194 protein-coding genes, 4 tRNA genes and 13 pseudogenes (1 of these 211 running past the window's edge) are annotated in these 227,748 nt (G+C 65.7%); 97 read left to right on the top strand and 114 right to left on the bottom strand.

What is annotated here, in order from left to right; all coding sequences use genetic code 11:
• Positions 1 to 147: 147 nt before the first annotated feature.
• Genes mexE through oprN form a run of 3 tightly spaced genes read left to right on the top strand, consistent with a single transcriptional unit; the run spans position 148 to position 6,017 of the window.
• Entirely contained in the window at positions 148 to 1,392 is a 1,245-nt protein-coding gene (mexE, locus tag LE197_RS07910; protein ID WP_022580473.1) for a multidrug efflux RND transporter periplasmic adaptor subunit MexE, read from the top strand.
• Between the two features lie 21 nt (positions 1,393 to 1,413).
• A complete protein-coding gene (gene mexF / locus LE197_RS07905) occupies positions 1,414 to 4,602 on the top strand; it encodes a multidrug efflux RND transporter permease subunit MexF (RefSeq protein WP_022580472.1) in 3,189 nt (1,062 codons plus the stop codon).
• A complete protein-coding gene (gene oprN / locus LE197_RS07900) occupies positions 4,599 to 6,017 on the top strand; it encodes a multidrug efflux RND transporter outer membrane subunit OprN (RefSeq protein WP_023097551.1) in 1,419 nt (472 codons plus the stop codon). Before mexF ends, oprN begins: the two co-directional genes overlap by 4 nt.
• A gap of 158 nt (positions 6,018 to 6,175) precedes the next feature.
• Here oprN and LE197_RS07895 read toward each other — a convergent pair whose 3' ends face one another.
• Positions 6,176 to 6,691 (bottom strand): DinB family protein, encoded by a 516-nt coding sequence (locus LE197_RS07895; protein ID WP_031692884.1) that lies wholly within the window; start codon positions 6,689 to 6,691, stop codon positions 6,176 to 6,178.
• Positions 6,692 to 6,749: 58 nt separating this feature from the next.
• Complete coding sequence (locus LE197_RS07890; RefSeq protein WP_003089840.1) at positions 6,750 to 7,628, bottom strand: LysR substrate-binding domain-containing protein; 879 nt, start codon at positions 7,626 to 7,628, stop codon at positions 6,750 to 6,752.
• Positions 7,629 to 7,755: 127 nt separating this feature from the next.
• Between LE197_RS07890 and LE197_RS07885 the strand changes: the two genes are divergently transcribed.
• Genes LE197_RS07885 through LE197_RS07875 form a run of 3 tightly spaced genes read left to right on the top strand, consistent with a single transcriptional unit; the run spans position 7,756 to position 10,084 of the window.
• Complete coding sequence (locus tag LE197_RS07885; RefSeq protein ID WP_003109549.1) at positions 7,756 to 8,388, top strand: ankyrin repeat domain-containing protein; 633 nt, start codon at positions 7,756 to 7,758, stop codon at positions 8,386 to 8,388.
• Between the two features lie 17 nt (positions 8,389 to 8,405).
• Positions 8,406 to 8,861 (top strand): nucleoside deaminase, encoded by a 456-nt coding sequence (locus LE197_RS07880; protein ID WP_003109548.1) that lies wholly within the window; start codon positions 8,406 to 8,408, stop codon positions 8,859 to 8,861.
• Positions 8,858 to 10,084 carry a CynX/NimT family MFS transporter gene (locus LE197_RS07875; protein WP_031692883.1) on the top strand — a complete coding sequence of 409 codons (1,227 nt, stop codon included), beginning with the start codon at positions 8,858 to 8,860 and terminating at the stop codon, positions 10,082 to 10,084. Before LE197_RS07880 ends, LE197_RS07875 begins: the two co-directional genes overlap by 4 nt.
• Before the next feature lie 43 nt (positions 10,085 to 10,127).
• Here LE197_RS07875 and LE197_RS07870 read toward each other — a convergent pair whose 3' ends face one another.
• A complete protein-coding gene (locus LE197_RS07870) occupies positions 10,128 to 10,295 on the bottom strand; it encodes a hypothetical protein (RefSeq protein WP_003089849.1) in 168 nt (55 codons plus the stop codon).
• Between the two features lie 103 nt (positions 10,296 to 10,398).
• Positions 10,399 to 11,739, bottom strand: a complete 1,341-nt coding sequence (locus LE197_RS07865; protein WP_031692882.1) for a leucine-rich repeat-containing protein kinase family protein — start codon at positions 11,737 to 11,739, stop codon at positions 10,399 to 10,401.
• A 117-nt stretch (positions 11,740 to 11,856) separates the two neighbouring features.
• Between LE197_RS07865 and LE197_RS07860 the strand changes: the two genes are divergently transcribed.
• Entirely contained in the window at positions 11,857 to 13,110 is a 1,254-nt protein-coding gene (locus LE197_RS07860) for an SMI1/KNR4 family protein (RefSeq protein ID WP_023082401.1), read from the top strand.
• A gap of 3 nt (positions 13,111 to 13,113) precedes the next feature.
• Here the strand turns inward: LE197_RS07860 and LE197_RS07855 are convergent, their stop codons facing one another.
• On the bottom strand, positions 13,114 to 13,731 hold the full coding sequence (locus LE197_RS07855) for a DUF2185 domain-containing protein (protein WP_003089860.1): 618 nt from the start codon (positions 13,729 to 13,731) through the stop codon (positions 13,114 to 13,116).
• A gap of 251 nt (positions 13,732 to 13,982) precedes the next feature.
• Positions 13,983 to 15,329, bottom strand: coding sequence for an OprD family porin (locus tag LE197_RS07850; protein WP_003109544.1), 1,347 nt, complete (start codon positions 15,327 to 15,329; stop codon positions 13,983 to 13,985).
• A 362-nt stretch (positions 15,330 to 15,691) separates the two neighbouring features.
• Here LE197_RS07850 and LE197_RS07845 point away from each other — a divergent pair, with 362 nt between their 5' ends.
• Positions 15,692 to 15,910 (top strand): hypothetical protein, encoded by a 219-nt coding sequence (locus LE197_RS07845; protein ID WP_003089862.1) that lies wholly within the window; start codon positions 15,692 to 15,694, stop codon positions 15,908 to 15,910.
• A 157-nt stretch (positions 15,911 to 16,067) separates the two neighbouring features.
• Here LE197_RS07845 and catA read toward each other — a convergent pair whose 3' ends face one another.
• The 3 genes from catA to LE197_RS07830 are packed head-to-tail and all read right to left on the bottom strand — an operon-like array spanning position 16,068 to position 18,488.
• A complete protein-coding gene (catA, locus tag LE197_RS07840; protein ID WP_009314156.1) occupies positions 16,068 to 17,000 on the bottom strand; it encodes a catechol 1,2-dioxygenase in 933 nt (310 codons plus the stop codon).
• A gap of 44 nt (positions 17,001 to 17,044) precedes the next feature.
• Positions 17,045 to 17,335 carry a muconolactone Delta-isomerase gene (gene catC / locus LE197_RS07835; protein ID WP_003089864.1) on the bottom strand — a complete coding sequence of 97 codons (291 nt, stop codon included), beginning with the start codon at positions 17,333 to 17,335 and terminating at the stop codon, positions 17,045 to 17,047.
• Between the two features lie 31 nt (positions 17,336 to 17,366).
• The gene (locus LE197_RS07830; protein WP_003120080.1) at positions 17,367 to 18,488 is read right to left on the bottom strand and encodes a muconate cycloisomerase family protein; all 1,122 of its coding nucleotides are present in this window, start codon (positions 18,486 to 18,488) and stop codon (positions 17,367 to 17,369) included.
• A 161-nt stretch (positions 18,489 to 18,649) separates the two neighbouring features.
• On the opposite strand from LE197_RS07830, the gene LE197_RS07825 reads away from it, so the two are divergent.
• Entirely contained in the window at positions 18,650 to 19,522 is an 873-nt protein-coding gene (locus LE197_RS07825; protein WP_031692881.1) for a LysR family transcriptional regulator, read from the top strand.
• Between the two features lie 8 nt (positions 19,523 to 19,530).
• On the opposite strand, the gene LE197_RS07820 is transcribed toward LE197_RS07825, so the two are convergent.
• A complete protein-coding gene (locus tag LE197_RS07820; protein ID WP_003089872.1) occupies positions 19,531 to 20,532 on the bottom strand; it encodes an AraC family transcriptional regulator in 1,002 nt (333 codons plus the stop codon).
• Positions 20,533 to 20,848: 316 nt separating this feature from the next.
• Between LE197_RS07820 and antA the strand changes: the two genes are divergently transcribed.
• Genes antA through antC form a run of 3 tightly spaced genes read left to right on the top strand, consistent with a single transcriptional unit; the run spans position 20,849 to position 23,772 of the window.
• Positions 20,849 to 22,243, top strand: coding sequence for an anthranilate 1,2-dioxygenase large subunit (antA, locus tag LE197_RS07815; RefSeq protein ID WP_031692880.1), 1,395 nt, complete (start codon positions 20,849 to 20,851; stop codon positions 22,241 to 22,243).
• Positions 22,240 to 22,731 carry an anthranilate 1,2-dioxygenase small subunit gene (antB, locus tag LE197_RS07810; protein ID WP_003131295.1) on the top strand — a complete coding sequence of 164 codons (492 nt, stop codon included), beginning with the start codon at positions 22,240 to 22,242 and terminating at the stop codon, positions 22,729 to 22,731. Before antA ends, antB begins: the two co-directional genes overlap by 4 nt.
• A gap of 18 nt (positions 22,732 to 22,749) precedes the next feature.
• A complete protein-coding gene (gene antC, locus LE197_RS07805) occupies positions 22,750 to 23,772 on the top strand; it encodes an anthranilate 1,2-dioxygenase electron transfer component AntC (protein WP_023125870.1) in 1,023 nt (340 codons plus the stop codon).
• Positions 23,773 to 23,777: 5 nt separating this feature from the next.
• Here antC and LE197_RS07800 read toward each other — a convergent pair whose 3' ends face one another.
• The 8 genes from LE197_RS07800 to LE197_RS07765 form a co-directional block, all read right to left on the bottom strand.
• Positions 23,778 to 24,539 (bottom strand): 1,6-dihydroxycyclohexa-2,4-diene-1-carboxylate dehydrogenase, encoded by a 762-nt coding sequence (locus LE197_RS07800; RefSeq protein WP_031692879.1) that lies wholly within the window; start codon positions 24,537 to 24,539, stop codon positions 23,778 to 23,780.
• Positions 24,540 to 24,564: 25 nt separating this feature from the next.
• Positions 24,565 to 25,578, bottom strand: a complete 1,014-nt coding sequence (benC, locus tag LE197_RS07795; RefSeq protein ID WP_023106578.1) for a benzoate 1,2-dioxygenase electron transfer component BenC — start codon at positions 25,576 to 25,578, stop codon at positions 24,565 to 24,567.
• A gap of 33 nt (positions 25,579 to 25,611) precedes the next feature.
• Complete coding sequence (gene benB, locus LE197_RS07790) at positions 25,612 to 26,100, bottom strand: benzoate 1,2-dioxygenase small subunit (RefSeq protein ID WP_003120077.1); 489 nt, start codon at positions 26,098 to 26,100, stop codon at positions 25,612 to 25,614.
• On the bottom strand, positions 26,097 to 27,464 hold the full coding sequence (gene benA / locus LE197_RS07785) for a benzoate 1,2-dioxygenase large subunit (protein WP_003139108.1): 1,368 nt from the start codon (positions 27,462 to 27,464) through the stop codon (positions 26,097 to 26,099). Before benA ends, benB begins: the two co-directional genes overlap by 4 nt.
• Before the next feature lie 116 nt (positions 27,465 to 27,580).
• On the bottom strand, positions 27,581 to 28,537 hold the full coding sequence (locus tag LE197_RS07780) for an AraC family transcriptional regulator (RefSeq protein ID WP_031692878.1): 957 nt from the start codon (positions 28,535 to 28,537) through the stop codon (positions 27,581 to 27,583).
• Positions 28,538 to 28,743: 206 nt separating this feature from the next.
• The gene (locus LE197_RS07775) at positions 28,744 to 31,899 is read right to left on the bottom strand and encodes an efflux RND transporter permease subunit (protein ID WP_003139106.1); all 3,156 of its coding nucleotides are present in this window, start codon (positions 31,897 to 31,899) and stop codon (positions 28,744 to 28,746) included.
• Positions 31,900 to 31,921: 22 nt separating this feature from the next.
• On the bottom strand, positions 31,922 to 33,376 hold the full coding sequence (locus LE197_RS07770; RefSeq protein ID WP_003109532.1) for an efflux RND transporter periplasmic adaptor subunit: 1,455 nt from the start codon (positions 33,374 to 33,376) through the stop codon (positions 31,922 to 31,924).
• 52 nt (positions 33,377 to 33,428) lie between these two features.
• On the bottom strand, positions 33,429 to 34,715 hold the full coding sequence (locus LE197_RS07765) for a TolC family protein (protein WP_003139105.1): 1,287 nt from the start codon (positions 34,713 to 34,715) through the stop codon (positions 33,429 to 33,431).
• A gap of 512 nt (positions 34,716 to 35,227) precedes the next feature.
• Here LE197_RS07765 and LE197_RS07760 point away from each other — a divergent pair.
• Both LE197_RS07760 and LE197_RS07755 read left to right on the top strand, forming a co-directional pair.
• A complete protein-coding gene (locus tag LE197_RS07760) occupies positions 35,228 to 35,902 on the top strand; it encodes a heavy metal response regulator transcription factor (protein ID WP_003089900.1) in 675 nt (224 codons plus the stop codon).
• The gene (locus LE197_RS07755; protein WP_023435887.1) at positions 35,899 to 37,317 is read left to right on the top strand and encodes a sensor histidine kinase; all 1,419 of its coding nucleotides are present in this window, start codon (positions 35,899 to 35,901) and stop codon (positions 37,315 to 37,317) included. Before LE197_RS07760 ends, LE197_RS07755 begins: the two co-directional genes overlap by 4 nt.
• 8 nt (positions 37,318 to 37,325) lie before the next feature.
• Here the strand turns inward: LE197_RS07755 and LE197_RS07750 are convergent, their stop codons facing one another.
• The 5 genes from LE197_RS07750 to muxA all read right to left on the bottom strand — a co-directional run bounded on the left by LE197_RS07750 (position 37,326) and on the right by muxA (position 46,704).
• A complete protein-coding gene (locus tag LE197_RS07750) occupies positions 37,326 to 37,580 on the bottom strand; it encodes a hypothetical protein (protein ID WP_003111752.1) in 255 nt (84 codons plus the stop codon).
• Positions 37,581 to 37,692: 112 nt separating this feature from the next.
• Positions 37,693 to 39,192 (bottom strand): multidrug efflux RND transporter outer membrane subunit OpmB, encoded by a 1,500-nt coding sequence (gene opmB / locus LE197_RS07745; protein ID WP_031692877.1) that lies wholly within the window; start codon positions 39,190 to 39,192, stop codon positions 37,693 to 37,695.
• Positions 39,189 to 42,299 (bottom strand): multidrug efflux RND transporter permease subunit MuxC, encoded by a 3,111-nt coding sequence (muxC, locus tag LE197_RS07740; RefSeq protein WP_031692876.1) that lies wholly within the window; start codon positions 42,297 to 42,299, stop codon positions 39,189 to 39,191. The genes opmB and muxC overlap by 4 nt, the downstream gene beginning before the upstream one ends.
• Positions 42,296 to 45,427, bottom strand: a complete 3,132-nt coding sequence (gene muxB / locus LE197_RS07735) for a multidrug efflux RND transporter permease subunit MuxB (protein WP_003089920.1) — start codon at positions 45,425 to 45,427, stop codon at positions 42,296 to 42,298. The genes muxC and muxB overlap by 4 nt, the downstream gene beginning before the upstream one ends.
• Positions 45,424 to 46,704, bottom strand: a complete 1,281-nt coding sequence (gene muxA, locus LE197_RS07730; RefSeq protein ID WP_031692875.1) for a multidrug efflux RND transporter periplasmic adaptor subunit MuxA — start codon at positions 46,702 to 46,704, stop codon at positions 45,424 to 45,426. Before muxA ends, muxB begins: the two co-directional genes overlap by 4 nt.
• A 256-nt stretch (positions 46,705 to 46,960) precedes the next feature.
• Here muxA and LE197_RS07725 point away from each other — a divergent pair, with 256 nt between their 5' ends.
• From LE197_RS07725 to LE197_RS07715, 3 genes are all read left to right on the top strand, one after another.
• On the top strand, positions 46,961 to 48,394 hold the full coding sequence (locus tag LE197_RS07725; RefSeq protein ID WP_003113321.1) for a TldD/PmbA family protein: 1,434 nt from the start codon (positions 46,961 to 46,963) through the stop codon (positions 48,392 to 48,394).
• Entirely contained in the window at positions 48,394 to 49,719 is a 1,326-nt protein-coding gene (locus LE197_RS07720) for a TldD/PmbA family protein (RefSeq protein WP_031692874.1), read from the top strand. Before LE197_RS07725 ends, LE197_RS07720 begins: the two co-directional genes overlap by 1 nt.
• 196 nt (positions 49,720 to 49,915) lie before the next feature.
• Complete coding sequence (locus LE197_RS07715; RefSeq protein ID WP_031692873.1) at positions 49,916 to 51,040, top strand: pyridoxal phosphate-dependent aminotransferase; 1,125 nt, start codon at positions 49,916 to 49,918, stop codon at positions 51,038 to 51,040.
• Positions 51,041 to 51,189: 149 nt separating this feature from the next.
• Here LE197_RS07715 and tpx read toward each other — a convergent pair whose 3' ends face one another.
• The 3 genes from tpx to LE197_RS07700 form a co-directional block, all read right to left on the bottom strand.
• A complete protein-coding gene (gene tpx, locus LE197_RS07710; RefSeq protein ID WP_021264872.1) occupies positions 51,190 to 51,687 on the bottom strand; it encodes a thiol peroxidase in 498 nt (165 codons plus the stop codon).
• Positions 51,688 to 51,821: 134 nt separating this feature from the next.
• Positions 51,822 to 53,171 carry an alanine/glycine:cation symporter family protein gene (locus LE197_RS07705; RefSeq protein ID WP_003089954.1) on the bottom strand — a complete coding sequence of 450 codons (1,350 nt, stop codon included), beginning with the start codon at positions 53,169 to 53,171 and terminating at the stop codon, positions 51,822 to 51,824.
• Positions 53,172 to 53,325: 154 nt separating this feature from the next.
• Positions 53,326 to 54,237: a LysR family transcriptional regulator gene (locus LE197_RS07700; RefSeq protein ID WP_003120066.1), complete on the bottom strand. Its 912-nt coding sequence runs from the start codon at positions 54,235 to 54,237 to the stop codon at positions 53,326 to 53,328.
• Positions 54,238 to 54,355: 118 nt separating this feature from the next.
• On the opposite strand from LE197_RS07700, the gene LE197_RS07695 reads away from it, so the two are divergent.
• Positions 54,356 to 55,351: an aldo/keto reductase gene (locus LE197_RS07695; protein ID WP_031639285.1), complete on the top strand. Its 996-nt coding sequence runs from the start codon at positions 54,356 to 54,358 to the stop codon at positions 55,349 to 55,351.
• A gap of 188 nt (positions 55,352 to 55,539) precedes the next feature.
• On the opposite strand, the gene LE197_RS07690 is transcribed toward LE197_RS07695, so the two are convergent.
• The 9 genes and pseudogenes from LE197_RS07690 to LE197_RS07650 form a co-directional block, all read right to left on the bottom strand.
• On the bottom strand, positions 55,540 to 56,475 hold the full coding sequence (locus LE197_RS07690) for a phosphatidate cytidylyltransferase (protein WP_003089962.1): 936 nt from the start codon (positions 56,473 to 56,475) through the stop codon (positions 55,540 to 55,542).
• Between the two features lies 1 nt (position 56,476).
• Positions 56,477 to 57,106, bottom strand: a complete 630-nt coding sequence (locus LE197_RS07685) for a lysophospholipid acyltransferase family protein (RefSeq protein ID WP_031692872.1) — start codon at positions 57,104 to 57,106, stop codon at positions 56,477 to 56,479.
• Between the two features lie 11 nt (positions 57,107 to 57,117).
• Positions 57,118 to 57,570 (bottom strand): hypothetical protein, encoded by a 453-nt coding sequence (locus tag LE197_RS07680; RefSeq protein WP_023106570.1) that lies wholly within the window; start codon positions 57,568 to 57,570, stop codon positions 57,118 to 57,120.
• A complete protein-coding gene (locus LE197_RS07675) occupies positions 57,563 to 58,912 on the bottom strand; it encodes a phosphatase PAP2/dual specificity phosphatase family protein (RefSeq protein ID WP_058134936.1) in 1,350 nt (449 codons plus the stop codon). The genes LE197_RS07680 and LE197_RS07675 overlap by 8 nt, the downstream gene beginning before the upstream one ends.
• Positions 58,912 to 60,671, bottom strand: a pseudogene (locus LE197_RS07670) (bifunctional alpha/beta hydrolase/class I SAM-dependent methyltransferase). Before LE197_RS07670 ends, LE197_RS07675 begins: the two are co-directional and overlap by 1 nt.
• Before the next feature lie 89 nt (positions 60,672 to 60,760).
• Positions 60,761 to 61,396, bottom strand: a complete 636-nt coding sequence (locus tag LE197_RS07665) for a CDP-alcohol phosphatidyltransferase family protein (protein ID WP_003139074.1) — start codon at positions 61,394 to 61,396, stop codon at positions 60,761 to 60,763.
• Between the two features lie 134 nt (positions 61,397 to 61,530).
• Positions 61,531 to 65,196: a translocation/assembly module TamB domain-containing protein gene (locus LE197_RS07660; protein ID WP_031692869.1), complete on the bottom strand. Its 3,666-nt coding sequence runs from the start codon at positions 65,194 to 65,196 to the stop codon at positions 61,531 to 61,533.
• Positions 65,193 to 66,932, bottom strand: a complete 1,740-nt coding sequence (locus LE197_RS07655) for an autotransporter assembly complex protein TamA (protein WP_003122638.1) — start codon at positions 66,930 to 66,932, stop codon at positions 65,193 to 65,195. The genes LE197_RS07660 and LE197_RS07655 overlap by 4 nt, the downstream gene beginning before the upstream one ends.
• A gap of 133 nt (positions 66,933 to 67,065) precedes the next feature.
• The gene (locus tag LE197_RS07650; RefSeq protein ID WP_003139068.1) at positions 67,066 to 67,779 is read right to left on the bottom strand and encodes a GNAT family N-acetyltransferase; all 714 of its coding nucleotides are present in this window, start codon (positions 67,777 to 67,779) and stop codon (positions 67,066 to 67,068) included.
• A 144-nt stretch (positions 67,780 to 67,923) separates the two neighbouring features.
• On the opposite strand from LE197_RS07650, the gene xthA reads away from it, so the two are divergent.
• Positions 67,924 to 68,736 (top strand): exodeoxyribonuclease III, encoded by an 813-nt coding sequence (gene xthA, locus LE197_RS07645; RefSeq protein WP_003089983.1) that lies wholly within the window; start codon positions 67,924 to 67,926, stop codon positions 68,734 to 68,736.
• Positions 68,737 to 68,843: 107 nt separating this feature from the next.
• Here xthA and LE197_RS07640 read toward each other — a convergent pair whose 3' ends face one another.
• Entirely contained in the window at positions 68,844 to 69,275 is a 432-nt protein-coding gene (locus LE197_RS07640) for a VOC family protein (protein WP_078451564.1), read from the bottom strand.
• 94 nt (positions 69,276 to 69,369) lie between these two features.
• Here LE197_RS07640 and LE197_RS07635 point away from each other — a divergent pair, with 94 nt between their 5' ends.
• The 4 genes from LE197_RS07635 (at position 69,370) to LE197_RS07620 (ending at position 73,079) form a co-directional block, all read left to right on the top strand.
• Positions 69,370 to 70,284: a LysR family transcriptional regulator gene (locus tag LE197_RS07635; RefSeq protein ID WP_078451349.1), complete on the top strand. Its 915-nt coding sequence runs from the start codon at positions 69,370 to 69,372 to the stop codon at positions 70,282 to 70,284.
• A 59-nt stretch (positions 70,285 to 70,343) separates the two neighbouring features.
• A complete protein-coding gene (locus LE197_RS07630; protein ID WP_073657102.1) occupies positions 70,344 to 71,738 on the top strand; it encodes a substrate-binding domain-containing protein in 1,395 nt (464 codons plus the stop codon).
• 149 nt (positions 71,739 to 71,887) lie between these two features.
• Positions 71,888 to 72,931 (top strand): TerC family protein, encoded by a 1,044-nt coding sequence (locus LE197_RS07625; RefSeq protein ID WP_003104462.1) that lies wholly within the window; start codon positions 71,888 to 71,890, stop codon positions 72,929 to 72,931.
• Positions 72,888 to 73,079, top strand: a complete 192-nt coding sequence (locus LE197_RS07620; protein WP_003089995.1) for a hypothetical protein — start codon at positions 72,888 to 72,890, stop codon at positions 73,077 to 73,079. Before LE197_RS07625 ends, LE197_RS07620 begins: the two co-directional genes overlap by 44 nt.
• 42 nt (positions 73,080 to 73,121) lie before the next feature.
• Here the strand turns inward: LE197_RS07620 and LE197_RS07615 are convergent, their stop codons facing one another.
• Positions 73,122 to 74,351, bottom strand: coding sequence for an acyl-CoA dehydrogenase (locus LE197_RS07615; protein ID WP_003089998.1), 1,230 nt, complete (start codon positions 74,349 to 74,351; stop codon positions 73,122 to 73,124).
• 173 nt (positions 74,352 to 74,524) lie between these two features.
• On the opposite strand from LE197_RS07615, the gene LE197_RS07610 reads away from it, so the two are divergent.
• Complete coding sequence (locus LE197_RS07610) at positions 74,525 to 75,457, top strand: LysR family transcriptional regulator (protein WP_003090000.1); 933 nt, start codon at positions 74,525 to 74,527, stop codon at positions 75,455 to 75,457.
• A 117-nt stretch (positions 75,458 to 75,574) separates the two neighbouring features.
• On the opposite strand, the gene LE197_RS07605 is transcribed toward LE197_RS07610, so the two are convergent.
• The 6 genes from LE197_RS07605 to LE197_RS07580 all read right to left on the bottom strand — a co-directional run bounded on the left by LE197_RS07605 (position 75,575) and on the right by LE197_RS07580 (position 83,415).
• A complete protein-coding gene (locus tag LE197_RS07605; protein ID WP_003131257.1) occupies positions 75,575 to 76,702 on the bottom strand; it encodes an acyl-CoA dehydrogenase family protein in 1,128 nt (375 codons plus the stop codon).
• Positions 76,703 to 76,730: 28 nt separating this feature from the next.
• Entirely contained in the window at positions 76,731 to 77,921 is a 1,191-nt protein-coding gene (locus LE197_RS07600; RefSeq protein WP_003158541.1) for an acetyl-CoA C-acyltransferase, read from the bottom strand.
• A gap of 17 nt (positions 77,922 to 77,938) precedes the next feature.
• Positions 77,939 to 78,706: a 3-hydroxyacyl-CoA dehydrogenase gene (locus tag LE197_RS07595; protein ID WP_003090005.1), complete on the bottom strand. Its 768-nt coding sequence runs from the start codon at positions 78,704 to 78,706 to the stop codon at positions 77,939 to 77,941.
• Positions 78,707 to 78,725: 19 nt separating this feature from the next.
• On the bottom strand, positions 78,726 to 80,393 hold the full coding sequence (locus tag LE197_RS07590) for an acyl-CoA synthetase (protein ID WP_031692866.1): 1,668 nt from the start codon (positions 80,391 to 80,393) through the stop codon (positions 78,726 to 78,728).
• Between the two features lie 176 nt (positions 80,394 to 80,569).
• Complete coding sequence (locus LE197_RS07585; RefSeq protein ID WP_031692865.1) at positions 80,570 to 81,652, bottom strand: AraC family transcriptional regulator; 1,083 nt, start codon at positions 81,650 to 81,652, stop codon at positions 80,570 to 80,572.
• A gap of 68 nt (positions 81,653 to 81,720) precedes the next feature.
• Positions 81,721 to 83,415, bottom strand: coding sequence for an AMP-binding protein (locus tag LE197_RS07580; RefSeq protein WP_019485294.1), 1,695 nt, complete (start codon positions 83,413 to 83,415; stop codon positions 81,721 to 81,723).
• A 220-nt stretch (positions 83,416 to 83,635) separates the two neighbouring features.
• Between LE197_RS07580 and LE197_RS07575 the strand changes: the two genes are divergently transcribed.
• The gene (locus tag LE197_RS07575; RefSeq protein WP_003102512.1) at positions 83,636 to 84,328 is read left to right on the top strand and encodes an MgtC/SapB family protein; all 693 of its coding nucleotides are present in this window, start codon (positions 83,636 to 83,638) and stop codon (positions 84,326 to 84,328) included.
• Between the two features lie 136 nt (positions 84,329 to 84,464).
• Positions 84,465 to 84,611: a PSPA7_2676 family Cys-rich small protein gene (locus LE197_RS07570; RefSeq protein WP_023091698.1), complete on the top strand. Its 147-nt coding sequence runs from the start codon at positions 84,465 to 84,467 to the stop codon at positions 84,609 to 84,611.
• Between the two features lie 39 nt (positions 84,612 to 84,650).
• Here LE197_RS07570 and LE197_RS07565 read toward each other — a convergent pair whose 3' ends face one another.
• Entirely contained in the window at positions 84,651 to 85,193 is a 543-nt protein-coding gene (locus LE197_RS07565; protein ID WP_023106557.1) for a DUF4946 domain-containing protein, read from the bottom strand.
• A 318-nt stretch (positions 85,194 to 85,511) separates the two neighbouring features.
• Here LE197_RS07565 and srfA point away from each other — a divergent pair, with 318 nt between their 5' ends.
• Positions 85,512 to 85,742, top strand: coding sequence for a stress response facilitator SrfA (gene srfA / locus LE197_RS07560; protein WP_003090022.1), 231 nt, complete (start codon positions 85,512 to 85,514; stop codon positions 85,740 to 85,742).
• Positions 85,743 to 85,816: 74 nt separating this feature from the next.
• On the opposite strand, the gene LE197_RS07555 is transcribed toward srfA, so the two are convergent.
• On the bottom strand, positions 85,817 to 86,104 hold the full coding sequence (locus LE197_RS07555) for a hypothetical protein (protein ID WP_003102510.1): 288 nt from the start codon (positions 86,102 to 86,104) through the stop codon (positions 85,817 to 85,819).
• 168 nt (positions 86,105 to 86,272) lie between these two features.
• Between LE197_RS07555 and ctpH the strand changes: the two genes are divergently transcribed.
• Positions 86,273 to 87,979: a methyl-accepting chemotaxis protein CtpH gene (gene ctpH / locus LE197_RS07550; protein WP_073665946.1), complete on the top strand. Its 1,707-nt coding sequence runs from the start codon at positions 86,273 to 86,275 to the stop codon at positions 87,977 to 87,979.
• 124 nt (positions 87,980 to 88,103) lie between these two features.
• Here ctpH and LE197_RS07545 read toward each other — a convergent pair whose 3' ends face one another.
• The gene (locus LE197_RS07545; RefSeq protein ID WP_031631194.1) at positions 88,104 to 88,598 is read right to left on the bottom strand and encodes an anti-virulence regulator CigR family protein; all 495 of its coding nucleotides are present in this window, start codon (positions 88,596 to 88,598) and stop codon (positions 88,104 to 88,106) included.
• Positions 88,599 to 88,947: 349 nt separating this feature from the next.
• On the opposite strand from LE197_RS07545, the gene LE197_RS07540 reads away from it, so the two are divergent.
• Positions 88,948 to 90,435, top strand: coding sequence for a SulP family inorganic anion transporter (locus LE197_RS07540; RefSeq protein WP_031692864.1), 1,488 nt, complete (start codon positions 88,948 to 88,950; stop codon positions 90,433 to 90,435).
• A gap of 163 nt (positions 90,436 to 90,598) precedes the next feature.
• On the opposite strand, the gene LE197_RS07535 is transcribed toward LE197_RS07540, so the two are convergent.
• A complete protein-coding gene (locus tag LE197_RS07535; RefSeq protein ID WP_023106554.1) occupies positions 90,599 to 90,808 on the bottom strand; it encodes a hypothetical protein in 210 nt (69 codons plus the stop codon).
• A gap of 256 nt (positions 90,809 to 91,064) precedes the next feature.
• On the opposite strand from LE197_RS07535, the gene LE197_RS07530 reads away from it, so the two are divergent.
• The gene (locus LE197_RS07530; RefSeq protein WP_031692863.1) at positions 91,065 to 92,828 is read left to right on the top strand and encodes a putative bifunctional diguanylate cyclase/phosphodiesterase; all 1,764 of its coding nucleotides are present in this window, start codon (positions 91,065 to 91,067) and stop codon (positions 92,826 to 92,828) included.
• A gap of 58 nt (positions 92,829 to 92,886) precedes the next feature.
• Here LE197_RS07530 and LE197_RS07525 read toward each other — a convergent pair whose 3' ends face one another.
• Complete coding sequence (locus LE197_RS07525) at positions 92,887 to 93,294, bottom strand: hypothetical protein (RefSeq protein WP_226033973.1); 408 nt, start codon at positions 93,292 to 93,294, stop codon at positions 92,887 to 92,889.
• 194 nt (positions 93,295 to 93,488) lie between these two features.
• Between LE197_RS07525 and LE197_RS07520 the strand changes: the two genes are divergently transcribed.
• Positions 93,489 to 94,469 carry an IS5-like element ISPpu21 family transposase gene (locus tag LE197_RS07520; RefSeq protein WP_019437692.1) on the top strand — a complete coding sequence of 327 codons (981 nt, stop codon included), beginning with the start codon at positions 93,489 to 93,491 and terminating at the stop codon, positions 94,467 to 94,469.
• A gap of 146 nt (positions 94,470 to 94,615) precedes the next feature.
• Here the strand turns inward: LE197_RS07520 and LE197_RS07515 are convergent, their stop codons facing one another.
• The 4 genes from LE197_RS07515 to LE197_RS07500 all read right to left on the bottom strand — a co-directional run bounded on the left by LE197_RS07515 (position 94,616) and on the right by LE197_RS07500 (position 97,120).
• Entirely contained in the window at positions 94,616 to 94,957 is a 342-nt protein-coding gene (locus LE197_RS07515; RefSeq protein WP_003120049.1) for a hypothetical protein, read from the bottom strand.
• A gap of 273 nt (positions 94,958 to 95,230) precedes the next feature.
• Complete coding sequence (gene lecA / locus LE197_RS07510; RefSeq protein WP_003102492.1) at positions 95,231 to 95,599, bottom strand: PA-I galactophilic lectin; 369 nt, start codon at positions 95,597 to 95,599, stop codon at positions 95,231 to 95,233.
• Positions 95,600 to 96,389: 790 nt separating this feature from the next.
• Positions 96,390 to 96,635, bottom strand: a complete 246-nt coding sequence (locus tag LE197_RS07505) for a hypothetical protein (RefSeq protein WP_031639264.1) — start codon at positions 96,633 to 96,635, stop codon at positions 96,390 to 96,392.
• The gene (locus LE197_RS07500; RefSeq protein WP_031692861.1) at positions 96,632 to 97,120 is read right to left on the bottom strand and encodes a hypothetical protein; all 489 of its coding nucleotides are present in this window, start codon (positions 97,118 to 97,120) and stop codon (positions 96,632 to 96,634) included. Before LE197_RS07500 ends, LE197_RS07505 begins: the two co-directional genes overlap by 4 nt.
• 197 nt (positions 97,121 to 97,317) lie before the next feature.
• Between LE197_RS07500 and LE197_RS07495 the strand changes: the two are divergent.
• The 4 genes and pseudogenes from LE197_RS07495 to LE197_RS07480 all read left to right on the top strand — a co-directional run.
• Positions 97,318 to 97,440: pseudogene (locus tag LE197_RS07495) on the top strand (single-stranded DNA-binding protein); the annotation flags it as partial.
• 2 nt (positions 97,441 to 97,442) lie between these two features.
• Positions 97,443 to 97,883 (top strand): annotated as a pseudogene (locus LE197_RS07490) (recombination-associated protein RdgC); the annotation flags it as partial.
• Between the two features lie 189 nt (positions 97,884 to 98,072).
• Positions 98,073 to 98,264, top strand: a pseudogene (locus tag LE197_RS07485) (DNA translocase FtsK); the annotation flags it as partial.
• Positions 98,261 to 98,470, top strand: coding sequence for a LexA family protein (locus LE197_RS07480; protein WP_023106548.1), 210 nt, complete (start codon positions 98,261 to 98,263; stop codon positions 98,468 to 98,470). The pseudogene LE197_RS07485 and the gene LE197_RS07480, both read left to right, overlap by 4 nt.
• Before the next feature lie 116 nt (positions 98,471 to 98,586).
• Here the strand turns inward: LE197_RS07480 and LE197_RS07475 are convergent, their stop codons facing one another.
• The gene (locus LE197_RS07475) at positions 98,587 to 99,714 is read right to left on the bottom strand and encodes a substrate-binding domain-containing protein (RefSeq protein ID WP_071533863.1); all 1,128 of its coding nucleotides are present in this window, start codon (positions 99,712 to 99,714) and stop codon (positions 98,587 to 98,589) included.
• A gap of 239 nt (positions 99,715 to 99,953) precedes the next feature.
• On the opposite strand from LE197_RS07475, the pseudogene LE197_RS07470 reads away from it, so the two are divergent.
• Positions 99,954 to 100,813 (top strand): annotated as a pseudogene (locus LE197_RS07470) (DNA adenine methylase).
• An 880-nt stretch (positions 100,814 to 101,693) separates the two neighbouring features.
• Here LE197_RS07470 and LE197_RS07465 read toward each other — a convergent pair.
• From LE197_RS07465 to LE197_RS07435, 6 genes and pseudogenes are all read right to left on the bottom strand, one after another.
• A pseudogene (locus LE197_RS07465) lies at positions 101,694 to 102,164 on the bottom strand (IS5-like element ISPpu21 family transposase); the annotation flags it as partial.
• A gap of 58 nt (positions 102,165 to 102,222) precedes the next feature.
• Positions 102,223 to 103,492 (bottom strand): annotated as a pseudogene (gene ltrA, locus LE197_RS37065) (group II intron reverse transcriptase/maturase).
• A gap of 519 nt (positions 103,493 to 104,011) precedes the next feature.
• Positions 104,012 to 104,524, bottom strand: a pseudogene (locus tag LE197_RS07450) (IS5-like element ISPpu21 family transposase); the annotation flags it as partial.
• A gap of 64 nt (positions 104,525 to 104,588) precedes the next feature.
• Complete coding sequence (locus tag LE197_RS07445; protein WP_058195149.1) at positions 104,589 to 105,251, bottom strand: DUF3218 family protein; 663 nt, start codon at positions 105,249 to 105,251, stop codon at positions 104,589 to 104,591.
• 15 nt (positions 105,252 to 105,266) lie between these two features.
• Positions 105,267 to 106,271 (bottom strand): pesticin C-terminus-like muramidase, encoded by a 1,005-nt coding sequence (locus LE197_RS07440; RefSeq protein WP_023106544.1) that lies wholly within the window; start codon positions 106,269 to 106,271, stop codon positions 105,267 to 105,269.
• A 24-nt stretch (positions 106,272 to 106,295) separates the two neighbouring features.
• Positions 106,296 to 106,994, bottom strand: a complete 699-nt coding sequence (locus tag LE197_RS07435) for a hypothetical protein (RefSeq protein WP_023106543.1) — start codon at positions 106,992 to 106,994, stop codon at positions 106,296 to 106,298.
• Between the two features lie 209 nt (positions 106,995 to 107,203).
• On the opposite strand from LE197_RS07435, the gene LE197_RS07430 reads away from it, so the two are divergent.
• From LE197_RS07430 to LE197_RS07420, 3 genes and pseudogenes are all read left to right on the top strand, one after another.
• Entirely contained in the window at positions 107,204 to 107,746 is a 543-nt protein-coding gene (locus tag LE197_RS07430) for a hypothetical protein (protein WP_047712877.1), read from the top strand.
• Positions 107,747 to 108,415: 669 nt separating this feature from the next.
• A complete protein-coding gene (locus LE197_RS07425) occupies positions 108,416 to 108,628 on the top strand; it encodes a DUF4224 domain-containing protein (protein WP_031631187.1) in 213 nt (70 codons plus the stop codon).
• Positions 108,629 to 109,272: pseudogene (locus LE197_RS07420) on the top strand (integrase); the annotation flags it as partial.
• Between the two features lie 112 nt (positions 109,273 to 109,384).
• Here the strand turns inward: LE197_RS07420 and LE197_RS07415 are convergent.
• Together LE197_RS07415 and LE197_RS07410 are read right to left on the bottom strand one after the other, a co-directional pair.
• Positions 109,385 to 109,471: transfer RNA gene (locus LE197_RS07415), tRNA-Leu, on the bottom strand.
• A gap of 113 nt (positions 109,472 to 109,584) precedes the next feature.
• The gene (locus LE197_RS07410; RefSeq protein ID WP_031631184.1) at positions 109,585 to 110,997 is read right to left on the bottom strand and encodes an ATP-binding protein; all 1,413 of its coding nucleotides are present in this window, start codon (positions 110,995 to 110,997) and stop codon (positions 109,585 to 109,587) included.
• Between the two features lie 76 nt (positions 110,998 to 111,073).
• On the opposite strand from LE197_RS07410, the gene LE197_RS07405 reads away from it, so the two are divergent.
• Positions 111,074 to 112,417 carry an HD domain-containing phosphohydrolase gene (locus tag LE197_RS07405; protein WP_009314114.1) on the top strand — a complete coding sequence of 448 codons (1,344 nt, stop codon included), beginning with the start codon at positions 111,074 to 111,076 and terminating at the stop codon, positions 112,415 to 112,417.
• Positions 112,418 to 112,427: 10 nt separating this feature from the next.
• On the opposite strand, the gene LE197_RS07400 is transcribed toward LE197_RS07405, so the two are convergent.
• Together LE197_RS07400 and alkB1 are read right to left on the bottom strand one after the other, a co-directional pair.
• Positions 112,428 to 114,035, bottom strand: a complete 1,608-nt coding sequence (locus LE197_RS07400) for a methyl-accepting chemotaxis protein (protein ID WP_009314113.1) — start codon at positions 114,033 to 114,035, stop codon at positions 112,428 to 112,430.
• Positions 114,036 to 114,146: 111 nt separating this feature from the next.
• On the bottom strand, positions 114,147 to 115,295 hold the full coding sequence (gene alkB1, locus LE197_RS07395; RefSeq protein ID WP_003090058.1) for an alkane 1-monooxygenase AlkB1: 1,149 nt from the start codon (positions 115,293 to 115,295) through the stop codon (positions 114,147 to 114,149).
• A 346-nt stretch (positions 115,296 to 115,641) separates the two neighbouring features.
• On the opposite strand from alkB1, the gene LE197_RS07390 reads away from it, so the two are divergent.
• A complete protein-coding gene (locus LE197_RS07390; protein ID WP_003090061.1) occupies positions 115,642 to 116,244 on the top strand; it encodes a nitroreductase family protein in 603 nt (200 codons plus the stop codon).
• A gap of 63 nt (positions 116,245 to 116,307) precedes the next feature.
• On the opposite strand, the gene LE197_RS07385 is transcribed toward LE197_RS07390, so the two are convergent.
• Positions 116,308 to 117,207, bottom strand: a complete 900-nt coding sequence (locus tag LE197_RS07385) for a DMT family transporter (RefSeq protein ID WP_196752252.1) — start codon at positions 117,205 to 117,207, stop codon at positions 116,308 to 116,310.
• 132 nt (positions 117,208 to 117,339) lie between these two features.
• On the opposite strand from LE197_RS07385, the gene LE197_RS07380 reads away from it, so the two are divergent.
• Positions 117,340 to 117,777, top strand: coding sequence for an Lrp/AsnC family transcriptional regulator (locus LE197_RS07380; RefSeq protein WP_003102469.1), 438 nt, complete (start codon positions 117,340 to 117,342; stop codon positions 117,775 to 117,777).
• A gap of 14 nt (positions 117,778 to 117,791) precedes the next feature.
• A complete protein-coding gene (locus LE197_RS07375) occupies positions 117,792 to 118,352 on the top strand; it encodes a GNAT family N-acetyltransferase (protein WP_003115331.1) in 561 nt (186 codons plus the stop codon).
• Between the two features lie 31 nt (positions 118,353 to 118,383).
• Here the strand turns inward: LE197_RS07375 and kynA are convergent, their stop codons facing one another.
• Entirely contained in the window at positions 118,384 to 119,250 is an 867-nt protein-coding gene (kynA, locus tag LE197_RS07370) for a tryptophan 2,3-dioxygenase (RefSeq protein WP_003090069.1), read from the bottom strand.
• Between the two features lie 324 nt (positions 119,251 to 119,574).
• Positions 119,575 to 120,165: an NAD(P)H-dependent oxidoreductase gene (locus LE197_RS07365; RefSeq protein WP_031755866.1), complete on the bottom strand. Its 591-nt coding sequence runs from the start codon at positions 120,163 to 120,165 to the stop codon at positions 119,575 to 119,577.
• A gap of 422 nt (positions 120,166 to 120,587) precedes the next feature.
• Between LE197_RS07365 and LE197_RS07360 the strand changes: the two genes are divergently transcribed.
• Entirely contained in the window at positions 120,588 to 121,628 is a 1,041-nt protein-coding gene (locus LE197_RS07360) for a hypothetical protein (RefSeq protein ID WP_003143851.1), read from the top strand.
• Between the two features lie 392 nt (positions 121,629 to 122,020).
• Here LE197_RS07360 and LE197_RS07355 read toward each other — a convergent pair.
• The 8 genes from LE197_RS07355 to pqsH all read right to left on the bottom strand — a co-directional run bounded on the left by LE197_RS07355 (position 122,021) and on the right by pqsH (position 131,341).
• Positions 122,021 to 122,094 (bottom strand) — tRNA-Cys (locus LE197_RS07355).
• 289 nt (positions 122,095 to 122,383) lie between these two features.
• On the bottom strand, positions 122,384 to 122,917 hold the full coding sequence (locus LE197_RS07350; RefSeq protein WP_003099002.1) for a ProQ/FINO family protein: 534 nt from the start codon (positions 122,915 to 122,917) through the stop codon (positions 122,384 to 122,386).
• A 90-nt stretch (positions 122,918 to 123,007) separates the two neighbouring features.
• Positions 123,008 to 125,986 carry an ATP-binding protein gene (locus LE197_RS07345; protein WP_033974785.1) on the bottom strand — a complete coding sequence of 993 codons (2,979 nt, stop codon included), beginning with the start codon at positions 125,984 to 125,986 and terminating at the stop codon, positions 123,008 to 123,010.
• Between the two features lie 655 nt (positions 125,987 to 126,641).
• Positions 126,642 to 126,717, bottom strand: a tRNA-Gly gene (locus LE197_RS07340).
• Positions 126,718 to 126,785: 68 nt separating this feature from the next.
• Complete coding sequence (gene pgsA / locus LE197_RS07335) at positions 126,786 to 127,346, bottom strand: CDP-diacylglycerol--glycerol-3-phosphate 3-phosphatidyltransferase (protein WP_003090349.1); 561 nt, start codon at positions 127,344 to 127,346, stop codon at positions 126,786 to 126,788.
• A gap of 33 nt (positions 127,347 to 127,379) precedes the next feature.
• Positions 127,380 to 129,206, bottom strand: coding sequence for an excinuclease ABC subunit UvrC (gene uvrC, locus LE197_RS07330; RefSeq protein ID WP_003097551.1), 1,827 nt, complete (start codon positions 129,204 to 129,206; stop codon positions 127,380 to 127,382).
• On the bottom strand, positions 129,207 to 129,851 hold the full coding sequence (uvrY, locus tag LE197_RS07325) for a UvrY/SirA/GacA family response regulator transcription factor (protein ID WP_003090351.1): 645 nt from the start codon (positions 129,849 to 129,851) through the stop codon (positions 129,207 to 129,209). It abuts the gene before it with no gap.
• A 341-nt stretch (positions 129,852 to 130,192) separates the two neighbouring features.
• Positions 130,193 to 131,341 (bottom strand): 2-heptyl-3-hydroxy-4(1H)-quinolone synthase, encoded by a 1,149-nt coding sequence (gene pqsH / locus LE197_RS07320; RefSeq protein ID WP_033974783.1) that lies wholly within the window; start codon positions 131,339 to 131,341, stop codon positions 130,193 to 130,195.
• Between the two features lie 618 nt (positions 131,342 to 131,959).
• On the opposite strand from pqsH, the gene LE197_RS07315 reads away from it, so the two are divergent.
• Positions 131,960 to 132,988, top strand: a complete 1,029-nt coding sequence (locus LE197_RS07315) for an AraC family transcriptional regulator (protein WP_003097554.1) — start codon at positions 131,960 to 131,962, stop codon at positions 132,986 to 132,988.
• Between the two features lie 15 nt (positions 132,989 to 133,003).
• Here LE197_RS07315 and LE197_RS07310 read toward each other — a convergent pair whose 3' ends face one another.
• The 3 genes from LE197_RS07310 to vqsR form a co-directional block, all read right to left on the bottom strand.
• The gene (locus LE197_RS07310; RefSeq protein ID WP_003113355.1) at positions 133,004 to 134,218 is read right to left on the bottom strand and encodes an MFS transporter; all 1,215 of its coding nucleotides are present in this window, start codon (positions 134,216 to 134,218) and stop codon (positions 133,004 to 133,006) included.
• A gap of 10 nt (positions 134,219 to 134,228) precedes the next feature.
• The gene (locus LE197_RS07305) at positions 134,229 to 136,883 is read right to left on the bottom strand and encodes a TonB-dependent receptor (RefSeq protein WP_003162157.1); all 2,655 of its coding nucleotides are present in this window, start codon (positions 136,881 to 136,883) and stop codon (positions 134,229 to 134,231) included.
• A gap of 119 nt (positions 136,884 to 137,002) precedes the next feature.
• Positions 137,003 to 137,809, bottom strand: a complete 807-nt coding sequence (vqsR, locus tag LE197_RS07300; RefSeq protein WP_003097562.1) for a transcriptional regulator VqsR — start codon at positions 137,807 to 137,809, stop codon at positions 137,003 to 137,005.
• 152 nt (positions 137,810 to 137,961) lie between these two features.
• Here vqsR and LE197_RS07295 point away from each other — a divergent pair, with 152 nt between their 5' ends.
• Together LE197_RS07295 and qteE are read left to right on the top strand one after the other, a co-directional pair.
• Positions 137,962 to 139,065, top strand: a complete 1,104-nt coding sequence (locus tag LE197_RS07295) for a polyamine ABC transporter substrate-binding protein (protein WP_003090368.1) — start codon at positions 137,962 to 137,964, stop codon at positions 139,063 to 139,065.
• Between the two features lie 206 nt (positions 139,066 to 139,271).
• Entirely contained in the window at positions 139,272 to 139,844 is a 573-nt protein-coding gene (qteE, locus tag LE197_RS07290) for a quorum threshold expression protein QteE (RefSeq protein ID WP_003090369.1), read from the top strand.
• A gap of 66 nt (positions 139,845 to 139,910) precedes the next feature.
• Here the strand turns inward: qteE and LE197_RS07285 are convergent, their stop codons facing one another.
• From LE197_RS07285 to LE197_RS07250, 8 genes are all read right to left on the bottom strand, one after another.
• Complete coding sequence (locus LE197_RS07285) at positions 139,911 to 140,870, bottom strand: aliphatic sulfonate ABC transporter substrate-binding protein (RefSeq protein WP_003097598.1); 960 nt, start codon at positions 140,868 to 140,870, stop codon at positions 139,911 to 139,913.
• A 155-nt stretch (positions 140,871 to 141,025) separates the two neighbouring features.
• Entirely contained in the window at positions 141,026 to 141,982 is a 957-nt protein-coding gene (locus LE197_RS07280; protein ID WP_003097601.1) for an ABC transporter substrate-binding protein, read from the bottom strand.
• An 11-nt stretch (positions 141,983 to 141,993) separates the two neighbouring features.
• The gene (locus tag LE197_RS07275) at positions 141,994 to 142,980 is read right to left on the bottom strand and encodes an aliphatic sulfonate ABC transporter substrate-binding protein (RefSeq protein ID WP_015648972.1); all 987 of its coding nucleotides are present in this window, start codon (positions 142,978 to 142,980) and stop codon (positions 141,994 to 141,996) included.
• Positions 142,981 to 143,087: 107 nt separating this feature from the next.
• On the bottom strand, positions 143,088 to 144,239 hold the full coding sequence (locus tag LE197_RS07270) for an acyl-CoA dehydrogenase (RefSeq protein ID WP_003162150.1): 1,152 nt from the start codon (positions 144,237 to 144,239) through the stop codon (positions 143,088 to 143,090).
• Positions 144,240 to 144,243: 4 nt separating this feature from the next.
• Positions 144,244 to 145,326, bottom strand: a complete 1,083-nt coding sequence (locus tag LE197_RS07265; protein WP_003097607.1) for an LLM class flavin-dependent oxidoreductase — start codon at positions 145,324 to 145,326, stop codon at positions 144,244 to 144,246.
• Positions 145,327 to 145,335: 9 nt separating this feature from the next.
• A complete protein-coding gene (locus tag LE197_RS07260) occupies positions 145,336 to 146,280 on the bottom strand; it encodes an ABC transporter substrate-binding protein (RefSeq protein WP_003097609.1) in 945 nt (314 codons plus the stop codon).
• Positions 146,281 to 146,289: 9 nt separating this feature from the next.
• On the bottom strand, positions 146,290 to 147,357 hold the full coding sequence (locus LE197_RS07255) for an LLM class flavin-dependent oxidoreductase (protein ID WP_003130938.1): 1,068 nt from the start codon (positions 147,355 to 147,357) through the stop codon (positions 146,290 to 146,292).
• 339 nt (positions 147,358 to 147,696) lie between these two features.
• Positions 147,697 to 148,593, bottom strand: a complete 897-nt coding sequence (locus tag LE197_RS07250) for a LysR family transcriptional regulator (protein ID WP_003119981.1) — start codon at positions 148,591 to 148,593, stop codon at positions 147,697 to 147,699.
• 112 nt (positions 148,594 to 148,705) lie between these two features.
• On the opposite strand from LE197_RS07250, the gene LE197_RS07245 reads away from it, so the two are divergent.
• Positions 148,706 to 149,311 carry a 3-mercaptopropionate dioxygenase gene (locus LE197_RS07245; protein WP_003097613.1) on the top strand — a complete coding sequence of 202 codons (606 nt, stop codon included), beginning with the start codon at positions 148,706 to 148,708 and terminating at the stop codon, positions 149,309 to 149,311.
• Positions 149,308 to 150,891: a rhodanese-related sulfurtransferase gene (locus LE197_RS07240; protein WP_003162146.1), complete on the top strand. Its 1,584-nt coding sequence runs from the start codon at positions 149,308 to 149,310 to the stop codon at positions 150,889 to 150,891. The genes LE197_RS07245 and LE197_RS07240 overlap by 4 nt, the downstream gene beginning before the upstream one ends.
• 134 nt (positions 150,892 to 151,025) lie before the next feature.
• Here LE197_RS07240 and LE197_RS07235 read toward each other — a convergent pair.
• Positions 151,026 to 151,115, bottom strand: a tRNA-Ser gene (locus tag LE197_RS07235).
• Positions 151,116 to 151,244: 129 nt separating this feature from the next.
• On the opposite strand from LE197_RS07235, the gene LE197_RS07230 reads away from it, so the two are divergent.
• The 7 genes from LE197_RS07230 (at position 151,245) to LE197_RS07200 (ending at position 155,454) form a co-directional block, all read left to right on the top strand.
• Complete coding sequence (locus LE197_RS07230; RefSeq protein WP_033974782.1) at positions 151,245 to 151,913, top strand: Bax inhibitor-1/YccA family protein; 669 nt, start codon at positions 151,245 to 151,247, stop codon at positions 151,911 to 151,913.
• 110 nt (positions 151,914 to 152,023) lie between these two features.
• On the top strand, positions 152,024 to 152,419 hold the full coding sequence (tusD, locus tag LE197_RS07225) for a sulfurtransferase complex subunit TusD (protein WP_003090387.1): 396 nt from the start codon (positions 152,024 to 152,026) through the stop codon (positions 152,417 to 152,419).
• On the top strand, positions 152,416 to 152,775 hold the full coding sequence (gene tusC, locus LE197_RS07220) for a sulfurtransferase complex subunit TusC (RefSeq protein WP_012613994.1): 360 nt from the start codon (positions 152,416 to 152,418) through the stop codon (positions 152,773 to 152,775). Before tusD ends, tusC begins: the two co-directional genes overlap by 4 nt.
• On the top strand, positions 152,775 to 153,080 hold the full coding sequence (gene tusB, locus LE197_RS07215; RefSeq protein WP_003090391.1) for a sulfurtransferase complex subunit TusB: 306 nt from the start codon (positions 152,775 to 152,777) through the stop codon (positions 153,078 to 153,080). The genes tusC and tusB overlap by 1 nt, the downstream gene beginning before the upstream one ends.
• Positions 153,077 to 153,412, top strand: coding sequence for a TusE/DsrC/DsvC family sulfur relay protein (locus LE197_RS07210; RefSeq protein WP_003119979.1), 336 nt, complete (start codon positions 153,077 to 153,079; stop codon positions 153,410 to 153,412). Before tusB ends, LE197_RS07210 begins: the two co-directional genes overlap by 4 nt.
• Positions 153,409 to 154,392 carry a glycosyl transferase family protein gene (locus tag LE197_RS07205; RefSeq protein ID WP_033892445.1) on the top strand — a complete coding sequence of 328 codons (984 nt, stop codon included), beginning with the start codon at positions 153,409 to 153,411 and terminating at the stop codon, positions 154,390 to 154,392. The genes LE197_RS07210 and LE197_RS07205 overlap by 4 nt, the downstream gene beginning before the upstream one ends.
• 87 nt (positions 154,393 to 154,479) lie before the next feature.
• Positions 154,480 to 155,454, top strand: a complete 975-nt coding sequence (locus LE197_RS07200) for a glutathione S-transferase family protein (RefSeq protein ID WP_003108775.1) — start codon at positions 154,480 to 154,482, stop codon at positions 155,452 to 155,454.
• 4 nt (positions 155,455 to 155,458) lie between these two features.
• Here the strand turns inward: LE197_RS07200 and cysG are convergent, their stop codons facing one another.
• The 5 genes from cysG to ftsK all read right to left on the bottom strand — a co-directional run bounded on the left by cysG (position 155,459) and on the right by ftsK (position 162,682).
• Positions 155,459 to 156,856, bottom strand: coding sequence for a siroheme synthase CysG (gene cysG / locus LE197_RS07195; protein WP_033936754.1), 1,398 nt, complete (start codon positions 156,854 to 156,856; stop codon positions 155,459 to 155,461).
• A 1-nt stretch (position 156,857) separates the two neighbouring features.
• Positions 156,858 to 158,138, bottom strand: a complete 1,281-nt coding sequence (gene serS, locus LE197_RS07190) for a serine--tRNA ligase (protein WP_003160440.1) — start codon at positions 158,136 to 158,138, stop codon at positions 156,858 to 156,860.
• 121 nt (positions 158,139 to 158,259) lie between these two features.
• A complete protein-coding gene (locus LE197_RS07185) occupies positions 158,260 to 159,585 on the bottom strand; it encodes a replication-associated recombination protein A (RefSeq protein ID WP_003097632.1) in 1,326 nt (441 codons plus the stop codon).
• 9 nt (positions 159,586 to 159,594) lie between these two features.
• Complete coding sequence (gene lolA / locus LE197_RS07180) at positions 159,595 to 160,221, bottom strand: outer membrane lipoprotein chaperone LolA (RefSeq protein WP_003090414.1); 627 nt, start codon at positions 160,219 to 160,221, stop codon at positions 159,595 to 159,597.
• Positions 160,222 to 160,246: 25 nt separating this feature from the next.
• The gene (gene ftsK / locus LE197_RS07175; protein ID WP_003119977.1) at positions 160,247 to 162,682 is read right to left on the bottom strand and encodes a DNA translocase FtsK; all 2,436 of its coding nucleotides are present in this window, start codon (positions 162,680 to 162,682) and stop codon (positions 160,247 to 160,249) included.
• A 227-nt stretch (positions 162,683 to 162,909) separates the two neighbouring features.
• On the opposite strand from ftsK, the gene trxB reads away from it, so the two are divergent.
• From trxB to infA, 4 genes and pseudogenes are all read left to right on the top strand, one after another.
• A complete protein-coding gene (trxB, locus tag LE197_RS07170) occupies positions 162,910 to 163,860 on the top strand; it encodes a thioredoxin-disulfide reductase (protein WP_003090421.1) in 951 nt (316 codons plus the stop codon).
• Positions 163,861 to 163,897: 37 nt separating this feature from the next.
• Positions 163,898 to 164,577 (top strand): annotated as a pseudogene (aat, locus tag LE197_RS07165) (leucyl/phenylalanyl-tRNA--protein transferase).
• A 54-nt stretch (positions 164,578 to 164,631) separates the two neighbouring features.
• The gene (locus LE197_RS07160; RefSeq protein WP_003097644.1) at positions 164,632 to 165,339 is read left to right on the top strand and encodes an arginyltransferase; all 708 of its coding nucleotides are present in this window, start codon (positions 164,632 to 164,634) and stop codon (positions 165,337 to 165,339) included.
• 104 nt (positions 165,340 to 165,443) lie between these two features.
• Positions 165,444 to 165,662: a translation initiation factor IF-1 gene (gene infA, locus LE197_RS07155; RefSeq protein ID WP_002553999.1), complete on the top strand. Its 219-nt coding sequence runs from the start codon at positions 165,444 to 165,446 to the stop codon at positions 165,660 to 165,662.
• An 81-nt stretch (positions 165,663 to 165,743) separates the two neighbouring features.
• On the opposite strand, the gene clpA is transcribed toward infA, so the two are convergent.
• Both clpA and clpS read right to left on the bottom strand, forming a co-directional pair.
• Entirely contained in the window at positions 165,744 to 168,020 is a 2,277-nt protein-coding gene (gene clpA, locus LE197_RS07150; RefSeq protein WP_003090432.1) for an ATP-dependent Clp protease ATP-binding subunit ClpA, read from the bottom strand.
• Positions 168,021 to 168,047: 27 nt separating this feature from the next.
• A complete protein-coding gene (gene clpS, locus LE197_RS07145) occupies positions 168,048 to 168,416 on the bottom strand; it encodes an ATP-dependent Clp protease adapter ClpS (protein WP_003097649.1) in 369 nt (122 codons plus the stop codon).
• Between the two features lie 225 nt (positions 168,417 to 168,641).
• On the opposite strand from clpS, the gene cspD reads away from it, so the two are divergent.
• A complete protein-coding gene (gene cspD, locus LE197_RS07140; protein ID WP_003090435.1) occupies positions 168,642 to 168,914 on the top strand; it encodes a cold shock domain-containing protein CspD in 273 nt (90 codons plus the stop codon).
• Between the two features lie 72 nt (positions 168,915 to 168,986).
• Here the strand turns inward: cspD and icd are convergent, their stop codons facing one another.
• Positions 168,987 to 170,243 carry an NADP-dependent isocitrate dehydrogenase gene (gene icd / locus LE197_RS07135; RefSeq protein ID WP_003090436.1) on the bottom strand — a complete coding sequence of 419 codons (1,257 nt, stop codon included), beginning with the start codon at positions 170,241 to 170,243 and terminating at the stop codon, positions 168,987 to 168,989.
• Positions 170,244 to 170,601: 358 nt separating this feature from the next.
• On the opposite strand from icd, the gene LE197_RS07130 reads away from it, so the two are divergent.
• The 28 genes and pseudogenes from LE197_RS07130 (at position 170,602) to LE197_RS06995 (ending at position 203,613) form a co-directional block, all read left to right on the top strand.
• Entirely contained in the window at positions 170,602 to 172,827 is a 2,226-nt protein-coding gene (locus tag LE197_RS07130) for an NADP-dependent isocitrate dehydrogenase (protein ID WP_023086114.1), read from the top strand.
• An 86-nt stretch (positions 172,828 to 172,913) separates the two neighbouring features.
• Positions 172,914 to 173,384 (top strand): NUDIX hydrolase, encoded by a 471-nt coding sequence (locus tag LE197_RS07125; RefSeq protein ID WP_003097654.1) that lies wholly within the window; start codon positions 172,914 to 172,916, stop codon positions 173,382 to 173,384.
• Positions 173,385 to 173,427: 43 nt separating this feature from the next.
• The gene (gene mnmA / locus LE197_RS07120) at positions 173,428 to 174,555 is read left to right on the top strand and encodes a tRNA 2-thiouridine(34) synthase MnmA (protein ID WP_023103061.1); all 1,128 of its coding nucleotides are present in this window, start codon (positions 173,428 to 173,430) and stop codon (positions 174,553 to 174,555) included.
• Positions 174,552 to 175,172 (top strand): high frequency lysogenization protein HflD, encoded by a 621-nt coding sequence (gene hflD / locus LE197_RS07115; RefSeq protein WP_003090440.1) that lies wholly within the window; start codon positions 174,552 to 174,554, stop codon positions 175,170 to 175,172. The genes mnmA and hflD overlap by 4 nt, the downstream gene beginning before the upstream one ends.
• Positions 175,173 to 175,174: 2 nt before the next feature.
• The gene (locus tag LE197_RS07110; protein WP_003097658.1) at positions 175,175 to 176,065 is read left to right on the top strand and encodes a DMT family transporter; all 891 of its coding nucleotides are present in this window, start codon (positions 175,175 to 175,177) and stop codon (positions 176,063 to 176,065) included.
• Positions 176,066 to 176,140: 75 nt separating this feature from the next.
• Positions 176,141 to 177,511 (top strand): adenylosuccinate lyase, encoded by a 1,371-nt coding sequence (gene purB / locus LE197_RS07105; RefSeq protein WP_003097660.1) that lies wholly within the window; start codon positions 176,141 to 176,143, stop codon positions 177,509 to 177,511.
• Between the two features lie 59 nt (positions 177,512 to 177,570).
• Positions 177,571 to 178,740 (top strand): cupin domain-containing protein, encoded by a 1,170-nt coding sequence (locus LE197_RS07100; protein WP_003097663.1) that lies wholly within the window; start codon positions 177,571 to 177,573, stop codon positions 178,738 to 178,740.
• On the top strand, positions 178,733 to 179,158 hold the full coding sequence (locus tag LE197_RS07095) for a GNAT family N-acetyltransferase (protein WP_003090444.1): 426 nt from the start codon (positions 178,733 to 178,735) through the stop codon (positions 179,156 to 179,158). Before LE197_RS07100 ends, LE197_RS07095 begins: the two co-directional genes overlap by 8 nt.
• 6 nt (positions 179,159 to 179,164) lie before the next feature.
• A complete protein-coding gene (locus LE197_RS07090) occupies positions 179,165 to 179,785 on the top strand; it encodes a hypothetical protein (RefSeq protein WP_003113372.1) in 621 nt (206 codons plus the stop codon).
• Positions 179,782 to 180,603 (top strand): secretin N-terminal domain-containing protein, encoded by an 822-nt coding sequence (locus LE197_RS07085; RefSeq protein WP_003090446.1) that lies wholly within the window; start codon positions 179,782 to 179,784, stop codon positions 180,601 to 180,603. Before LE197_RS07090 ends, LE197_RS07085 begins: the two co-directional genes overlap by 4 nt.
• Before the next feature lie 594 nt (positions 180,604 to 181,197).
• Positions 181,198 to 182,793 carry an isocitrate lyase gene (locus tag LE197_RS07080; protein ID WP_003090447.1) on the top strand — a complete coding sequence of 532 codons (1,596 nt, stop codon included), beginning with the start codon at positions 181,198 to 181,200 and terminating at the stop codon, positions 182,791 to 182,793.
• 178 nt (positions 182,794 to 182,971) lie between these two features.
• Positions 182,972 to 184,990: a PhoX family protein gene (locus tag LE197_RS07075; RefSeq protein ID WP_003097668.1), complete on the top strand. Its 2,019-nt coding sequence runs from the start codon at positions 182,972 to 182,974 to the stop codon at positions 184,988 to 184,990.
• A 78-nt stretch (positions 184,991 to 185,068) separates the two neighbouring features.
• Positions 185,069 to 185,623 (top strand): DUF4442 domain-containing protein, encoded by a 555-nt coding sequence (locus LE197_RS07070; RefSeq protein ID WP_073646789.1) that lies wholly within the window; start codon positions 185,069 to 185,071, stop codon positions 185,621 to 185,623.
• A 599-nt stretch (positions 185,624 to 186,222) separates the two neighbouring features.
• A complete protein-coding gene (locus tag LE197_RS07065) occupies positions 186,223 to 186,636 on the top strand; it encodes an NADH-quinone oxidoreductase subunit A (RefSeq protein WP_003090452.1) in 414 nt (137 codons plus the stop codon).
• 10 nt (positions 186,637 to 186,646) lie between these two features.
• Positions 186,647 to 187,323, top strand: a pseudogene (locus tag LE197_RS07060) (NuoB/complex I 20 kDa subunit family protein).
• A gap of 80 nt (positions 187,324 to 187,403) precedes the next feature.
• The gene (nuoC, locus tag LE197_RS07055) at positions 187,404 to 189,185 is read left to right on the top strand and encodes an NADH-quinone oxidoreductase subunit C/D (protein WP_003090458.1); all 1,782 of its coding nucleotides are present in this window, start codon (positions 187,404 to 187,406) and stop codon (positions 189,183 to 189,185) included.
• Position 189,186: 1 nt separating this feature from the next.
• Positions 189,187 to 189,687 (top strand): NADH-quinone oxidoreductase subunit NuoE, encoded by a 501-nt coding sequence (gene nuoE / locus LE197_RS07050; protein WP_003090460.1) that lies wholly within the window; start codon positions 189,187 to 189,189, stop codon positions 189,685 to 189,687.
• On the top strand, positions 189,684 to 191,030 hold the full coding sequence (gene nuoF, locus LE197_RS07045) for an NADH-quinone oxidoreductase subunit NuoF (RefSeq protein ID WP_003097674.1): 1,347 nt from the start codon (positions 189,684 to 189,686) through the stop codon (positions 191,028 to 191,030). The genes nuoE and nuoF overlap by 4 nt, the downstream gene beginning before the upstream one ends.
• A gap of 131 nt (positions 191,031 to 191,161) precedes the next feature.
• Positions 191,162 to 193,879 carry an NADH-quinone oxidoreductase subunit NuoG gene (nuoG, locus tag LE197_RS07040; protein WP_003122603.1) on the top strand — a complete coding sequence of 906 codons (2,718 nt, stop codon included), beginning with the start codon at positions 191,162 to 191,164 and terminating at the stop codon, positions 193,877 to 193,879.
• Positions 193,876 to 194,871: an NADH-quinone oxidoreductase subunit NuoH gene (nuoH, locus tag LE197_RS07035; RefSeq protein WP_003090465.1), complete on the top strand. Its 996-nt coding sequence runs from the start codon at positions 193,876 to 193,878 to the stop codon at positions 194,869 to 194,871. The genes nuoG and nuoH overlap by 4 nt, the downstream gene beginning before the upstream one ends.
• 11 nt (positions 194,872 to 194,882) lie before the next feature.
• The gene (nuoI, locus tag LE197_RS07030) at positions 194,883 to 195,431 is read left to right on the top strand and encodes an NADH-quinone oxidoreductase subunit NuoI (protein ID WP_003090467.1); all 549 of its coding nucleotides are present in this window, start codon (positions 194,883 to 194,885) and stop codon (positions 195,429 to 195,431) included.
• A gap of 11 nt (positions 195,432 to 195,442) precedes the next feature.
• The gene (gene nuoJ / locus LE197_RS07025) at positions 195,443 to 195,943 is read left to right on the top strand and encodes an NADH-quinone oxidoreductase subunit J (protein ID WP_003090473.1); all 501 of its coding nucleotides are present in this window, start codon (positions 195,443 to 195,445) and stop codon (positions 195,941 to 195,943) included.
• Between the two features lie 45 nt (positions 195,944 to 195,988).
• Positions 195,989 to 196,297: an NADH-quinone oxidoreductase subunit NuoK gene (nuoK, locus tag LE197_RS07020; protein WP_003090475.1), complete on the top strand. Its 309-nt coding sequence runs from the start codon at positions 195,989 to 195,991 to the stop codon at positions 196,295 to 196,297.
• Complete coding sequence (nuoL, locus tag LE197_RS07015) at positions 196,294 to 198,141, top strand: NADH-quinone oxidoreductase subunit L (protein WP_003097681.1); 1,848 nt, start codon at positions 196,294 to 196,296, stop codon at positions 198,139 to 198,141. Before nuoK ends, nuoL begins: the two co-directional genes overlap by 4 nt.
• Positions 198,142 to 198,168: 27 nt before the next feature.
• Positions 198,169 to 199,698 (top strand): NADH-quinone oxidoreductase subunit M, encoded by a 1,530-nt coding sequence (gene nuoM / locus LE197_RS07010; RefSeq protein WP_003097684.1) that lies wholly within the window; start codon positions 198,169 to 198,171, stop codon positions 199,696 to 199,698.
• A gap of 7 nt (positions 199,699 to 199,705) precedes the next feature.
• On the top strand, positions 199,706 to 201,166 hold the full coding sequence (gene nuoN, locus LE197_RS07005) for an NADH-quinone oxidoreductase subunit NuoN (RefSeq protein ID WP_003090482.1): 1,461 nt from the start codon (positions 199,706 to 199,708) through the stop codon (positions 201,164 to 201,166).
• Between the two features lie 114 nt (positions 201,167 to 201,280).
• Entirely contained in the window at positions 201,281 to 202,090 is an 810-nt protein-coding gene (locus LE197_RS07000; protein ID WP_003138925.1) for a class I SAM-dependent methyltransferase, read from the top strand.
• Positions 202,091 to 202,209: 119 nt separating this feature from the next.
• The gene (locus LE197_RS06995; protein ID WP_003116715.1) at positions 202,210 to 203,613 is read left to right on the top strand and encodes an RtcB family protein; all 1,404 of its coding nucleotides are present in this window, start codon (positions 202,210 to 202,212) and stop codon (positions 203,611 to 203,613) included.
• A 47-nt stretch (positions 203,614 to 203,660) separates the two neighbouring features.
• On the opposite strand, the gene LE197_RS06990 is transcribed toward LE197_RS06995, so the two are convergent.
• The 3 genes from LE197_RS06990 to LE197_RS06980 form a co-directional block, all read right to left on the bottom strand.
• Positions 203,661 to 204,719: an AI-2E family transporter gene (locus LE197_RS06990; RefSeq protein ID WP_003113380.1), complete on the bottom strand. Its 1,059-nt coding sequence runs from the start codon at positions 204,717 to 204,719 to the stop codon at positions 203,661 to 203,663.
• A 159-nt stretch (positions 204,720 to 204,878) separates the two neighbouring features.
• A complete protein-coding gene (locus tag LE197_RS06985; protein WP_003143814.1) occupies positions 204,879 to 206,564 on the bottom strand; it encodes a methyl-accepting chemotaxis protein in 1,686 nt (561 codons plus the stop codon).
• Between the two features lie 113 nt (positions 206,565 to 206,677).
• Positions 206,678 to 208,003: a Na+/H+ antiporter family protein gene (locus tag LE197_RS06980; RefSeq protein WP_003113382.1), complete on the bottom strand. Its 1,326-nt coding sequence runs from the start codon at positions 208,001 to 208,003 to the stop codon at positions 206,678 to 206,680.
• A gap of 258 nt (positions 208,004 to 208,261) precedes the next feature.
• Between LE197_RS06980 and LE197_RS37265 the strand changes: the two are divergent.
• Together LE197_RS37265 and LE197_RS37260 are read left to right on the top strand one after the other, a co-directional pair.
• Positions 208,262 to 209,500: pseudogene (locus LE197_RS37265) on the top strand (chemotaxis protein); the annotation flags it as partial.
• A gap of 369 nt (positions 209,501 to 209,869) precedes the next feature.
• Positions 209,870 to 210,406: pseudogene (locus LE197_RS37260) on the top strand (methyl-accepting chemotaxis protein); the annotation flags it as partial.
• 4 nt (positions 210,407 to 210,410) lie between these two features.
• Here the strand turns inward: LE197_RS37260 and LE197_RS06970 are convergent.
• The 5 genes from LE197_RS06970 to LE197_RS06950 form a co-directional block, all read right to left on the bottom strand.
• Complete coding sequence (locus LE197_RS06970) at positions 210,411 to 210,719, bottom strand: hypothetical protein (protein ID WP_073666702.1); 309 nt, start codon at positions 210,717 to 210,719, stop codon at positions 210,411 to 210,413.
• A 90-nt stretch (positions 210,720 to 210,809) separates the two neighbouring features.
• On the bottom strand, positions 210,810 to 212,147 hold the full coding sequence (gene carS / locus LE197_RS06965) for a two-component system sensor histidine kinase CarS (protein ID WP_003090493.1): 1,338 nt from the start codon (positions 212,145 to 212,147) through the stop codon (positions 210,810 to 210,812).
• On the bottom strand, positions 212,144 to 212,815 hold the full coding sequence (gene carR, locus LE197_RS06960) for a two-component system response regulator CarR (protein ID WP_003090494.1): 672 nt from the start codon (positions 212,813 to 212,815) through the stop codon (positions 212,144 to 212,146). Before carR ends, carS begins: the two co-directional genes overlap by 4 nt.
• Positions 212,815 to 213,129 (bottom strand): PepSY domain-containing protein, encoded by a 315-nt coding sequence (locus LE197_RS06955; protein ID WP_003097704.1) that lies wholly within the window; start codon positions 213,127 to 213,129, stop codon positions 212,815 to 212,817. The genes carR and LE197_RS06955 overlap by 1 nt, the downstream gene beginning before the upstream one ends.
• Positions 213,129 to 213,437, bottom strand: coding sequence for a PepSY domain-containing protein (locus tag LE197_RS06950; RefSeq protein ID WP_003090497.1), 309 nt, complete (start codon positions 213,435 to 213,437; stop codon positions 213,129 to 213,131). The genes LE197_RS06955 and LE197_RS06950 overlap by 1 nt, the downstream gene beginning before the upstream one ends.
• A gap of 214 nt (positions 213,438 to 213,651) precedes the next feature.
• On the opposite strand from LE197_RS06950, the gene LE197_RS06945 reads away from it, so the two are divergent.
• From LE197_RS06945 to LE197_RS06935, 3 genes are read left to right on the top strand one after another with little or no spacing between them, the layout of a single operon-like run.
• Positions 213,652 to 214,734, top strand: a complete 1,083-nt coding sequence (locus tag LE197_RS06945; protein ID WP_003113385.1) for a hypothetical protein — start codon at positions 213,652 to 213,654, stop codon at positions 214,732 to 214,734.
• 26 nt (positions 214,735 to 214,760) lie between these two features.
• The gene (locus LE197_RS06940; protein WP_003115327.1) at positions 214,761 to 215,654 is read left to right on the top strand and encodes a hypothetical protein; all 894 of its coding nucleotides are present in this window, start codon (positions 214,761 to 214,763) and stop codon (positions 215,652 to 215,654) included.
• Positions 215,638 to 215,904 (top strand): DUF5329 domain-containing protein, encoded by a 267-nt coding sequence (locus LE197_RS06935; RefSeq protein WP_003115326.1) that lies wholly within the window; start codon positions 215,638 to 215,640, stop codon positions 215,902 to 215,904. Before LE197_RS06940 ends, LE197_RS06935 begins: the two co-directional genes overlap by 17 nt.
• On the opposite strand, the gene LE197_RS06930 is transcribed toward LE197_RS06935, so the two are convergent.
• From LE197_RS06930 to hmpA, 3 genes are read right to left on the bottom strand one after another with little or no spacing between them, the layout of a single operon-like run.
• Complete coding sequence (locus LE197_RS06930; RefSeq protein WP_003122598.1) at positions 215,905 to 217,098, bottom strand: NnrS family protein; 1,194 nt, start codon at positions 217,096 to 217,098, stop codon at positions 215,905 to 215,907. It lies immediately after the preceding gene.
• Complete coding sequence (gene ppyR / locus LE197_RS06925; protein WP_003090502.1) at positions 217,085 to 217,342, bottom strand: psl/pyoverdine operon transcriptional regulator PpyR; 258 nt, start codon at positions 217,340 to 217,342, stop codon at positions 217,085 to 217,087. The genes LE197_RS06930 and ppyR overlap by 14 nt, the downstream gene beginning before the upstream one ends.
• A gap of 54 nt (positions 217,343 to 217,396) precedes the next feature.
• Positions 217,397 to 218,578, bottom strand: a complete 1,182-nt coding sequence (gene hmpA / locus LE197_RS06920; protein WP_003097711.1) for an NO-inducible flavohemoprotein — start codon at positions 218,576 to 218,578, stop codon at positions 217,397 to 217,399.
• 154 nt (positions 218,579 to 218,732) lie between these two features.
• Between hmpA and norR the strand changes: the two genes are divergently transcribed.
• The 3 genes from norR (at position 218,733) to mvaU (ending at position 221,404) form a co-directional block, all read left to right on the top strand.
• Entirely contained in the window at positions 218,733 to 220,286 is a 1,554-nt protein-coding gene (gene norR, locus LE197_RS06915) for a nitric oxide reductase transcriptional regulator NorR (RefSeq protein WP_226033970.1), read from the top strand.
• 100 nt (positions 220,287 to 220,386) lie between these two features.
• The gene (gene queD / locus LE197_RS06910; RefSeq protein ID WP_003090505.1) at positions 220,387 to 220,743 is read left to right on the top strand and encodes a 6-carboxytetrahydropterin synthase QueD; all 357 of its coding nucleotides are present in this window, start codon (positions 220,387 to 220,389) and stop codon (positions 220,741 to 220,743) included.
• Between the two features lie 307 nt (positions 220,744 to 221,050).
• A complete protein-coding gene (gene mvaU / locus LE197_RS06905; protein WP_196752254.1) occupies positions 221,051 to 221,404 on the top strand; it encodes a histone-like nucleoid-structuring protein MvaU in 354 nt (117 codons plus the stop codon).
• Positions 221,405 to 221,479: 75 nt separating this feature from the next.
• Here the strand turns inward: mvaU and LE197_RS06900 are convergent, their stop codons facing one another.
• The 9 genes from LE197_RS06900 to LE197_RS06860 form a co-directional block, all read right to left on the bottom strand.
• Positions 221,480 to 221,776, bottom strand: a complete 297-nt coding sequence (locus LE197_RS06900; RefSeq protein ID WP_003097713.1) for a VF_A0006 family four-cysteine protein — start codon at positions 221,774 to 221,776, stop codon at positions 221,480 to 221,482.
• Positions 221,777 to 222,039: 263 nt separating this feature from the next.
• Entirely contained in the window at positions 222,040 to 222,624 is a 585-nt protein-coding gene (locus LE197_RS06895; RefSeq protein WP_003160451.1) for a GspMb/PilO family protein, read from the bottom strand.
• The gene (locus tag LE197_RS06890) at positions 222,624 to 223,007 is read right to left on the bottom strand and encodes a hypothetical protein (RefSeq protein WP_003162130.1); all 384 of its coding nucleotides are present in this window, start codon (positions 223,005 to 223,007) and stop codon (positions 222,624 to 222,626) included. The genes LE197_RS06895 and LE197_RS06890 overlap by 1 nt, the downstream gene beginning before the upstream one ends.
• Positions 223,008 to 223,650: 643 nt before the next feature.
• Positions 223,651 to 224,730 (bottom strand): general secretion pathway protein GspK, encoded by a 1,080-nt coding sequence (locus tag LE197_RS06885; RefSeq protein ID WP_003160453.1) that lies wholly within the window; start codon positions 224,728 to 224,730, stop codon positions 223,651 to 223,653.
• Positions 224,720 to 225,310, bottom strand: a complete 591-nt coding sequence (locus LE197_RS06880) for a type II secretion system protein J (RefSeq protein WP_003097720.1) — start codon at positions 225,308 to 225,310, stop codon at positions 224,720 to 224,722. The genes LE197_RS06885 and LE197_RS06880 overlap by 11 nt, the downstream gene beginning before the upstream one ends.
• Positions 225,307 to 225,732 (bottom strand): type II secretion system protein J, encoded by a 426-nt coding sequence (locus LE197_RS06875; RefSeq protein ID WP_003097721.1) that lies wholly within the window; start codon positions 225,730 to 225,732, stop codon positions 225,307 to 225,309. Before LE197_RS06875 ends, LE197_RS06880 begins: the two co-directional genes overlap by 4 nt.
• Positions 225,732 to 226,142, bottom strand: a complete 411-nt coding sequence (locus tag LE197_RS06870; protein ID WP_003097723.1) for a prepilin-type N-terminal cleavage/methylation domain-containing protein — start codon at positions 226,140 to 226,142, stop codon at positions 225,732 to 225,734. The genes LE197_RS06875 and LE197_RS06870 overlap by 1 nt, the downstream gene beginning before the upstream one ends.
• Positions 226,111 to 226,545: a type II secretion system major pseudopilin GspG gene (gene gspG, locus LE197_RS06865; RefSeq protein WP_003110089.1), complete on the bottom strand. Its 435-nt coding sequence runs from the start codon at positions 226,543 to 226,545 to the stop codon at positions 226,111 to 226,113. Before gspG ends, LE197_RS06870 begins: the two co-directional genes overlap by 32 nt.
• A gap of 53 nt (positions 226,546 to 226,598) precedes the next feature.
• Positions 226,599 to 227,748 carry the 3' portion of a type II secretion system F family protein gene (locus LE197_RS06860; RefSeq protein WP_023132666.1) on the bottom strand. Its footprint extends 38 nt past the window's final position, so 1,150 of the gene's 1,188 nt are visible here — the last part of the coding sequence; its start codon lies beyond the right edge, outside the window — the gene reads right to left on this strand; the stop codon is at positions 226,599 to 226,601.

Here is a 227,748-nt window from a genome sequence, read left to right as displayed (position 1 = left end):
AGCACTGTCCATAACCATCGACTGTTACAGAAAACGAAAAACCATGTATCACTGTTCGTGATAATCAAAATCTCATCGTTATTAGTTCCCTGCCGGAGCAGCCCGCAGACTTCGCCAATCCCGAAAAACCGACTGGCGGAGTCAAGCATGGAACAGTCATCCCACTTCTTCTGGCGCTACCCCCTCGCACTCGCGGCCGTACTGGTCCTGAGCGCCTGCGGCAAGGCCCCGGAAACCACCCAAGGCATGGCGGCGCCCAAGGTCAGCGTCGCCGAAGTCATCGAACAACCGCTGAACGAGTGGGACGAATTCACCGGCCGCCTGGAAGCCCCGGAATCGGTGGAGCTGCGCCCGCGGGTATCGGGCTACATCGACCGCGTGGCCTTCCATGAGGGCGCCCTGGTGAAGAAAGGCGACCTGCTGTTCCAGATCGACCCGCGCCCGTTCGAGGCCGAGGTCAAGCGCCTCGAAGCCCAGCTGCAACAGGCCCGCGCGGCCCAGGCGCGGAGCGTCAACGAAGCCCAGCGCGGCGAACGCCTGCGCGCCAGCAACGCGATCTCCGCGGAACTCGCCGACGCCCGCACCACCGCCGCCCAGGAAGCCAAGGCGGCGGTCGCCGCGACCCAGGCGCAACTGGACGCGGCGCGCCTGAACCTGAGCTTCACCCGGATCACCGCGCCGATCGACGGTCGCGTCAGCCGCGCCGAGGTCACCGCCGGCAACCTGGTCAACTCCGGGGAGACCCTGCTCACCACCCTGGTCAGCACCGACAAGGTCTACGCCTACTTCGACGCCGACGAACGCGTGTTCCTCAAGTACGTCGAGCTGGCCCGCCAGGCCGGTCGCGACACGCGCAGCGAGAGCCCGGTGTACCTCGGCCTGAGCAGCGAGGACGGCAACCCGCACCTGGGCCGGCTGGACTTCCTCGACAACCAGGTCAACCCGCGTACCGGCACCATCCGCGGCCGCGCCGTGTTCGACAACGCCAAGGGCGAGTTCACCCCGGGCCTCTACGTGCGCCTGAAGCTGGTCGGCAGCAAGACCTACGCCGCCACCCTGATCAAGGACGAAGCGGTCGGCACCGACCTGGGCAAGAAGTTCGTACTGGTCCTGGATGGCGACAACAAGACCGTCTACCGCACCGTCGAGATGGGACCGAAGCTGGAGGGCCTGCGCATCGTCCGCAGCGGCCTGAGCAAGGGCGAGCGGATCGTCGTGAATGGCCTGCAGCGGGTCCGCCCGGGCATGCAGGTGGAACCGCAGAAGGTCGAGATGGCCAGCGCCGACACCCTGGCCACCCTCGCGCGCCTGCGGCAGTCGGTCGGCGACAGCGAACCACCGAAAGTGGCGGCGTCCAAGGACAACGCCACTCGCAACGAGCCGCGCGGCTGAGCGCGGCGATAGGAAGAACCGATGAATTTCTCCCAATTCTTCATCCAGCGGCCGATCTTCGCCGCGGTGCTGTCGCTGCTGATCCTGATCGGCGGCGCGATCTCCCTGTTCCAGCTACCCATCAGCGAATACCCGGAAGTGGTGCCGCCGACCGTCGTGGTCCGCGCCAACTTCCCCGGCGCCAACCCGAAAGTCATCGGCGAGACCGTCGCCTCTCCCCTGGAACAGGCGATCACCGGGGTGGAGAACATGCTCTACATGTCCTCCCAGTCGACCTCCGACGGCAAGCTGACCCTGACCATCACCTTCGCCCTCGGCACCGACCTGGACAACGCCCAGGTGCAGGTGCAGAACCGCGTCACCCGGACCGAGCCGAAGCTCCCGGAAGAAGTGACCCGGCTCGGCATCACCGTCGACAAGGCCTCGCCCGACCTGACCATGGTCGTGCACCTGACCTCGCCGGATAACCGCTACGACATGCTCTACCTGTCGAACTACGCGGTGCTCAACGTGAAGGACGAACTGGCCCGCCTCGACGGCGTCGGCGACGTCCAGCTGTTCGGCCTCGGCGACTATTCGCTGCGGGTCTGGCTGGACCCGAACAAGGTCGCCTCGCGCAACCTCACCGCCACCGACGTGGTCAACGCCATCCGCGAGCAGAACCGCCAGGTCGCCGCCGGAACCCTGGGCGCGCCGCCGGCGCCGAGCGCCACCAGCTTCCAGTTGTCGATCAACACCCAGGGTCGCCTGGTCACCGAGGAAGAGTTCGAGAACATCATCATCCGCGCCGGCGCCAACGGCGAGATCACCCGCCTGCGCGACATCGCCCGGGTCGAGCTGGGCTCCAACCAGTACGCCCTGCGCTCGCTGCTGAACAACAAGCCGGCGGTGGCGATCCCGATCTTCCAGCGTCCCGGCTCGAACGCCATCGAGATCTCCAACCTGGTGCGGGAGAAGATGGCCGAGCTGAAGCACAGCTTCCCGCAGGGCATGGACTACTCCATCGTCTACGACCCGACCATCTTCGTCCGCGGCTCCATCGAGGCGGTGGTGCACACCCTGTTCGAAGCCCTGGTGCTGGTGGTGCTGGTGGTGATCCTGTTCCTGCAGACCTGGCGCGCCTCGATCATCCCGCTGGCCGCGGTGCCGGTGTCGCTGATCGGCACCTTCGCGGTGATGCACATGCTCGGCTTCTCGCTCAACGCGCTGTCGCTGTTCGGCCTGGTGCTGGCCATCGGCATCGTGGTGGACGACGCCATCGTGGTGGTGGAGAACGTCGAGCGCAACATCGGCCTCGGCCTCAAGCCGGTGGAAGCCACCAAGCGTGCCATGCGCGAGGTGACCGGGCCGATCATCGCCACGGCGCTGGTGCTCTGCGCGGTGTTCATCCCGACCGCGTTCATCTCCGGCCTCACCGGGCAGTTCTACCGCCAGTTCGCCCTGACCATCGCGATCTCCACGGTGATCTCGGCGTTCAACTCGCTGACCCTGTCGCCGGCGCTGGCGGCGGTCCTGCTCAAGGGCCACCACGAGCCGAAGGACCGCTTCTCGGTGTTCCTCGACAAGCTCCTCGGCAGTTGGCTGTTCCGTCCGTTCAACCGTTTCTTCGACCGCGCCAGCCATGGCTACGTCGGCACGGTGAACCGGGTCCTGCGCGGCAGCTCGATCGCCCTGCTGGTCTACGGCGGGCTGATGGTGCTGACCTACTTCGGCTTCTCCAGCACGCCGACCGGTTTCGTCCCGCAGCAGGACAAGCAGTACCTGGTGGCCTTCGCCCAGTTGCCCGACGCGGCCAGCCTGGACCGTACCGAGGCGGTGATCAAGCAGATGTCCGAGATCGCCCTGGCGCAGCCCGGCGTGGCGGACTCGGTGGCCTTCCCCGGCCTGTCGATCAACGGTTTCACCAACAGCCCGAACAGCGGCATCGTGTTCACCCCGCTGAAGCCGTTCGACGAGCGCAAGGACCCGAGCCAGTCGGCCGGGGCCATCGCCGCCGCGCTGAACGCCAAGTACGCCGAGATCCAGGACGCCTACATCGCGATCTTCCCGCCGCCGCCGGTACAGGGGCTGGGGACCATCGGCGGCTTCCGCCTGCAGATCGAGGACCGTGGCAACCAGGGCTACGAGGAGCTGTTCAAGCAGACCCAGAACATCATCACCAAGGCCCGTGCGCTGCCTGAGCTGGAACCCAGCTCGGTGTTCTCCAGCTACCAGGTCAACGTGCCGCAGATCGACGCCGACATCGACCGCGAGAAGGCCAAGACCCACGGCGTGGCCATCAGCGACATCTTCGACACCCTGCAGGTCTACCTCGGCTCGCTGTACGCGAACGACTTCAACCGCTTCGGCCGTACCTACCAGGTCAACGTCCAGGCCGAGCAGCAGTTCCGCCTCGAACCCGAGCAGATCGGCCAGTTGAAGGTGCGCAACAACCTTGGCGAGATGGTCCCGCTGGCGTCCTTCATCAAGGTCAGCGACACCTCCGGTCCGGACCGTGTGATGCACTACAACGGCTTCATCACCGCCGAACTCAACGGCGCCCCGGCCGCGGGCTACAGCTCCGGCCAGGCGCAGGCGGCGATCGAGAAGCTGCTGAAGGAGGAACTGCCCAACGGCATGACCTACGAGTGGACCGAGCTGACCTACCAGCAGATTCTCGCCGGCAATACCGCGCTGTTCGTCTTCCCGCTCTGCGTGCTGCTGGCCTTCCTCGTGCTGGCCGCCCAGTACGAGAGCTGGAGCCTGCCGCTGGCGGTGATCCTGATCGTGCCGATGACCCTGCTGTCGGCGATCACCGGGGTGATCCTGGCCGGCAGCGACAACAACATCTTTACCCAGATCGGCCTGATCGTTCTGGTGGGGCTGGCGTGCAAGAACGCGATCCTGATCGTCGAGTTCGCCAAGGACAAGCAGGAGGAAGGCATGGACCGCGTCGCCGCGGTGCTGGAAGCCTGCCGCCTGCGCCTGCGGCCGATCCTGATGACGTCCATCGCCTTCATCATGGGCGTGGTGCCGCTGGTGATCTCCACCGGCGCCGGCGCCGAGATGCGCCATGCGATGGGCGTGGCGGTGTTCTCCGGGATGATCGGGGTGACCTTCTTCGGCCTGCTGCTGACGCCGGTGTTCTACGTCCTCATCCGCCGCTTCGTGGAGAACCGCGAAGCGCGCCGCGCCGCCAACGACAAAGGCCTGCCAGAGGTGCATGCATGATTCACGCGCAGTCGATCCGGAGCGGGCTCGCGCCCGCCCTGGGTCTGTTCAGTCTGCTGGCGCTCAGCGCCTGCACGGTGGGTCCGGACTACCGGACCCCCGACACCGCGGCGGCGAAGATCGACGCCACGGCGAGCAAGCCCTACGACCGCAGCCGCTTCGAAAGCCTGTGGTGGAAACAGTTCGACGATCCGACCCTGAACCAACTGGTCGAGCAGTCGCTGAGCGGCAACCGCGACCTGCGCGTGGCCTTCGCCCGCCTGCGCGCCGCCCGCGCCCTGCGCGACGACGTGGCCAACGATCGCTTCCCGGTGGTCACCAGCCGCGCCAGCGCCGACATCGGCAAGGGCCAGCAACCGGGAGTGACCGAGGACCGGGTCAACAGCGAGCGCTACGACCTTGGCCTGGATAGCGCCTGGGAACTCGACCTGTTCGGGCGCATCCGTCGCCAGCTGGAATCCAGCGACGCCCTCAGCGAAGCGGCCGAGGCCGACCTGCAACAACTGCAGGTCAGCCTGATCGCCGAGCTGGTGGACGCCTACGGCCAGCTGCGCGGCGCGCAACTGCGCGAGAAGATTGCCCTGAGCAACCTGGAGAACCAGAAGGAGTCGCGCCAGCTCACCGAGCAACTGCGCGACGCCGGGGTCGGTGCCGAACTCGACGTACTGCGCGCCGATGCGCGCCTGGCGGCCACCGCCGCCAGCGTGCCGCAACTGCAGGCGGAAGCCGAGCGCGCCAGGCACCGTATCGCCACCCTCCTCGGCCAACGGCCGGAAGAGTTGACGGTGGACCTTTCGCCGCGCGACCTGCCGGCGATCACCAAGGCCCTGCCGATCGGCGATCCCGGCGAACTGCTGCGCCGCCGGCCGGACATCCGCGCCGCCGAACGGCGCCTGGCCGCCAGCACCGCTGACGTCGGCGTGGCCACCGCCGACCTGTTCCCGCGGGTCAGCCTCAGCGGCTTCCTCGGCTTCACCGCCGGGCGGGGCTCGCAGATCGGCTCGAGCGCTGCACGCGCCTGGAGCGTCGGCCCGAGCATCAGCTGGGCCGCCTTCGACCTCGGCAGCGTGCGTGCCCGCCTGCGCGGCGCCAAGGCCGACGCCGACGCCGCGCTGGCCAGCTACGAACAGCAGGTGCTGCTGGCCCTGGAAGAATCGGCGAATGCCTTCAGCGACTACGGCAAGCGCCAGGAGCGCCTGGTCTCGCTGGTCCGCCAGTCGGAATCCAGCCGCGCCGCCGCGCAACAGGCGGCGATCCGCTACCGCGAAGGCACCACCGACTTCCTGGTGCTGCTGGACGCCGAACGTGAGCAACTCTCCGCCGAAGATGCCCAGGCCCAGGCCGAGGTCGAGCTGTACCGCGGCATCGTGGCGATCTACCGCTCCCTCGGCGGTGGCTGGCAACCCAGCGCCTGAACCGGCTATCCCCGGCCGATGGAAATCGGCCACTCCAGCCCCGCGATTGCAGCTCCTGGTCGCGGGGCTTTTTTATGCGCCGCGCGGGGCGGACGCTCGTTCGAGCCCCACGTCGTTTCTCGGCGATGGCGTAGAGGCTCGGCGGCCATTGCCGCGGGCTATTCCCGCCGCTCCGGCTGCGCGGAGTGGATATACAGGGTGTAGGTATCCGCCGGCCGGGGCGCGCCCGCCAGGTCGAGGGCATGACCGATGGCGCCGCGATGGTAGGTGCCATGGTTGACGATATGGAAGAGGATCTCCTGGCGCGTCATGCCGCCGTCGCGGCCATCGGCGAAGCGGAAGCGCAGCCATTCGCCGCGACGCTCCAGCGGCAGCTCGGCGACATAGCCGGCGAACCAGGCGGCCGAATCCTCCAGCCGGTGACGCAGGACGTCGTAGCCAGGCACCACCTCGCTGTTGGTCTGTTGGTGGGGCGCCGGCTCGCCCAGCAGGCGCGCCCTGAACAGTTCCTCGACGATCGCCATGTGATTGAGCTGTTGCAAGGCGAAGGCCAGCGAGGCCGGGAACGCCTCGGCGTCGATCCGGGCGATGGCATCGAGGGTGCGGCGGTCGGACCAGGCCTTGTAGTTGAAGGACTCGACCAGCAGGTCGACTTGCAGGGTGGGTCGGGACATCTGGCGGGCTTCCGTGTCCATTCGCTGAGGGAGCCGGATCATAGCCCGGAGGCAGCGCTCAGCGCTCGCCCTGCAACCCTTCCAGGCGTGCATCGCAGAGGTCGCGCAGGCGGTCGCGGAGGGTGCGCCCGGCGCTGTCCAGCTCGGGCCGCGCGTAGAGCGCCAGCTCCAGGCCAGCGATGGGCGGGAAGCCGGCCTGCGCGCCAAGCAGGCGATGCTCGGGCCCGACGCAGCCCAGCGGCAGCAGGCTGACCCCCAGTCCGGCGCCGACCGCGGCCACCAGGCTGGCCAGGCTGGCGCTGGAATAGCCGATGCGCCAGCGACGCCCGATGCTCTCCAGGGCATGGATCATCTCCTGGCGATACAGCGCGCCGACCGGGAACACCACCAACGGCACCGGCTCCTCCGGCGAACCCTCGCCGAACGGCCGCGCGGCGCTGCCGAACCAGCCCAGCGGCTCGGCCCAGCGCGCATGGCAGTCGCTGTCGGCCCCCCACTGCTTGACCAGCAGCAGGTCCAGCTCGCCGCTGCGGTAGAGGCGCAGCAGGTGATGGCTGAGACCGCTCTCGACCTCCAGGCGCAGTCGCGGACGCTCTTCGGTGAAGCGCGTCAGCACCGGCATCAGCACTTCGCCGGCGAGGTCTTCCGGCACGCCGAGGCGCAGCACGCCGTCGCCATGGGCCGGGCTGAGGGCCTCGCTGGCCTCGTCCGAGAGCCGCAGCAGGCGCCGCGCGTAGCCAAGCAGGCGCTCGCCTTCCTCGGTCGGCAAAACCTGCCGCTGGCTGCGGTCGAGCAGGCGGCAACCGAGGTTCTGTTCGAGGCGGATGACCTGCTGGCTGACGGTGGACTGGGTCAGGTGCAGGTGTTCGCCGGCGCGGGTGAAGTTGCCGGTATCGACAACGCTGACGAAGGTACGGAGCAGGACCAGATCGAGCATGCACACTCCCACTGAAAGGCATTCCATCATTTAATTTCAGCATACATGACATCGACGCCATACTTTTCGCCAACGCCTATCGGAGCCCATCGACATGTCCCTGGCCAATCTATGCAGGAGCGGAGCCATGCTGGTCTGCGCAGCATTCAGCGGAGGCGCCGGCGCGAGCGACGCCGGAGCATTGCTCGAAGCCGCGCGTCGCGGCGATACCGCGCAGGTCGCCAGCCTGCTCGAACGCAAGGTCGAGGTCGACGCGCCCAGCGCCGACGGCAGCACCCCGCTGCTGCTGGCCACCGCCAACGACCACCTGGCGGTGGCGCGCCAGTTGATCGAGGCCGGCGCCGACGTCAACCGGCAGAACAGCCGGCTCGACAGCCCGTATCTGCTGGCCGGCGCCGAGGGCCGCCTGGAAATCCTGCGCCTGACCCTGCTCCACGGCGCCGACCTGAAGAGTACCAACCGCTATGGCGGCACCGCGCTGATCCCGGCCTGCGAACGCGGCCATGTGGAAGTGGTGAAGACGCTGCTGCAAGCCGGGGTCGATCCCAACCATGTCAACAAGCTCGGCTGGACCGGGCTGCTCGAGGCAATCCTGCTCAGCGACGGCGGTCCGCGCCACCAGGAGATCGTGCGCCTGCTGATCGACGCCGGCGCCGACGTCAACCTGGCCGATGCCGACGGCGTCAGCCCGCTGGCCCACGCCCGCCAGCGCGGCCAGGGCGGGATCGAGCGGCTGCTGCTGGCCGCCGGCGCCCAATGAAAGCGAAGGAGAAAGACATGTCCGATGAAACCTTCATGCGCGAGGCCATCGCCCTCGCTCGCGCCAACGTCGAGGCCGGCGGCCGCCCGTTCGGCGCCGTGCTGGTGCGCGACGGGCGGGTCCTGGCCCGCGGCGTCAACCAGATCCACGAGACCCACGACCCCAGCGCCCACGCCGAGCTGCAGGCGATCCGCCAGGCCAGCCAGGCGCTCGGCAGCCCGCGTCTGGACGGTTGTGTGATCTACGCCAGCGGCCATCCCTGCCCGATGTGCCTGGCCGCCATGCATCTCTGCGGCATCCAGGCGGCCTGGTTCGCCTATTCCAACGAGGACGGCGAAGCGTTCGGCCTGTCCACGGCCACGCTCTACGCCGAGATGGCGCGCCCGCCACAGCGGCAGAGCCTGCCGCTACGCGCCCTGCGTCCTGCCGGCGAAGAGGGTCTGTATCGGCAATGGCGGCAACGCCAGGCATGAGCGCGCGAATCCCTTCCGGCGGCCAGGCCGCCGCCGGCGTCGGCGCGGCGGAGGTCAGTTGGGTCGGCCTGCTGGTGATCTTCTGCCTCGGCATCAACCTGCGACCGATCCTCACCGGCATCGGCCCGCTGCTCGAGGAAATCACCGCCGGCACCGGTCTCGGCTTCCAGGGCGCGTCGCTGCTGACGGTGTTGCCGGTGCTCTGCATGGGCCTGGTGGCGCTGTTCCTGCCCTGGCTCGGGCGCTGGCTGGCCGAACACCGCGGCATCGTCTGCGGACTGCTGGCCATCGCCGCGGCCTGCCTCTGGCGCCTGGAACTGGATAGCGGGCTGGCGCTGATCGCCAGCGCCGCGCTGGCCGGCAGCGGCGTAGCGATCATCCAGGCGCTGGTACCGGGCGTGGTCAAGCGCTGGTTCCCGAGGCGGGTCCCGGCGGCGATGGGCCTCTACTCGGCCTCGCTGATGGCCGGCGGCGGAACCGCGGCGGTGCTCAGCCCGCGGATCGCCGAACACTTCTCCAACTGGCAGGCCGGCCTCGGCGCCTGGGCCGTACCGGCCCTGCTGGCGCTGCTGCTGTGGATGTTCGCGCGGCCAAGGGAGGTGCTGCCGAGCGCTGGCGAGGGGCCGGTCCGGCACTTCTTCGGCAATCGCCGTGGCTGGCTGCTAGCGGTGTATTTCGGGTTGATCAACGGCGGCTACACCAGCATGGTGGCCTGGTTGCCGGTGTACTACCGCCAGCTCGGCTGGAGCGCCCAGGACAGCGGCGGGCTGGTCGGGATCATGACCATCTTCCAGGTGCTCGCCGCGCTCAGCGTGCCGCTGCTGATTCGTCGCCGCCTCGACCGCCGGCCCTGGCTGCTGGCCGCGCTACTGGTCCAGCTCGGCGGCTTCTGCGGCCTGCTGTCGATGCCGCTGCAGCACGCGGCGCTGTGGGTGGCGCTGATCGGCTACGGCCTGGGCGCGTGCTTCGCCCTCAGCCTGACCCTGACCCTCGACCACCTCCACGAGCCGCGTGCGGCGGGAAGCCTGGCGGCCTTCGTGCAAGGCATCGGCTTCATCATCACCGGCATCGTGCCCTACCTGACCGGCTGGCTGCGCGACACCACCGGCAGCTTCCAGGCCTCCTGGCTGCTGCTCGCGGCGAGCGTGGTGGCGATGTTGCTGGTGACCCTGCGCTTCGCCCCGTCCGGCTATGCCCGGGCCATGGGCGAGACGCGCGACTGAGCGGCGGACCTCCGCGCCCGCCATTGCGGGCGCGGGTGGCGCTTCAGTAATGGGTGGCGATATAGATGCGGTAGCTGATGATGGCCAGCATGCAGATCACCCCGACCCACATGAGGAACAGGCCGAACGGCGTGTCGCGCTTGGTGAAACCCGTGCCGATGAAGAGCATGCCCAGCACGATGATTGCGAAAGTGACGCCGTAGGAATCCATGTTTACCCTCGTTGGCCGCGTTCCTGACATACTTGTCAGTCTAGCTCCAAGCCCGCTAGAACTGCGTTGATATTTATCAGCCTGCGGTCAATCTCGGGCAAATTCATCGAACTTGAGGAAACGCCTGGCTGCGAGCGGCAAGGTCGCGCAAGATCGCCTGGATCTCGCCGAAGTCCGGCCGCTCGCTCACCCGTGGCAGCGCGCAACGTCGCTGCAACTCGACCAGCGCCGCACGTAGCGAGGCCTGCCCCGGCAGCGCCTCACTGCGCTCGAGCAACTCCTCCAGCAGGCAGGCGAAGGCACGCACTTCCAGGCGCCGCAGGGCGCCGGCAAGCACGGCGTCGTCCGGGAGGAAGGACGCGGCGCCGAAATCGCCGAGCAGGCAGGCGCCATCCTCGCGCCAGAGGATGTTATGCGCATAGAAGTCGCCATGGCTGATGCCGCGTCCATGCAGATGGTCCATCAACCCGGCGAGCGAGGCCGCCAGGCGCAGCGCCGTGGCCAGCTCGAAGCGCAGTCCCGACGGATAGACGTCGCGGGTACAGGACTCCAGGCTCGGCGGCCCCGCCAGGTTGCGATAGGCGCCGTCGAGCAGCTCCAGCACCAGCCCGTCGCGCCCTTGCGGATGCCCGGCGAGCCGGCCGAGCACCTCGATCAATTGCGCATGGCGCCCCGCCGCCAGGCAGGCGGCCATCTCGCTGGCAGGGGTGCCATCGCTGGTCACTTCGCCCTTGAACAGCTTCAGCGCCACCGTGCGCGTCGAGCCGTCCGGCTGGCGCCAGCCGGCGCGATGGATGACCCCGGAGGCTCCTTCGCCGATCAAACCGTCCAGGCTCAGCTCGCTCCAGTCCAGCGCGGCGATACCGCTGTCGGCCAGCGCCGGCAGACGGCACAACGGGTTGCCGGCGTAGGCCAGCCAGGTCAGGCGCGGCAGCGTCGCCAGCCAGGCCGGCAGGCGCTGGAAACGGTTGGCGGCGATCCGCAGCAGTTCCAGGCCTTCGCAAGCGGCCATGCTCTCGGGCAAGGCCTCCAGGCGGTTGCCGGCCAACATCAGCTTCTGCAACGGCCGGCGACCCAGTTCCTCGGGCAGCGTGGCGATGCGGTTGTCGGTGAGGATCAGCCAGCGCAGCGCTGGCGGCAGGGCCGCGGCCGGCACCCACTCGATGCGGTTAGACTTGAAGCCGACCATGCTCAGCGCCGGACAGTCGCCCACCGCCGCCGGCAATTCGGCGAAGTCGTTGGCGGAACAGAACAGCACCTTGAGACGATGCAGCCGCCCGAGGTCGTCCGGCAGGCTGTCCAGGGCGTTGCCGCTGAGGTTGAGCACCTCCAGGGAGTCGGCCAGTTCGAAGATTTCCCGGGGGAACTCGCGCAGGCCGCAGGACAGGTCCAGGCGCGTGGCGCCAGCCAGTTCGCCGCTGCGCAGTTGCTGCAAGGTGTGCATGGTTCGACGGACTCCGGCCAGGGCGGATGGAAAGCCGCGCATGATAGCCAAGGCGTTGCGGAACGCGCACCCTCGCCGTGCTAGAGTGGCCGCCCCGAATCGACAGGACCACAGAGAATGGAACTCTCCCCCGCCGAACGCCAACTCCTGCTGGCCCATCGCCTGGCCGTGTTCGACGGCTGCGTGGTATACGACGCCCAGCCGCCGGTGTCCGCCGAACATGTCCAGCGTCTTGCCGAAGGCCTGGCCGGACCGATTCCAGAAGACCTGCTGCGCCTCTGGCGCACCTGTTTCGGCGGGCGCCTCGGCTATGACCTGGAAGTCGACTACGACGGCCACCGCCACCCGTTCTCTTTCAGCGAACTGTTCTATCCGGACAGCGACGGCTACCACGACCTCTGGGGCTGGATCGAACACGAGCGCGAGCTGGCGGCGGAAGCCGCGGCAGAAGAAGGCCGCGACTGGAACGGCAAGCTGGCCTACCTGCCGTTCGGTGGCTTCGAATACCTGGAGCGGCTCTACGTCTGCGTCGAACCCGGCCCCGAGCATGGCGCGGTAATCGCCTGGAGCCACGGCCTGCCGCCGGCCTGGGCCGGACGCCTGCACCAGGATTCGGTGACGCGCCTGGCCGACGATGTCGGCGGGCTGTTCCGCCTGCTGTCCTTCGAACAGGATCCGTTCGATGCCGAGAACGCCTGCGGCGTGGCCGACGAGCTACTGGAAGCGCTGGACGCCCTGGAGGCCGCCGGGGAGCCCGGCAAGGCGCTGAAGGGCCGCCTGGAAGTCCTGCTGCGCCAGCGCATCCTCGACTGGCGGCCGGCCCTCGCCGACGGCAGCCTGGCCGCCGAGCCAAGGCTGCGTCAACTGGCCCTGGCCGAAGCTGCGCAAGACGGCGACATCGACCTGCTGCAACGCCTGCGCGATGCCGGCTGCGACTTCGCCGAGACCTTGCGCGGACGCGGCGGCGTGCTGGAGGCCTGCCTCGCCCGCGGGCGCCTGGAGGCCGCCGGATGGCTGCTCGACCAGGGCGTCGCGGTGCACCAGGACAGCCTGCAGATCGGCGCCGCGCACCTCGATGCGGTCCTGGCCGAACGCCTGTTGCGGCTCGGCGCGATCTCCGACCCGAATACGGTGCTCCTCGCCCTGCAATACGGCGACGCCGACGCCGCGCGGATCATGGCGCGACCGCTGCTGGAGGAGTCGCCGGCGAGGGCCAGCGCCCTGCGTCTGGCCCTCGCCAGCCGCGCCGAGCGCGAGCGCAGCGACGCCAGGCGGGTCAGGTCGGGAAAGATGGGCAGCAACCGCAGTCCCGACGACTACCTGGCCCTGGCCGAGCGCCTGGAGCGCTTCCTCGCCGAGCTGCCTGGCTGAGGCTCAACCCTCCGGCCCCTGCACCTCGATGAAGGAACCGTCGGCCAGCCGCTCGAACGCCCGTCCCGGCGGCGCGTCGAGCAGCGGCAGAATGCTGTCGTCGGCGTTCAGCACCGAGCCCAGGCTGACGTAGGCGGTGGTCCCGGCGGTATTCATGTAGTCGTCCGACTCGTCGCCGGCCATCAGCCGCCAGCCGCTGTCGTTTTCCTCTTCCGGCGCCTCGCGGTAGAGGTAGCCGACCGCCTTCCCCTCGTCTATCACCCGGCGCGTCACGAAGCAGCGCCGGGCATAGCGCGAGATCGGCGTTTCCCGCGGGTCGTGCTCGGTGTTGATGATGTGCCGCGCCTCGAAGACGATGCGCTCGCCCAGCGACAGGTCGCGGATGTATTGCGGATAGTTGTCCAGGCGGCCGCTGAAGGCGCCATCCGCCTCGATGCCCTCGACCGTCACCCAGAGCCGCTCGGCGCGCGGCGCATCGGGGTTGTCGGTATCGAAGGCGAAGATCAGCTTGACGCTTTCCCCGGCGGCGACCCGGTCGATGGTCTCCGCGTCCGGTTTGTAGAAGGTGTAGGGATGGCGGACAGCGATCGCGCTGGCGTCCACCAAGGTCCACGAGGCCATGTCGACTCCCGCTTGGCTGGCTACGCGGCGCCCGTAGCCTGGGCTGCCACGGGCACGCCGGTGCCCGGGCGGCATGGGTGGAATGGCGTGGCCGAGGTTCGGGTCGCGGCGCCCACCGGCAGGTCGAAGCCATGCCCGGCCAGGAACCGCCCTTCGGCCCGCCTACCCAGAGGAAAGTAGCAGCGCCGCCGCGCAGCCGCCAGCAACGGGCTGTCGCAGAGCGCCGCCCCGGACGGGGCGGCGGCGCGCCTTCAGAGGACTTGCAGCGGGTATTCGACGATCAGGCGGACTTCGTCGAGGTCCGACTCGAAGCTGTCGGAGCGCACGGTGGCCTGGCGCACGCGGAACGCCAGGTCCTTGGCCGCGCCGCCCTGCACCACGTACTTGACCTCCACGTCGCGTTCCCAGCGGCCCTGGTTGGTCAGCGGGTTGCCGTTGGCGTCGGTGCGCATGTAGACGCTGTTGGCATTCGAATAATCGGCGTCCCAGCCCTTGCCATAGCGGGTCATGAAGCTCAGCCCCGGCACGCCGAAGGCGGCCATGTCGAGGTCGTAGCGGAGCATCAGCGAGCGTTCCTTGGGCGAGTTGAAGTCGCTGTACTGGATCGAGTTGTCCAGGTAGATGGAGTCGGTCTGGCGCAGGTAGTCGAAGTCGTCGTCGCCGTTGTTGCGCTGGTACGACAGCAGCACCTGGTGCGGACCGTAGGCGAAGCCGCCGCGCACGCTCCAGATGTCGTTGTCGAGTTCGCCCATCACCTGCCTGCCCTGGTCCTTGACCTTGTAGTAGTTGGCGCCGCCGAGCAGGGACAGCTTGTCGTCCAGCGGATAGTTGAAGCTGGTGCCGGCGTAGTACTGGTCCCAGGCGTCCTTCTGGCGGCTGCCGTAGAGGCTGACACTCCAGTGCTCGGTGGCCTGGTAGTCGCCGCCGGCGTAGGCGACCCACGGCGAGTCGATGCGCCGGCCGGTGTAGAAGCTGTAGAAGTCGTCGCTGCCGCTGGTGCTGTTCGGCTGGGTCATCGAGTTCAGCTTGCCGGCCTGCAGGGTCAGGCCCTTCGCCAGGCTGTCGTTGACCAGGGTGAAGCCGCGGAAGCTGGAGGGGAACAGCCGGCTGTTGCCGTACTGGATCACTGGGGTTTCCGGGAACACGTCGCCGACCCGCAGCACGGTGCCGTACCAGCGCAGCTTGACCGCGCCGCCGGCTCGCGAATAGTCGTCCTGCGGCCGCCCCTGGTCGTCATAGGGCAGCAGGTCGACGCTACCGCCGGCGCCGGAACGCCCGCCGCCGCTGTCCAGGCGCACGCCGAGCTGGGCGAAGGCGTCGATGCCGACGCCCAGTGTGCCCTGGGTGAAGCCCGAGGAGAAGTTGGCCATGAAGCCCTGCACCCATTCCTCGGTATAGCCGCCGCCCGCCGGGCTCGATTGGCCCTTGCGGAAGTCGCGGTTGAAGTAGAAGTTGCGCAGCAGCAGGTTGACCTCGCTGCCCTCGATGAAACCTTCCTTGCTCCGCTCGGCGTTCTCCTCGGCGACGGCCGAGGCCATCAGTCCGGCGCCCAGCAGCAGTGGAAGCGTCCACAGTCGTTTCTTTCCATCCCCTTGCATGGCGATTGCTCCAGATCGGTTCATGTCTGTTTTTCTTCTGCGGCCATGCCTTGCGGCGCTGGCTGTGCGTGAACTTCTGGTCGATCGCGCCCCCGCGCAGTCCTGCCGCAACCGGCATTGACCGTGGGGCTGATTCTGGAACCGGGGAAATGACGCAGACATGAGGCGGGGATTACTTTTCCGCAATCTTAACTCGCACTTAATGCGCTTCGCGCAGACTCCTCCGCCATGCAACGGAGCATCGCCGAAGTTATCGGAAACGTAATTTTCCACTCACCCTCGGGTAATCCGTCCGCTCTTACTCTTTGCTCAAACGGGACGAATACCTCGCCCCGGCGACGAGCCAACCCGAGAGGTTTGCCATGAAGATCATCCCGATGCTGCTGGCCGCCCTGCTGGCGACCGGCGCGGCCACTGCCCAGGCCCAGGACGGCAGCGAACGCTCCTGGCAGTACAACGCCGAATTCCGCGCCGCGCAGAAAGAACTGCGCGAAAAGCGCCTGCAGAAGCAACAACTGGAAGCGCAAGCGCAGAAGACCGACCGCAGCAAATGCGCCGAGCGCAAGAACGGCAACGGCTGAGCAGCCATTCACCGAGCAATACACTTGTCCTTTTTGGGTTGCTCCTTTGGACAAGTCCTGAGGCGCCAGTCATGGCGCCTTTTTTTATCCGCCGTCGCGCCTGGCGGAAGAAGGCGGCATGGTCGCCAGCGACCAGCCGCCCTCCCCGTTTCCCGCCTTACTCCTGCAATGCCCGCGGCCGCTGGCTGCGGCGCTCGGCGGCGGGCGCCGGGCTGGCCTGGAGCTGGAAGTCGAAATCCAGTTCGGCGAAGCGTCCGCCCTCCACGCCGCGGTCGCGGGCCGCGGCGGGATCGTCGTTGAAGCGCAGGTCGCCGATCAGCCCATCGCGGGTGGCGTAGGCGAAGTCGTCCCACAGGTAGCGGTCGCCCGCCAGGTTGATCTGGGTGGTCAGGTGGCGATGGCCGGGCGCCGAGACGAAGAAGTGGATGTGCGCCGGCCGCTGGCCGTGGCGGCCGAGGCGGTCGAGCAGTTCCTGGGTCGGGCCGTCGCTCGGGCAGCCGTAGCCGGACGGCACGATGCTGCGCGCACGGTAGCGGCCGTCGGCGTCGGTGCGGATGCGCCGGCGCAGGTTGTATTCGGACTGGCTGCTGTCGAAGTAGGAATAGGTGCCTTGGGTATTGGCGTGCCAGACATCGACGATGGCCCCGGCCAGCGGCTGGCCGTCGGGACCGCTGACGCGGCCCTGGAGGAACATCACGGTGCCGGGGTCGCGGCCGTCGTCCATCCGTGCCTCGCCGTCGCTCAGCGGCGCGCCGGCGACGTAGAGCGGCCCTTCGATGGTGCGCGGCGTGCCGCCGGTGAGGCCGGCCTCGGCGTCCTGGGCGTCGAGCAGCAGGTCCAGGTAATGCTCCAGGCCCAGCCCGGCGGCCAGCAGGCCGGCCTCCTGGCGGCTGCCCAGGCGGTTCAGGTAGTCCACCGCTTTCCAGAATTCGTCGGGCGTGACCTGCATCTCTTCGATCAACTTCGCCGTGTCGTCGAGGATGCGCCGCACCAGGGCCTTGGTGCGCGGATCGCCGCGTTCGTTGAGCTGGCCGCTGGCCTCTTCGAAGAAGCGCTGGACGTCGGCAGTCTGGGAAATCTTCACGGTCATGGCGTTTGCCTCTGCTTGTTGTTGTCGGGCGTGGGAAGGGAATCTCAGCGGTCGTCGGCATGGATCGACGAGGGATGCCGGCAAAGCCCGTCGATCTCGATGTCCATGTAGGGAAACAGCGGCAGCCGGGTCAGGGTGTCGTGCAGCGCCTCGACGCTGGGCAGGTCGAACAGGCTGTAGTTGGCGTAGTGCCCGGCGATCCGCCAGAGGTGCCGCCAGCTGCCCTCGCGCTGGAGGCGCTGGGCCATTTCCTTCTCCTCGGCCTTGAGCCGCTCGGCCTGTTGCGGGTCCATGTCGACGGGCAACTTCACGGTCATCTTCACGTGGAACAGCATCGGTCGTTTCTCCTCTGTCTGCGGAATGGCTTCAGCGCCGGCGGAAGCGCGCCAGGCGCTCTTCGTCGAGCGCCAGGCCGAGACCCGGCGCACGCGGCACGTGCAAGTGGAAATCCTGGTAGCGCGGCGACTCAAGGAGGATGTCCTCGGTCAGCAGCAACGGGCCGAACAGTTCGCTGTGCCAGGCCAGGCGGTCGAGGGTGACGAAGGCGTGGGCGGCGGCCAGGGTGCCGATGCCGCCCTCGAGCATGGTCCCGCCGTACAGGCCGATCCCGGCCGCTTCGGCGATCGCCGCGCTACGCAGCACCGCGCGCGGTCCGCCGTTCTTGGCGATCTTCAGGGCGAACACCGGGGCGGCGCCCTCGCGAGCCAGGTGGAAGGCATCCTCGACGCTCTCGATGGCCTCGTCGGCCATGATCGGCGCGCCGCCGCGGCTGCTCAGGCGCGCCAGGCCGACGCGGTTGTGGCGGGCGATGGGCTGTTCGATCAGGGCGATGCCGTTGTCGCCGAGCGTCGCGCAGGCACGCTGGGCAACGCCTTCGTCCCAGGCCTGGTTGACGTCCACCCGCACGCTGGCGCGCTCGCCGAGGGCGCGCTTGATGGCGATCGCGTGGGCCACGTCGGCATCCACCTCACCGGCGCCGATCTTCAGCTTGAAGTGCCGGTGGCGGCGCAGGTCGAGCATCCGCTCGGCTTCCTCGATGTCGCGGCCGGTGTCGCCGCTGGCCAGGGTCCAGGCCACCTCCAGGCTGTCGTGCAGGCGTCCGCCGAGCAGTTCGCTGACGGCCAGGCCGAGGCGCTTGCCATGGGCGTCGAGCAAGGCGGTCTCGACCGCCGAGCGGGCGAAGGTGTTGCCCCTGATGTGCCGGTCCAGGCGCTGCATCGCGGCATTCACGTTGTCCGCCGGCTGGCCCAGCAGCAACGGGGCGAAATGTGCGTCGAGATTGCTCTTGATGCTCTCCGGGCTCTCGCTGCCGTAGGCCAGGCCACCGATGGTGGTGGCTTCGCCAAGGCCCTCGATGCCGTCGCTGCAACGCAGGCGGAGGATCACCAGGGTCTGCCGGTTCATGGTGTGCATGGCCAGCTTGTGCGGGCGGATGGTCGGCAGGTCGACGATGATCGACTCGAGGCTTTGGATCACGGCTTGGCTCATTCTCGGGGGTCCACCAGGGTTGCGGTCGGGTTTTCGACGGTTCGCCGCTCAAGGCTCGCTCGATACCGAGCAGGTTTCGCCGTCGTTTCGGCCAAGCATCCATCGCCTTCTTCACTGGGGTCCAATATCATCTTCCTCTCTAACCATACCCTGGAGGTATCATGGAGCTTCGTCACCTGCGCTACTTCCAGGCGCTGGCCCGGACCCTCAACTTCACCCGCGCCGCCGAGCAACTGCACATCGCCCAGCCACCGCTGAGCCGGCAGATCCAGCAACTCGAGGAAATGCTCGGGGTGGCCCTGCTGGAGCGCGGCCGGCCGCTGCGCCTGACCGAAGCCGGGCGCTTCTTCCACGAACAGAGCGCGACGCTCCTGGACCAACTGGAGAGCATCTGCGACAGCACCCGGCGGATCGGCCAGGGCCAGCGCCAGTGGTTCGGCATCGGCTTCGTGCCCTCGGCGCTGTATGGCGTGCTGCCGGAGCTGATCCGCCACCTGCGCGGCGACCCGGAGCTGGAGCTGGGCCTGCTGGAGATGACCACCCTGCAACAGGTCGAGGCGCTGAAGAGCGGGCGCATCGACATCGGTTTCGGACGCATCCGCATCGACGACCCGGCGATCCGCCAGAGCGTGCTCAGCGAAGAGCCGCTGGTCGCCGCCCTGCCCGCCGGGCACCCGTTGCTTGGCCAGCCGCTGAGCCTGGAGCGCCTGTCGCGCGAGCCGTTCGTGCTCTACCCCGGCCAGCCGCGACCGAGCTACGCCGACCATGTGCTGGCGCTGTTCGCCACCCACGGCCTGAGCCTGCGCGTGACGCAATGGGCCAACGAAATGCAGACCGCCATCGGCCTGGTCGCCGCCGGACTCGGCGCGACCCTGGTGCCGGCCTCGGTGCAGTTGCAGCACCGCGACGACGTCGCCTACCAGGTCCTGGCCGACGCCTCCCTGACCTCGCCGATCATCGTCAGCCGGCGCCAGGGCGACGGCTCCCCGCACCTGCGGCGCTGCCTGGCGCTGATCGGCCGCGAGGACGCCTGAGTGCCCTCTCAGGAGCGCCGCGCGGCGCGGCGCTGGGTCATGCTCGGGGTTTCCTCGAAGCGCTTGCGGTAGTCCACGGAGAAGCGTCCGAGGTGGCTGAAGCCCCAGCCCAGGGCGATCGTCGAGATGCTGCGGGCGCCGCCGCTGGCGAGGATCTCCTCGCGCACCGCGGCGAGCCGGTAGTGCTTCAGGTAGCTCATCGGCGACACCCCGAAGTAGCGACGGAAGCCCTCGAACAGCTTGAACCGCGAGACTCCGGCGGCGCGTTCCACGTCCTCCAGGCTCAGGGTCTCGCGGGCGTTGGCCTGGAGAAACTCGCGGGCACGCAGCAGGTAGTGCGGCGGGCGCCCGCCAAGGCCCTGCTGCAGGGCCTCGCTGTAGTTGTTCGGCTGGGCCAGGATCAGTCCCTTGATCAGCGCGCGCTCCAGGTCGCTGCTGAAAAACGCCTGGGCGTAGAGTTCGCTGCGCGCCATCTCCTCGCTGATGTGCCGCACGGTGCGCCACCAGGACGCGGAGGCGCCGTCCAGGGCATCCATTTCCGGATCGAAGCGCAAGGGCGTATCGATCGGCCGCTGCAACATCTCCTCCAGGACCTTGCGCATCGCCGTGCGGCCGATCACCACCTGCAGCTTGCGGCAGTCCCCGGCGATGCTCAGCTCCTGGCGCTCGTTGGGCGCGATGATCACCCCGCGGCGGACGTCGGAGAGCAGGCGCAGCCCGCCCCGGCACAGCTCCTGCTCGCCGCTGAGCGGCAGGCTCAGGCTGTAGGCGTTGAACGCCGCGGCATCCTCGACGGTGATGGTGACGTCGGTACCGTAGCCGATGTAGCCGAGGGTGGTGCACATCGACTTCAGCACGTTGCCGTGGTGCTGGAACTGCACCAGTCCCGGGCTCGCCGCTTCGAGCCGGTGCGGCCCGCAGACCTTCGACATCCAGGAACGGGCGGCGGCCAGGTCCAGGTGGTCGGCATGGAGATCGCCACGATCGGCGACGGGATGGCTCCTCATCATGGTTCGGCACTCGACACGGCAAGGCTGGGGGTGCGCTCTGCTGGCGCTCTGTTTTCAGCAAAATGCAAGGCATATGCCGGCGCAAGGCCGGCTCCCCGCATCCTCCACTATCCGGATAGCGTTCGCCGACTTTCCGGACAAAGCGTCCGCCGCAAGCGCCGCTCGAACCCGGAACGAGCCCTCCGCGAGGCCCCCGGCCGCTTCTCGGCGGCCACGCATTTTCGGGATGCGCATCGTCGACTAAGCGGATAGCCCGCCCCCGCTCGCGGCCGTTGAATGGGTCACCCATAACGACAACGCACAAGGGTGAGAACGCATGAACGCTACCCGCAGAAGCCTCGAACAGTGGCGCGACTATGTCGGCGGCTGCCTCGACTTCCGTCCCGAGGAAGGCATCTTCCGCATCGCCCGGGACATGTTCACCGAACCGGAGCTGTTCGATCTGGAGATGGAGCTGATCTTCGAGAAGAACTGGATCTACGCCTGTCACGAGAGCGAACTGGCCAGGCCCCACGACTTCGTCACCCTGCGCGCCGGACGCCAGCCGCTGATCGTCACCCGCGACGGCAACGGCCAGTTGCACGCGCTGGTCAACGCCTGCCAGCATCGCGGCGCGACCCTGGTGCGGGTCGGCAAGGGCAACCAGTCGACCTTCACCTGTCCGTTCCATGCCTGGTGCTACAAGAACGACGGCCGGCTGGTGAAGGTCAAGGCGCCAGGCGAATACCCGGAAGGCTTCGACAAGGCCACCCGCGGCCTGAAGAAAGCGCGCATCCAGAGCTACAGGGGCTTCGTCTTCGTCAGCCTGGACGTCGCCGGCGAGGACGACCTGGTGGACTTCCTCGGCGACGCCCGGGTGTTCCTCGACATGCTGGTGGCGCAGTCTCCCAGCGGCGAGCTGGAAGTGCTGCCCGGCACCTCCACCTACACCTACGAAGGCAACTGGAAGCTGCAGAACGAGAATGGCCTGGACGGCTATCACGTCAGTACCGTGCACTACAACTACGTAGCCACCGTGCAGCACCGCCAGCAGGTCGAGGCCGAGCGCGGCGGCGCGGCCGCCACCCTTGACTACAGCAAGCTCGGCGCCGGCGACGCGGCCACCGACGACGGCTGGTTCTCCTTCGCCAACGGCCACAGCGTGCTCTTCAGCGAGATGCCCAACCCCGCCGTACGCCCCGGCTACGCCAACGTGATGCCGCGGCTGGTGGCGGAATACGGCCAGGCCCGCGCCGAGTGGATGATGCATCGCCTGCGCAATCTCAATCTCTACCCCAGCCTGTTCGTCATCGACCAGATCAGCTCGCAGCTGCGCATCGTCCGCCCGCTGGCCTGGAACCGTACCGAGATCGTCAGCCAGTGCATCGGCGTCAAGGGCGAGTCGGACGCCGACCGGGAGAACCGGATCCGCCAGTTCGAGGACTTCTTCAACGTCTCCGGGATGGGCACGCCCGACGACCTGGTGGAGTTCCGCGAAGCCCAGCGTGGCTTCCAGGCCCGCCTGGAGCGCTGGAGCGACATCTCCCGCGGCCACGGCAAGTGGCTCGAAGGCGCGACGCCGAACAGCCAGGCGCTGGGTATCGCGCCGCTGCTGACCGGCACCGAAATCACCCACGAAGGCCTCTACGTCAACCAGCACGCGCATTGGCGGCGCTTCCTCCTCGACGGCCTGGAGCGCCTGGCCCTGTGCGCGAAGGAGGTGACCCCATGAACGCCGGACTGCAGTACCGCGTCGAACAGTTCCTCTACCGCCACGCCGAACTCTGCGATGCCCAGGACTGGGACGGCTACCTCGCGCAGTTCGACGAACAGTGCGAGTTCCACCTGCCGCAGTGGGAGTCCGAGCACCGCTACACCCGCGATCCGAAGCGCGAGATGTCGCTGATCTACTACCCCAGCCGTGCCGGCCTGGAAGACCGGGTGTTCCGTATCCGCACCGGCAAGGCCGCGTCCACCGTGCCGATGCCGCGCACCCTGCACCAGATCGGCAACGTGCGCATCGCCGAGGAAGGCGAAGGCCTGCTGCGAGTGCGGGTCAACTGGCAGACCCTGTTCCAGCGCCTGGACCAGACCGGCAGCTTCTTCGGCCATGCCACCTACCGCCTGAAACCCCATGGCGAGGCCTGGCTGATCGCGCGCAAGCACATCGTCCTGCTCAACGACCGGATCGACTCGGTCCTCGACTTCTACCACCTCTGAACGGCGGGCCCCGTCACGATGAATCACAAAGTCGCCCTCAGCTTCGCCGACGGCAAGACCCTGTTCCTGCCCGTCGGCCACGACGACCTGCTCCTCGACGCCGCCCTGCGCCACGGCATCAACCTGCCGCTGGACTGCCGCGAAGGGGTCTGCGGCACCTGCATGGGCCGCTGCGAGGCGGGCAGCTACAGCCTGGACTACGCCGACGAGGACACCCTCTCCGCCGCCGACCTGGAGCAGCGCAAGGTGCTCGCCTGCCAGACCCGGGTGCGCTCCGACGCGGCCTTCTACTTCGACTTCGCCTCGACTCTCTGCCATGCCGCCGCGGCCCAGGCGCACAGTGGCGTGGTGCGCGAACTGCGCCTGCTCTCCGAGGACACCGCGCTGCTCCGCCTCGACGCCGGCGCCGCGGGCCGCCAGCTGGACTTCCTGCCCGGCCAGTACGCGCGCCTGCAAGTACCCGGCAGCGACTGCCGGCGCGCCTACTCCTTCGCCAACCGGCCGAATCCGCAGAACCACCTGCAGTTCCTCATCCGCCTGCTCCCGGGCGGCGCCATGAGCGACTACCTGCGCCAAGGGTGCCGGGTCGGCGACGAGATCCGCTTCGAGGCGCCGCTGGGCACCTTCTACCTGCGCCAGGTGGAGCGTCCGTTGCTGCTGGTGGCCGGCGGCACCGGCCTGTCGGCGTTCCTCGGCATGCTCGACGAACTGGCCGAGCGCGGCTGCGAGTGGCCGGTGCATCTCTACTATGGAGTACGCCGCGCCGCCGATCTCTGCGAATTGCAGCGGATCGCCGGCTACGCCGAGCGGCTTCCCGGCTTCCGCTTCGTCCCGGTGCTCAGCGAGGCGGACGCCGACTGGGACGGCCGGCGCGGCTACCTGCACGAGCATTTCGACGCCGCCCGCTTGCGCGACGAAGCTTTCGACCTCTACCTGTGCGGGCCGCCGCCGATGGTCGAGGCGGTCCGCCAGTGGCTGCGCGAGCGCTCCCTGGAACATCTGCGGCTGTACCTGGAGAAGTTCACCGAAAGCGGCGACTGAAGCGCTCAGCCGAGGTCGCCGCCAGCTACCGGCAGGGTCACGCCGGTGATGTAGGACGCCTCGTCGGAGGCGAGGAAGAGGATCGCCGCGACCTGCTCGTCGATGCTGCCGTAGCGTTTCATCAGGCTGCTGTCGAGGGTCTGCTCGACGATCTGTCGATACCAGCGCCGCTCCTCCTCGCTCTGCGCTGCGGCGTTGCGCGGAATCCTTCGCGGCGGCGCGTCGGTGCCGCCCGGCGCCACCGCGTTGACGCGGATGCCCTGGTCGGCGGTCTCGAACGCCAGGCAGGCGGTCAGCGCGTTCACCCCGCCCTTGGCGGCGCCATAGGGCACCCGGTTGACCCCGCGGGTGGCGACCGACGAGACGTTGACGATCGCCCCGCTGCCCTGCGCCAGCATCGCCGGCAGCGCCGCGCGGCAACACCACAAGGTGGGCAGCAGCGAACGCCGCAGCTCGGCCTCGATCTCGTCCTCGGCGTAGTGCTGGTAGGGCTTCGCCCAGAGGGTGCCGCCGACGTTGTTGACCAGGATGTCCAGCCGGCCGAAACGCTCCAGGGTCCGCTCCAGTACCCGCTGGCATTCGGCATAGCGCTCCAGGTCGGCGGTCAGGCACAGGCAGGCGTCACCGGCCAGTTCGTGGACCAGCTCGGAGCGGTCCACCGCCACCACCCGCGCGCCTTCCTCCAGCAGGCGCCGGGCCACGCCCAGGCCGATGCCCTGGGCGGCGCCGCTGACCAGGGCGACCTTGTCGCGGAATCTGTCGTTCATGGGAATCTCCTTGGCTCGCTCGGGTTCAGGCCGCGCTGGCGGCGAACTTTTCGTAGTAGAAATTCGCCGGGCGCACGCCCTGCTCGCGCAGGTAGCGCTCGACCGCCTCGACCATCGGCGGCGGCCCGCACAGGTAGATGTCGACGTCGCCCTCGTGCAGGTGCTGCGCGGCGATGTGCTCGGTCACGTAGCCCTTGCGCGGATAGTCGCTGTCGGCGCTGGCCACGCAGGCGCTCCAGGTGAAGCCGGGAATCCGTTCGGCGAACGCCTCCAGGCGCTCGAGCCCGACCAGGTCGACGTCGTGGGTCACCCCGTAGACCAGGTGCAGCGGGTGCGCGCTGCCCTGCTCGGCGATCCGTTCGAGCATCGCGGTGAACGGCGCCAGGCCGGTGCCACCGGCCAGCATCAGCAATGGCCGGCGAATCTCGCGCAGGTAGAAACTGCCCAGCGGGCCGTCCATCGCCAGGCTGTCGCCGGCCCTGGCCGTGCCACTGAGGAAGCCGCTCATCAGCCCGCCGGGGACGTTGCGGATCAGGAAGCTGACCTCGCCGTCCTTCGCCAGCGAGCTGAAGGAGTAGGCGCGGCGCTGCTCGCTGCCGGGCACCTGGAGGTTGACGTACTGCCCGGGCAGGAACGCCAGGCTGGCCAGCGCCTCGCCGCGCAGCGACAGGCCGATGGTGCTCGGCGAGAGTTGCCGGACTTCGCTGATGCGCGCCTCGTAGCGCGCCTGGCCGGTCCTGCACAGGGTCGAGGACGCCGGCACGCGCAGCACGCAGTCGCTTTCGGCGCGCATCTGGCAGGTCAGCACGTAGCCGCGGGCGGCTTCCTCGGCGCTGAGGGCATCGTCGATGTAGTCCTGGCCCAGCGCATAGCGCCCGGCCTCGGCCAGGCACTTGCAGGTGCCGCAGGCGCCGTCGCGGCAGTCCAGGGGGATGTTGATGCCCTGGCGGTAGGCCGCGTCGGCCACGGTCTCGCCGGGCGCGGCATGGATGAAGCGGGTCACCCCGTCTTCGAAGTTGAGTGCGATCCGATGGTTCATGGCATGTCCCTCGACAGCCCGCCGGCGCGGGCGTCAGACGTGGTAGACGTCGATCAGCTGGCGAACGTAGTCGTTCTTCAGGATCACTTTCTTGGCCTTGATCAGCGGACTCTCGCCGCGTACGTCGAGGTCGTAGAAGGTGGTGCCGAAGTAGCTGTCCACGGTCTTGTAGCGATAGCTCAGGGTGTGCCAGTTGCAGCGCGCGCGGCAGATGCCGTCGTCCTCGCCGAGCAGTTCGATGTTGCTCAGGTTGTGCGAGGTGCGGGTGTCCGGCAGGGTCGCGCTGGAGCGCTCGGTGCGGATGCGGAATACCCGGTCCTCCAGGCCGCCGCGGTTGCCGTACCAGATCAGCGAGATTTCCCGCTGCGGGTCCTCGGTGAGCTGGTCGCGGTCGTCCCAGGACGGCATCCAGAAACTGGCGTCCGCGGCGTACAACGCCAGCCAGGCGTCCCAATCCTTGTCGTCGAGATAGCGCGCCTCGCGGTAGAGGAAATCGCGCAGGGCGTCGTAGCCCAGGCTCATGACGCCACCTCCCGCAGCGCCACGCGCTGCGTCCGTTCGCGCTCCAGGGCGGCGAGCAGCGCCTCCTGCCAGTAGCGATGCTGCAATACGAACAGCCCTTCGTCCTCGGTGCGCACGCCGCTCAGGCGCGGCCGCAGGTCGATGGCCGCGGCCGCCGCGTCGGCGCCCTCTATCCAGTGTTCGGCGCCGCGCGACAGGTCGTTCCAGCCGACCACGCTGCCCTGGTAGCCCTGTTGGCAGGAACGGAACTCCTCCAGGTCGTCCGGGGTGGCCATGCCGCTGACGTTGAAGAAATCCTCGTACTGGCGGATGCGCCGGGCGCGCGCCTCGGCGCTCTCGCCTTTCGGCGCGATGCAGTAGATGGTGATTTCCGTGCGGTCCACCGACAGCGGCCGGGCGATGCGGATCTGCGAGCTGAACTGGTCCATCAGGTACACGTTGGGGTACAGGCAGAGGTTGCGCGAGTTCTCGATCATCCAGTCGGCGCGGGCCTCGCCGAAGTCGCGGGCAAGCTCGGCGCGGCGCTCGAAGGCCGGCCGGTCCTCGGGGTTGGCCCAGCGACTCCAGAGCAGCATGTGGCCATGCTCGAACGAGTAGAAGCCGCCGCCCTGCCGGGCCCAGCCGGCGGCGCTCATGGTCCGCAGCTGGTCCGCGGCGTCGCGCTGCTGGCGCTGGCTCTGGGTCGCCGCGTAGTTCCAGTGCACCGAACTGACGTGGTAGCCGTCGGCGCCGTTCTCGGCGGTAAGCTTCCAGTTGCCTTCGTAGACATAGCTGGAAGAGCCGCGCAGCACTTCGAGGCCTTCCGGCGACTGGTCGACGATCATGTCGATGATCTTCGCCGACTCGCCCAGGTGCTCGGCCAGCGGCCTGACATCGGGGTTGAGGCTGCCGAACAGGAAGCCACGGTAGGACTCGAAGCGCGCCACCCGGGTCAGGTCGTGCGAGCCCTCGCAGTTGAAGCCCTGCGGGTAGCCGGCCTCGGCCGGGTCCTTGACCTTGAGCAGCTTGCCGGAGTTGTTGAAGGTCCAGCCGTGGAACGGACAGGTATAGCTGCTGCGATTGCCGCTCTTGTGCCGGCAGAGCATCGCGCCACGGTGGCTGCAGGCGTTGATGAAGGCGTTGAGCTGGCCGTCGCGGTTGCGCGCGATGACGATCGACTGGCGGCCGATCTGGGTGGTCAGGTAGTCGTTGATTCCGGCAACCTGGCTTTCGTGGGCGAGATAGACCCAATTGCCCTCGAAGATGTGCTTCATCTCCAGTTCGAACAGGCGTGGGTCGGTGAACATCTCCCGCTTGCAGCGGTAGACGCCGCGCTCGGGGTCTTCCTCGAGCAGAGAACGCAAGTAATCGCTACCCAGGGACATGGCCGGGGCCTCCGTTGTTATTGTTCAGGCCCGGTCAGGTTAGGTAGCGCGTGCTGCTGGGGATATCCGTTGCCTGCGGATCGCTGGCCGATTCCTGCACGCCGTGGCGGTCGGCGCTAGGCGCGCCGGCGCAGGGTTTCCGAAGGCAGCTCGCCGAACTGCCGGCGATATTGCTCGGCGAAGCGGCCGAGGTGGGCGAAACCGAAGTCCAGGGCCAGTTCGGTGAGGTTGCGTACCCGGCAGCCGGGGTCTTCCAGGCAGGCGCGGATGCGCTCCAGGCGCAGCCGGCGAATGTATTGCCGAGGGCTCTCGCCAAGCAGGCGCTCGAACAGCGCGTACAGCGAGCGAGTGCTCATGTGCGCCTGCTCGGCCAGCGCCGCGACCTCGATCTCGCTCTGCAGATGGCGGCGGATGTAGGCATCGAGGCGGGCGAAGACGACCTGCGCATCGCCGGGGTCCTCGCGGCTGACGTTGGTCTTCAGCAGGGTCAGCAGCTTGCTGCCGAGGATCTGCTCGAAGTGGCTGTCGACCCGCGCCAGCCGCTCGCCGGACTCGGCCTCGCGGCAGACCAGGGCGAGCAGGCCGACGAAGCCTTCCAGTTGGTCCAGGCGATAGCGATGTTCGAGGAAGCGCACGCCGCGTGCCGGATGGCTCCAGCGCTGCTCGGCGCAGATCGCTTCGAGCAGCGCGCAGGGCAGCTTGACGATGAATTTCTCGCAGTCCGCCGAATAGGTCAGGTCGACCGGGTCGTCCGGGTTGATCAGCAACAGCTCGCCCGGCGCCAGGGCGTGTTCCTGCCCGCCGCCGCGCCACAGGCAGTGGCCGCGCAGGAGGATCTGCAGGTGGAAGATGCTTTCCAGCGCCGGCGAGGTGACCCGTACCGCCGCGCCGTAGCTGATCCGGCACAGGTCGAGGCTGGCGAAGGTGCGGTGGTCGAGGCTGGCTTGCGGCCTGCCGGCGGCCGGCAGGCGTATGCAGTGCGTACCGACGTGCCGGTTGACGTAGCCGGACACCGCATAGGGGTCGGCACGTTCGAACACCCGGCTGCGCTCGCTGAGCAAGGAGGCATTCATGGGCAGGACACTCAGGCTGCTATCGTTGTTGTTATCGTCGCGCGGCGCCAAGCGCCGGGCGCGGAACGTCCACCCACACTACGCAAGCCCTCCGCCGGCGACAATCCGGGCCGGCAATCGCGTGCGGTAATCGAACGGAATCCGTCCAACGGCCAACGAAAAAGGGCCGCCAGGGTTTCCCCTGCCGGCCCGCTTGCGCGCCCGCTTCAGCCGGCCGCCGGCGTCTCCTCGCGCGGTCCGGCGTCGCGCCCGTGGGTCCAGCGATAGAGCACCGGCAGCACCAGCAGGGTCAGCATGGTCGAGGACAGGATGCCGCCGATCACCACCGTCGCCAGCGGCCGCTGCACCTCGGCGCCGGTGCCGGTGGCCAGGGCCATCGGCACGAAACCGAGGGACGCCACCAGGGCGGTCATCAGCACCGGACGCAGACGGGTGATGGCGCCCTCCCACACCGCCTGGTCGAGGCTGCGTCCTTCCTGCAACAGGTTGCGGATGAAGGAGATCATCACCAGGCCGTTGAGCACCGCCACCCCGGACAGGGCGATGAAACCCACCGCCGCCGAGATCGACAGCGGTATCCCGCGCAGCCACAGGGCCAGCACCCCGCCGGTGAGGGCGAAGGGGATACCGGTGAACACCAGCAGGCCGTCCTTGACGTTGTTGAACATGGCGAAGAGCAAGGTGAACACCAGCAGCAGCGCCACCGGCACCACTACCTGCAAGCGCTTGGCGGCGGACTGCAACTGTTCGAACTGGCCGCCCCAGGTGGTCCAGTAGCCGGCCGGGATCTTCACCCCGTCCTGCAGCTTCTGTTGCGCTTCCAGCACGAACGAGCCGATGTCGCGGCCACGCACGTTGGCGCTGACCACGATGCGCCGCTTGCCGTTCTCCCGGCTGATCTGGTTCGGTCCCGGCGAGAGGTCGAGGCGCGCCACGTCCGACAGCGGGATGAAATCGATCCGCGCCAGGTTGTTCGGCGGCAGCGGGATCAGCAGGTTGGACAGTGCCGGCAGGTCGGCGCGCAGGGTTTCCGGCAGGCGGATGACGATGTCGAAGCGGCGGTCGCCCTCGAACAGGGTACCGGCATTGCGTCCGCCGAGGGCGGTGGCCACGGTGTCCTGGATGTCGCCGACATTGAGGCCGAAGCGTGCCGCCTTGTCGCGGTCGATGTCCACCGTCAGCACCGGCAGGCCGGTGGTCTGCTCGACCTTCACCTCGGAGGCGCCGTCGATGCCTTGCAGCACCTTGGAGATCTTCTCCGCGGTGTCGTTGAGCACCTGCATGTCGTCGCCGAAGACCTTCACCGCGACGTCGCTGCGCACCCCGGAGATCAGTTCGTTGAAGCGCAACTGAATCGGCTGGGAGAACTCGTAGACGCTGCCCGGCACCTCAAGGGCCGCGGCCTGCAACTCTTCCAGCAGCGCCTCCCGCGACTTCTTCGGGTCCGGCCACTGGCTCTGCGGCTTGAGCATCACGTAGCTGTCGGAGGCGTTCGGCGGCATCAGGTCGGAGGCGATCTCGGCGGTCCCGGTGCGGGCGAAGACCCGCTCGATCTCCGGGAACTTGCCCATCAGCTTCTTCTCCAGGGTCTGCTGCATCTCGACCGACTGGGTCAGGCTGGTGCCCGGCACCCGCAGGCCCTGCATGGCGAAGTCGCCCTCGCTGAGGCTGGGAATGAACTCGCTGCCCATCCGCGAGGCCACCAGCGCGGTGAGCAGGATCGCGCCGAGGGCGCCACCGACCACCAGCGCGCGGTGCCCGAGCACCCAGCGCAGCGCCGGTTCGTAGGCCAGACGCGCGCGGCGCATGACGAAGTTCTCCTCCTCCTTGACCTTGCCGGTGATGAACAGCGCGATCGCCGCCGGGACGAAGGTCACCGAGAGGATCATCGCGCCGAGCAGCGCGGTGACCACGGTGAACGCCATCGGGTGGAACATCTTCCCCTCGACCCCGGTGAGGGCGAAGATCGGCAGGTACACCACCATGATGATGATCTGGCCGAAGATCAGCGCCCGGCGCGCCTCCCTGGACGCGGCGAAGACCTCGTGGAAACGTTCCGCGCGGGTCAGCTGGCGGCCGTGGTGGGCCTGGGCGTGGGCCAGGCGGCGGATGGCGTTCTCGACGATCACCACGGCGCCGTCGACGATGATGCCGAAGTCCAGCGCGCCGAGGCTCATCAGGTTGGCGCTGACCCTGTTGCCGACCATCCCGGTGAAGGTGAACAGCATCGACAGCGGGATGATGGTGGCGGTGATCAGCGCCGCGCGGATGTTGCCGAGGAACAGGAAGAGCACCGCGATCACCAGCGCCGCGCCTTCCACCAGGTTCTTCTTCACCGTGGCCACGGCCTTGTCCACCAGGGTGGTGCGGTCGTAGACGGTGATCGCCTTGACCCCCTTGGGCAGGGTCCGGTTGATCTCCTCCAGGCGCTGGCCGACCGCCTGGGCCACTTCCCGGCTGTTCTCGCCGATCAGCATGAACACCGTGCCGAGCACCACTTCGCGGCCGTTCTCGGTGGCCGCGCCGGTGCGCAGCTCCTTGCCCAGGCCGACCTCGGCGACGTCGCGGATACGGATCGGCACGCCGTCGACGTTGGAAACGATGATCCCGCGGATATCGTCCATGTCCTTGACCTGGCCCGGCGCGCGGATCAGCAACTGCTCGCCGCGCCGCTCGATGTAGCCGGCGCCGACGTTCTCGTTGTTGCGCAGCACGGCGTTCTGCAGGTCGCCGAGGGTCAGCTTGTAGGCCGCGAGCTTCTTCGGATCCGGGGCGATGAGGAATTGCTTGGCGTAGCCGCCGATGGTGTTGATCTCGGCCACGCCCTTCACGTTGCGCAACTGCGGACGGATGATCCAGTCCTGGATGGTGCGCAGGTCGGTGGGCGTGTAGGCGCTGCCGTCCTCCTTGGTCGCGCCCTCCTCGGCCTCTACCGTCCACAGGTAGATCTCGCCGAGACCGGTGGAGATCGGCCCGAGGGTCGGCGAGATGTCTTCCGGCAGTTGCTCGCGCGCCGTGCTCAGGCGTTCGTTGACCTGCTGGCGGGCGAAGTAGATGTCGGTGCCTTCCTCGAAGATCACCGTCACCTGAGAAATCCCCGGCCGCGACAGCGAACGGGTTTCCTGCAAACCCGGCAGGCCGGCCATGACGGTCTCCACCGGGTAGGTGATCCGCTGCTCCACTTCCAGCGGCGAATAGCCGGGGGCGGCGGTATTGATCTGCACCTGGACGTTGGTGATGTCCGGGACCGCGTCGATGGACAGCTTCTGGTAGCTGCCGATGCCGACCCCGGCCATCCCCAGCACCGCCAGCAGGACCAGCCAGCGTTGCTCGATGGCGAATTGGATGATGCGTTCGAACATGCGAAGACTCCTGGAGCGGGACTCAGTGACCGTGTTCCGCCGAGCCCTTGCCCAGTTCGGATTTGAGGATGAAGCTGCCGCTGGCGGCGACCTGGCTGCCGGCGCGCAGGCCCTCGAGGACCTCGACGCGCTGGCCGTCGCTGATGCCCAGCTTGACCGGCTGGACCACGAAGCCGTCGGCCACGCGGACGAACACCACGTCCTCGCCGTCGACGTTCTGCACCGCGCCGTCGGCGACCGTCAGGACTTCCTTGCGGGTCGCCTCGGCCACCTGCACGGAAACGAACAGGCCCGGGCGCCAGGTGCTCTCGGGGTTGCTCAGGGTGACCCGGGCGGTGGCCGCGCGGGTCTGCTCGCCGAGCAGGTCGCCGATGTAGGACACGGTGCCCTCCACCTCGCTATCCAGCGCCTGGGCGAGCACCTTGACCTTGCTGCCGACGCGGACCTGGCCGAGCAGTTGCGCGGGCACGTTGAAGGTGGCCCAGACCGAGGACAGGTCGGACAGGGTGAAGACGTTGGCGGTGCCGTCCACCGGCTCGCCCTGAGTCAGGTGCTTTTCCACCAGCACCCCGGCGAACGGCGCGCGCAGCTCGTAGCGGTTGCCGCCCTGCAGGCTGGGATTGCCGCCGAGCGCGGCGATCTTCGCCCGCGCGTTGTTCAGCGCGATCTCGGCTTCCTGCAAACCCTGGCGGGCGAGCAGGAATTCCTGCTCGGCGGAAATGCCCTCCTTCCACAGCTGCTGCTCGCGCTTGTAGGTGCTCTGCGCCAGGCTCAGGCGGCGCTGGGCGGCGGCGAATTCGCTGCGCTGGTCGGACAACTGCGGGCTGCTGATCACCGCCAGCAGCTCGCCCTGCTTCACCGCCTGGCCAAGGTTGGCCGGCACGCTGTCGACGATTCCCGGCAGGCGCGGGACGATATGCGCGGTGCGGTCCTCGTTGAAGCGGATCTCGCCGGGCAGCGAGACCACCTGGGCCAGGCTGATCGTCCGCGCCGTATCGAGGGTGATGCCGGCGGCCTCGATCTGCTCGGCATCCAGCTCCAGCTTGCCCTCCTCGCGGGTGAAGGCGAAGTCGTAGCCCTGCTTGCCGGCCATCAGCTTGAGGCGCGCGGTGAAGGCATGCGGCTCGGCGATCCCGGCATTGGCCACCAGGCCATCGCCGCTGGCCTTGAACAGCAGGTCCTCGACCTCGCCGGTGGCACGCTCGACGTCCGCGCCGAGGACCACCTCCTGCGGCGCCAGCGCCTTGCCGCCGCGCTCGACCCAGGCCTTGAGCGGGCTGCCGTCCTCCGGCACCAGCAGTTCCAGGGTCAGGTCGCCCTGGCGCAACAACATGCCGCCACGCGGTCCGCTGCCCTCGCCCTCGGCGGCCGCTTCGCCGGCGCCGGCCGGCGCCTTGCCGCCCAGCTCCAGGTAGGCGCCGCCGCCCAGGCCGAGCAGTGCCAGTGCGGTCACCGCGATAATCGTCTTCTTGCCCATTCTGTTCTCCCGAACCGTTCGGGGGGCGCGCCGGCGGCCCGCCCCGGAAATCTCACTGGCCGAGGTGGCCGATGTCTTCGCCGAGCAGGCGCTCCATGCTCACCCGCGCCTGCGCCGCGGCGTCCAGCGCGCGCACGTACTGGGCACGGACGCCGACCAGGGTGCGCTGGGCGTCGAGCACGTCGAGGAAGTTGAACTTGCCCATCTCGAAGCCGCGGGTCATCGAGTCCAGCGCGCTCTGTGCGCCGGGCAGCAGGTCGCGGCGGACCAGCGCCAGCTCCTGTTCCGAGGTGCGCAACTGGTCGTAGGCCTGCACCGCTTCGCTGCGCAGGCGCAGCAGGGTCGCGCGCTGCAGGTCGCGGGCCTGGTCGGCACGGCTCTGGGCGGCGTAGATGTTGCCCTGGTTGCGGTCGAACAGCGGCAGCGGCATCGACAGGCCGATCAGGTTGACCCGTTCGCCACGTCCGTCGCGGGCGGTCTGGTCGTACTTGCTACCGATGCTGACCGTCAGGTTGGGGATGCGCTGGCGCTTCTCCAGGTCGACCTGGGCCTCGCCGCGCGCTACCTCCTGGGCCGCCAGGCGCAAGGTCGGCGACTCGTCGAGATGGCGCAGCAAGGCGCCACGGGTGATGCTCGCCGGCACCGCGTCGAGCGCACCGCCGACCTTGGCGAAGCCTGGCTGCGGCTCGTCCCAGGTGCTCGACAGCTGCACATAGGTGCGCTGCTGCTCCAGCTCCGCCTGGCTCAGGTCGAGCTGGGCGTTGTCCGCCAGGACCTGGGCGCGGACCCGTTCCACCGAAGAGATGCTGCCGGCCTTGACCCGTCGGTCGGCGGCCTGCAGCGCGCGCCTGGCCAGGTCCAGGGAGGTCTTCGCCAGGCGCACCCGCTCCTGCGCGGTCAGCGCCGCGTAGTAGGCGCCACGGACCTGGGCGCGCAGTTCGGCGCGACGGACTTCCAGTTGGGTCCAGGCGATCTCGCTGCCGCGTTTCGCCACCTCCACCCGCGCGCCGCGCTTGCCGCCCAGCTCCAGCGGCTGGGCGATGCTGACGCTGGTCTGGCGATTGCCCTGGCGGGTGTCCTCGACGCTCCAGGACAGATCCGGGTTGGGGATCAGCCCGGCCTGCTGCCGCGCGCCGCTGGCGATCTCGGTCTCGCGCCCCACCGCCGCCAGCTCGGGGTTGCTCCGCAGGGCCCGCTCCAACGCCTGCTCGAGGCTGATCGAAGTGCCGTTGAAACTCACCGGCGCCTCGTTCGCCAGGGCCGGCAGGCCCAGGCAGAGTCCCATCAGTAGCCAGCAGGCGCGTTTCCCCGCGCTGGCCAGTGGCCGAAGTATCGGCATGTTCCGCTCCTCGTCTGCTGATCGTCGTCGGCGACGGCGATCCATTACCGGCCCGGAACCACGCAACCGTTCATCGGCGATATCTCGCCGGCGATATTCGAAGTTGCACTTCCGGGATGCGGCAGATGTTAGGTAGCGGGGCTTATCGGCAAGGTGACGGAAGAATTACAAGTCGGTAATGAATATTCTCCACGGACAATTAGCGGTTACACTTCGGCAACCTTCGAAGAGACTGGCAATAGTTGGATGAAACATAGGGACAAAAGCAACATGCGCTTACAAAAGGCATTGCCCCTCACGCCCAGCGGTGCTTGCGCCGCGGACATTTCCAAAGTTTTCAGGCGGACTCCCGGGAGAACTACCCGGTCATTCGATAATTATCATCGAAGCAGCGCAACGATATGAAATTACATTTCCAGGACTCTATCCAGGCAACGCCCGCAATGTAACTTTATAGCAATGCACTTAAACATTTACTTGCAAATGAATCCATACTTTATATAGGGGCGAACATGCGCATCCTTATTATCGAAGATGAAGTCAAGACTGCCGACTACCTGCACCAGGGCCTGACCGAAAGCGGCTACATCGTCGACCGCGCCAACGATGGCATCGACGGCCTGCACATGGCCTTGCAACACCCTTACGAACTGGTGATCCTCGACGTCAACCTGCCCGGCATCGACGGCTGGGACCTGCTCCGCCGCCTGCGCGAACGCAGCAGCGCGCGGGTGATGATGCTCACCGGGCATGGCAGGCTGACCGACAAGGTGCGCGGCCTCGATCTCGGCGCCGACGACTTCATGGTCAAGCCGTTCCAGTTCCCCGAACTGCTGGCGCGGGTCCGCTCGCTGCTGCGCCGCCACGACCAGGCACCGATGCAGGACGTCCTGCGGGTCGCCGACCTGGAGCTGGACGCCAGCCGCCACCGGGCCTTCCGCGGCCGGGTGCGGATCAACCTGACGACCAAGGAGTTCGCCCTGCTGCACCTGCTGATGCGGCGCAACGGCGACGTCATCACCCGGACGCAGATCATCTCGCTGATCTGGGACATGAACTTCGACAACGACTCCAACGTGGTGGAAGTCGCCATCTGCCGCCTGCGGGCGAAGATCGACGACGGCTTCGACCTCAAGCTGATCCATACCATTCGCGGCGTCGGCTACGTCCTGGAAGCGCGCCGATGACGCCACCAGGCCGACTGTCGCTGCGCCTGGCCCTGCTGGTCGGCGCCCTCGGCGCGCTGCTGGCCCTGGCGCTCGGCGCAATGGCGCACTGGAACCTCGGCCGCGAGCTGGAAGCCCGCGAGCGGGAAAACCTGCAATTGAAGCTGGAGCAAATCCGCCACAGCCTGGAAGACGATCTCGACCTGCGCAGCGACCCGGCCGTACAGGCGCATGCCCTGCAGGACCAACTGGTGGCCCACAGCGGCCTGCACCTGAGCATTCTCGACAGCCGCAGCGGCCAGCCGCTGATGAGCTTCGGCGACCAGGCCGCGGCCAGCGTCGCGGCCAACCGCGCGCTTCTCGCCCGCTTGCAGGCGGATGCCCGCCAGCCGGTGTTCCAGAGCTGGAGCACCGGCAACGACCAGCGCCTGCTGAGCATCGGCGCTTCCATGCGCATGAAGAACGGCACCCCGGTACAGGTGTTGCTGAGCAGCGAGCGCAACGCCGACGAGCGCCTGCTCGACGGTTTCCTCCGCGCCACCCTGCTGGCCCTGCCCTTCCTCCTGCCATTGATCGCCCTGGCCGCCTGGTGGGTGGTGCGTGCCGGCCTCGAACCGTTGAACCGCTTCCGCCGGGTGGCCGCCCAGGTCAGCCCGCAGGATCTCTCCTACCGCATCCCCGAGCAGAACCTGCCGCGCGAGCTGGACAGCCTGGCCCGCAGCTTCAACCACATGCTCGCCCGCCTCGAGGATGGCGTACGCCAGCTCTCGCAGTTCTCCGACGACCTGGCCCACGAACTGCGCGCGCCGATCTGCAACCTGCTGGTGCGCAACCAGGTGCTGCTCAGCCAGCATCGCGACAGCGCGGCATACCGCGAAGCCCTGGAGTCCAATGCCGAGGAACTGGAGCGGCTGTCGCGGATCGTCACCGACATGCTGTTCCTGGTGCAGGTGGACAACCCGGCGATCCAGGCCCAGTTCGGCTGCGTCGCCCTGCACGAGCAGGCGGCCAAGGTCATCGACCTGTACGAGATGGTCGCCGAGGACAAGGGCGTCGAACTGCGCCTGTCCGGCAGCGGCTTCGCCCACGGCGACAACCTGATGATCCAGCGCGCCATTTCCAACCTGGTGTCCAACGCCGTGCGCCACACCCCGCAAGGCGGGCGCATCGACGTGCGGATCGGGGAGCGCGCGGGGCACACCGAGGTGAGGGTCAGCAACGACGGCCCGGGCATCCCGCCGGAGTACCTGCCGCACCTGTTCGAGCGCTTCTACCGCCGCGCCGGACGCCAGAGTGGAGCCCAGGCCGGCACCGGCCTGGGGCTGGCCATCGTGCAATCGATCATGGCCTACCACGGCGGCCGCGCCGAAGCGGAAAGCGTACCGCAGCAGAAGACCCACCTGCGCCTGCTGTTCCCTTCGACGGGCGCTGCCTGACGCCGGTTTCAGCAACCGGCGCGGCGCCGCCACAGGCGGTACTCGCCGCAGAAACCGGCGAGGAACAGCGCCAGGCCGAGCGCCAGCAGGGTCCAGGGCGTCCGCAGCGGGGCGCGCTGGAGCGGCGGATCGCCGTGCAGCAGGACGAAGCATTGCAGCAGCGCCCAGAACATCGCGGCGACGCCGCCAAGCATGGCCAGGCGGCACAACCAGCCGAGCCAGTAGCCTCGGCGCGAGGGCTTTTCCGGAAACTTCCCCGACACGTATTCACCTCCACATCCGCCGCCGCACTCTAGCCGAGACGCGGACGGCGGTGTGTCATGCAAGCGCAATAGCGGGGAAAGGCATTCGTCAGGAACAGGCAGCGAGAAGAACTCAGGGCGAAGGCGGCAGGCCCTCCTCGACCCGGCCGAGCCGCTCGTCGGTCCGCTCGATGTCGGCGCTGTCCCAGCCGCCGCCCATTGCCGCGATCAACTGGACGCTGGCGGTCAGGCGGCTGCCGAGCAGGGTCAGCACGGTGCGTTCGTTGCTCAGCGCGGTGGCCTGGTTGGTGACCACGTCGGTGTAGTCGACGGTGCCGGCCTTGTACTGGTTCTCGGCCAGGCGCAGTGCCTCGCGGGCCGACTCCAGGGCTTCGCGCTGCACCCCGCTCTCCTCGTCGAGGACGCTCAATTGCACCAGGTAGTCCTCCACCTCGCGGAAACCGTCGAGCACGGTCTGCCGGTAGGTCGCCACGGTCTGGTCGTAGGTCGCCTCGGCCTGGTCCACCTGGGAGCCGATCAGGCCGCCGTCGAACAGGGTCATGGCGAACTGCGGGCCGATCGACCAGAAGCGGTTCGGCGTGCTGATCCAGTTGCTCAGGCTGCCGCTGCGGTAGCCGCCGGCGGCGCTCAGGGTGAGGTCGGGGAAATAGGCGGCCTTGGCCACGCCGATCTGGGCATTGGCGGAAATCACCTTGCGTTCCGCCGAGGCGATGTCCGGCCGTCGTTCGAGCAATTGCGACGGCACCACTGCCGGCAGGTCCGGCAGCTTCGGCACGCTCGCCACCGGCGGCAGGTTGAATTGCGCCGGCGGCAGGCCGACCAGCACGGCGATGGCGTGCTCCAGCTGGGCGCGCTGGTACTTCAGGTCGATGGCCTGGGCCTGGGTGCTTTTCAGCTGGGTGCGGGCCTGGGCCACGTCGGCCCTGGTGACGATGCCGGCGCGGTATTTGTTCTCGGCCACCTTCAGCGAACGCTCGTAGGCCGTCACCGTGTCGTTGAGCAGGCGGATCTGTTCGTCCATCACCCGCAGTTGCAGGTAGTTCTGCGCCAGTTGCGACTGCTGGCTGAGGCGCACCGCGGCGAGGTCGGCGGCGCTGGCATGCAGGCTCGCCTGGTTGGCCTCCAGTTGCCGGCGCAGCTTGCCCCAGAGGTCGACCTCCCAGCTGACGCCGAGGCTGGTCGAGTAACTGTTGCTGATCGCACCGGAGCCACCGCCGCTGCTCACAGTGGAGCCGTCGGGAAGGCGCACGGTGCTGTCGCCGCCGCCCTGGCCGCTGCGGGTCTTGCCCGCGTTGCCGGTGATCGACGGGAAGAACGCGGCTCGCGCGCCGCGCACCAGCGCCTCGGCCTGGCGGAACTGCGCCACCGACTGGGCCAGGGTCTGGTTGGAACGTTCCAGGTGCATCTGCAGGTCGTTCAGGGTCTGGTCGCCGTACAGCTCCCACCAGGCGCCGCGCTGGAACACGTCGCGCGGCTCGGCGCGGCGCCAGCCTTCGGCTTCCTTGAATTCGGCGGGCACCGCCAGGTCCGGTCGCTGGTAGTCGGGGCCGATGGCGCAGCCGCCGAGGGCGGCGACCAGGGCCAGGGCGAGCAACGAGGGGGTGTGTTTCATAGGGGTGTCTCCAGCGCACCGTCCGTGCGTACGCCGCGTTTCTGGTTGACCCAGTGGCGCAGGCGGTCGAGATAGAGGTAGACCACCGGGGTGGTGTACAGGGTCAGCAACTGGCTGCCGATCAGCCCGCCGACGATGGTGATGCCCAGCGGCCGGCGCAGCGCGGCGTCGCCGCCGATGCCGAAGATCAGCGGCAAGGCGCCGAGCAAGGCGGCCAGGGTGGTCATCATGATCGGCCGGAAGCGCATCATGCAGGCCTCGAGGATCGCCTCGCGCGGGCTCAGGCTGTGGTTGCGCTCGGCCTCCAGGGCGAAGTCGATCATCATGATCGCGTTCTTCTTGACGATGCCGATCAGCAGGATGATGCCGATCAGCGCGATCAGGCTCAGCTCGCTGCGGCAGAGGATCAGCGCGAGCAGCGCGCCGACCCCGGCCGAAGGCAGGGTCGAGAGGATGGTCAGCGGGTGCACGTAGCTCTCGTAGAGGATGCCGAGGACGATGTACACCGCCAGCAGCGCCAGGAGGATCAGCCAGGGCATCTGGTTCTGCGTGTCCTGCACCGCGCCGGCGTTGCCCTCGAAGCTGGTCTGCACGTCCACCGGGATGTGCAGCGGCTCCAGGGCCTGCATGATGGCCTCGCGGGTCGGGCCGATCTGCGCGCCCGGCGCCAGGTTGAAGGACAGCGTAGTGGCGGCGAACTGGCCCTGGTGGTTGACCTCCAGCGGTGCCCGGCTCGGTTCGTAGTGGCTGAACGCGGACAGCGGCACGCGCTGGCCGTCGTTGCCGATCACCTGGACCTGGCGGAGGATCTCCGGGCTCTGCTGGTACTGCTGGTCGACCTCCATCACCACCCGGTACTGGTTCAGCGGGTTGAAGATGGTCGACACCTGGCGCTGGCCGAAGGAGTCGTTGAGCACCGCGTCGACCATTTCCACGTTGATCCCCAGGGTCGCCGCACGGTCGCGGTCGATCACCAGGCGGGTCTGCACGCCCTTGTCCTGGGAGTCGCTGTTGACGTCCACCAGTTGCGGCAGCTTGCGCATCGCCGCCTCGACCTTCGGCGCCCATTCGCGGAGCAGGGTCAGGTCGTCGCTGCGCAGGGTGAATTCGTACTGCGCGTTGCTGTCGCGGCCGCCCAGGCGCACGTCCTGGCCGGCGTTGAGATAGAGCGCCGCGCCGGGCACCTTGGCGATCCGCTCGCGCAGCCGGGTGAGGACCTTCTCCACCGGGTCGCGTTCGCCGATCGGCTTGAGGGTGACGAAGAACGAACCGGTGTTGCTCGACTGCCAGCGGCCGCCGCCGATGAAGCCGACCACGTTTTCCACCGCCGGATCGGAAGAGAGGATCTTGCGGTACTCGCCCATCTTCGCGCTCAGGGACTGGAACGAGATGCTCTGGTCGGCCACCGCGTAGCCGCGCAGGCGCCCGGAGTCCTGCTGCGGGAGGAAGCCCTTGGGCACCACCACGAACAACCAGAGGTTCATGGCGATGCAGGCCAGCATGATCACCACCATCAGCCGCGAGTGCTCCAGCGCCCAGCCCAGGCTGGCGCGGTAGCGCAGCATGAAGGCGGCGAAGAAGCGATCGCTGCGCCGCGCCAGGGAAGCGCCTTCGGGCCGTTTCAGCGGACGCAGCAGACGCGCGCAGAGCATCGGCGTGAGGGTCAGGGATACCACCAGGGACACCAGGATCGCCGCCGAGAGAGTCACCGCGAACTCGCGGAACAGCCGTCCGGTGAGGCCGCCCATGAGCAGCAGCGGGATGAACACCGCGACCAGCGAGAGCGTCATCGACAGCACGGTGAAACCGACCTGGCGGGCGCCGGTGATCGCCGCCTGGATCGGCGGATCGCCCTCCTCGATGCGTCGGGCGATGTTCTCCACCACCACGATGGCGTCGTCCACCACGAAGCCGGTGGCGATGATCAGCGCCATCAGCGACAGGTTGTTCAGGCTGAAGTCGCACAGGTACATGACCGCGAAGGTGCCGATCAGCGAGACCGGCACCGCCAGGCTGGGGATCAGCGTGGCGCGGCCGTTGCGCAGGAACAGGAAGACCACCAGGATCACCAGCGCCACCGAGATCAGCAGGGTCAGCTCGGCCTCTTCCAGCGACGCGCGGATCGACGGGCTGCGATCATCCATCACGTTCAGCTTGACCTGCGGCCCGAGCAGTTCCTGCAACACCGGCAGTTGCGCGTGGATGGCGTCGGTGGCCTCGATGATGTTGGCGCCGGGCTGGCGGGTGACGATCAGCAGCACCGCCGGCAGGTCGTCGGAGAAGCCGGCGTTGCGCACGTCCTCCACCGAGTCGCTGACCTTGGCCACGTCGCCGAGGCGCACCGCGGCGCCGTTGTCGGCGTTGTAGTGGATGACCAGCGGCTCGTACTCGCGGGCCTTGCGCAACTGGTCGTTGGCGTCCACCTGCCAGTGCTTGTCGTCCTTCTCGACGGCGCCCTTGGGGCCGTTGCTGTTGGCCGCGGCGATGGCCGTGCGCACGCTGTCCAGGGACAGCCCGTACTGGCTCATGGCATCCGGGTTGAGGTCGACCCGCACCGCCGGCAGCGAGCTGCCGCCGATGCTCACCTGCCCTACCCCCTGCACCTGCGACAGCTTCGGCGCCAGCACGGTCGAGGCGAGGTCGTACATCTCGCCGCGACTCTGGGTCTCCGAGGTCAGGGTGAGAACCATGATCGGCATGTCCGAGGGGTTGGCCTTGCGGTAGCTGGGATTGTTCGGCATGCCGCTGGGCAGCAGGCTCATCGCGCCGTTGATCGCCGCCTGCACCTCGCGGGCGGCGCCGTCGATGTCCTTCTCCAGGTCAAACACGAGCACCACGGTGGTCGAGCCCAGCGAACTGCTGGAGGTCATCTCGCTGATCCCGGCGATCCGTCCCAGCGAGCGCTCCAGCGGCGTGGCCACCGACGAGGCCATGGTTTCCGGGCTGGCGCCCGGCAGGCTGGCGCTGACCACGATGGCCGGAAAATCGACGTTGGGCAGCGGCGCCACCGGCAGCAGGCCGAACGACAGGGTGCCGGCCAGCAGCAACGCCAGGGTCAGCAGCGTGGTGGCGACCGGGCGGCGGATGAAGGGCGTGGACAGGCTCATCGCCCGGCATCCCCGTCGAACCCGGCCTCGGTGTTCAGGTCCAGCCCGCGCTGCTTGCGCCAGGCCGCCCAGCGACGGGCCAGGCGGTCGAAGTAGAGATAGATCACCGGGGTGGTGAACAGGGTCAGGACCTGGCTCAGCAGCAGGCCACCGACCATGGTGATGCCCAGCGGCTGGCGCAGCTCGGCGCCGGCGCCGCCGGCGAGCATCAGCGGCAGCGCGCCGAGCAGCGCGGCCATGGTGGTCATCAGGATCGGCCGGAAGCGCAGCAGGCAGGCCTGGTAGATCGCCTCATGGGGCGGCTTGCCTTCGTTGCGCTCGGCGTCGAGGGCGAAGTCGATCATCATGATCGCGTTCTTCTTGACGATGCCGATCAGCAAGATGATGCCGATGATCGCCACGATGCCGATCTCCTGCCCCGCCAGCATCAGCGCCAGCAGCGCGCCGACCCCGGCCGAGGGCAGGGTCGAGAGGATGGTCACCGGATGGATGAAGCTCTCGTAGAGGATGCCCAGGACGATGTACATGGTCACCACCGAGGCGAGGATCAGCAGCAGCGTGTTCGACAGCGAGGCCTCGAAGGCCAGCGCCGCGCCGCGGAAGCTGCCCTGCATGCTCAGCGGCAGTTCCAGGCTGGCCTCGACGCCACGGATCGCCTCGACCGCCTCGCCCAGGGAGTAACCCTTGGCCAGGTTGAACGACAGGGTCGCCGAGGGGAACTGGGCGATATGGTTGATCGCCAGCAGGGTATGCCGCTCCTCCACCTTCGCCAGGCTCGACAGGCGCACCTGGGTGCCGTCGCTGGACGGCACGTAGAGCTGCTCCAGGGCCTGCGGGCCGAGCTGGAACTGCGGCGCCACCTCCAGCACCACGCGGTACTGGGTGGCCTGGGTGAAGATGGTCGAGATCAGCCGCTGGCCGAAGGCGTTGTAGAGCACGCTGTCGATGTCGGAGAGCTTCACGCCGAGACGCGAGGCGGTGTCGCGGTCGATGTTCAGGTAGGCCTGCAAGCCCTTGTCCTGCCAGTCGCTGGCGACGTCGGCGAGCTGCGGCAACTCCTGCAGCCGCGCCACCAGCTTCGGCACCCACTCGGCGAGCACGTCCGGGTCGGCGTCCTGCAAGGTGAACTGGTACTGGGTGCGGGCGACCCGGTCCTCGATGGTCAGGTCCTGCACCGGCTGCATGTACAGCTTGATCCCGGGCAGGTGGTCGAGTTCGGGCTGCAGGCGCTGGATCACTTCGCTGGCGGTGACGTCGCGCTCGCTGTGCGGCTTGAGGTTGATCAGCAGGCGGCCGGTGTTGAGGGTCGGGTTGCTGCCGTCGACGCCGATGTAGGAGGACAGGCTGGCCACCGCCGGGTCCTTCAGCACCACCTCGGCGAGGGCGCGCTGGCGCTCGGACATGGCCTGGAAGGAGATCGACTGCGGCGCTTCGGCGACGCCCTGGATCACCCCGGTGTCCTGCACCGGGAAGAAGCCCTTGGGCATGGCCAGGTAGAGCAGCGCGGTCAGCGCCAGGGTGGCGATGGCTACCAGCAGGGTCAGCGGCTGGTGCCGCAGGACCACCCGCAGGGCCTTGGCGTATTGTGCGATCAGGCCATCGATGACCCGCCCCGCGGCGCGCGCGAAGCGGCCCTGCTGGTCCTCGTCGATGTGGCGCAGCAGCTTGGCGCTGAGCATCGGCGTAAGGGTCAGGGAGACGAAGCCGGAAATCAGGATCGCCACCGCCAGGGTGATGGCGAACTCGCGGAACAGCCGCCCGGCGACGTCGCCCATGAACAGCAGCGGGATCAGCACGGCGATCAGCGAGAAGGTCAGCGAGATGATGGTGAAGCCGATCTGCTTCGAGCCCTTGAGCGCCGCTTCCAGCGGCGAGTCGCCCTGCTCCAGGTAGCGGGCGATGTTCTCCACCATGACGATGGCGTCGTCGACCACGAAGCCGGTGGCGATGGTCAGCGCCATCAGGGTCAGGTTGTTGATCGAGAAGCCGGACAGGTACATCACGCCGAAGGTGCCGATCAGCGACAGCGGCACGGCGAAGCTGGGAATCAGGGTGGCGTAGACGTTGCGCAGGAACAGGAAGGTGACCATCACCACCAGCGCCACCGCCAGCGCCAGCTCGAACTGCACGTCCTTGACCGAGGCGCGGATGGTGGTGGTGCGGTCGGTCAGCACCTGCACGTCGAGATTGCCCGGCAGGGTCGATTGCAGCTGCGGCAGCAGCGCCTTGATCCGGTCGACCACCTCGATCACGTTGGCCCCCGGCTGGCGCTGGATGTTCAGCACCACCGCCGGCAGGTTGTTGGCCCAGGCGGCCAGGCGCACGTTCTCGGCGTCGTCCTCGACGCTGGCGACGTCGCGGATGCGCAGCGGCGAGCCGTTCTTGTAGGCGATGATCAGGTCGCGGTAGGCGTCGGCCGAGCGCAACTGGTCGTTGGCGTCCAGGGTCGAGGCGCGGGTCGGGCCGTCGAAGCTGCCCTTGGGGCCGTTGAGGTTGTTGCTGGTCACCGTGCTGCGCAGGTCCTCCAGGCTCAGCCCGGCCGCCGCCAGCGCCGTCGGGTTGGCGCGCACCCGCACCGCCGGGCGCTGGCCGCCGCTGATGCTGACCAGGCCGACCCCGGAGATCTGCGAGATCTTCTGTGCCAGGCGGGTATCCACCAGGTCCTGGATCTGCGGCAGCGGCATGCCATCGGACATCACCGCCAGGGTCAGGATCGGCGCGTCCGCCGGGTTCACCTTGCTGAACACCGGCTGGTTCGGCAGGTCGTTGGGCAGCAGGCTCTGCGCGGCGTTGATCGCCGCCTGGACCTCCTGCTCGGCGACATCGAGGTTGCTCTGCAGGCTGAACTGCAGGGTGATCACCGAGGCGCCGCCGGAACTGCTGGAGGACATCTCGTTGAGTCCGGGAATCTGCCCGAGCTGGTTCTCCAGCGGCGCGGTGATCGACGAGGTCATGATCTCCGGGCTGGCACCGGGGTACAGGGTGACCACCTGGATGGTCGGGTAGTCCACTTCCGGCAACGCCGAGATCGGCAGGAAGCGGTAGGCGATCAGGCCCGAGAGCAGGATCGCCACCATCAGCAGGGTGGTCGCGACCGGCCGCAGGATGAACGGGCGGGACGGGTTCATTCAGCGCTCCCGCTACCCACCGAGTCGCCCTGGAGGCCGCTGGGGCGGCCAGTCTGCGGTTTCTGCGGCTCGCCCTCGAGGACCTGCGGGGAGGCCTCGGCGACACGCACTTCCATACCGTCGCGCAGTCGGTCGGTGCCTTCCACCACCACCTGCTCGCCGGCCTTCAGGCCGCTTTCCACCACCACCCGCTCGTTCTCGCTGGTGCCGATGGCGACGCTGCGCTGGCTGACCTTGTTGTCGGTGCCGACCACGTACACATAGATGCCGTTGGTGCCGCGCTGCACGGCGTTGGCCGGAATGGTCAGCACGCCCTTCAGGGTCTGCGCCAACAGGCGCACGTTGACGAACTGGTTTGGGAACAGCTTGCCATCGGCGTTCTCGAAGCGCGCCTTGAGCTTGACCGTGCCGGTGGTGGTGTCGATCTGGTTGTCCAGGGTGGTCAGGGTGCCTTCGGCGAGAACCTTGTCCTGGTTGCGGTCCAGCGCGGTGACCGCCAGCTTGCCGGGGCCGTTCATCTGCTCGACGACGGTGCCGATCTGCTGCTGCGGCAGGCTGAACACCACCGAGATCGGCTTGACCTGGGTGATCACCACCAGCGGCGTGGTATCGCCGCTGGTGACCAGGTTGCCGATGTCCACCTGGCGCAGGCCGAGGCGCCCGGAAATCGGTGCGCGGACCTCGGTGAAGGTCAGGTTGAGGCGGGCGTCGTCGACCTGGCCCTGGTTGGTACGGATGGTGCCCTGCAACTGGCGGACCTGGGCTTCCTGGGTATCCAGGGTCTGCTTGGCGATCGAATCCTCGGCGTACAGCCCCTTGTAGCGCTGCAGGTCGATCTCGGCGTTCTTCAGTTGCGCCTGGTTCTGCATCAGCGTGCCCTCGGCCTGGGCCAGCGCCGCCTTGTAGGTACGCGGGTCGACCACCGCCAGCAGGTCGCCGGCCTTGACCTCCTGCCCCTCCTGGAACAGCACCTTGACCAGCTCGCCGTTGACCCGCGGCTTGACGTTCACCGTGTTGAAGGCGGTGACGGTGCCAAGCGCGTTGAAATGCAGCGCCAGGTCGCCCTGCTCCACCCTGGCCACGCCGACGGTGAGCGCGTTGGCCTTGGGCAGCGCGGCGCCCGGCTTGCCGCCGCGACCGGGTCGCCCGTCGGAGGACGGCGCCGAGGCGGGCGCCGCCAGCCACATCACCAGGCCGATCACGGCGGCGAAGGCCAGGGCGGTGATCAGCCACGGGCGCAGGGTACGGAACTTGGATTTACCGGTCGTTGGAGTCATGGTTCTTCTTCAGGCTTAGAACGGAGGCGCTTTTTCCAGGCTGCACGATAAGCATTGCGGGGGCCCAGGCAAAGCCTCTTTACCCGCTATTTACCCTTGCTTTACCGATAGTTAGGCATTCCGCCCGCATGCTTCGGCGAGCCACCCGCAGCCTGGCACCAGGCTATGACAACAAACGGCTTGCTCCGTTACGGGCGAAGGCTTGAAATAGAGCGTCCTGCACTCGCCCACTCCGCAATCGGCCAGGGACGCACAGATGATCGACCCGTTGAAACACCGCTTCGCGGCGCTCCGCAGTCGCGCCGAATTCCACTCCTTGCGCTACGTCCAGCGTAGCGGCGAGTACCTCTCGGTGCGCCGCAACGTCAGCGAACCGCCGCACTTCAGCCAGGACCGCGGCGCCATGCTCTGCGTACGGCTGAACGGCGTGGAAGCCTACGCCGCCACCAACGATCTCTCCGCGGCCGGCCTGCAGGCCGCCCTGGAGCAGGCCGAACGGCAAGCCGAGCGGATCGCCCGGCACGCCCTGTTCGACGTCCGCGGATTGCCGCCGGCAAGCGGCCGCTCGCAGTATCGCTCGCCGAACCAGGACGCCCCTTTCCCCTCCCTCGCCGAGTGCTACGAACTGCTCGCCGAGGAGTCCGCCAAGGTGCCGCGCGACGAACGCCTGGTGAACTGGAGCGTATTCCTCGAAGTCAGCCGCCAGGAACAGCTCTACCTGAACAGCGCCGGTGCCGAGCAATACCACGAGCAGCGCTTCGTCTATCCCGGCGCCAGCGTCACCGCCTACGACGGCCATGACAGCCAGACCCGCAGTTTCGGCGGCCACCATGCCGGCCAGCAGGGCGGCGCCGAAGTGATCGAGCGCCTCGGCCTGGTCGGCGCCGCGCCGCGCATCGCCGACCAGGCGCTGCAACTGCTGGCGGCGCCGAACACCCCGAGCGGCCGCTGCGACCTGCTGCTGATGCCGGACCAGATGATCCTGCAGATCCACGAGTCGATCGGCCACCCGCTGGAGCTGGATCGCATCCTCGGCGACGAGCGCAACTACGCCGGGACCAGCTTCATCAAGACCGAGGACTTCGGTCGCTACCAGTACGGCTCCAGCCTGCTCAACGTCAGCTTCGACCCGGAAATCCCCGAGGAGCTGGCCAGCTACCGCCAGGACGACGACGGCAGCCCCGCGCGCAAGGAATACCTGATCCGCGAAGGCCGCCTGCTGCGCCCGCTCGGCGGCGCCCTGTCGCAACACCGCAGCGGCCTGGAGGGCGTCGCCAACAGCCGCGCCAGCAGTTGGAACCGCGCGCCCATCGACCGCATGGCCAATCTCAACCTGGAGCCCGGCGACAAGAGCTTCGCGCAGCTGGTGGCCGGTATCGAGCGCGGGGTGCTGATGTCCTACAACCGCTCCTGGTCGATCGACGACGCACGCAACAAGTTCCAGTTCGGCTGCGAATGGGGCCAGTTGATCGAGGACGGCGAACTCAAGGGCGTGGTGAAGAACCCCAACTACCGGGGCATCTCCGCGCAGTTCTGGCGCAACCTCAGCGCGGTGGGCGACGCCGGCACCTTCGAGGTGCTCGGCACGCCCTACTGCGGCAAGGGCGAGCCGAACCAGGTGATCCGTGTCGGCCACGCCTCGCCGGCCTGCGTATTCAGCGATGTGGACGTATTCGGGGGAGATACCTGATGCACCAGAGACAGCATTTCGAAGCCCTCGCCGAGGACCTGCGCCGGCATCTGGCCGAGGGCGAGGACTTCACCCTCTGGTACAGCGCCGAGGACTCCGAGTTCATCCGCTTCAACCGGGCGCGGGTGCGCCAGGCCGGTCGGGTGCGCCAGGCCAGCGCGCTGCTCCGGCTGATCCGCGACGAACGCCAGGCGAGCCTCGACCTGACGCTCTCCGGCGCGCCGGAAGAAGACCGCCAGCGTCTGGCCGAAGGCCTTCGGCAACTGCGCCAGAGCCTGGCCTGGATTCCCGCCGATCCCTATCTGCTGCTCGACACCTCGGCCTGGCAGCGAGAGAACCAGGACCTCGGCGCAGCGCCCGACAGCGGCGCGCTGCTGGCCAGCCTCGAACGCCAGGCGCGCGACCTCGACCTGGTCGGCATCTATGCCGCCGGACCGCTGTTCCGTGGCTTCGCCAACTCCTGGGGCGCCTTCGGCTGGCATGCCGGCAGCAGCTTCAACTTCGACTGGAGCCTGTTCCACGGCAACGGCCAGGCGGTGAAGGCCGACTACGCCGGCCAGCGCTGGGACGACGAAGCCTTCGCCCGGCGCTTCGAACAGGCCCGGGAGCAGCTCGGCCACCTGGGCAAGCCGCTGCGCCAGTTGCGCCCCGGCGACTACCGCGCCTACCTGGCGCCGGCGGCGCTCGAAGAAGTCATGCAGATGCTCTGCTGGGGCGGTTTCTCCGCGCGCGCCCTGGCTACCGGCGAAAGCCCCCTGCAACGCCTGCAGAACGGCGACGCCCTGCTCAGCCCGCAGCTGAACCTCGCCGAGCGCCCTGCCACCTCGCCCTCCCCGGCATTCAGCGCGGAAGGCTCGCCGCGCGCCGAGGTCGAACTGGTCGGCAACGGCCGCCTGAGCGGACGCCTGGTGAGTTCGCGCAGCGCCCGCGAATATGGCCTGGTAGCCAATGGCGCCGGGGCCAACGAGGCGCCCACGGCGCTGGACATGGCCGGCGGCAGCCTGGAGCAGGCGCGCATCCTCGAGGCCCTGGATACCGGCCTGTACATCGGCAACCTGTGGTACCTGAACTACTCGGACATGCCCGCCGCACGCCTGACCGGAATGACCCGCTTCGCCACCTTCTGGGTGGAGAACGGCCAGATCCGGGCGCCGGTCAGCACCATGCGCTTCGACGACAGCCTGTACAGCTTCCTCGGCGCCCACCTGGAAGACCTCAGCCACGAGCGCGAACTGCGCCTGTCCAGCAATACCTACGGCGAACGCCAGACCGACTCGATGCACCTGCCGGGCGCGCTGACCGGGCGCTTCACCCTCACGCTCTGAGCCCGCGCGGCGCTCCCCGGCGGTTCGCCGCCCGGGAGCGCCGCGTGCGCAATCCGAAGAACGACCGCCGATATTCCGGCGCCATTATCACGCCACCATAAACGGACCGGCTCCCTCCTCGTTCTCCACTCTGGTGACACACGCCCGAGAGGAACCCACCGCACGCATATCCCATTCGGTACACGGAGGTGAAGCTATGCCCGCTTTGAGTCGTCGTTCGTTCGTGACCCTGACCGCCCTGGCCTCCAGCAGCATCCTGCTGAGCCCGCGAGCCTTCGCCGGGAGCGGCGCGACAAGCGCCGCCGGGAAGCCGCAAGAGACCTTCCTGGATTTCAACGAAAGCCCCTACGGCCCCTCCGCCAAGGCCAGGGCCGCCATGCAGCAGGCGGCCGCGCTCTGCGGCCGCTACGACTACGACGCGCAGGACGCCCTGGTCGGCCTGTTCGCCAAACAGAACGGCATCCCCGCCGAATGCGTGCACGCCTACTGCGGCTCGCGACAGCCGCTGCAATACGCCGTCGCGGCGTTCACCGGCAAGGAGCGCAGCCTGGTCATGGCCGATCCCTCCTACGACTCCGTGCTCGGCGCCGCCCAGGCCCAGGGGGCGAAGGTCGCTGCCGTGCCGCTGGACGCCGAGGCGGCCCACGACATCGAGCGCATGCTCGCCGCCGCGCAACGGGACGCCGGGCTGATCTATATCTGCAATCCGAACAACCCGACCGGCACCCTCACCCCGCACGAGCGGATCGTCAGGGCGATCGAACGCAAGCCCGAGCGCAGCGTGGTGCTGGTCGACGAGGCGTATATCCATTTTTCCGACGCACCCAGCGTCGTCGGCCTGGCCGTCCAGCGCCAGGATGTGCTGGTCCTGCGTACTTTCTCGAAACTCTACGGGATGGCCGGCGCCCGGCTCGGCCTGGCCATCGGGCATCCGCAGTTGCTGGCGCGGCTGGAGCGCTTCGGCGGCTACAACGTGGTGCCCTCGCCGACCGCCCACGCCGGGCTGGAAAGCCTGCGTGACGACGATCTGGTGCCACGGCGCAAGCAGCAAAACGCAGAGGTCCGCGAGCGCACCATCGCCTGGCTGCGCCAGCAGGGCTTCCGCTGCACCGCCTCGCAGTCCAACTGTTTCATGGTGGATATGCGCCGTCCCGCCGAGCTGGTCATCGCCGAACTGGAGAAACAGCGGGTGCACGTCGGCCGCCCGTGGGCCTCCTGGCCCAACTGGGTCCGTGTGACGGTAGGCAGCGAGGAAGAGATGCAGGCGTTCCAGAGCGCCTTCGCCAGCGTCAGCCGGCGCCACCAGGTCGCCATGCGCTAGCGCTGCGTCTCTGCGACGCAGGGCGGATGACCGCGCTGCGATTATCCGCCCTGCTCATGGCCCGAGGCGAGCAGCCAAGGGAATCGGGTTCGCCCGTTACCAGCCAGCCTGGCCGACGGTCATGGGACGAAGCGGGTTGGCCGTGGGGCTCAGAGAACCGCCAGGGCCGCCGCGTAGTTCGGCTCGTCGGCGATTTCGCCGACCAGTTCGCTGTGCAGCACCTTGTTCTGCTCGTCGAGCACCACCACGGCGCGCGCGGCCAGGCCGGCCAGCGGGCCGCTGGCGATGGCCACGCCATAGTTCTCGAGGAACTCGCGACCGCGCAGGGTCGACAGGTTGACTACGTTCTCCAGGCCTTCGGCGCCGCAGAAGCGCTTCTGCGCGAACGGCAGGTCGGCGGAAATGCACAGCACCACGGTATTGGCCAGCTTGCCGGCCTCGACGTTGAACTTGCGCACCGAGGTGGCGCAGGTCGGGGTGTCGACGCTGGGGAAGATGTTCAGCACCTTGCGCTTGCCGGCGAAGTTTTCCAGGGTCACGTCGGCGAGGTCGCCGCCGACCAGGCTGAAGGCCGGAGCCTGGGCGCCTTTCTGCGGGAGCTGGCCATCGACGTTGACCGGGTTGCCCTTGAGAGTCACTTGAGCCATTGCGTTGATCCTTCTAGTCAGTGAGAAGCCGCCGGCCCTGTGGCCGGCGGCGGAAGCATTCGGGGCCGGCGACGATGCTAGCACGCTTTACCCGAGCGAAAACCTCGGGTTTGAGCGTCGCCGTCCCCCGAGGCTCAACTCCTGGCCTTGGCGAAATACTCCCGGGTCAGGCGGAACACCACCGGACTCAGCAGCAGCAAGGCGATCAGGTTGGGAATCGCCATCAGCGCGTTGAGGGTATCCGCCACCAGCCAGGCGAAGTCCAGCTGGGTCATGGCGCCGAACGGAATCGCCAGGGTCCAGACGATCCGGAACGGCAGGATCGCCCGGGTGCCCACCAGGTACTCCCAGCAGCGCTCGCCGTAGTAGCTCCAGCCGAGGATGGTGGTATAGGCGAACACCACCAGGGCCAGCGACAGGATGTAGTGGCCGACGCCCGGCATCGCCGCCTCGAACGCCGCCGAGGACAGCGCCGCGCCGCTGGCGCCGCTGGTCCAGACGCCCGAGGTGATGATCGCCAGGCCGGTCAGGCTGCAGATGATCAGGGTATCGATGAAGGTGCCGAGCATACCGATCAGGCCCGAACGCACCGCGCTATGGGTCGTGCCGGCGGCCTGGGCGATGCCGGCGGTGCCGAGGCCAGCCTCGTTGGAGAAGATCCCGCGTGCGACGCCGAAACGGATCGCCGCCATCACCGCTGCGCCGGCGAAGCCGCCGGTGGCGGCGATCGGCGTGAAGGCGTGGGTGAAGATCAGTTGGAACGCGCCGGGAATCGCCTCGGCATGGACCACCAGGACGATCACCGAGGCGACGATGTAGCCGACGCACATGAACGGCACCAGGGCTTCGGCGACCTTGCCGATACGGCGGATGCCGCCAAGGATCACCAGCCCGGTGACGAGCATGGTGGCGACCCCGGTGACCCAGTCGGGCACGCCGAAGGAAACCTCCAGGGCATCGGCCATGCTGTTGACCTGGACCATGTTGCCGATACCGAAGCCGGCGAGCCCGCCGAACAGCGCGAAGGCCGCGCCGAGCCAGGCCCAGCGCTTGCCCAGACCGTTCTTGATGGCATACATCGGGCCGCCGACGTGTTCGTTGCGCTCATCCTTCTCGCGGTAGTGCACCGCCAGCACCACTTCGGAGAACTTGGTGGCCATTCCCACCAGCGCGGTGCACCACATCCAGAACAGCGCGCCCGGGCCGCCGAGGAAGATCGCCGTGGCCACCCCGGCGATGTTGCCGGTACCGACGGTGGCCGCCAGGCAGGTCATCAGCGCCTGGAACGGGCTGATCTCGCCGCTGCTCTCGTCATCCTTGCTACGCCCCTGCCAGAGCAGGCGAAAGCCGACTCCCAGGCGCACCAGGGGCATGAACTTCAACCCCAGCATCAGGTACAGGCCGGTGCCGAGAATCAGCACCAGCATCAACGGCCCCCAGACCACGCCGTTCAGGTCGACCACCCACTTCTGCAAGCTTTCCATCAGCGATCCTTATTCTTGTTCGAATGAATGCGGCCTGGCGGCAGTGGGCATCCGGAACTCGGACGAACATCCCTGCTCGACAGGCCAAGGCTGCCGATCCTAACGAGGTTATCCCGGCGAAATCGAGAAAAATCTTCACCAGGAAGCCTGCGTCTCATTGCGTCTCGCCGGCCGCCTGGCGACCGAACAGTTCCACCAGCCAGTCGACGAACACCCTCACCCGCGGCGACAACTGGCGCTGCGAGGGATACACGGCATGCAGCGGCAGCGATGGCGGCAACCATTCGCCGAGCACTTGTCGGAGGCTGCCGTCGGCCAGGCCGGCGGCGACGTGATAGTGCGGCGCCTGGATCAGCCCGAGCCCGGCCCGGCAGGCGGCGACGTAGGCATCGGCGTTGTTGACGCTGACCCGGCTGCGCATCGGCAACGTGCGCAGGCGCCCGTCGACGCTGAACTCGAAGTCGAAGGTACGCCCACTGGAAGGCGACTGGTAGTTCACCGCGAGGTGCCCGCCGAGTTCGGCGAGCTGCCGCGGATGGCCATGACGCTCCAGGTAGGCGGCGCTGGCGCAGGTCACCTGCGGCAGGTCGGCCAGGTGCCGGCCGACCAGGCTGGAATCGTGCAGCTCGCCGACCCGCAGCACGCAGTCCGCCCCCTCGCGCAGCAGGTCGACCAGGCGATCGTTGCTGCTCAACTGCAGCTCCAGTTCCGGGTAGCGCTCGCAGAACTCCGGCAGGAACGGGATCACCCGCATCCGCCCCAGTGCGCCCGGCAGGTCGACCCGCAAGCGCCCGCGCGGGTTGTTCAGGACGCGTGGAAAGCAGCTTTCCGCCTCCTCCAGGTCCGCCAGCAGGCGCACGCAACGCTCGTAGTAGGCCTGCCCGTCGAGGGTCAGGCTGACCTGGCGGGTGGTGCGCTGCAGCAACTGCACGCCAAGGTGCGCCTCCAGTTGCTGGATCGCCTGGGTCACGCTGGCGCGCGGCAGCTCCAGGCTGTCCGCGGCCTTGCCGAAGGCGCCCAGCTCGACAATGCGGGTGAAGGCCTGCATGGCCTGGAAACGATCCATCGGACGTCCTCGATTATTTGGAAAATACGAATGGTAAAACCGTAATTATGGGCTTTATCCAGGCCAATGCGGAGCGAAGAATGACGGCGTTTTCCTTCCCTCCCGCGAGGCTCGTCCCATGAAAACCCGTCAACTCGGCCACAACGGCCCTTCCGTCTCCGCCATCGGCCTCGGCTGCATGGGCATGACCGACTTCTACACCACCGGCGGCGACCGCCAGGAGGCCATCGCCACCCTGCATCGCGCCGTGGAACTCGGGCTGAACTTCTTCGATACCGCCGACATGTACGGCCCGCACAGCAACGAGGAACTGCTCGGCGAGGCCCTGCGCGGCAAACGCGAGCAGGTGTTCCTGGCCAGCAAGTTCGGCATCGTCCGCGACCCTGCCAATCCCCAGGCGCGAGGCGTCGACGGCAGCCCGGCGTATATCCGCCGCGCCATCGAAGGCAGCCTGAAGCGCCTCGGTACCGACCGCCTGGACCTTTACTATCAGCACCGCATGGACCCGCAGGTGCCCATCGAGGACAGCGTCGGCGCCCTCGCCGACCTGGTGAAGGCCGGCAAGATCCGCCACATCGGCCTCAGCGAAGCCTCGGCGGAAACCCTCGAGCGTGCCCACCGGGTGCACCCGATCAGCGCGTTGCAGAGCGAGTACTCGCTGTGGACCCGCGATCCGGAGGACACCGGGGTGCTCGCCGCCTGCCGTCGCCTGGGCATCGCCTTCGTCCCCTACAGCCCGCTGGGCCGAGGTTTCCTTACCGGCACCCTGAAGCGCCCGGAAGACTTCGCCGCCGACGATTACCGTCGTTTCAGCCCGCGCTTCCAGGGCGAGAACTTCGCGAAGAACCTGAAGCTGGTGGACAAGGTCGGCGAACTGGCCGCAGCCAAGGGCGTGAAACCCTCGCAACTGGCGCTGGCCTGGGTGCTGGCGCAGGGCAATGACCTGATCCCGATTCCCGGCACCAAGCAGCGGCGCTACCTGGAGGAAAACGTCGCCGCGACGGAACTGCGCCTGAGCGCGGCGGAACTGGCCGAGCTGGATGCGATCTTCCCCGCCGAGGCGGTCGCCGGCAGTCGCTATAGCGAGGAAGGCATGCGCCTGGTCAATCTCTGAGACAGTGAAGCTGCGGTCACGTCCCCATATGCCGGAGCCTGGTTGTAGGGCGAATCACCGCTTGCGGTTATCCGCCGCTTATCCGGGGTATCGGCGGATACCGCCTGTGGCGGTATTCGCCCTACGGGTCTCTATCGCTCGCAATTTCCTGGCTGCCTACACGGCGGGGAAACGGCGACGGGCGAACCTCAGGGCGTCCACCAGTAGCGCACCACGTGGAAGAAGATCGGCGCGGCGAAGCACACCGAGTCCAGGCGGTCGAGCATGCCACCGTGGCCTTCGATCATGTGCCCCCAGTCCTTGACCCCACGGTCGCGCTTGATCGCCGACATCACCAGGCCGCCGAAGAAGCCCAGCAGGTTGATCAGCAGCGCGATCAGCGCCGCCTGCCAGAGGTTGAACGGGGTGATCCACCACAGCGAGGCGCCGATGGCGGTGGCCAGAGCAATGCCGCCGACGAAGCCTTCGACGGTCTTCGACGGTGACAGGTTGGGAGCGATCTTGCGCTTGCCGAACAGCTTGCCGCAGATGTACTGCATCACGTCGGAGAGCTGCACGACGATCACCAGGTAGGCGATCAGCAGCAGGTTGCGCCCCTCGAAGCCGGGAATGTCGAGGGTCAGCAGCGCCGGCACGAAGGAGATACAGAACACCGCCAGCATCAGGCCCCACTGCACTTTCGAGGCGCGCTCGAGGAAGTGCTTGGTGTCGCCGCCCAGCGAGGCGAGGATCGGCAACAGCAGGAACACGTACACCGGGATGAAGATCGAGAACATGCTGTACCAGTCGATGTAGATCAGCAGGTACTGCATCGGCAGCACGAAGTAGAACGCCGCCACCAGCGCCGGGTAGTCGCTGCGCCGGGTCGGGGTGAGGGTGATGAACTCGCGCAGGGCGTAGAACGACACGCCATAGAACAGCAGGATCACCGCCGCCTGGCCGAGCCAGAAGGCGAAACCGATCACCAGGACCATCGCCCACCAGGCGTTGATCCGCGCGTTCAGGTTGTCGATCACCGCGTTCGGGCCGGGACCGGCGCGCCACTTGAGGACGAAGCCGACCAGCGAGGCGAGCAGCAGCAGCGCGCCGATCCCGCCGAAGAGCATCCAGGTCTGTTCGTTCATCTCAGGCCTCCTCTTCCGGCGCCAGGTCCAGCAGGGCCATGCGCGCTCGTTCGAGGAACGCCTCCTTGCCTTCTTCCGCCGTGGCGACCAGCGGCTTGCCGAAGCTCAGGGTGCAGAGCAGCGGCAACGGCAGCATGCGGCCCTTGGGCATGACCCGGTTGAGGTTGGCCAGCCAGACCGGCACCAGCTCGACGTCCGGGTGGGCCAGGGACAGGTGGTAGATACCGCTCTTGAATGGCAACAGCTTGACCTCGTCGTCCAGGTTGCGGGTGCCCTCGGGGAAGATGATCAGCGAATCGCCGCCGTCCAGGGCGCGGTCGAGGGGTTCGAGCGGATTGGCATTGGCCTCGCTGCGCTGGCGGTCGACCAGCACGCCGTTGAACACCTTCTTGATCACGTAGCTGCGTAGGCCGGCCTTGTTCCAGTAGTCGGCGCCCGCCACCGGCCGGGTACGCCGCCGCACCTCCGGCGGCAACGAGGCCCAGAGCAGGACGAAGTCACCATGGCTGCTGTGGTTGGCGTAATAGATGCGTTGCTTGGGGATCGGCGTGGTGCCCAGCCAGAGGCTGCGCAAGCCGGTGATGGCGCGGGCGCCGGCGATGATGCCATAGGCGACGACTGATTCGAGCATGGGAAGACTCTTCAGGTTTGAGCGTTGAATAGAGGGATCGACAACAGGCACGACAAGGCCAGCAGGAACTGGGCGCCACAGGCCAGCGCCTGCCAGCGTAGCAGGCGCAGGGCGCCGCGGCTGCGCTGGTTCCAGGTGCGCCCCGCGGCGTCCGCGCGGGCCAGGCCGAGGTCGGCCAGGGCCCGGTCCAGGTCTTGGGTCTGCGCTTCCAGCCTGTCGCCGACGCGGCTGAAACGTTCGAACAGTTCGGCGTCCAGGGCCACTCGCAGCGCCCAGTACTTCTGCCACAGGCCGAGCATGGCGATCGCCAGCATCGCCGCAGCGAAATAGCGCCAGCCGATGCCCTGCACGGCCTGGTACAGGCCCAGCCCGATGGCCAGCAGGGTCAGTGCGGCGGACAGCCGGTCGATCTCGCGGCCACGGCGCAGCAGCGCCGCCACCAGGGCCAGGGATTGCTCAGGCATGGCGCACCTCGCCCAGTTCCGCCGATGGCTCCGGCACGCTCCCGCTCAGCGCCGCGAGGGTCCGCCGCTGGGCCTTGCCCAGCAGCACTTGCGGTCGCGCCCGGCGTAACACGGCCACGGCCGACTCGACGTCCGCCGCGCGGCCGCTGAGCAGCAGCCAGGCGGCGACCAGCGTGGCGCTGCGCGAATAGCCCAGAGCACAGGCCACCAGCAGCGGCCCTTGCGCCAGCAGTTCGTCGATCAGCGCAGCGGCGCGCCGGCAGTCCTCGACGTCCGGCGCGACCAGGTCGAGCAACGGCAGGCTGCGATAGGCCAGCCCCTGCGGCTCGCAGGAAAGTTCGGCGGTAGCGTCGAGCAATGCGCGGAAGCGGCCGTCGGCCAGTTCCGCGGACGACGGCAGGCGCCCCAGCCAGAGGCCCGGCAGCACCTCGTCCGGCTGCGGCCGGCGACGGGTCCAGAGCCAGGCGTTGACCCGCGCGGCAAGCAGATACGGCGCCAGCAGCCAGCGCGTGGCGGCGCTCAGGCGGCCAGTGCTGCCCTTCTGGAAGCCGGCGGCGCCGAACAGCAGGTAGTTCAGCGCCACCAGCGCCAGCGCCAGCGCCGGCCAGCACAGCCACAACGCCGCACCACCAAGGGCGAAGGCGACGGCGGCGCAGGCCAGCGCGCCGAGGCCATAGCGAGCGGCCAGCCGCCGCCGTTGCCGGTCGCGGCTCAGGCTGGCGCGGGCGAACGGCGCGGGCTGCGCCTGCGGCCACAGCCAGACGCACAGCCAGCCGGCCAGCGCACCGGTGGGCACGTCGATGAAATGGTGCTGCCAGGTGGTCAGCACCGACAGCCCGATCAGCGCGAACCAGCCATGCAGCAGCCAGCGCCAGGCGCCGCTGGCGTAGCGCGCGTAGCAGACCCAGAGCACTACCAGCAGGGCGATGTGCAGCGACGGTGCCTGGTTGAACGGTTTGTCGAACCCCATCAGCACGTCGAACAGCCAGCCGAACACGCCGCCCAGTTCCGGCCGTTCGAAGGTGAAGCGCAGGGGGAACAGCAGGAAGCAGGCCACCGACAGCACCTGGGCGCTGAGCAGGCGCAGGCAGTGGGTGTCCAGCTCGCGCTTGTCCCGCGGCAACAACAGCGACAGGCCGTAGAGCAGGTCGATCGACCAGTACGGCAGGATGGTCCAGGGCCACAGCGGCATCCCGCGTTCCCAGTCGAAGACCAGGCTGCCGACGTCGCCGCGCTGGCTGGTCAACCAGTTGGCCAGGCCATAGCTGGCGAAGAAGAACGGGCCGAGGAACAGCAGCCAGAGCACCGCCCGCTTCAGTACCCCCGGCTCGCGCGGCGCCATCAGCGGGCGACCTTCTGCGCCAGCGATACGCTGAAGATGCCCCACTGGTCGACCCGCTGGGTGATCTTGCGGAAGCCGGCGGCGGCCACCAGTTGGTCCATCTCCGCCTGGGTCCGGCGCCGCATCACCCAGGCCTGGCCCTGGCGGTGGCTGGTCAGCGCGCGGGCGATCAGTTCCAGCTGCGGGTGCCAGGGTTGTCCGGTGTAGACCAGGTAGCCGCCCTCCTCCAACGCCTCGCCGAGGCCGGCGAGGGAGTCGCCGACCATGCGGTTGTCGGCGAACAGCTCGTAGAGCCCGGAAACCACCCCGAGGCTCGGCTTCGGTTGCAGCGCCGCCAGGTCGGCGCGATCGAAGGCGTCGCCCTTGACGAAGCGGGCGATGCCGGCGAGGCCCTTGCTTTCGATCAGGGCGCTGCCGTCACGCACGTTGATCTCGCTGTAGTCGCGCAGGAGGATGCTTTCCGGCAGCGGCTCGACGCCTTGCAGGGCTTCGAGGATGTAGCGGCCGTGGCCGGCGGCGATGTCGACGATCCGCACCTCGCGCTGCTCCTCGCGCAACCGCTGCATGGCCAGGCGCAGCAGCTCCTCGGCGTGCAGCTTGCGCTGGCGGATGCCGCGCCAGCCAATGGAGTCCAGGTAGTTGCGGTCGATCAGGCGACCCAGCGGGCCGCTGCCGGTGGGCTGGTTGCGGTAGACATAGTCGAGGGTGCTGCCGGAATCGAAACCGGTGTCGAAACCCAGCTTGACCCCGTCCGACCACAGGCTGCCCAGGCGCAGGCCGGCACGGGTGGCGCGCCAGTAGAGATCGCGCGGCGAGTTCTTCGGCAACGGCGCGGCCAGCGCCTCGGCCTCGGCGCAGGTATGACCCAGGCGGTCGGCATCGAGCAGGCTCGGTCGTTCAGGTGCCGTGGCGAATGCCTCGAGGAGGAAGCGCCGGGCACGGGCGACGGCCAGGTGACGATCACGCTCGCCAAGGGTGTCGTGGAAGAAGCCGGGCAGGATGTGCTTTCCTTGCGCAGGCTGCCGAGACGCTCGAAGAAGCGCTCCTGCGGCGCACGGTGGACGACGAAGTCGGCCCCGGAAATCAGCAGTTGGGTGGGAATCTGGATCGCCTGTGCGTCCGCTACCACCCGCTCGGCAGCTTCGTAGAGGCCGAGCAGGACGTTCACCGAGATCGCCTTGGCGATCAGCGGGTCGCTGTCGTAGGAGGCGATCCGCTGCGGGTCGTGACTGAGGAAGCGTGCCTTGACATAGCTGTTGACGAAGAAATTGCCGCGCCACAGGCGCATCAGTTTCAGCCCGCTGCGGGCGAACGGCACGTAGAGCTTGACCTGGAACGCCGGCGAAGCCAGCACCAGCGCGCGTACCTTCGGCGCGTAGTCGTGGGCCCAGGTGGAAACCAGCACCGCGCCGACGCTCTGCGCCACCACCGCCATCCGCTCTTCGGCGATACCGTGGACGGCCTGGATATGGTCGACGAAGGTCTGAACGTCGCGCACGCTGGTGGCGAAGCTCGGGCTGTCGCCGCGGGCGCCTGGCGAGAGGCCGTGGCCACGGGCGTCCCAGGCGAAGAAGTCGTGTTCCGGCAGGTCGAGTTCGTCGACCAGGTGGGCGATCCGCCCGGAGTGCTCATGGCCGCGGTGGAACAGCAACACCGCCTGGCGCGTGCCGTCCGGCGCCGGGCGGCTGGCCGGCCAGTGGCGGTAGAAGAGTTCTACCCCGTCGTGGGTGGTGAAACGCAATTCCTGTACGTCGCGCATGTGATGTCCCTATGTCGTTGCCCCGGCCGGGAACCCGGCGGGGTTGCTTCCTGCGGGCGCCCACCTCCATGGTGCTCGCCCATTCCCGCTCAGGCCTGCTCGTCGCGGCCCCGCCGACTCGCGGCCAGCTCGGCCAGGCCCTGGCGCACACGGTTGCCGATGGTCAGCAGCAGCAGGGCCGCGATCAGCAACATCAGCCAGTCGATCCAGGCCAGCGGCAACAGGCCGCTGGCCACCCCGGCGCCGATCACGCCGAAGCACAGCGCCCGGTCGCTCTTGCCCATCGGGCCGTCGTAGCGGCGCGAAGCGCCGACCATGGTGCCCAGCGCACCAGCATATTCGCTGATCACCGCCAGCAGCACCACCAGCACCACCCACAGCGGATTGACTCCCGGCAACAGGGCGAACGGCAGGTACAGGCCGCTGTCGGCGATCACGTCGGTGAGTTCGTTGAGGTAGGCGCCCAGGTCGGATTTCTGGCCGAACTCGCGGGCGAGCATGCCGTCCACCGCGTTCAGCGCCATGCGCAGGAACATCCACAGCGGAACGAGGGCGAACAGCCAGAGATGGCTGGCGAAACCGGCGACCAGCGCGCCGACCAGCAGCGACAGCAGGCAGGCCGCCAGGGTCACCTGGTTGGCAGTGATGCCGCGCTGGTAGAGGCGCTGCACGCCGGGACGAAGAAGATTCTGAAAGCGCGGTTTGAGTTGATAGACGGAAATCATGTCAGCCAGTCCTTGTGCCGAGTTGCTTCGGGCACCGACCTGGCGGTCGGCGCCCGCTCCATTCTACGACGTCGATGCGCCGCTAAAAGTGACACACTTTTATGCGTTACGCATGGTCCGTATCAACGCATCCGTCAGAAATCGCGCTTGAAGAACAGGTCCAGCGAACTGGCCAGGCCGCTCGCCGCTTCGAGATAGAGGCGTTTGGTCAACTGGTAGCGCAAGGCGATGGTATTTGCCGGTTCGAACACTCCAACACCATAGCGCAGGCTGAGCTTGTCGGTGATATTCCCGCTGGCGACCACGCTGGTGCTGTTGCCGGTGCCCTCGGTGTCCAGCTGGAAGTCCTGGATGCCGAGCTGCTTGGCGATTTCCCCGGTGAGCGGTGCGCTACCGGCCAGGCCCAAGGCCAGGGCCGCCTCGCCGAGCATGTTGCTGTCTTCGCCGGTGCTCATCGGCCGCCCCAGCACCAGGTAGGACAGCGCCTGCTCCTGGCTCATCGCCGGTTCGGAGAATACCGCGCTGGTCGGCTGCTCGGCGCTGCCGGTCAGGCGCAGGCCGGCGACCACATCGTCGACCCGGCGGATCGCCTCGATATCCAGGTACGGCTGGTCGATCGGTCCGGCGAAGAACAGCCGCGCCCTACGGATCGTCAGGCGCTGGCCGTAGGCACGATAGCGGCCCTTGTTCAGGTTCAGCTCGCCGCGGGTATCCAGGTTGTCGCCGATGTGCAGGTGGCCGGCCAGTTCGGCGCTGAGGCCGAAGCCGGAGAACGCCAGCTTGTCCTGGCCGACCTCGACATCGATGTCCATCTTCATCTTCAGCGGCTGCTGCTCGGGCTGCTCGGAGCCGACGATCACCGCGTCGTCGGAGACCTTGACCGTGGATGGCGGCAACTGGCGGATGGTGATGTCGCCACGCGGCACCAGGACCTTGCCGGAGATCGCCAGCTCCTGGCCGGCCATGCCGATCTTCAGGTCCGGTTCAACCTCCAGTTGCGCATAGGGATCGACCACCACCGGCAGGCGGTTGCCACGAATGTTCAGGGCGACGTTCAGCGCCTCGCCCCAGCTCAGGTTGCCGGACAGGCTGCCCTGGCCGTACCTGCCGCTGCGCCAGCCGCCGCCGAGTTCCAGGCTTTCGCCAGCGATGCGAGCGTCGAGGGAAAGGTTCTCGAAGCTGGTCGGCAGCTCACCGCCGCCGATGTTGCCGTCGCTCAGCGTCACCCGTCCGTCGACCCGCGGCGCCAGCAGGCCGCCGGACAGCCGGCCGCTGCCGTTCAGCCTGCCTTGCAGTTTCTCCACCATCGGCACGAACGGGCGCGCCAGCGACAGGTCGAGGCCGGCCAGGCTGAACTCGCCGCTCAGCGGCTTGCTCGCCGGGCGCGGGTCGATCTGCGCCTGCACCCGCAGCTCGCCGAGCTTCGGTCCGCGGAAGTCGAGGGAGGTATCGACGCGGTTGGGCGCCAGCCGGCTCTCCAGGCGCAGGCTGTCGTAGCCGACGTCGACCCACTGGCCCTGGTCGCGCAGGCGCAGCGTACCGCTGCCGGCGTCCAGGCTGACCACGCCGCTCGGGCCGCGGGCCGGAACGTCCAGTTGCAGGTCGCCGTTCAGCTTGCCCTGCCAGGCGAAATCCTCGGGGAACCATTGCTTCAGGCTGTCCAGCGGGAAGTCGCGCAAGGTGTAGCGCAGCCGCGGCTCGGGCAGCAGGCGCTGCTCGCCGCCGCAGAGGCTGGCGGCGCCGGATACCCAGCAATGTGCGCCGAAATTGACCTTGCCGTCGGCCAACCGCTCCAGGCGCGCCGGCTGCTGTAGCTTCCAGTCCTGGCCGCCGCTGCTCAACTCGCCGCGCGCCAGGCGACCGCGCCAGTTGCCGCGCTCCAGTTGCCCGTCGAAGGCCAGGCCGAGCTTGAGCAAGGCACCTTGCAGGTCCAGTTCCAGTTGCTGGCGGCGTTGGTCACCGCGGGCATTGGCCTTGAACAGGCCGAGATCGGTTTCGCCGCTGCGCAGGCCGGAAGCGACCAGCGCCAGGGTGCCGTTCTGCCGGGCATCGAGGTTCGCTTGCAGGTCGAGGCCGGCGATGCGCTGCTCGGCGTAGGCGATCTGCTGTCCCTTGAGGTTCAGCCTGCCTTGCGGCGCCGCGAGGCTGCCAGCCAGGTCGAGGCGTCCGTCGAGGCGACCGAAGAGTTGCGGCCAAAGCTGGCCGAGACGGTTCAGGGCGATGTCCAGGCGGCCTTGCAGGCGCTGGTCGAGCGCCCCGCTGCCCTGCACCTTGTTATCCCCCAGGCGCAGGTCGAGGTTGCCCAGCGTCCAGCGCTGCCCCTCGCCTTCGGCGCGCGCCTGGAATAGCGCCGGCTGGCCGCGCAGGCGGCCCTTGACGTCGAGATCCACGCCCAACGCCAGTCGCTCGTCGCGAACACTTCCCTGGCTGCGCAAGGGACCGGCCAGTGAACCCGGCAGCTCGGCGACCCAGTACGCCGGGTTCAGTTCGCTGAGCTGCAGGGCGGTATCCCAAGCCACGCCATTGTCGAAACGCAACGTCACCCGGCCCTCGGCCTGGCCTTGCCCGGCGCGGAGCTGCAGCGACGGCAGGTTGAGCTGGACGAGGTCGCCGGACACCGGGCTGGCCAGCGTGAAGTCGCCCGCCGGACCGCTCGCCGCCGCGCTGAAATTGCCCAGGTAGCGCTGGTCCTGGTAATGCACTTCCGCCTTGAAGGTCTTCAGCGTCACCGGCGGCGGCTCCGCCAGCGGATACAGGCGCAGCCAGGGGAAATCCTTCCAGTCCAGGGTCGCGTCGGCGGCCAGGCTTTCGCGCCAGTCCAGGCGTCCGACCAGCTCCAGGCGCTGCTCGCCGCCAGCGTCCAGGCGCAGTTGGCGGATATCCGCGCCCTGGGCGTCGACCCGCCCGTCCAGGCTCAACGCCACCGCCCCGCCCTCGCCCGGCAGGCTGGCGCCGCCGCGGATCAGGTAACCGCTCTTGAGATCGCCGCCGGCATCGAGCTGGATGGCATTCAGGGTCAAGGTGTCCGGTAGTCCGGCCGCACCCTTGAAACCGTCGGCGCGGATCAGCAATCGTGCCGGCAGGTTTTCCGCCAGCGCCTGCAACTGTCCTTCCAGGCTGCCGTCCAGGTAACCGCTGCTGCGGCCTTTCAGGGTCAGCGCCTGCTGCAGCTCACCGCCGATCTGGACGGCCAGCTTCCACGGCTTGCCTTCGGGAGCGGGCAGGCCGAGTGTGGCTTCGGCCTGCAAGGGCCAGTCGCCGCTCGGCTGCAAGCGCCCCTGAAGCGCCAGGTCCAGGCCGAAGCCCCGCGCCGTCAGCGAGTCGATGTGCAGGCCGTCGGCCAGCCAATGGGCCGCCAGCTTGAGTTCGGCGACCTGCTGGTTGCCGTCGAGCAGGAAGCTGCCGACCGCCACTTCGCCGAGTTCGATGCTCAGCGGCAGTTTCAGCGTCGGCAGGCTGATCGGCCCGCTGTCGGCGCTGTCGCCGCTCGGCGGCAGGTCCAGCGCGATCCGTTCGGCGGCCACCCGCTGCAGGCACAGGCGCAGCCCCGCCAGGCAGGCCGGCGACCAGCGCAGTTCAGGCCGCTCGACGACCAGTTGCGTACCGTCCTGCGCCCAGGACAGCCGCTGTGCCTGCCAGGCGCCACCGAGGCGACCCTCGAAGCCGCTGACCTGCAGGCCCGGCACGCGGCCGAGCAGCCAGGCGCTGCCGGCCTGGGTGCCGAGCAGCGCAGCGAGTCCCAGGAGCAGCGCGAGGAGCAGCCCGACTATGGCCAGCAAGGTGATCTTCAGCGCCTTCACAGTTCTGGCCCCATGGAGAAGTGCAGGCGGAAACCGCCGTCGTCGTCGAGCGCATGGGCCAGGTCGAGGCGCAACGGGCCGACCGGCGAGACCCAGCGCACGCCGAAGCCGACCCCGGTCTTGATCGACGGGAAGTCCAGCGAGTTGAAGGCGTTGCCCTGGTCGACGAAGGTCGCCAGGCGCCAGCGCTCGGCCAGCGGATATTGATACTCGACGCTGCCGGCGATCATGTAGCGGCCGCCGATCTTGTCGCCATCGGAATTCTCCGGCGACAGCGTCCGGTAGTCGTAGCCGCGCACGCTCTGGTCGCCGCCGGCGAAGAAGCGCAGCGAGGGCGGGATCGACTTGTAGTCGTTGGTGGCGATTCCGCCTACCTGCAGGCGGCCGAGCAGGCGATGGCCGCCGGCGAAGCTGGTCAGGCCCTTGGCCATGGCGTCGACATGGAGTACGTCGGCGTCGGCCAGCAGGCCTTCCTTCGCCCCCTTGACGTTGAACTGCAGGCGGTAGCCATGGCTGGGGTCGACCTTGTTGTCGGTCTCCAGCAGCGAGTAGCCGATCCCCGGCATCAGGAAGCTGCTCAGCCCGGAGTCGTCGCCCAGCTTGTACTCCTCGCGCATCCAGTTCAGCGAAACCACCCGCTGCCAGCCATCGGGCTGCTTGCTGTGCCATTCGCCGCCAAGGGTCAGCAGCTTGCTCTCGGTGTCGACCAGGTCTTCGAACTGGTAGCCGCTGGTGAAGCGCAGCTTGTCGGTGAGCGGCGGATCGAGGGGAATCTCGTACCAGGCGCCGACGTTCTGCCGTGGTGCGGAGATTTCCGACTCGAATCCCAGGCTATGCCCTTCGGCATTCACCCAATGGCGGGTCCAGTTGAACCTCGCGCGCGCCCCGACGTCGGTCGAGAAACCGAGGCCGACGCCCATGGTCCGGGGCTTGCGCGCCTCCAGCCGGACCGCTACCGGGATCGCCTGGCGCGCGCCGTCGGCCTGCGCCTGGGTCGGCGCGGCGTCGACCCGCACGCCCTCGAAGTAGCCGCTGGATTGCAGGTTCTGGTTGAGTTCGGCGATCAGTTCGGAGTCATAGGGTTGGCCGGCCTTGAACGGCACCATGCGGCGCAACAGTTCTTCCTCGATGATCGAGTCGCCGTCGAAGCTCACCTTGCCGAAGGTGTAGCGCTGGCCGCTGTCGTAGACCAGGTCGATGTCGGCGATGCCGGCGCGCGGATCGATGCTCAGGCGCTGGGTGCTGAAGCGGCCCTGGAAGAAGCCGTAGCGCGAGGCCTGGTTCTGGATCAGCCGCTTGGCGTCCTCGTAGACACCCTGGTTCAGCTTCGCGCCCGGTTTCAGCTGCTTGCCCGACGGCAAGCGGAAGCTCTCCAGGCTGGCGGCCTCGCCGAGCACCTGGATATTCACCTGGCGCAGGCGCACGGGCTCGCCGGGCACTACCTTGAGCGTGAGCTTCGGCGGCTTGCCGTCCTTCACCTCGCTGTCGATCTGCGCCTGGAAGTAGCCGAGCGCCTGGGCCGCCTTTTCCGCCTGCGCCTCGGCATTGCGGCGGAAACGCTGCAACGCCGCCTCGTCCCGCTCGCCGAGGCTACCCACGTAGGCCTCGATATTGGCCTTCAGGGCGGCATTGGCGGGGGTGACGCGCACGCTAAGCTGGCTCTCCGCGAAGGCGGCCGTACTCAGGCACAGCAGCCCGGCCAGTGGGAACCGGAACAATCCTTGAGTCAGTCTCATGGCGCGGATGCTACGCAGGCGGGTGGCGCGCGTCCAGATTTGCACGGACGCCGCCGACCACCTCCTGACATTCGGGTTTTATGACGCCAAGCGCCTGACAGGCATGGCTTTTCTCGCGCGTCCGGGGGAACGCTCAGGTCGCCGCCGGCGTCTCGCCAGGATGCAGGAGGACGTGCTCGCGCACCGCTCCCAGCGTCACCTCGCCGATCTCGCGATAGCCGTGCCGCTGGTAGAAGTCCAGGTAGCGCGCATTGCCGGTATCCAGGACCAGCCCCTGCGAAGCGGAGTCCTCGGCGCACCAGCGCTGCACGGCCGCCAGCAACTGCTCGCCGATCTGCCTGCCCTGGTACTCGGGATGCACGCCGAGCATCGGCAACTGGTGATGGGGGCCGACCGGCAGGCAGGCCTGCACCGCCCGGTGGTAATCCAGGTAGCGCCGGGTCGCGGCCAGGCCGACGCTGAACAGCATGCGCAGGCGCCAGCTCCAGCTCTCGGTGATATCCAGGCGGCGCTGCGGCGGCGTGATCAGGGCCGCCGCGACCAGCCGATCGTCGATGAACAGGCCGATGGCCGGCAACTCTTCGCCCAGATGGCGCTCGACCATCTCCCGGACGCAGGCACGCACGCGCTGGTCGTAGCCGGCGCGCTGCGCATCCATCAGGTAGGCGAAGGTCGGTTCGTGGCGGTAGGCGTGGTAGAAAAGCGAGCGGACTTCGCGGCTATAGCCGTCGTCGAGCAGACGGACATCGGTGACCTGATCAGGCATGGAACGCATTCCTTGTCGGCCGCCGGCGCAGCGACACGCACGCTTCGCCACGGCGATTGGTCGAGCGGATGGCCTGGCCATCCCCGTCCGCGGCAGACCACAGGGCCGGCAAAGCGCCAAGCCACACAGCCATCGGGTACCCGGCGGACACTAGCACAGCGCCTCCAGGGTCGCCAGGCATCCCCCGGCTGGGCTAGCATTCCTGTTTTTGCTAGGACGCCCACCATGAAAATCGTCTCTTTCAATATCAACGGTCTGCGCGCCCGGCCGCACCAACTGGCGGCGCTGATCGAGCGGCACCAGCCCGACGTGATCGGGCTGCAGGAAACCAAGGTCGCCGACGACCAGTTTCCCCAGGCCGAGATCGAGGCGCTCGGCTACCACGTCCACTACCACGGGCAGAAAGGCCACTACGGCGTCGCCCTGCTCTCCCGCCAGGCGCCCCTGGAACTGCACCGCGGCTTCCCGAGCGACGGCGAGGAGTCCCAGCGGCGCTTCATCTGGGGCACCTTCAGCGACGCCCAGGGCAACCCGATCACCGTGATGAACGGTTACTTCCCGCAAGGCGAGAACCGCGAGCATCCGACCAAGTTCCCGGCCAAGCAGCGCTTCTACGCCGATCTCCAGTCGCTGCTGGAGAACAGCTTCAAGCCCGAGCAGGCCCTGGTGGTGATGGGCGACATCAATATCTCGCCGGAGGACTGCGACATCGGCATCGGTGAGGAAAACCGCAAGCGCTGGCTGAAGACCGGCAAGTGCAGCTTCCTGCCGGAAGAGCGCGAATGGCTGGCTACCTTGAAGAACTGGGGCCTGGTCGACAGCTTCCGGGCCCTGAATCCGGAGGTGAACGACCGCTTCAGCTGGTTCGACTACCGCAGCCGTGGCTTCGAGGACACCCCCAAGCGCGGCCTGCGCATCGATGTGATCCTGGCCAGCCGGGTGCTGCAGTCGCGCTTCAAGGACGCCGGCATCGACTACGACCTGCGCGGCATGGAGAAACCCTCCGATCACGCCCCGATCTGGCTGGAGCTGGCCTGAGGCGCAGCCCAAAGTGAAGGCTCATCCCCGGATGAGCCTTCAGGCAGTCACTGCCTGGCCCGGGCGATCTCGCCGACGCCCCCCCTATCCGGCGCGCGACCTTTCCCTCAGGCAGGATTGTCCACCCGCGGCCCCTTCAGCTCCACTCGATTGCCGTCCGGATCGAAGAAGTACAGCGACCAGCCGTCGCCCTCGGCGCCGAAGCGGATTTCCGCGGGAACCTGCGGGACCAGGCCGAACCCCTCGAGATGGGCGATCAGCGCGGCCTCGTCGAACGGCTCGATGCGCACGCAGAAATGGTCGACGTTGCGCCCTTCCCCACCCGGCGCCGCACCGCCCTCCCGGCCGAGCGACCCGGACACCGCGACCAGGTCGAGCATCGACGTGCCCAGGCGCAGATGGGCCAGATCCAGGTCGTCGCGCCACTTCACCACCACGCAACCGAGGACATCGCGATAGAACGCGATGCTGCGTTCCAGGTCGCGGACCCGCAGGACGATGTGATCGAGACGTTCGACGACGAAGGGTTGCATGGTCATTCACCTCTAGGACCGTGGACTATGGCGAGACTTTAGCCAGCACACCCCAGGTTGATAATGCTTTAATCCCTGATTCATTGATTACTGACAGTGAATTATCCCCGTGGATCACCTCACCGCCCTCAAGGTCTTCCGCGCCGTGGCCGCGAATGGCGGCTTCGCCGCCGCGGCCCGGCAGATGAATCTCTCGCCGGCCGCCGTGAGCAAGAACGTCGCCGAACTGGAAGCGCACCTCAAGGTGCGCCTGATCAATCGCACCACCCGCAGCATGAGCCTGACCGAGGCCGGCGAAGTCTACCGGCAGCGCCTGGAGCGCATCCTCGACGACCTCGAGGCCGCCGACGCCGCGCTCACTTCGATGCAGCAGGGCCCCAGCGGCCTGCTGCGGGTCAGCGCCCCGCTGACCCTCGCCCTCACCTGCCTGACCCCGGCCATTCCGGCTTTTCTCCAGCGTTATCCGGACCTGCGCCTGGAACTGCTCCTGCAGGACGGCCGCCAGGACCTGATCGCCGAAGGCATCGACCTGGCCCTGCGCGGTAGCGACCGGGTTGCGGACTCCGGCCTGGTCGCCCGCCCGCTGCTAGTCCTGGAGCACGTGCTCTGCGCGGCGCCGGCCTACCTCAGTCAGCATGGCCAGCCGCTGCGGCCGGAGGCCCTGCGCGAACACGAGTGCATCCGCTTCAGCCTCTCTGGCCATGCCGACCGCTGGACCTTCCGCAAGGAGCGCGAGTGCATAGCGGTGCCTATCGCCGGGCGTTACCGGGTGTCCTCCAGCCTGGCGGTGCGCGATGCCCTGCTCGCCGGCTTCGGCTTGAGCCTGATCCCACGGCTGTACGTACAGGCGGAACTGGCCGAAGGCCGCCTGGTTGAATTGCTGGCCGGCTGGAAGGCCGACGAGACGGCGATCCACGCGGTCTATCCATCGCGCCAACTGGCCGGCAAGACCCGAGTGTTTCTCGACTTCCTGACCGAGACAATGGCGCAGGGCCATGATTCCCCAACGCTGTAACCTTAGCGTCACCCGTCTGACTTAATCTCGCCGGCAAATTCCCTTCCCCATAGAAGACGATGCCCGCGATGCCACACCGCCAGCGCGCCAGTGACAAAGACCTCTGGAGCCGTACCCTGAGCCTGGTTTTCCTCGGATTCCTCTGTTACGCCTTCCCCTGGTCGGTATTCGCCGCCCCCTTGCCGATCCCCTCGGACGACACGCCGGCGCTGCGCATCCAGGGTTCCAATACCATCGGCGCGAAGCTCCTGCCGGCCCTGGTCGAGGGCCTGATGGAAGAGGAAGGCCTGGAGGATATCCGCCGTACCCCCGGAGAACGGGAAAACGAACTCCATCTGCTCGGCAAGAGCCGCGACGGCCGCCTGGTGAGGGTGGAGCTATCCGCCCACGGTTCGAGCACCGGCTTCGCCGCCCTCCTCGAACGCCACGCCGAACTCGCCGCGGCCTCGCGCCCCGTCAAGGACAGCGAAGTTCGCGCCCTGGCCGGCTTCGGCGACCTGCGCAGCCCATATGCCGAGCAGGTGATCGCCATCGACGGACTGGCGATCATCCTGCATCCGGACAACCCGCTGGCCTCGCTGGACACCGCGCAACTGGCGGCGGTGTTCGCCGGCGAGGTGCGTACCTGGGAAGAACTGGGCGGCAAGGGCGGCGCCATCCGCCTGTACGCTCGCGACGAACAGTCCGGCACCTACGACACCTTCAAGGAACTGGTGCTGGCCAGTCACGGCAAGAGCCTGGCCAGCGACGCCCGCCGCTTCGAATCCAACGATCGGCTGGCGGCCGCGGTGAGCGCCGATCCGCACGCCATCGGCTTCGTCGGCATCGCGTCGGTGGGCCGGGCCCGCGCCTTGGCCATCGCCGACGGCGAATCGCTGCCGATGGCGCCCCAGGAAAGCCTGATCGCCACCGAGGACTACCCGCTGTCGCGCCGCCTGTTCCTCTACCTGAAGCCCGGCGAGAAGAACCCCTGGGCCCAGGCCCTGGTACGTTTCGCCCAGGGCCCGCGCGGCCAGGCGATCGTCACCCGCAGCGGCTTCGTCGCGCAGAAGATCCAGGCGGTGCAGATCGCACCGCGCCCGCAGATGCCCGCCGAATACCGCAAGCTCGCGGAACAGGCGCGGCGCCTGACGGTGAACTTCCGCTTCCAGGAAGGCAGCGCGCTGCTCGACAACAAGGCACTGCTCGACGTACAGCGTTTGCTGGACTACCTGCGGCAAAATCGGAAGTTGCAGGAGCGCACCGTGCTGGTGGGCTTCGGCGATCCCAAGTCCGACGCCGAGCGTTCGGTCCTGCTTTCGCGCCTGCGCGCCATGGCCGTGCGCCGCGAACTGGCCCGCGGCGGCGTGAGTTTCCGCGAGATCGCCGGCTTCGGCGACGAGTTGCCGGTCGCCAGCAACGACCAGGAACTGGGCCGACAGAAGAACCGGCGGGTGGAAGTCTGGGTCTACTGAACGCTGTAGCACTTTGTAACCTCGCCGTTTTGCCGGCGCCCGGAGCCTGGTTTATTTTTTCCGAGTGACTGCGGGCCCCTCTGACGGTAAGCAATTGCCGCCATGTCGGAGTCACATGACCATCCGACAATTCGAAGCGAGGGGGCCCAATGGCAGCTCTGCATGCATTTCTCACCGAACCGTTCCTCGGTACGGCTACCTGGTTCTGGCTGGCCTTCCTGGCCATCGTCATCGTTCTCCTGGTCCTCGACCTCGGCGTGCTGCAACGCGACCACCACGAAATCGGCGTGCGCGAAAGCCTGCTGCTGTCCGCCGGCTACTTCGCCTGCGGCCTGGCCTTCGGCGGCTGGGTCTGGTACGCCTTCGGCCCCACCAGCGCGGTGGAGTACTACACCGGCTTCCTGGTCGAACAGTCGCTATCGATGGACAACGTGTTCGTCATGGCGATGATCTTCAGTTTCTTCGGCATCCCCCGCCGCTACCAGCACCAGGTGCTGTTCTGGGGCATCCTCGGCGCCATCGTCCTGCGGGCCATCATGATCGGCCTGGGCGCCGCGCTGGTGAAGGAATTCGACTGGATCATGTACGTGTTCGGCGCCTTCCTGCTGTTCAGCGGCGTGAAGATGCTGTTCAACAAGCACGAGGAAGAACCCGACCTGGAGCACAACCCGGTGCTGCGCTTCCTGCGCAAGCACATGCGGGTGACCAAGGAACTGCACGAGCATCACTTCTTCGTCCGCCTGCCGGACGCCAGCGGCAAGCTGGTGCGCTACGCCACCCCGCTGTTCTTCGCCCTGGTGCTGATCGAGCTGGCCGACCTGGTGTTCGCGGTGGACAGCGTGCCGGCGATCTTCGCCATCACCCAGGACCCGTTCATCGTCTACACCTCGAACATCTTCGCCATCCTCGGCCTGCGCGCCCTGTACTTCTCGCTGGCGGCGATGATCCACCGCTTCGTCTACCTGAAATACGCCCTGGCCCTGGTGCTGGTGTTCATCGGTGCGAAGATCATGCTCCACGGTGTGATCGGCAAGATTCCCGCCGGCCTCTCGCTTGGCGTAACCTTCGGCCTGCTGGCGGGCGGTATCCTGCTCTCCCTGCTGAAGACCCGCACGCCGAAAGCCACCGTCGAGGACAAGGCCGAACCGAATGCCGAACACGCTCTGGATCGAACGTCTGGACACCCACGCTGAACCTTTCTGGCGGGTCCGCCTCGGCACGCGTGGGATCTGCTTCCGCAACGAGCGGGCGGCCCGCGAGTTCGCCGCCCTGCTGCACAGCCGTCGCGCGTGGCAGCTGGAACGCAACGCCGAGGAAAAAGGGGCGGACTCCCCGGAATGAAAAAGGCCCGCATCCGCGGGCCTTTCCCCTATACCACAGCCGTCAGCGGCTGCTGCGCAGCATCTCCCTGGGCACGTACTTGCCCAGCTCGAACTTGCCGATCGCCGCGCGGTGCACCTCGTCCGGACCGTCGGCCAGGCGCAGGGTGCGCTGCATGGCGTACCAGTAGGCCAGCGGGAAGTCGTTGGAAACCCCGGCACCACCGTGCATCTGGATCGCCCGGTCGATCACCTTCAACGCCACGTTGGGCGCCACCACCTTGATCTGGGCGATTTCGCTCTGGGCGATCTTGTTGCCCACGGTATCCATCATGTAGGCGGCCTGCAGGGTCAGCAGGCGCGCCATGTTGATCTCCATCCGCGAGTCGGCGATGTGGTCGATGTTGCCGCCCAGGCGCGCCAGCGGCTTGCCGAACGCGGTACGGCTGACCGCGCGCTTGCACATCAGTTCGAGGGCGCGCTCGGCCATGCCGATGGAGCGCATGCAGTGGTGGATGCGGCCCGGGCCGAGGCGCCCCTGGGCGATCTCGAAACCGCGGCCCTCGCCGAGGATGACGTTCTCGTAGGGCACCCGCACGTTCTCGAACAGCACTTCGGCATGGCCATGCGGCGCGTCGTCGTAGCCGAACACCGGCAGCGGACGGAGGATCTTCACCCCGGGGGTGTCGACCGGTACCAGGATCATCGAGTGCTGCTGGTGGCGCGGCGCGTCCGGGTTGGTCAGGCCCATGAAGATCAGGATCTTGCAGCGCGGATCGCAGGCGCCGGAGGTCCACCACTTGCGTCCGTTGATCACCCAGTCGTCGCCCTGGCGCTCGGCGCGCGCCTCCATGTTGGTGGCGTCGGACGAGGCCACGCCCGGTTCGGTCATGGCGAAGGCCGAGCGGATCTCGCCGCTCAGCAGCGGTTCCAGCCAGGTACGCTTCTGCTCCTCGCTGCCGTAGCGCACCAGCACCTCCATGTTGCCGGTATCCGGCGCGGCACAGTTGAAGGGTTCCGGCCCGATCAGCGAACGGCCCATGATTTCCGCCAGTGGCGCGTATTCGTGGTTGGCCAGCCCGGCACCGTACTCGGACTCGGGCAGGAACAGGTTCCACAGCCCTTCGGCCTTGGCCTTGGCCTTCAGCTCTTCCATGATCGCCGTCGGCTGCCAGCGGTCGCCCTCGGCGACCTGGCGCTCGAACACGGCTTCGGCGGGATAGACATGCGCTTCCATGAACGCGCTGACGCGTTCACGCAGCTCCTGGACCTTGGGGGAATAGGCGAAATCCATGGGGGATACCTTCTGACGGGTTGGCAGGCGAGGCATCGGACAAAGGCGCTGGTAACGATGCCGGAACAGGGCTTAAGATTTGCCCAGTCTATTTTTTCCGTCCATGAACATTCATGATCTATATGGGGGTCATCCAAGCCCCCAATAACAAGAAAAGTCGCGGAGCCAGTGCCATGAACCTGAACAAAGTCGACCTGAACCTGTTCATCGTGTTCGATGCGATCTATACCGAAGCCAACCTGACCCGCGCCGGGCAGATCGTCGGCATCACCCAGCCAGCCGTATCCAACGCCCTTTCCCGCCTGCGCGAGACCTTCAACGACCCGCTGTTCGTGCGCACCGCCCAGGGCATGGTGCCGACCCCGATGGCGCAGAACATCATCGGCCCGGTGCGCAACGCGCTGCAGTTGCTGCGGGTTTCGGTGCAGGAGAGCCGCAGCTTCGATCCGCAGCAGGCGAACAAGACCTACCGCATCAGCATGACCGACCTCACCGAAGCGGTCATCCTCCCCCCGCTGTTCCAGCGCTTGCGCCGCCTGGCGCCGAACGTGCATATCGAGAGCTTCCTCGCCAAGCGCCGCGAAACCACCAAGGAACTCGCCGCCGGCCGCCTCGACTTCGCCGTCGACGCGCCGCTGAACACCGATCCCCAGGTGCGCCACGTCAAGCTGATGGAGGACCGCTACGTCTGCGCCATGCGCCGCGGCCACCCACTGGCGGGCAAGCCGAAGCTGGCCCTGGACGATTACCTGGGCCTGACCCACATCCATATTTCCAGCCGCCGCAGCGGCCTCGGCTACATCGACCTGGCGCTGGGCAAGATGGGCATCCAGCGCAAGATCGCGCTGCGCTCGCAGCACTACCTGATGGCCTCCACGGTGGTCCAGCAGACCGACATGGCGATGACCGTGCCGGAACGCTTCGCCCGTCACCACGACCTGCACTACGCGGTGCTGCCGGTGAGCGACGTGCCGAAACTGGAAACCCACCTGTACTGGCACGAGAGCACCGACCAGGACCCGGCCAACCGCTGGATGCGCGAACAGATCATCGAGCTGTGCCAGCAGGTCACCGCGCGCGAGAACAAGGCGGCACAGCCGGCGTGAGCGCCTGCCAAGGGGCGTAGGGCGAACGAGGCCACAGTCGTTTGCTTCCGAGGCGCCTCAGCGCGCCCTCTCCCTGAAGGGAGAGGGCGCCGTTGCGGAAACGACGGATAGTCGCCGCTACAGGCTGCGCGCGATCACCAGGCGCTGCACGTCGCTGGTGCCCTCGTAGATCTGGCAGACCCGCACGTCCCGATAGATGCGCTCCACCGGGAAGTCCTTGAGATAGCCGTAGCCACCGAGGGTCTGGATCGCCGCGGAGCAGACCTCCTCGGCCATTTCCGAGGCGAACAGCTTGGCCATCGAGGCTTCGGTCAGGCACGGCAGGCCGGCTTCGCGCAGGCTGGCGGCGTGGTGGACCATCTGCCGCGCCACGGCGATGCGGGTGGCCATGTCGGCCAGGCGGAAGGCCACTGCCTGGTGCTCGATAATCGGCTTGCCGAAGGTTTCCCGCTCGTGGGCGTAGTCGCGCGCCGCCTCGAACGCCGCGCGCGCCATGCCCACCGCCTGGGCGGCGATACCGATGCGGCCGCCTTCGAGGTTGGCCAGGGCGATGCGGTAGCCCTCGCCCTCCTCGCCCAGGCGCAGCGCGGCCGGGATACGCAGGTCGTTGAAGGCCAGCTGGCAGGTGTCCGAGGCGTGCTGGCCGAGCTTGTCCTCGATCCGCACCACCTCGTAGCCGGGCGTGTCGGTGGGCACGATGAACGCGCTGATGCCGCGCTTCCCGGCATCCGGATCGGTGACCGCGAAGACGATCACCATCCCCGCGTGGCTGCCCGAAGTGATGAACTGCTTGGCACCGTTCAGCACGTAGTGGTCACCGTCGCGGCGGGCGCGGGTCTTCAGGAAGCTGGCGTCGGAACCGGCCTGCGGCTCGGTCAGGGCGAAGGCGCCGAGCATCGAACCCTGGGCCAGCGGACGGAGGAAGCGCTCCTTCTGCTCGGCGCTGCCAAACTTGTGGATCGGCATGCAGCCCACCGAGTTGTGCACGCTCATGATGGTCGAGCAGGCGCCGTCGCCAGCGGCGATCTCCTCGAGGGCCATGGCGTAGGCCAGGTGCCCGGTCTGCGCGCCGCCCCACTCCTCGGGCACCAGCATGCCGAGGAAGCCGAGGTCGGCCATCTCGCGGATCGCCTCGGCCGGGAAACGGTGCTCGCGGTCCCAGTCGGCGGCGAACGGTTTCAGCCGTTCCTGGGCGAACTGCCGCGCCATGTCACGGATCTGGATCTCTTCTTCGCAGGGAATCATCGCGGGTTCCTCTTCTTCACTGCCTGCATCAGTGCAAGCGCTCGACGGCGATCGCGGTCGCCTCGCCGCCGCCGATGCAGACCGCCGCCACGCCGCGTTCCAGGTCGTACTGCTGCAGGGCGTTGAGCAGGGTCACGACGATCCGCGCGCCGGACGCGCCGATCGGGTGGCCCAGCGCACAGGCGCCGCCGTGGACGTTGAGGCGTTCGTGGGACAGGTCGAGGTCGCGCATCGCCGCCATGCCGACCACGGCGAAGGCTTCGTTGACCTCGAACAGGTCGACCTCGCCCAGCGACCAGCCGGTACGCTGCATCAGGCGCTTCACCGCACCGACCGGCGCGGTGGGGAACAGGTTCGGCGCGTCGGCGAACGAAGCATGCCCACGGATCGCCGCCAACGGCGCGAGCCCGCGTCGCTCGGCCTCGGAAAGGCGCATCAGGACCAGCGCGGCGGCACCGTCGGAAATCGAACTGGAGTTGGCCGCGGTCACCGTGCCGCCTTCGCGGAACGCCGGCTTCAGGGTCGGGATCTTGTCCAGCCGGGCCTTCGGCGGCTGCTCGTCGCTATCCACCAGGCGCTCGGTCTTGCCGGCGGTGACCGTCAGCGGCACGATCTCGGCCTGGAAGCGCCCGTCGCGCATGGCTTGCTGCGCGCGGGTCAGCGAGGCCACGGCGAACTCGTCCTGTGCTTCGCGGGTGAAGCCGTAGGCCTCGGCGCAGTCCTCGGCGAAGGTGCCCATCAGGCGGCCCTTGTCGTAGGCGTCTTCGAGGCCGTCGAGGAACATGTGGTCGAGCACCTTGCCGTGGCCCATGCGGTAGCCGCTACGGGCGCGCTCCAGCAGGTAGGGCGCGTTGGACATGCTTTCCATGCCCCCGGCCAGCGCGACCCCGGCGCTGCCGGCGAGCAACGTGTCGTGGGCGAGCATCAGCGCCTTCATGCCCGAGCCACACATCTTGTTCAGCGTCGAGCACGGCGTGCCGCGCGCCAGCCCGGCGCCAAGCACCGCCTGGCGCGCCGGCGCCTGGCCCTGGCCGGCGGCGAGCACGCAGCCGAGCACGGCCTCGTCCACTTCGTCGGCTTGCAGGCGCGCCCGCTCCACCGCGGCGCGCACCGCCGCGGCGCCGAGGGTAGCGGCGTTGACATCCTTGAAGTCGCCGAGGAAGCCGCCCATCGGGGTGCGGACGGCGCTGACGATGACGATCGGATCTTCGCGGGTCATGGGATCTTCCTCCTGTATTAGCGGGCGGCCATGCGGATGGCGCCGTCGAGGCGAATCACTTCGCCGTTGAGCATGCTGTTCTCGATGATCTGCCGGACCAGCGCGGCGTATTCGTCCGGACGCCCCAGGCGCGGCGGGAACGGCACGCTGGCGCCGAGGGAGTCGCGCACCTCCTGGGGCATGCCGGCCATCATCGGTGTCTCGAAGATGCCCGGGGCGATGGTCATCACTCGGATGCCAAAGCGCGCCAGCTCGCGGGCGATGGGCAGGGTCATGCCGACCACTCCGCTCTTCGAGGCGGAATAGGCGGCCTGGCCGATCTGCCCGTCGAACGCCGCCACCGAGGCGGTATTGACGATCACCCCGCGCTCGCCGCCCTCGTCCGGCTGGCCCTGGGACATGGCCTCGGCGGCCAGGCGCAGCATGTTGAAGCTGCCCACCAGGTTGATGTCGATGACCCGGCGGAAACTCTCCAGGGCATGGATGCCATTGCGCCCTAGGACCTTCTCGGCCGGCGCCACGCCCGCGCAATTGGCCAGGCCATGGAGGCCGCCGAAGGCCTCCAGTGCAGTGGCCACGGCCTGGCGGCCGTCGGCCTCGCTGGCGATGTCGGCCCTGACGAAGCGCGCCTGGGCGCCAAGCTCGGCGGCCTTGGCCGCGCCGGCCTCGGCGTTGATGTCGGCCAGCACCACCTTGCCGCCCTGCTCCACCAGCATCTTCGCGGTGGCGGCGCCAAGGCCGGAGCTGCCGCCGGTGACCAGGAACACTCGATTTTCGATACGCACGTCGTTTTCTCCTGCTGAATCAGTTCGCGGCGGCCGCCCGTGGGGCCGCCTCGCGTTGCCGGGCGATCTCCTGGTTGCGCAGGAGAAAGCGCTGGATCTTGCCGCTGGGGGTCTTCGGCAGTTCCTCGAGGAACTCGATCTCCCGCGGGTAGGCGTGCGCCGACAGGCGCTGGCGCACGTATCGCTGCAGTTCGTCCGCCAGTTCCGGCGTCGGCCGGTGGCCGGCGCAGAGCACGACGAAGGCCTTGACCAGTTCGGTGCGCTCCGGGTCGGGCTTGCCGATCACCGCCGCCTCCATCACTGCCGGGTGTTCGATCAGCGCGCTCTCCACATCGAACGGGCCGACCCGGTAGCCAGAGGTGGTAATGACGTCGTCGGCGCGGCCGACGAAGCTGATGCTGCCGTCTTCGTTGAGTTCGACGGTATCGCCGCTCAGGTAGTAGTCGCCGACGAAGGCTGCGGTTTCCAGGCCCTGGTAGCCGGGGAACCACATCAGCGGCGAACGCCGCCGGTCGAGGGCGAGGATGCCCGGCTGGCCGGGCGGCAGTTCGTTGAGATCGTCGTCCAGCACTACCACCCGGTGCCCGGGACAGGCGAATCCGGCGGCGCCGACCCGCACCGGATGCGCCAGGGCATGGTGGTTGCACAGCACCATGCCCAGCTCGGTCTGCCCATAATGGTCGTGGATGGTGGTGCCGAGCCTGTCGGCGAACCAGCGGATCACCTCCGGCGTCAACGGCTCGCCGGCGCTGCTGACCGCGCGCAGGCGCCCTTTCAGCGCAGTTTCCGCGGCCGCGCCGGCGGCCATCAGCAGGCGATAGGCGGTGGGCGATCCGGCGAGGTTGGTGATGCCGTAGTCACGGATGATCCGGCAGGTGCTTTCCACGCTGAACGGCCCTTCGTAGAAGGTGGTCGGATGGCCCATGGCGAGGGGACCGGCAACCGCGTAGTAGAGGCCGTAGGCCCAGCCCGGATCGGCGAGGTTCCAGAAGGCGTCCTCGGGGCGCAGGTCCACCGCCTCGCGCAGGTAGCCGACGAAGGCGAGGATCGCCTTGAGCGGCACCGGCACCGGTTTGGCCAGGCCGGTGGTGCCGGAGGTGAACATCATCAGGAACGGATCCTCGCCGCTGCGCGGAACCGGCTCGAATTCGACCGGATAGCGCTCCAGCTCGGCCCAGAAGCTGAAATCGCCGCGACGGATGCCCTGCCCCTTCGGTCCGCCGACGGTGACGGCCAGAGGCGGATCGGCGAGTTCGTCGAGCTTGTCGCGGTTGGCCGCATCGGTGACCAGCACCTTGCTGCCGGCGGTCGCCACGCGGTGTTCGATGGCCTTCGGGCCGAAGGCGGTGAACAGCGGCTGGTACACCGCGCCCAGGCGCCAGGCGCCGAGGATGGTGACCAGCAGCTCGGGCGTGCGCGGCAACAGGCCGGCGACGCAATCGCCCGGGCGTACGCCCTGGGCCTGGAGGAAATTGGCGAAACGTCCGGAGAGCGCTTTCAGCTCGCTGAAGGTATAGCTGGCGCGACTGCCATCCTTGCCCTCCCAGAACAACGCGATCCGACCCGGCAGGGCATGCCGGTCGCAGCATTCGACGCAGGCGTTGAGCGCCTGGAGCGTGCCGGAAAGCGTGGCGGCGGCGGTCCGCTGCAAGTCGAACCCGGCGGCAGTGGTGGCGTAGTCGCGCATTGCAGGACTCCTCGGCTTGTTTTTGTATGGAGTAGCCGGAATCTTCACGCCGTGGCTGGCGCGGGGCAATGTCGAAAGGCTTCAATCTGCCTGAGCGGTTTGGACAATCCGGGCTGGCTGCCTGTCCCCCCGAACCGTTCGCGACATACCGCGGATGACGCTGCGCGGCATTCGCCCTATCGACGGCCGAGCGTTTCGGACAAGACTGACGATTCGGCCGGCGCGGTTTCCGCCGCGACCTGCGTCCGGTACTGCCCGGGGGTCGAGCCGGTCCACTTCTTGAACGCCTTGTGGAACGCGCTGCCATCGGCGAAGCCCAGCTCCAGCGCCAGTTCGGCGAAATTCGCCGCGCCGGCGTCCAGCCGCGCGATGGCCAGGTCGCGGCGGACCTGGTCCTTCAGCGCCTGGTAGCTCTGCCCTTCCAGGGACAGCTTGCGGCGCAGGGTCGAGGGCGCCATGAAGAAATGCCCGGCGAGCGCGTCCGCGTCCGGCCAGCGTCCCGGCCGCAGGCTGCGCAGGTAGGCCTTGACCCGCGCCGCCAGGCTCTGCGGATCGCGATAGCGGACCAGGATGTTGGCCGGCGCGCCGAGCAGGAAGCGCCGCAGTTCCCGCTTGTCGCGGCGGACCGGCAGGGCCAGGCAGTCGGCATTGAACAGCAGGCGGCTGAGGGGACGGGAGAAGCGCAGGTTGTCGCTGAACATCACCCGGTAGTCCTCGATGTAGTCCGGCTGCGGACAGCGCAGGTCGATGGCCAGGATCGGGATGCGCCGGCCGACCAGCCAGCAGGCCAGGCCATGGGTGATCATCCACAGGGTGAAGTAGGACAGCGCTCGCCCGTACCGGCCCGGCGCCTCGTCGAGGACGATTTCCGCCAGGCCGCCGCGACGCTGCAGGCGCGGCTGGAAGTCGTCGAACTGCAGGCAGAGGAATCGCAGGATGCCGGTCAGCGCCGGCTCCAGGGTCTGCTCGTGGATCGCGCAGCGGCTCATGAAAGCGAAGCTGCCACTCTTCAGGCGCCGCGCGTCCATGCCGAAGAACTCGTCGTCCATGCGCCGCGCGAGATCCAGCCAGAGCCGCGAATAGGCGTGCGAGGTGACCCGCGCGTAGGGTTTGCCGAGCAACTGCGGATCGATACCGGCGGCCTGGAGGACCTCCCCCTCCTCGCCGCCCTGCCGGCGCCACTCCACCAGCGCCTCGCCGACCAGGCGCACCGAGATGGTGCCCTTGGTGCTCGCCTGAGTCTCCCCGTCGTTCTTCACCCGTCCTTCTCGCCTCGCTGCGCGCCGCCCGCCACCTTAGCGCAGGAGCGGGGCGCGGCTCCATCCTCTCAATCACGCCCCTCGCGCAGCGCGAGCAGGCGAATCTCTTCGATGCTGACCTCGCGCATGCGGAACTTCTGGATCTTGCCGGTAACGGTCATCGGGAACTCGTCGACGAACTTGAAGTGGCGCGGGATCTTGAAGTGAGCGATACGCGCCTTGCAGAACGCCCGCAACTGTTCGTCATCGGCGTGGTGGCCCGGATGCAGCTTGATCCAGGCGACGATTTCCTCGCCATAGCGCTCGTCGGGGATGCCGATCACCTGCACGTCGGCCACCGCCGGGTGAGTGAAGAAGAACTCCTCCAGCTCGCGCGGATAGATGTTCTCGCCGCCGCGGATGATCATGTCCTTGCTGCGCCCGACGATCCGCACGTAGCCGTCGTCGTCCATCACCGCCAGGTCGCCGGTGTGCATCCAGCGCGCCGGGTCGATGGCCTCGGCGGTGGCTTGGGGGTCGTTCCAGTAGCCGAGCATCACGCTGTAGCCGCGGGTGCACAGCTCGCCGATCTCGCCGCGCGGCACCACCCTGCCCGTCTGGTCGACGATCTTGCTCTCCAGCCTCGGCTGGGTGCGGCCGACAGTGGTCACGCGCAGCTCCAGGCCATCGTCCGGACCGGTCTGCAGCGACACCGGACTGGTCTCGGTCATGCCGTAGGCGATCTGCACCTCGGCCATGTGCATGTCGCCAATGACCCGCCGCATCACCTCGATCGGGCAAGTGGCGCCGGCCATGATTCCGGTGCGCAGGCTGGAAAGGTCGAATTCGCGGCGGCGCGGATGATCCAGCTCGGCGATGAACATGGTCGGTACCCCGTACAGCGCGGTGGCGCGCTCCTCGGCCACGGCCAGCAGGGTCGCCTCGGCGTCGAAGCTGGGCGCCGGGTAGATCATGGTCGAACCGTGGGTGACGCAGCCGAGGTTGCCCATCACCATGCCGAAGCAGTGGTACAGCGGCACCGGGATCACCAGGCGGTCTTCCGCGCCGAGTCCGAGGCTTTCGCCGACCATGTAGCCGTTGTTGAGGATGTTGTAGTGGCTGAGGGTGGCGCCCTTGGGGAAGCCGGTGGTACCGGAGGTGTACTGGATGTTGATCGGCTCGTCGAACTGCAACGAGGCCTGGCGTTGGCGCAGTTCCTCGGCGCCTACCGCGGCGGCCAGCCCCGGCAGGCCCTGCCAGTGCAGGAAGCCCGCCGGCGCCCGCTCGGCCAGGCTGATCACGCCGCGCAGTTCCGGCAGGCGCTCGCTGGCCAGTTCGCCCGGACGTGCCCGCGCCAGCTCCGGCAGCAGGTCGCCGAGCATCGCGTGGTAGTCGCTGGTCTTGAAGGCGTCGGCGCAGATCAGCCAGCTGCAACCGGACTGCTTGAGAGCGTACTCCAGCTCGCTGCTGCGGTATGCCGGGTTGATGTTCACCAGGACCGCGCCGACCTTGGCGCTGGCGAACTGGGTAATGCACCATTCGGCGCAGTTCGGCGCCCAGATCCCGAGACGCTCGCCGGGGCGCAGGCCCAGGGCGATGAAGGCGCGGGCGTAGGTATCGACCCGCTCCGCCAGTTGCCGCCAGCTGTAGCGCAGGCGTTGATGCCGCACCACCAGCGCCTCGCGCTCGGCATGATGCGCGACGGTGGCATCGAAGGCGTCGCCGACGGTGGTCGCCAGCAAGGCGACATCCTGGCGACCCGAGGTATAGCTCGGCTGATTCATGGCTTTCCCTTGTTGTGGTTGTTCTGGGAATGTCGCTGAACCGTCGTCCTGCGCCGCCGGGGCGCTACGACGGACACCGGCGAACGGTGTCGGTGAAGTCGATGAGCATGTTTACGTTAACGTAAAGGTAAACGCAAGAGGCTTGTCCGCCCGGGGCCGCCGGTCCCGGCGTGAACCAGCGGAACGGCGTACAATGGGCGGTTTTTCACAGGAGCACAGCATGACCCCGGAAATCGCCATCGGCCTGGTGACGGCCCTCGGCCTCGGTGCGCTGGTCGGTCTCGAGCGGCAATGGCGACAACGCTCTTCCGGCATGGCCACCCACGCAATGGTCGCACTCGGTGCGGCCAGCTTCTCGATCCTGCCGCTGTTGCTCGACAACGAGGTCAGCGTGACCCGCATGGCGGCCCAGGTAGTCAGCGGCATCGGCTTTCTCGGCGCCGGCGTGATCATGCGCGACGGCCTCAGCGTACGCGGCCTGAGCACTGCGGCGAGCATCTGGAGCACCGGCGCGATCGGCGTACTGGCCGGCAGCGGTTTCATCCTGGCGGCCTGCATGACGACCGCGCTGATCGTCATCGCCAACCTGTTCCTGCCCGCTCTCGGCCGGGTGGTGGACCGCCACACCTCGGGCGAGGCCGAGCAGGAGCGCTTCTACCAGATCAGCGTGTCCTGCGAGGCGCGCAACGAAGCGCTGGTGCGCATGCAGTTGCTGCAACGCATGGGCGACAACCGCCTGAACCTGCAGAGCCTGGAAAGCCACGCGCTGAAAGGCAGCGGCAACGTGGAAGTGAACGCCGTGGTGTTCACCCTGCACAAGGAGGATTCGCTGGTGGAACAGATGGTCGGCGAGCTGTGCCTGGCACCGCAGGTCACCGCCGCCAGTTGGGTGATGAATCCCGCCGCGGAATGAACCGGCGAATTTAGGTTGCCCATTCTAGACGCTTCGCCGCAGGCTTTTCCCACCTCCAGACAAGAACAAGCCGGAGTGAACCACACCACCACTGCCTGTTTCGTGGACGGGGCGAGCCGCCCCGCGGGGAGGAGTCATGCGCTTGCGTTGTTTCTTGCGAGGTTGCCGCTGGGACGAAGGTAGCCTGGTCACGGTAGGCCCCGACCTGATGCTGCGCCAACGTTGCCGGCGTTGCGGTGCCCATCGCTATCTCAGCGTCGAGGCGCAGCCCGAGGAAGCCTGAGCGACGCCGGTCGCGTCCAGGCGTCGACCGGCTGGCCCTTCAGCGCAGGACCAGGCTGGCCCGGGTGCGCAGGTAGCTCTGCCGGTAGACCACGCTGTTGGCCGGACTGGCGGTATATACCAGGGAGTACATCGCGCGCTGTCCCAGGGCCATCGCCACGATCTGGGTCAGCAGCACCTCGTTGCCCTGGCTGATCCGGCAGTGGGTCTCCAGCGATGCCAGGCCGCCGAGGTTCGAGCGGATCGGCGTGGTGCAGCGCGAGCCCAGCCCGGCCTTGCGGTAGCCCGACTGGACGACGTCGAAGACGCTCTGGAACTGGCCGTCGATCTCCACCGACTCCTCTTCCATCATCTTCAGGCTGAGCAACTCGATGCTGGCTTCCTTCTCGCCTCCCGGCCCGAGCTTGGTCGCCAGTTGCCGGGAGCCCAGTTGTTCCACGTCGCTGGCCTCGGGCGGGATGCTCTCGGTGATCACCTGCCAGCCGGCCGGCCAGTCGACCTCGGGCTGATAGCCACTGCTGGCGCAACCCGCCACAAGCCCCGCCACTACCACCAGCGCCAAGCCGGACGCCCTGCTTCTCATAGCATTTCCTTACTCGCAAAACCCATCGGAGGGAAAGGTCGGACCTGTCGCCATGGCGCCGTCCGCGCAGTCTCCGAGCCCATGGCGACAAGGTTCCCAGCTTACCGGAGAGACGGCGCGCGCCAAGGCGCAAGCCTGAACAAGCTAGCCGACTTGGCGAGGAACGCACAAATTTCATCGGCTGGCGTACAGGTATGGGACATCGGTACCAATAGCGAAGTCGCGCAATCCGTCAGTTTTTTTTGAATTTTTGCCATCGGAAAAAGTCTGTTCAGCGCAGCGTTTTTCCAAGTCCCATCCGGCCCGCAAGGAGAACCCATGGCTGAACCCCAGGACAAGTACACCCGGCGCACAGGTAGGACCTGGGCGGACGACCAGGCGACCTACAACCGTCTGCGCGAAGAAGCCGACGCCGCTCGCCAGAAGCTGCGCGAAAGCGGCTACAGCGGCGCCGAGTACGACCAGTTGCGTCAAGCCGCCTTCGATCTCAACCGCAAGGCCAACCAGTACTGGGAGCAGATGCTCAGCGACCTGCGCCAGGAAGACTGATCAGCGCCACGCCGGGAGACTGCCGCTCTCGGCCCGCACACCCCCTCCACTCTTTGCGTGCTCCTGGCGTCGGCTCATTCGGGCGCATCCGGGTATTGCACCTCGTCCAGCAGGCGAAACCCCACGTTGTCGGCGTCCAGCGCGCTGAGCAGCTCGATCTGTCGATCGATGTCCTGGTTGATATTGGCCAACTGGCCGATGAAGGCATTGGCCGCCTGGCGGGTGCCAGGGTCGGAGCTGCGCGACAGCTCGAAGCCGAGCTGGGTCAGGGCGGCAGCCAGGTGAGCGAGATTGCGCACACTCAACGAGTGCAGTTGGCGGGAAACGGCCTGTTCATCCTGAACGGTGGGAGGGACATCCATGAGTCAGATCCTTCGACTGGCACAATGTGACATTCGTCACAGAGATTAACCGAAGCCCAGCAGAACATCCATGCCAGCTATTTCCCTTCGTCGGCTCTGGCCCGGCCCCTGCGTCGTCCTCAAGTTGTCAGATCCGCTGTCGATACTCTGCGAGCCGGAACACGCGCCATGCCCGCCTCGCCGGGCCACAGGGACGTCCTCGGCTGCCTCGTCGCAGCCTGCGTGCCGGTCCAACCTGGCAATCCATCGAGGCGTTCCATGCTGCAACAATCCCTACGTGCGCAAATCCTTGTCCTGCTCGGCGGCAGCCTGGCGGCGCTGCTACTCATAGCCCTGGCCTGCTTCGGCTCGCTGACCGGCGACGTACGCGCCTACCGCGAGTTGCTCGGCGGCCCCGTGCGGGCGGCGCAACTGATCGACGAGGCCAACCTGCAATTCCGCGGCCAGGTCCAGGAATGGAAGAACGTCCTGCTGCGCGGACGCCAGGCAGAGGCCCAGACGAAATACTGGAGCCAGTTCGAAGCCCAGGAACGAGCGGTGCAGGACATCCTCGGGCGCCTGGGCAGCGTGGCCGAAGGCGAGTTGAAGGATCGTGTCGAGCGTCTGCGCGAAGAGCACCGGCGACTCGGTACGGCTTACCGACAAGGCAGGCAACGGTTCCTCGAGGCGGGCGCCGACCCCATCGCCGGCGACCAGGCGGTGACCGGCATCGACCGCGCCACCACCGCGCAAATGCAGGCCTTGCGTGACGAACTGCACCAGGCCAGTGATCTCCGTTCCGCCGCCATCAGCGCGGAGGCCCGGCGCACCATGCTGCTCGGCAGCCTGGTGCTGATCGGCGCCAGCCTGGCCGTCGCCCTGCTCAGCCTGTGGCTGGTCAATCGCAACCTGGTCCGTCCGGTGCAACGCCTGATCGAGCACATCGCCCAGCTCAGCCATGGCGACTTCGGCGAGCGCATCGAGATCCGGCGCAAGGACGAACTCGGCAAGCTGGCCCTGGCCGCCAACACGCTGCGCGACTTCCTGGTGGACATCTTCGAGCGGCTGCGGCGCAGTACCCGCGACCTGGACAGCGCCAGCGGCTCGCTGAACGCGATCGCCAGCCTGATGGCGGCCGGTACCCGCGAGCAGTTCAGCCGCACCGACCAGGTCGCCACGGCGATGCAGGAAATGTCCGCCACCGCCCAGGAAGTGGCGCGCTACGCCGGCGACGCGGCCAAGGCCGCCGACGAGGCGGACGATTCCGCCCAGCGCGGCGAAGACGTGATGGAAGAAACGATTCGCAGCATCGGCGAGATGCGCAAGGAGATCGACCATACGGTGGAGGTCATCCGCCAATTGGAAAGCGATAGCGGCAGGATCGGCAAGGTCCTCGATGTGATCCGCGGCATCGCCGAGCAGACCAACCTGCTCGCCCTCAACGCGGCCATCGAAGCCGCCCGCGCCGGCGATGCCGGCCGTGGCTTCGCGGTGGTCGCCGACGAGGTCCGCACCCTGGCGCAGCGCACCGCCGAGTCCATCGCCGAGATCCACCAGATCATCGATACCGTGCAGAACGGCGCGGTGAATGCCGCGCGCGCCATCGAAAGCGGGCAGTCGCGCAGCGAGGCCGGCGCCGAGCAGGTTGCCAACGCCGGCGCCATGCTGCGCCAGATCACCGCCTCGGTGGAGGCGATCCGCGACATGAACCGCCAGATCGCTACCGCTGCCGAGGAGCAGACCGCCGTGGCCGAGGACATTTCCCGCAACCTCACGGAAATCGCCTCGATCGCCTCCAGCAACCAGGAACAGGTGGAGCAGACCGAAGCCGCCAGCCGTGATCTCCACAGCCTCTCCGCGCAACTGGGCGATGCCCTGCAACGCCTGCGGGCCTGACCTGGGGTAAGAAAAGGACTTCCACGAGGTAGGGCGGACAAGCGCAACGCGGTTATCCGCCACTCCAACGGGGCCCGGCGGATAGCGCCTATGGCGCTACCCGCCCTGCACAGCCAAGGCCCGCTCAGTCGAGAGCGTTGTCCAGCACTTCGTAGATCAGCCCGGTCGCCACCGCCACCAGCAGCAGGTCGGTGCCAGCCTGCATCCACTCGTAGCCGTCGTAGTGCGGCAGCCGGCCGAGCAGGCGGCCGTCGAGTTTCCTGGCGATGCCGGGCGGCAGCGGCTTGCCGCGCGCCAGGTTCTTCTGGATGCCGGGCGGCAGGGCCGGTCCCGGGTTCCAGTAGCCGCGGTTGTCGCCGAGGATCACCCGTACCCCGCCGACGTCGATGCGCGGCCCCGAGTCCCGGTTGCCGCCGCCGTTGCCCTTCTGGCCGGAGCCGCCGCCCTTGTTGCCGGGGCCGCCCTGGTTGCCTTTGTTGCCCTTGTCAGCCTTTCCGCCGTCCATCTGGTTGCCATGCGGATTGCCCTTGCCATTGCCCGGGTCGGCCAGGACGGCAGGCGTACCGCCGAGCAGAGACAGGCTCATGACCAGCGCCAGCACAGAACGAGTGTTGAACATGATGATGTTCTCTCCATGCAAGGACGATCCCTCGATAGCTTAGAACCGTTTCGCCTGTTTGATTCAGCGCCACCGATTGCGCCCCCAGGGAATGTCCGGAGTAGAGCTTGGTCGGGCCTATCGAATCGGCTATGCTGCCGCTCCCTGCAAGCGACCACCCGCACTCCCCGATGACCTGGCTGCCCACTCCGCCATAGCCATGCCTGCCCCTTCCGGCAACGGTCCGAACGACCGCGGCCAGCGTTCGTTCGCCTGAACGCCTGTCGTCATCCCTAGTTTTTTCAATGCCATCCCACGGCCCGCACCGTCGACCGACGGCACGGGCCGCGCCTCGTCCCTGGATATCCCGATGCTACAGACGCTGAAACAGAACTGGTTCTCCAATATTCGCGGCGACCTGCTCGCCGGCCTGGTCGTCGCCCTGGCGCTGATCCCCGAGGCCATCGCCTTCTCCATCATCGCCGGGGTCGACCCGAAGATCGGCCTGTACGCCTCCTTCAGCATGGCGGTGGTGATCGCCTTCGCCGGCGGCCGTCCGGGAATGATCTCCGCCGCTACCGGCGCCATGGCGCTGCTGATGGTCAACCTGGTGAAGGACCACGGCCTGCAATACCTGCTGGCGGCGACCCTGCTCTGCGGCGTGCTGCAGATACTCGCCGGCTACCTGCGCCTGGGCTCGCTGATGCGCTTCGTCTCGCGCTCGGTGGTGACCGGTTTCGTCAATGCCCTGGCGATCCTCATCTTCATGGCCCAGCTACCCGAACTCACCGATGTCGGCTGGCCGGTCTACGCGATGACCGCTGCGGGCCTGGCGATCGTCTACGGCTTCCCGCACCTGCCACGGATCGGCCGGCTGCTGCCCTCTCCGCTGGTATGCATCCTGGTCCTCACCGGCATATCCATCTACCTGGGCCTGGACATCCGCACCGTCGGCGACATGGGACAGTTGCCCGACAGCCTGCCGCTGTTCCTCTGGCCGGACGTGCCGCTGAACCTCGACACCCTGCTGATCGTCCTGCCCTACTCCGCCGCCCTGGCGGTGGTCGGCCTTCTGGAGTCGCTGATGACCGCCACCATCGTCGACGAGATGACCGACACCGGCAGCGACAAGAACCGCGAATGCAAGGGCCAGGGGCTGGCGAACATCGCCACCGGCCTGCTCGGCGGCATGGCTGGCTGCGCGATGATCGGCCAGTCGGTGATCAATGTTAAATCCGGCGGGCGCAGCCGACTCTCGACCCTGGTGGCCGGCGTCGCGCTGCTGCTGATGGTGGTGTTCCTCAGCGACTGGGTCGGGCGGATTCCCATGGCGGCCCTGGTGGCGGTGATGATCATGGTGTCCATCGGCACCTTCCGCTGGGAGTCGATCCGCAACCTGAAGCGCTACCCGCTATCGACCAACCTGGTCATGCTGGTGACGGTCGGCGTGGTCCTCGCCACCCACAACCTGGCCTTCGGCGTGGTCGCCGGCGTTCTCCTGGCCTCGCTGTTCTTCGCCAACAAGATCGGGCACTACCTCGATATCGACAGCGAACGCTCCGCCGACGGCACCCGCCGCCACTACCAGGTGAGCGGGCAGGTGTTCTTCGCGTCGTCCGGCAAGTTCGTCGCTGCCTTCGACCTGAAAGAGACGCTGGAGCATGTGCTCATCGACCTGCGCCACGCCCACCTGTGGGACGTCACCGCCGTCGCGGCACTGGACAAGGTGGTCCTGGGCTTTCGCCAGCGCGGCGCGCAGGTCGACGTGCTGGGCCTGAACGCCGCCAGCGCGACCCTGGTCGATCGCTTCGGCGCCTACGACAAGCCCGGCGCCGTGGACATTCTCCCCGGTCACTGAGCGAGGCGCCGCTCAGCAAGCAGGCTGGCGCGTTGTAGCGATCCGGCGATTCGGAAGCTTCCTCCGGGTCAGTGGCTGGCCTGCGAAGACTCTCAACGTATCAGTGCCGACAGGGGGCAGCACGGGGATACAGCGCTGCATCGGTGCCTGCGCGCCCGGAGGCCTAGCGCCCGGAGCGGGAGAAGGCGCGAAAGGTGTCGAACGCCAGCACCAGGAACAGCATCGGCATGAGCAACGGAACGAATGCGGACATGGCGTCCTGGTAAGGCCGCCCCAGCCACCGCAGGTAGAGGCTGGCGCCGCCGATCAGCAGGACGACCAGAAGGATGACGAACTTGCAGAGGCGCGAGGCAAAGGAGAGCGTGTCGGACATGTCTTTTCTCGGTGGAAGCATGTGCGACCGTTTTAGCGAGCGGTGGTGCCGGTCGATATAGGAAGCGTCCGATTGGCAGGTAATCGGTTTCGCAGAGCTGGCGTCGGCGTCGAAGGCCCTACCGGCATGACCGCGATCAACCCCCATACCCTTTCAGCGCTGCAATCTGGGAAAAGAGCCCGCGCTCCATGAAATAAAGGCACAATGACATCATTGCTTGCCGATGCCCGACATCGCAGTAGCCCAGGAGTCCAGCATGGCAACCCCACCCTATCCCGAGGACGAGCACTCGAGACAAGCCTACGTCGACCAACTCGGTCTGCTGGAAGAAGGCGCGGACGAGGTATTCGAGGAAATCCTCGCCGCCGCTACGTCTTACTTCCAGACGCCCATCGCGCTCATTTCCATCCTCGACCACCAGCGCCAGTGGTTTCGCGCGAGCATCGGCCTCGATATCCGGCAGACGCCGCGACGGGATTCGTTCTGCGCCTATGCGATCCTGGGCAAGGGAGTCTTCGAGGTGGCCGACGCCACCCTCGACCCGCGCTTCCGGGACAATCCCTATGTGCAAGGCGAACCGCGCATCCGCTTCTACGCCGGGGCTCCGCTGGCCACCGCGGAGGGTCTCAACCTCGGCAGCCTCTGCGTCATCGACCGGGAACCACGCGGGCCACTGACCGAGCAGGACATCGCCATGCTCGAGCATTTCGCCCGGCTGGTGATGGCCCGTATCCATACGCTGCGCTCGACCAACTACATCGACGAGCCAACCGGTCTGTACAACCGTCTCCGCCTGCAGGAGGACGTTTCCCTGCGCCTGCAGCGCGACGGCGCCCTCACCGTGATCGCCGCCGACCTCCTGCCCCTCGCCCTGCTGAATACCATCATCCGTACGCTGGGCTATCCCTTTTCCAACGACCTCATGCTCGAGGCGCGCGACCGCATCCGTGCGGAACTGCCGGATTTCACCCTCTACAAGATCAGCCCGACGCGCTTCGGACTGCTCCTGCCACGGCAGCAACAGGAAGAAACCGAGTCGGTCTGCCTCCGCCTGCTACAGGCCTTCGAAAGCCCCGTCGTATGTCGCAGGATCCCGATCAAGGCCAACGTGGGACTCGGCGTACTATCGCTTGCCGACGATCCCCTCGACGGCGACCAGGACTGGCTGCGCCTGGTGGTCAGCGCGGCCGACGACGCCCGCGACCGCGGTGTCGGCTGGGCCCGCTACAACCCGCCGCTGGACCAGGCCCAGCAGCGAGCCTTCACATTGCTGACCTCGCTGTCCCAGGCGATCGGAACCGAAGAAGGCTTCCATCTGGTGTATCAACCGAAAATCGACCTGCCGACAGGCAGGTGCACGGGCGTGGAAGCGCTGCTGCGCTGGCGGCACCCGCAACTCGGCTTTGTCAGCCCCGCCGAATTCGTGCCCCTGGCGGAGAAAACCGCACTGATGCGCCCCCTCAGCGACTGGGTGCTGCGCCATGCCATGGCCCAACTGGCGCAATGGAACGCACGGAACATCCCGCTCAGGCTGGCGATCAACGTATCGGCATCGGACATGGAAGACAGCAGCTTCCTGGAAGAGGCCGTCAGACTCGCCAAAACCTACGACATCGACCTTTCCGCCCTCGAGTTGGAATTCACCGAAAGCGTACTCATCCGCGACGCCTCGGCGGTCGGCTCGGTGCTGCTGCGTGCCCGGGAGCTTGGCATGGGCATCGCGGTGGACGACTTCGGCACCGGCTACAGCAACTGGACCTACCTGCGCGACCTGCCGGTCACCGCCATCAAGCTCGACCAGTCGTTTACCCGCGACCTCGCCGGCTCGCCGAAGGCGCAGAGCGTCACCCAGGCGGTGATCGGCCTGGCCAGCCAGTTGGGTTATCGGGTGGTCGCGGAAGGCATCGAGACCCACGACACCTTCCACCTGCTGCAGGCCTGGGGCTGCCACGAGGGCCAGGGCTATCTGATCGCCCAGCCGATGCTGCCGGAGCAATTGGAGGACTGGCTGCGGCGCTAGCCGACGCAGGCACGTGGAATGGGCCGTACCAGCATGCTCGCCAGCCTCAGCGCGTCGCTCAGGGACTGGCGAGCAAGGCCCAGACCAGATAGATCGAGTAAAGGGCCAGGAGTATCAGTGCCAACAGCACCGCTTTGCTGGCATGGCGCGCAGCCACCCAGCGGGAATTGCGCCCGCAACGCCAGACCACGACGAGGCTGAGGCACAGGTAGGCCAGCCTCACCAGCTCGACACCGATCATTCCCCACAAGGTCAGGGCCACCGCATGTTCGCCGGGAGCTTCCTGCATCAGCGGATCGACAATGGCCACCATCACCTGCCTGGCGGCGACACTGAGCAATAAGAAACCCGCAGCGAAGAACAGCCAGAATGCCTTCCACAGCGGCTGCCCGCCGGAAAGGAAACCTCTCGCAGTCAGCTTCTCGTCGGCCAGGTCGGCCTCTGGGGTCTTGTATGGGTGCTCCATGCCCTGGGTCCTCCCTGCAAACGGGCACCCTAGCACATCCCGATCCGCTCGCCTTCTTCAGCGGGCGGCAGACCGTTCGTTGCACCTCGCGATGTTTCCAGCGCTCGGCCGAACCGGGTAGCGTCTCTAGGGAAACTCTGAAAAAGACTTCCTGATTTGGCAAAATCCGCCGACTTCACCCGCAGAGCTTTCCGATGAAGCAGATGACCTTCGCCGACGCCGAGTACGCCGGCAAGCGCAAGCAGACCCGCAAGGAACTGTTCCTGATCGAAATGGAACAGGTGGTGCCGTGGCAGGGCCTGATCGCCCTGATCGAGCCGCACTACCCGAAGGGTGAAGGCGGTCGTCCCGCCTATCCGCTGATGGCGATGCTGCGCGTGCATCTGTTGCAGAACTGGTTCGGCTACAGCGACCCGGCGATGGAGGAAGCGCTGTACGAGACGACCATCCTGCGCCAGTTCGCCGGGCTGAGCCTGGAGCGTATCCCCGACGAAACCACCATCCTCAACTTCCGTCGCCTGCTGGAGCGCCACGAGCTGGCGGCCGGGATTCTGGCGGTGATCAATGGCTACCTGGGCGACCGTGGCCTGTCGCTGCGCCAGGGCACCATCGTCGACGCCACGCTGATCCATGCGCCGAGCTCGACCAAGAACAAGGACGGCAAGCGCGATCCCGAGATGCACCAGACCAAGAAGGGCAACCAGTACTACTTCGGCATGAAGGCGCACATCGGCGCCGACAGCGAATCCGGCCTGGTACACAGCGTGGTGGGCACGGCGGCCAACGTGGCCGATGTCACCCAGGTGGACAAGCTGCTGCACGGCGAAGAGAACCTGGTCAGCGGCGATGCCGGCTATACCGGCGTCGAGAAGCGTGCCGAGCATGCAGGCCGCTCGGTCATCTGGCAGATTGCGGCGCGGCGCAGCACTTACCAGCAACTGAGCAAGCGCAGCCCGCTGTACAAGGCCAAGCGCAAAATCGAGAAGGCCAAGGCGCAGGTACGTGCCAAGGTCGAACATCCATTCCGGGTGATCAAGCGCCAGTTTGGTTACACCAAGGTGCGCTTCCGTGGCCTGGCCAAGAACACCGCACAACTGATTACGCTGTTTGCGCTGTCGAATCTGTGGATGGCGCGGCGGCATTTACTCGCGAACACAGGAGAGGTGCGCCTGTAACACGGCGAATAGCCGCTACGGGGTACGCGTAGCGGCTAAAAACCCTACATAAGACGACGATCTGAGCGCTTTTTGATCGATGGATCGCTTCAAAAAACAGCGAGGTCTGTAGTCGGCCAGAAATACGTGGCTACTTCAGACCATCCCTAGCGCGGGCAGGAGACCTGCGTGCCTTCCACCTTGCGGATGTGATCGCGATAGGAGCCGGAAACCAGGATCGATTGCGTGCCGCCCTTCTCGCTGAGAATGCCATCGCAACTGTAATCGCAGCCAGCCTCGATGCTGAGGCACACGTCCTGTCCCTCGAAACGGTACAGGTTGGCAGGCCACCCCGTGCAATCGTACAGGCCTGCGCCAGGGCATTCGACGGCCTCGAGTCTTCCGGCAACGACGATGGTCGAACCTGCCATGTCCTTGAGTTCCTCCGCGGCGCCAGCGGCAATGGAGAAGAGAGCGGGAAATACAACCAGGGAAAGTCGGCAGGGCATCGGCTTCGGTACTGTCTACTATGTGGACGGAATTCTGAATCGGGTCAGGAATCGATATTCCCGTTCAGACCGAAGCGTGTTGAAGCAGTTCCCCGCCCCCACTCGCTCGGTTTCCCACGACCGCGGCAGCCCCAGGAGATCGATAGCATTGTCATTGGTAGTCGCAACTGCGAAGCGCTGCCTGTCCGTTCATAACGACCACGCGGGCAACGTCACTTTATTCATATTTAAAAAAAGAGCCCGTTCGGGCCCTTTTTTTTCAGAAACAAGTTATCAGGACTGATCCTTTCCAATATTGACGCTGAACGAGCCGGAGTTGTTGCCATAGGTTCCGGGCACGTCGTTGTAGATAAGAGTGATTGCGCCCTGGACGTTATTGGGTGCAACCCAACGGAACAACCCGGTATTGACCGGAATGGTTCCGCTGTTGCCAATCTTCATGACCAGCGCGCCACAAAACGCATCGTGGCAGATCAGCCCTTGGTCCGGATGCTCCCGATCGCCCTGCGGCCCCCATTTCTGGGTAGGTCCGTAACTGGCCCAACCGGCGGCGACGATGGTAATGACATCGCCCGGATTGTAGATAATCGACGTTACCTGCCCTGCTTCGTTATTAGCCAGAACCTCACCTTTCCAAGCCATGATTGATCTCCGATATATGAATTCCTGTTCATAAACGAAAGAGGCGAAAAACCCTGATTCGCGATCCTTCCCTGTCAGCAAAGCACAGCAGCGAGAAAGTACCGCCTATCAATTCATGCAGGAGAAAACACAATAATTCCGCCAGTGAATTGAATATATTCGGAAAGGAAATTAAAAAGCAGGAGCAGAAGATAACGACAAAAAACAAACTTCCAAAGACAACTACTTCAAGCTGACCAAACACTCCCGCTCGCCAGCCAGGGCGAACCCTATACGGAGCCGTACTAGAATGAAACGCCTCCAAGGCCAAGGAGGGAAAGAAGGCAACGTCGACTCGTTGACTGCCGCGCGATTGCGGGCCAGAAGAAAATCGGGGAAGGAGCGCAGAAGTCGGCTGAACGCCAGGAAACACGATGGTGCCCGGAGCCGGGGTCGAACCGGCACGGGGTTACCCCCGAGGGATTTTAAGTCCATCGGTTTATCGTTTAATTTCATTAGGTTAGATTGAAATTCGTTCCGTATAAATCTAGTGGAAGCACGCCAGCAGGCCACGGAATTCGCTAGGTAAATTCAGATTGCGGAACTGTTTTCAGCTTCTTCCAAGCGTACCCAAGCGAGATTCTCCGCTCGTCGGCCGCCCTCGAGTGCTGGATATTCATACAGCGTAATTTCCGGCCCACCCGACAGCCGGAGATTCCAGTGTCCTACTCCGCCCCGTATCTGCCATCACCAGCGCGTCACCCAATGGCGGTGGCCACCCTCACCAACACTCCAGCCGGCCTGCGCGCCATCATTCGTCTACTTTCGAGAACCTATCTCGACGTACGAAAAGGTCGACTCCGAGGACAACAAGGCAGATTCCTAGAATGCCAAGATCGAAGCCCACTAGCTTGGTGGAAGAAAAGCAGAATATCAGCACCCAGGCTGCAACAAACGCAGCGACCCCCAGCCATTTACGGATGCCTCTTGGTCGGACGAGGTAGCCTACTGCGGTGATGACCACGGCCCAAATCGCGAACTGAAGGACATCATTCATGCGGGCTCTCCAGCACTCGGTACGATCTGCGATTTGACTGAATGCTGGGGCCCTATCCCGCCGGACACCTCCCCTTCAACGCTGACAATGACGTCTCCAGCGTGGTAGGTCGGCAAACCCTCCTGAGTAGCCCAACGAACAGCAAGGCCGCTACCAATCCCAACAAAGGTGTTGATACGTTTACCTGCAACTGCCGCAAGCCCACCGATAACACCCGCGATGGTGACGCGCTGCTGGTTTAGAGAGTCGGCTTGGGTTCGGGTCAAGGGCAGCGAGACAAAGACTTTTAGTACACAAGCTCGATCCTTCGCCTGCATTCTGTCGAAAATCTCAACCGCGAGATCAGCCACCACATGGCTGGCCTTCGCTGATGGACAGTATTTCATGTGAAGCAGCCGGCTGCGCTCTGCCCATACGAGGCGAATGATCGCCAAGCTGAAGTTGATGCCGTGCTGGCTGTGAATATGCGTCCGTTCGATATCCATAGCGTTCCTTCCGTGCTTCGAGCGCGCAGTTTCGGTAGCCAACAACACCGCAACCACTAGCAGAACAGCTAGCTCTCAACATCCACGCCCAGACGGAGTTAGCCTCAGCGCTCCGCTTCGTAGGCTGCTACGCCTGAGCCGACGGCGATCCACCCATCCGGCGAGTGCGCGGTGTCGCAGATCGATACGTCCACCGCCTGGCCACTAGCAAAAGCTGGAAGGACAAGCAGACCGGCCAGCAGCAGGAACGCACTGAGTGGCGCCGGGTGGTGCTCTTTGGCCGACTGGCCGAAATCGCAGCGCAATACCTGCGAAAGGGCTGGTGATCGTGGACACCGCCACGGCGAAGGCCGCCGAGGATCTGCTGTCGACCTTGGGCGAGGCCCTGGGCTCCCTCCCCATCAGCCCAATCACAACCAAGGCCTCGCCGACCGCCACCATGACCGAGTGGCTGCGCAGCCAGGAAACCAATGCGGGTGGCGACTTCTGGCTGTGCGACGGCGCCCTGCTCCGCGACACCGACGAGCAAGGCAGCATTACCGCCAAGCACCAGGACCTGACCAGCGACGTGATCCACCAGCACCTCGACTCAGGTAAAAGCGTCACCAAGCTCGCTCTCGCATGAAAGAAAGACCTCTCCTTCGTACTCGACGAGGGCCTGGTGATCCGCAGCCTCCGTTTCGACGACCTGCTGCAGGAGCGGGCACTGGACGACGCTGGTAAGGATTCCGACGAGTTCGCACAGGCCGACGCCAGCTTCGTCCTGATGATACCCACCTTCCGCGAGTTCATACCGCAACTGCTGGAGGCCTTGGGCGGCGAAGAGTCCCCGCAGGGAATCGACGGTGTGCACAATGAGCCCGAACCAGCGCCTGGCGCCGGCATCGACGTAACCAAGGCGCTGGGGATGCACGACGGTATCACCGCGACCCTCCATATCCCCCGGGCCAACGGGCCCGGTGACGACCCGCTGCTGAAGGAGGCCATTCGCTTCGTCCGCGAGACGCGCCGCGCTTCGATCTCCGCCATCCAGCGCAAACTCAAGATCGGTTACAACCGCGCGGCCCGTCTGGTCGAGGAAATGGAATTGCTGAATATCGTCGGGCCGATGAAGGGAGACGGATCTCGCGAGGTTCTGTCGTGAAGTCGGCCCCCTCGACGATGCAGAACGAAACGCTCGGGCACATCCGAGCGTTCTGGGCGGAGAAAGGCTACGCGCCCACCGTCGCAGAGCTGGCAGCCAAGGCCGGCGTCCGCCAGTTCGCCATCCAGCAGCGTCTGACCGCCCTTGAGAACAAAGGCCACATCCAGCACGACCCGAAGGTGGCGCGCAGTATCCGCCCGCTCTAACGCCACCCGCCGAGCGCCCCACCTGGGGCGCTTTCAATTCCAGCAAGCACGCACCGGACGCCGCCCTGTGGGCAATCAAACTATTTGCCATGACCCAACAGGGCGGCGTAGTGGCGTCAAGGTCTTCCTTTTCCGTTACATACGTTGGGGTTATTGATGTTCAGATTTTCATTATTACCAGTAACAAAACTAGCCATAACTGCCTGCTTCCAAGTGGCTGTGAGTGGCAAGAATCCGTGGCTTGCTATTGCCGCATTATTTGTATTCCCTTCATATTGACGCACAAGAAACTCACGAACTTCATTAGCCACACCAAAATCCTTATAGCACTGCCCGATAATCATATTAGTAAAACCAACAATAGAATAGCCTGATCGCGGATTAGCAGTGAAAGGGACCCACTTTATTGGATCAACACGCTCAGAGGCAGTACTCGGCGGATATAATACTCCTGAGGTAACGGTAGCACGGGTTACCTCGAGAAGTGTTGGCAGAGTCGCATTGACCCTTGCAATCCTCGAATTATCTCCAAGACCGTCCTGCCCTAGCAAATCTGGCCCCATATACCCGATAGAACCTTCATAGCCCTGCAAAAAATCATAAACCTGCTGATCAGTAGCGACCCCGCGCCAATGGCTAGGTATAGCACCATTTGCTGATGGCTGCCTTGCATTAATAAACTCTGAACCCACTGAAAACCGCTGGGGGCATACAGAGTTTAAGTGACGAGACAGAATCTCTGTAGCGCCACTCTTTGTATATCTATAAACAACCGTTATAGGCATACTATCATCTGTACCAAGTAACTGCCCCCATGTACGCACATGGCCAGAAAACACATCACAAAGTTGAGCACTGGTTAAATTTAGGTCTGTAACTCCAGATCTTCTATAGGGAATAGCAACCGGGACAATTGCCACAGGGATCTGAATTAATGGACCATATGAACTACGATAGCTAGAGTTATAGTTACTCAACTCTGAGCCCATCAACACCGAGTCGCTACCCGCATAGTGCACCGTCCCATACGTACCAAACAGTGCCGGATTATTATCTAGAAATGCTTGCTTACCAATTCCGCTACCTGTCGCCGCATATGTGAAACTCTGCGGCAAGATACTGTCAGGCGCCTCTTTATACAGTCTGGCAGGCATATCCGCCCCGCCTCCAGTTACAGCCAGAGCCAATGATGGGGATAAGATGGCAGCACACAGCGACGCTAGAGCGAAAACCTTCTTAAACATGAGAGGTTCCTCTTAAAGGTATTCCTATGTGTCATAGGGGTGATAGGCCGCGCTACTTCTGCAGAGTCAGCCATCACCAAACTTCCCAGTATCCAGTGACAAGTTTGGGAAAAAAGCTCGGGAGAAATTGACTCTCAACGAGCAAGCCCCACGCATCAGCCTGCCCCACCACCCCGCACTGTGAGCCGCCCCCGCGTCAGGCAGGGCGGCGTCCAGTGCCTGTTCACCGAGTACTGACGATGCCTCCTCAACGACCGATTCTCCGCTACCACGGCGGCAAGTGGCTGCTCGCCCCGTGGATCATCCAGCACCTAGCGCCCCACCACACCTACATCGAGCCTTTCGGAGGCGCGGCTTCTGTCCTGCTGCGGAAGGCCCGCAGCTACGCCGAGGTCTACAACGACCTCGACGGGGACGTGGTGAACCTGTTCCGCGTCGCGCGGGACCGTGGCGAGGAACTACGCCAGGCCCTGGCGCTTACCCCGCTTGCCCGTGAAGAGTTCGAAGCCAGCTACGCGGAAACGACGGATCCGCTCGAGCGCGCCCGGCGGATGGTGGTCCGCAGCTTCCAGGGTTTCGGCAGCGCCGCGGCGAGCGGCGAACGCACGGGGTTCCGCTCAACGTCAGCGAGGATTGGTACCGCGCCCGCGCTGGACTGGCTCAACTACCCCGATGCGTTGGCCGCCATCACCGAGCGCCTACAAGGCGTGGTGATCGAGAACCGCGACGCCCGCTGATGGAGCATCACGACCGGCCGAGCACGCTGCACTACGTCGACCCGCCCTACGTCCATTCCACTCGCAGCACCAAGGTCCGCCACAACGCCACCGGCAAGTCGTACCGACACGAACTGGACGACGACCAGCACCGGGATCTGGCGGCGTTCCTTAAGGGGCTGACCGGCATGGTGGTCCTCTCCGGGTACCCCTGCCCGCTCTACGACCGCCTTTACCGCCACTGGCACCGCCTCGAGCGGAACGCCCTCGCCGACGGCGCCCGCGACCGCATCGAATGCCTCTGGCTCAACGATGCCGCGCGCAGGGGCCTGGCCCAGCTCGACATCTTCCACGACACTAAGGAGCCGGTCAAAAACTGCTAGGGCATTTGTAAAGCTTGATGTCCGAGCTATCTAACTTCGAGAATCCACTCAGAATGTAAAGGGTATTTACTCCATTCTTCTGGGCAATAAATCCTTCGCATGAAACACCGCACATAACATCTGCGGTGAAGCACAGATTCTCCCTGGAAAGCTCGTACAGGTTACTTGGCCATGTCAGGCAGTCGTAGTTTCCGCCGATTGGACACATCACTTGCGAGATATCGCCTGCTGCAACGATTTGCGATCCGGGCAATGAGTTAATTTCCCCATAAGCCCACACGCCCGAGCTAACCAAAGCCAACAAACTGGCGCACCACACTCGCATTGACTTCACCGACTCCTCCTTGATCCGGCCTCATGCCGGCTTACCCAACTCTAGCCCCGACGACATCATTGCGCCATCACGCATGGCGCAGTGATGTCGTCACGTTCGCGAAAAGGACCCCGCCGCATGATCAAGCGCTCCCTATACCTCTTCCACTTCTGCTTACGGCAAGTGCAAGTAGCTGCAGTCCATGCCCTCTCAGTGACACCGAGGCGAGGCACCACAGCATTTGCGGCCTGACAGAGGACTGGGGGAAGAACTGGAAGCGCATCAGGGCCGGCAGCCTCAAGCATGCCCGCCAGGGTGGGGAGGAGTTGCTGCCGTGAGCCAGCGCATCTACCTCGCTGTCTCCAACTATGAAATTGAGGGAATGAGTAAACAAAGGCCGGCAGAGCCGGCCATTACCTAGGGATGGTCTGAAGTAGCCACGTATTTCTGGCCGACTACAGACCTCGCTGTTTTTTGAAGCGATCCATCGATCAAAAAGCGCTCAGATCGTCGTCTTATGTAGGGTTTTTAGCCGCTACGCGTACCCCGTAGCGGCTATTCGCCGTGTTACAGGCGCACCTCTCCTGTGTTCGCGAGTAAATGCCGCCGCGCCATCCACAGATTCGACAGCGCAAACAGCGTAATCAGTTGTGCGGTGTTCTTGGCCAGGCCACGGAAGCGCACCTTGGTGTAACCAAACTGGCGCTTGATCACCCGGAATGGATGTTCGACCTTGGCACGTACCTGCGCCTTGGCCTTCTCGATTTTGCGCTTGGCCTTGTACAGCGGGCTGCGCTTGCTCAGTTGCTGGTAAGTGCTGCGCCGCGCCGCAATCTGCCAGATGACCGAGCGGCCTGCATGCTCGGCACGCTTCTCGACGCCGGTATAGCCGGCATCGCCGCTGACCAGGTTCTCTTCGCCGTGCAGCAGCTTGTCCACCTGGGTGACATCGGCCACGTTGGCCGCCGTGCCCACCACGCTGTGTACCAGGCCGGATTCGCTGTCGGCGCCGATGTGCGCCTTCATGCCGAAGTGGTGAGTCGGCCGCGGAACTGCCCCCGCAGCCGCTCGCAGAACCGTACGTGACACTCTCGCGTCATACGGCTCCCGTTATCCAACCTTGCTGCCCGGTCACTCGCCAGTGATGAAACAGCCGGGGTACCACAGTCCGCATCTTGTCCAGCCATTGGCTAACGCGCCGCTTGCGCCTATGAAGAGCCTTGTATTTTCGTCGGGCCCAGCGTTCAAGCGCGCGGTCAATGTGCTGGAAGATGCCAAGCATGGCTGTCCGATAGAACGAGCCATAGTATTGCCACCACCCCTGTATCACTGGATTGTAGAGCCGAGCCACGTCGACCAGCGTCACGTGGGTTTGGCGATTGAGTCGCCACCTGCGTACCGCTTGCCGCATCCGCTTTAAGGCATCCGCACTCGCTCCCGGAAGGAAGCTCGTGAAGAGCTGGTCTTGTTTGCTGAGCGCCTTCCTCGGCCTAAAGGTGAAGCCGAGGAAGGTAAAGCTCACATGCGGATAACCTGCGCGACGGTTACTGTCCTTGCAGTACACGACCTTCGATTTCTCGGGGTGCATCGTCAAGCCACAGGCAGCCAGCCCGTGAAGCAATGGAGCGCATCACGTACTCCGCTTGCTTTCGACTGCGGCAGTGCACCACCGCATCATCGGCGTAGCGGGCAAACGGGCAGTTGGGGCTGGTACGTTGCATCCAGGTGTCGAAGGCATAGTGCATGAACAGATTCATCAGGAGGGGACTGATCACTCCACCTTGCGGGGTGCCGCGTTCGCGTGGGACGCGCATGCCGTGATCCGTTTCGAACGGCGCAACCAGCCACCGCTCGATGTACAGAAGTATCCAGTCCTCCTTGATGTGCAGGCGCACCGCCTTCATCAGCAACCCATGATTGATCTGATCGAAGGCTGCCTTGATATCAAACTCCACCACCCAGTCGTATCGCCAGCAGCGCTCACGCGTGATCGCCACCGCCTGCTTCGCTGATCGTCCCGGCCGGTACCCATAGGAGTCCGAGTGGAAGATCGAGTCCAGCTCCGGCTCGATGAGAAGCTTGACCACGGTTTGCGCGACACGATCACCAACCGTGGGCACTCCCAGCTTGCGCGTGCCTCCCGATGCCTTGGGAATTTCTACTTGCTTGACCGGAGGCGGGAAGTACGACCCCGACGACATCCGATTCCACAGCTTGTAGAGATTCTTAGACAGATCCCGCTCGAAATCGGCGATGGTTTCATCGTCGATGCCGGCAGCACCGCGGTTGGCCCTGACCTGCTGGTAGGCGTCCCATACCGTGCGTTTCGCTATGTCATAAGGTTTCGCCGAGCTCACGCCACTCATCCCCGGAGGTTGGCAACGCTCGTCGGCCGGATAACGCCGCCCCTTCGCTCCACCTCCATTACAGAGACTTCATCGCTACTACGGGAGGCTCCGCCCCTCGTTCCAGCATCGGTATTCTTCCTCATGGTGTTGGCCATTTGTCATTTTCCTTCGCATCTGGAACAAGGTTCTCACGTTCCGTACCAAAGCCTGTATGAAGATCATGCCGCCTATACACCGGCTGCCATCGGGTCCGTAAGCAGGTAACGCCCCGACTTGTCCTGAAGCCAGTACTCCACCTCAGTTTCGGCAGCACCTTGGGCATAACGATGCGTCATCGGACGGTTTGCTTTCGCTCATCTTCTCCATACTCACCTGCCATCCTCAGGGATGACTTTTCCTCGGTCGCTCACCACCACACCTTTTGGATGCAGCAGCACCGGGTGGTTTGAAGTCCGCTCCTGCAAGCCGACTTCGGAAGGCCTACTTCCATCTTCGGCACAGCAGCACAGGTCATCCGACCTGTGTTCGTGACACACAGTACTGGTTGCCCTTCTTGGTCTGGTGCATCTCGGGATCGCGCTTGCCGTCCTTGTTCTTGGTCGAGCTCGGCGCATGGATCAGCGTGGCGTCGACGATGGTGCCCTGGCGCAGCGACAGGCCACGGTCGCCCAGGTAGCCATTGATCACCGCCAGAATCCCGGCCGCCAGCTCGTGGCGCTCCAGCAGGCGACGGAAGTTGAGGATGGTGGTTTCGTCGGGGATACGCTCCAGGCTCAGCCCGGCGAACTGGCGCAGGATGGTCGTCTCGTACAGCGCTTCCTCCATCGCCGGGTCGCTGTAGCCGAACCAGTTCTGCAACAGATGCACGCGCAGCATCGCCATCAGCGGATAGGCGGGACGACCGCCTTCACCCTTCGGGTAGTGCGGCTCGATCAGGGCGATCAGGCCCTGCCACGGCACCACCTGTTCCATTTCGATCAGGAACAGTTCCTTGCGGGTCTGCTTGCGCTTGCCGGCGTACTCGGCGTCGGCGAAGGTCATCTGCTTCATCGGAAAGCTCTGCGGGTGAAGTCGGCGGATTTTGCCAAATCAGGAAGTCTTTTTCAGAGTTTCCCTAGAGAGCATGGTAGGCCAGAGTTAGAGCCATGCCCGTCACATAACGCATTCCATCACGAATCTGGTTGAAAACTGCACTGAAGTTTACAGCACCTAAGTGCAGACCTACTCCGGGGGTTATGAGCGACTTGATACTTTGTGGCAGATTCATAGCTGAAAGCTGTGCAGCCGTAAGGCTCCCCAAGTTCACACCATAGCCAACTAGGAGGCCTGAGCTGTCGGTTGCACCGCCACCTGTACCGGGAACTATCGAGACACTATTAGGTAAAATATTCGTCGATTTACCTAACACCCCAAGTAGTCCTGCACCATATTTGGCTTTCACAGAAACCAGATTAGCCCTAGTGCTTTGAATGAGCGGAACCAGATCGTCACATACTACATCCTTATTTTGAGACATCTGGAACCCCAATAGCAAAATATTGGATGTTTCCTGAGCAAGAGCCGTCACATACTGTTGATTAACAGCATTTATATCTCCACCTGGGACAAAATCCGGATGCAACTTTAAAGGAATGTCCCAAGCCTCTGTCGTCTCAGCCTCGGGAAATACTGCTCCAGGGGTGCAGATATTATACAGCCCCTTGTACAGGGTGGTTAGCGAGGCACCAGGCGCCACATAAATATTTTGATCCTGCGCAGCACTAATGGCATCAGTCATACCATCATCACCCCACTAGTTTGGAAGACCTAAAGCTTGTTGAAGATAGTCCGCCCTGTCATTCAGGCGATTTGTTCTGTAGTCGCCGGGCACATTTGGATGACCATCCCAGTTTCTCAACTCGTAGACTACAGCAGCCCAATCATGCTGCCTTATTTCCGCCTCAAAATTAGGGAAGACTTTTCCTTGACCATATTGATAGTAAACATCCACCGCTACCGTCCGGACGGCTGGAGGCAGCCCACTCCAAACGTCAGAGAATTTACTACGAACAGCGCCAGCCACCCTATTTAGTTTCGTAGAAAACAACACCATCCCATCATCATCGGTAAATGGAGGGATGATTAAAGCAAGTGCAGAATATATATTAGGATCAGTTCTACTCAAGCCCAGACCAGGCCGAACCTTGTCTCTGGTAGAAACAGGTATTCCCATGGAAATCAGTTCCTGCTCATCGTGCTGCCCTAAGTCAAATCCATATCCGACCGTGATTGCAGAGTCACCTGCCTGGGGAATCGTTACGGTGTTCGGACGAGAACCAGCCGGAAGCTCATGCCTCGCCGTGAAGTCGGAGTTAATTTGCTCAGCAGCCAATGTCTCCATTGACTGCTGGATTAGAGCAACCTTTGCTTCTTTGTCTTCATCAATCCTATCTTGTATAAATGTATTTATTTGAGAGTTGAGTTTTTCCGACAAATCAGACATGGTTATCAGATTACTACCACCAGTCTCAGGAACCGTTCTTATGCTAATTTCATGCCCTCTGAAGTAGTGATCAGAGACGACCATGGGCCGTCCAATGGTCGTATTTATAGAATCAATTAGCGATTGAGCGATCCCTGTACGAGCAGCCACACTCCAGTTAGTCAGCCAAGTATCATTTATATAATAGGGAATTTGATTAGCATATATAGTAATAGGCGACCCATCAAATGAGGCACCTACCTTCCCCCCACCTTCATACGGAAAAAGCAAATCAGATATCGTCCTCTCCAACTCTTTAAAATTTTCATCATCCATAACACAGCCCTCTACTTAGCAAACCTACGAACACTCACTCAGCAACTTAGCATGTTCATTACGTAAAATTTCATACATTGCTCTTTCATCCTGCGGGAGGTATTCAGGCCTTATAGAATCAAAGAACCCCACATCACCCTGCATTTTGCGACACGCCTTCTTGTCTCCCCGTTCTAAATTCAAGGCTGATATTTTATTTATCAACCCCATACGCGGAAGAGGCTCTATAAACTGCGAGCACTTCTCATAAAGCTCCTTCGAGAGTAAATACCCCTTATCTTTTCCTCCCGAACTTAACGCACTCTCGATTATGGACAGCCTCTTTCTAGAAGAACTAAAGGCACACAAGCTGTATGCAAGTTTGTAACTTCCATAGAAGCCAGCCCTAGTCCCACAATAGTCTCTACACCCGAGACTTTCCTGGCCTCTAGACAACTCAATTTCACCAGCATTATTTTTTACATCAACATCACATCGATCTGCATATGACGGCCCCTCCACAATAATCCTAGAACCATCAACCTTCCCTCCTAGAGAGCAAGAATGCCCATTACTTCCTAGCGTACTAACTCTAAATATCTTGTTTCCATTCTTATCAAGAAAGACATTAAAAACCCCTCCATCACCGACCCGCAAATACATTCCGCTCTTTATCTCTGAGCCGGCAATAGCTAATGCAGAACAAGAAATAAGCATAACCACTAAATACTTTGAGAATTTCATACACCCCCCTTTTTATTTAACTTATTAAAAAATCAATAGTCTCGACCATACCTAAAGTTCGGCTTGATGTTTTTTAGAGCCTGTCACTTCAGATAGCAGCACTTTGCCCCTACCCAGCCCCGCGCGATCCAACGGATAGGACCGCGCAAGCGCTTCCGCTTCCGCTTCCGCTGCCGACCGCCGGCGCCGGAGCAACCGAAGACACCACCATGCCCTCTGCCCAACACCAACTGATCGAGCAGTGCGCCACCCGCCTGCGCGGCATCGTCGAAGCCCTGGACAACATCCACAACACCAGCCCGCACCGCTGGTCGACGGACTTCGACGATGTTCACTCTTCCGCCGAGAGCCTGCTGGCCCTGATCAAGGACCAGGCGCCGGCGCTAGATGCCCAGGGCCTGGCGCAGTCCTCCCCAGCGCAGGCCGAGCAGCCCGCCGCCGACTACGAGGAAGTCCTGGCCGATCACCGACGTCTGGTGCGCGAGTTGGACGTGCTGCTGAACGGAGAGGAAGGCGCCGCCAAGCAGGCAAGTCTCTGCGATCTGGTCGGACAGGTGTCCACCATCGTGCGCGAGCGTCGCGTGCCTCTGCTGTCCCGTTCGCAGACAGAGGACGCTCCGGTAATCGGATGCCTCTACGGCATGCCGATGACCGAGGGCCATCACTCGCCGGACGGTTGCAGCAGCCTTGGAGAGTTCGCAACGCATGTGGTGGTTCCGCGGGAAGTCCTGGAGCGCTCCATTGATCGCTAGGCATGCTGCGCCATGTCGCAGACGCCGGGCGCTGAAGAGGCATGGGAAGAACTCCGCGCCCTGCTGAGCGAGCAGGAGGGAGGCTCCGACCATGCGTAGAGCGCTGACCGCCCTCGGCATCATCGCCATCGTCGGCCTCGGCCTGGCCGTGGTGGGGCTGGTGTAGATATTCCCGATCCTCCGCACGCTGGCGGCCTGGCAGACGGGGTGCTTCGGATGAAGCAGAAACCAGGCATCGCCCTTCCCCGATGGCTCCTGCGGACAACCACGATGCAGATGCACAGCGTCGACGTGGTGCTGGTCATGGCCCTGGTGCTCCAGCACCACGGCCCGGCCAACGCTGTTCGCCGCGCCGCCGGTCAGCTTCGCGACAGAGTGTTTGCCGAGCACCGGCCCAAGATGACCGCGCCCATGCGCATGCCAGACGACACGGCGGCGCTGCAAGTGGCCATCGTCCAACGCGCCACCGACGCCCTGGGCATTCTGGCGGGAAAGCCGTTTCCGGCCAGACCCTCGCCCAGCGAAGGCCCACCGGATCAGGGCACATGCCCGCCAAGGCTGGTCCCGTCACCGGTGAACCGGTGCATCCTACCTGAAATCATCCATGACGCGGCCCAACGGAAAGGGCTGCGGAATCGTCCGGTTATAGGCCGGGAGAGGCATTACCTCATGGAAAACATCACATTCTTGACCCACGAGGAGGTGTGCGAACCGACTGGGGCGCGCGCCAAAGCCAAGCAGATAGAGGTCCTGAAAAAGAATGGCATTCGCCACACTGTGAAGGCCAACGGCTGGCCGTGTGTCATCACCGCCAGCCTGCTGGCACCGGCCACGGCTGCGAAACCCGAGAAGACGGGCTGGACTCCAAGGAAAGCAGGATAAATGGGAAGACGGCCGACCCAGCCGGGGAGCATTCCCCGGCTCCGCGAAAGACGCCGCGGAGACAATATCTATTACTACTACGACCTCGGCGGCAAGCCACGCAAAGAACTACTCCTTGGAACGGACTACGGCCTGGCGATCACTGAATGCGCCCGCCTGGAGAGAGCGCGCACAGCCGATGCAAAGCTAGCGGAGACGCTCACGTTTCGCTATGTGGCTCAACGCTACTTCATCGACGTCGTGCCAACGAAAAGCCCTACAACGCAGAAGAACAACGCCCGCGAGTTCAAGCAACTGCTGGCGTTCTTCGATGATCCACCTGCCGCCATCGGGGATATCGAACCGAAGCACATCAAGCAGTACCTGATCTTCCGGCGGTCGGCGCCGATTCGCGCAGATCGGGAAATCTCCCTTTTCTCGGCCATCTGGAACTACGCGCGTGAGATGGGCTACACCAAACTGGCCAACCCATGCTCAGGCGTGAAACGGAACACAGAGCGCGGGCGTGATGTGTATGTCGAGGATGACCTCTATGCAGCGGTCTATGAAGCGGCAGATCGGATGCCATGGACCTTTCTTACCTGACGGCCCAGCGCGTGGCCGACACCCTGAAGATGGATGAGCGCGATATCCGCGACCGGAAAGGCAAGAAAGTGAAGCCGACGAAGTAGAAGATTGCGGAAATAATCAGGAATTGCGGAAAGAAATATGGAGGAACTTTCTTTACTGGAATCGGCTGAACGCCAGGAAACACGATGGTGCCCGGAGCCGGGGTCGAACCGGCACGGGGTTACCCCCGAGGGATTTTAAGTCCCTTGCGTCTACCGATTTCGCCATCCGGGCAGGATCTCGCTTCAAGTGAGCCGGCAATGGGAACCAAACCGGCATCCCAACCCGAGACCCACCCCAAACGGTAGATAAATCATTGTCTTACGTTACCCTAGCCGGCGCAACAGTTAATTTCCGTGGGCTCCGCCCAGGTTGCCGGGCGATTCCAGGGGAAGCACGATCCGGAAAGCGCTGCCGACTCCCGGCTGGCTGCGTACCTCGATGGTGCCGCCGTGTTTCTGGACGATCCCGTAGGAGAGCGACAACCCCAGGCCGGTCCCCTTGCCTACCGGCTTGGTGGTGAAGAACGGATCGAAGATGCGCGGCAGGATCTCGGGGGAGATGCCCTGCCCCGAGTCTTCCACCTCGATCCAGGCATGCTCCACGGTATGCCCCGTGCGAATCACGATGCGCCCCCGCTCCGGCCCCATCGCCTGGGCTGCGTTCATCACCAGGTTCATCACCACCTGGTTGATCTGCGACGGCAGGCACTTCACCTCGGGCAGATCGCCGTATTCGCGGACCACGTCGGCCCGGTACTTCAGTTCGCTGGCGACGATATTGAGGGTCGACTCGATCCCCTGGTGCAGATCGGTCCACTGCCAGTCGTCCTCGGCGTCGACGCGGGAGAAGTTCTTCAGGTCCTGGACGATCTTGCGCACCCGCCCTATTCCCTCCCTGGATTCGCGCAGCAACACAGCGACATCTTCCTTGACGAAGGCCAGTTCGACCCGCTCACCGAGCTGCTCCAGGCGTCTTGCCAGCGCCTCGTCGCGGATCGCGGGGCGAGCCTCTTCATAGGCTTCAAGTACCTCCAGCAAACGCCTGACGTGCTCCTCCAGGGTGGTGTAGTTGGAGGAAACGTAGCTGATGGGGTTATTGATCTCATGGGCGACGCCGGCGGCCAGGTGGCCGATCGAGGCAAGCTTCTCCGTCTGCACCAGTTGGCTTTCCAGCTCCTTGCGCTCGCCGATCTCTTTCTCCAGCGCCTCCTTGGCCTGGCCGACTTCCTGGGTGATCTCCTGGATGGCAGCCTCCATCCGGCTCATCTGCAATTGGAGGTGAGCCGTCACGTTCCACTTGGCGCTGAGATTGCCGGCCATCTGGCGGACCTCCTGTCCCTGCAAAGGCAGGCCGAGGAGCAGCAGGCGCTCTTCCGCGGCCCACGGCGCCAATAGCGGAAAATCGGCGGGAGGCGCATGCACCACGACCTGCAAGCGGGAGTCGAGACGCCAGAACCGCTCGAGAACGGGAATATCCGCGCCTACCGACGACATCCCGAGAAACACCACGGCATACGGCGCATCGGCCTGGAGGGCCGAGCGTATCCGCCCCAATGCCTCCTCGGCGCTTCCCGCCGTATCCACCTGGTAGCCCCGCTCAGGCGCCACGGGAGGCGATTCGGCCCCTAGGGTTCCCTGCAACAACCCGCATACACGATCTCGATCCGCCTGCCGCTCATCGATCACCAGCAAGCGCCGGTTCCTGATGGGTAACGCCTCCATGATCCGCACCTCCGCTCGCCCTGCCGCCGCATGCATGCCCCTCGTCCAGGCCAGACTCGGACTATGCTTGCCTGAAGCACTCAGGCAAAACTCACCCGGTGGACAGACACTCATGAACGATAGCGCACCTCCTTCCAACGAGACGGAGATCCGCTTCAGCGTACTGCTGGTCGACGACGAGCCGCTGATCCTCAGCAGCCTGCGCCGGCTGCTACGCAACCAGCCCTACGACCTGTTGCTGGCGGAAAGCGGCGAACAGGCCCTGCAACTGCTGGAAAGCCGGCCCGTGGACCTGGTGGTGTCCGACGCCCGCATGCCGAACATGGACGGTGCCGCCCTGCTCGCGGAAATCCATCGCCGCTTCCCGGAAACCATTCGCATCCTGCTCACCGGCCATGCCGACCTGCCGACCATCGCCAAGGCCATCAACGAAGGGCGCATCCACCATTACCTGAGCAAGCCGTGGAACGACGACGAGTTGCTGCTGACCCTGCGCCAGTCGCTCGAATACCTGTATTCCGAGCGCGAGCGGCGGCGCCTGGAGCGACTTACCCAGGAGCAGAACGACCGCCTCCAGCAACTCAACGCCACGCTGGAAAAGCGCGTTCAGGCGCGCACCGCCGAACTGCAGCAGACCGCCGACATGCTCGACCTCGCCTATGAGGAGCTAAAGCGCAGCTACGTGGTCGGCACCGAAGTCTTCTCGCTGCTGGTCAACCAGCGCCTGCCCAAGGACAAGCAGACCAACCAGCAAATCATCGAACTGGTCCGCGCCTGCTGTGCCGGCGGTCTCGTCGACGAATCGGATGGTCGCGACCTGGCGATGGCCGCGGCGCTCTACAACATCGGCAAGCTGAGCTGGAACGACACCCTGCTCCGCTCGCCCTCGGACCTGCTCTATCACCACGACCGCGATCGTTTCCGCGGCTACCCGGAACTCAGCGAGTCGCTGCTGATGTCGCTGGAGCCGATGCAGGACGCCGCCCGCCTAATTCGCCATCACCAGGAGCACTGGGACGGCAGCGGCTATCCGGACCACCTCAAGGGCGAGTCCATCCCCCTGGGCTCGCGCCTCTTGAAGCTGGCGGTGGATTTCGTCGAGTTGCAGCGTGGGCTGATCCTCGAACGGCGCATGAATCGCGACGAAGCGCTGATGTACATCCGCAAGTACGCCGGCCGGCTGTACGACCCCGAGCTGATCGAGCCGTTCATCCAGGTCTGCGCGACGACCCTTGCCGACGTCACCCTGGCCGATCCGCAAGTCCGTGCCCATGGCACCCGCGATCTGGTTCCGGGCATGGTGCTGGCGCGCAACCTCACCGCCAACAACGGCATGCTGCTGCTCAACGCGGGCAAGATCCTGAACCTGGCGCTGATCGAGAAGCTGATCGCCTTCGAAGCGATCGAAGGCGCACGCTACACGCTGTTCGTGCGCCTCCCGGAGTCGGCGACCTAGGCGGCTCCCATCAGATCTTGAAGCGCTCTACCGACGAGCGCATGGTCGCCGCAACCTCGTTCAGGCGCCTGGCGGTGGCGGCCATCTCGTGCATCGCCTGGGTGTTCTGCTGCGAACGCTGGGCGATGAGTTCCACGCGCTGGGCGATTTCATCGCTGGCGCGCGACTGTTCGCGGATGGTCTGGGAAATTTCGTCGACCACCGACGCGGCATGACGGGTTCCATCGAGGATCTCGTTGATCGATACCCCAGCCTGACGAGCGAACGACACCCCCTCGTTCACCCGGCTCACGCCGGCCTCCATGCTGTTGATCGCCTGCCCCGTGCTGGCGCGGATACGCTCGATCATCGCGGTGATCTCCTGGGTCGACTGGGTGGTCCGCGCCGCCAGCCCGCGCACCTCGTCGGCGACCACGGCGAAACCGCGCCCGGCCTCTCCGGCCCGCGCCGCCTCGATGGCGGCGTTCAATGCCAGCAGGTTGGTCTGCTCGGCGATCCCCTTGATCACCTGGATGATCGAATGGATCTCGTCCGACGACTGGCCGAGAGCGGTGATGCTGGTGGAGGACTGGTTGACCACGTCGGCGATGCGGCTCATCCCTTCCACCACGTTGAGGATCACCTGTCCGCCACTGCTGGCCAACTCCTCGGACTTGGCCGAGATCACCCTGGCGTTGTCGGCGTGGTCGGAAATCTGCGAGATATTGGTGATCATCTCTTCCATGCTCGCAGCCATGCTGGTGGCGCTGTCGGCCTGTTGGCTGGCGCCGTGGACGATCGACTGCGAGGTCTGGCCGATGGACTGGGAGGTGTCGTGGAGCTCTTCGCTTTCCTGGCGGATGATGGTGATCATCTGCCGCAGGTTCTCCTGCATCTCGCCCAACGCCCGCTGCAACTGGCCGGCCTCGTCATTGCTGTCGACGCCGATCGGCTCCTGCAGGTTGCCCTGGGCGATCACCCGGGCCGATGAGACCAGTTTGCGCAGCGGCTGCAGGACGGCGCGCAGCAACTGGCGACAGAGCTGTCCGAGGACCAGGCAGGCGACCAGGATGCCGCCCGCGAGCATCCAGGCGGAATAGCGCATGCTGTCTTCGCGCGCCCGGTTGGTCTGCTCGACGTGTTTCTCGATCAGGCTGCTGAGCGCTTCGTTGCGCCCTTCCAGATCCTTGAAGGCCTGGACGAACTGCGGCAGGTCGGCCCGCGCCGCCACGGGATCGAGCAACGCCTTGCCGACGATGCTCTCGGCGGCGCCGATGTAGGCTTCCAGGTCGGGCCGCAACTCGACCAGCGCCTGGTGTATGGCGTCGTTGAGAGGCAGCCCCTGGTTCTGCTCGACCACCTTGCGAAACCACTGGCTGTGCTCCTGCAGGTCCTCGCGGACCTGCTCGGCCGCCGCGCCGTCGCCGGGCTGGACCACGAACGCCGCCAGGACGTCGGCGCGCAAGGCGTCGTGCATCATGTCGCCTTCCAAGTGGTTACGCATCGCATTGACGCTCAGCTCGTTCTCCGACAGCGCCTTGCCCAGCCGCAACTGCCCCCAGAAGCCGACCCCGCCGAGCAGCACCACAGCCACGATGCCGATGGCGCCCGAAGCGAGGATCCTCTGCCGAATGTTCATCCCTGGGCTCCTTTCCATGCGAGATATCGCTAAGGATAGTCAACCCCAGGCAAGGCGGGATTGCCCGAACGAAGAGCTATTCGGGCACGGAGCGGGAGTCGCCGGCCATTCTCAGGAAGCTGCCGGCCGCTCGCTCTGTTCGGCCGTCAACTGGAACTCTTCGCCCGCATAGTAGGCCCGCACCTTGGGGTCCATGACCGCCCGCCAGAGCGGCGGGATCAGGGCCAGCACCACCATCCCGGCGTAACCGCTGGGCATCTGCGGGCTGTCGTCATAATGACGGAGGGCCTGGTAGGGGCGTTTGGCGAAGGCATGATGGTCGGAATGCCGTTGCAGATGGAACAGGACCAGGTTGGTGAAGACGAAGTTGCTGTTCCAGGAGTGGGTATGGTTGGTCCGCTCGTAGCGCCCGTCCTCGCCCTTTCGCCGATGCAGGCCGTAGTGCTCGACGTAGTTGATGATTTCCAGCAGGGTCACCGCAACGAACGCCTGGCCAAGGAAGAACACCATCCCCAGCCAGCCGAACGCCCAACCGAAACCGACCAGCAACGCCAGGCTCAGCAGGTACCACCAGATCAGTTCGTTCTGCCAGCCGAACACCGGCAGGCCCTTCTTGCGCAGCCGCACCGCCTCGAGGCGCCAGGCGTTGAGGAAGTTGTACTTGTAGGCATGCGGCAGGAACTGGTAGACCGACTGGCCGAAACGCGCCGACGAAGCGTCCTCCGGGGTGGACACATGCACATGGTGGCCGCGCACATGCTCGACCTTGAACCCCGCGTAGCACACGGCGGCCAGCAGGATGCCGCCGGCAGCCTGCTCCAGCGCCGAGTCCTTGTGGATCAGCTCATGGGCGACGACGATCCCCACCGCTCCCATCACCGTGCCCATCGAGAGGATCCAGCCCAACCGGCCGAGCCAGCCCCATTCCTGGAAAGCGACGAACACGCCAGCGGCCCAGACCAGCGTGCCGATGAGCACCGGCACCGTGGCCAGGGTCAGCAATACGTAATAGCCCTGGCCGAGCAACTGCGGCGTCTGGGTTTCCTCGTCTGGGTTGGCCGGGTCACGACCGAACAGCATGTCCAGCAGCGGCCCGATGCCGAATACCGCAATCACCAGGGAAAATGCCCAGAAGGCCGGATGTGCGCTGTCCTGGGCCATCCAGTAGTTGAACGGCATGGACAACGCCAGCAGCAGCCAGAGCCAATAGGCGTACTTCTTGATGGCCAGCATGGTGGTGGGAGAGAAATTTTCAAACATCGTGCGCTCCAGTTTTTGTCCGACAATCCTACAATCGAACCATCACCGAGCCGGGCCGCCGGGTCACCATCACTAAAGGTTGGCCGCCTCCCTGGCCTCCACCCTGCTTGACCTGAATCAACGGTCAGGTCCTCGCGGGTTTATGCCCATCGACTTTCTCGATATTCCGATTTCATCCGTGTTCGCCATCCCTCGCTGCTGGCCTCGCTGGACTGCGGATACCCGGCTTTCCTGGGGAAACAGGGCATCCATCGTATCAGTCGATAGGAATCACCGGTTATTTCCCATTGATCTCATCGAAGCCGTCGCTAATATCGAATCCAATTTCCAAACAAGGAGCCTCACGATGTCTGACGCATTCCTCTCCTCCATCAAGAACCGCCGCACCATCTACGCCCTGGACAAGCAACTGCCTATCTCCCAGGAGAAAGTCGTCGAACTGGTCAAGGAGGCTGTCTCGCACAGCCCTTCCGCATTCAACTCGCAGACCTCGCGGGTGGTCGTGCTGTTCGGCGCCGAGCACGAGCAGTTCTGGAACATCGCCAAGGACGAGTTGAAGAAGATCGTTCCCGCCGACGCCTTCGCCGCCACCGAAACCAAGCTCAACTCCTTCGCTGCCGGTGCCGGCACCGTACTGTTCTTCGAAGACCAGACGGTAGTGCGCCAGCTTCAGGAGCAGTTCGCCCTCTACGCCGATAACTTCCCGGTGTGGTCGGAGCAGGCCAGCGGCATGGCTCAGTTCGCGGTCTGGACCGTCCTCGCCGAGCACAAGGTCGGCGCCAGCCTGCAGCACTACAACCCGCTGGTAGATGCCCAGACCCACAAGACCTGGAACCTGCCGGAAAGCTGGAAGCTGCGCGCACAGATGCCTTTCGGCGCCATCGCCGCCCCGGCGGGCGAGAAAGCCTTCATCGCCGAAAGCGAGCGTTTCAAGGTCTTCGGCAACTGATCGGCCAAGATCGCTGCAGAAAAGCCCCGCCTCGTCGCGGGGCTTTTTCTTTCCCCCGCCGCCTCAGCCGCGCCGCACTGCCGGCCCCGGCAGGCACACGCTCCAACCCTGCTGCATGCCCGCCGCGGCAAGCAGGATGGCGGCCACGCCAAGCCACTGCGCCAGGCTCAGGCGATGTTCGAAGACCAGCCAGTCCACCAGGATCGCCGCGACCGGATAGATGAAGGACAACGCACCGGTCAGCGCCGTCGGCAATTTCTGAATGGCGCCGTAGAGCAGTACGTACATCAGCCCGGTATGGACGATTCCCAGGGTCGCCAGGCTGGCCCAGGGAGCAACGTGCCGGGGCAGTTCGGCAAGGTTCGCCAGCGGTGCGAGCATCAGCACGCCGGTGCCCACCTGGATCAAGGCGATAAGATGCGGCGGCGTGCCTTGCAGGCGCTTCACGATCAGCGCGGCAAAGGCATACAGCAGCGCGGCAGCGAGCGCCAGGAGGATACCGAACAGGTAGTCCCCGCGCGGGGCGTCGCTGTCGCCGTGGGCGCTGACGATCGCCAGCATGCCGGCGAACGAAAGCCCCAGCCAGCCCAGCTTGCGCGCCGTGACCTTCTCGCCGAGAAACACCGCGCCTAGCCCCACCAGCATGAACGGCTGGACGTTGTAGACCGCGGTACCGATGGCGATCGAAGCCCGTGAGTAGGATGCGAACAGCAATACCCAGTTGCCGACGATGAACACCCCGCTGAGGAGCGCCAGCAGGAACGCCTCGCGCCCCAGGCTGCCGCGGCGCAGGAAACCCAGCGCGGCACAGGCGACCAGCAGCGTGGCGAAACCGAATACGCAGCGCCAGAACACCACGTCCAGCACGGGCTGCCCGGAGAGCAGCACCAGCCAGCCAATGGTGCCGCAGATCAGCATGGCCGAAGTCATTTCCAGCGTACCGCGACGGATCGGATCGTTCATGGGCGTTCTCCCGCAAGACAGGCCTATGATTATCCAAAGTCGTCTTCCAGCCCTCCATCGCATTACTCAGGCAAAAACCCGTGACGACCTTTTTTATCAGGGCTATTTTGAAAAAAAACTTTCGAGGCCGACATGACCGACGACATCGACCAACGCCTGATCAACGCCCTCATGGCTGACTCGCGACTGTCCCTCAAGGCTCTCGCCCAGGTCAGCGGGCTATCGGCCCCGAGCGTCGCCGAACGCCTGCGCAAGCTGGAAGAACGCGGCGTGATCCGCGGCTACACCCTGGATGTCGACCCCCGCTGTTTCGGCTACCAGTTCCAGGCGATCGTGCGCATCCGCCCCCTGCCCGGCAGGCTGCACGAGGTCGAGCGACAGATCCAGGACATCGCCGAGTTCACCGAGTGCGACAAGGTCACCGGTGACGACTGCTTCATCGCCCGCCTCCAGGTTCGTTCGATGGAACAGCTCGACACGCTGCTGGACAGGATCAACGGCTACGCGGAAACCAACACCGCCATCGTCAAGAAGTCCCCGGTTAAACGCCGGCTCCCCCCGATGACCTGAGCGAGGCACTCCGCATGCCCACACCCGGCACGGGTTCCGTCCCGGAATTGCAACTCGTCCCATTCCAGCTGGGACACTTCCCAATCCTGCAACGCTGGTTCGCCACGGAAAAGGAGCTGGTGCAATGGGCCGGCCCCGCCCTGCGGCATCCGCTGAGCCTCGAGCAGATGCATGAAGACCTCGCGGAAAGCCGCCGGCGACCGCCGCTGCGCCTGCTCTGGAGCGCTTGCCGGGATGACCAGGTCATCGGCCATTGCCAGTTGCTGTTCGACCGCCGCAACGGCGTCGTCCGCCTGGCTCGCATAGTCCTGGCGCCAAGCGCGCGCGGCCAGGGCCTGGGGCTACCGATGCTGGAGGCGCTGCTCGCCGAGGCCTTCGCCGACGCCGACATCGAGCGCGTTGAATTGAACGTGTACGACTGGAACGCTGCCGCCCGTCATCTCTATCGACGCGCGGGGTTCCGCGAAGAAGGCTTGCGCCGCTCCGCCACCCGGGTCGGCCGGGAACGCTGGAATGTCGTTCTCATGGGGCTTTTGCGGCAAGAGTGGGCGGCGGGAGGCGCCGGCAACGACTGAGGCGCAGGCGGATGCTGCGCCTCATCCGGTACTACAGGTTGGAACGGAGCCGCCACAGTTCGGGGAAGAGGATGGTATCGAGCATGCTACGCAGATACCCCACTCCCTCGGTTCCGCCCGTGCCGGGTTTGAAACCGATGATGCGCTCCACCGTGGTCACGTGACGGAAGCGCCACTGGCGGAACGAATCCTCCAGGTCGATCAGTTTTTCCGCCAACTGATACAGGTCCCAGTAGCGCTCCGGCGCCTGGTAGACCTGTCGCCACGCCGCCTCCACCGAGGCCTCGTAACAGGTGCCGGCCGCCGCGTCCCGGACGAGCCGCTCCTGGCTTACCGGCAGCCCCTGGGCGGCCATCAGGCGGATCGCTTCGTCGTATAGCGACGGCGTATGCAGGGCCTGCTCCAGGGCCGCCAGCAGCTCGGCGCGGTGAGCATGGGGCTTGAGCAGGGTGGCGTTCTTGTTGCCGAGGATGAATTCGATCTCGCGGTACTGGTAGGACTGGAAACCGGAAGACTGGCCCAGGTACGGGCGGATGGTGTTGTACTCGGTCGGCGTCATGGTGGCCAGCACCGCCCAGGCGTGTACCAGTTGGTCGAAGATCCGCGAGACCCTGGCGAGCATTTTCAGCGCCGGACCGAGCTTGCCTGACTTGACGTGCTCCCGGGCGGCCCGCAGTTCGTGGAGCATCAGCTTCATCCATAGCTCCGAGGTCTGGTGCTGGATGATGAACAGCATTTCGTTGTGGTCGGGCGAAAGCGGGAACTGGGCGTCCAGGACCTTGTCCAGCTTCAGGTAATCGCCGTAGCTCATCGCATGGGTGAAGTCCAGGGCGGCGTTATGCCACTCAGCCTCTCCGTCCGTTTCTCCCTGGGCCTGGGAGTGAGGGCAAGGACACATGTGAATCTCCTGAATTCGGCGGCAGGCGTCGGAAGTCGATGAGCGACCTGCCGGCAACGTTGTCGGGGGTGGCTTCGACACGGTCGAAGCGCGCTCATTTTACGATGCGCCCATTCGAATATTCGTGCAAAGCATCCTTTCCTGCCCGTCCCCGATGAAATCTAATTCGACGGATCGATGGAAAAATAGAATTTCGGATCACTCGCGGGTCGTGGCCGAGAAAAGCCCGGATAGCGGATCCGTGACCATTAGGCCTCGTCCCGAGAGCCTGGATTTCGACCCGCCACTCCATCCAGCGAAGCGACACGAGGCCCGCCGTCGAACTCAGCCGGCGCGCCCGAACACCCTGTCCAGGTGCGCCTGGTAGGCAGCGACGGTAGCCGGGACGTCCGGGCGCTTCATCACATCCACCGCGAGGAACGTCGGCAGGCCGGACATGCCGAGGAACTGGTTGGCCTTGTGGAAGGGGAAATACACCGCATCCACGCCTTTTCCTTCGAAGAAGTCGCTCGGATCGTCGAACGCCTGCCGTGGTGCATTCCAGGTCGCCGAGATCATGTAGCGCTTGCCCTGCACCAGACCGCCGCTGCCATATTTCTGCGTGCTGTCGGAGCGGGTACGACCGTCGTTGGCATAGAGGCTGCCATGACCGGCCGTGAAGACTTCGTCGATGTAGCGCTTCACCGTCCACGGGGCGCCCATCCACCAGCCGGGCATCTGGTAGATCACCACGTCGGCCCAGAGAAACTTGTCCACCTCCGCCGGGATGTCATAGCCGCCGTCGATGAAGGTCTGGCGCAGGTCGAAGCCACGGCGGTCCAGATGGGCCAGGGCGGTTTCGTGCAGGGTCTGGTTGAGGCGACCGTCGGAATGAGCGAAACGCTTTCCGCCGTTGAGCAGGAGAATGTTTTTCATGGTGTTCCGTACATGCTGGAACCGCAGCGGAGATGCCTGCCGATCCCGGGTTGAAGAGAGCGGCAGGTTAGATAGGCGCAGGAAACGGAAAAAGTCGTACTGCGGTAAAACAGATTTGATCCGCACTCACGAATCGCCAGAAGAGCCGGGATGCGCGTCTTCATTGCGCCCCCACGCGCCAGCCCTCGATGACCGGCACGAACTCTACCCGCAGCGAGCCATCACGAACGCGGTACGCACTGGCTCGCCAGCATTCGCACGCATGTGAGTACCCATGATTGCAGCAACAGGCTGTGACGCGCTCGACTCAAACGCTCCTTCCTACGCGCGGGACGAACGCTCCTTGGGGATCCGCAAGGAGTAGATTAGGATTCTTCCCGCACTCGCCTTAAGTCATTGGCCCATATAGATAAGGATATCTCATGAAAACCATCGCTCGGCGTCTGAGCCCCTTCGCGATTCTGCTCCCGGCAAGCCTGTTGTCAGCCTGCGCCTCCCTAGGCAACGCCGGACTCGGCGGCTCCCAGCAGAACCCCACCAACCAGCTCCTGAACATGATCGATGAGGCTACCCGCGAAGGCATGTCCGTGGTGCTGGTACCGGCGCTCATGCCCAACAAGAGCGTGACGGACCTCTCCAGCTACTCGCATCGGGTCATATTCAAGAACAAGGACGTGCCCGGGATCGCCTACATGCAGGCCTTTGCCAACAACGACCTGGAGAAGATCAAGGAAGCCGTCTATCTGTGGGACTTCCTCGAGGTCAACATCGTCCCGCCGGGAACCTACCTGCTGTCCGGAGGGATCGACTACAAGATCGACAGCACCCTTGCCCAGATCAAGGCGCCAAAGGGGCAGCCGGCTGCCAGCCCACTTGGTTCGGTGAACCTGTCCGCCGTGCTGTATCGCCGGTTCGTGAAGGAGAACTACTGGCGCGACGCCTCCTATGCAGACAAAACCTACACACAGAATGTCTGCAGCGCCGTGCACATGGCCTCCGGCCAATGCGTGGGCTGGACCGAGCAGCAATACAGCCAGCGGGAAATGGTCTCGGATGCCGGTTGGGCCGAAGGCACGAAGATCGAGGATGTCCCCTCCATCAAGCTGCAAGCGCAGATACCCGACGCCTATGCCCCGCTGTCCTTCACCATTCAGCCTGGGCAGATCCTGCTCAGCGATCGGTTCCACTTGAAGACCCCGGCCGTGAGCTATGACAGGAAGACCTGCAAGGCCGTGGACACGCAAAACATCAAGTGCACCTTGCAGGATATCCAGGTCTTCATGAGGCCAGCGCCCATGGAGCTGACGAAAAGGTTCATCGATCGCGAGCAGCCAAGGCTTGATGAAACGGGGCGCCAGGTGCTCGCGCGGATCCAGCCGATGAAAACCGAGATACTCGGCGAAGCAGGCATGGAAGACCTGACCTGGGGCCTGCCGGTTTCCTTGAAACGCAAGGCAAGATGAAACGGGCCCTCCGCCAAGCGCCTTCCGCTCGCGGTCGCCACAACGGTTGATCGATAGAGGCCCGGAAGGCAGGCGGCAGGACAGACCGGCTCGGCTGGTCATGTTCGATGACGACCAGCCGATGACCGACCCAGACCGGATCTTGCGTCCAGATAAAAGCCGCGCACGGGGCTGGATTGCAGGCAACGGCCGAAAACGTGACAGGTGCTGGGGTACTCCTCGGACACTCCGGGAAAGTAGTAATTACGGAGCGGCTTATCGGGAGAGGGAGGCGGTTGCGAGGCCGTAAAAGTATGAAAGTGTTATAGGGGCACCCCAAGGAACTTGCTTCAGCAATACCGGACAGGAAAGAAAAAAGCCCCGTAACTCACTGAGCTACGGGGCTTTCCTGTTGGAGGCTGAGGTCGGAATCGAACCGGCGTTCACGGATTTGCAATCCGGTGCATAACCACTCTGCTACTCAGCCTTTGAGCGAAGCGACATGCGTTTGGCATATCGCTGAAATTTCTTTCCTGGCGCGATTTTGAACTTATAACCCTTTGATTTCAAAAGATTTTTAGCTCACCCATCGCTGGAATGGACGCAATTATGGACGGATTCGCCGAGCTTGGCAAGCGCTCCACGAAAAAAACTTTGCAGATCAGGCTATTGCGTAGCACAAGCCGGGAGAAACGGGCCCAGACGTCCGCGAAATGGGCCCGCAGCGACCGGCAACCGAGGAGCGCGCCAGGATCCGACGCGCCCTGCCCCGGCGATCAGTTCGCCTCGGGGCTCGCTTCGGTTGCGGGCGCTTCAGGCGTCGGCGCCTCCGTGGCGGCCGGCGCTTCGCCACCCGCCTGTGCACGCTTGGCGCGCTTCTCGCGCATCTGCTCGCGCTGCCGGCGAGACGCCTGCCGCCGCGCATACACCGCCTGCTCGGCGGTTACCTTGCCGGCAACCTGGCCTTGCAGATCCAGTCGCGGCGCATCTTCCACCATACAACTCCAGTAGCGGCTGCCCTGGCACCAGGTGGCGATGGCCTGTTTCAGTTGTTCGGCGGTGATTCCCAGTAGTTCGAGGTGCTGCTGCGCATCCTGGAGAATGCCCTGCTTGAGCGGAACCTTGGCCGCGGGACTTTTCGGAAACGCCAGCGGAAAATGCCGTTGCAGCCTCCAGATAGCCTCGACTCCCGGCTCGACGGCTTCACGTTTCTTCGCGCGTCCCGCGGAGCTTTTGGTTTGAGCCGGTTTCGCCTGCGCCGCCTGTGCGCGCAGACGGTCTCTCAGCTCGGCAAGTTGTTCAAAACCCATCGTTCGCTTCACTAGTGCTGGTTCATTTCTGCGAGAGATTACCCGATACATCCGCTCGCGGCACGCAAAACGGCAACCAGTCGGGCACTTTCATTGCGAATCGACGCTCGTAGGCATGAGCGGCTCTCCCCCGTTCAGCGCCCGAGCGAGCTCATCGAGCGTAGTCGGCTTGAACAGGACCCGGTCCATGCCGGCAGCCAGGCAACGCTCCAGCGCATCCTTCTCGGCGCTGGCGGTAAGCGCTATCACCAAGCAGCGACGCCGACCGCCAAGGGCTTCTTGCGACCGGATCCGTCGCGCCAGCTCGTAGCCATCCATCCGCGGCATCATGCCGTCGGTAATCACGACGTCGAAGTCTTCGCCCTGCCAACGTTCGAATGCTTCCTCGCCATCTTCCGTGGAGGTCACCCGGTGCCCAAGGCTTTCCAATTGCATGGTCAGGGTCAGCCGATTGAACGGATGGTCTTCCGCAAGCAATATCGAGAGCGCCCTTGCCTCTTTCCGCTCCTCGACCTCGGCAACTCCGGAACGCGCTTCGCTGGACTCGCTGGGCGGAGGCCCGGTCAGCGGAAGATCGAACTCGACCGAGAAGCAGGAGCCGTTGCCCAGTTCGCTGCGCAGGCTGATCCGGCCGCCCATCAGGTGTACCAGGCGCCGGCTAATGTACAGCCCCAGGCCGCTGCCGGACGCCTGGCCAAGCGCAGGCGAGCCGACCTGCGAGAATGGCCGGAACAGCCTGGCCTGGTCCTCCTCCGAAATACCGAGGCCGGTGTCGCTTACCTCGAGCAGCAAATGAAGCCTCTCCGCCTCGCGCCGCCCCACCGCCCGCACCGTTACCCCTCCGCGCTCGGTGAACTTGATGGCATTGCCCAGCAGGTTGAACAACACCTGCTTGAAATGCAGGGGATCCACCAGCACCCAGTGCTCGAGATCCCCGTCGAGTTCCAGTGCCAGGGAAAGATTCTTCTGCCGCGTCAGCCCACCAACCAACGGCAGGATTCCTCTGATCAACTCGCCAGGAAGCACTGGTTCGGGAGCGGAATCGAACCGACCGGATTCGATCCGCGACAAATCGAGAATATTGCCCAGCAGAAGCAGCAACCCCTGGGCCGCCTCCTGGGCAATGCTCAGCGAATCTAGGTCCAACACGCCCTTCTCGCCCTTTTTCAGCACCAGTTCCTGCAGGCCGATGACCGCATTCAATGGCGTGCGGATCTCGTGACTCATCGTCGAAAGAAACACGCTCTTGGCACGGTTGGCAGCGTCGGCTTGCTCTTCTGCCTGGCGGGTCTTGCGCACCTGGCGCATCAGGTAGAAACCCCAGATGAGGGAGATGGAAATCAGTACGCCGAACAATCCGCCGATCTGCAGAATCTTGCTCCGGTGATCGCGCCAGAAGTCCGCCCCTCCCTTGGCGAAGCGAGGCTCCCAGCGGTGGAGGATTTCCGCCACTTCTTCCGGAGCGATCGCCAGCTGCGCCTTCTCCAGGATGCCCTGCAGCTCCGGCTGGTTCCTCGCCACGCCGATGCTGATCGGGATGGAGAGGTCATCGAGGATACCGACGACCTGGATCCGGTTGTCGAAATGCTGGGCGGACAGATAGCGACCGGTATAGTCGCTGCTGATGGCGGCCTCGCTCTGGCCGGCGTCTACGCTGCGCATGGCGGAGAGGAAGGTCGGATAGACCTGGAGCTTGATCTCCGGGTGTTCGCGTCGAATGAAGTCGTTGAGAAAATAGCCAATCGTCGTCGCCAATCGCTTGCCCGCCAGGTCCGCGAGGCCATGGACACGCCCCACCCTTTCATCCCGGCCACCCTGGCGGGCGCCCATCAGCACCGTGGTGCTGCGTAGATAGGGCGTCAGCACTTCGAGGCCGGAATCGAAGCGCTCCGACGAAGGCATGGTCGGCGTAACCAATGCCTCCCCCGCATCCAGTCGGCTTTTCGTCTCGACGAAGTTGCGTGCTCCAGTGAAGGAAAACTGCAGGCCACTGCGCTTGCCGATCAGGTCCAGATAGTCACGCCCGATACCACTCAGCCTCCCCTCGTTATCCAGTTGCCCGAGCGCGCCAAGGGAATGGTTGATCACCACCGGCACGACCGGGTGCGCGGAGAGCCAACGCTGCTCCGCCGGCGACAGCGTCACCCGGGGCTCATCGAAGCGCAGGCGCCGCCCGGCGCTCCAGCTGCGCAACAGTTCGTCGCCGTAGCGCCCGCTAATATGCGGCAGGGCGCGATCGATGAGCGCGAGCAGAGGTTCGTCACCTGGCCGGAGCAGGAAACGGAAACCCTGGCTGTCGATGGGTGCGAAGTTCTCGATGCGCAAGTTCAGCAGGTAATGGGTCTGGATGAGGTAGTGCGTGGAAACTGCGTCCCCCAGCACGCCATCGACATCCCCCATGCTCAGCGCTTCCAGGGCAAGCTGCGGCGAGTCGAACCAGATGATCCTGCTGTGCGGATAGGCAGCCTTGATACGTTCGGCGGGAAGATAGCCCTTGACCGTGGCCAGCCAGGACTCCGCCTGCGAATCGAACGGGGCACCGCTGGAAGACACCAGTACCGGCCGGTCGGAAAGATACGCAGCGGATGCCAGCAAGCCGTGTTGTCGGGCCTCGACCTCGCTACCGACGCCAAGCAGGTCGATCTCCCCTTGCGACAACGCGTCGATTGCCGCCTGCCGCGACGGAAAGTCCCTGACGCGCAACGGCCGCTCGAACACCAGGGCCAGGTAATCGGCCGTGAAGCCCTTGTAGGAGCCTGCGTAGAAGATGGACAACGGCGGATAGTCGGGGGAAACCACGCCTACCGTCAGCGGCTCCCGTGCATCCAGCCACTGCCTGGCTCGTTTATCGAGCCAGGGACGCATCGTTGTCGTCGTACGCCCATCCGGCAGGATGGATTCGGCTTCGACGGGCAGCGGCTGCAGAGCGATCAGCAACAGGCAAAAGACCGCGGACAGCAACGACCTTGTCAGCATGTCGAGTCTACGATGGCAAAGTTCTCCGGCCGGACAGAAAGCAGCGCATCCGCGACCCGGAGCCTGCGGATACATCGGCAACGATGCCGCCATGTTAGCAGGTAGATGGATACTTTTCCCAGGAACCCACGCCTGTCGACACTCGCTCTGGCAGCCGCCTTATGCCCGGCTCGCGAAAACCCTCGACTCTTTCGCGTCGCCGGCTAGATCGATGAAGCCGCTTGCGATGACGTGCGCACTGGCCGTGGCATGCCTGCACTCGAAAGCCCAGTTCGAGCCGCACATCGCCGAGGGCAACCTGGTAGCGTGCTGGAAGGCTGGTGCGATCCATTCCCGGGCTATTACCTCCATCACCCAAGTCAGAGGCAACCTTCGCCGACCTTCTCAGTGGTCGTCGAAGCGCTGCGATACCGAAGCGCTGGCCTTGGGACGGCTCGGTCGAACGTGGCAGCCAAAGCAACAGGCGCACGAAGGCGGTCCAAGGTGCAATGAATCGAGCCCCCCTGGAGTGCGACAGCCACACTTCTGATGTGCCGAGGCAGCATCTTGCGGCAAGCCGCCTCGCTGGCGAGACGAAGGGCTTCGCGAAACGTACGGCCCCGGTCGCCGGGAAAGCGGCAAGGAGAACCGCCCCTCGGCGCGGACGCTCCACGAACGGGTACGGGACTTGGAGGCGGAACGAAAAAAGGGCCCGAAGGCCCTTTCTCAATGATCTACAGACTTCATTGGAACTCTATAGATCTATATTTGGAGCGGGAAACGAGACTCGAACTCGCGACCCCGACCTTGGCAAGGTCGTGCTCTACCAACTGAGCTATTCCCGCATCGTCTTGGTGACGGGCGCCATTCTATAGCATCGCGGCGCCGTGTCAACTCCTTGATTCAAAAAAGTTTATTTCTCTTTCGGGGTAGTCGAGAGATGCGGCCATGCGGCCAGCAGGTAGTGCACCATGGACCACAGGGTCAGCGCCGCGGAGATGATCAGCAGCACGTAGCCGAGAATCACCCAGAAGGTCATCAGCGGCGGATTCGCCAGGAGAATGACCAGCGCCAGCATCTGCGCCGCGGTCTTCCACTTGCCCAGGTTGGACACCGCGACCTGCGCCCTCGCCCCCAGTTCGGCCATCCACTCACGCAAGGCGGAAACCACGATCTCGCGGCCGATGATGATCACCGCCGGCAGGGTCAGCCACAGGTTGGCGTGCTCTTCCACCAGCAAGACCAGCGCAACCGCCACCATCAGCTTGTCCGCGACCGGGTCGAGGAAGGCGCCGAACGGCGTGCTCTGGCCGAGGCGCCGGGCGAGGTAGCCGTCCAGCCAGTCGGTGGCGGCGGCCAGGGCGAACACGGCACTGGCGGTCAGGTAGCTCCAGGACGTCGGCAGATAGAACAGCAGAATGAAGATCGGAATGAGCAGGACGCGCAGTAACGTGAGCAGATTGGGGATATTCATCGGACCATCTAGGCTGCGAGGTGAGCCGGCATTCTACTCGCTGTGCAGGACGGCATAAATCTGCTCGGCAAGCTTTTTACTGATACCGGGGGCTTTGGCCAGTTCATCGATACTCGCCCGCGACAATTCCTGCAACCCGCCGAAATGCTTGAGCAGGTCGCGCCGACGTTTCGGGCCGACGCCAGGGACGTCCTCCAGCGTCGACGTCCGCCGTGCCTTGCCGCGCCGCGCACGGTGGCCGGTGATGGCGAAACGGTGCGCTTCGTCACGTATCTGCTGGATCAGGTGCAGCGCCGGCGAATCGGCCGGCAGGGTGAACTCGTGGGAGGCATCGTTCAGGTAGAGGGTTTCCAGCCCCGGCTTGCGGGTCACGCCCTTGGCCACGCCGAGCAGGATCAGACCGGCGACCGCCAGTTCCTGGAGCACCTCCTGGGCCATGGCCAATTGCCCCTTGCCGCCATCCACCAGGAGAATGTCGGGCATCTTCCCCTCGCCGTCCTTCAGGCGACTGAAGCGGCGGGTCAGCGCCTGGTGCATCGCCGCGTAGTCGTCGCCGGCCGTGACGCCTTCGATGTTGTAGCGGCGATAGTCCGATTTCAGCGGCCCTTCCGGGCCGAACACCACGCAGGAAGCCACGGTAGCCTCGCCGCTGGAGTGACTGATATCGAAGCACTCCAGGCGTTGCGGCGGCTCCGCCAGGTCGAGCGCCTCGGCAAGGGCTTCGAAGCGTGCCGCCACATGCTGGCGGTTGGCCAGGCGTGCGCCCAGGGCCTGTTCGGCGTTGGTCACCGCCAGTTGCTGCCAGCGGGCGCGGGTACCACGCACCCGGTAGCTGATCTCCAGTTCGCGGCCTCGCGCTTCGGCGATCGCCGAAACCAGCACCGGGAAATCCTCGTGCGTCACGTTGACGATCAACTCCGCCGGCAGGTCGCGCTCCTGGTGGCTGAGATAGTACTGGCCAAGGAACGCCAGCAGCACTTCGCCCACCTCCTCCTCGATCGCGACCTGCGGGAAGAAGTTCTTGCTGCCCAGCACCCGCCCGCCGCGTACGCTGATCAGGTGTACGCAAGCGCCGCCAGGGGTGACGATGGCGGCGACGATGTCGACGTCGCCGTTGCCACCTTCCATGCTCTGCTGGTCCTGGACCCGCCGCAGGATCGCCACCTGGTCGCGCAACTCCGCCGCCTTCTCGAAGTCCAGGCGCATCGCCGCCTGCTCCATGCCGACGTTCAGCTCGTCGGCCAGCGCGTTGCTCCTTCCTTCGAGGAACATCACCGAGTGGCGCACGTCCTCGGCGTACTCCTCAGGACTGACCAGCCCCACGCAGGGCCCCTTGCAGCGCTTGATCTGGTATTGCAGGCAGGGCCGCGTACGGTTGCGGAAATAGCTGTCCTCGCACTGGCGGACGAGAAACGCCTTCTGCAGCAGGTTGAGGCTCTCGCGGATCGCTCCCGCGCTCGGATAGGGACCGAAGTAACGCCCCTTGCGCTTCTTCGCGCCACGGTGCAGGGACAGCCGCGGATACTCGTCCTCGCTGGAGAGGAACACGAAGGGATAGGACTTGTCGTCCCGCAGCAGGATGTTGTAGGGCGGCCGCCACTCCTTGATCAGCGTCTGCTCCAGCAGCAACGCCTCGGTTTCATTGGCGGTGATGGTGGTTTCCACCTGGGCGATCCGCGCCACCAGCGCAGCGGTCTTCGGCGCCAGGCCGGACTTGCGGAAATAGCTGGCCAGGCGCTTCTTCAGGCTCTTCGCCTTGCCCACGTAGAGAAGCTTGGCGTCCGCATCGAACATGCGGTAGACGCCCGGACGATTGCTGCAGGTAGCGAGGAAAGCGCTTGCGTCGAAAACGGCGCTCATCTAGCTGGCGGCATCGACCATGCCGTGGCGGACGGCGAGCAGCGCCAGCTCCACGTCGCTGGTGATCGAGAGCTTCTCGAAGATGCGGTAGCGATAGGTATTCACGGTCTTCGGCGACAGGCACAGCTTGTCGGAGATGCTCTGCACCTTGTGGCAGTTGGCGATCATCAGGGCGATCTGGATCTCGCGCTCGGACAGCGAATCGAAGGGGGAATCGTGCTGCTGCGGCTGGAAGGACTTCAGCGCCAGTTGCTGGGCGATCTGCGGGCTGATATAGCGCTGGCCGGCGAAGACCTGGCGAATCGCCTGGACCATTTCCTCCAGCCCCGCGCCCTTGGTCATGTAGCCGGCGGCGCCGGCCTGCATGAGGCGGGTGGGGAACGGATCCTCTTCGCAGACGGTGACTACCACGACCTTGATGTCGGGCTGGCTGCGCAGCAGCTTGCGGGTTGCCTCCAGGCCGCCGATACCGGGCATCTTCACGTCCATCAGGACGACATCCGGCTTCAGTTCGCGGGCCAGTTTCAGACAGTCTTCACCGCAGTCGGCCTGGCCGACCACTTGCAAGCCTTCGATGTCGGCCAGCATGCGGGTAATACCGGTGCGTACCAGATCGTGGTCGTCGACCACCAGCACCTTAATCACGCTGCACCTCGTCGCGCATTAGCAGACAACCGCCCACACGGGCCCCCAGGAGATTTCGGCAACCTTAACAGAAAGCCATCCCATGACCTAGCTTGGCGCAAAGGCGTCATAAATCAAGCGTCATGGAAACATCATTCGACGGCATCGAACGGGCGCTGCGAAGTATACCGCCAGCCCCCGGCGAGCGGCAGACCGGATCGCAGCAAAAACCGGCGAACCTGTGGAGAGCCCAGCGACGCCGGGCCTGGTAAAGCGCAAGCGCCCTGGTTGCCCGGGACTTCTCCATAGCGACCATCGCCGAAGTCGAAAACAGGCGACCAAGACGCCACTGGCACCGGCGGCTACTGCGCGGCCATCTCACCGACACCGGTGAAAAGACGCTGGTGGAGGCGCCTGCGACTGGCATTCGGCACCAAGCGAACGAGGGTATTCCTCAGCCAGACGCTCCAGAGCGATTCCCACTGACCAAGGCGGCCGACGATCCAGGATTGCTTCCTGATGAACTCGATCCGCGCCTCGCGTTGCTGCTGGAACAGGATCAGCGTCTCGGCGCGCGGCGCCAGGCACCACAGGCGCGCCAGCAGGAAGGCGTCCTCCAGGGCCATGGCCGCGCCCTGCCCCAGGTTCGGCGTCATGGCGTGTGCGGCGTCACCGATCAGCACTACCCGTCCGCGGCACCAGGAGGCGCCGGCCAACTCCTCGAGGTCGTTGTGCACCAGCGTGGTGGCGCTCGGTATGAGCCGGGCGATGCTCGCGCCGATGCCGTCGAAGTCCGCGTAGTGGGCGGCCAGCCGTTGCGGGGTGACGAAGCCCTCCTCGTCCTCGGGCTCCTCCCGGCGCACCTTCAGGGTCGCGTAGACATACATCTCGCGCGGGCTGATCTGGATGAAGCCGAGGCGCTTGCCGTGCCCCCAGACCTCTCCCGCCAGCTCGGCGTCCTCCAGCCGATGGGGAACGACCAGGCGCCAGCAGGTTTCGCCGGAATGACGCAAGGTCGCCTCCGGCCAGACATAACGTCGCACGCTCGAACGAATGCCATCCGCACCGACCACCAGCGAACAGTCGTGGACAGTGCCGTCGCTCAGGGTCACGCGTTCGTGGTCGAGTCCGTCGAGGATCTGCACGATGGAGACCCCGACCCGAATGCGCGATTCATCCAGCCCCTCCAGTAGCGCCGCATGCAGCTCGTGGCGCTGCAACGCCAGGCCGCCGCGGGAACTCCCACCCAGACTGGAAGGCATCGACATCAGCATCGAACCGTCGTGGGCGTATACGTTGATGCCGGCCAACGGCATGCCACGGCGGAACAGCCGGTCGAGATCCAGGGTGCTGGACAACGCCGTCAACGCATTGCTCGCCAGGGTGATGCCGGTACCGATGGGCCTGATCTCGCTGGCCCGCTCGACCAGCAGCCAGTCGATGCCTGCCTTGGTGAATTCGCGCGCCAGCGCCAGGCCGGCGATCCCGGCCCCCTGGATAAGAACGGTCATCCGTTGCTCCTTAGCAGCGGCATCCGTCGCGACTTCGCGCGGTCGCGACAGGCCTGCCCGAGACGATGAAAATGTCCATCCTAGCCGCCCCGGACAGCCCACCGACCCTATCAGAAGATCGAGTTGACCCTGCTCGCCGACACCTCGCCGCTCGCTTTTCCTGTCCTCCAGGCCACCGGGAGTCCGGCGCGCCGGGAAGGCAAGCGAGGCCCGGGCACGGCACGCGTGGCCGGAAATCCCCGCTAGCCGCCGCCCGCCGCGGCGCTACGGTTTTCCTTGGCCAGCGGCCTCCCGAGCGCCGGCAAGCGGCGATGGCGCCTGAAGCTCAGGGCAACCGGCCCGCGCCACCAACCGCCCACGACGATCATCCAGGCGCAGCCACCCCGGCGAGAGTGGCCGGGACGGCAGTGCTCAGCCGGGCCACGGCAAGCATGCACGACCGATCGGCACGGCGTCGCGGAGGCGCGGCTATACGCAGACCCCGCTCCTGTCAACCCCTTACGCAAGGTAGTGATTGCCGGAAGCCCAGCGTACGAAAATCAACCGAAACGACATCCGCATGGAATAACGAAGCCCTGACGCCTTCAGGGCGATAGCATCGCGTGCAAGAGGTAACCGATGAGCCCGTCCGAAAACATCCAGTACGATTTCGAGTGGCGACCACTCAACAACTACCTCGCCGTGCAACGCATCACACCTCCGGACATGCGTCAGGGTTCGGCTGCCGAGCCGCGCCTGCCCAGCGAAGCGCTCTACGAGTGGATCGTGCTGAACGGACGCTCCCCCCTGGAAGGCCTGAGCCTGGGGGAGCACTACCGCCTTTCCGACTACGGCGTCGCCGGGCTGGCATTGCAGAGTGCCGGCACCGTGGGCGAAGCCTTGCAACTGATCAAGACCAACATGCTGCTGTTCCGCAAGGATATCCGCGGGATCGCGGTGCGACGTTCCAGTTGCGACACCGTGGATGTGGATATCGACCTGCAGGACAAGCCGGACTGGCCGCAGTCGGCCCGGCTGTATCACGCCAACGTCCTGGCGTCGGCCGCCTACGCGGTGTTCCGCGACCTGCTGCTGGGCGAGCTGGAACTGGTCCGCCTGCGCCTCCCGGAAAGGAACGGCGACGTGCGGGCATACGAGGAGTATTTCCGGGTGCCGGTGTATTTCGCCGGCGCAGGCATCACCTTCACCCTCCCCGAGGAATTGCTCGAGGCCGAGATCGCCACTGCCAACTCCGCCGTGTTCCAGGCCTCGCTGGCGCTCGGCAGCAAGGCCTTCAACACCCGCGTCACCCGCGAGATGGGCGGCTACCGCCAACGCATCGTGGCACTGCTGGAGGTGCTACAGGACCGCTACCCGAGCATCGCCTGGGTCGCCCGGCAGTTGAAGGTCACCGAACGGACGCTGCGCCGACGGCTCGCCGACGAGGGCACCAACTACCGGGAAGTGCTCGACCTGGTCCGCCACGACAGGGCGCGCCAACTGCTGCGGGACGAGCGACTGCGCATCGAGGAAGTCGCCGAGAGGCTGGGCTACATGGATACCTCCAGTTTTCGCCACGCCTTCCGTCGCTGGACGGGACAGTGCGCCAACGACTATCGCCAGGCCCGCCTCGCCGGCAAGACCGCGCGGCGCCAGGGCGAACGCTAGCCGGCATGATTCCCTTCAGGGCAATTTCTGCGGATAGGGGCGAAAGGCGAACAGGCTGCACGCAGCCAGGGAAAAAGCCGCGAGCAGCACCCATTCGGCCGTCCCGTAGCCTTCGGCGCGGTCGTACAGCCAGCCCAGCAGGTAAGCGCCGAGACTGATCGACAGGGCGAAGGTGAACGGCTGGATCGAACCGTAGATCACACCGAAGCTGCGCAGGCCGAAGTAGCGCATCAACAGGTACTTGGTGGTGCCGCTTTCCCCTCCTCCACCCAGGCCGACCAGGAACACCGCCAGCCATAGACCGCTCGGTGTGTCGCCCACCAGGAACCAGGCCATGCCGAGCACCGCCGCCAGGGCGAAGGGCAACGCCACCCGAGGCGTCGCCACGCGGTCGAGAAGCCAGCCCATCAGCGGCTGCGACAGCATCATGCCGACCCACAACGCCGACAGCGCGGTGCCCGCCTCGCCCCGGGACAAACCGCGCTCCACCAGCATCGGCACGCCATGGGTCATGATCCCGGACATCACGAACACCGCCAGTACCTGGTTGCCCAGCACCAGCCAGAAACTGGCGCTGCGCCAGGCCTGGGGCGCCGTCGATCCGCTCAGCGCGGTTTCCGCTACGGCCGTGCCGGCGGCCACGCCAGCATCCGGCGCTGGCTCGCGGAACAGCCAGGCCAGCAGCGGCAGCGCCAGGCCCAGTTCGAGCACGCCGTAGACCAGGAAAGCGCCGCGCCAGCCCCACGCTTCGAGGCTCTGGTGGCCGACCAGCAGGCCCAGCGGCCCGCCCACCCCGAAGCCCAGGCCTAGCAGGCCGTAGGCCACGCCCAGGCGTTGGCGGAACCAGAGTCCGAGGATACGTCCGTAAGGCAGGTTGCCTGGCGCCAGCAGGCCGATCAGCAGGAACAGCGCGTAGAGTTGCCAGACGGCATTCACCGCCGCCAGGCCGAGCAGCGGCAGCGACAGGGCGGCGGTCAGCCCGAGCATTGTCCGCCGCGCGCCCCAACGATCGATCAGCCAGCCCTTGAGCGGGCTGGTGATGGCGACCGCCAGTCCGAACAGCGTCACCAGCAACGACACCTCGGCGCGGTCCCAGGCGTACTCGGCGCTCATCGGTGCGATGAACAGACTGAAGGTGTTCAGCAGGATGCCGGTGGGCCCGAGCATGATCGCCACCACCGACGCCAGCAGCACACCGCCGCTGGTCGCGGAAAATTCTCGTTGCGCCACGCCTGGCCCTCTAGAAGCGGTATGCCGCGCGTAGGTAGTAGAAGGCGCCGTTGAAGCCGATCTGCGAGGCATAGGTGTCGTAGCGCAGCACGTCGCCATAGGTGGTGTTCTGCGCGGGCAGCTTGTCCGGACGGACGTCGAACAGGTTGTCGGCGCCGGCGGTCAGCGTCAGGTCGGCGCTGAGCCGGTAGCGCGCGGCGATGTCGGTGATGTACTTCGGGTCGTTGACGAAATGGTTGAATTTCTCCGTCGACCAGGCGTCCGGCCCTACCGTGTAGTCGAGTTCCGAGCTGGTCCGGCCGTAGCGCGTCAGGCGCAGGCTGACCTCCCAGTCCTGGCGGCTCCAGGTGCCGCCGAGGGAAACCTGGCTGCGCGGGGTGGAGCTGGTGATCCAGGCGACCTGCTGGGCATTGAGCAGCGGCTCGCCGTTGGCGCCTCGATGGTTCTTGCGCAAGGTGGTGCGGTTGAAGTTGGCCGACAGTTCCCAGTCGACCTGCCCGTACTCGCCAAGCGCGACGAGGTAGTGACCGGTGATGTCGACACCGCGGGTGCGGGTGTCGGCACCGTTGGCCAGGTAGTGGGTACTGACCGTACTGGCACTGGCCGGCAACGAGATCCCCGCCGCGGCCAGGGCATCGATGGCTTCCTGGCCGGAATAGGTGGCGCTGTCGACGATGCGGTCGCGGATGCTGATCTGGTAGGCGTCGATGTTCAGCCCGACGTTTTCCCACGGGCTGAGTACCAGGCCAAGGTTGAAGCTGGTCGACTTCTCCGGTTGCAGTTCGTCGGCACCGAGCATCTTCGCCGCCGGCGAGTTGGCCGCCAGCAGGCCAAGGGCGATGGTCGGGCCGACGCTGAGGCCGGTGTAGTGCTCCTGGACCAGGGACGGCGCGCGGAACCCGCTGCTTACGCTGGCGCGCAGCGCCACCCGCGGATCGAACTGGTAACGGGTGGCGAACTTGCCGTTGGTGGTGCTGCCGAAGTCGCTGAATTTCTCGTGGCGCACCGCCACGTCGACCTCCCAGGCTGGGGTCAGGGAGGTACCCAGGTCCAGGTAGGACGCCCAGGCGTGCCGCGACCATTGCCCCTCGCTGAGCGGCGAGAGGCCAGCCAGGGATTCCGCCCCGCCGCTGTAGTAGGACGCCGGGTCGCCGGCGTCGATGCGGTAGCTTTCCCGCCGGTATTCCGCACCCAGCGACAACGCCAGCGGAGCAGCGAGGAAATCCAGTTCGAATTCCCGCCCCAGGTCCAGGTTGCTGGTCCATTGGCTGTTGCGGTAGCGCGCCAGGTCGAAGCTTCTCGGACTGTTGCCGGTTTCACGGTAGATCGCCGCGTTCACCGACTGGGTCATGCCGATATCGGGACGGTCGGCGCCGTAGCCACTGCTCAGGTCCCAGTGCCAGGCATCCAGCAGACGCTCGCCGCGCACCCCGGCGAGGAACGCATAGTCGTCCTCGTCGCTGTTCGGGCGCGGCGTGAAGCCGTCCGGATACAGCGTCGGCGCCACCGAAGCCAGGCGATAGTTGGCCGCCGAGGAGGCCTTGCGCCGGGTATAGGTGCCGAAGCCGTACACCTCGATATCGTCGCCCAACCCGAAACCCGAGTTGAGCGCCAACGATTGCCGGTGGAACGCGGGATCGCCCATGGAAATGTTGTCGCGCCGACCGGTGCGCTCATCGATGCCGCTGCGCATCGTGCGCTCCTGCTCGCGATATTCGGCGGTGAGGTTGACGAAGCCGCTATCGCCGAAGGCCAGCCCGATGTTCCCCCCGCCGCCATGGGTGAAGCCGTCGCCGTCGCCGGTCTGCCCGACGTCAGCGGCCGCCGACCCGCCGCTGTCGGCGGACTTGAGGATGACGTTGATCACCCCGGCGATGGCGTCCGAACCGTACTGCGCCGAGGCGCCGTCGCGCAGCACCTCGACCCGCTCGATGGCGTTGATCGGGATGGTGTCCAGATCGACGCCGGTGGAGCCCTTCTCCAGCCCGCCGCTGATATTGAGATTGGCCGTTTCGTGGCGACGCTTGCCGTTCACCAGCACCAGCACATGGTTGGGGCTCAGCCCGCGCAGCGACTGCGTGTGGGTCAACGCCGAGGCGTTGAACGGCTGGGCCTGGCGGGTCAGCGAGGGCAACAGTTTGACCAGCGCATCGCGCAGGTCGACCGCACCGCTGCTGCGTAGCTGGGTAGCGCTGACCACATCGATCGGGCTCAGGCTGTCCTGCGCCTTCACATCGCTCTTGCGCGTGCCGGTGACCACCACGGTGGACAAGGTCGGTGCCACCGTCGCACCTCGCGTCTCCTGCACAGGCGCCTGTCCGCGGCGCAGGACGAAGGCACCGCTTTCGTCCTGCGCGTATGCCAGCCCGCTGCCGGCCAGGGCACGCCGCAAGGCCTCCTCGACACTGAGCCGGCCGCGGATATCCGGTCCGCGCAACCCCGCCACCAGGCGCTGGTCGAAGGCGATCGGCACGTGTCCCTGGCGCACGATGTTCAACAACACCTCGGCCAGTTCGCCGGGCGCTATGTCGAATACCCGGGGCGCCGTGGCCACGTCGCGCGGCCCACCGTCGGCGGCCTGCACCTCGCCCTGCAGCGCGCAGGCGAGCCCCACCGCACAGAGCACGGGGGTCAACGAACGAGAGGAAAGACGTACATCGGGCATGGTCGAATCGTCCTGGATGGAATTCGCCCATGAGTGCAATCCGACGCCGGCTTTTTCAGCGTCGGGCAATATGAATTTCGCATAACCTTATGCGCCCGGGTTCCTCCGCAGGCGGCGCACTAGCGTGCGTCGGCGAGCCGCGGCGCGGGCGGGTTGATCAACAGCGCGAATATCTCGGAGTGGGACTTCACGTTCAGCTTCGCGTAGATGTGCCGGCGATGCACCTTGATAGTGGCGATCGACAGCGTCAGCCGATCCGCTATTTCCTTGTTCGAGTATCCATCCAGCATCAGCCGGATGACATCCGACTCCCGCGCGGTCAGCGGCGATATCAACCCTCTCCAGGGCTGGACTTCCACCTCCGCCGCTGCGATCGGTTTCGCCTCCTCCCTGACCGCATCCTCGAAGTGGATGCGTTTTTTCATCAGCGCGATGACCCACGGGCGAAGCAGCTCGAACAGCGCGATCTGCTCGGCACCGAAGCGGCTCTCGCTGCCCAACGACAGGCATAGGGTTCTTTCACCATCCAGCGGGACGTTATATTGAACTTCGTCCGTCACCACATAATGCGCAAAGTACGTATTGTAATATTCGGTCGTTTCGAAATCTTCGGAGACGATATCCGCAAGATGAAAAAGCCCGCCGCGCCGACAGTTCCTGGATACCTGGTAGAAAGGATCTTGCAGATAAAGTCCGGTTATATATCGACTGATCAGCGGGTCCGGCTCGACTTCTTCTCTCTCCTCCTCCATGAAGGAAAGAATCAAGGGACTGGAATCGCTGAATATCAGGGCCGCCCAGTTGTCGACGGGGGCGAACTGGCCGAGGGTCTGCGCCAGGATCCGCCAGAAGAACGGCCGGTCCAGCGCTTCGAGCAACTTTCCCAGTGACTCGTGCCAGGCGCCGCCGTGCAATGCGATATCCACACAACTACTCCTCTGGGATTAGTCACTCGGCGTTATGTCATGAAGAGTTCCAATGTGCATAATATCGATGCCTTCGAAGATAGCCACAGGTCAGAACTACCAGTTCTGGTAGGTGCAAAATCCAACTTGTTTCGTTTCGGAAAGGAAATCCAATGAAAAAAGTTTGTGCACTGGCGTTATCGATCCTGACGACGATCGGTGCGACAGCGGCGGACAGTGCATGGGCTGCGCAAACCAGCGTCCATCTTTACAACTGGTATGACTTCATCGCCCCGGAAACGCCCAAGGCTTTCCAGAAGGAAACCGGCACCCGTGTCGTCCTCGACACCTTCGACAGCGCCGAGACCGCGCAGGGCAAACTGATGGTCGGCCGCTCCGGCTACGACGTGGTGGTGATCACCTCCAACATCCTGCCCGGGCTGATCAAGGCGGGCGTCCTCCAGGAACTCGACCGCGACCGGCTCCCCCACTGGAAGAACCTCGACGCGGACATCCTCGGGAAGCTTCAGGCCAACGATCCCGGCAATCGCTATGCCGTACCTTATCTCTGGGGAACCACCGGGATCGCCTACGACGTGGACAAGGTCCGCAAGCTGCTCGGCCCCGACGCGCCGGTCGACTCCTGGGACCTGGTCTTCAAGGAGGAGAACATCTCCCGCCTCAGCCAGTGCGGCGTGGCCACGCTGGACTCCTCCACCGAGCTAGTGTCCATCGCCCTCAACTACCTGGGCCTGCCGCACAACAGCCAGAATCCCGAGGACTACCAGAAAGCCCAGGAACTGTTGCTGAAGGTTCGCCCCTACATTCGCTATTTCGACTCCTCCAGAGTCGACACCGATCTCTCCAACGGCAACGTCTGCGTGGTGGTCGGCTGGCAGGGCACGGCCTACATGGCCCAGGTCAACAACGAACAGGCCGGGAACGGTCGCCATATCGCCTACAGCATTCCCCGGGAAGGCTCGCTGGTCTGGGCCGAGAACATGGTGCTGCTCAAGGATGCACCGCATCCGCAGCAGGGTTATGCGCTGATCGACTACCTGCTGCGTCCGGAGGTCATCGCCAGGACCTCCAACTACGTGGGCTATCCGAATGGCAACCAGGCGGCGCTGCCGCTGGTAGAGCGGAAGCTGCGGGAAAACCCGGCGGTTTACCTGAGCAAGGAAACCATGGCGACCCTCTTCCCGCTGGAAACCCTGCCACTGAAGGTCGAGAGAATCCGTACCCGGGTCTGGAGCCGGGTCAAGACCGGGAGCTGACACCCGCCCGAGACGCCCCCTGGAAGCGCGGGAGCGCCCGGAGCCAGAAAAATCCAGCGAGGTCCGCCAGGACCGGCGTTCGCGTCTTTCACCGGGCGAGGCTCTGCCTCGTCCGTCAGGATGCGGCTTGCCGGCTGACCTGCGACCGATAGAGATACCTCTCCCCCAGGGCGGGAAAGCCCCGGGCATGCCTGATGGAGAAAACCATGCTTATCCATTTCTGCCCCAGGCTGCTGACGCCTGCGGGGTTCGACCTGCCGTGCGAGTTGATCGACATCCGCATCAAGGAGTTCGACCTGCACCTGCTTGGCGGGCGCGACGTGGTGGCGCGTCACCCCCTCCCCGACAAGCGCTACCACGTGGCCTGCCGCAAGTCCGGCTGCAAGGCGGTGAATGGCCTGCTGGTGGACGTGGAAAAGCACGTTCCGCTGTTCACCGTGGACACCCGCTGGAGCATCGACGCCGAAGTGGTCCTGCGCCACCGCGTCGAGTACGTGGTGCTCGACGCCGAGCACGATGCGGTGAGCGACTACATGCTGCTGTGGTGCGACGAGGTGCCCAACTACTTCCTCGGCCAGAGCACCCCGGCCATGCAGGTTCCGTTGATGGAACTGATGCGCGGCAATGCGTTGCAGACCGAGCGGCAGGATGTGTTCCGCCTGCCGACGCTGAGGTCCGAACGCCTGCGCCAGGGCAACGCCGATGCCAACCAGCATCTTCCGAGCCGTGAGCAGGCGTTCCACGTCAAGGCCGAGCAGATCAGCTATGGGCTGGCCTGAAGGACGCGCGCCAGCGGCAAGCTACGCTGGCCGCCGGTGCCGCGCATCACAGGGCAGCCGCGCCGCTCAGTGCCGCGGCTGCCATACCTCCACGGCGCGCGCATCCACCGGTTTGGGTAGCAGTCCCTGGGCGTGGAAGGCGTCGGCGATGCGCTGTTGCTCGTCGAGACCATCTGCGCTCACCGGTTGTACGTCGTAGCTGCGCCGCGCATTCGCCTGCTCGACGGTAGCGGCATCGAGATTGCCCCACAGCGGCCCCAGCACCTTGGCCGCGTCGGCCGGGTGGCTCTTGAGCCAGCGCCCGGTGCGCTGCAGTTCGGCGAAGACCTGCTGGAGCACTTCAGGATGTTTCCTGGCGTAGTCGCTGGAGGCGAGGTAGTAGCGCTGGTAGCTGGCCAGGCCCTGGCCGTCGGCCAGTACCCGCGCGCGTTGCTGGCGCTGGGCGCTTGCCACGTAGGGGTCCCAGGTCACCCAGGCGTCGACCTTGCCGTTCTCGAAGGCGGCGCGGCCGTCGGCTGGCGTCAGGTAGGCTGGCTGGATGTCGGAGAACTCAAGCCCGGCGCTGGCCAGCGCGGCGATCAGCAGGTAGTGGCTGCCGGCGGCCTTGGTCACGGCGATGCGCTTGCCCTTCAGCTCGGCCAGGGACTTCAGCGGCGAATGTTCGCCGACCAGTATCGCCTGCGCCGCGGGCGAAGGTGTTTCGCGGGCGAAGTAGGTCAGGCGAGCACCCGCCGCCTGGGCGAACACCGGCACGGTGTCGGCGACGTCGGCGGAGAGATCGACGTTGCCGACATTGAGCGATTCGAGCAACGGCAGGCCGCTGGGGAACTCATGCCAGGACACCCGGATGCCCTGCCTGGCCAACTCGCGCTCGAAGGTGCCCTGGCTGCGGATCAGGGTCAGCAGAGTCGAGGATTTCTGGAAGCCGATGCGCAGGACCTCCTCGGCCTGTGCGCCACCAATGCCCGACAGGACGACGGAAGCGGCAAACACGATGGCCAAGCGACGCAGGAACGGACGAGACATGCGATGACTCCTGGGATAGGTGCGAGCGCCCGCAGGGACGGGAGTTCCAGCTGCCGGCGACGGAACGGAACGGAACGGAACGGAACGGATAGATTATTGGAATAAAAAACAATCGCTAAATAACTTATAGTTATCAATTAATGCCCGGGCAGCGCCTACCGGATATCCGCATCCGACGCCTGCCTGACCGCAAAGCCGCTGGCGAAGGTCGGCCGCACATCGAGGCGCTGCGGAATCAATCCATGGGCCTGGTAGAAATCGGCGGTCTCCTGCTGCTGGCCGAGCGTTCGCTCATCCAGCGCCTGCCAACGCAAGCGCCGGCGTTCGAACTGCAAGCGCGCGGCGTCCTCGGGGAAGCCGATGATCTGCGCCAGGCTTCGCGAATACTCGTCCAGGTGCAGGTACGCCCAGCGCTGGGCGCTGGCCAGGCGTTGCAGGTAGTCCTGCAGCACGGCGCGTTTCGCCGGGTCGGCCAGTGCGCTATCGGTAGCAGCGAGGAAGCTGTTGCCAGCCCACAGGCCGCGACCGTCGACCAGTACCCGAGCCTTGTCGGCGGTCTCCGCGAACGCGGTGTAGGGCTCCCAGGTCGCCCAGGCATCCACGGAACCATTGGCGAGGGCCATTTTCGCGTCCACCGGGCCGAGGAAGCGGAATTCGACGTCCTTCTCGCCCAGCCCGACCGAGGCCAAGGCCTTGAGCGCGACGAAGTGGCCGATGGAACCGCGCCCGGTGGCAATGCGCTGACCTTTCAGGTCGTTGGCCGAGCGCAGCGGCGAATCCCCTCTCACCAGCACGGCGGTACCGTAGGGATCGGATTTGTCGACGGCGATGGCCTTCAGCCGGGCACCGGCGGCCAGGGCGAAGAGCAATGGCGCGTCGCCGATGATGCCGGCATCCACCGCACCGGCATTGAGTGCTTCGGCGAGGGGGGCGGCGGCGGGGAATTCGAACCAGCGGATGTCGTAGGTCAGGTCGTCCAGCGCGCCGGCAGCCTCCAACTGGGCGCGCATGTTGCCCTTCTGGTCGGCCAGGCGCAGGGTCACGCGCTCGTCGGCACAGGCCTGGCCGACGAGCAGGCAGAGAAGCAGGAACAGGCTCAGGGTCTGACGCATTCCGTAACTCCTCAACGCTGGCCGACGCGGAGGTCGGCGGGCAACTGGCGGGCCACTTCGGCGGCACCGGCGGACAGGCTGAAGTCGAACGCCGGGGCGACCTCCAGCGACTTCGGCAGCACGCCTTCGGCATGGAAGAAATCGGCGGCGGTCTGCAAGGTGGCGGCAACCTCCGGACCGAAGACCACAGGACTGATGCGCGCCTCGCCAACCCAGCGCCGAGTGACTTCGCGCGGCATGTTCAGATCCTTGGCCAGGGCCTCGGCGAACGCCTCCGGATGCCTCAGGGCCCAGGCCTGGGCACGCGCCAGGCGGGTCAGCAGGTCGCTGATCGCGGCCTTCTTGCGGGCGATCGCAGCGTCGCTGGCCAGGGCATAGGAGTAGCCGCTCATGATCCCGGCACCGTTGTCGATGACCCGCGCCTGATCGAGCAGCACGGCGCTGGAGGTATAGGGCTCCCAGGGCACCCAGGCGTCTACCGAGCCACGCACCAGGGCGGCGCGGCCGTCCACCGGACCAAGGAAGGAAAAGCTTACGTCCTGCGGTCCGAGGCCGGCGCGACGCAACGCGCCAAGGGCGAGGAAATGCCCCCAGCCGCCGCGATTGACGGCAATGCGCTTGCCCTTGAGGCCGGCCACCGAACGGATCGGCGAGTCCTTGCCGACCACCAGCGCCACGGTCGCCGGGTTGAAGTGCCAGGCGCCCACCGCCTTGAGCGGCGCGCCGGCAGCGTAGACGAAGAGGAACGGGATGTCGCCGGTAAAGCCTATGTCCAGGGCCCCGGCGTTGAGCGCCTCGAGCACCGGTGCACCGGAGGGGAACGCCGACATTTCCAGCTTGTACGGCAGGTCGTCGAGCTCGCCGGACGCGCGCAGGGCGGCGTAGCGGTCGCCCTTCACATCGCCCAGGCGCAGGCTGATGAGGTCGGCGGCACTGGCGGCTCCAGCCAGCAGGGTCGCGGCCAGCAGGCCGGCAAGCACACACAGGGGTCGTTTCATGGGCAATCTCCAGGCAGCTCCGCACGGAGCCGGGGCTATCCTGGGCTATCCGTTCCGCCGGTGCGGTCGCCGACAAGGCCAGGGTCGAGAATCGTGGGAGGTACGTTTCAAAGACTCAGCGCCGCCCTCCCCGCCGCGCTCCAGACGCTATCTTTCTGTGGCGTGTGGACACGTCCGCAAAGCACGTCGCGGTAGTGCCGCTGTAGCGGATTGTGCCGGCTGAGGCCGTGGTTGCCGCTCAGTTCCAGGGCCTTCTCGACCACCGCCAACGCGTTGTCGATGACCGCGACCTTGAGCAGCCCGGAGTCGCTGGCGGGCAACTGTCCGCAGCACGCGGCATCGAGCAGCAGGCGGTTCTGCAGGAGCAGGCCGTCGATCCCGCCGAGCGCCTCCTGCATCCTCGGCAGGCTCGCCAACGGCGCGCCGAGACTGGCCGGCACGCGCTCGCGCAGCCAGCCGACGAGCCACTCGCGGGCGCTCCCGGCGATACCGTCGTAGAGAGCGCCAAGCAACACCGCGCTAGCCTGGGCGAAGTCGCGCAGCACGGCCTGGTCCGGCGCCGGAGGCTGGTCGTGGGGATGCAGGCCGATGGCGTTTTCCAGAGGCACCGCCACCTCTTCGAAGAGCACCTCGTGGCTGCCGCTGGCGCGCATGCCCAGATGGTCCCAGCTCTCCACGATACGGATGCCTGGGCTGTCGCGGCGCACCAGCCAGGTACCCACGCGGGGGATCGGCTCGTCGCTGCGCGCCCATACCGCCAGCCAGGTCAGGCCGGGAATGCCGGTGGTGTAGAGCTTGTGCCCGGACAGCTGCCAGCCGTCGCCGACACGCCGCGCCAGCGTACCCGGCAGACCGCCGCGTGACGGCGAACCCAGCTCGGGCTCCACGCGCAGGCTATTGATCAACGCCCCCTGCTCCAGCACCTCGCGCGCCACGCGCCGCTTGAGCGCGCCGGGCCAATCGGGGTTATCGGCCAGGCGCCGCAAATGCAGGTACTGCATGCACAGCACCAGGGCCGTGGAGGGTTCGCCGCGAGCCACCGCGCCGATTACCCGGCGCAGCTCGCCGAGGCTGGCGCCGGGACCGCCGAGCGCAGGCGGCAAGGCCAGGGCGAGCAGCCCGTGGTGTCGCAGCAGGGCCAGGTTGGCATGGGGAAAATCTCCGCTGCGGTCATGGGCATCGGCGCTTTCCGCCAGTTGCCGGGTCAGTTCTGGCAGCCGTTCATCGAACGCCGCCGAGGGAGTCTGCAGGACGGCCATGGGATCAGGCCGTGGCGCGCCGGCGCTCGCGCTCGGCGACTTTGGCGCGGGTCAGCGGGATCAGCTCGCGGCCATATTCCACGGCATCGGCGAGGGGATCGAAACCGCGAATGAGGATATTGCGCACGCCCAGGTCGTAGTAGGCGAGCAGGGCGTCGGCCACCTGTTCCGCGGTACCGACCAGGGCGGTGGAGTTGTGCCCGCCACCGACCAGCCTGGCGATTCCGGTCCAAAGGCGCTCGTCGAGGCGCTCGCCCTGCTCCACCGCCTTGAGCAGACGCTGGGCGCCGACGCTCTGCGGCTTGCCCTTGGGGAAGCCGGCCTCGCCCAGGCGCGCGCCGGCGCTTGCGCGTATCGCCTCGGCCTTGGCCCAGGCCTCGTCCTCCGTGCGCCCGAGGATGGGCCGAAACGACAGGCTGAATTCCACTTCGCGACCATTCGAGCGCGCCTGTTCGCGCACAGCGGAGATGGTTTCGGCGGCCTGTGCCAGGGGTTCGCCCCAGAGCATGAACACATCGGCCTGCTTGCCGGCGACCTTCAGCGCGGCTTCCGAGGAGCCGCCGAAATACACCGGAATGTGCGGTTTCTGCTGCGGACGGATGGCCGAGAAGGCGTGCTCCACGCGGTAGTGCGCGCCGTGGAAATCGAAGGGTTCGGTGCTGGTCCAGGTGCGCTTGAGCAGTTCGATGAATTCGTCGCTGCGGGCATAGCGCTGGTCGTGGTCGAGATAATCGCCGTCCTTGCGCTGGTCGGCGTCGCTGCCGCCGCTGATGATATGCACCGCCAGGCGCCCGTCGAGGAGGTGTTCGAGGGTCGCCAGCTTGCGCGCGGCCAGGGTCGGGGCGACGAAACCGGGGCGGTGCGCCAGCAGCAGACCGATCCGGGAAGTGGCCAGGCCAGCGGCGGCGGCCACCAGGAATCCATCCGGCTGGTCCGACCAGTAGCCGACCAGGATTCGATCGAAGCCGGCCTCTTCGTGGGCGCGTGCGAAAGCGGCGATGTAAGGCTTGTCGAGGATAGGTCCGACCGGCGCGAGGGTCTCCGAGGCCAGGCGATGGCCGATCATGCCGAGAAACTGGATGCTCATGGTCCGTACTCAGTGGAAGGCTTCGTTGAAGGACGTGTCGATCACCGTGGAAGTGTCGAACGGCTTGGGCAAGGCACCGGTCTGCAGCAGGAAATCCGCGGTCTCCTGGTAGTCGGTGGCGGCCTGGGCGTCTACCGGGCCGACGCTCATGCCGGCCTGGCCGATCCAATGGCGGGAGACTGCCCGGTCGAGATTGGCCTTCTGCGCCCAGAGGTCGGCGTACTGCTCCTTGTGTGCCTCGACCCAGGCCCGTGCCTTGCGCAAGCGGCCGAGGAAGTCGGCGATCTGCGCGCGCCTGGGCTCGATGGAAGCAGCGTTGGCGGCGATGCTGGACAGCCCCGGCATCAGGTCGCGGGCGGTGAGAATCGGCCGTGCGCCGGAAACCACGATCTGCTGCGAGATATACGGCTCCCACACCGGAAAGGCATCGATGCTGCCGCGCGGCAAGGCGGCGGCGGCGTCGATCGGCATCAGCTTGACGAACTCCACGTAGTCCTTCGGCAGGCCGGCTTTCTCCAGCGCGCGCAAGGTCAGTTGCTGGCTCCAGGCACCGGGCCAGTAGGCGACTTTCCTGCCCTTGAGATCGGCAATGCTGCGCACCGGAGAATCCTTCGGCACCAGCAGGGCTATGGTATCGGGGTTCTGCCGCGAGACGCCGACCAGCTTCACCGGCGCACCCTTGGCGGCGAGGAAGATGAAGCCCGAGTCGCCGAGGAAACCCAGGTCCAGCGCTCCAGCCTGCAACCCTTCGGCCACCGGCGCGGCGGACTGGAAATGCTTCCATTCGACCTGGTAAGGCGCGCCTTCGAGAACTCCTGAGGCCTCCATGGAAGCCCGAACGTTGTAGTAGTTCTGGTCGCCCACACGCAACGTCGGCAGCTCTGCGGCCTGGGCCAGGGAGGCACCGAGCAGAAGCGTGGCGAAGCTGGTTAGCAGGTATTGCTTGAGTTTCATCGGAGCTCCTCAACCGGCGTGCCGCAACAGCGGCAGGCGGGCGATATGGTCATGTATGGCGGGAATCAGGCCCTGGCCGTAGCGCACGGCGTCGCCGAGCGGATCGAAGCCTCGAATCAGGAAGGTCGAGACGCCCAGCCGGTAGTACTCGCCAAGCGCAGCGGCAACCTGCTCGGGGGTGCCTACCAGGGCGGTGGAGTTCCAGCGCGCCCCGGTCAGCCGGGCCACGCCGGTCCACAAACGGCTGTCGAGCACTTCGCCCTGCTCGGCAGCGGCCAGCAGGCGCTGCGAACCGACGTTCTGCGGCTGGTGGTCGCGCAGCGGCAGACCGAGGCGCGCACGGTTCTCGCGGACCTGTTCGAGCACCTCGGCGGCACGCTTCCAGGCGGCCTCCTCGGTATCCGCGACGATCGGCCGGAATGACACCGAGAAGCGCGGATCGCGTCCCTGGGCCTTGGCGGCGGCGCGCACTCGGCGGATATGCCCGTCGACCGCGGCCAGCGGCTCGCCCCAGAGCATGTAGGTGTCGGCGTGCCTGGCGGCGACCTCGATGGCTGCGTCGGAGGAGCCACTGAAATAGATCGGTATGTGCGGCGACTGGCGCGGGCGCACCGCTGGCGAGGCGCCCTGGAAGCGGTAGAACTCGCCGTCGAAATCCACCGGTCCCGTGGCGGTCCAGATAGCACGCAGGGCTTGCAGGTATTCGTCGGTACGGGCGTAGCGGCGGTCATGGTCGAGGTAGTCGCCATCGCGCGCGAGGTCCTCGTCGTTACCACCACTGACTACGTTCAGGGCCAGGCGGCCCTCGCTGAACTGATCCAGGGTAGCCAGTTGGCGTGCCGCCAGCGGCGCTGCAATCACCCCCGGGCGATAGGCCAGGAGAACGCCAAGGCGCCGGGTGGCAGCGGCGACGAAGGAACTGACCACCGCGCCCTCGGCGGCATTGCTGAAATACCCCACCAGCACCCGGTCGAAGCCGGCGTCCTCATGGGCCTGGGCGAAACGCCGGACGAAACCGGCGTCCACAGCCTCCCCCAACGGCTGGTCCACCTCGGAACTCGGTGTGGCGGTGATCATGCCGAGAATTTCCACGCTCACGCTGTTGCCCTCGCCTGGGCCGCTCGACTGATAAGGTTGGCGGCTGTCGTTATAAGAAAAACATCTGCATGGGTGCTTTTCTTAGAAGCTACAGGCTGAAACTACATGATGGAAATTCATTTTTGTCATATCTTAATATGCTAAACGCGCATATTTAGCTTTTCCGTCTTTGCGTTTCCCAAGGCGGACATTATGCGTAGCCGCCCTCGCTCCCTCTTCCCTCTGAAGCGAAAAGGGGCTCGCAGGGGAATGTTGATCCCGACTGCAGCCCCTTCTCATTCACGCTCCCGTCTCCCGGGGATCTCCCGGCGCCGCTACTCAACCGGCTTGCATATCCAACCCCTCGGCCACCGCCCTGCCGAACAGCCGTGCCGGCGTCTCCAGATTGCCCAGCAGGCGCGGACGCACCAGCCAGAGCTGGATCAGCGGCTGGAAATCCTCCAATTGCAGCACCCGCAACTGATCGCGGTAGCGGCTACGCGCCAGGGCCGGCGCCGGCACCAGGCCGAGACCCCGGCCCGCGGCGACCAGGCCCAGTTGCAGCTCGCTGCCGAAAGTCTCGAGGTTCAGTTGCAGGCCCAGGCCCTGATCGGCCAGGGCCCGTTGCAGGCCGGCACGGAAGCCGCAGCCATCGGGGTTGAGCACCCAGCCATGGTGGTAGCAATCGAGCAGGCGTCGCGCCTGGATGGCACTGTCGCGGGCGACCACCACGCAGAGTTCCATGCGCCCTAGGGGCGTGGCGCCGAGTTCTTCGGGGAACACCTTGCTTGGCGGAAACAACACCACTGCCGCGTCCAGTTCGGCATTCTCCAGGCGCGCCAGCAAATGGCTGCCCCAGCCAGTGCCGACCTGCGCGCGCAGCTCCGGGTACTCGTCGGCCAGCCGCCGAAGGGCATCCAGCAACACCACCTCGCCGATACTCTGCGGCACGCCCAGGCGCAGCACGCCACTTGGTGTGGCGTCACCGGCCACCAGTTCACGCAGGCCATCCACCTCGCGCAGCACCCGCCGGCACTGTTCGTAGACCCGCAGTCCGCTGGCGGTGGGTTTGAGCGGCTTGGTATTGCGGTCCAGCAATGCCACTCCGAGGGACTCCTCCAGGCTCTGTACCCGCCGGGTGATCGCAGACTGGGTCAGGCCCAGGCTCTCGGCGGCCTGGCTCAGGGAAGCGTTGCGGATCACCGCGACGAAGGCGTCGATGTCATCGATTTTCATGGGGCCGGCACCAATTGCATTTCTCGCATATTAGCTTAGATTCAAAATGCATTTCAGGAATAAAAAAGCGTTTGCTACCGTACCGCCAGAACTTCCCGGAGTGAATCCCCGCATGTCATCCATCCTGCGCCTCGACCGCCTGCGCCAGTTCATCGGCGAGCTGGCGACACTGCTCGACAGCCGTCCCGACGAATCCACCCTGCTCGCCCAAGCCCACCCCCTGCTGGCCGAGCTGGTGCGCCAGGACGACTGGCTGCCGGAAGACTGCGCCCGCCCCGATCCACAGCGCTACCAACAGTACCTGCTGCATGTCGACTCACGGCAGCGCTTCTCGGTGGTCAGCTTCGTCTGGGGGCCGGGCCAGATCACACCGGTACACGATCATCGGGTCTGGGGCCTGATCGGCATGCTCCGCGGGGCCGAATACTCGCAGCCGTACGCCTTCGATGCGGGGGGGCGTCCGCATCCCAGCGGAGCCCGTCGACGCCTGGAGCCCGGCGAGGTCGAAGCGCTGTCGCCACGCATTGGCGACGTGCACCAGGTGAGCAACGCCTTCAGCGACCGCACATCCATCAGTATCCACGTCTACGGCGCCAATATCGGTGCGGTACGGCGTGCCGTGTTCAGCGCCGAAGGTGAGGAAAAACCCTTCATTTCCGGCTATTCCAACAGCCGCTTGCCCAATATCTGGGACCTGTCGAAAGAGAACCCCGCATGAGCCAGATCGCCGTACGCACCTTCCACGATATCCGCGCCGCTCTCCTCGCCCGCCGGGAGCTGGCGCTGCTCGACGTGCGCGAGGAGGACCCGTTCGCCCAGGCCCATCCCCTGTTCGCCGCCAACCTGCCGCTGTCCAGGCTGGAACTGGAGATCCATGCCCGGGTGCCGCGCCGCGACACGCCGATTACCGTCTACGACGACGGCGAAGGCCTGGCGCCGGTCGCCGCGCAACGCCTCCACGACCTCGGCTACAGCGACGTGGCCTTGCTCGATGGCGGCCTGTCCGGTTGGCGCAACGCCGGCGGCGAGCTGTTCAGGGATGTGAACGTGCCGAGCAAGGCCTTCGGCGAACTGGTGGAGGCCGAGCGCCACACGCCATCGCTGGCCGCGGAGGAAGTACAGGCTTTGCTCGACGCCAGGGCCGACGCGGTGATCCTGGATGCCCGTCGTTTCGACGAATACCAGACCATGAGTATCCCCGGCGGCATCAGCGTGCCCGGCGCCGAACTGGTGCTGCGCGTCGCCGAACTGGCGCCGGACCCGCGCACCCGGGTGATAGTCAACTGTGCCGGGCGCACTCGTAGCATCATCGGTACCCAGTCGCTGCTCAACGCCGGCATCCCCAACCCGGTGGCGGCATTACGCAACGGCACCATCGGCTGGACGCTGGCCGGTCAGCAACTGGAACACGGCCAGACGCGACGCTTCGGTGCGATCTCCCAGGACACTCGCAAGGCCGCCGCCCAGCGCGCCCGTGCCGTCGCCGACCGCGCCGGCGTCGAACGCCTCGACCTGGCCGGTCTGGCCCAATGGCAGGACGAGCACGACCGCACCACCTACCTGCTCGACGTACGCACGCCCGAGGAATACGAAGCCGGTCACCTGCCTGGCTCCCGCTCCACGCCCGGTGGCCAGCTGGTTCAGGAAACCGACCATGTCGCCAGCGTGCGCGGCGCGCGCCTGGTACTGGTGGACGACGATGGCGTACGCGCCAACATGAGCGCCTCCTGGCTAGCCCAGATGGGCTGGCAGGTCGCGGTACTGGACGGACTCTCCGACGCCGACTTAAGCGAGAGAGGCGCCTGGAGCGCGCCGCTGCCGAGGCAACCCCGGGCCGACACCATCGACCCGACCACCCTCGCCGACTGGCTGGGCGAACCGGGCACCCGGGTGCTCGACTTCACCGCCAGCGCCAACTATGCGAAACGCCACATCCCCGGCGCCGCCTGGGTATTGCGCAGCCAGTTGAAGCAGGCACTGGAACGGCTGGGCACGGCCGAGCGCTACGTACTCACCTGCGGCAGCAGCCTGCTGGCGCGCTTCGCCGTGGCGGAAGTCCAGGCACTCAGCGGCAAGCCAGTGTTCCTTCTCGACGGCGGCACCAGCGCCTGGGTCGCCGCGGGCCTGCCGACGGAAGACGGCGAAAGCCTGTTGGCGTCGCCGCGCATCGACCGCTACCGCCGCCCCTACGAAGGTACCGACAATCCGCGCGAAGCGATGCAGGGCTACCTGGACTGGGAGTTCGGCCTGGTGGAGCAACTCGGTCGCGACGGAACCCACGGCTTCTTCGTGATCTGAAGCCATTACCCGACGAAATCGGAGAGTCATCGAATCGACGCCGGGCAGGCTGCGGAAACGACCCGGAAGTGCGGAAGAGCGGCGCCCCGAAAATGCAAAAGCCCCGCTCAGCGGGGCTTTTCAGTACGCGGATATGGCGGAGGCGGTGAGATTCGAACTCACGGAAGAGTCTCCCCTTCGACGGTTTTCAAGACCGTTGCCTTAAACCACTCGGCCACACCTCCGCATCGCGGGGCGCCATAGTACCGGATAGCAACACACTGTCAAACTCTATCGATTGGCCCTGGCAGAGGCTTTGCTATCATGCCCATCAGTACGTCATGGACCCGTTCCCGTTAAGGAGTACCCACACCATGCAAGAACAGCAATATCAGCTGAACTCCGCCGTCTCGGAACAGCGTGAAGTCAGCGGCGTTCTGCGCAATACCTACGGCCTGCTGGCACTCACCCTGGCCTTCAGCGGCCTGGTGGCCTACGTTTCGCAGCAGATGCGCCTGCCCTATCCGAACGTGTTCGTGGTGCTGATCGGCTTCTACGGCCTGTTCTTCCTCACCGTGAAGCTGCGCAACAGCGCCTGGGGCCTGGTCAGCACTTTCGCCCTGACCGGCTTCATGGGCTACACGCTCGGCCCGATCCTCAACATGTACCTCGGCCTGCCCAACGGCGGCAGCGTCATCACTTCGGCGTTCGCCATGACCGCCCTGGTGTTCTTCGGCCTGTCCGCCTATGTGCTGACCACCCGCAAGGACATGAGCTTCCTGTCCGGCTTCATCACCGCCGGCTTCTTCGTCCTGCTGGGCGCCGTGCTGGTATCGCTGTTCTTCCAGATCAGTGGCCTGCAACTGGCGATCAGCGCCGGCTTCGTCCTGTTCTCCTCGGCGATGATCCTCTACCAGACCAGCGCGATCATCCACGGCGGCGAACGCAACTACATCATGGCCACCATCAGCCTGTACGTGTCGATCTACAACCTGTTCATCAGCCTGTTGCAGATCTTCGGCATCGCCGGCGGCGACGACTGATAGAAAACGCCTCCGGAAAAGCCCGTCCCCGCGACGGGCTTTTTCATTTGCGGACCGGCAAAACACAGGCATTGGTTTATCATTCGAAGAAATCCTTCGCGTATCGCAGCATGAAATTCGCCATCGCCCTATTCGACCCTCCCCACTCCCCCGCCGCCCGCCGCGCGCTGCGCTTCAGCGAAGCCGCGCTGGCCGGCGGGCACGAAATCGTCCGCCTGTTCTTCTACCAGGACGGCGTGCACAGCGCCTCGGCCAACGTCGTGAGCGGCCAGGACGAGTTCGACCTGCCCGCCGCCTGGCGCGAGTTGGTCGAGCGCAACGGCCTGGACGCCGTGGTCTGCATCGCCGCCGCCCTGCGCCGCGGCGTGCTGAACGCCGAGGAAGCCGAACGCTACGGCCGTCCCGGCGCCAACCTTGGCGCACCATGGGAACTGTCCGGACTCGGCCAGTTGCACGAGGCGGCGCAAAGCGCGGACCGCCTGGTCTGCTTCGGAGGCGACCGATGAGCCAGTCGCTGCTGATCATCAGCCGCCAGTCGCCCTGGTCCGGCCCGAGCGCCCGCGAGGCGCTGGACATAGCCCTGGCCGGCGGCGCCTTCGATCTACCGGTCGGCATGCTGTTCCTCGACGACGGCGCGTTCCAGCTGGCTCCCGGCCAGCAACCTGCGCACCTGCAGCAGAAGGACCTGCAGGCCAACCTGCAGGCCCTGCCGATGTTCGGCGTGGACGACCTCTACGTCTCGGCCCGCAGCCTGCGCGAGCGTGGCCTGGCGGAAGAGCGCCTGGCCCTCGCGGTCGAGGTGCTCGACGACCAGGCCCTGCGCGACCTGCTGCAACGCTACGACCAGGTGATTACCCTCTGATGGCCACGACCCTCCACGTACTGTCCCGCTCGCCGTTCAATGACGGCCGCCTGGGCAGTTGCCTGTACCTGCTCAACCCCGGCGACGGCCTGCTGCTCTGCGGCGACGCCGTGCACGCCCTGCTGGCCGGCAGCCACGCCTGCCAGGCCCTGGAACTGATGCCGGCGGAAATCGAACTGTTCGCCCTGCTGGAAGACCTCCAGGCGCGCGGTATCGAGGACGTCCCCGCTCGCCTGGTGGCGGTGGACTACCCCGGCTTCGTCGAACTCGCCACCCGCTTCGACAAGGTCAACAGTTGGCTATGACGCTCCTTATGCTGGAAGGCCGGGAAATCCGGCTGGACAAGGACGGCTACCTCGCCGCCCTCGACGATTGGTCGGAGCCGGTGGCGGAAGCCCTGGCCGCCCGCGAGGAGCTGGCCCTGACCGCCGAGCACTGGGAGATTCTCCAACTGCTCCGCGAGTTCTATGCGGAGTTCCAGCTGTCTCCGGCCAACCGCCCGCTGATCAAGTACGTCGCCCAGCGACTGGGTCCGGACAAGGGCAACAGCCTGCACCTCAACCACCTGTTCAAGGGCGCCCCGGCCAAGCTTGGCGCGAAGCTGGCCGGCCTGCCGAAACCGAGCAACTGTCTATGACTCTCTCGACTCCCGCCGAACATCCGTTCGCCCAGTTCGTCCGCATCCTCGGCAAAGGCAAGCGCGGAGCGCGCAGCCTGACCCGGGAGGAAGCCCGCGAGGCCCTCGGCATGATCCTCGACGGCAGGGTCGAGGATGCCCAGCTGGGCGCCTTCCTCATGCTCCTGCGGCACAAGGAGGAAAGCAGCGAGGAACTGGCCGGTTTCACCGAGGCGGTGCGCGAACGCCTGCAAGTCCCGTCCTTGCGCGTCGACCTCGACTGGCCCAGTTACGCCGGCAAGAAGCGCCACCTGCCCTGGTACCTGCTGGCCGCCAAATGCCTGGCCGGCCATGGCGTGCGCATCCTCATGCACGGCGGCGGCGCGCATACCGCCGGACGCCTGTACAGCGAACAGTTGCTGGCGGCGCTGGAGATCCCGCTCTGCCACGACTGGCTGCAGGTAGAACAGGCCCTGGAGCGCGGCCACCTGGCGTTCATTCCGCTCGGCGCCTGGATGCCGGTGCTGCAACGTATGATCGATCTGCGCAATACCCTCGGTCTGCGCTCGCCGATCCATTCGCTGGTTCGCCTGCTCAACCCCCTGAATGCGGATTGCATCCTGCAGAGCATCTTCCACCCCGGTTACCAGGAAACCCACCGCGAGGCCAGCCGCCTGCTCGGCGACCGGGCCATCGTCATCAAGGGCGAAGGCGGCGAGGTCGAAGTCAACCCGGACGTCGTCGCCCACCTGTATGGTTGCGACCAGGGCGAAGCCTGGGACGAGGAATGGCCGGCATTGTCGACGCACCGGCACATGAAGCCGGAACAGCTCGACCCGGGTTTCCTTCGGGCCGTCTGGGACGGCCGCGAAGGCGACGCCTATGGCCACCTGGCGGTGCTCTCCAGCATGGCCCTGGCGCTACGGGCCCTTGGCAAGAATCGCGAAGAAGCCTTCAAGGAAGCCGCACACTACTGGGCGACCCGAAACGAATCGATCTGATCGATACGAATAGCCCTTTATTTATATAAATTTATCGATCAACCGACACTAGACTGTTCCTCCAACGACGTATGGAGGAACCCGCTCATGGGACAGTTGATCGATGGCCGCTGGCACGACCAGTGGTATGACACACAGAAAGACGGCCGCTTCCAGCGCGAAAACGCCCAGCGCCGCCATTGGCTGGGCGAGCCGGCGTTCCCCGCCGAGGGCGGGCGCTACCATCTCTATGTCTCGCTGGCCTGCCCCTGGGCCCATCGGACCCTGATCGTGCGCAAGCTGAAGGGGCTGGAGTCGCTGGTGGATGTTTCGGTGGTCAGTTGGCTGATGCGCGAGAACGGCTGGACCTTCGACCCCGCCCACGGCTCCACTGGCGATCGCCTCGACGGCCTGGCCTTTCTGCACCAGCGCTATACCCGCGACGACCCGCACTACAGCGGCCGGGTCACGGTGCCGCTGCTGTGGGACAAGCGGGCGCAGAAGATCGTCAACAACGAATCAGCCGATATCGTCCGCATCTTCAACAGCGCCTTCGACGCCATCGGCGCCAACGCGCTGGACTTCTACCCGGAGCCGCTGCGCGAGGAGATCGAACGCCTCAACGGACGCATCTATCCTGCGGTCAACAACGGCGTGTACCGTGCTGGCTTCGCCACTCGCCAGGACGCCTACGAGGAGGCCTTCGTCCAGTTGTTCGAGGAGCTGGACTACCTGGAAGGCTTGCTCGGCGAACGCCGCTACCTGGCCGGCGAATACCTGACCGAGGCCGATATCCGCCTGTTCACCACCCTGGTGCGCTTCGATGCGGTGTACCACGGACACTTCAAGTGCAACCTGCGGCGCATCGAAGACTACCCGAATCTTTCCGGCTGGTTGCGCGAGCTGTACCAACGTCCGGGCATCGGCGAGACAGTGGACTTCGAACATATCAAGGGGCACTACTACGCCAGCCACCGCACCATCAACCCGACCGGGATAGTACCGCTGGGCCCGCGTCTCGACCTGGCGCGCGCGCCAGGCCGGGAACGACTTCCCGGCAAGGGCATCTGGGGAGAAGGCTGAAGGCTCAGGCGTCCTCGCGGGCGCCTTCGAACCAGGCCAGCTTGTCGCGCAGTTGCACGACTTCGCCGACGATCACCAGGGTCGGCGCATGCACTTCGTGCTCAGCCACCAGTTGCGGCAGGTTTTCCAGGGTTCCGGTGAATACCCGCTGCTGGGCGGTGGTCCCCTGCTGGATCAGCGCCGCCGGGGTCTGGGCGGAGCGACCGTGGGCGACCAGTTGCTCGCAGATCACCGGCAATCCCACCAGGCCCATGTAGAACACCAGGGTCTGGCCAGGCGCTACCAGGTCCTGCCACGGCAGGTCGGTGGTGCCGTCCTTCAGATGACCGGTGACGAAACGAACCGATTGCGCATAATCGCGATGAGTCAGTGGAATCCCGGCGTAGGCCGCGCAGCCGCTGGCCGCGGTGATTCCCGGCACGACCTGGAAAGGTATGCCGTGGGCAGCCAGTTCGTCGATTTCCTCACCGCCGCGGCCGAAGATGAACGGGTCGCCACCCTTCAGGCGCAGCACGCGCTTGCCCTGGCTGGCCAGCTCCACCAGCAGGCGGTTGATCCGATCCTGCGGCACCGCATGTTCGGCGCGGCGCTTGCCGACGTACAGGCGTTCGGCATCGCGGCGGCATAATTCGAGGATCGACGGCGCCACCAGGCGATCGTAGAGCACCACGTCGGCCTGCTGCATCAGGCGCAGGGCACGGAACGTCAGCAGGTCCGGATCCCCCGGCCCGGCCCCGACCAGATATACCTCGCCCGTGGCTATGTGCGCGAGGCCGCCGGCCAGGTGCTCCTCCAGGAGACGCTCGGCTTCCGCCGGACGGCCGGCCAGGACACGCTCGGCGATCTCGCCCTGGAACAGGTTTTCCCAGAACACCCGGCGCTGCTGCAGGTCGGGTAGCAATTCCTTGACCCGGTGGCGGAAGCGGCTGGCGAGTCCGGCCAGTTGCCCGTAGGTCGAGGGAATCCAGGTTTCCAGCTTGGCCCGGATCAGCCGCGCCAGCACGGGCGCATCGCCGCCGCTGGAGACCGCCACCACCAGCGGCGAACGGTCGACGATGGCCGGGAAGATCACGCTGCACAGGGCCGGCGCGTCCACCACGTTGACCGGTATCCCGCGCGCATTGGCCGCTCGCGACACCTCGGCGTTCAGCGGTTCGTCGTCGGTGGCGGCGATGATCAGGGCGCAGCCGGGCTGGTCGCCGTCCTGGTAGTCGCGTTCGAGCAGCTCGCCGCCGCCCTGCTCCACCAGATGCCGCAGTTCGATGTGGATCTGCGGCGCGACCACGCGCAGGCGCGCGCCGGCGTCGGCCAGCAGGCGCGCCTTGCGCAGGGCGACTTCGCCGCCGCCGACCACCAGCGCGAGGCGCCCTTGCAAGGAGTGGAACAGCGGCAGGAAATCCATGTCAGCCGATCACCTCGATGCCAGCCATGTAGGGCTTGAGGACTTCCGGCACACGGATCGAGCCGTCCGCCTGCTGGTAGTTCTCCAGTACCGCCACCAGGGTACGGCCGACGGCCAGGCCGGAGCCGTTGAGGGTGTGCACCAGCTCGGGCTTGCCGGTTTCCGGATTGCGGTAGCGGGCCTGCATGCGCCGGGCCTGGAAGTCGCCGCAGTTGGAGCAGGAGGAAATCTCGCGGTACTTGTCCTGGCTGGGAACCCAGACTTCCAGGTCGTAGGTCTTGGTCGCACCGAAGCCCATGTCGCCGGTGCACAGCGCCAGCACCCGATACGGCAGCTCGAGCAGTTGCAGGACGCGCTCGGCGTTGGCGGTCAGGCCTTCCAGCGCCTCGTAGGAAGTGGCCGGATCGACGATCTGCACCATCTCCACCTTGTCGAACTGATGCTGACGGATCATGCCGCGGGTATCGCGCCCGGAGGCACCGGCCTCGCTGCGGAAGCACGGGGTATGGGCGACGAACTTCAGCGGCAATTGCTTGGCGTCGAGGATCTGCCCGGAGACGATGTTGGTCAGCGAAACCTCGGCGGTCGGGATCAGGTAGAGGTCAGCTTCGCCGTCGCGGCCGATCTTGAACAGGTCCTCCTCGAACTTCGGCAACTGGCCGGTGCCTTGCAGCGCCGGAGCCTGGACGAGATAGGGGGTGTAGGCCTCCTCGTAGCCATGCTCGGCGGTATGCAGGTTGATCATGAACTGCGCCAGGGCGCGATGCAGGCGGGCGATCGGGCCGCGCATAAGGGCGAAGCGCGCGCCGGAAAGCTTGGCGGCGGTCTCGAAATCCAGCCAGCCGTACCGTTCACCGAGGGCGACATGGTCCTTGACCTCGAAATCGAAGGTCTTCGGCGTGCCCCAGCGACGCACTTCGACGTTGGCGTCCTCGTCGGCACCGACCGGCACCGACTCGTGCGGCAGGTTGGGAATGCCCAGCAGCATGGCATCCAGTTCGCCCTGGATGGCGTCCAGCTGGCGCTTGCCTTCCTCCAGCTCGGAGCCCATGCGATCGACATCGGCCAGCAGCGGCGCGATGTCCTCGCCACGCTGCTTGGCCTGGCCGATCGCCTTGGAACGCGCGTTGCGCTCGGCTTGCAGCTGCTCGGTACGGGTCTGTACCGACTTGCGCTGCTCTTCCAGCGCTTCGATGCGTGCGACATCCAGTTGGAAGCCACGGGTGGCCAGGCGGGCAGCCACTTCTTGCGGCTGGGTGCGTACCAGTTTGGGATCGAGCATGCTCTTTTCTCGTCTCGTGTCGGTTATCGGCGGTTCGTGGCCCGGCTGGCGCTTCGCCGGCCCCGGCGACGTCATCGACGCCGTCGCGGAAGCCTGGCTAGCTCCGCCGAGCCCATACCGCTCAGGATTTTCTGCGTTGGCGGGGACTGGTGCGATCCAGCTCGGCCAGGTGTTCCAGCTTGTCGCGGATCTTCAGTTCCAGGCCCCTCGGCACCGGTTGATAGTAACGCCGCGGCTCCAGATCCTCGGGGAAATAATCCTCTCCGGCGGCATAGGCATCCGGCTCGTCGTGGGCGTAGCGGTATTCCTCGCCATAGCCAAGGCTCTTCATCAATTTGGTCGGCGCGTTGCGCAAGTGCAATGGCACTTCCCGCGAGCCGCTTTCGGCGACGTCGCGCATCGCCGCGTTGAACGCGCTATACACCGCATTGCTCTTCGGCGCACAGGCCAGGTAGACGATGGCCTGGGCCACCGCCAGCTCGCCTTCGGGGCTGCCCAGGCGCTCCTGCACGTCCCAGGCCGACAGGCATAGGCCGAGGGCGCGAGGATCGGCGTTGCCAACCTCCTCGCTGGCCATGCGCACCACCCGCCGGGCGATGTACAGGGGATCGCAGCCGCCGTCGAGCATACGCGCGAACCAATAGAGTGCCGCGTCGGGATTGGAGCCGCGCACCGACTTGTGCAGCGCGCTGATCTGGTCGTAGAACGCCTCGCCGCCCTTGTCGAAACGTCGGCGGGTATCGCCGAGCAGATTCTGCAGCAGCTCGGGGCTGATCTCGCTGCCGTCCTCGGCGAGGTCGGCAGCGTTCTCCAGCAGGTTCAGCAGGCGCCGCCCATCGCCGTCGGCGGCGGCCAGGAGAACCTGGAAGCTCTCCTCCGGCAGCCTCAGCTTGCGCTTGCCGAGGCCCTTGTCCTCGTTCAGCGCACGGCCCACCAGCTTGCGCAGGGCGGCTTCGTCGAGGCTCTTGAGGACATACACGCGAGCCCGCGAAAGCAGCGCATTGTTCAACTCGAAGGACGGGTTCTCGGTGGTCGCGCCAATGAAGATCAGCGTGCCGTCTTCCACATAGGGCAGGAAGGCATCCTGCTGGCTCTTGTTGAAGCGGTGCACCTCATCGACGAACAGGATGGTCCGGCGCCCGTATTGCGCCGCGTGCTGCTTGGCCACCTCGACCGCCTGGCGGATCTCCTTGACCCCGGACAGCACCGCGGAAATGGTCTCGAAATGGGCGTCCGACACCTGCGCCAGCAGCCGCGCCAGGGTGGTCTTGCCGACTCCCGGCGGGCCCCAGAAGATCATCGAGTGCAGCGCGCCCTGCTCCAGCGCCTCGCGCAAGGGCTTGCCGCGGGCCAGCAGGTGTTCCTGCCCCACGTACTCGTCCAGGTTTGCGGGCCTCAGCCGTGCCGCCAGGGGCTGCGCGACGGGCTCGCTGCGGAACAGATCCACGGCTTGCGCTTACTCCTGGATCACGTCGACGCCCGGCGGAACGTCGAAGGTGAATTGCTTGGCATCCAGCGCCTCGTTCATCTTCACGTCGAAGAACAGGATGTTGGTGCGCTGGCCGACGCCATCGATCATCTGCATGTCGTTCACCTTGCCGCTGCGGAACGACAGGCGCAAGGTGTCGAAGAGGGTGTCCTTGGTCTTCGGCTTGAGCACGAAATCGACTACGTTGCCGCCTTCCTTGTAGGTGATGGCGAAGCTTTCGCTGATCTTCGAGATGTCGCCGGAGAGCAGCAGCGCCGGCGTCTGGGTCAGGCGCTGATCGAGCTTCTGGATGGTCACCTGCTCCAGGTCCGGGTCGTACAGCCAGACCTTCTCGCCGTTGGAAATGAGCAATTGCTCGTTCGGCGCATCGGTATGCCAGCGGAACAGTCCCGGCCGCTTCAGGCTCAGTTGGCCGGCGGTTTCCTGCAGGCGCGTGCCGCTACCGTCCAGGGTCAGTTGGGAAAAACGCGCGGTCAGGGTCTGGGCCTTGTTCAGCAGGCCGGTCAGGCGCTGGACAGCGGCGCTGTCGTCGGCATGGGCCAGCGAAGCGCCCATGGCCAGGGCGGCAACGAACAACGTGCGGATCAGTCGCATCGGAATCCTCTAAAACCTGTCGGGTTCAATCACGAACCGGCGCCGGCGCGATGACTTCGCGGGAGCCGTTGGTATTCATCGGGGTGACCACGCCGGCCATCTCCATCGCCTCGATCATCCGCGCGGCGCGGTTGTAGCCGATCTTCAGCTTGCGTTGCACGGCGGAGATCGATGCCCGGCGACTCTCGGTGACGAAACGTACCGCCTCGTCGTAGAGCGGGTCGTCCTCGCTGCCTTCGCCGGAGCCGTCGCCGCCATCGAAGGAACCGCCACCGCTGCCGCCTTCGTCGACGCCAGCGAGGATGTCCTCGATGTAGTCGGGCGCGCCGCGCAGCTTCCAGGCCTCGACCACCCGGTGCACCTCGTCGTCGGAAACGAAGGCGCCGTGCACGCGAATCGGCAGGCCTGTGCCCGGCGGCAGGTAGAGCATGTCGCCGTGGCCGAGAAGTTGTTCGGCGCCACCCTGGTCGAGGATGGTGCGCGAGTCGATCTTGCTGGAGACCTGGAAGGCGATCCGGGTCGGGATGTTGGCCTTGATCAGGCCGGTGATCACGTCCACCGACGGCCGCTGGGTCGCCAGGATCAGGTGGATACCGGCCGCCCGCGCCTTCTGCGCGATACGGGCGATAAGCTCCTCGACCTTCTTGCCGACGATCATCATCATGTCGGCGAATTCGTCGACCACCACCACGATGGTCGGCAGGGTGCTCAGCTGCGGCGGCTCGTCGTCCGGGCTTTCGCGACGGAACAGCGGGTCGGTCAGCGGCGTGCCAGCCTCCTCGGCGTCCTTCACCTTGCGGTTGAAGCCAGCCAGGTTGCGCACACCCATGGCCGCCATCAGGCGGTAGCGCCGCTCCATCTCCGCCACGCTCCAGCGCAGGGCGTTGGCGGCTTCCTTCATGTCGGTGACCACCGGGCAGAGCAGGTGCGGGATCCCTTCGTAGATCGACAGTTCGAGCATCTTCGGGTCGATCATGATCAGTCGCGCCTCGCTCGGCGTGGACTTGAACAGGATCGACAGGAGCATGGCGTTGACCCCCACCGACTTACCGGAGCCGGTGGTACCGGCCACCAGCAGGTGCGGCATCTTCGCCAGGTCGGTGATGATCGGCCGACCGCCGATGTCGTGGCCCAGGGCCAGCGGCACGGTGGACTTGTGCTCGTCGTACTCCGGCGACGACAGCACTTCGGAGAAGCGCACCATCTGCCGGTCTTCGTTGGGAATCTCGATGCCGACGGTGGTCTTGCCGGGAATCACTTCCACCACCCGCACGCTGATCACCGCCAGCGAGCGCGCCAGGTCCTTGGCCAGGTTGGAAATGCGGCTGACCTTGACCCCCGCCGCGGGCTGGATCTCGAAACGGGTGATCACGGGGCCCGGATGCACCGAATCCACGCTGACCTCGACGCCGAACTCCTTCAGCTTGATCTCCAGCAGGCGCGACATCGCCTCCAGCGACTCGGGCGAGTAGCTCTTCTGCTTCACTTCCGCCGGATCGAGCAGCGACAGCGGCGGCAGGGTGCCCTCCACCGCCGTATCGACGAACAGCGGCGCCTGCTTCTCTTTCAGCACGCGCTTGCTCGGCTCCGGGGCCTTCGGCGGCGGTGGCGGATCGATCTTCGGCGGCGGGCGCTTCTCCCGCTCGCTCATGTGCTTGGCCAGGGCCTCTTCGCGTTCCAGCAGGCGCTCCTTGGCCTTGGACTGTTCGCGGCGGTCCGGCACGCTCGGCGCCACCACCTCGGCGACGCGCTCGTCGACCTCGCGCAGTTGCGCGACCAGTTGCTTGCGCTCGGCGCGCGCGCCCATCCAGCGATTGAAGGCGTTCTGGATCAGTTCGAAGAAGTCCAGGGTGATCTTGCCGGTGACATCCATCACCTTGAACCAGGAGAGGTCGGCGAACACCGTCAGGCCGAAGAGGAACAGGGCGAAGAACACCAGCGTGCTGCCCTGCACGTTCAGCGCATCCACCGCGACGCGGCCCAGGCTCTGGCCGATGGCGCCGCCGGCCGAGGCGCTGGCCGGCATGTGGCCGCTGGCGTGGAAATGGATGTAGGCCAGTGCCGAGCCGGCCAGGATCAGGAAGATCAGCCCGACCAGGCGCCAGGAAAACAGCCAGGTGTTCCATTCCCACGGCAGGTTGCGGCGGCGGAATACCTGCCAGGTCTTGATGCCCAGCAACAGCGGAAAGAGGTAGGCGAAGTAGCCGAGCGTCATGAACAGGATATCGGCGGATACCGCACCGAGCCGACCGGCGGCATTCTGCACCTGGTCAACCTGGCTCGAGTGACTCCAGCTCGGATCGGCCGGGTCATAGGTGAGCAGAGCCATCCACAAGTACAGGCAGAGCGCGCCCAGCGCGATCAGGACCCCTTCCTTCAGGCGGGAATGCAGTTGCTGACGCCATGCGGCGGCATGGCTCGCGGTGGTCGAATCCTTCAAATCGCTATTTTTCCTGCGCACGGCTGGTGCTTTAGAAGCTGTCTTGGTCAAAACGCGCCTATTGTACGGCTTTAGGGAAACTCTGAAAAATCACACCCGAAATCAGCGGCAATCCGTGCGTGGCTGATCCCGGCCCCGGGGTTTTGCCGGCCTTTTGCGGATAGGTGTAGCATAGCCGGCAGAACTCTTCAGGCGGCTCCATTGGAGCACGCATTTTCTTATGTGACAAAGGCTTATGGAGTCTTTTTATGAGTGAAGTCAAGCATTCGCGCCTCATCATCCTGGGCTCCGGTCCGGCCGGCTATACCGCCGCCGTGTACGCCGCACGCGCCAATCTCAAGCCAGTGGTGATCACCGGCATCCAGCCAGGCGGCCAGCTGACCACCACCACCGAAGTCGACAACTGGCCGGGCGACGTCGAAGGCCTTACCGGCCCGGCGCTGATGACCCGCATGCAGCAGCACGCCGAGCGTTTCGACACCGAGATCGTCTACGACCACATCCACACCGCCGAGTTGCAACAGCGCCCCTTCACACTGAAGGGCGATAGTGGCACTTATACCTGCGATGCATTGATCATTGCCACCGGTGCCTCCGCGCAATACCTGGGCATGTCGTCGGAAGAAGCCTTCATGGGCAAGGGCGTTTCCGCCTGCGCCACCTGCGACGGCTTCTTCTACCGCAACCAGGTGGTCTGCGTGGTCGGCGGCGGCAATACCGCCGTCGAGGAAGCGCTGTACCTGGCCAACATCGCCAAGGAAGTCCACCTGATCCACCGTCGCGACAAGCTGCGTTCGGAGAAAATCCTCCAGGACAAGCTGTTCGACAAGGCCGAGAACGGCAACGTGCGCCTGCACTGGAACACCACCCTGGACGAGGTGCTGGGCGACGCCAGCGGCGTCACCGGCGTACGCCTGAAGAGCACCATCGACGGCAGCACCAGCGAACTGTCGCTGGCCGGCGTGTTCATCGCCATCGGCCACAAGCCGAACACCGACCTGTTCCAGGGCCAACTGGAAATGCGCGACGGCTACCTGCGGATCCACGGCGGCAGCGAAGGCAATGCCACCCAGACCAGCATCGAAGGCGTGTTCGCCGCCGGCGACGTGGCCGACCACGTCTACCGCCAGGCCATCACTTCCGCCGGCGCCGGCTGCATGGCCGCGCTGGATGCCGAAAAATACCTCGACGACCATTGATCGGACCCGGGGGAGGCCCGCCCTCCCCTACCCCGCCATGCTGACCTGGCTTTCCCGCACCGACTTCGACTTTCCGCCCCTCGACAAGGCCCTGCAGGAGCCCAACGGGCTGCTCGCGGCCGGCGGCGACCTCAATCCGCAACGCCTGGTCGCAGCCTATCGCCACGGCTGCTTCCCTGGTACCAGGATGGCCAGCCGATCCTCTGGTGGTCGCCCGACCCGCGCACCGTCCTGTTCCCCGACGAACTGCACGTTTCCCGCAGCCTGGCCAAGTGCCTGCGCCAGCAACGCTTCGAAGTCACTTTCAACCGTGACTTCCGGGCGGTGATCCAGGCTTGTGCCGCGCCGCGTGACTACGCCGACGGCACCTGGATCACCACGCCGATGCAACTGGCCTACCAGGAGCTGCACCTGCGCGGCATCGCCCACTCCGTGGAAGTCTGGCAGGAGCGACAACTGGTCGGCGGCCTCTACGGCCTGGCCATGGGCAGGCTGTTCTTCGGCGAATCGATGTTCAGCCGCGCCGACAACGCTTCCAAGGTCGGCTTCGTCACGCTGGTCCGCCATCTGCGCGACGCCGGCTTCGTCCTCATCGACTGCCAGATGCCGACCCGCCACCTGCACAGCCTGGGCGCCCGCGCCATCAGCCGGGGGGAATTCGCCGACTACCTGCAACGCTATCGCGACCAGCCTCCTACCGGCGACCTGGATTTTTAGGCGAGTTTCCGTGCCTGGCATAAACTTGCTTATGGGTCCCTGCTGGAGTTCACCATGACCGAACTCGCCCGACTGAAGTTCTACGCGACGCAACCGCACCCGTGCAGCTACCTGCCCGAGGAGCAGGCAACCACCCTGTTCCTCGATCCCAGCCAGCCCATGGACACGCAGCTGTACGCCTCGCTGTCGGAGGTCGGCTTCCGCCGCAGCGGCGACCATCTCTATCGTCCGCACTGCCAGCATTGCACCGCCTGCATCGCCGCGCGCATACCGGTCGCCGGCTTCAGCCCGAACCGCCAGCAGCGGCGCATCCTCAAGCGCAATGCGGAACTGCAGGTGATCCGCAAGCGACCGAGCTTCAACGAGGAGTACTACGACCTGTATCGGCGCTACATCGAGCAACGCCACGCCGACGGCGACATGTATCCGCCCAGCCGCGACCAGTTCGCCACCTTCCTGGTTCGCGACCTGCCCTTCTGCTGCTTCTTCGAGTTCCGCCTGCATGGCCGCCTGCTGGCCATAGCCGTGACGGACGTGCTGCCGAACGGACTCTCGGCCGTCTATACCTTCTACGATCCCGACGAAGAGCAGCGCAGCCTGGGACGCTACGCGATCCTCTGGCAGATCGCCGAGACCGAACGCCTGGGCCTGCAGGCCGTCTACCTGGGCTACTGGATCAAGAATTGCCGCAAGATGAACTACAAGACCCAGTACCGGCCCATCGAACTGTTCGTCAACCAGCGCTGGGTCGCCCTCACCTGATAGCCGTGTGGCGCTATTGTCGATTTTCTGGCACAATGCACGCCGCTTTTCACGGCCCACCTCTCATTGAAAGGGCCACCCATAGATACCGAGGGCTCTACTGCATGTCGAAAGAAGACAGCTTCGAAATGGAAGGTACTGTCGTCGACACCCTGCCCAACACCATGTTCCGTGTGGAGTTGGAAAATGGGCACGTCGTCACCGCGCACATCTCCGGCAAAATGCGCAAGAACTACATCCGCATCCTCACCGGCGACAAGGTCCGCGTGGAACTGACGCCCTACGACCTGAGCAAGGGCCGCATCACCTACCGCGCCCGCTGAGTCGACACGAGCCGCTGCGGCTCGCCGATTGCAAAAGAAAACGCCCGGCATCTGCCGGGCGTTTTCGTTGCCGCGCTCGGATCAGGCGGGCTCCGCCGCCGTGATCTCGAACTCGAAGGCCAGCTCGTCGCCCTTCAGGTCGACATGCACCAGGCCGCCATGCTCGGCCAGCTCGCCGAACAGGATCTCCTCGGCCAACGGCCGCTTGATCTTGTCCTGGATAAGCCGCGCCATCGGTCGCGCACCCATCTGCACGTCGTAGCCCTTCTCCGCCAGCCAGCCGCGCGCCGCATCGCTGACCTCGAGCTGGACGCGCTTGTCCTCCAGCTGCGCCTGCAGCTCGGTGAGGAACTTGTCGACCACGCTCTTGATCGTCTCGGTGCTCAGGCGGCCGAACTGGATGATGGTATCCAGGCGGTTGCGGAACTCCGGGGTGAAGCTCTTCTTGATCACTTCCATCGCATCGGTGGTGTGATCCTGCTGGTTGAAGCCGATCGACGCGCGCGCCGCCACTTCCGCGCCGGCGTTGGTGGTCATGATCAGGATGATGTTGCGGAAGTCCGCCTTGCGCCCGTTGTTGTCGGTCAGGGTGCCGTGGTCCATCACCTGCAGCAGCAGGTTGAAGACCTCCGGGTGAGCCTTCTCGATCTCGTCGAGCAGCAACACGCAGTGCGGGGTCTTGGTGATCGCCTCGGTGAGCAGGCCGCCCTGGTCGAAGCCGACGTAGCCCGGAGGCGCACCGATCAGCCGCGACACGGTATGCCGCTCCATGTACTCGGACATGTCGAAGCGCACCAGCTCCACACCCAAGGCCTTCGCCAACTGCCGCGCCACCTCGGTCTTGCCCACGCCGGTGGGACCGGCGAAGAGGAATGAGCCGACCGGCTTGTCCGGCGCCTTGAGCCCGGCCCGGGACAGCTTGATCGCCGTGGACAGCGACTCGATGGCGTCGTCCTGGCCGAACACGGTCAGCTTGAGGTCGCGTTCGAGGTTGCGCAGCAACTCCTTGTCGGAGGTGGTGACGTGTTTCGGCGGGATCCGCGCAATCTTCGCCACGATATCCTCGACCTGCGCCACCTCGATGCGCTTCACGCGCTTCTCTTCCGGCTGCAGGCGCTGGTAGGCGCCCGCCTCGTCGATGACGTCGATGGCCTTGTCCGGCATGTGCCGGTCGTTGATGTAGCGCGCCGCCAGCTCGGCCGCGGCGCGCAGCGCCTCGTCGCTGTACTCGATGTGGTGATGCTGCTCGAAGCGCCCCTTGAGGCCCTTGAGGATGCCATAGGTGTCTTCCACCGACGGCTCGGTCACGTCGACCTTCTGGAAGCGCCGCGCCAAGGCCCGGTCCTTCTCGAAGATGCCGCGGAACTCCTGGAAGGTGGTCGAGCCGATGCAGCGGATCTCGCCCGAGGACAGAACCGGCTTGAGCAGGTTGGAGGCGTCCATTACCCCGCCGGATGCCGCACCGGCGCCGATGATGGTATGGATCTCGTCGATGAACAGCACCGCGTGCGGGCGCTTGCGCAACTCGTTGAGCAAGGCCTTGAAGCGCTTCTCGAAGTCGCCGCGGTACTTTGTACCCGCGAGCAAGGCACCCAGGTCGAGGGAGTAGACCACGCTGTCGGCCAGCAGGTCCGGCACCTGGCCATCGACGATGCGTTTGGCCAGGCCCTCGGCGATGGCCGTCTTGCCGACCCCCGCCTCGCCTACCAGCAGCGGGTTGTTCTTGCGCCGGCGGGCAAGGATCTGCGCCACCCGCTCGACTTCATGCTCACGCCCCACCAGCGGGTCGATCCGCCCCTGGCGAGCCAGTTCGTTGAGGTTGCTGGCATAGGCGTCCAGCGGATGGTTGGACGTGGCCGACTCGCCACCTTCCTCATCCTGCATATCCTGCTCCCCATCCTGCGGATGTTCGGCATGCCCGGGCACCTTGGAGATACCATGGGCGATGTAGTTCACCACATCGATACGCGCGATGCTCTGCTGCTTGAGCAGGAACACCGCCTGGCTTTCCTGTTCGCTGAAGATCGCCACCAGGACATTGGCCCCGGTCACTTCGCGCTTGCCGGAACTCTGCACGTGGAACACCGCACGCTGCAGGACGCGCTGGAAGCCCAGCGTCGGCTGGGTTTCGCGCTCGTCGTCGTGCTGCGGGATCAGCGGCGTGGTGGAATCGATGAATTCCTGCAGGTCGCGCCGCAGCTTGTCCAGGTTGGCACCGCACGCACGCAATACCGTTGCCGCCGCCTCATTGTCCAGCAAGGCCAGCAGCAGGTGCTCAACCGTCATGAATTCATGGCGTTTGGCCCTCGCCTCCTTGAAGGCGAGATTGAGGGTGACTTCGAGCTCTCGATTCAACATGGCTTCACCTCGCTCCCAAACATCCGATCAACTGTCTTTCTCTATCTCGCAGAGCAATGGATGCTGGCTCTCCCGTGCATACTGATTGACCTGCATCGCCTTGGTTTCGGCCACGTCCCGGGTAAACAAGCCGCAGACCGCCTTACCCTGAGTATGTACCGTCAACATGATCTTGGTGGCTTTTTCCCGGTCCATGTTGAAGAACACTTCCAGCACTTCAACAACAAAGTCCATCGGCGTGTAATCGTCGTTGAACAGTACCACCTTATACAACGGTGGCGGCTGTAATACAGGCTTCGACTCCTGTACCGCGAGCCCCGCCCCTTCGTCCTCGTGCTCATGAGGCTCGGGATGGTCCTGATTGAATGTTAGTCGAATCTGGCTAGGTGCATGCATGAGGAAAAAAAGCTTTGCCTTTCTGGAAAGTTATGGACCGACATGATGTTGATCCGTTTCTCAGGCGTATGGTTCAGCGCCTTGACTAACTGCAAAAGGGTGTTACAAACAATGGAATACCCCTACAGGGTATCAGGGGTTCCGCACCCGTCTCGACCCAGGTCGGACGCGGGATCGTAGTGGATGATACTCCAGCGTTGGAGTCCTTTGCAGAGGGATATGAGCATGCTCAGCGGTAAGGTCAAGTGGTTCAACAACGCCAAGGGCTACGGGTTCATCCTGGCCGAGGGCCGAGATGAGGACCTGTTCGCCCATTACTCGGCCATTCAGATGGACGGTTACAAGACACTCAAGGCGGGCCAGCCGGTCAATTTCGAGATCATCCAGGGACCGAAGGGACTGCATGCCATCAACATCAGCCCCGCCACCGCGACAACCGCCGCACCCTCCGCCCCCGCCCCGCAGGAAGAGCCGCAGGCGACGCCCATCGAAGCCTGACCCCAGCGCGGATGCGGAAATGAAAAAGGCCGGTGCGAACCGGCCTTTTTCTCGTTCGGGCGCTAGCCCTTCCTACATCTTGGCAATCATCGCGTCGCCGAACTCCGAGCAGGACAGCAGGGTCGCGCCGTCCATCAGGCGTTCGAAGTCATAGGTCACGGTCTTGGCGGCGATCGCCCCGTTGGTGCCCTTGATGATCAGGTCGGCCGCCTCGGTCCAACCCATGTGGCGCAGCATCATCTCCGCGGAGAGGATCAGCGAACCCGGGTTGACCTTGTCCTGGCCGGCGTACTTCGGCGCGGTGCCGTGGGTCGCCTCGAACATGGCCACCGAATCGGACAGGTTGGCGCCGGGCGCGATGCCGATGCCGCCGACCTCGGCCGCCAGGGCGTCGGAGAGATAGTCGCCGTTCAGGTTCAGGGTGGCGATCACGTCGTACTCGGCGGGGCGCAGCAGGATCTGCTGCAACATGGCGTCGGCGATCACGTCCTTGACCACGACGTTCTTGCCGGTCTTCGGATTCTTGAACTGCATCCACGGACCGCCGTCCAGCAGCTCGGCGCCGAATTCATCGCGCGCGACTTCGTAGCCCCAATCCTTGAAGGCACCCTCGGTGAACTTCATGATGTTGCCCTTGTGCACCAGGGTCACCGAACTGCGGTCGTTGTCGACGGCGTATTGCAGGGCCTTGCGCACCAGGCGCTTGGTGCCTTCCTGGGAAACCGGCTTGATGCCGATGCCGCAGTTCTCGGTGAAGCGGATCTTCTTGACGCCCATTTCCTCGGTGAGGAACTTGATGACCTTCTCCGCTTCCGGCGAACCGGCCTTCCACTCGACGCCGGCATAGATGTCCTCGGAGTTCTCGCGGAAGATCACCATGTCCACGTCGCCGGGCTTCTTCACCGGGCTGGGCACGCCTTCGAACCAGCGTACCGGGCGCTGGCAGACGTAGAGATCGAGTTGCTGGCGCAGGGCCACGTTCAGGGAGCGGATGCCGCCACCGACCGGGGTGGTCAGCGGGCCCTTGATGGAAACCACGTAGTCGCGTACGGCGTCCAGGGTTTCCTGGGGCAGCCAGGTGTCCTGGTCATAGACCTGGGTGGCCTTCTCGCCGGCGTAGACTTCCATCCAGGCGATCTTGCGCTCGCCCTTGTATGCTTTTTCCACTGCAGCGTCGACAACCTTGATCATGACCGGGCTGATATCGACGCCGATGCCATCACCCTCGATGAACGGGATGATCGGGTTCTTCGGTACGCTCAAGGACATGTCGGCATTCACAGTGATTTTGTCACCGGTCGCCGGCACCTGGATCTTTTGGTATCCCATGCTGAACTCCGTGTTGTGGTTAAAACCCTGTTGCAGCCTTCTAGGGTAGCCCAGTTGTCCGCCCGGAAACCACATCTTCCTTAGTCTAAACAGGCGAGCGCATCAGCCCGGCGAGAGGGTGGTATACTGCGCGCCATGACTTCGCAGTCATCGAGGTCCGAGCAGTCTGGGACCAGACCCTCTCCCCTCGCAGCGTCGGGTTCGCCACCATGAACCCGCCGTACAACGCTCTACTGGCGCCCCTATATCCCGCGGCATATCTCGATTTCGATTCAACCCGATGTTGAGCGAAGGCATCGCGTCCACCAACGCGTATCGAGACTCTGTGCGCGCCCAGCAAAAAAGAGAGTTACCGTAGATGTCCATCCGCTCGAAGATCACCTACACCTTCACCGACGAAGCACCCGCGCTCGCCACCTACTCGCTCCTCCCCATCGTCAAGGCCTTTGCCGCTTCCGCCGGCATCGACGTCGAGACCAGCGACATCTCTCTTGCAGGACGCATCCTGGCCAACTTCGCCGACCGCCTCGAAGCCGACCAGCGTATCGAAGACGACCTCGCCCGCCTGGCGGTCCTGGCCACCTCGCCCGACGCCAATATCATCAAGCTGCCCAACATCAGCGCCTCGGTGCCCCAGCTGAAAGGCGCGATCGCCGAGCTGCAGGGCCTGGGCTACAAGCTTCCCGACTTCCCGGAAGACCCGCAGACCGACGAAGAGAAAGAGGTTCGCGCACGCTACGCGAAGATCCTCGGCAGCGCCGTGAACCCGGTCCTGCGCGAAGGCAATTCCGACCGTCGCGCGCCTGCCGCAGTGAAGGCCTACGCCCGCAAGCACCCGCACTCCATGGGCAAGTGGAGCATGGCCTCGCGCTCCCACGCCGACTACATGCGCGGCGGCGACTTCTTCTCCAGCGAACAGTCCATCACCATGGCCAAGGCCGGTGACGTGCGCATCGAATTCGTCGGCAAGGACGGCAAGGTCGAGGTCAAGAAGCAACTGAGCCTGCAGGAAGGCGAAGTGCTCGACAGCATGTTCATGAGCTGCGGCAAGCTGCGCGACTTCTTCGAGAAGACCCTGCAGGACTGCAAGGAAACCGGCGTCATGTGGTCCCTGCACGTCAAGGCGACCATGATGAAGATTTCCCACCCGATCGTCTTCGGACATGCGGTGAGCGTCTACTACAAGGACGTCTTCGACAAGTGGGGCCAACTCTTCGAAGAGCTCGGCGTGAACCCGAACAACGGTATCTCCAGCGTCTACGACAAGATCAAGTCGCTGCCCGCCTCCCAGCAGGAAGAGATCCTCCACGACATCCACGAGGTGTACAGCCACCGCCCGGAAATGGCGATGGTCGACTCCGTGAAAGGCATCACCAACCTGCACATTCCGAGCGACGTCATCGTCGACGCCTCGATGCCGGCGATGATCCGCAACTCCGGCCAGATGTGGGGCAAGGACGGCAAGCAGAAAGACACCAAGGCGGTAATGCCGGAAAGCACCTACGCCCGCATCTACCAGGAGATGATCAACTTCTGCAAGACCAACGGCGCCTTCGACCCGACCACCATGGGCAGCGTGCCGAACGTCGGCCTGATGGCGCAGAAGGCCGAGGAATACGGCTCCCACGACAAGACCTTCGAAATGACCGCCGACGGCACCATGCGCGTGGTCCTGGCCGACGGCAGCGTGCTGATGCAGCACGAGGTGGAGACCGGCGACATCTGGCGCGCCTGCCAGACCAAGGACGCACCGATCCGCGACTGGGTCAAGCTGGCCGTCACCCGCGCACGCCAGTCCGATACCCCGGCGATCTTCTGGCTGGACCCGGAGCGCGCCCACGACCGCGAACTGCGCAAGAAGGTCGAACTGTACCTCAAGGACCACGACCTGACCGGTCTCGACATCAGCATCATGGGCTACAACGAGGCCATTCGCGTCAGCATGGAACGCCTGATCCGCGGCAAGGACACCATCTCGGTGACCGGCAACGTCCTGCGCGACTACCTGACCGACCTGTTCCCGATCATGGAACTGGGCACCTCGGCCAAGATGCTCTCCATCGTTCCGCTGATGGCGGGCGGCGGCATGTACGAAACCGGCGCCGGCGGCTCGGCACCCAAGCACGTCCAGCAACTGGTGGAAGAGAACTACCTGCGCTGGGACTCCCTGGGCGAGTTCCTGGCCCTGGCCGTGTCCCTGGAGGAAACCGGGATCAAGACCGGCAACGCCAAGGCCAAGCTGCTCGGCAAGGCGCTGGACGAAGCCACCGGCAAGCTGCTGGACAACAACAAGTCGCCGTCGCGCAAGGTCGGAGACATCGACAACCGCGGCAGCCACTTCTACCTGGCGATGTACTGGGCCCAGGCCCTGGCCGCCCAGGACGAAGACGCTGAGCTGAAAGCGCACTTCGCACCGCTGGCCAAGGCCCTGACCGAGCAGGAAGCGACCATCGTCGCCGAACTCAATGCGGTCCAGGGCAAGCCGGCCGAGATCGGCGGCTACTATCGCTCCAACCCGGAGCTGACCAGCAAGGTGATGCGCCCCAGCGCCACCTTCAACGCGGCGATCGACAGCCTGGCCTGATGGCGTCACGCTGACGAAGCAGAAACCCCGGGCCTACGCTCGGGGTTTCTTTTTATCGAGGCCTTTTCCGTACCGAGGAGACATCCATGAGCTGGCATCCCCATGTCACCGTAGCGACCATCGTCGAGGACCAGGGCCGCTTCCTGCTGGTCGAGGAACAGGCCGACGGCCGCGAGGTGCTGAACCAGCCCGCCGGGCACCTGGAGCCCGCCGAAAGCCTGCTCGAGGCCGCCCTGCGCGAAACCCTCGAGGAAACCGGCTGGGAGGTCGAGCTGAGCGCCGTCACCGGCATCTACCTGTACACCGCGCCGTCCAACGGTGTCACCTATCAGCGCGTATGCTTCGCCGCCCGCCCCGTGCGCCACCACCCCGAGCGCGCCCTCGACGACGGCATCATCGGCCCGCGCTGGCTGACCCGCGACGAACTGGCCGCCCAGCCGCAGCGCTGGCGCAGCCACCTGGTGCTGCGCTGCATCGACGACTACCTGGCCGGCGGCCGCTATCCCCTGGCGCTGATCCGCGACACCCACGTGTCGCCCTCCCTACCCCAGGCCTGATAGAATCCGCGTTTTACGAATTCGCCCGTGACGCCTGATCGCTATGTCTGAATCCGCCCCCACCCCACGCCGCGAGCGCGTGATCGTCGGCATGTCCGGCGGCGTCGACTCGTCCGTCTCCGCCCTGCTCCTGTTGCAGCAGGGCTATCAGGTCGAAGGCCTGTTCATGAAGAACTGGGACGAGGACGACGGCACCGAATACTGTACCGCCCGCGAGGACCTGGCCGACGCCCAGGCCGTCTGCGACCGGATCGGCATCAAGCTGCACACGGCGAACTTCGCCGCGGAATACTGGGATAACGTGTTCGAGCACTTCCTTGCCGAGTACAAGGCCGGCCGTACGCCGAACCCGGACATCCTCTGCAACCGCGAAATCAAGTTCAAGGCGTTCCTCGACTACGCGCTGATGCTCGGCGCGGACCTGATCGCCACCGGCCACTATGTGCGGCGCCGCGACCGCGACGGGCGCACCGAGCTGCTCAAGGGCCTGGACCCGAACAAGGACCAGAGCTACTTCCTGCACGCGGTGGGCGGCGAGCAGATCGCCCGCAGCCTGTTCCCCGTCGGCGAACTGGAGAAGCCGGAAGTCCGCGCCATCGCCGAGAAGCATGGCCTCGCCACGGCGAAGAAGAAGGACTCCACGGGCATCTGCTTCATTGGCGAGCGACGCTTCACCGATTTCCTCAAGCAGTACCTGCCGGCCCAGCCGGGCGACATCGAGACCACCGAAGGCAAGGTCATCGGTCGCCACAGCGGCCTGATGTACCACACCATCGGCCAGCGCCAGGGCCTCGGCATCGGCGGTCTCAAGGAAGCCGGCGACGATCCCTGGTACGTGCTCGGCAAGGACCTGCAACGCAACGTGCTGCTGGTCGGCCAGGGCAACGACCACCCGCTGCTGTTCTCCCGCGCCCTGCTGGCCTCGCGAATCTACTGGGTCAACCCGGTCGAACTGGAGCGGCCGCGCCGCCTGCGGGCCAAGGTGCGCTACCGGCAGAGCGACCAGGACTGCATCCTGGAGAAAACCGCCGAAGGCTACCGCGCGGTGTTCGACGAACCGCAGCGCGCAGTGACCCCGGGGCAATCGGTGGTGTTCTACGACGGCGACGTCTGCCTCGGCGGCGGCGTGATCGAAACGGCGGAAGCCTGGGATTTCGGAGGACGCCCGTGAGCGATCCGCGACAGCAACTGATTGCCCTCGGCGCCGTCTTCGAATCCGCAGCCCTGGTCGACAAGCTGGCACGCACCGGACAGATCAGCGAAGCCCCGCTGGGCTGCATGCTCGGCAGCCTGCTGGCGCGCAACCCGGCCAGCACCCTGGACGTCTACGGTGGCGACAGCCTCAACCTGCGCGACGGCTTCAAGGCCCTGGCCAGCGCCCTGGAGCGCAAGCCCGGCAGCCTGCAGCGCGAACCGCTGCGCTACGCCCTGGCGATGCTGACCCTGGAACGGCAACTGGACAAGCGCGGCGATATGCTCGACCTGATCGGCCAGCGCCTCGACCAGGTCGAACAGCAGGTCCAGCACTTCGGCCTGGTCCACGAGAACGTCATCGCCTCCTTCGCCAGCATCTACCAGGACACCCTCAGCACCTTCCGCCAGCGCATCCAGGTACACGGCGACATGCGCCACCTGCAGGTCAGCAGCAACGCCGCGCGGATCCGCGCCCTGCTGCTCGCCGGCATCCGCTCGGCGCGGCTCTGGCGGCAACTGGGCGGCAGCCGCTGGCAGATGGTATTCAGCCGGCGCCGGCTGCTCAACGAACTCTATCCCCTGCTGCGCGGCTAGCCATGGCCATGGCCGGGAGCCAGCCGCAACGGCGCAACAGCCCGACCCAGGGCGCCGCCATGCTGGCTCTTTCGGCGCTGTTCTTCGCCCTGATGGGCGGCCTGATCCGCGAGGCCTCCAGCACCGTCAACAACGAAACCGTGGTGTTCTTCCGCAACCTCGTCGGCGTGCTGTTCTTCCTGCCCCTGGCGCTGACTCGCGGCATCGGCCCGCTGCGCACCCGCCGCCCGCTATCGCACCTGCTGCGCACCACCTACGGCCTGGGCGGCATGTACTGCTACTTCTACGCCCTCGCCCACCTGCCGCTGACCGACGCCATGCTGTTCAGCTATGCCGCGCCGGTGTTCACGCCGCTGATCGCACACCTGTGGATCAAGGAGCCGCTGACCCGCCGCATGATGGTCGCCACCCTGGTCGGCTTCCTCGGCGTGCTGCTGGTGGCCAGGCCCAGCGGCGCGGTAGTGGCGCCGATCGCCCTGGTCGGCATCGCCTCCAGCCTGATGGCTGCCTGCGCCTTCGTCTCGATCCGCGAAATGAGCGACAGCGAGCCAGCCTATCGCATCGTGTTCTACTTCGCCCTGTTCGGCACCCTGTTCTCCGCCGTGCCGCTGGCCTGGGCCTGGCAGCCGCTGAACGGCCAGGAACTGCTCCTGCTGCTCGGCGCCGGACTGTTCGCCAGCCTCGGCCAACTGACCATGTCGCAGGCCTATGCCCTGGCCTCCCCGGGAGTGATCGGACCGATCGCCTACATGGCCATCGTTTTCGCCGGGGTGATCGCCTGGCTGCGCTGGGACGAACTGCCCAGCCACACGTCGCTGCTCGGCGCCGCCCTGATCTTCGCCGCCAGCCTGATCCCCCTGCTGGGCAACCGCCCCGCCGAAAGGCCCCGCTGAATGCCCCACCGGGGCGCACCTTTCATGTATGATATGCGCCCCTTTTTCGTTGACTTCCAGCCACGAGAACGTCTCATGCAGCTTTCCTCGCTCACCGCGGTATCCCCCGTCGATGGCCGCTATGCCGGCAAAACCAGCAGCCTGCGTCCGATCTTCAGCGAATACGGCCTGATCCGTTTCCGCGTCATGGTGGAAGTCCGCTGGCTGCAGCGCCTCGCCGCCCACGCCGGGATTCCCGAGGTCGCGCCGTTCTCCGCCGAAGCCAACGCCCTGCTCGACAGCCTGGCCAGCGACTTCCAGCTGGAACACGCCGAACGCATCAAGGAAATCGAGCGCACCACCAACCACGACGTGAAAGCCGTGGAGTACCTGCTCAAGGAACAGGCCGCCAAGCTTCCGGAGCTGGCCGCGGTCAGCGAGTTCATCCACTTCGCCTGCACCTCCGAGGACATCAACAACCTGTCCCACGCCCTGATGCTCCGCGAGGGTCGCGACAGCGTGCTGCTGCCGCTGATGCGCCAGATCGCCGAGGCCATCCGCGAACTGGCGGTGAAACTCGCCGACGTGCCGATGCTCTCCCGCACCCACGGCCAGCCTGCCTCGCCGACCACCCTGGGCAAGGAACTGGCCAACGTCGTCTACCGCCTGGAGCGGCAGATCAAGCAGGTCGCCGGCATCGAGTTGCTGGGCAAGATCAACGGTGCCGTGGGCAACTACAACGCCCACCTGTCCGCCTATCCCGAAGTCGACTGGGAAGCCAACGCGCGCCAGTTCATCGAAGGCGACCTCGGCCTGACCTTCAACCCCTACACCACTCAGATCGAGCCGCACGACTACATCGCCGAGCTGTTCGATGCGATCGCCCGCTTCAACACCATCCTCATCGACTTCGACCGCGACGTCTGGGGCTACATCTCCCTCGGCTACTTCAAGCAGAAGACCGTGGCCGGCGAGATCGGCTCCTCGACCATGCCGCACAAGGTCAACCCGATCGACTTCGAGAACTCCGAGGGTAACCTCGGCATCGCCAACGCGCTATTCCAGCACCTGGCCAGCAAGCTGCCGATCTCGCGCTGGCAGCGCGACCTGACCGACTCCACCGTGCTGCGCAACCTCGGCGTCGGCATCGCCCACAGCGTCATCGCCTACGAGGCCAGCCTGAAGGGCATCGGCAAGCTGGAGCTGAACGCCCAGCGCATCGCCGAAGACCTGGACGCCTGCTGGGAAGTCCTCGCCGAGCCGGTGCAGACCGTGATGCGTCGCTATGGCGTGGAAAACCCCTACGAAAAGCTGAAGGAACTGACCCGCGGCAAAGGCATCAGCGCCGAAGCCTTGCAGACTTTCATCGAAGAGCTGGCGATTCCCGCCGAGGCCAAGGTCGAGCTGAAGAAGCTGACCCCGGCCGGCTACGTCGGCAATGCCGCCGCCCAGGCCAAGCGCATCTGAGCACGCAACCCTTTTGCACGCCCGGCTGCGCCGGGCGTTTTTGTTTCAAGGACTTAACCATGAATGCTGATACTCCCCTGCAACTTCTGGGCGGACTGACCGCTGCCGAATTCCTCCGCGACTACTGGCAGCGCAAACCGCTGCTGGTCCGCCAGGCGATCCCGGACTTCGAAAGCCCGTTGTCCGCCGACGAGCTGGCCGGGCTGTCGCTGGAGGAATCGGTGGAATCGCGCATCGTCCTCGAACACGGGAAAACCCCGTGGGAAATGCGCCGTGGCCCGTTCCAGGAGGAGGACTACCAGCACCTGCCGGAACAGGACTGGACCCTGCTGGTGCAGGCGGTAGACCAGTTCGTCCCGGAAGTCGCCCAACTGCTGGAGCAATTCCGCTTCCTGCCCAGCTGGCGGATCGACGACGTGATGATCAGCTACGCCGCTCCCGGCGGCGGCGTCGGTCCGCACTTCGACAACTACGACGTATTCCTGCTTCAGGGCCACGGACGCCGGCGCTGGAAAGTCGGACAGATGTGCAGCAGCGACAGCCCGCTGCGCGAGCACGCCGACCTGCGCATCCTCGCCGACTTCGAACAGAGCGACGAGTGGGTCCTGGAGCCCGGCGACATGCTCTACCTGCCCCCGCGCCTCGCCCACTACGGCATCGCCGAAGACGAGTGCATGACCTACTCGATCGGCTTCCGCGCGCCCAGCGCCGCCGAAGTGCTGACCCATTTCACCGACTTCCTCGGCCAGTTCCTCTCCGACGAGGAGCGCTACACCGATGCCGGCCTGCAACCGGTAGGCGACGATCCGCACCAGATCCAGCGCGACGCTCTGGAGCGCCTGCAGGGCCTGATCCAGGAGCACATGAGCGACGAGCGCCTGCTGCTGACTTGGTTCGGCCAGTTCATGACCGAGCCGCGCTATCCCGAACTGGTTGCCGGCGAGGAGATCCCCGAGGAGGAGCTGTTCGGCGCCCTTGAGGATGGCGCGCTGCTGGTGCGCAACCCCAGCGCCCGCCTGGCCTGGAGCGAGATCGACATCGGCCTGGTGCTGTTCGCCAGCGGCCAGAGCGTACTCCTGCCCGGCCAGCTCAAGGAACTGCTGAAGCTGGTCTGCTCGGCCGATGCGTTGCATCTGGAAAACCTCGGCCAATGGCTGGCCGACGACGATGCGCGTAAGCTGTTGGCGGAGTTGGTCAAACAGGGCAGTTTGGAGTTTGCAGATGAATAAGATCCGCGTACGCGTAGCCGACTGGCAGAAGGACAATGCCGAGCTGCGCCGCATCCGCGAAGCGGTCTTCATTGCCGAACAGTCGGTTCCGCCGGAACTGGAGTGGGACGCCGAAGACGACGAAGCCGTGCATTTTCTCGCCTATGAAGGCGAATACGCGATCGGCACCGCGCGCCTGCTGGGCGACGGGCACATCGGCAGGGTCTCGGTACTCAAGGACTGGCGCGGCCTGAAGGTCGGCGACGCGCTGATGCGCGCGGCCATCGAGGAAGCCGAGCGACGCGGCCTGAAGCGCCAACTGCTGACCGCGCAGGTCTACGCCATTCCCTTCTACGAGCGACTGGGCTTCAAGGTCGACAGCGGCGAATTCCTCGATGCCGGCCTGCCCCATGTCGACATGGTTCGCGACAGCGACTGAGGCCCGATGAGCGACACCCCGGAGACCTCGCCGGCCGACCTGCCGGCCATCGAATTCAGCTCTCCGGGGCGCTTTGCGGTACGCAACCCGGCCAGCGCCGCACCACCCGCGGAACGCTGGGAACCAGCGCCATTCCGCCTCGGCGAACATGAGCCGCTGGAGCGCTTCGAGCATCCGCAGGAAGCCCGCGCCCATGCCCTGGCCCTCCTGCAGCAGGCCCGCCGCTCGCTCTGCCTGCACAGTCCCGACCTGGAAAGCTGGCTCTATCACCACAGCAGCATCCAGGAAGCCTGCACCCGTTTCCTCCTGGCCAATCCACGCAATCGCCTGCGTATCCTCGTTGGCGACAGCGCCCAGGCCGTGCGCAACGGCCACCGCCTGATCAGCCTTTCGCGCCGCCTGTCGAGCAACTGCCTGATCCGCCGGCTCAACCCGGACTACCCTAAAGAGGACGACGCCTTCCTCCTGGCCGACGACCAGGGCCTGCTACTGCGCCCGAAACCGGCGCAACCGGCGGGCTACGCCTGCTACCGTGCCGCCGGGCGGGTGCGTCAACTCCAGGCCCGCTTCGAGCAGGCCTGGGACACCAGCCTTTCCGACCCGGACCTGCGGAGCTTCCTCCTGTGACCCTGTTGCGCACCACCCTGCTCTCCTCGCTGCTGGCGACGGTCGTTCTCGGCGCCTCGGCCGCCCCGCGCACCGAAGTGATCCCGCTCAACTACCGCACCGCCGACGACGTGATGGCGGTGGCCCAGTCGGTCATCGGCAGCGAAGGCAAGGTCACCGCCTATGGCAACCAGTTGATCGTCAATGCCGAGCCGGCGAAGATCCGCGAGTTGCAATCGGTCCTGCAGCAGATCGACTCGCGCCCGCATCGCCTGCTGATCACCGTGGATACCAGCGAGAACCTGCAACAGGACAGCCGCGGCTATTCGGTGGATGGTTCGGCCAGCGCCGGCAACATCGAGATCCAGAGCGGCCGCGGCGAGGTCAACGGCAAGGATCGCGTCCGCATCATCCGTCGCTCCACCGACAGCCGTTCCGGCGGCAGCCAGCAGGTCCAGGCCACCGAGGGCTACCCGGCGCTGATCCAGGTCGGCCAGAGCGTCCCCATCACCAGCACCGCCACCGGTCCCTACGGGCAGATCTACAGCCAGACCGAATACCGCAACGTCAACCGCGGCTTCTACGTCACCGCGACGCTGACCGGCAACCTGGTGCACGTCACCATCAGCTCCAGCAATGACCGCCTCAGCCAGAGCCATCCCGGCGTCATCGATACCCAGAGCACCGACACCCGGGTCAGCGGCAAGCTCGGCGAGTGGATCACCCTGGGCGGCGTCAGCGAACAGAACCAGGCCGACCAGCGCGGCTTCGTGCGTCGCTACTCGACCCAGGGACGCGACGACACCAGCCTGCGCCTGAAAGTCGAAACCCTCGACTGACCGACGGCGCTCTTTCCAGCGCGAATTGCCTCCCGCTCCGGCAAAGCCGCGGGGCGCGGGCCCTTGCGGGCATTTTCGATGCAAACGGAAACATCTCGACCAGACAAGACCATCCGGTCACTCTTAGACCTTCGTGTAGTAGTCTTGAAAAAACACTACAAAACGTTTGACGACGGATTTTTTCCAGAGCATGATGGCCCCGCTCCCGCTAATCAGGGGCTCTGAAACGACGAGCTCCCGGTGCCTGCGCCGATACGCCCTCGGCCTCCACCGTGTTGATCTGCCCACAAGGCGGCTTGACGAGATTGCGACTGGAACGAAGTTGTCCTGAGGGACGGGGAAGCGTTTACGTATCAGCCAGATCGAAAGACTCGACAGCGAGTCGCCCACCGGCAACCACGAGCCGAACGGCACTTGAGCCAGTCGAGAAGCACGGTCCGCGAACTGTTCGTCTCCACCCCCTCCTCGGCGTCATTCTTCGCCACGGTCATTCTCTCGCCATGCAGCGGTGAGCCACCCGCAAGACAACCTTCACCAGCAGGTTTTGAGTGGGTCAGTCGGTGCTCAACCAATACATTTCTTGAAGGATTGACCATGTCCGCATATCAGAACGAGATCAAGGCAGTTGCCGCGCTGAAAGAGAAGAACGGCAGCAGCTGGAGCGCGATCAACCCCGAGTACGCAGCTCGCATGCGTATCCAGAACCGCTTCAAGACCGGCCTGGATATCGCCAAGTACACCGCGGCCATCATGCGCAAGGACATGGCCGAATACGATGCGGACTCCTCCGTCTACACCCAGTCGCTGGGTTGCTGGCACGGCTTCATCGGGCAGCAGAAGCTGATCTCGATCAAGAAGCACCTGAAGACCACCAACAAGCGCTACCTCTACCTGTCCGGTTGGATGGTCGCCGCGCTGCGCTCCGACTTCGGCCCGCTGCCGGACCAGTCCATGCACGAGAAAACCGCGGTTTCCGGCCTGATCGAAGAGCTGTACACCTTCCTGCGCCAGGCTGACGCCCGCGAGCTGGACCTGCTGTTCACCGGCCTGGACGCTGCCCGCGCCGCTGGCGACAAGGCCAAGGAAGCCGAGCTGCTGGCCCAGATCGACAACTTCGAAACCCACGTGGTGCCGATCATCGCCGACATCGACGCCGGCTTCGGCAACGCCGAGGCGACCTACCTGCTGGCCAAGAAGATGATCGAAGCCGGCGCCTGCTGCATCCAGATCGAGAACCAGGTGTCCGACGAGAAGCAGTGCGGCCACCAGGACGGCAAGGTCACCGTTCCGCACATCGACTTCCTCGCCAAGATCAATGCCGTACGCTACGCCTTCCTCGAGCTGGGCGTGGACGATGGCGTGATCGTCGCCCGTACCGACTCCCTGGGCGCCGGCCTGACCAAGCAGATCGCCGTGACCAACGAGCCGGGCGACCTGGGCGACCTGTACAACTCCTTCCTGGATTGCGAAGAAATCTCCGAGGCCGAGCTGGGCAACGGCGACGTCGTGATCAAGCGCGAAGGCAAGCTGCTGCGTCCGAAGCGCCTGGCTTCCAACCTGTTCCAGTTCCGCAAGGGCACCGGCGAAGATCGCTGCGTCCTGGACTGCATCACCTCGCTGCAGAACGGCGCCGACCTGCTCTGGATCGAAACCGAGAAGCCGCACGTCGGCCAGATCAAGGCAATGGTCGATCGCATCCGCGAAGTGATTCCGAACGCCAAGCTGGTCTACAACAACAGCCCGTCCTTCAACTGGACCCTGAACTTCCGCCAGCAGGTGTTCGATGCGTTCGTCGCCGAAGGCAAGGACGTTTCCGCCTACGACCGCAACAAGCTGATGAGCGTCGAGTACGACGACACCGAGCTGGCCAAGGTCGCCGACGAGAAGATCCGCACCTTCCAGCGCGATGGCTCGGCCCACGCCGGCATCTTCCACCACCTGATCACCCTGCCGACCTACCACACCGCCGCGCTGTCCACCGACAACCTGGCCAAGGGCTACTTCGCCGACGAAGGCATGCTGGCCTACGTGAAGGGCGTGCAGCGCCAGGAACTGCGCCAGGGCATCGCCTGCGTCAAGCACCAGAACATGGCGGGCTCCGACATCGGCGACAACCATAAAGAGTACTTCGCAGGCGAAGCCGCTCTGAAGGCCAGCGGCAAAGACAACACCATGAACCAGTTCCACTAAGGAACAGGGGCCAGCCGGGCAGCCACGATCTGCCCGGCCCGCCTCGCGAAAACCCCGGCTCCGGCCGGGGTTTTTCATTTCCGGATCATGGCAAAAGGCCTCGAGTGCCTGTCATCGTCCCGTCGCTTTCAGCGGTTAGCGTCAATGCTCCGTCGATCAGCCCACAAGGAGCACGTCCGTGAGCCTGGAGAAAAAAGATGCCATCCTGTTCGGTGATGGCGACGAGTTGCCCAGCAACCATTCGAACAACCCGCACATGAACGACCTGATCGCCGGCCTCGGCCGCCGCCAGGTCCTGGCCGGCGGCGCGGCGCTCGGCGCCCTCGCCTTCCTCGGCGTCGCGCTCCCCGCCAGCGCCGCTCCCGCCGAAGCGCAGGTGCCCGCCGCGGAAGGCCTGCGCGGCTTGCCTTTCAAACGCCGCAACCGCTTGCCCTTCGAAGCCATCGCCAGCGGCCGTGCCGATACCATCCGGGTGCCCGCCGGCTACAAGGCGACGCCCTTCATACCCTGGGGCACCCCGATCAGCGGCAGTTATCCGGGCTTCCTCGACGACGCCAGCAACAGCGCCCAGGACCAGGCCGAACAGATCGGCATGCACCACGACGGCATGCACTTCTTCCCGATCGACGCGCAGTTCGGCTTCGGCGGCGGACACATCAGCAACCATGGCCTGCTGGTGCTCAACCATGAATACATCGACGCGCCGCTGCTGCACACCAATGGCCCGACCGTGGTCGATGGCAAGCGCACCGTCGCCGATGAAGTGCGCAAGGAAATCAACGCCCATGGCGTTTCCGTCGTGGAGATCCGTCGCAACGTGCGTGGCGAGTGGAATGTCGTGCCGTCGCAACGAAATCGCCGGATCACCGCCGCCACGCCGATGCGTATCGCCGGCCCGGCGCGCGGCCACGAACTGCTGCGCACCCGCCACAGTCCGGACGGCACCCGCACCCGCGGCACCCATAACAACTGTTCCAACGGTTTCACCCCCTGGGGCACCTACCTCACCTGCGAGGAGAACTGGGTCGGCTATTTCTCCACCCAGGACAGCGAACTGCCGCGCGAACTGACCCGCTACGGCATTCGCAACACCAGCCGTTTCGGCTGGGAAACCCTGGCGGGCGACGAGTTCGAACGCTTCGACGCCACCCGCAAGGGCAAACAGGCCCAGGACGACTACCGCAACGAACCGAACAACTTCGGCTGGATCGTCGAGATCGACCCGTTCGACCCGCAATCGGTGCCGGTCAAGCGCACCGCTCTCGGCCGCTTCGCCCACGAAGGCCTGGTCTTCGCCCCGGTCAAGCCGGGCCGCCAGGTAGTCTGCTACTCCGGCGACGACTCGCAGAACGAGTACATCTACAAGTACGTCAGCCGCGACAAGTTCCGTCCGGGTCGCAGCAACGCTCGCCTGCTCGACGAAGGCACCCTCTACGTCGCCCGCTTCAACGCCGATGGCAGCGGCCAGTGGCTGCCGCTGGACATCGCCGACGGCAACTTCCGCGCGGCCTGTCGCAAGGCCGGGGTGAGCTTCGCCGACCAGGGCGAAGTGCTGATCAACACCCGCCTGGCCGCCGATGTCCTCGGCGCGACCAAGATGGATCGCCCGGAGTGGGGCGCGGTCAACCCGGACAACGGCGACGTCTACTTCACCCTCACCAACAACACGTCGCGCACCGTCGCCGACGCGGCCAACCCACGGGTGAAGAACGCCTACGGCCATATCATCCGCTGGCGCGAACGCAGCCGCGACTATGCCGGGCAACGCTTCACCTGGGACCTGTTCATGCTCGCCGGTCCCGGCGAAGACAGCCGCGGCCCGGACGGCAAGCCGCTGAACCAGGACAATATCCTGGCCAGCCCCGACGGCCTCTGGTTCGACCCGGAAGGCCGCCTGTGGATCCAGACCGACATGAGCGGCAGCCAGTTGAGCAGCGGCCCGTTCGGCAACAACCAGATGCTGGTGGCCGACCCGCGCACCGGCGAACTGAAGCGCTTCCTCACCGGTCCGCTGGGTTGCGAGGTGACCGGCATTGCCGCGACGCCGGACTTCCGTACGCTGTTCATCAACATCCAGCACCCGGGGGAAGGCTCGACCGCCGATAACCTCCTCAGCACCTGGCCGGACGGGCCGGGCCGCCGGCCACGCTCGGCCACCGTGGTGATCACCCGCGAAGACGGCCGACGCCTGCTCTGACGCGCCACGACGACCTGCGTTGGCCGGAATGCCGGCGCAGGTCGCCGCTACAGCCGTGGGCAAGCCCGGGCAAAGCGGGTGGAATGCAGGCTCCCCTCTCTATGGAAGGACGCCAGCATGCCCAAGCGCAATCGTCTCAGCCGCGCCGTCGGCGCCATCAACCTCCTCCCCCGCCGCCTGCGCAGCCGCAGCCTGTCGCTGCTGCTGGGCTCCCAGGTGCGCTTCGCCGGCACTGCGAGGGTGCGCATCCATGAACTGGGACAGGAGCGCGCCATCCTCAGCCTGAAGAACCGTCGGCCGGTGCAGAACCACATAAAAGGTATCCATGCCGCGGCGATGGCCTTGCTCGCCGAGTCGGCCAGCGGCTTCCTGGTCGGAATGAACGTACCGGACGACAAGCTGCCGCTGATCAAGACCATGAAGATCGACTATCTCAAGCGCGCCCAGGGCGACCTGACCGCCATCGCGACGCTGGAGGCCGGACAGATCGAGCAGATCCGGCAACAGGACAAGGGCGAGGTCCGCGTGGCGGTGTTGGTCAGCGACGAGAACGGCAACCAGCCGATCGCCTGCGAAATGGTCTGGGCCTGGGTCGGCAAGAAACCCCGGGACGCTACCGCAGCCCCTAGGTAGCGCACCTCCGGAGCGACTACATCTACGCTGCGAAGCGAACCGCCGCAGACCTTGCCCAGCGCCTTCGCATCCGTCACGAAGAACCGCGGGCGCAGCCCCAGGCGGCGCCGCAGCCGGGTTGCCATGGTGCGGAAAGAAGAAAAACCGCCATGCGCCCGGCCCGGAGAATATTCCCGGTTTAATGCAATAACGGATTGGGCGAGAGTAATTACCAATAAAAGGGTAAACAATAGTAACGCGGCGAAGAATATATGTAGCGAAGTTATACGGATGCGACATTGCAAACGATATTCATTATCGTTTGAGGCCTTGCAAAGAGCCCTCCACCACGCTTCGCGGCAATACGACCAAAAGCCAGCCAGGCCGCGCCATTTCTCGCAAAGACAGCATTCACGAGGGTTTCGGGGATTAACCAAAGCGCTGGAAAAAGCAGAGAAGCGTCTGTTTGTGTTAGAAAAATTTACTTGTCCGGCGCTTTGGGCATAAAATCGGAAAGATACATACAACCCTTAGCTCACTACGCAGCGGGTTGCACAAGAAGTCGGGCATTGCGCCCAGAACCCACGATCTTATATATCCGGTACAGAAGGAGTATCAGCATGCCAAACCCAGCTGAACTTGCAGCTCATCACTGGGGATTCGCTGCCTTCCTTCTAGGGGTCGTTGGCCTTCTCGCCTTCATGCTAGGGGTTTCATCCCTGCTTGGCAGCAAGGCATTTGGTCGCAGCAAGAACGAACCCTTCGAATCCGGGATCGTCCCCACCGGAGGCGCACGCCTGCGTCTCTCGGCAAAATTCTATCTGGTCGCGATGCTCTTCGTGATCTTCGACGTCGAAGCCCTCTTCCTCTTCGCCTGGTCGGTGTCGGTTCGCGAAAGCGGCTGGGCCGGCCTGATCGAGGCAACCATTTTCATAGCAATTCTGTTGGCGGGTCTTGTCTATCTTTGGCGGATCGGTGCGCTCGATTGGGCTCCCGAAAGCCGTCGCAAGCGGCAGGCGAAGCTAAAACAATGAGGCTTTGGCGATGCAATACAAACTTACCCGGATCGATCCCGATGCGGCCAACGACCAATACCCGATAGGCGAACGGGAAACCGTAGCCGACCCGCTGGTCGCGGGCCAGGTTCACAAGAACATCTTCATGGGCAAGCTCGAGGATGTGCTGAACTCCACCGTCAACTGGGGTCGCAAGAACTCGCTCTGGCCCTATAACTTCGGGCTGTCGTGCTGCTACGTGGAGATGACCACCGCCTTCACCGCGCCGCACGATATCGCCCGCTTCGGCGCCGAAGTGATCCGGGCGTCGCCGCGCCAGGCCGACTTCATGGTCATCGCCGGCACCTGCTTCATCAAGATGGCCCCGGTCATCCAGCGCCTCTACGAGCAGATGCTCGAACCCAAGTGGGTCATCTCCATGGGCTCGTGCGCCAATTCCGGCGGCATGTACGACATCTATTCGGTGGTCCAGGGGGTCGACAAGTTCCTCCCCGTGGACGTCTACATTCCCGGCTGCCCGCCCCGTCCGGAGGCGTTCCTGCAAGGCTTGATGCTGTTGCAGGAATCCATCGGCCAGGAGCGCCGCCCGCTGTCCTGGGTCGTTGGCGACCAGGGGTCTACCGCGCCGAAATGCCGGCCCAGAAAGACCTGAAACGCGAGCAGCGCATCCAGGTGACCAACCTGCGCAGCCCCGACGAAGTGTGATCCGGAACTCCCGGCCAGCCCCGCTGGCCGGCCGAGACCAGCCGCGTTCACCCCACCGTTGACCGAAAGCGACCGAGACCATGACTGCAGACTCCGCTCTGTACATCCCGCCTTACAAGGCAGACGACCAGGATATCGTCGTCGAACTGAATTCCCGCTTTGGCGCCGAGACCTTCACCGTCCAGCCCACCCGTACCGGCATGCCGGTGCTCTGGGTTCCGCGCGAAAGACTGATCGAAGTCCTGACCTTCCTCCGTCAGGTACCCAAGCCCTACGTGATGCTCTACGACCTGCACGGCGTCGACGAGCGGCTGCGCACCCATCGCCGCGGCCTGCCGAGCGCCGACTTCAGCGTGTTCTACCACCTGATGTCGCTGGAGCGTAATAGTGACGTGATGATCAAGGTCGCCTTGTCCGAGCGCGACCTCAACCTGCCCACCGCCACCCGTATCTGGCCCAACGCCAACTGGTACGAGCGCGAAGTGTGGGACATGTACGGCATCACCTTCACCGGCCACCCGCACCTGACCCGCATGCTGATGCCGCCGACCTGGCAGGGCCATCCGCTGCGCAAGGACTACCCGGCGCGCGCCACCGAGTTCGATCCCTACTCCCTGTCCGCCGCCAAGCAGGACCTGGAGCAGGAAGCCCTGCGCTTCAAGCCGGAAGACTGGGGCATGAAGCGCCACGGCGAGAACGAGGACTACATGTTCCTCAACCTCGGCCCGAACCACCCGTCCGCCCACGGCGCGTTCCGCATCATCCTGCAGCTGGACGGCGAGGAGATCATCGACTGCGTCCCGGAGATCGGCTACCACCACCGCGGCGCCGAGAAGATGGCCGAGCGCCAGTCCTGGCACAGTTTCATTCCCTACACCGACCGCATCGACTACCTCGGCGGGGTGATGAACAACCTGCCCTACGTACTCTCGGTGGAGAAGCTCGCCGGGATCAAGGTGCCGCAGCGGGTCGACGTGATCCGGATCATGATGGCGGAGTTCTTCCGTATCCTGAACCACCTGCTGTACCTGGGCACCTATATCCAGGACGTCGGCGCCATGACCCCGGTGTTCTTCACCTTCACCGACCGCCAGCGCGCCTACAAGGTGGTCGAGGCCATCACCGGCTTCCGCCTGCACCCGGCCTGGTACCGCATCGGCGGCGTCGCCCACGACCTGCCGCGCGGCTGGGACAAGCTGGTCCGCGAGTTCCTCGACTGGATGCCCAAGCGCCTCGACGAGTACGAGACCGCGGCCCTGAAGAACAGCATCCTGCGCGGCCGGACCATCGGCGTCGCCCAGTACAACACCAAGGAAGCCCTCGAGTGGGGCACCACCGGCGCCGGCCTGCGCGCCACCGGTTGCGACTTCGACCTGCGCAAGGCCCGCCCCTACTCCGGCTACGAGAACTTCGAGTTCGAGGTACCGCTGGCCCACAACGGCGACGCCTACGACCGCTGCATGGTCAAGATGGGCGAGATGCGCCAGAGCCTGCGGATCATCGAACAGTGCCTGAAGAACATGCCGGAAGGCCCTTACAAGGCCGACCATCCGCTGACCACGCCGCCGCCGAAAGAACGCACGCTGCAACACATCGAAACCCTGATCACCCACTTCCTGCAGGTTTCCTGGGGCCCGGTCATGCCGGCCAACGAAGCCTTCCAGATGATCGAGGCGACCAAGGGTATCAACAGCTACTACCTGACCAGCGACGGCAGCACCATGAGCTACCGCACGCGTATCCGGACGCCCAGCTTCGCGCACCTGCAACAGATCCCCTCGGTGATCAACGGCAGCATGATCGCGGACCTGATCGCCTACCTGGGTAGCATCGATTTCGTTATGGCTGACGTGGACCGCTGACATGAGCCAGAGCAACCTGATTCAGACCGACCGTTTCGTCCTCAGCGAAACCGAGCGCTCGTCCATCGAGCATGAAATGCATCACTACGAGGACCCGCGCGCGGCGTCCATCGAAGCCCTGAAGATCGTCCAGAAACAGCGCGGCTGGGTGCCGGACGGCGCCATCCCGGCGATCGGCGAGGTGCTGGGGATCCCGGCCAGCGACGTCGAAGGCGTCGCCACCTTCTATAGTCAGATATTCCGCCAGCCGGTGGGCCGCCACATCATCCGCGTCTGCGACAGCATGGTCTGCTACATCGGCGGCCACGAGTCGGTGGTCGGCGAGATCCAGAAGCAACTCGGCATCGGTCTCGGCCAGACTACCGCCGACGGACGCTTCACCCTGCTCCCGGTCTGCTGCCTGGGCAACTGCGACAAGGCCCCGGCGCTGATGATCGACGACGACACTCATGGCGACGTGCGTCCCGACGGTGTCGCCAAACTGCTGGAGGCCTACGTATGACCCTTACCTCCATTGGTCCGGCCAACCGCATGGCGCGTTCGGCGGAAACCCATCCGCTGACCTGGCGCCTGCGCGAAGACGCCCAGCCCGTCTGGCTCGAGGAATACCAGAGCAAGGACGGCTATGCCGCGGCGCGCAAGGCGCTGACCCAGATGGCCCAGGACGACATCGTCCAGACCGTCAAGGACTCCGGCCTCAAGGGCCGCGGCGGCGCGGGCTTCCCCACCGGCGTGAAGTGGGGCCTGATGCCGAAGGACGAGTCGCTGAACATCCGCTACCTGCTGTGCAACGCGGACGAGATGGAGCCGAACACCTGGAAGGACCGCATGCTCATGGAGCAGCTGCCGCACCTGCTGGTGGAAGGCATGCTGATTTCCGCGCGCGCGCTGAAGGCCTACCGCGGCTACATCTTCCTGCGCGGCGAATACGTCGACGCGGCGCGCAACCTCAACCGCGCCATCGACGAAGCCAAGGCCGCCGGCCTGCTCGGCAAGAACATCCTCGGCAGCGGCTTCGATTTCGAGCTGTTCGTCCACACCGGTGCCGGCCGCTACATCTGCGGCGAAGAGACCGCGCTGATCAACTCGCTGGAAGGCCGCCGCGCCAACCCGCGTTCCAAACCGCCCTTCCCTGCCGCCGTCGGCGTCTGGGGCAAGCCGACCTGCGTGAACAACGTGGAGACGCTGTGCAACGTGCCGGCCATCGTCGGCAACGGCGTGGACTGGTACAAGACCCTGGCCCGCCCCGGCAGCGAAGACATGGGCACCAAGCTGATGGGCTTCTCCGGCAAGGTGAAGAACCCCGGCCTGTGGGAACTGCCGTTCGGCGTCAGCGCCCGCGAGCTGTTCGAGGACTACGCCGGCGGCATGCGCGACGGCTTCCAGCTCAAGGCCTGGCAGCCCGGCGGCGCCGGTACCGGCTTCCTGCTCCCGGAGCACCTGGATGCGCAGATGTTCGCCGGCGGCATCGCCAAGGTCGGCACCCGGATGGGCACCGGCCTGGCCATGGCGGTGGACGACAGCATCAACATGGTTTCCCTGCTGCGCAACATGGAAGAGTTCTTCGCCCGCGAGTCCTGCGGCTGGTGCACCCCCTGCCGCGATGGCCTGCCGTGGAGCGTGAAGCTGCTGCGTGCCCTGGAGCGGGGCGAAGGCCAGCCCGGCGACCTCGAGACCCTCGAGCAGCTGGTCAACTTCCTCGGCCCAGGCAAGACCTTCTGCGCCCACGCGCCGGGAGCCGTCGAGCCGCTGGGCAGCGCCCTCAAGTATTTCCGTGCCGAATTCGAGGCGGGCATCTCCCGCCAGCCTTCGGCCGCGCCGCGCCCGGCAACGGTCGGCGCCTGATGCTTTGCAGCCGGACGGCCAGCCGTCCGGCGATGTTTCGTCGTCGTGCCGCGGCCCGGCCGCAGGCCCGACGGAACCGTGAGTTTCTATTAGCCACGCCCGCTGACAACGGGCCAACGAAGACTTGAACCATGGCCACTATCCACGTAGACGGCAAGACGCTCGAAGTCGATGGTGCAGACAACCTCCTGCAGGCCTGTCTGTCCCTCGGTCTCGACATTCCCTACTTCTGCTGGCACCCGGCGCTCGGTAGCGTCGGCGCCTGCCGCCAGTGCGCGGTGAAGCAGTACACCGACGAGAACGACAAGCGTGGTCGCCTCGTCATGTCCTGCATGACCCCCGCCACCGACAACACCTGGATCTCCATCGAAGACGAAGAGGCCAAGCAGTTCCGCGCCAGCGTCGTCGAATGGCTGATGACCAACCACCCGCACGACTGCCCGGTGTGCGAGGAAGGCGGTCACTGCCACCTGCAGGACATGACGGTGATGACCGGCCACAACGAGCGCCGGTACCGCTTCACCAAGCGCACCCACCAGAACCAGGAACTCGGCCCGTTCATCGCCCATGAGATGAACCGCTGCATCGCCTGCTACCGCTGCGTGCGCTACTACAAGGACTACGCCGGCGGCACCGACCTCGGCGTCTACGGCGCCCACGACAACGTCTACTTCGGACGGGTCGAGGACGGCGTGCTGGAAAGCGAGTTCTCCGGCAACCTCACCGAGGTCTGCCCCACCGGCGTGTTCACCGACAAGACCCACTCCGAGCGCTACAACCGCAAGTGGGACATGCAGTTCGCCCCGAGCATCTGCCACGGCTGCTCCAGCGGCTGCAACATCAGCCCCGGCGAGCGCTACGGCGAGATCCGCCGCATCGAGAACCGCTACAACGGCTCGGTCAACCACTACTTCCTCTGCGACCGCGGTCGCTTCGGCTACGGCTACGTCAACCGCGAAGACCGTCCGCGCCAGCCGCTGCTGGTGCTGAGCAAGCAGAAGCTGAGCCTGGACGGCGCCCTCGACCAGGCCGCCGCCCTGCTGAAGGAGCGCAAGGTGGTCGGCATCGGTTCGCCGCGCGCCAGCCTGGAAAGCAACTTCGCCCTGCGCGAGCTGGTTGGCGAAGGCAACTTCTACAGCGGCATCAACGAAGGCGAGCTCGACCGCCTGCGCCTGATCCTGCAGGTCATGCAGGAAGGCCCGCTGCCGGTGCCGAGCATCCGCGACATCGAGGACCACGACGCGGTCTTCGTCCTCGGCGAGGACCTGACCCAGACCGCCGCCCGCATCGCCCTGGCCCTGCGCCAGTCGGTGAAGGGCAAGGCCGTCGAGATGGCTGCCGACATGAAGGTCCAGCCGTGGCTCGACGCCGCGGTGAAGAACATCGCCCAGCATGCGCAGAACCCGCTGTTCATCGCCAGCGTCAGCGCGACCCGCCTCGACGACGTGGCCGAGGAAACCGTTCACGCCGCGCCGGACGATCTCGCTCGCCTCGGCTTCGCCGTGGCCCACGCGATCGACCCAAGCGCCCCGTCCGTGGCCGACCTCGACCCTCAGGCCCAGGCCTTCGCCCAGCGCATCGCCGATGCCCTGCTGGCGGCCAAGCGTCCGCTGGTAGTGTCCGGCAACTCGCTGGGCAACAAGGCATTGATCGAAGCCGCGGCGAACATCGCCAAGGCCCTCAAGCAGCGCGAGAAGAACGGTTCCATCAGCCTGGTGGTCGGCGAAGCCAACAGCCTCGGCCTGGCGCTCTTCGGCGGCGACTCCGTGGAAGCCGCGCTCGAGCGACTGACCTCCGGACAGGCCGACGCCGTGGTGGTGCTGGAGAACGATCTCTATCGCCGCACCGACGCCGCCCGTGTCGACGCGGCCCTGGCGGCGGCCAAGGTGGTGATTGTCGCCGATCACCAGCAGACCGCCACCACCGCCAAGGCGCACCTGGTGCTGCCGGCGGCCAGCTTCGCCGAAGGCGACGGCACCCTGGTCAGCCAGGAAGGCCGCGCCCAGCGCTTCTTCCAGGTGTTCGACCCGACCTACTACGACGCCAGGAACATGGTCCGCGAGGGCTGGCGCTGGCTGCATGCGATCCACAGCACCCTGCAAGGCAAGCGCGTCGACTGGACCCAGTTGGACCACGTCACCGAAGCCGTGGCCGAGGCCAAGCCGATCCTGGCCGGCATCCGCGACGCCGCACCGGCCGCCTCGTTCCGCATCAAGGGCCTCAAGCTGGCCCGCGAACCGCACCGCTACAGCGGGCGTACCGCCATGCGCGCCAATATCAGCGTGCACGAGCCGCGCACCCCGCAGGACATCGACTCGGCGTTCGCCTTCTCCATGGAAGGCTACTCCGGCAGCCAGGAAGACCGTCAGCAGATCCCGTTCGCCTGGTCGCCGGGCTGGAACTCGCCGCAGGCCTGGAACAAGTTCCAGGACGAGGTCGGCGGCCACCTGCGCGCCGGCGACCCCGGCGTGCGCCTGATCGAACCGAAGGGCGAAGGCCTCGACTGGTTCCAGGCCGTGCCGGTGCCGTTCAGCGCCAAGGCCGACAGCTGGAAGGTAGTGCCGCTGTACCACCTGTTCGGCAGCGAGGAAAACAGCTCGCGGGCCGCGCCGATCCAGCAGCGCATCCCGGAGACCTACGTCGCCCTGTCCAAGGAAGACGCGGACCGCCTCGGCGTCAACGACGGCGCGACCCTCGGCTTCCAGCTCAAGGGCCAGGCCCTGCGCCTGCCGCTGCGTATCGATGAACAACTCGGCGCCGGCCTGATCGGCCTGCCGGTCGGCTTCGCCGGCATCCCGGCGGCGATCGCCGGCTGCTCCGTGGAAGGTCTGCAGGAGGCTGCACAATGAGTTGGCTGACTCCCGCTCTGGTCACCATCATCCTCACCGTGGTCAAGGCCATCGTGGTGCTGCTCGCCGTGGTCATCTGCGGCGCCCTGCTAAGCTGGGTCGAGCGCCGCCTGCTCGGCCTCTGGCAGGACCGCTACGGCCCCAACCGGGTCGGTCCGTTCGGTGCGTTCCAGCTCGGCGCGGACATGGTCAAGATGTTCTTCAAGGAGGACTGGACCCCGCCGTTCGCCGACAAGATGATCTTCACCCTGGCCCCGGTGATCGCGATGGGCGCCCTGCTCGTCGCCTTCGCCATCGTGCCGATCACCCCCACCTGGGGCGTGGCGGACCTGAACATCGGCATCCTGTTCTTCTTCGCCATGGCCGGCCTGACGGTGTACGCCGTGCTGTTCGCCGGCTGGTCGAGCAACAACAAGTTCGCCCTGCTCGGCAGCCTGCGCGCCTCGGCCCAGACCATCTCCTACGAGGTGTTCCTGGCCCTGTCGCTGATGGGCATCGTCGCCCAGGTCGGCTCGTTCAACATGCGCGACATCGTCCAGTACCAGATCGACAACGTCTGGTTCATCATTCCGCAGTTCTTCGGCTTCTGCACCTTCATCATCGCCGGCGTCGCCGTGACCCACCGTCACCCGTTCGACCAGCCGGAAGCGGAGCAGGAACTGGCGGACGGCTACCACATCGAGTACGCCGGGATGAAATGGGGCATGTTCTTCGTCGGCGAGTACATCGGCATCGTACTGGTCTCGGCGCTGCTGGCGACCCTGTTCTTCGGCGGCTGGCACGGTCCGTTCCTGGACACCCTGCCCTGGCTGTCGTTCTTCTACTTCGCCGCCAAGACCGGCTTCTTCATCATGCTCTTCATCCTGATCCGCGCCTCGCTGCCGCGTCCGCGCTATGACCAGGTGATGGCGTTCAGCTGGAAGGTGTGCCTGCCGCTGACCCTGATCAACCTGCTGGTGACCGGCGCGCTCGTGCTGGCCGCGGCCCAGTAAGGAGAACCACCGTGATCAAAGAAATCATCAACGTCGTGCATGGCACCTTCACCCAGCTTCGCAGCCTGGTGATGATCTTCGGCCATGCCTTCCGCAAGCGCGACACCCTGCAATACCCCGAAGAGCCGGTCTACCTGCCGCCGCGCTATCGTGGCCGGATCGTCCTGACCCGCGACCCCGACGGCGAGGAACGCTGCGTAGCCTGCAACCTGTGCGCCGTGGCCTGTCCGGTTGGCTGCATCTCCCTGCAGAAGGCCGAGACCGAGGACGGTCGCTGGTATCCGGAGTTCTTCCGCATCAACTTCTCGCGCTGCATCTTCTGCGGCCTGTGCGAGGAAGCCTGCCCGACCACCGCGATCCAGCTCACCCCGGACTTCGAGATGGGCGAGTTCAAGCGCCAGGACCTGGTCTACGAGAAGCACGACCTGCTGATCTCCGGGCCGGGCAAGAACCCGGACTACAACTACTACCGCGTTGCGGGGATGGCGATCGCCGGCAAGCCGAAAGGCGCCGCGCAGAACGAAGCCGAACCGATCAACGTGAAAAGCCTGCTGCCATAAGGAGACGTCGCGTGGAATTCGCTTTCTATTTCGCTGCCGGCGTCGCCGTACTGGCCACGCTGCGGGTCATCACCAACAGCAACCCGGTGCATGCCCTGCTCTACCTGATCATTTCCCTGCTGGCCATCTCGATGACCTTCTTCAGCCTCGGCGCACCCTTCGCCGGTGCCCTGGAGATCATCGTCTACGCTGGCGCCATCATGGTTCTGTTCGTCTTCGTGGTGATGATGCTCAACCTCGGCCCGGCCGTGGTCGAGCAGGAGCGCAAGTGGCTCACGCCCGGCATCTGGGTCGGGCCTTCGGCCCTGGCCCTGGTCCTGCTGGTGGAACTGCTGGTGGTCCTCGCCCGCACCCCGAGCGGTGCCGGCATCGGCCATACCACGGTAGACGCCAAGGCGGTCGGCATCAGCCTCTACGGCCCGTACCTGCTGGTGGTCGAACTGGCCTCCATGCTGTTGCTCGCGGCCCTGGTCGCTGCCTATCACCTGGGTCGTCAAGACGCCAAACAATAAAGGTTCGGCGGGCGCCCTGCGCCCGCCCCAAGGGAACGTAACGCTATGAACGCAATACCACTGGAACACGGCCTGGCCCTCGCCAGCGTCCTGTTCGCCCTCGGACTGGTCGGCTTGATGGTGCGACGCAACATCCTGTTCGTACTGATGAGCCTGGAAGTGATGATGAACGCCGCCGCCCTCGCCTTCGTGGTCGCCGGCAGCCGCTGGGGCCAACCCGACGGCCAGGTGATGTTCATCCTGGTGCTGAGCCTCGCGGCCGCCGAAGCGAGCATCGGCCTGGCGATCCTGCTGCAACTGTATCGCCGCTTCCACACCCTCGATATCGACGCTGCCAGCGAGATGCGCGGATGAACCTTCTACCTCTTACCTTCCTGTTCCCCCTGGTCGGCTTCCTGCTGCTGTCGTTCTCCCGCGGCAGGTGGTCGGAAAACCTTTCGGCGCTGGTCGGCGTCGGCTCGGTCGGCCTCTCCGCCCTGAGCGCGGCCTGGGCCATCTTCAGCTTCCACAGCAGTCCGCCGGAAGGCGGCGCCTACAGCCTGGTGCTGTGGCAGTGGATGGCGGCCGGCGACTTCAGCACCAACTTCACCCTGTACCTGGACGGCCTCTCGGTAACCATGCTCGGCGTGGTTACCGGCGTCGGCTTCCTGATCCACCTGTTCGCCTCCTGGTACATGCGTGGCGAAACCGGCTATTCGCGCTTCTTCGCCTACACCAACCTGTTCATCGCCAGCATGCTGTTCCTGGTGCTGGGCGACAACCTGCTGTTCCTCTACTTCGGCTGGGAAGGCGTGGGCCTGTGCAGCTACCTGCTGATCGGCTTCTACTACAGCAATCGCAACAACGGTAACGCGGCGCTCAAGGCATTCATCGTCACCCGCGTCGGCGACGTGTTCATGGCTTTCGGCCTGTTCATCCTGTTCCAGCAGTTCGGCACCCTGAACATCCAGGAGCTGCTGGTGCTGGCGCCGCAGAAGTTCCCGGAAGGCAACCTCTGGCTGACCCTGGCGACCCTGGCCCTGCTCGGCGGCGCGGTCGGCAAGTCCGCCCAGCTGCCGCTGCAGACCTGGCTGGCCGACGCCATGGCCGGCCCGACCCCGGTCTCCGCGCTGATCCACGCCGCCACCATGGTGACCGCCGGCGTCTACCTGATCGCCCGTTGCCACGGCCTGTTCACCCTGGCCCCGGACATCCTCGAACTGGTCGGCATCGTCGGCGCGGTGACCTTGGTCCTGGCCGGCTTCGCCGCCCTGGTACAGACCGATATCAAGCGCATCCTCGCCTACTCGACCATGAGCCAGATCGGCTACATGTTCCTCGCCCTCGGCGTCGGCGCCTGGGACGCGGCGATCTTCCACCTGATGACCCACGCCTTCTTCAAGGCCCTGCTGTTCCTTGCCTCGGGCGCGGTGATCGTCGCCTGCCACCACGAGCAGAACATCTTCAAGATGGGCGGCTTGTGGAAGAAGCTGCCGCTGGCCTACGCCAGCTTCGTGGTCGGCGGTGCGGCGCTGGCCGCCCTGCCCTTCCTCACCGCGGGCTTCTACTCCAAGGACGAGATCCTCTGGGAGGCCTTCGCCAGCGGCCATCGCGAACTGCTGATCGCCGGCCTGGTGGGTGCGTTCCTGACCTCGATCTACACCTTCCGCCTGATCTTCGTCGCCTTCCACGGCGAGCCGAAGACCGAAGCCCACGCCGGCCACGGGATTTCCCACTGGTTGCCGCTCAGCGTGCTGATCGTCCTGTCGACCTTCGTCGGCGCCCTGATCACCCCGCCGCTGGCTGGCGTCCTGCCGGAAAGCGTCGGCCACGCCGGTGGCGAAGCCAAGCACAGCCTGGAACTGGCCTCGGGTGCCATCGCCATCGCCGGTATCCTGCTGGCCGCCCTGCTCTTCCTCGGCCAGCGCCGCTTCGTCAGCGCCCTGGCGAAGAGCGCCCCGGGTCGCTTCTTCGGTACCTGGTGGTACCACGCCTGGGGCTTCGACTGGCTGTACGACAAGCTGTTCGTGAAACCCTACCTGCTGCTCTGCCAATTGCTGGGGCGCGACCCCATCGACCGTACCCTGGGCGTCGTTCCGTTCAGCGTGCGCGGCGGACACAACCTCCTCAGCCTCACCGAGAACGGCCGCCTGCGCTGGTACGCCGCTTCCCTGGTGGGTGGCGCCGCCATCCTGCTCGGCGCGCTGCTGCTGGCCTAACGAATTCACGGAGAGACTGAGCCTGTCATGATTCTGCCCTGGCTAATCCTGATCCCCTTCATCGGCGGTTTCCTCTGCTGGATCGCCGAACACAGCAGCAAGACCCTGCCCCGCTGGATCGCGCTGCTTTCGATGACCCTGGTCCTGATCCTGAGCCTGTGGATCTGGGCCACCGGCGACTTCCAGCTGGCGCCCGCGCCCGGCGGCGAGCCGGAATGGACCCTGCAATTCAAGGTGCTGTGGATCGAGCGTCTCGGCATCAGCATCCACCTGGCGATGGATGGCCTGTCGCTGCTGATGGTCGCCCTCACCGGCCTGCTCGGCGTGCTCTCGGTCCTCTGCTCCTGGAACGAGATCCAGCGCCGCATCGGCTTCTTCCATCTGAACCTGCTGTGGATCCTGGGCGGTGTGATCGGCGTGTTCCTCGCCATCGACCTGTTCCTGTTCTTCTTCTTCTGGGAAATGATGCTGGTGCCGATGTACTTCCTCATCGCGCTGTGGGGACACAGTTCCGATGACGGCAAGAAGACCCGCATCTACGCCGCCACCAAGTTCTTCATCTTCACCCAGGCCAGCGGCCTGGTGATGCTGGTGGCGATCCTCGGCCTGGTGTTCGTCAACTTCAATGCCACCGGCGTGATCACCTTCGACTACGCCACCCTGCTGAAGACCCAGCTGAGCCCCCACGTGGAATGGCTGCTGATGCTCGGCTTCTTCGTCGCCTTCGCGGTGAAGATGCCGGTGGTGCCGGTGCATTCCTGGCTGCCGGACGCCCACGCCCAGGCGCCCACCGCCGGCTCCGTGGACCTCGCCGGCATCCTCCTGAAGACCGCCGCCTACGGCCTGATCCGCTTCGCCCTGCCGCTGTTCCCCAACGCCTCGGCGGAATTCGCGCCGATCGCCATGTGGCTCGGCATCATCGGCATCTTCTACGGTGCCCTGCTGTCCTTCGCGCAGACCGACATCAAGCGCCTGGTCGCCTACTCCAGCGTTTCGCACATGGGCTTCGTGATGATCGGCATCTACTCCGGCAGCCAGGTAGCGCTGCAGGGCGTGGTGGTGCAGATGATCGCCCACGGCCTCTCCGCCGCGGCGCTGTTCATCCTCTGCGGCCAGCTCTACGAGCGCCTGCATACCCGCGACATGCGCAAGATGGGCGGCCTGTGGTCGCGCATGCCCTACCTGCCGGCGATCAGCCTGTTCTTCGCCTCGGCGTCGCTGGGCCTGCCCGGTACCGGCAACTTCGTCGGGGAGTTCCTGATCCTGATCGGCGCCTTCAAGGTGGTCCCGGTGATCATCGTGATCGCCACCTTCGGCCTGGTCTTCGCCTCGGTCTACTCGCTGATCATGATCCACCGCGCCTACTTCGGCCCCAGCCAGTCCGACGAGCCGATCCTCGGCCTCGATGCCCGCGAACTGAGCATGGTGCTCGGCCTGGCGGTCCTGCTGGTCCTGCTCGGGGTCTACCCGCAGCCAGTGCTGGACATCTCCGCGGCCAGCATGCACGGCGTGCAGCAATGGCTGGGCGCAGCCCTTTCCACCCTTGCAGGACGGTAGTCGCGAAATGACCTTTACGATCCAACACTTCATCGCGCTCCTGCCACTGCTGATCACCAGCGCCACCCTGGTGGTGGTGATGCTGGCGGTAGCCTGGAAACGCAATCACTCGTTCACCGCCACCCTCTCGGTGATCGGCCTCAACCTGGCCCTGCTGTCGCTGCTGCCGGTCCTCGGCGTCACCCCGATCGAGGTGACACCGCTGGTGCTGGTGGACAACTACGCCTGCTTCTACATGGCCCTGGTGCTGGTCTCCGCCCTGGCCTGCGTGACCCTCGCCCACGCCTACATGGAAAGCTATCCGGGTAACCGCGAAGAGCTGTACCTGCTCCTGCTGCTGGCCACCGCCGGCGGCCTGGTGCTGGTCAGCGCGCAGCACCTGGCCAGCCTGTTCATCGGCCTGGAGCTGCTCTCGGTCCCGGTCTACGGGATGGTCGCCTACGCCTTCTTCAACAAGCGCTCGCTGGAAGCCGGCATCAAGTACACCGTGCTCTCGGCCGCCGGCTCCGCCTTCCTGCTGTTCGGCATGGCCCTGCTCTACGCCGAGTCCGGTACCCTGGGCTTCGCCGGCCTTGGCGCCAAGGTCGCCGAGCACGTGCTGAGCGGTCCGCTGGTCAGCGTTGGCGTAGGCATGATGCTGGTCGGCCTGGGCTTCAAGCTGTCGCTGGTGCCCTTCCACCTGTGGACCCCGGATGTCTACGAAGGCGCCCCGGCGCCGGTCTCGGCGTTCCTCGCCACCGCCAGCAAGGTCGCGGTGTTCGCCGTGCTGCTGCGGCTGTTCCAGATCGCCCCTGCGGCCCTGGACAACCAACTGCTGAACATCTCCCTGAGCGTCATCGCGGTCGCCTCGATCCTCTTCGGCAACCTGCTGGCACTGACCCAGAGCAACATCAAGCGCCTGCTCGGCTACTCGTCCATCGCCCACCTGGGCTACCTGCTGGTCGCCCTGATCGCCAGCAAGGGCATGGCCGTGGAAGCGGTCGGCGTCTACCTGGCCACCTACGTACTGACCTCCCTCGGCGCGTTCGGCGTGATCACCCTGATGTCCACCCCGTACAGCGGCCGCGACGCCGATGCGCTGTTCGAGTACCGCGGCCTGTTCTGGCGCCGGCCGGTACTGACCGCGGTGATGACCGTGATGATGCTGTCGCTGGCAGGCATCCCGCTGACCGCCGGCTTCATCGGCAAGTTCTACGTGATCGCGGTCGGCGTCGAGTCGCACCTGTGGTGGCTGATCGGCGCCCTGGTGCTGGGCAGCGCCATCGGCCTGTACTACTACCTGCGGGTCATGGTCACCCTGTTCCTGGTCGAGCCCGGCATCCGCCAGCACGACGCACCGTTCAACTGGGGCCAGCGCGCCGGCGGCATCATGCTGGTGGCCATCGCCCTGCTGGCGTTCTTCCTCGGCGTCTACCCGCAGCCGCTGCTGGAAATCCTCCAGCATTCCGGCCTGGCCCTCGCCGGCTGAGTCGCCCGCTCCACGAAAACCCCGCCTCGGCGGGGTTTTTCTTTGGCCCGCCCCACGCACCCTGCCCCGCTACCGTGGCATGCTCCGCGCTCCATGGATGAACCCGGAGGCCTCATGCCCACCTTCCACGATATCGACGTCCTGCGACACAACAGCGCCAGTTGGGACGCCCAGGCCGCCCGTGACTGCGAATGGTCGCGACCGGTCAGCGCCGAAGAGGTCGCCGCCGCACGCCGCGGCGACTGGGCGGTGAAGCTGACCCCGGGCGCGTTACCCGCTCACTGGCTGGGCGACGTACGCGGCCGCGAGATCCTCTGCCTGGCCTCGGCCGGCGGCCAGCAGGCGCCGATCCTTGCCGCCGCCGGCGCACGGGTCACGCTGTTCGACGCCTCGGCGGGACAGCTGGACAAGGACCGCCAGGTCGCCGCCCGCGACCGCCTCGAACTGGCCTGCGTGCAGGGCGACATGCGCGACCTCTCGACCTTCGCCGATGCCTCCTTCGACCTGGTCTTCAATCCCATCTCCAATCTCTACGTCGACGATGTCCTGCCGGTCTGGCGCGAATGCGCGCGGGTGCTGCGGCCGGGCGGCAAGCTGCTGGCGAGCTTCTACAACCCGGCGCTGTTCATCGAGGACCGCTCGCCGGAACTGGCAGAGCAGGGCCTGATCCGGCCGCGACATCGCCTGCCCTACTCCGACCTGGAAAGCCTCTCCGCCGAAGCCCTCGCGGCAAAGCGCGAGAAAGGCGAAGCCCTGGTGTTCGGCCATAGCCTGACCCAGCAGATCGCCGGCCAGCTCGCCGCCGGCCTGCTGCTGCAGGATTTCTACGAAGACTGGCAACCGCACCCGCGCTTCGTCATCGACCGCTTCATGCCGACCTTCCTCGCCACCTGCGCGCTCAAGCCGAGGTCCGCCGCCGGTTGACAGCGGCGCGCGCGGACCTTAGAGTCCGCGCTCCCTTCCCGCCTGTGCTGCTGAGCGGAAAGACGCCAGCCTCCGGTTTCCACCGGACGGCTTCGCATTGTCTGTAGAGCGGCACTGTCATGTCCAAACATTCCCGGCTTGAAAAAGCCTTCCTGCGCAGCGGCATCCTCGTCGACCGCCAGCAGGACATCGTCACCCTCACCCGTCGTCACGACGGTACTTCGGCCCAGGTCCTGCTGCCCGCCAGCTTCGCGCTGGAGGAAAAGGCCGTGCGCCAGTTGCTCGACTTCGCCTCGGTCCAGGCACCCGGCGACACCGGGCACGTCTGCAAGGCCTGCGCCACGCCGGACTTCCATCCCGGCAGCATCGCCCCGGTCGGCTCCATCGTCGCCAGTACGGCGGACTTCGTCATTCCCGCTGCCATCGGCACCGACATCAATTGCGGCATGCGCCTGCTGCGTACCGGCCTGACCCTGTCCAGCGCCGAGGAGCACAGGCAAGCCCTGGTCGCCGGCCTGACCCACGTCCTGCTGCGTAACGGTCGCGACGTACCATTGCGGGTCCAGGCGTTCGAAGCGCTGTTCGCCGAAAGCCCCGGGCACTGCCTGGAGCGTCTCAGCGAAGACGGCCTGTGGGCCGAGGTCGACCAGGCGCGGCTGTTCCGCGAGTTACAGGGCTGCATCGGTCTGGATGAATTCGGCGGGCGTCTCGAGTATGCCCCCGAGGCCTTGCGCGATCGCCGCCGCAGCCTGATCCGCGATCCCGGCCTGGGTACCACCGGTTCCGGCAATCACTTCGTCGAGTTGCAGGTGGTGGACCGCCTGCTCGACCGCCACCAGGCCTTCGCCCTGGGCCTCAGGGCCGACGAACTGGTGGTGATGATCCACAGCGGCTCGCGCGATGTCGGCTTCCACGTCGGCCAGCGCTGGATGGACCGTGCCCGCACCGCCTGGCCGCGCGGCCGGCGCCACCCCGCGTCCGGCCTCTACGCGCTGGGCGGCGAGCTGGCCGGAGAATACCTCCAGGCCATGGGTGGCGCTGCGCGCTATGCCTGGCTGAACCGGGTGGTGCTGGCGGAGCTGGTGCGCAAGGTCTTGCGCGAGACCTTCCAGCGCGACGACAGCGCCCTGCTGGTGGACGTCCCGCACAACGTGGTGCTCCAGGAACAGGGCCTGAATCTCCACCGCAAGGGCGCCACGCCGGCCCGCCAGGGCGATCTGCTGCTGATTCCCGGCTCGATGGGCGATTACTCGTACATCGCCAGCGGCCTGGGCCACCCGGACTGGCTATGGTCCTGCAGCCATGGGGCCGGCCGCAGCATCCGCCGGCAGGCGCTACGAGCGCTGAAAGGCCCGGGCGACAGCGCGCTGCCCTGGCACTGCGTGACCCTCCGTGAGGAGCGCCGCATCGAAGAGGCCCCGGGCGCCTACAAGCCGGTGGGGCCGGTGATCGATGCCCAGGAGCGTGCCGGGCTGATCCGGCCGCTGGCACGCTTGCGTCCGTGGCTGACCTTCAAGGCCTGAAACGAACAAGCCCCGCATTCGCGGGGCTTGTCTGCCACGGGCGCGACTCAGGCCTGCGGTTCTTCCTCGCGGCCAGTGAACAGGTCCCAGCTGGCCATGAACAGCGCAGCGATCAGCGGGCCGATGACGAAGCCGTTGAGACCGAACAGGGCCATGCCACCGAGGGTGGAGATCAGCACCACGTAGTCCGGCATCTTGGTGTCCTTGCCGACCAGGATCGGGCGCAGGATGTTGTCCACCAGGCCGATCACCACCACGCAGAACAGGATCAGCACTACGCCCTGCCAGATCGCCCCGGTGAGCAGGAAATAGGCCGCCACCGGCGCCCAGATCAGCGCCGCGCCGATGGCCGGCAGCAGCGACAGGAAGGCCATCAGGGTGCCCCAGAGCAAGGCGCCCTCGATGCCCAGCAGCCAGAAGATCAGGCCGCCGAGAGCGCCCTGGGTGGCAGCCACGGCGATGTTGCCCTTCACCGTGGCGCGGATCACCGTGGTGAACTTGGCGAACAGGTGGTGCTTGTGTTCCTGGCTCAGCGGCACCGCCTGCTTGATCCGCCGGCCGAGCACGCGACCGTCGCGGAGGAGGAAGAACAGCAGGTAGAGCATGATGCCGAAGCTGATGACGAAGTCGAGGGTGTTCTGGCCGATGCTGAACGCCTTGGTCGCCACCACCTGGCTGGCCTGCATCGCCACCGAGGAGAGCTTCTCCTGCAGGCTCGAGAGATTGGCCAGGTCGAAGCGCTCCAGCCACTGGTGCACCGATGGCGGCAAGGCAGCCACCGCCTGCTGCAGGTAGGCGGCGAAGTTCAGTTCGCCGGACTTGACCCGCTGGTAGACGCTCGCGCCTTCCTGCACCAGCGAACCGGCGATGAAGATCACCGGGATGATCACGATCAGCACGCAGATCAGCAGGGTGATCAGCGCGGCGAGGTTCTTCCGATCCCTCAGGCGCACCTGCAGGCGGCGTTGCACCGGGGCGAAGATGATCGCCAGGATGGTGCCCCAGAACACCGCGCCGTAGAACGGCAGCAAGAGCCAGCCGAAGGCGAGCGTGACCACCGCCAGCAACAGGAGAAAAGTCCGGGATTCCAGTTTCGTGTCGAGCATGTCCAATCCATCTGGCAGTGGGAAGCAAAGCATTAGTCAGCCGGCGGACGTGGATCGTTCACGACTGCCGGCCGACTCCGCCGAATAATGACAGGAAGGCTCTGTGGCGCACCACTGCCGGCTGGCTCTTTTGCCGGCAGCGGTCGCGCGGGGGAAGGGTCAGATGCGGAACTGACCGACCAGTCGGCCCAGGCCCTGGCCCAGTTGCGCCAGGCTGCGGGCGGTCTGCGCGCCCTGCTGGGCCTCGTCGGCGACGCTGTCCACCGCGCCAGCGATCTGGTGCACGCTGCGGTTGATCTCCTCGGCCACCGCGGTCTGTTCCTCGGCGGCGCTGGCGATCTGCGCGTTCATCGCGTTGATGGTGGCGATCAGCTGGGCGATGGCATCCAGCGAATCGCCGGCCTGGTTGGCCTGGTTGCTGGTGCCCTCGCCGGCCTCGCCGGAACGGCGCATGGCGTCGACCGCGGCGTTGGTGCCCTGCTGCAGGCGATCGATCATGCCCTGGATTTCCTGGGTACTCTGCTGGGTGCGGCTGGCCAGCGCCCGCACTTCGTCGGCGACCACCGCAAAGCCACGTCCGGCCTCGCCGGCACGGGCCGCCTCGATGGCCGCGTTGAGCGCCAGCAGGTTGGTCTGTTCGGCAATGGAGCGGATCACCCCGAGCACACTGACGATGGATTGCACGTCCTGCTGCAGGCTATCCAGAGAAGTCCCGCTGTCGCGGATCTCGTCCACCAGCGCGTGGATGCGCTCGATGCTGCCGTCCACCACGCGCTTGGCCGCCTGGCCTTCGTGGTCGGTCTGCTGCGCGGCCTCGGCGGCGCGCTGGGCGCTCTGCGCCACTTCATGGGCGGCGGCGGACATCTCGTTGATCGCGGTGGCGACCTGGTCGGTCTCGTGGCGCTGGCGCTCCATGGCCTGCTCGGAACGCTCGGCCTGGGCCGACATCTGCTCCACCAGTTGCTTGAGGTCGCCGGTCATCCCGGCGATCTGCCGCACCAGACCGTGGATCTTCTCGACGAAGCGGTTGAAGGAACCGGCCAGCTCGCCCAGCTCGTCGTGGCTGGTCACCGGTAGGCGACGGGTCAGGTCGCCTTCGCCGGCGGCGATGTCATCGAGGTTCTGGCGGATCTGGTGCAACGGCCGCAGCATCGCGTTGGCCACCGCCAGGCCGATCACCAGCAGGACCACCAGAAGGACGCCGGCGATCCCCACGATACTGGCGATCAGGGTGCCGATACGCTCGTCGATGTCCTGCTTGATTTCCACCAACTGGGCCTCGACGCCGTCGAGGTTGATCGCCGAGCCGATAACCATGTCCCACTTCGGCAGGTACAGGGTGTAGGACAGCTTGGGCACCATGACGCTCTCGTTGCCCGGCAGCGGCGAGGTATAGGTCACGTAGTGGCTGCCGTTGCGGCCGGCCTCCACCAGTTCGCGGTTGAGGTAGACGCCGCTGGGATCGCGGCGGTCGCGGAAGCTCTTGCCGACGTCCACCGGGCTGTCGCCGCGAAACAGGCGCACCACCTGGGAGTCGTAGCCGAAGATATAGCCGTCCTTGCCGTACTTGATCTTCGACAGGCGCGCGATGGCCTCGGCGCGGGCATTCAGGTCGCCGTTGGCCGAGCGGTCGTACTCGGCCTGGATACTGCCCATGGCGATCTGCACGTAGTGCTCGAGTTCGGCACGACGGTCGCCGAGCAGGCGCTCGCGGGTATCCTTGACTTCGGCATCAGCCTGTTTTTTCAGGATCAGCACCGCTCCGCCGCTGAGCACCAGGGCGAAGAGCAGCACCGGCACCATGGCCAGCAGGAGGACTTTGGATTTCAGGGTCAGACGCATCATCAACTCCTAGCATGACGCCCAATAAAAAACGGGATTCCCGTTTCATCGGCAATCCCGTCGGAAGCTTAAGCGGCCGGCCCGACATTCCGTCAGGCGACCGCCCGAGATGGAACTCAGAGCAGCATCGCGGCGGCCCAGCCGAACACCAGCAACGGCAGGTTGTAGTGCAGGAAGGTCGGCACAACGGTGTCCCAGATGTGATTGTGCTGGCCGTCGACGTTGAGCCCGGAGGTCGGCCCAAGGGTCGAGTCCGACGCCGGAGAACCTGCATCCCCCAGCGCGCCGGCGGTGCCGACGATGCTGACGATGGCCAGCGGGCTGAAGCCCAGTTGCACCGCCAGCGGGACGAAGATCGCGGCGATGATCGGCACGGTGGAGAACGACGAGCCGATGCCCATGGTGACCAGCAGGCCGACCAGCAGCATCAGCATGGCGCCGACCGCCTTGCTGTTGCCGATCCAGGCCACCGAGGCGTCGACCAGGCTCTGCACCTCGCCGGTGGCCTTCATCACCTCGGCGAAACCGGCCGCGGCGATCATGATGAAACCGATGGTGGCCATCATCTTCATGCCTTCGGTGAACAGGTCGTCGGTCTCCTTCCAGCGCACCACGCCGGACAGCGAGAAGACCACGAAACCGACCAGCGCGCCGATGATCATCGAGTCCAGCCACAGCTGTGCGACGAACGCGGCGACGATGGATACCCCGGCCACCGCCAGGCTCTTCGGGTTGTAGCTGACATCGACGCGTTCGGCCTGCTCGATCCGCTGCAAGTCGTAGACGCGCTTGCGGCGGTAGCTGAACAGCACCGCGATGAGCAACCCGGCGAGCATGCCCAGGGCTGGGATGAACATGGCGTGGGTGACGTTGATCCCGCTGACGTCGACGCCGTTGCGCGCCACGTTGGCCAGCAGGATTTCATTGAGGAAGATGTTGCCGAAGCCCACCGGCAGGAACATGTACGGGGTGATCAGGCCGAAGGTGATGACGCAGGCGATCAATCGCCGGTCGATCTGCAGCTTGCTCAGCACATAGAGCAGCGGCGGCACCAGCAGCGGGATGAAGGCGATATGGATCGGCAGGATATTCTGCGAGGATACCGCCACGCAGAGCAGCAGGCCGACCAGGATCCACTTGAACGCACCGGCGCCCTTGCCCTGCTCGTCGTGCCGGCCGAGCAGCGCCAGGACCTTGTCGGCCAGCGCATGGGCCACGCCGGAGCGGGCGATGGCCACGGCGAAGGCGCCGAGCATGGCGTACGACAGGGCCACCGTGGCACCCCCGCCGAGGCCGCCGTTGAAGGCCTTGAGAGTCCCCTCCAGGCCTAGGCCACCGAACAGTCCGCCGACCACCGCGCCGATGATCAGCGCCAGCACGACATGCACACGGCAAAGGCTGAGGACGAGCATCAGCCCCACCGCCAGCACCACTGCGTTCATCGTTGAACTCCTTGCAAATGAAACGAACTCGACCGTCTGCGGCCGAAAAAAGGGGCGTACTCTGCTACAGCCATCCCCGCCTGTCAAAGCCGCGCATGCGCGAATGTCGCCTGGCTATAAACCGTTGTGCACGGTTCTTGCGTGCGATTCGCCGAACGACGGCAATCCGGCGCCAGCGAACGGACCGTCGTCAAGAATGGGCGAGCCCTGCCGATAAGCCTTGGGCCCCCGCAGTTTCTTCGTACAAGGACCCCTCCCATGTTCCTTCGCCGCCTGTCCATCCAATGGAAGATCACCCTGCTGGCAGGGCTCTGCCTGCTCGGCGTGGTCGCCTTGCTGGTCGGCCTTTCGGTCTACCGCATGCAGCACAGCAGCGTGCTGGTGAAAAGCGCCAGTACACAGATGCTCGACGAATCGGCGCGCCTGCGCCTGGAAGCCCGCGGGGAATTGCAGGCGTTACGCATCCAGCGCTATTTCATGGATGCCTTCCAGTACGGCAAGGGCTTCTCCCGGCAGATCCTGTTCCTCCGCGACCAGGCGCAGAAGCGCTTCCTCGATGCCTACGACCTGCGCGAAGACCTGACCCGCCAGGTGCGCACCGCGCTCGCCGCCAATCCCGAGGTGCTCGGCCTGTACGTGGTCTTCGAACCCAATGCGCTGGACGGCAAGGACGAACTGTTCGTCGACCAGCCCGCCCTGGGCAGCAACGACAAGGGACGCTTCTCCCTGTACTGGGCGCAGGCCACGCCGGGACAGCTGGAATCCGAGTCGATGATCGAGTCCGAACTCGCCGACACCAGCAGCGGGCCCAGCGGCGCGGCCTACAACGCCTGGTACACCTGCCCGAAGGAAAGCGGGCAACCCTGCGTGCTCGATCCTTACTTCGACAAGGTCGGCGAACGCCAACTGCTGATGACCAGCATCGCCTTTCCCCTCGAACTGGATGGCAAGGTGATCGGCGTGATGGGCCTGGACATCAACCTGAGCAACCTGCAGGCGCTCAGCGAACAGGGCAACCGCGAACTCTACGACGGCGTCGGCCAGGTCGGCATCCTCAGCCCGGCCGGGCTGTTCGCCGGCAACAGCCGCGACGCCGGCCTGCTCGGCAAGAACCTGGCCAAGGCGGATCCGCAGCACGCCGGCGAACTCCTGCAACTGCTGGCCGCCGGCAAGAGCCGGTTGTTCAACGAGAACGACGACCTCAAGGTGCTGCAACCGTTGCAGCCGATTCCCGGCGCCAAGCCCTGGGGCGTGCTCCTCGAAGTGCCGAAGAGCGCCCTGCTCGGCCCGGCCCTGGCGCTGGAGCGGCAACTGGACGACATGCGTCGCGAAGGCACCTGGGTCGAACTGGGCCTCGGCCTCGGCGCCGCGGTGCTCGGCCTGCTGGTGCTGTGGCTGAGCGCCCGCGGCGTGACCCGGCCGATCCTCGGCGTCGCCCACATGCTGCGCGACATCGCCAGCGGCGAAGGCGACCTGACCCAGCGTCTGCCGCACACCGGGCGCGACGAGCTGGGCGAACTGGCCGGTTGGTTCAACCGTTTTCTCGACAAGCTGCAGCCGATCATCCGCGACGTGAAGGTCTCGGTGCGCGATGCGCGCAGTACCGCCGACCAGTCGGCGGCGATTTCCAGCCAGACCAGCGCCGGCATGCAGCAGCAGTTCCGCGAGATCGACCAGGTCGCCACCGCATCCCACGAGATGACCGCCACTGCCCAGGACGTCGCCCGTAGCGCCGCCCAGGCCGCCGACGCCGCGCGCGGTGCCGACCAGGCGACCCGCGACGGCCTGGCGCTGATCGACCGCACCACACAGAGCATCGACAGCCTGGCCGCCAACCTGACCAGCGCCATGGGCCAGGTCGAGCAACTGGCCAGCAGCAGCGAGGAAATCGGTTCGGTGCTGGAAGTGATCCGCGCCATCGCCGAGCAGACCAACCTGCTGGCGCTCAACGCGGCCATCGAGGCGGCCCGCGCCGGCGACGCCGGCCGCGGCTTCGCGGTGGTCGCCGACGAAGTGCGCAACCTCGCCCGGCGCACCCAGGACTCGGTGGAACAGATCCGCGGGGTGATCGAAGGCCTGCAACAGGGCACCCGCGACGTGGTCGACGCCATGCATGGCAGCCATCGCCAGGCCCAGGGCAGCGTCGAGCAGGTGGATGAAGCGGTGGCCGCGCTGCAACGGATCGGCGAGGCGGTGACGGTGATCAACGACATGAACCTGCAGATTGCCAGCGCCGCCGAGGAACAGAGCTCGGTAGCCGAGGAGATCAACCGCAATGTCGCGGCGATCCGTGACGTCACCGAGTCGCTGTCGAGTCAGGCCGAGGAATCGGCCCAGGTCAGTCAGTCGCTGAACCGCCTGGCCAACCACCAGCAGGGCCTGATGGAACAGTTCAAGGCCTGACCGTTCACGGCCTGAATAGCGCCGGGGGGCCGTAGGTCCCCCAGATCGCCAGGCGGGCCAGCGAGCGCAGCCAGCCGCGCAGACGTGCCGGGGCTCCCGTCTCGGCCACCTTCGCTGCCGCTGTCCCGGCCTGTCGCGGCTCGCCGCGCTCGCTGCGCAACGCGTTTTCCACGGCCTGCTCGTAGCGAGCCTGCGCGGGTAACCGCGGCGACCGCCCCTCCTCTCGCTGTCCACTGGACTCGCCCAACAGGAACACCAGCACCGGCAGCATCAGCGCCCAGCGCCAGCGGCCCGTACTCGTCCGCCGTTTCATCGTCCAAGACCTCCTTGCAAGAAGCCCGGGATGCTAGGGAAAGCGCAGGAGGAAATCTTGCCGGGACTGTCGGCAAATGGTGAAGAACTGTTAAGCCCTGGCGGCGCGGCCGCTCTTCTGCAACGGCAACTCGACGCTCACCCGCAGGCCGCCCAGCGGGCTGTCCTCGAGACTCAGGCGGCCACCGCAGGCCTCGGCGATGTCGCGCGCGATGCCCAGGCCCAGGCCATGGCCGCTGACCTGCTCGTCGAGCCGGGTACCCCGCTCGAGCACCGCCTGGCGCTGGTCGGGGAGGATGCCGGGGCCGTCATCGTCGACCTTCAGGCGGACCATGCCCTCGCCCTGCGCGACAGTCAGGCGGACTTCGCTATCGGCCCACTTGCAGGCGTTGTCCAGCAGATTGCCGAGCATCTCCAGCAGGTCCTCGCGGTCCCATGGCAGGCGCAGCCCCGGTGGCGCGCTCCAGCTCACCTGCAGGTGCGGGCCGTGGATCAGGCGCAGGGTGTCGCACAGCGACGGCAACTCCTCGGCGCAATCGAAATGTGCGCCAGGCAGCGCTTCGCCGACCAGGCGGGCCTTGCCCAACTCGCGACCGAGGCGCTGCTGGATCTGTTCCAGCTGTTCGCGCAGGACCTGTTGCAACTCCGGCTGGCGCGCCATCTCCTCGCGCTCGGCGAGGCTGACCAGCACCGCCAGCGGCGTCTTCAGGGCGTGACCGAGGTTGCCCAGGGCGTTGCGCGAACGCTTCAGGGTCTCCTCGGTGTGCGCCAGCAGGTGGTTGATCTGCTCCACCAGCGGCTCCAGTTCCTCGGGAGCCTGGTTGTCCAGTTGGCTACGCTGGCCCTGCTGCAGCTGGGCGATCTGCAGGCGCACCTCCTCCAGCGGACGCAGCGAACGACGCACGGTCAGGCGCTGCAACAGCAATACCAGGAGCAGCGCCAGGGCGCCGGCGCCCAGACCCATCCACTGCACACGGGCGAAGCTTTCCAGGATCGGCGTATAGTCCTGCGCCACCACGATCCGCAGCTTCTGGCCCATGCGCTTGTAGTGGCCGCGGAACACCAGCAGTCGCTGCTCCTCGGGCCCATCGACCAGGCCCTGCACCAGCCCTTTCTTGTGCGGCACTTCCAGCTCGCTGTCCCACAGGGAGCGTGAGCGCCAGGTGTCCTTTTCCAGCTCGATGACGAAATAGCGCCCGGAATACGGGCGCTGGAACGCCGGGTTGAGGCGTTGCTCGTCCAGTTGCATGCCGTTCGGCCCGCGCACCATGGCCACCAGCAGGTTCTCCGCCTCCTCGCGCAGATTGCCGGCGAAATAGCGCCGCAGGCCCTGGTCGAACAGCCACAGGCCGGTCTGCGCGAGGACCAGCCCGACCACCAGCAGCACCGCGAACAGGCCGACGCTCAGGCGCCGCTGGATCGACCTCATCCGGCGGCCACCCCGGCGTAGCGGTAGCCCTGGCCACGGCGGGTCTCGATCACCTCGCGGCCGAGCTTGCGCCGCAGGTGGTTGACGTGGACCTCGATGACGTTGGAATCGCGTTCGGTCTCGCCGTCGTACAGATGCTCGGCCAGGTGCCCCTTGGACAGGACCTGGCCGGGGTGCAGCATGAAATAGCGCAGCAGGCGGAATTCGGCGGCGGTCAGGTCGACGTCGGCGCCGTTCAGGCACACGCACTGGCGCTGCTCGTCCAGGCGCAGCCCGGCGGCCTCCAGCTGGCTCTGGTTGGCCAGCCCATGGGCGCGGCGCAACAGGGCCTGGATGCGCAAGGCCAGCTCTTCCGGATGGAACGGCTTGGTCAGGTAGTCGTCGGCACCGGCCTTGAGCCCATCGATGCGTTCGGCCCAGGAACCGCGCGCGGTGAGGATCAGCACCGGAGTCGCGAGTCCCAGCCCACGCCACTCCTGGAGTATCTCCAGGCCGGGACGCCCGGGCAGGCCGAGGTCGAGGATGATCAGGTCGTAGGGTTCGCTGGCGCCCTGCACCGCCGCGTCGCGGCCGTCGGCCAGCCAGTCCACCGCGTAGCCCTGGCGGGTCAGGCTGGCCATCAGTTCGTCGGCCAGGGGAACGTGATCCTCAACCAGCAGCAACCGCATCAGTCGTCTTCCTCGTCCTTCAGGATGCGGCCGTTGCGGGCATCCAGTTCCAGTTCACGCACGACGCCGTCGCGGGTGAGCAACTCCACCTCGTAGACATACACGTCGTCTTCCTCTTCCAGCTCGACCTCCAGCAGGCGCGCCCCGGGGTAACGCCCCAGGGCTTCCTGCATGAGGGATTCGAGCGGCTGTATCACGCCGTCCTGGCGCAGGCGCAGGACCTCGTCCTGGTCCAGGTCGCGCGCCATCGCCTCGAGGCTGATGACCGCCAGGACCAGTGCGACGATCCCGGCGTAGCGCATGAGCCACTTCATCAGTCGTCCTGGTGGTCCTTGAGCACGGCGCCGGTAGCGGCATCCAGCTCCAGGTCCCATTTCACGCCCTGCGGGTCGCGCAACTCGACCTGGTAGATATAGCGGCCGTATTCCTCTTCCAGCTCGGTATCGTGGACGCTCGAGCCGGGATGCTTGGCGATGGCGTTCTTGTTCAGCTCTTCGAAGGACTTGATGGTCCCGGCGTCACGCAGCTTCAGCGCCTCGTCCGGGCCGAGGTCGCGGGCCTGGGCCAGGCCGGCAGTCAGGGCGATGGCGGTGGCGGCGAACAGGGCAGTCAGTTTCTTCATGGGAATCTCTCCGTGGGAATCAATCGTGTTGCTTTCGACGGTTTGCAGATTAACCGGGCGCTCTTAATTGAAGCTGAATTTGCCGCAAGGACATGGCCGGGGCGCGCCATAGGGTAACGGAAAGCCTCTGCGATGGGGCTCGCCGGCGTTCGAAAGCGCTTGGTCCTGCGACAACTCGTCCTATAATCGCCGGTCCGCAAGGGAGAAGACCAGCATGCCAGCCATCCAGATCAAGTCCCCCGCACTGACCCTCAAGGCCGGTCGCCGCGCCCTCGCCCGCATCCGCGAGCGCGGCCTGCAGCCGGCCGACGTCGGCATCGTCCCCGGTGCCGCCGGCGGGCCAAAGGCGCTGGGCATCCAGGGACTGGACCTGGCGATCTTCGGCGAGTGGCTGCCGCGCGCCCCGCGTGAACGCTCGCTGATCGGCGCCTCCATCGGTTCCTGGCGCTTCGCCAGTGCCTGCCTGCCCGACGCCGTGGCCGGCCTCACCCGCCTCGGCGAGCTGTACACCCGGCAGCGTTTTCCCAAGGGCGTGAGCATCGCCGAAGTCTCGCGCAAGTGCGCGGCGATGCTCGACGACCTGCTCGCCGGCCAGGACGCGCGGATCCTCGACAACCCGCTGTACCGCCTCAACGTGGTGGTGGTGAAGAGCCACGGGCGCCTCGCCCACGACCACAAGGCCAGCCTCGGCCTGGGGCTGTCCTCGGTGATCCGCGACAACCTGATCGGCCGCCGCCATCTGCACCGCCACTTCGAACGGGTGATCCTGCATGACGCCCGCCAGGCGCCGCCGCTGGCCGCGCTGACCGACTTCCCGTCGCGCTACCTGCACCTGGACGGCGGCAACCTGCGCCAGGCGCTGCTCGCCTCCGGCTCGATCCCGATGGTCATGGAAGGCGTCCGCGACCTGCCTGGCGCCGGCCCCGGCACCTACCGCGACGGCGGCCTGCTCGACTACCATCTCGACCTGCCCTACGAGGACCGCGGCGTGGTGCTCTACCCGCACTTCACCGACAAGGTGATCCCCGGCTGGTTCGACAAGGGCTTGCCCTGGCGCCGTGGCGACGCCGGGCGCCTGCAGGACGTGCTGCTGCTGGCGCCGTCGCGCGAGTACCTGGCGCGCCTGCCGCACGCCAAGCTGCCGGACCGCAAGGACTTCACCCGCTACCTCGGCGACGACGACGGCCGCGAGCGCTACTGGCGCCAGGCGATGGCGGAAAGCCGCAGGCTCGGCGACGAATTCCTCGAACTGGTCGACGGCGGCCGGCTCGGCGAACGCCTGCAAGCGCTGGACTGAGCCGCCACCGACGAGAAGGATCCTGCATGAAACTGGCCGTAGCGCTGATCCACGGCATCGGCGACCAGCCCGATAGCCGCGACGAGGACGGTCTGCACAGCTACGCCCGCGAACTGGTGGCGGCGCTGCGCCGACGTCTCGGCGCGGAAGCCGGCGAGGTGGCCTTCCAGAGCCTGTACTGGGCCAGCGTACTGGACGCCCGCGAGCTGGCCTACCTCAAGCGCATCGAGCGCGAGCCGCTGGGCTGGCGCTGGCTGCGCCGGGCGGTGACGCTATTCCTCGGCGACGCCAGCGGCTACCGCAAGGTCAGCGCCGCCTACGACACCACCTACCAGCAGGTCCACCAGCACGTGCGCAGCGGGATCATGGCCCTGCGCGCGAAAGTCGGGCCGCAGACGCCGCTGGTGATCCTCGCCCACTCCCTGGGCGGGCACATCGTGTCCAATTTCATCTGGGACCAGCAGAAACTCAACCGCACGCCGAGTTGCTCGATCGACCCCTTCCTCGGCCTGGAAACCCTGGCCGGGCTGGTCACCTTCGGTTGCAACATCCCGCTGTTCACCTTCGCCTACGAGAAGGTCTGCCCGATCCGCTTTCCCGGCCACTGCCTGCCCCCGGCCATCCGCCAGCAGGCACGCTGGCTGAACGTCTACGCGCCGGCCGATCCGCTCGGCTATCCGCTGCGGCCGTTGCAGAACTACGCCGCGGTCGTCCACGAGGACCTCGCCCTGCCGGTCGGACCCTGGTACAAGCGGCACACCCCGTTGAGCCACATGGAGTACTGGAACGATGCGCGTTTTCACGATTACCTGGCGGACTACCTGCGCCGCCTGTTGGCTGCTGGCCTCGAGCCTGCCGGCGCTGGCCGCGCCCTCCCCGCAGGCGAGCCAGGAGATCGGCCGCTTGCTGAGCTTTGTTGAAGACAGCGGCTGCACCTTCATCCGCAACGGCAGCGAATACCCGGCCGCGGAAGCCCGCGCCCACCTGCAGAAGAAGCTCGACTACCTGGAGCGCAAGGACCTGGTCGCCAGCAGCGAGGACTTCATCGAGCGCGCCGCGACCCAGAGCAGCCTCAGCGGCAAGCCCTACCAGGTGCGCTGCGCCACGCAGACGCGCAACTCCGCCGACTGGCTGAACCAGGAGCTGCGGCGTCTGCGGCAAGCCCCCTGATCAACCGGGATGGCCGTCGACCCGCGGACGACACAGCATCGGCGCATAGAACCAGGCGAACAGCAGGAACGCCAAAGCCCACAGTCCGCCTGCCAGGGGCAGCGCCCAGTTCGCCGGCAACAGGCTGGGCAGGAACACCCGCGCCGCGCAGCCGAGATTGAGCAGAGCGAAAGCCCAGGGCATCGCTGCCGGCGGTTGCAGCGCGCGACCGGTATGGCCGAGAGTGACCCGTGCCAGCATCGCCAGGATCAACCCGCCCATGCCGCCCACCGCCAGCGCGTGCAGCGCCTGGCTCGGCGCCAGCGCCAGGCCCAGGCTCCAGAGCGCCATGCCAAGCGGCGCCACGGCGATCCAGAAATATGCCAGGTGCAGAGACCAGAGCAGCGGCACCTGCCAGATGCCGCGATCGCGCCAACGCCACAGGCGCCACAGTTGCGCACCACCGAGGGCGGCGAACAGTCCTGCAAGCCAGGGCGTCGGCTGCGTCGTGACGCCCGCGGCGGTGAGCAGCGCCACCAGCACGCAGCCCAGCAGGATGCCATTGTCCAGCCAGGCGATCGCCGGCACCTGCTGCTGACGGCCGAGACCGCGCTGGGTGAAGAACGGGATCACCCGCCCGCCGATCAGGTTCATCATCCCGGCGATCAGCCATAGCGCGGCGATGGAGGCACGCCGTTGCCAGTCGTCGTTGCCCTCGAACAGGCCGAGCAGGACCAGGGCGTCGGCCAGGGTCAACAGCAGCAACAGGCCCACCACCGGGTAATTGCGCTTCTGCCGCACCCGCCACAGGCTGCGACCGATAGCCCAGGCCAATAGCGGCAGGAAGCTCAGTTGCAGCACCAGCAGCAGCGCCAGCGGCGCATCGAATAGCCAGGCCAGGCGCGCCGCCAGCCAGAGCCCGGCGAGCAGGGCCAGGGGTTTGCCCTGCAGGCCGGGTACGCCGGTCCAGGTCTGCACGGCGGTCAACAGGAAGCCGGCGATGATCGCCACGCCGAAACCGAAGAGCATTTCGTGACGATGCCAGGCCAGCCAGCCACCGACCGGTTGCCAGCCGCTCCAGAGCCCGGCCAGCGCCGCCAGCCAGAGCGCGATGGCGAGGACCGCGAACAGCGCGCCGCCGAGGAAGAACGGGCGGAAGCCCAGGCGCCAGATCGGCGGTATGGCCATCAGCCTGGAACGATCAAGCACTTGCACAGCAGACCTCCCAACCGGGTCGACGCATGCGGAACAGCGCGCTCAGGCGCATCACGTAGCCAATCTTCAACAGGGTCGGGCCGAGGATCACCAGCGCATGGGAAAACACCAGCGCCGGCATGTTCAGGTAGCGGTCGAGGAAATAGGCGGCGATCACGCCGGCGACGAGCAGCGCCAGGCCGGCCGCCAGCAGCCCGTGACCGATCCGCAGCACCCGCCGTGGACAATCGAACAGAGCGTTCATCTCGATCTCCTTTTTCCGAAAAAGGGCCGACGCACCTCGCGCCGGCCCGTCGCTTCAGGCGTCCAGCGCGGCGGCCGGACCGAAGAACTCGTAGTGGCATTGCTGCGAGGGTACGCCGAGGTCGGCCAGGTGGCGCTTGACCTGCGCCATGAAAGGCCGGGGTCCGAGGAAGTAGGCGTCCAGGTCGCGCTCCTGCGGCAACCAGTCGGCCAGTTTCTCGCGGCTCAGCAATCCCTCGGCGTCGGCACTGTCGCCGGCACGCGGTTCGCTGTAGCAGAAGAAGTGCTCGACCTGCTCGTGCTGCGCCGACACGTCTTCGATCCAGTCGCGGAAGGCATGCACGCCGCCATGCCGGGCGCAATGGATGAAGCGGATCGGCCGCGCCTGCGGCAGCGCTTCCTGCAACATGGCCAGGGCCGGGGTGATGCCGACGCCGGCGGTGATCAGCACCAGCGGCTTGTCGCTGTCACGCAGGACGAAATCGCCAGCCGGCGGAAACAGATCCAGCTCGTCGCCCTCGGCGACCCGGTCATGCAGGTAATTGGAGACCCGTCCACCCGCCTCGCGCTTGACGCTGATGCGGTATTCGCGGCCGTTGCTGGCAGCGGAAAGCGAATAGTTGCGGCGCACTTCCTCGCCGTCGATGTCCAGCCGCAGGCCGATGTACTGTCCCGGCTGGAACGCCAGCAGCGGCTGGCCGTCCACCGGCTCCAGGTAGAACGAGGTGATTTCCTCGCTCTCCGCCTGCTTGCGTGCCACGCGGAAGCGCCGCACGCCGCGCCAGCCGCCCTCGGCCTGGGCGCTGGCGGCATACACCGACTCCTCGGCCTCGATCAGCAGGTCGGCCAGTTGCTGGTAGGCCGCGCCCCAGGCTTCGAGGACTTCGTCGGTGGCGATCTGTTCGCCGAGGACCTCGCGGATCGCCCGCAACAGGCAAGTGCCGACGATCGGATAGTGTTCGGGCAACACCTGCAGGGAGACATGCTTGTTCACCACCTTGGCCACCAGCGGGCCGAGTTCCTGCAACTGGTCGATGTGCCTGGCGTACATCAGCACGCCATTGGCCAGCGCCCGCGGCTGGTCGCCGCTGGCCTGGTGGGCCTGGTTGAACAGCGGGCGAACCTCGGGGTACTCGCCGAGCATGGTGCGGTAGAAATGGGTGATCAGCGCTTCACCGCCGGTCTCCAGCAGCGGTACGGTGGCTTTGATGAGGGCACGTTGGGCATTGGACAACATAGATGACTCCTGACGCATGCAAGGTTTTGTTTCACCTCGAAGCATTTCAGGAAGCGTGCCAAGGCAAACTACCAGAATTCACGGGCCTTGCAGGCCGACATAGGTCATAATGACTGCAACCATTCAGAGTCATTAGGACTGCAAAGAGGTCGAAATGACCACCAATCCCTTGCTTGCCACCCTGATCCCGCTGGTTGCCGACCTGTCCCGCGACCTGCCGGAAGACGAACGCTACCGCCGCCTGCTCCAGGCCCTGCGCGACCTGCTGCCCTGCGACGCCACCGCGCTGCTGCGCCTGGACGGCGAATACCTGATCCCGCTGGCGGTGGACGGCCTCAGCCCGGACACCCTCGGCCGGCGCTTCCGGGTCGGCGAACATCCGCGCCTCGAGGCCCTCCTGGAGCGCCGCGGGCCGACCCGCTTCCCCGCCGACTGCGGCCTGCCCGATCCCTACGACGGTCTGGTGGAAGGCCTCCACGGCCACCTGGAAATCCATGATTGCCTGGGCTGTCCGCTGTACCTCGACGACCAGCCCTGGGGCTTGCTGACCCTGGATACCCTCGATCCGTCGCGCTTCGCCAGCGCCGACCTGGATACCCTGGAGGCCTTCGCCAGCCTCGCCGCCGCCACGGTCAAGGCCAGCGAGCGGATGCGCGACCTGACCCGCCGCGCCGAGGACGAGCACCAGCGCGCCGAGGCCTATCTCGAAGCCGCTGGCGAGCGGCCACGGGAAATGATCGGCCAGAGCGCCGCGCACAAGGCGCTGCTGGAAGAAATCCGCCTGGTCGCCAACAGCGACCTGAGCGTACTGATCACCGGCGAGACCGGGGTCGGCAAGGAACTGGTGGCGCAATCCATCCACCGGCATTCCATGCGCAGCGGCAAGCCGATGATCAGTCTCAACTGCGCCGCGCTGCCCGAGACCCTGGTGGAAAGCGAATTGTTCGGCCATGTGCGCGGCGCCTTCTCCGGCGCGGTCAACGAACGGCGCGGCAAGTTCGAACTGGCCGACGGCGGCAGCCTGTTCCTCGACGAGGTCGGCGAGTTGCCGCTGGCGGTGCAGGCCAAGCTGCTCCGCGTGCTGCAGAGCGGGCAGTTGCAGCGGGTCGGCTCCGATCGCGAGCACCGCGTCGACGTACGCCTGATCGCAGCCACCAACCGCGACCTGGCCGAGGAAGTGCGTGCCGGGCGCTTCCGCGCCGATCTCTACCATCGCCTCAGCGTCTATCCCTTGCGCGTGCCGCCGCTGCGCGAGCGCGGCCGCGATATCCTCCTGCTGGCCGGCTACTTCCTCGAGGAAAACCGACCGCGCCTGGGACTGCGCAGCCTGCGCCTGGACCACGAGGCCCAGGCCGCGCTCCTCGACTATCGCTGGCCGGGCAACGTGCGCGAACTCGAGCACCTGGTCGGCCGCGCCTCGCTCAAGGCCCTCGGCCACAATCCGGAGCGGTCGCGGATCGTCACCCTGCATCGGCAGGATCTCGACCTGCCCGCGGACCCCCCCGCGCCACCTCGCAGCGTGGTCGAGCCCGCGCCCGCCGCGCCAACGACCGGTCACTCGTTGCGCGCGGCCACCGACGCCTACCAACGCCGCCTGATCCAGGACTGCCTGGCCCGCCACCAGGGAAGCTGGGCCTCGGCTGCACGCGAGCTGGGCCTGGATCGCGCCAACCTGGCGCGCCTGGCGCGCCGCCTGCAACTCAGGTAAACGACCGCCCGGTCGGAGCAGACCGGGTCCGGCGCGCAAACCTGCTACCATGGCGCCCCCATTCCGGTTGTCCGATAACCCCGATCCAGAGCGCACTACAGTGGAACTCTTCAAAGAATTCACCTTCGAATCCGCCCATCGCCTGCCCCACGTCCCCGAAGGCCACAAATGCGGGCGCCTGCACGGCCACTCGTTCCGTGTCGCCATCCACATCGAAGGTGAGGTCGATCCGCATACCGGCTGGATCCGCGACTTCGCGGAAATCAAGGCGATCTTCAAGCCGATCTACGAGCAACTCGACCACAATTATCTGAACGATATTCCAGGCCTGGAAAACCCCACCAGCGAAAACCTCTGCCGCTGGATCTGGCAACAACTCAAGCCGCTGTTGCCGGAACTCTCCAAGGTCCGCGTCCACGAAACTTGCACCAGCGGTTGCGAATATCGGGGCGATTGATTCGCCCGACTCTCCCCTGGCGCTTCGCCATCTGCTCTAAAACGGGCTTCCACACAACGGGCCCGTTCTGCCGTCTCTCTCCCATGGGTTGTACGAAGCATTATCCCCACGGACATAAAGGTTTCATATTCTTCCGGGAAACATCCGGCAAGCTGTCCCTACAGTCCGTTAGTCAATAAAACCGTGCAACTATATTGTTCTTCCAGTAGATAAAGACTTATCCTTTGCCGCGGACACGGAAAGTCCGTAAAGCCACTATAAATGCACCAAAACCCAGCACCATATTTTTAGAACGGGAGTGAAACGAATGTCCAAACTTGCCGAGTTCCGCGAGGCAGAGCGCAAACTTCAGGAGCAACTGGCCCTGCTGGAAAAGCTGAAAAGCGACAGCAGCCTGAAGCAGGAACTGGAATTCAAGGACAAGTTGCAGGCGTTGATGGACAAGTACGGCATGACCCTGCACAACATCATCGCCATCATCGACCCCAAGGCTCCGGTCACCGTCAGCGCCGCTCCGCAGCGCCGTGCCCGCGCCCTGAAGGTCTACAAGAACCCGAACAACGGTGAAGTCGTCGAAACCAAGGGCGGCAACCACAAGGTTCTGAAAGCCTGGAAAGAACAGTACGGTTCCGAAACCGTCGAATCCTGGCTGCAACGCTAAGCCGGTTTTCCCGACGGCATCCTGCCGATGCCGTCGGAAACCCCACTGGCTACTTTCGCTCCCCTCCTCGCCAGATCAATTCTGCGACTTCGATTCGCAAGCGCTCCTGATCTTCTGCGCCGCCAGGTTGTTCTCCACCCCCGGCAGGTTCTCCAGCAGACACTCGTAATAAGCCTTTTCCCGCGACAGCAGGAAGGAGCCGTCGTTATACAACTTGTCGCAGGCCTGGGTGATGAAGTGAACCGCCACCCCGCTCTTCGCCGTGCGTTGGTAGTCGAGTATGCATTGGTCGTAGTCCTTGTCGTCGGCGAGAGCGGAAAGCGGGAATAACAGCAGCAGGGGCAGCAGGAACTTCATGGCAATGGTATCCATGGGAAAGTTGTGCTCCAGCATGGACGAGCCGGCTCGGAGTGCCAAGCCGACCATGAAGTAAAATTTTGCACTTGTTTACAGGGCGGACCAGACTGGCCGTTCTTCGCTGCGCGAATGCGACAATGGCGGGCCGGAGAGCCGAATCGCAGGCGTCCCGAGCGGATTCGGTTTCCCGGCCGCCTGGCGGCAACTCGCTCCATCGAAGGGCACCGCCCTCCGCCGAACTCTTCCGGCAAACGGGTGCTGCCCGATCCGCATCCGCTTCAATAGGCCGCTACGAACAGGAACGACAATTGTAGATTGAGCATGGGCGACAACATATTGTTCAGTTCCAGAAACTCCACCGATACTTGCCGCTGCTCCGCTTCTATATCCTGCAACAACCGACTGAACGAGGCTGGCTGCAACTGCCCGCGAACCTGGGCCTCGATACGCGCGATCGTCCCTTGCTTCTCGAAGCCGCGAGGAAGCAGTACGCTCACTTCCGCGTCAGGGACGCCCGCCAGGCGAACCCGCTCGGTCAGCCAGGCCTGCACATCGGCCCTCGCCTGCGACGCATTCGGCGCCTGCCAGAAGCGCTCTCGCTGAAGGTTCAGGACCTGCTCCGCCTGCATCGCCCGCTCCGGCCAGGCGATCTGCCGGGAAACGTCCTGGAGCTTGAGCCATTCCCCGGCCAGACGACGATATTCCTCCCCTCGTTCCTCCCTCCAATCCATGCTGAGCATGACCAGATGCACAACCAGCAGCAGGCACAGGCTCCAGATGGCCATGCGCAAGAGTGGTTTTTCCTGCCATTGTCGTTGCAGGTTCCGCCCCTGGAACTGCAGTGATCGCTGGAAGTCCGACATCAGGCACCCTCCCCCGGCGTACGCAGGACCAGGCTCAGCGATAGCCCCTCGCTCTGCGAAGGTTCCACCCTGACATCTTCGAAACTCCCCGACTCCATGAAACGCCTCACATAGAGACGCGGGTCGACACTGTCGGTGCCAATCCGCAACTCCAGCTCGGAGCCTCGATAGCGCCAGGCGAGCAACCGACTGTCCTTCGGCAACAGTTCCGCTACCTGTCCCAGCAGCGCCACCTGCGAGCGATGCTGCAAAGCGCGCCCCAGCTCCGTGGCCATCCGATTGGTCTGCAAGGCCTGGTTGCGTGCGCTGAGGATCGGCGAGACCTGGCCGCTCAGCTGGTCGTACTGCGTTCGCAGCGCACGCTCGGCCCACCACCAGGACAAACCTTCCCCCAGATTGAATCCGCATCCCAGCAACAGGGTGGCTATGAGCCCATGCGGCAACCAACGCTCCCATCGCAGCAGCGTTGCTTCCGCCGCCGGAACGGCCCAGGGACGGCCCAGTGACTCTCCAGGCTCGGCAACCAGGCTCTCCGGGATGCGTATTCCCGCCAGCCCCCGGAGCAACCGAACCCATTGTTCTGGCTGGGGTGGGCTGGGAAAGAAATGGCTCAGGACAAGGCAGCCATCTCTCCAGACCTGGAGATCCAGCCCGGAGCGAACCCGAAGCAGCCGAACCGTCTCGCCTTCCGCGATCGACCGAGGGGGAGCCTGCAGCAGGGATTCGGGGATACAGCGATAACGCCGAGGTTGGTCGACGCAGTCTTCGGCAACGGCCTCCCGGACCTCATCCCAGAACCAGACCAGAGCATGGCCACCCCGCCAGGCTACGTAATGGCCCGCGCGGCGAAAAGGCGCCAGGGCGGCAAGCTTCAACGCCAGTGCCTGATACCGGTCAGAGCGCGGCACATGATTGAGATCGAGACAGCGATAGACACACCACGCCCGATCCACGATCCACTGCGCTGGGGCGCGCCGCGCCAACCCTGTACCTCTACGTACCCACTCAAGCTGCGCCCGGCCATCCTTACCACGGCCTTGCCACAAGCGGGGCGGCAAGAACCCCGGGGGCGATATCGGGATGCAACGGAGGATTCGAGTAGCGATCATTTATCTTCACGGACCTCTTCGAGAGAAGCTGCCAGGGTGGCAGCAGGCGGTGCTCTGAGTTGAAGCGGACCTCGTATTCCGTCCCCTGCTCGGCTCCTGGCGGGTAGAGCCGAATCGACAGGACCGGACTGGCCAGGCGCGCCCATCCATCCTCGGGAACCAGCCTCGCATGACCCCCGAGGACGTCATGCAGGTCCGACATCCGGGTGAACGGACGCTGCCAGCGGGCTTGCAGCAGTCGGCCGACAGCGTCCTCCGGTAGTCCCCAGGCAAGAGACAGGATTCGGGCATCCGCGGTGTTGATGTTCAGCGCCGCCTCGTCCGCCGCGACCAGATCGCGCCAACCGGCGTCGAGCAAATGCGCTTCCCAGGGGCGCCAGGCCTCCAGCCGGAAGACTTCCATCACCGAGCGCAACGGACGGCGCCGGGCCTGGCCCGGAGAGGACCTGTCGCTGGCTTGCGCGGCACTACCCAGTCGTGGAGCGGCGCCGGGATAGAGATAGCTGAACCATTGGGCGACCATGACCTGCACCTGCTCGGCGGGAACCCCCAACCCCGCCAGCAGCCTGGACAGTACCCGCGGATCGATGCCGGAAAGACTGAGGCGCGCAGAGCGATCGAGCAGCGCAACGCACCAGCCATTGGCCATGCAGAACTCCCGGCCATCCAGAGGCAGCTCCCCGCCAATGGGCAGGATCGAAGTGTCCATGTCCACCTTGCTCGGCGCGGCGCCAGCATTTCCCGGTACGCTCAGGCCCGCGACGGTATAGCGCTGGGTAGCCACCAGCCATTGGACCCGCGCCAGCAAGGCATGCTCCTCCAGCTCACGAAGCAGCGCCTTGCGCCGGTTTTCCGTGGCATCCAGCGAGCGCCCGACCCAGAGTACAGCGGCACTGGCCAGCAGGGTCATGATGGCCAGGAACCAGACCACTCCGACCAGAACGAAGCCAGACGAGCGGGCAGACGCCGCATGTCGGCGTGCGCCATCAGAAATCATGTTCGGCGGGCCTCGCTCTGGGCAGTGCGACCGCGACAAGGACAAACAGACGCTCCTCGGGAGCCGCCAGTGCCATCGCCTCGGGAAGGGTATCGGCCAGTTGCGCGCTCGGCGGCCAGTCCCGGTGCCACTGGCCGTGACCGTCCAGATAGCGGAAGCGAGCTTCGCCGCGCAGATGCAGGAGGGGCCAGCGACTGTCCTCCAGCCTTCGCACATAGATCAACTCGGTCCGGTCCTCTCCTGCCCGCCGCTCAAGCCGGAAGGCCAAGGGCGTCGGGATGCCCGCACGGCGATCCAGGGCCGCGGCAGACATGGCCTCGAAACTGAGTTCGTCCCCTCGCAGACGCCAGCGGACCTCGCCAGCCTCGGGAGCGACCAGGTTCTCCACCGCATCACGGAACCAATCGAAGGTCAGCGCCCGGACCTGTCCGCGCCCCAGGCTCTGGTGCAAGGACTGGTTGGCCTTGCTGGCATAGCTCAACCCTTGCATGAGCAACGTGCCGATGAAGGAAACGACCAGCAGCACCACGATCATCTCGAGCAGGGTGAATGCACCCTGTTTTCGTCGCGAGCGGATCATGGTCCATCACCCAGTCGCGCTGGGATGACCACGTATCCGGGAAGCTCCAGTTGCAGCGTCTGCGGCGTTCCATCGCCGGCCCGGATGCTGGCGACGACCCTGAACAAGGTCACGTCGTAGATGCCCGGACTGCCGCTATGGCGGCCCACCGCCGCTTTCGACGCGGACAGCGGCGAACTTCGCCACTCCAGCCGGTAATGCCCCAGCCGGACCCTGCCTGCGGGTTCGAGCGCAGGGTTCATGCGCTCCAGATAGGCCATCGCCACCCAAGCCGTCTCGATGCGCAGCTCGGCCGCCTCGACCCGCTGCATGCTCCGAAAGGCACTGTTGAGCCAGGCGAAAAGCGCACCGCCGACCACTGCCAGGAGCGTCAGCGCAACCACCGCCTCCAGGAGCGTGAAGCCTTCCTGCCGCGCCGGCATCAGCGGATCGTCCCGGGCGCGCAGAGGGGGGGCTGAAGCAGCAGCGTATGTGTCGCGCGCCCATGATGGACCTGCAACTTTCCGCCCAGGCAAACTCCGTTTGCCATGTAACGTATCGGCGGCCGAGCAGTAACCGTCCAGCCATCGGGCAGTCGCAGCAACTGCTCGGGAACCGCCCCGCTCTCACCAATGAGCAGCTCCCGCCCATCGCTGCGCACGCGATAGCCCAAGGTCTGCAATTGATTGAACAGATCGTCCAGCGCGGTCCTGCGCGCCCAGGTCTCCTGCATCCTCACCAGGCCGGGCAACGCCACCGCAGCAATGGCCCCGACGATCACCAGCACCACCAGCAGTTCGAGCAAGGTGAACGCGGCCTGGTCAACGTTTGGGCGCGTAACCGACATCGGCATCCAGGCCTTTCCCACCGGGCTGCCCATCCGCGCCCTGACTGTAGAGAGTGAAGGGTTGTTCGGCACTCGGCCTGTCGCTGTACAGGTAAGGCCGGTTCCAGGGGTCCAGCGGTACGCCGCCCTCGAGGTAGGGCCCGTGCCAGAAGGCCCCGAGACGTTCATCGGAAGGCGGCGTGTTGAGTAGCGCCAGGCCTTCTTCTTCGGTCGGCAGCCGGCCGATGTCCAGGCGCATGGTGAGCAACGCGCCCTTGAGCATCTTCACCTGGGTATCCGCCGTCTGCGCCTTCGCCTTGTCGGCCTGATTGAACAGTCGCGGCCCGACGAGCCCCATCAGCATGCCGATAATCACCAACACCACAATCATCTCGAGCAGGGTGAAGCCCTGTTGTGCAGCTCTGTTCATACGGTTTCCACTTCACGTCTCATCCAACCAGCCGCGGCATCGATACCCGGCATTCAAAGCACCATGTCGTTGGCGCTGGTAATCGCCAGTACCACGCCGGTAATGATCAGGCCGAACACAGAGCCGATCAGCAGGATCGCCAAAGGCTCGATCAGTACCAGGGCCTTTTTCATTCGCGCCTGCCCGGCCTCTCCATAGAGCGTCGCCAGGCTCTGCAGCATCTCCGCGAGCTGCCCGGAGGCCTCTCCAACCCGCACCAGGCTCGAACCGATGGACGTGACCGCCTGGCGCTCCTCCAACGCTGCCGACAAGGCGATGCCGGCCCGCACATCCTGGGTGACTCGCTCCAGGGTCCGGCGCTGCCGGGCAATGCGGACGCCAGCGGCGGAAAGCGCCAGGGCCTCCACCAGCGGCACACGATTTCCCAGCAGGGTTCCAAGCACCTTCGACCATTGCGCTATTTCCGCCTGCATCAACCATTCCCCGACTACGGGCAGGCGCACCAACTGGTCGAGCGCATGGGCGCGGAGCGCCGGATTGCGCAGCGCCACGGCAATGCCGCCAGCAAGCAGCAGGACGGCGAACGCCAGCAAGCCGGAACTCTCGTTGCTCCATACCCCGATGCTCAGCACTGCCCAGGCAAGCCACGGGAGCTGGGCGGTCTCGTTCAGGAGATTGGCGAATTTCGGAACGACGAAGACGAACAGGGTCGCCACGGCGAGCACCCCGCTGAGCACCAGAATCGCAGGGTAGATCAGCGCCCCTTGCAACTCGGCGCGGGTTCGCCGTTCGTATTCCATCTGCGTGGCACAGTCCCTCAGGGCTCCTGCGAGGTTTCCGGTCATCTCGCCGGCCGCCACCAGTTGATATACATAGCGCGGCAGGTCGAGGCCGGCGCTCTCCAGCACCACGGGAAAGGATTGCCCCTGGCGCAGACCATTGGCCATCTCCTGCAGGGCGGAAATCAACTTCGGGTGGCGCGCGCCTCGCTCCTGGGCCTCCACCGCGTCGGCCATGCTCACTCCCGCCGCGAGCATGGTGGCCAGCTCATGGATGGCCATGTTCAATTCCTCGGCCTTGAGCCGACGTCGCGAGCCCAGGTTGCGGCGTTTCACCTCCAGGCTGAGCGGGGTGAGCCCCTGGCGCTGCAACTGCCGCAGCGCATCCTGGCGCGTTGGGAGGCAGAGTTCGCCACGAACGCGC

Source organism: Pseudomonas sp. PS1(2021) (assembly GCF_020405165.1).
Taxonomy (GTDB): domain Bacteria; phylum Pseudomonadota; class Gammaproteobacteria; order Pseudomonadales; family Pseudomonadaceae; genus Pseudomonas; species Pseudomonas aeruginosa.
This window is presented reverse-complemented; position numbering and strand designations above follow the sequence as displayed.

Excerpts from the sequence above, each read along its gene's own strand:
- mexE (WP_022580473.1), top strand. The coding sequence starts at position 148 with ATGGAACAGTCATCCCACTTCTTCTGGCGCTACCCCCTCGCACTCGCG.
- mexF (WP_022580472.1), top strand. The coding sequence starts at position 1,414 with ATGAATTTCTCCCAATTCTTCATCCAGCGGCCGATCTTCGCCGCGGTG.
- oprN (WP_023097551.1), top strand. The coding sequence starts at position 4,599 with ATGATTCACGCGCAGTCGATCCGGAGCGGGCTCGCGCCCGCCCTGGGT.
- LE197_RS07895 (WP_031692884.1), bottom strand. The coding sequence starts at position 6,691 with ATGTCCCGACCCACCCTGCAAGTCGACCTGCTGGTCGAGTCCTTCAAC.
- LE197_RS07890 (WP_003089840.1), bottom strand. The coding sequence starts at position 7,628 with ATGCTCGATCTGGTCCTGCTCCGTACCTTCGTCAGCGTTGTCGATACC.
- LE197_RS07885 (WP_003109549.1), top strand. The coding sequence starts at position 7,756 with ATGCTGGTCTGCGCAGCATTCAGCGGAGGCGCCGGCGCGAGCGACGCC.
- LE197_RS07880 (WP_003109548.1), top strand. The coding sequence starts at position 8,406 with ATGTCCGATGAAACCTTCATGCGCGAGGCCATCGCCCTCGCTCGCGCC.
- LE197_RS07875 (WP_031692883.1), top strand. The coding sequence starts at position 8,858 with ATGAGCGCGCGAATCCCTTCCGGCGGCCAGGCCGCCGCCGGCGTCGGC.
- LE197_RS07870 (WP_003089849.1), bottom strand. The coding sequence starts at position 10,295 with ATGGATTCCTACGGCGTCACTTTCGCAATCATCGTGCTGGGCATGCTC.
- LE197_RS07865 (WP_031692882.1), bottom strand. The coding sequence starts at position 11,739 with ATGCACACCTTGCAGCAACTGCGCAGCGGCGAACTGGCTGGCGCCACG.
- LE197_RS07860 (WP_023082401.1), top strand. The coding sequence starts at position 11,857 with ATGGAACTCTCCCCCGCCGAACGCCAACTCCTGCTGGCCCATCGCCTG.
- LE197_RS07855 (WP_003089860.1), bottom strand. The coding sequence starts at position 13,731 with ATGGCCTCGTGGACCTTGGTGGACGCCAGCGCGATCGCTGTCCGCCAT.
- LE197_RS07850 (WP_003109544.1), bottom strand. The coding sequence starts at position 15,329 with ATGCAAGGGGATGGAAAGAAACGACTGTGGACGCTTCCACTGCTGCTG.
- LE197_RS07845 (WP_003089862.1), top strand. The coding sequence starts at position 15,692 with ATGAAGATCATCCCGATGCTGCTGGCCGCCCTGCTGGCGACCGGCGCG.
- catA (WP_009314156.1), bottom strand. The coding sequence starts at position 17,000 with ATGACCGTGAAGATTTCCCAGACTGCCGACGTCCAGCGCTTCTTCGAA.
- catC (WP_003089864.1), bottom strand. The coding sequence starts at position 17,335 with ATGCTGTTCCACGTGAAGATGACCGTGAAGTTGCCCGTCGACATGGAC.
- LE197_RS07830 (WP_003120080.1), bottom strand. The coding sequence starts at position 18,488 with ATGAGCCAAGCCGTGATCCAAAGCCTCGAGTCGATCATCGTCGACCTG.
- LE197_RS07825 (WP_031692881.1), top strand. The coding sequence starts at position 18,650 with ATGGAGCTTCGTCACCTGCGCTACTTCCAGGCGCTGGCCCGGACCCTC.
- LE197_RS07820 (WP_003089872.1), bottom strand. The coding sequence starts at position 20,532 with ATGATGAGGAGCCATCCCGTCGCCGATCGTGGCGATCTCCATGCCGAC.
- antA (WP_031692880.1), top strand. The coding sequence starts at position 20,849 with ATGAACGCTACCCGCAGAAGCCTCGAACAGTGGCGCGACTATGTCGGC.
- antB (WP_003131295.1), top strand. The coding sequence starts at position 22,240 with ATGAACGCCGGACTGCAGTACCGCGTCGAACAGTTCCTCTACCGCCAC.
- antC (WP_023125870.1), top strand. The coding sequence starts at position 22,750 with ATGAATCACAAAGTCGCCCTCAGCTTCGCCGACGGCAAGACCCTGTTC.
- LE197_RS07800 (WP_031692879.1), bottom strand. The coding sequence starts at position 24,539 with ATGAACGACAGATTCCGCGACAAGGTCGCCCTGGTCAGCGGCGCCGCC.
- benC (WP_023106578.1), bottom strand. The coding sequence starts at position 25,578 with ATGAACCATCGGATCGCACTCAACTTCGAAGACGGGGTGACCCGCTTC.
- benB (WP_003120077.1), bottom strand. The coding sequence starts at position 26,100 with ATGAGCCTGGGCTACGACGCCCTGCGCGATTTCCTCTACCGCGAGGCG.
- benA (WP_003139108.1), bottom strand. The coding sequence starts at position 27,464 with ATGTCCCTGGGTAGCGATTACTTGCGTTCTCTGCTCGAGGAAGACCCC.
- LE197_RS07780 (WP_031692878.1), bottom strand. The coding sequence starts at position 28,537 with ATGAATGCCTCCTTGCTCAGCGAGCGCAGCCGGGTGTTCGAACGTGCC.
- LE197_RS07775 (WP_003139106.1), bottom strand. The coding sequence starts at position 31,899 with ATGTTCGAACGCATCATCCAATTCGCCATCGAGCAACGCTGGCTGGTC.
- LE197_RS07770 (WP_003109532.1), bottom strand. The coding sequence starts at position 33,376 with ATGGGCAAGAAGACGATTATCGCGGTGACCGCACTGGCACTGCTCGGC.
- LE197_RS07765 (WP_003139105.1), bottom strand. The coding sequence starts at position 34,715 with ATGCCGATACTTCGGCCACTGGCCAGCGCGGGGAAACGCGCCTGCTGG.
- LE197_RS07760 (WP_003089900.1), top strand. The coding sequence starts at position 35,228 with ATGCGCATCCTTATTATCGAAGATGAAGTCAAGACTGCCGACTACCTG.
- LE197_RS07755 (WP_023435887.1), top strand. The coding sequence starts at position 35,899 with ATGACGCCACCAGGCCGACTGTCGCTGCGCCTGGCCCTGCTGGTCGGC.
- opmB (WP_031692877.1), bottom strand. The coding sequence starts at position 39,192 with ATGAAACACACCCCCTCGTTGCTCGCCCTGGCCCTGGTCGCCGCCCTC.
- muxC (WP_031692876.1), bottom strand. The coding sequence starts at position 42,299 with ATGAGCCTGTCCACGCCCTTCATCCGCCGCCCGGTCGCCACCACGCTG.
- muxB (WP_003089920.1), bottom strand. The coding sequence starts at position 45,427 with ATGAACCCGTCCCGCCCGTTCATCCTGCGGCCGGTCGCGACCACCCTG.
- muxA (WP_031692875.1), bottom strand. The coding sequence starts at position 46,704 with ATGACTCCAACGACCGGTAAATCCAAGTTCCGTACCCTGCGCCCGTGG.
- LE197_RS07725 (WP_003113321.1), top strand. The coding sequence starts at position 46,961 with ATGATCGACCCGTTGAAACACCGCTTCGCGGCGCTCCGCAGTCGCGCC.
- LE197_RS07720 (WP_031692874.1), top strand. The coding sequence starts at position 48,394 with ATGCACCAGAGACAGCATTTCGAAGCCCTCGCCGAGGACCTGCGCCGG.
- LE197_RS07715 (WP_031692873.1), top strand. The coding sequence starts at position 49,916 with ATGCCCGCTTTGAGTCGTCGTTCGTTCGTGACCCTGACCGCCCTGGCC.
- tpx (WP_021264872.1), bottom strand. The coding sequence starts at position 51,687 with ATGGCTCAAGTGACTCTCAAGGGCAACCCGGTCAACGTCGATGGCCAG.
- LE197_RS07705 (WP_003089954.1), bottom strand. The coding sequence starts at position 53,171 with ATGGAAAGCTTGCAGAAGTGGGTGGTCGACCTGAACGGCGTGGTCTGG.
- LE197_RS07700 (WP_003120066.1), bottom strand. The coding sequence starts at position 54,237 with ATGGATCGTTTCCAGGCCATGCAGGCCTTCACCCGCATTGTCGAGCTG.
- LE197_RS07695 (WP_031639285.1), top strand. The coding sequence starts at position 54,356 with ATGAAAACCCGTCAACTCGGCCACAACGGCCCTTCCGTCTCCGCCATC.
- LE197_RS07690 (WP_003089962.1), bottom strand. The coding sequence starts at position 56,475 with ATGAACGAACAGACCTGGATGCTCTTCGGCGGGATCGGCGCGCTGCTG.
- LE197_RS07685 (WP_031692872.1), bottom strand. The coding sequence starts at position 57,106 with ATGCTCGAATCAGTCGTCGCCTATGGCATCATCGCCGGCGCCCGCGCC.
- LE197_RS07680 (WP_023106570.1), bottom strand. The coding sequence starts at position 57,570 with ATGCCTGAGCAATCCCTGGCCCTGGTGGCGGCGCTGCTGCGCCGTGGC.
- LE197_RS07675 (WP_058134936.1), bottom strand. The coding sequence starts at position 58,912 with ATGGCGCCGCGCGAGCCGGGGGTACTGAAGCGGGCGGTGCTCTGGCTG.
- LE197_RS07665 (WP_003139074.1), bottom strand. The coding sequence starts at position 61,396 with ATGATTTCCGTCTATCAACTCAAACCGCGCTTTCAGAATCTTCTTCGT.
- LE197_RS07655 (WP_003122638.1), bottom strand. The coding sequence starts at position 66,932 with ATGAGACTGACTCAAGGATTGTTCCGGTTCCCACTGGCCGGGCTGCTG.
- LE197_RS07650 (WP_003139068.1), bottom strand. The coding sequence starts at position 67,779 with ATGGCCAGGCCATCCGCTCGACCAATCGCCGTGGCGAAGCGTGCGTGT.
- xthA (WP_003089983.1), top strand. The coding sequence starts at position 67,924 with ATGAAAATCGTCTCTTTCAATATCAACGGTCTGCGCGCCCGGCCGCAC.
- LE197_RS07640 (WP_078451564.1), bottom strand. The coding sequence starts at position 69,275 with ATGACCATGCAACCCTTCGTCGTCGAACGTCTCGATCACATCGTCCTG.
- LE197_RS07630 (WP_073657102.1), top strand. The coding sequence starts at position 70,344 with ATGCCCGCGATGCCACACCGCCAGCGCGCCAGTGACAAAGACCTCTGG.
- LE197_RS07625 (WP_003104462.1), top strand. The coding sequence starts at position 71,888 with ATGGCAGCTCTGCATGCATTTCTCACCGAACCGTTCCTCGGTACGGCT.
- LE197_RS07620 (WP_003089995.1), top strand. The coding sequence starts at position 72,888 with ATGCCGAACACGCTCTGGATCGAACGTCTGGACACCCACGCTGAACCT.
- LE197_RS07615 (WP_003089998.1), bottom strand. The coding sequence starts at position 74,351 with ATGGATTTCGCCTATTCCCCCAAGGTCCAGGAGCTGCGTGAACGCGTC.
- LE197_RS07610 (WP_003090000.1), top strand. The coding sequence starts at position 74,525 with ATGAACCTGAACAAAGTCGACCTGAACCTGTTCATCGTGTTCGATGCG.
- LE197_RS07605 (WP_003131257.1), bottom strand. The coding sequence starts at position 76,702 with ATGATTCCCTGCGAAGAAGAGATCCAGATCCGTGACATGGCGCGGCAG.
- LE197_RS07600 (WP_003158541.1), bottom strand. The coding sequence starts at position 77,921 with ATGACCCGCGAAGATCCGATCGTCATCGTCAGCGCCGTCCGCACCCCG.
- LE197_RS07590 (WP_031692866.1), bottom strand. The coding sequence starts at position 80,393 with ATGCGCGACTACGCCACCACTGCCGCCGGGTTCGACTTGCAGCGGACC.
- LE197_RS07580 (WP_019485294.1), bottom strand. The coding sequence starts at position 83,415 with ATGAATCAGCCGAGCTATACCTCGGGTCGCCAGGATGTCGCCTTGCTG.
- LE197_RS07575 (WP_003102512.1), top strand. The coding sequence starts at position 83,636 with ATGACCCCGGAAATCGCCATCGGCCTGGTGACGGCCCTCGGCCTCGGT.
- LE197_RS07570 (WP_023091698.1), top strand. The coding sequence starts at position 84,465 with ATGCGCTTGCGTTGTTTCTTGCGAGGTTGCCGCTGGGACGAAGGTAGC.
- LE197_RS07565 (WP_023106557.1), bottom strand. The coding sequence starts at position 85,193 with ATGAGAAGCAGGGCGTCCGGCTTGGCGCTGGTGGTAGTGGCGGGGCTT.
- srfA (WP_003090022.1), top strand. The coding sequence starts at position 85,512 with ATGGCTGAACCCCAGGACAAGTACACCCGGCGCACAGGTAGGACCTGG.
- LE197_RS07555 (WP_003102510.1), bottom strand. The coding sequence starts at position 86,104 with ATGGATGTCCCTCCCACCGTTCAGGATGAACAGGCCGTTTCCCGCCAA.
- ctpH (WP_073665946.1), top strand. The coding sequence starts at position 86,273 with ATGCCCGCCTCGCCGGGCCACAGGGACGTCCTCGGCTGCCTCGTCGCA.
- LE197_RS07545 (WP_031631194.1), bottom strand. The coding sequence starts at position 88,598 with ATGTTCAACACTCGTTCTGTGCTGGCGCTGGTCATGAGCCTGTCTCTG.
- LE197_RS07540 (WP_031692864.1), top strand. The coding sequence starts at position 88,948 with ATGCTACAGACGCTGAAACAGAACTGGTTCTCCAATATTCGCGGCGAC.
- LE197_RS07535 (WP_023106554.1), bottom strand. The coding sequence starts at position 90,808 with ATGTCCGACACGCTCTCCTTTGCCTCGCGCCTCTGCAAGTTCGTCATC.
- LE197_RS07530 (WP_031692863.1), top strand. The coding sequence starts at position 91,065 with ATGGCAACCCCACCCTATCCCGAGGACGAGCACTCGAGACAAGCCTAC.
- LE197_RS07525 (WP_226033973.1), bottom strand. The coding sequence starts at position 93,294 with ATGGAGCACCCATACAAGACCCCAGAGGCCGACCTGGCCGACGAGAAG.
- LE197_RS07520 (WP_019437692.1), top strand. The coding sequence starts at position 93,489 with ATGAAGCAGATGACCTTCGCCGACGCCGAGTACGCCGGCAAGCGCAAG.
- LE197_RS07515 (WP_003120049.1), bottom strand. The coding sequence starts at position 94,957 with ATGCCCTGCCGACTTTCCCTGGTTGTATTTCCCGCTCTCTTCTCCATT.
- lecA (WP_003102492.1), bottom strand. The coding sequence starts at position 95,599 with ATGGCTTGGAAAGGTGAGGTTCTGGCTAATAACGAAGCAGGGCAGGTA.
- LE197_RS07505 (WP_031639264.1), bottom strand. The coding sequence starts at position 96,635 with ATGAATGATGTCCTTCAGTTCGCGATTTGGGCCGTGGTCATCACCGCA.
- LE197_RS07500 (WP_031692861.1), bottom strand. The coding sequence starts at position 97,120 with ATGGATATCGAACGGACGCATATTCACAGCCAGCACGGCATCAACTTC.
- LE197_RS07475 (WP_071533863.1), bottom strand. The coding sequence starts at position 99,714 with ATGTTTAAGAAGGTTTTCGCTCTAGCGTCGCTGTGTGCTGCCATCTTA.
- LE197_RS07445 (WP_058195149.1), bottom strand. The coding sequence starts at position 105,251 with ATGACTGATGCCATTAGTGCTGCGCAGGATCAAAATATTTATGTGGCG.
- LE197_RS07440 (WP_023106544.1), bottom strand. The coding sequence starts at position 106,271 with ATGGATGATGAAAATTTTAAAGAGTTGGAGAGGACGATATCTGATTTG.
- LE197_RS07435 (WP_023106543.1), bottom strand. The coding sequence starts at position 106,994 with ATGAAATTCTCAAAGTATTTAGTGGTTATGCTTATTTCTTGTTCTGCA.
- LE197_RS07430 (WP_047712877.1), top strand. The coding sequence starts at position 107,204 with ATGCCCTCTGCCCAACACCAACTGATCGAGCAGTGCGCCACCCGCCTG.
- LE197_RS07425 (WP_031631187.1), top strand. The coding sequence starts at position 108,416 with ATGGAAAACATCACATTCTTGACCCACGAGGAGGTGTGCGAACCGACT.
- LE197_RS07410 (WP_031631184.1), bottom strand. The coding sequence starts at position 110,997 with ATGCATGCGGCGGCAGGGCGAGCGGAGGTGCGGATCATGGAGGCGTTA.
- LE197_RS07405 (WP_009314114.1), top strand. The coding sequence starts at position 111,074 with ATGAACGATAGCGCACCTCCTTCCAACGAGACGGAGATCCGCTTCAGC.
- LE197_RS07400 (WP_009314113.1), bottom strand. The coding sequence starts at position 114,035 with ATGAACATTCGGCAGAGGATCCTCGCTTCGGGCGCCATCGGCATCGTG.
- alkB1 (WP_003090058.1), bottom strand. The coding sequence starts at position 115,295 with ATGTTTGAAAATTTCTCTCCCACCACCATGCTGGCCATCAAGAAGTAC.
- LE197_RS07390 (WP_003090061.1), top strand. The coding sequence starts at position 115,642 with ATGTCTGACGCATTCCTCTCCTCCATCAAGAACCGCCGCACCATCTAC.
- LE197_RS07385 (WP_196752252.1), bottom strand. The coding sequence starts at position 117,207 with ATGAACGATCCGATCCGTCGCGGTACGCTGGAAATGACTTCGGCCATG.
- LE197_RS07380 (WP_003102469.1), top strand. The coding sequence starts at position 117,340 with ATGACCGACGACATCGACCAACGCCTGATCAACGCCCTCATGGCTGAC.
- LE197_RS07375 (WP_003115331.1), top strand. The coding sequence starts at position 117,792 with ATGCCCACACCCGGCACGGGTTCCGTCCCGGAATTGCAACTCGTCCCA.
- kynA (WP_003090069.1), bottom strand. The coding sequence starts at position 119,250 with ATGTGTCCTTGCCCTCACTCCCAGGCCCAGGGAGAAACGGACGGAGAG.
- LE197_RS07365 (WP_031755866.1), bottom strand. The coding sequence starts at position 120,165 with ATGAAAAACATTCTCCTGCTCAACGGCGGAAAGCGTTTCGCTCATTCC.
- LE197_RS07360 (WP_003143851.1), top strand. The coding sequence starts at position 120,588 with ATGAAAACCATCGCTCGGCGTCTGAGCCCCTTCGCGATTCTGCTCCCG.
- LE197_RS07350 (WP_003099002.1), bottom strand. The coding sequence starts at position 122,917 with ATGGGTTTTGAACAACTTGCCGAGCTGAGAGACCGTCTGCGCGCACAG.
- LE197_RS07345 (WP_033974785.1), bottom strand. The coding sequence starts at position 125,986 with ATGGCGGCATCGTTGCCGATGTATCCGCAGGCTCCGGGTCGCGGATGC.
- pgsA (WP_003090349.1), bottom strand. The coding sequence starts at position 127,346 with ATGAATATCCCCAATCTGCTCACGTTACTGCGCGTCCTGCTCATTCCG.
- uvrC (WP_003097551.1), bottom strand. The coding sequence starts at position 129,206 with ATGAGCGCCGTTTTCGACGCAAGCGCTTTCCTCGCTACCTGCAGCAAT.
- pqsH (WP_033974783.1), bottom strand. The coding sequence starts at position 131,341 with ATGACCGTTCTTATCCAGGGGGCCGGGATCGCCGGCCTGGCGCTGGCG.
- LE197_RS07315 (WP_003097554.1), top strand. The coding sequence starts at position 131,960 with ATGAGCCCGTCCGAAAACATCCAGTACGATTTCGAGTGGCGACCACTC.
- LE197_RS07305 (WP_003162157.1), bottom strand. The coding sequence starts at position 136,883 with ATGCCCGATGTACGTCTTTCCTCTCGTTCGTTGACCCCCGTGCTCTGT.
- LE197_RS07295 (WP_003090368.1), top strand. The coding sequence starts at position 137,962 with ATGAAAAAAGTTTGTGCACTGGCGTTATCGATCCTGACGACGATCGGT.
- qteE (WP_003090369.1), top strand. The coding sequence starts at position 139,272 with ATGCTTATCCATTTCTGCCCCAGGCTGCTGACGCCTGCGGGGTTCGAC.
- LE197_RS07285 (WP_003097598.1), bottom strand. The coding sequence starts at position 140,870 with ATGTCTCGTCCGTTCCTGCGTCGCTTGGCCATCGTGTTTGCCGCTTCC.
- LE197_RS07280 (WP_003097601.1), bottom strand. The coding sequence starts at position 141,982 with ATGCGTCAGACCCTGAGCCTGTTCCTGCTTCTCTGCCTGCTCGTCGGC.
- LE197_RS07275 (WP_015648972.1), bottom strand. The coding sequence starts at position 142,980 with ATGAAACGACCCCTGTGTGTGCTTGCCGGCCTGCTGGCCGCGACCCTG.
- LE197_RS07270 (WP_003162150.1), bottom strand. The coding sequence starts at position 144,239 with ATGGCCGTCCTGCAGACTCCCTCGGCGGCGTTCGATGAACGGCTGCCA.
- LE197_RS07265 (WP_003097607.1), bottom strand. The coding sequence starts at position 145,326 with ATGAGCATCCAGTTTCTCGGCATGATCGGCCATCGCCTGGCCTCGGAG.
- LE197_RS07260 (WP_003097609.1), bottom strand. The coding sequence starts at position 146,280 with ATGAAACTCAAGCAATACCTGCTAACCAGCTTCGCCACGCTTCTGCTC.
- LE197_RS07255 (WP_003130938.1), bottom strand. The coding sequence starts at position 147,357 with ATGATCACCGCCACACCGAGTTCCGAGGTGGACCAGCCGTTGGGGGAG.
- LE197_RS07250 (WP_003119981.1), bottom strand. The coding sequence starts at position 148,593 with ATGAAAATCGATGACATCGACGCCTTCGTCGCGGTGATCCGCAACGCT.
- LE197_RS07245 (WP_003097613.1), top strand. The coding sequence starts at position 148,706 with ATGTCATCCATCCTGCGCCTCGACCGCCTGCGCCAGTTCATCGGCGAG.
- LE197_RS07240 (WP_003162146.1), top strand. The coding sequence starts at position 149,308 with ATGAGCCAGATCGCCGTACGCACCTTCCACGATATCCGCGCCGCTCTC.
- LE197_RS07230 (WP_033974782.1), top strand. The coding sequence starts at position 151,245 with ATGCAAGAACAGCAATATCAGCTGAACTCCGCCGTCTCGGAACAGCGT.
- tusD (WP_003090387.1), top strand. The coding sequence starts at position 152,024 with ATGAAATTCGCCATCGCCCTATTCGACCCTCCCCACTCCCCCGCCGCC.
- tusC (WP_012613994.1), top strand. The coding sequence starts at position 152,416 with ATGAGCCAGTCGCTGCTGATCATCAGCCGCCAGTCGCCCTGGTCCGGC.
- tusB (WP_003090391.1), top strand. The coding sequence starts at position 152,775 with ATGGCCACGACCCTCCACGTACTGTCCCGCTCGCCGTTCAATGACGGC.
- LE197_RS07210 (WP_003119979.1), top strand. The coding sequence starts at position 153,077 with ATGACGCTCCTTATGCTGGAAGGCCGGGAAATCCGGCTGGACAAGGAC.
- LE197_RS07205 (WP_033892445.1), top strand. The coding sequence starts at position 153,409 with ATGACTCTCTCGACTCCCGCCGAACATCCGTTCGCCCAGTTCGTCCGC.
- LE197_RS07200 (WP_003108775.1), top strand. The coding sequence starts at position 154,480 with ATGGGACAGTTGATCGATGGCCGCTGGCACGACCAGTGGTATGACACA.
- cysG (WP_033936754.1), bottom strand. The coding sequence starts at position 156,856 with ATGGATTTCCTGCCGCTGTTCCACTCCTTGCAAGGGCGCCTCGCGCTG.
- serS (WP_003160440.1), bottom strand. The coding sequence starts at position 158,138 with ATGCTCGATCCCAAACTGGTACGCACCCAGCCGCAAGAAGTGGCTGCC.
- lolA (WP_003090414.1), bottom strand. The coding sequence starts at position 160,221 with ATGCGACTGATCCGCACGTTGTTCGTTGCCGCCCTGGCCATGGGCGCT.
- trxB (WP_003090421.1), top strand. The coding sequence starts at position 162,910 with ATGAGTGAAGTCAAGCATTCGCGCCTCATCATCCTGGGCTCCGGTCCG.
- LE197_RS07160 (WP_003097644.1), top strand. The coding sequence starts at position 164,632 with ATGACCGAACTCGCCCGACTGAAGTTCTACGCGACGCAACCGCACCCG.
- infA (WP_002553999.1), top strand. The coding sequence starts at position 165,444 with ATGTCGAAAGAAGACAGCTTCGAAATGGAAGGTACTGTCGTCGACACC.
- clpA (WP_003090432.1), bottom strand. The coding sequence starts at position 168,020 with ATGTTGAATCGAGAGCTCGAAGTCACCCTCAATCTCGCCTTCAAGGAG.
- clpS (WP_003097649.1), bottom strand. The coding sequence starts at position 168,416 with ATGCATGCACCTAGCCAGATTCGACTAACATTCAATCAGGACCATCCC.
- cspD (WP_003090435.1), top strand. The coding sequence starts at position 168,642 with ATGCTCAGCGGTAAGGTCAAGTGGTTCAACAACGCCAAGGGCTACGGG.
- icd (WP_003090436.1), bottom strand. The coding sequence starts at position 170,243 with ATGGGATACCAAAAGATCCAGGTGCCGGCGACCGGTGACAAAATCACT.
- LE197_RS07130 (WP_023086114.1), top strand. The coding sequence starts at position 170,602 with ATGTCCATCCGCTCGAAGATCACCTACACCTTCACCGACGAAGCACCC.
- LE197_RS07125 (WP_003097654.1), top strand. The coding sequence starts at position 172,914 with ATGAGCTGGCATCCCCATGTCACCGTAGCGACCATCGTCGAGGACCAG.
- mnmA (WP_023103061.1), top strand. The coding sequence starts at position 173,428 with ATGTCTGAATCCGCCCCCACCCCACGCCGCGAGCGCGTGATCGTCGGC.
- LE197_RS07110 (WP_003097658.1), top strand. The coding sequence starts at position 175,175 with ATGGCCATGGCCGGGAGCCAGCCGCAACGGCGCAACAGCCCGACCCAG.
- purB (WP_003097660.1), top strand. The coding sequence starts at position 176,141 with ATGCAGCTTTCCTCGCTCACCGCGGTATCCCCCGTCGATGGCCGCTAT.
- LE197_RS07100 (WP_003097663.1), top strand. The coding sequence starts at position 177,571 with ATGAATGCTGATACTCCCCTGCAACTTCTGGGCGGACTGACCGCTGCC.
- LE197_RS07095 (WP_003090444.1), top strand. The coding sequence starts at position 178,733 with ATGAATAAGATCCGCGTACGCGTAGCCGACTGGCAGAAGGACAATGCC.
- LE197_RS07090 (WP_003113372.1), top strand. The coding sequence starts at position 179,165 with ATGAGCGACACCCCGGAGACCTCGCCGGCCGACCTGCCGGCCATCGAA.
- LE197_RS07080 (WP_003090447.1), top strand. The coding sequence starts at position 181,198 with ATGTCCGCATATCAGAACGAGATCAAGGCAGTTGCCGCGCTGAAAGAG.
- LE197_RS07065 (WP_003090452.1), top strand. The coding sequence starts at position 186,223 with ATGCCAAACCCAGCTGAACTTGCAGCTCATCACTGGGGATTCGCTGCC.
- nuoC (WP_003090458.1), top strand. The coding sequence starts at position 187,404 with ATGACTGCAGACTCCGCTCTGTACATCCCGCCTTACAAGGCAGACGAC.
- nuoE (WP_003090460.1), top strand. The coding sequence starts at position 189,187 with ATGAGCCAGAGCAACCTGATTCAGACCGACCGTTTCGTCCTCAGCGAA.
- nuoF (WP_003097674.1), top strand. The coding sequence starts at position 189,684 with ATGACCCTTACCTCCATTGGTCCGGCCAACCGCATGGCGCGTTCGGCG.
- nuoG (WP_003122603.1), top strand. The coding sequence starts at position 191,162 with ATGGCCACTATCCACGTAGACGGCAAGACGCTCGAAGTCGATGGTGCA.
- nuoH (WP_003090465.1), top strand. The coding sequence starts at position 193,876 with ATGAGTTGGCTGACTCCCGCTCTGGTCACCATCATCCTCACCGTGGTC.
- nuoK (WP_003090475.1), top strand. The coding sequence starts at position 195,989 with ATGAACGCAATACCACTGGAACACGGCCTGGCCCTCGCCAGCGTCCTG.
- nuoL (WP_003097681.1), top strand. The coding sequence starts at position 196,294 with ATGAACCTTCTACCTCTTACCTTCCTGTTCCCCCTGGTCGGCTTCCTG.
- nuoM (WP_003097684.1), top strand. The coding sequence starts at position 198,169 with ATGATTCTGCCCTGGCTAATCCTGATCCCCTTCATCGGCGGTTTCCTC.
- nuoN (WP_003090482.1), top strand. The coding sequence starts at position 199,706 with ATGACCTTTACGATCCAACACTTCATCGCGCTCCTGCCACTGCTGATC.
- LE197_RS07000 (WP_003138925.1), top strand. The coding sequence starts at position 201,281 with ATGCCCACCTTCCACGATATCGACGTCCTGCGACACAACAGCGCCAGT.
- LE197_RS06995 (WP_003116715.1), top strand. The coding sequence starts at position 202,210 with ATGTCCAAACATTCCCGGCTTGAAAAAGCCTTCCTGCGCAGCGGCATC.
- LE197_RS06990 (WP_003113380.1), bottom strand. The coding sequence starts at position 204,719 with ATGCTCGACACGAAACTGGAATCCCGGACTTTTCTCCTGTTGCTGGCG.
- LE197_RS06985 (WP_003143814.1), bottom strand. The coding sequence starts at position 206,564 with ATGATGCGTCTGACCCTGAAATCCAAAGTCCTCCTGCTGGCCATGGTG.
- LE197_RS06980 (WP_003113382.1), bottom strand. The coding sequence starts at position 208,003 with ATGAACGCAGTGGTGCTGGCGGTGGGGCTGATGCTCGTCCTCAGCCTT.
- LE197_RS06970 (WP_073666702.1), bottom strand. The coding sequence starts at position 210,719 with ATGAAACGGCGGACGAGTACGGGCCGCTGGCGCTGGGCGCTGATGCTG.
- carS (WP_003090493.1), bottom strand. The coding sequence starts at position 212,147 with ATGAGGTCGATCCAGCGGCGCCTGAGCGTCGGCCTGTTCGCGGTGCTG.
- carR (WP_003090494.1), bottom strand. The coding sequence starts at position 212,815 with ATGCGGTTGCTGCTGGTTGAGGATCACGTTCCCCTGGCCGACGAACTG.
- LE197_RS06955 (WP_003097704.1), bottom strand. The coding sequence starts at position 213,129 with ATGAAGTGGCTCATGCGCTACGCCGGGATCGTCGCACTGGTCCTGGCG.
- LE197_RS06950 (WP_003090497.1), bottom strand. The coding sequence starts at position 213,437 with ATGAAGAAACTGACTGCCCTGTTCGCCGCCACCGCCATCGCCCTGACT.
- LE197_RS06945 (WP_003113385.1), top strand. The coding sequence starts at position 213,652 with ATGCCAGCCATCCAGATCAAGTCCCCCGCACTGACCCTCAAGGCCGGT.
- LE197_RS06940 (WP_003115327.1), top strand. The coding sequence starts at position 214,761 with ATGAAACTGGCCGTAGCGCTGATCCACGGCATCGGCGACCAGCCCGAT.
- ppyR (WP_003090502.1), bottom strand. The coding sequence starts at position 217,342 with ATGAACGCTCTGTTCGATTGTCCACGGCGGGTGCTGCGGATCGGTCAC.
- hmpA (WP_003097711.1), bottom strand. The coding sequence starts at position 218,578 with ATGTTGTCCAATGCCCAACGTGCCCTCATCAAAGCCACCGTACCGCTG.
- norR (WP_226033970.1), top strand. The coding sequence starts at position 218,733 with ATGACCACCAATCCCTTGCTTGCCACCCTGATCCCGCTGGTTGCCGAC.
- mvaU (WP_196752254.1), top strand. The coding sequence starts at position 221,051 with ATGTCCAAACTTGCCGAGTTCCGCGAGGCAGAGCGCAAACTTCAGGAG.
- LE197_RS06900 (WP_003097713.1), bottom strand. The coding sequence starts at position 221,776 with ATGGATACCATTGCCATGAAGTTCCTGCTGCCCCTGCTGCTGTTATTC.
- LE197_RS06895 (WP_003160451.1), bottom strand. The coding sequence starts at position 222,624 with ATGTCGGACTTCCAGCGATCACTGCAGTTCCAGGGGCGGAACCTGCAA.
- LE197_RS06885 (WP_003160453.1), bottom strand. The coding sequence starts at position 224,730 with ATGATTTCTGATGGCGCACGCCGACATGCGGCGTCTGCCCGCTCGTCT.
- LE197_RS06880 (WP_003097720.1), bottom strand. The coding sequence starts at position 225,310 with ATGATCCGCTCGCGACGAAAACAGGGTGCATTCACCCTGCTCGAGATG.
- LE197_RS06875 (WP_003097721.1), bottom strand. The coding sequence starts at position 225,732 with ATGCCGGCGCGGCAGGAAGGCTTCACGCTCCTGGAGGCGGTGGTTGCG.
- LE197_RS06870 (WP_003097723.1), bottom strand. The coding sequence starts at position 226,142 with ATGCCGATGTCGGTTACGCGCCCAAACGTTGACCAGGCCGCGTTCACC.
- gspG (WP_003110089.1), bottom strand. The coding sequence starts at position 226,545 with ATGAACAGAGCTGCACAACAGGGCTTCACCCTGCTCGAGATGATTGTG.